This window comes from Blautia marasmi (genome assembly GCF_900258535.1).
In the GTDB taxonomy this organism is placed as follows: Bacteria; Bacillota; Clostridia; order Lachnospirales; family Lachnospiraceae; genus Blautia; species Blautia hominis.
Window position 1 is genome coordinate 2,440,686 of sequence record NZ_OIWX01000001.1, and the last position, 230,686, is coordinate 2,671,371.

At 47.0% G+C, this 230,686-nt stretch carries 202 protein-coding genes, 3 pseudogenes and 1 other annotated feature (2 of these 206 only partly in view); of the genes and pseudogenes, 170 read left to right on the forward strand and 35 right to left on the reverse strand.

Translation table 11 applies throughout. The features are described 5' to 3' along the window. The 13 genes from C6P39_RS10555 to C6P39_RS10615 all read left to right on the forward strand — a co-directional run. On the forward strand, nucleotides 1-549 hold the end of the coding sequence (locus tag C6P39_RS10555) for an extracellular solute-binding protein (protein ID WP_095175007.1). The gene continues 900 nt to the left of window position 1, outside the view; only the last 549 of its 1,449 coding nucleotides appear in the window; its start codon lies off the left edge, out of view; it ends in the stop codon at nucleotides 547-549. An 84-nt stretch (nucleotides 550-633) separates the two neighbouring features. Next, entirely contained in the window at nucleotides 634-1,491 is an 858-nt protein-coding gene (locus tag C6P39_RS10560) for a carbohydrate ABC transporter permease (RefSeq protein WP_095175006.1), read from the forward strand. Between the two features lie 12 nt (nucleotides 1,492-1,503). Then, a complete protein-coding gene (locus tag C6P39_RS10565; RefSeq protein ID WP_095175005.1) occupies nucleotides 1,504-2,388 on the forward strand; it encodes a carbohydrate ABC transporter permease in 885 nt (294 codons plus the stop codon). 8 nt (nucleotides 2,389-2,396) lie between these two features. Then, on the forward strand, nucleotides 2,397-3,131 hold the full coding sequence (locus C6P39_RS10570; protein ID WP_104803760.1) for an SDR family NAD(P)-dependent oxidoreductase: 735 nt from the start codon (nucleotides 2,397-2,399) through the stop codon (nucleotides 3,129-3,131). A gap of 83 nt (nucleotides 3,132-3,214) precedes the next feature. Beyond that, complete coding sequence (locus tag C6P39_RS10575; protein WP_104803761.1) at nucleotides 3,215-4,366, forward strand: Gfo/Idh/MocA family protein; 1,152 nt, start codon at nucleotides 3,215-3,217, stop codon at nucleotides 4,364-4,366. A gap of 32 nt (nucleotides 4,367-4,398) precedes the next feature. Beyond that, the gene (locus tag C6P39_RS10580; RefSeq protein ID WP_095175002.1) at nucleotides 4,399-4,869 is read left to right on the forward strand and encodes a VOC family protein; all 471 of its coding nucleotides are present in this window, start codon (nucleotides 4,399-4,401) and stop codon (nucleotides 4,867-4,869) included. A 15-nt stretch (nucleotides 4,870-4,884) separates the two neighbouring features. Next, nucleotides 4,885-5,718 (forward strand): sugar phosphate isomerase/epimerase family protein, encoded by an 834-nt coding sequence (locus C6P39_RS10585; protein WP_104803762.1) that lies wholly within the window; start codon nucleotides 4,885-4,887, stop codon nucleotides 5,716-5,718. A 371-nt stretch (nucleotides 5,719-6,089) separates the two neighbouring features. Then, nucleotides 6,090-7,445 carry a GH1 family beta-glucosidase gene (locus C6P39_RS10590; protein ID WP_104803763.1) on the forward strand — a complete coding sequence of 452 codons (1,356 nt, stop codon included), beginning with the start codon at nucleotides 6,090-6,092 and terminating at the stop codon, nucleotides 7,443-7,445. A gap of 165 nt (nucleotides 7,446-7,610) precedes the next feature. After that, a complete protein-coding gene (locus tag C6P39_RS10595) occupies nucleotides 7,611-9,035 on the forward strand; it encodes an alpha/beta hydrolase (RefSeq protein ID WP_104803764.1) in 1,425 nt (474 codons plus the stop codon). A 241-nt stretch (nucleotides 9,036-9,276) separates the two neighbouring features. After that, nucleotides 9,277-10,455, forward strand: coding sequence for a radical SAM/SPASM domain-containing protein (locus C6P39_RS10600; protein ID WP_330407063.1), 1,179 nt, complete (start codon nucleotides 9,277-9,279; stop codon nucleotides 10,453-10,455). Nucleotides 10,456-10,458: 3 nt separating this feature from the next. Beyond that, nucleotides 10,459-11,073: a TetR/AcrR family transcriptional regulator gene (locus C6P39_RS10605; RefSeq protein ID WP_104803765.1), complete on the forward strand. Its 615-nt coding sequence runs from the start codon at nucleotides 10,459-10,461 to the stop codon at nucleotides 11,071-11,073. A 183-nt stretch (nucleotides 11,074-11,256) separates the two neighbouring features. Continuing rightward, entirely contained in the window at nucleotides 11,257-12,387 is a 1,131-nt protein-coding gene (locus tag C6P39_RS10610; protein WP_158661526.1) for a hypothetical protein, read from the forward strand. Nucleotides 12,388-12,500: 113 nt separating this feature from the next. Then, nucleotides 12,501-12,827 carry a DUF1622 domain-containing protein gene (locus tag C6P39_RS10615; RefSeq protein ID WP_095174996.1) on the forward strand — a complete coding sequence of 109 codons (327 nt, stop codon included), beginning with the start codon at nucleotides 12,501-12,503 and terminating at the stop codon, nucleotides 12,825-12,827. A 62-nt stretch (nucleotides 12,828-12,889) separates the two neighbouring features. Here the strand turns inward: C6P39_RS10615 and C6P39_RS10620 are convergent, their stop codons facing one another. Continuing rightward, the gene (locus C6P39_RS10620; protein WP_158661527.1) at nucleotides 12,890-13,702 is read right to left on the reverse strand and encodes an AraC family transcriptional regulator; all 813 of its coding nucleotides are present in this window, start codon (nucleotides 13,700-13,702) and stop codon (nucleotides 12,890-12,892) included. Nucleotides 13,703-13,904: 202 nt separating this feature from the next. Between C6P39_RS10620 and C6P39_RS10625 the strand changes: the two genes are divergently transcribed. The 9 genes from C6P39_RS10625 (at nucleotide 13,905) to rplA (ending at nucleotide 20,191) form a co-directional block, all read left to right on the forward strand. Further along, a complete protein-coding gene (locus C6P39_RS10625) occupies nucleotides 13,905-15,185 on the forward strand; it encodes an ABC transporter substrate-binding protein (RefSeq protein WP_104803768.1) in 1,281 nt (426 codons plus the stop codon). A 63-nt stretch (nucleotides 15,186-15,248) separates the two neighbouring features. Next, nucleotides 15,249-16,133, forward strand: coding sequence for a carbohydrate ABC transporter permease (locus C6P39_RS10630; RefSeq protein WP_104803769.1), 885 nt, complete (start codon nucleotides 15,249-15,251; stop codon nucleotides 16,131-16,133). A 9-nt stretch (nucleotides 16,134-16,142) separates the two neighbouring features. After that, a complete protein-coding gene (locus C6P39_RS10635) occupies nucleotides 16,143-16,985 on the forward strand; it encodes an MBL fold metallo-hydrolase (RefSeq protein ID WP_104803770.1) in 843 nt (280 codons plus the stop codon). 12 nt (nucleotides 16,986-16,997) lie between these two features. Continuing rightward, nucleotides 16,998-17,825 (forward strand): carbohydrate ABC transporter permease, encoded by an 828-nt coding sequence (locus C6P39_RS10640; RefSeq protein ID WP_095174991.1) that lies wholly within the window; start codon nucleotides 16,998-17,000, stop codon nucleotides 17,823-17,825. A 178-nt stretch (nucleotides 17,826-18,003) separates the two neighbouring features. Next, nucleotides 18,004-18,153 carry a 50S ribosomal protein L33 gene (gene rpmG, locus C6P39_RS10645; RefSeq protein ID WP_018597038.1) on the forward strand — a complete coding sequence of 50 codons (150 nt, stop codon included), beginning with the start codon at nucleotides 18,004-18,006 and terminating at the stop codon, nucleotides 18,151-18,153. 21 nt (nucleotides 18,154-18,174) lie between these two features. After that, entirely contained in the window at nucleotides 18,175-18,378 is a 204-nt protein-coding gene (secE, locus tag C6P39_RS10650) for a preprotein translocase subunit SecE (protein ID WP_065543582.1), read from the forward strand. 15 nt (nucleotides 18,379-18,393) lie between these two features. Then, the gene (nusG, locus tag C6P39_RS10655; RefSeq protein WP_065543581.1) at nucleotides 18,394-18,909 is read left to right on the forward strand and encodes a transcription termination/antitermination protein NusG; all 516 of its coding nucleotides are present in this window, start codon (nucleotides 18,394-18,396) and stop codon (nucleotides 18,907-18,909) included. A gap of 81 nt (nucleotides 18,910-18,990) precedes the next feature. Then, nucleotides 18,991-19,416, forward strand: coding sequence for a 50S ribosomal protein L11 (gene rplK / locus C6P39_RS10660; RefSeq protein ID WP_018597035.1), 426 nt, complete (start codon nucleotides 18,991-18,993; stop codon nucleotides 19,414-19,416). A 79-nt stretch (nucleotides 19,417-19,495) separates the two neighbouring features. Next, nucleotides 19,496-20,191, forward strand: a complete 696-nt coding sequence (gene rplA, locus C6P39_RS10665; protein ID WP_033139666.1) for a 50S ribosomal protein L1 — start codon at nucleotides 19,496-19,498, stop codon at nucleotides 20,189-20,191. Between the two features lie 54 nt (nucleotides 20,192-20,245). Here rplA and C6P39_RS10670 read toward each other — a convergent pair whose 3' ends face one another. Further along, nucleotides 20,246-21,301, reverse strand: coding sequence for a LacI family DNA-binding transcriptional regulator (locus C6P39_RS10670; protein WP_158661528.1), 1,056 nt, complete (start codon nucleotides 21,299-21,301; stop codon nucleotides 20,246-20,248). Between the two features lie 416 nt (nucleotides 21,302-21,717). Here C6P39_RS10670 and C6P39_RS10675 point away from each other — a divergent pair, with 416 nt between their 5' ends. The 6 genes from C6P39_RS10675 to yicI are packed head-to-tail and all read left to right on the forward strand — an operon-like array spanning nucleotide 21,718 to nucleotide 30,003. Further along, nucleotides 21,718-22,986: an ABC transporter substrate-binding protein gene (locus C6P39_RS10675; protein ID WP_158661529.1), complete on the forward strand. Its 1,269-nt coding sequence runs from the start codon at nucleotides 21,718-21,720 to the stop codon at nucleotides 22,984-22,986. 14 nt (nucleotides 22,987-23,000) lie between these two features. Continuing rightward, nucleotides 23,001-23,894 carry a carbohydrate ABC transporter permease gene (locus C6P39_RS10680; RefSeq protein WP_242987009.1) on the forward strand — a complete coding sequence of 298 codons (894 nt, stop codon included), beginning with the start codon at nucleotides 23,001-23,003 and terminating at the stop codon, nucleotides 23,892-23,894. Further along, entirely contained in the window at nucleotides 23,881-24,774 is an 894-nt protein-coding gene (locus C6P39_RS10685; protein ID WP_095174987.1) for a carbohydrate ABC transporter permease, read from the forward strand. Before C6P39_RS10680 ends, C6P39_RS10685 begins: the two co-directional genes overlap by 14 nt. Nucleotides 24,775-24,788: 14 nt before the next feature. Continuing rightward, nucleotides 24,789-26,594 (forward strand): sulfatase, encoded by a 1,806-nt coding sequence (locus C6P39_RS10690; protein WP_104803772.1) that lies wholly within the window; start codon nucleotides 24,789-24,791, stop codon nucleotides 26,592-26,594. A 22-nt stretch (nucleotides 26,595-26,616) separates the two neighbouring features. Then, nucleotides 26,617-27,735 carry an anaerobic sulfatase maturase gene (locus C6P39_RS10695; RefSeq protein WP_104803773.1) on the forward strand — a complete coding sequence of 373 codons (1,119 nt, stop codon included), beginning with the start codon at nucleotides 26,617-26,619 and terminating at the stop codon, nucleotides 27,733-27,735. Between the two features lie 12 nt (nucleotides 27,736-27,747). Then, nucleotides 27,748-30,003 carry an alpha-xylosidase gene (gene yicI / locus C6P39_RS10700; RefSeq protein WP_104803774.1) on the forward strand — a complete coding sequence of 752 codons (2,256 nt, stop codon included), beginning with the start codon at nucleotides 27,748-27,750 and terminating at the stop codon, nucleotides 30,001-30,003. A 43-nt stretch (nucleotides 30,004-30,046) separates the two neighbouring features. On the opposite strand, the gene C6P39_RS10705 is transcribed toward yicI, so the two are convergent. From C6P39_RS10705 to C6P39_RS10715, 3 genes are read right to left on the reverse strand one after another with little or no spacing between them, the layout of a single operon-like run. Then, on the reverse strand, nucleotides 30,047-31,942 hold the full coding sequence (locus tag C6P39_RS10705; RefSeq protein ID WP_104803775.1) for an ATP-binding protein: 1,896 nt from the start codon (nucleotides 31,940-31,942) through the stop codon (nucleotides 30,047-30,049). Then, entirely contained in the window at nucleotides 31,939-33,897 is a 1,959-nt protein-coding gene (locus C6P39_RS10710) for a hypothetical protein (protein WP_104803776.1), read from the reverse strand. Before C6P39_RS10710 ends, C6P39_RS10705 begins: the two co-directional genes overlap by 4 nt. Before the next feature lie 9 nt (nucleotides 33,898-33,906). Further along, complete coding sequence (locus C6P39_RS10715) at nucleotides 33,907-34,623, reverse strand: LytR/AlgR family response regulator transcription factor (RefSeq protein WP_158661530.1); 717 nt, start codon at nucleotides 34,621-34,623, stop codon at nucleotides 33,907-33,909. 207 nt (nucleotides 34,624-34,830) lie between these two features. Between C6P39_RS10715 and C6P39_RS10720 the strand changes: the two genes are divergently transcribed. Both C6P39_RS10720 and C6P39_RS10725 read left to right on the forward strand, forming a co-directional pair. Continuing rightward, a complete protein-coding gene (locus tag C6P39_RS10720; protein WP_242987010.1) occupies nucleotides 34,831-35,703 on the forward strand; it encodes a tyrosine-type recombinase/integrase in 873 nt (290 codons plus the stop codon). 292 nt (nucleotides 35,704-35,995) lie between these two features. Then, nucleotides 35,996-36,235 (forward strand): hypothetical protein, encoded by a 240-nt coding sequence (locus C6P39_RS10725; protein ID WP_095174980.1) that lies wholly within the window; start codon nucleotides 35,996-35,998, stop codon nucleotides 36,233-36,235. Here C6P39_RS10725 and C6P39_RS10730 read toward each other — a convergent pair. Further along, the gene (locus C6P39_RS10730) at nucleotides 36,221-37,501 is read right to left on the reverse strand and encodes a glycosyl hydrolase family 18 protein (RefSeq protein WP_104803777.1); all 1,281 of its coding nucleotides are present in this window, start codon (nucleotides 37,499-37,501) and stop codon (nucleotides 36,221-36,223) included. The two genes, C6P39_RS10725 and C6P39_RS10730, sit on opposite strands and share 15 nt — an antisense overlap. A 265-nt stretch (nucleotides 37,502-37,766) precedes the next feature. Between C6P39_RS10730 and C6P39_RS28155 the strand changes: the two genes are divergently transcribed. The 37 genes and pseudogenes from C6P39_RS28155 to C6P39_RS10910 all read left to right on the forward strand — a co-directional run bounded on the left by C6P39_RS28155 (nucleotide 37,767) and on the right by C6P39_RS10910 (nucleotide 83,781). Next, nucleotides 37,767-37,895, forward strand: coding sequence for a hypothetical protein (locus C6P39_RS28155; protein WP_278277967.1), 129 nt, complete (start codon nucleotides 37,767-37,769; stop codon nucleotides 37,893-37,895). Between the two features lie 39 nt (nucleotides 37,896-37,934). Continuing rightward, nucleotides 37,935-41,354: pseudogene (locus tag C6P39_RS10735) on the forward strand (carbohydrate binding domain-containing protein); the annotation flags it as partial. 33 nt (nucleotides 41,355-41,387) lie between these two features. Beyond that, on the forward strand, nucleotides 41,388-42,653 hold the full coding sequence (locus tag C6P39_RS28270) for a sortase B protein-sorting domain-containing protein (protein ID WP_330407143.1): 1,266 nt from the start codon (nucleotides 41,388-41,390) through the stop codon (nucleotides 42,651-42,653). 51 nt (nucleotides 42,654-42,704) lie between these two features. Further along, nucleotides 42,705-43,730, forward strand: coding sequence for a foldase protein PrsA (locus C6P39_RS10740; protein ID WP_104803779.1), 1,026 nt, complete (start codon nucleotides 42,705-42,707; stop codon nucleotides 43,728-43,730). A gap of 178 nt (nucleotides 43,731-43,908) precedes the next feature. Continuing rightward, nucleotides 43,909-44,424 (forward strand): hypothetical protein, encoded by a 516-nt coding sequence (locus C6P39_RS10745; RefSeq protein WP_158661531.1) that lies wholly within the window; start codon nucleotides 43,909-43,911, stop codon nucleotides 44,422-44,424. Between the two features lie 39 nt (nucleotides 44,425-44,463). Beyond that, the gene (locus C6P39_RS10750; RefSeq protein ID WP_104803781.1) at nucleotides 44,464-44,748 is read left to right on the forward strand and encodes a hypothetical protein; all 285 of its coding nucleotides are present in this window, start codon (nucleotides 44,464-44,466) and stop codon (nucleotides 44,746-44,748) included. A gap of 12 nt (nucleotides 44,749-44,760) precedes the next feature. Beyond that, nucleotides 44,761-45,264 carry a hypothetical protein gene (locus tag C6P39_RS10755; protein WP_104803782.1) on the forward strand — a complete coding sequence of 168 codons (504 nt, stop codon included), beginning with the start codon at nucleotides 44,761-44,763 and terminating at the stop codon, nucleotides 45,262-45,264. A 25-nt stretch (nucleotides 45,265-45,289) separates the two neighbouring features. Further along, entirely contained in the window at nucleotides 45,290-45,814 is a 525-nt protein-coding gene (locus C6P39_RS10760; RefSeq protein WP_104803783.1) for a hypothetical protein, read from the forward strand. Between the two features lie 56 nt (nucleotides 45,815-45,870). Then, nucleotides 45,871-46,011 (forward strand) — a sequence feature (ribosomal protein L10 leader region). Nucleotides 46,012-46,074: 63 nt separating this feature from the next. Further along, nucleotides 46,075-46,575, forward strand: coding sequence for a 50S ribosomal protein L10 (rplJ, locus tag C6P39_RS10765; RefSeq protein WP_095174972.1), 501 nt, complete (start codon nucleotides 46,075-46,077; stop codon nucleotides 46,573-46,575). A 69-nt stretch (nucleotides 46,576-46,644) separates the two neighbouring features. After that, nucleotides 46,645-47,019 carry a 50S ribosomal protein L7/L12 gene (gene rplL, locus C6P39_RS10770; RefSeq protein WP_018596966.1) on the forward strand — a complete coding sequence of 125 codons (375 nt, stop codon included), beginning with the start codon at nucleotides 46,645-46,647 and terminating at the stop codon, nucleotides 47,017-47,019. Between the two features lie 332 nt (nucleotides 47,020-47,351). Beyond that, a complete protein-coding gene (locus C6P39_RS10775) occupies nucleotides 47,352-47,858 on the forward strand; it encodes a helix-turn-helix domain-containing protein (protein ID WP_104803784.1) in 507 nt (168 codons plus the stop codon). A gap of 303 nt (nucleotides 47,859-48,161) precedes the next feature. Further along, a complete protein-coding gene (locus C6P39_RS10780; protein WP_408608521.1) occupies nucleotides 48,162-49,562 on the forward strand; it encodes a hypothetical protein in 1,401 nt (466 codons plus the stop codon). Nucleotides 49,563-49,834: 272 nt separating this feature from the next. Continuing rightward, nucleotides 49,835-51,004, forward strand: a complete 1,170-nt coding sequence (locus C6P39_RS10785) for an NAD(P)/FAD-dependent oxidoreductase (protein ID WP_095174970.1) — start codon at nucleotides 49,835-49,837, stop codon at nucleotides 51,002-51,004. 208 nt (nucleotides 51,005-51,212) lie between these two features. Then, a complete protein-coding gene (locus tag C6P39_RS10790) occupies nucleotides 51,213-53,021 on the forward strand; it encodes an aryl-sulfate sulfotransferase (protein ID WP_095174969.1) in 1,809 nt (602 codons plus the stop codon). 101 nt (nucleotides 53,022-53,122) lie between these two features. Then, nucleotides 53,123-53,794 (forward strand): Crp/Fnr family transcriptional regulator, encoded by a 672-nt coding sequence (locus tag C6P39_RS10795; RefSeq protein ID WP_095174968.1) that lies wholly within the window; start codon nucleotides 53,123-53,125, stop codon nucleotides 53,792-53,794. 231 nt (nucleotides 53,795-54,025) lie between these two features. Then, nucleotides 54,026-57,868: a DNA-directed RNA polymerase subunit beta gene (gene rpoB / locus C6P39_RS10805; protein WP_104803785.1), complete on the forward strand. Its 3,843-nt coding sequence runs from the start codon at nucleotides 54,026-54,028 to the stop codon at nucleotides 57,866-57,868. Nucleotides 57,869-57,883: 15 nt separating this feature from the next. Then, nucleotides 57,884-61,597, forward strand: coding sequence for a DNA-directed RNA polymerase subunit beta' (gene rpoC, locus C6P39_RS10810; protein ID WP_104803786.1), 3,714 nt, complete (start codon nucleotides 57,884-57,886; stop codon nucleotides 61,595-61,597). A 93-nt stretch (nucleotides 61,598-61,690) separates the two neighbouring features. Further along, nucleotides 61,691-63,022: a glycoside hydrolase family 3 N-terminal domain-containing protein gene (locus tag C6P39_RS10815; protein WP_104803787.1), complete on the forward strand. Its 1,332-nt coding sequence runs from the start codon at nucleotides 61,691-61,693 to the stop codon at nucleotides 63,020-63,022. A 259-nt stretch (nucleotides 63,023-63,281) separates the two neighbouring features. Further along, nucleotides 63,282-63,695, forward strand: a complete 414-nt coding sequence (rpsL, locus tag C6P39_RS10820) for a 30S ribosomal protein S12 (RefSeq protein ID WP_065543568.1) — start codon at nucleotides 63,282-63,284, stop codon at nucleotides 63,693-63,695. A gap of 206 nt (nucleotides 63,696-63,901) precedes the next feature. Further along, a complete protein-coding gene (gene rpsG, locus C6P39_RS10825; protein ID WP_207652261.1) occupies nucleotides 63,902-64,372 on the forward strand; it encodes a 30S ribosomal protein S7 in 471 nt (156 codons plus the stop codon). A 14-nt stretch (nucleotides 64,373-64,386) separates the two neighbouring features. Then, the gene (fusA, locus tag C6P39_RS10830) at nucleotides 64,387-66,507 is read left to right on the forward strand and encodes an elongation factor G (protein ID WP_095174963.1); all 2,121 of its coding nucleotides are present in this window, start codon (nucleotides 64,387-64,389) and stop codon (nucleotides 66,505-66,507) included. A gap of 150 nt (nucleotides 66,508-66,657) precedes the next feature. After that, nucleotides 66,658-67,851: an elongation factor Tu gene (tuf, locus tag C6P39_RS10835; RefSeq protein WP_095174962.1), complete on the forward strand. Its 1,194-nt coding sequence runs from the start codon at nucleotides 66,658-66,660 to the stop codon at nucleotides 67,849-67,851. 224 nt (nucleotides 67,852-68,075) lie between these two features. After that, on the forward strand, nucleotides 68,076-68,465 hold the full coding sequence (locus tag C6P39_RS10840) for a nucleotidyltransferase domain-containing protein (RefSeq protein ID WP_242987011.1): 390 nt from the start codon (nucleotides 68,076-68,078) through the stop codon (nucleotides 68,463-68,465). Beyond that, nucleotides 68,458-68,592 carry a hypothetical protein gene (locus C6P39_RS28160; RefSeq protein WP_278277968.1) on the forward strand — a complete coding sequence of 45 codons (135 nt, stop codon included), beginning with the start codon at nucleotides 68,458-68,460 and terminating at the stop codon, nucleotides 68,590-68,592. The genes C6P39_RS10840 and C6P39_RS28160 overlap by 8 nt, the downstream gene beginning before the upstream one ends. Nucleotides 68,593-68,765: 173 nt before the next feature. Next, nucleotides 68,766-69,335, forward strand: a complete 570-nt coding sequence (locus C6P39_RS10845; RefSeq protein WP_095174961.1) for an RNA polymerase sigma factor — start codon at nucleotides 68,766-68,768, stop codon at nucleotides 69,333-69,335. A 1-nt stretch (nucleotide 69,336) separates the two neighbouring features. Continuing rightward, nucleotides 69,337-70,524, forward strand: coding sequence for a DUF4179 domain-containing protein (locus C6P39_RS10850; RefSeq protein ID WP_158661532.1), 1,188 nt, complete (start codon nucleotides 69,337-69,339; stop codon nucleotides 70,522-70,524). A gap of 234 nt (nucleotides 70,525-70,758) precedes the next feature. Further along, a pseudogene (locus C6P39_RS27910) lies at nucleotides 70,759-71,936 on the forward strand (MFS transporter). Continuing rightward, nucleotides 71,926-72,471, forward strand: coding sequence for an FmdE family protein (locus tag C6P39_RS10865; RefSeq protein ID WP_104803791.1), 546 nt, complete (start codon nucleotides 71,926-71,928; stop codon nucleotides 72,469-72,471). Before C6P39_RS27910 ends, C6P39_RS10865 begins: the two are co-directional and overlap by 11 nt. A gap of 365 nt (nucleotides 72,472-72,836) precedes the next feature. Then, nucleotides 72,837-74,756, forward strand: coding sequence for an endonuclease MutS2 (locus C6P39_RS10870; protein ID WP_104803792.1), 1,920 nt, complete (start codon nucleotides 72,837-72,839; stop codon nucleotides 74,754-74,756). A gap of 49 nt (nucleotides 74,757-74,805) precedes the next feature. Further along, a complete protein-coding gene (locus C6P39_RS10875) occupies nucleotides 74,806-75,492 on the forward strand; it encodes a response regulator transcription factor (protein ID WP_104803793.1) in 687 nt (228 codons plus the stop codon). 128 nt (nucleotides 75,493-75,620) lie between these two features. Next, a complete protein-coding gene (locus tag C6P39_RS10880; RefSeq protein ID WP_104803794.1) occupies nucleotides 75,621-76,547 on the forward strand; it encodes an ABC transporter ATP-binding protein in 927 nt (308 codons plus the stop codon). Beyond that, nucleotides 76,540-77,313 carry an ABC transporter permease gene (locus tag C6P39_RS10885; protein WP_104803795.1) on the forward strand — a complete coding sequence of 258 codons (774 nt, stop codon included), beginning with the start codon at nucleotides 76,540-76,542 and terminating at the stop codon, nucleotides 77,311-77,313. The genes C6P39_RS10880 and C6P39_RS10885 overlap by 8 nt, the downstream gene beginning before the upstream one ends. A 24-nt stretch (nucleotides 77,314-77,337) precedes the next feature. Next, nucleotides 77,338-78,303: a sensor histidine kinase gene (locus C6P39_RS10890; protein WP_104803796.1), complete on the forward strand. Its 966-nt coding sequence runs from the start codon at nucleotides 77,338-77,340 to the stop codon at nucleotides 78,301-78,303. A 384-nt stretch (nucleotides 78,304-78,687) separates the two neighbouring features. Then, the gene (locus C6P39_RS10895; protein ID WP_104803797.1) at nucleotides 78,688-79,368 is read left to right on the forward strand and encodes a response regulator transcription factor; all 681 of its coding nucleotides are present in this window, start codon (nucleotides 78,688-78,690) and stop codon (nucleotides 79,366-79,368) included. After that, nucleotides 79,350-80,279, forward strand: a complete 930-nt coding sequence (locus C6P39_RS10900) for a sensor histidine kinase (RefSeq protein ID WP_242987012.1) — start codon at nucleotides 79,350-79,352, stop codon at nucleotides 80,277-80,279. Before C6P39_RS10895 ends, C6P39_RS10900 begins: the two co-directional genes overlap by 19 nt. A gap of 233 nt (nucleotides 80,280-80,512) precedes the next feature. After that, nucleotides 80,513-81,262 (forward strand): ABC transporter ATP-binding protein, encoded by a 750-nt coding sequence (locus tag C6P39_RS10905; RefSeq protein ID WP_242987013.1) that lies wholly within the window; start codon nucleotides 80,513-80,515, stop codon nucleotides 81,260-81,262. Then, nucleotides 81,259-83,781 carry an ABC transporter permease gene (locus C6P39_RS10910; protein WP_104803799.1) on the forward strand — a complete coding sequence of 841 codons (2,523 nt, stop codon included), beginning with the start codon at nucleotides 81,259-81,261 and terminating at the stop codon, nucleotides 83,779-83,781. The genes C6P39_RS10905 and C6P39_RS10910 overlap by 4 nt, the downstream gene beginning before the upstream one ends. Nucleotides 83,782-83,874: 93 nt before the next feature. On the opposite strand, the gene C6P39_RS10915 is transcribed toward C6P39_RS10910, so the two are convergent. Further along, nucleotides 83,875-85,167 (reverse strand): ATP-binding protein, encoded by a 1,293-nt coding sequence (locus C6P39_RS10915; protein WP_104803800.1) that lies wholly within the window; start codon nucleotides 85,165-85,167, stop codon nucleotides 83,875-83,877. 158 nt (nucleotides 85,168-85,325) lie between these two features. Continuing rightward, nucleotides 85,326-86,030 carry a LytR/AlgR family response regulator transcription factor gene (locus C6P39_RS10920; protein WP_104803801.1) on the reverse strand — a complete coding sequence of 235 codons (705 nt, stop codon included), beginning with the start codon at nucleotides 86,028-86,030 and terminating at the stop codon, nucleotides 85,326-85,328. Nucleotides 86,031-86,281: 251 nt separating this feature from the next. Here C6P39_RS10920 and C6P39_RS10925 point away from each other — a divergent pair, with 251 nt between their 5' ends. From C6P39_RS10925 to C6P39_RS10965, 9 genes are all read left to right on the forward strand, one after another. Further along, complete coding sequence (locus C6P39_RS10925; RefSeq protein WP_095174947.1) at nucleotides 86,282-87,037, forward strand: ABC transporter ATP-binding protein; 756 nt, start codon at nucleotides 86,282-86,284, stop codon at nucleotides 87,035-87,037. Beyond that, a complete protein-coding gene (locus tag C6P39_RS10930; RefSeq protein ID WP_104803802.1) occupies nucleotides 87,024-89,096 on the forward strand; it encodes an FtsX-like permease family protein in 2,073 nt (690 codons plus the stop codon). The genes C6P39_RS10925 and C6P39_RS10930 overlap by 14 nt, the downstream gene beginning before the upstream one ends. A 163-nt stretch (nucleotides 89,097-89,259) precedes the next feature. After that, entirely contained in the window at nucleotides 89,260-89,988 is a 729-nt protein-coding gene (locus C6P39_RS10935) for a CPBP family intramembrane glutamic endopeptidase (RefSeq protein ID WP_104803803.1), read from the forward strand. Between the two features lie 22 nt (nucleotides 89,989-90,010). Beyond that, nucleotides 90,011-90,397: a hypothetical protein gene (locus C6P39_RS10940; protein WP_104803804.1), complete on the forward strand. Its 387-nt coding sequence runs from the start codon at nucleotides 90,011-90,013 to the stop codon at nucleotides 90,395-90,397. A gap of 179 nt (nucleotides 90,398-90,576) precedes the next feature. After that, nucleotides 90,577-91,053 carry an RNA polymerase sigma factor gene (locus C6P39_RS10945; RefSeq protein ID WP_104803805.1) on the forward strand — a complete coding sequence of 159 codons (477 nt, stop codon included), beginning with the start codon at nucleotides 90,577-90,579 and terminating at the stop codon, nucleotides 91,051-91,053. A 4-nt stretch (nucleotides 91,054-91,057) separates the two neighbouring features. Then, the gene (locus tag C6P39_RS10950) at nucleotides 91,058-92,017 is read left to right on the forward strand and encodes a zf-HC2 domain-containing protein (RefSeq protein ID WP_104803806.1); all 960 of its coding nucleotides are present in this window, start codon (nucleotides 91,058-91,060) and stop codon (nucleotides 92,015-92,017) included. Nucleotides 92,018-92,237: 220 nt separating this feature from the next. Further along, the gene (locus C6P39_RS10955; protein ID WP_104803807.1) at nucleotides 92,238-92,825 is read left to right on the forward strand and encodes a DNA-3-methyladenine glycosylase I; all 588 of its coding nucleotides are present in this window, start codon (nucleotides 92,238-92,240) and stop codon (nucleotides 92,823-92,825) included. A gap of 173 nt (nucleotides 92,826-92,998) precedes the next feature. Continuing rightward, nucleotides 92,999-94,297: an ABC transporter substrate-binding protein gene (locus C6P39_RS10960; protein WP_104803808.1), complete on the forward strand. Its 1,299-nt coding sequence runs from the start codon at nucleotides 92,999-93,001 to the stop codon at nucleotides 94,295-94,297. A gap of 17 nt (nucleotides 94,298-94,314) precedes the next feature. Then, nucleotides 94,315-96,822, forward strand: a complete 2,508-nt coding sequence (locus tag C6P39_RS10965; RefSeq protein ID WP_158661534.1) for a hybrid sensor histidine kinase/response regulator — start codon at nucleotides 94,315-94,317, stop codon at nucleotides 96,820-96,822. A gap of 56 nt (nucleotides 96,823-96,878) precedes the next feature. Here the strand turns inward: C6P39_RS10965 and C6P39_RS10970 are convergent, their stop codons facing one another. Together C6P39_RS10970 and C6P39_RS10975 are read right to left on the reverse strand one after the other, a co-directional pair. Next, on the reverse strand, nucleotides 96,879-98,195 hold the full coding sequence (locus C6P39_RS10970; protein WP_104803810.1) for a sensor histidine kinase: 1,317 nt from the start codon (nucleotides 98,193-98,195) through the stop codon (nucleotides 96,879-96,881). Continuing rightward, on the reverse strand, nucleotides 98,189-98,869 hold the full coding sequence (locus C6P39_RS10975) for a response regulator transcription factor (protein ID WP_104803811.1): 681 nt from the start codon (nucleotides 98,867-98,869) through the stop codon (nucleotides 98,189-98,191). The genes C6P39_RS10970 and C6P39_RS10975 overlap by 7 nt, the downstream gene beginning before the upstream one ends. Nucleotides 98,870-99,264: 395 nt before the next feature. Between C6P39_RS10975 and C6P39_RS10980 the strand changes: the two genes are divergently transcribed. Genes C6P39_RS10980 through C6P39_RS11000 form a run of 5 tightly spaced genes read left to right on the forward strand, consistent with a single transcriptional unit; the run spans nucleotide 99,265 to nucleotide 105,717 of the window. Continuing rightward, nucleotides 99,265-101,520 (forward strand): ABC transporter substrate-binding protein, encoded by a 2,256-nt coding sequence (locus tag C6P39_RS10980; RefSeq protein WP_104803812.1) that lies wholly within the window; start codon nucleotides 99,265-99,267, stop codon nucleotides 101,518-101,520. Continuing rightward, entirely contained in the window at nucleotides 101,447-102,352 is a 906-nt protein-coding gene (locus tag C6P39_RS10985) for a carbohydrate ABC transporter permease (RefSeq protein ID WP_242987014.1), read from the forward strand. The genes C6P39_RS10980 and C6P39_RS10985 overlap by 74 nt, the downstream gene beginning before the upstream one ends. Then, complete coding sequence (locus C6P39_RS10990) at nucleotides 102,327-103,190, forward strand: carbohydrate ABC transporter permease (protein ID WP_104803814.1); 864 nt, start codon at nucleotides 102,327-102,329, stop codon at nucleotides 103,188-103,190. The genes C6P39_RS10985 and C6P39_RS10990 overlap by 26 nt, the downstream gene beginning before the upstream one ends. 2 nt (nucleotides 103,191-103,192) lie before the next feature. Beyond that, nucleotides 103,193-104,677: a putative HlyD family type I secretion protein gene (locus tag C6P39_RS10995; protein ID WP_104803815.1), complete on the forward strand. Its 1,485-nt coding sequence runs from the start codon at nucleotides 103,193-103,195 to the stop codon at nucleotides 104,675-104,677. Next, entirely contained in the window at nucleotides 104,674-105,717 is a 1,044-nt protein-coding gene (locus C6P39_RS11000) for an ABC transporter permease (protein ID WP_104803816.1), read from the forward strand. Before C6P39_RS10995 ends, C6P39_RS11000 begins: the two co-directional genes overlap by 4 nt. Here the strand turns inward: C6P39_RS11000 and C6P39_RS28470 are convergent. Together C6P39_RS28470 and C6P39_RS11010 are read right to left on the reverse strand one after the other, a co-directional pair. After that, entirely contained in the window at nucleotides 105,653-106,261 is a 609-nt protein-coding gene (locus C6P39_RS28470) for a maltose acetyltransferase domain-containing protein (RefSeq protein ID WP_095174931.1), read from the reverse strand. The genes C6P39_RS11000 and C6P39_RS28470 overlap by 65 nt on opposite strands. Before the next feature lie 158 nt (nucleotides 106,262-106,419). Next, nucleotides 106,420-107,760 (reverse strand): MATE family efflux transporter, encoded by a 1,341-nt coding sequence (locus C6P39_RS11010; protein WP_158661535.1) that lies wholly within the window; start codon nucleotides 107,758-107,760, stop codon nucleotides 106,420-106,422. A 115-nt stretch (nucleotides 107,761-107,875) separates the two neighbouring features. Between C6P39_RS11010 and C6P39_RS11015 the strand changes: the two genes are divergently transcribed. The 24 genes from C6P39_RS11015 to C6P39_RS11125 all read left to right on the forward strand — a co-directional run bounded on the left by C6P39_RS11015 (nucleotide 107,876) and on the right by C6P39_RS11125 (nucleotide 131,805). Next, a complete protein-coding gene (locus C6P39_RS11015; protein WP_104803818.1) occupies nucleotides 107,876-108,769 on the forward strand; it encodes a helix-turn-helix domain-containing protein in 894 nt (297 codons plus the stop codon). A 436-nt stretch (nucleotides 108,770-109,205) separates the two neighbouring features. Further along, a complete protein-coding gene (locus C6P39_RS27455) occupies nucleotides 109,206-109,397 on the forward strand; it encodes a hypothetical protein (protein ID WP_147737740.1) in 192 nt (63 codons plus the stop codon). Between the two features lie 97 nt (nucleotides 109,398-109,494). Beyond that, the gene (locus C6P39_RS11025) at nucleotides 109,495-109,845 is read left to right on the forward strand and encodes a PadR family transcriptional regulator (RefSeq protein ID WP_104803820.1); all 351 of its coding nucleotides are present in this window, start codon (nucleotides 109,495-109,497) and stop codon (nucleotides 109,843-109,845) included. Further along, nucleotides 109,832-111,061, forward strand: coding sequence for a permease prefix domain 1-containing protein (locus C6P39_RS11030; protein ID WP_104803821.1), 1,230 nt, complete (start codon nucleotides 109,832-109,834; stop codon nucleotides 111,059-111,061). Before C6P39_RS11025 ends, C6P39_RS11030 begins: the two co-directional genes overlap by 14 nt. 349 nt (nucleotides 111,062-111,410) lie before the next feature. After that, complete coding sequence (locus C6P39_RS11035) at nucleotides 111,411-111,629, forward strand: protein pyrBI (RefSeq protein WP_095174924.1); 219 nt, start codon at nucleotides 111,411-111,413, stop codon at nucleotides 111,627-111,629. A 116-nt stretch (nucleotides 111,630-111,745) separates the two neighbouring features. Then, the gene (locus C6P39_RS11040) at nucleotides 111,746-112,696 is read left to right on the forward strand and encodes a sigma-70 family RNA polymerase sigma factor (protein ID WP_095174923.1); all 951 of its coding nucleotides are present in this window, start codon (nucleotides 111,746-111,748) and stop codon (nucleotides 112,694-112,696) included. Between the two features lie 201 nt (nucleotides 112,697-112,897). Beyond that, a complete protein-coding gene (locus tag C6P39_RS11045; RefSeq protein WP_147737739.1) occupies nucleotides 112,898-113,116 on the forward strand; it encodes a hypothetical protein in 219 nt (72 codons plus the stop codon). Nucleotides 113,117-113,265: 149 nt separating this feature from the next. Continuing rightward, nucleotides 113,266-113,610 carry a PadR family transcriptional regulator gene (locus C6P39_RS11050; protein ID WP_242987015.1) on the forward strand — a complete coding sequence of 115 codons (345 nt, stop codon included), beginning with the start codon at nucleotides 113,266-113,268 and terminating at the stop codon, nucleotides 113,608-113,610. After that, on the forward strand, nucleotides 113,607-114,308 hold the full coding sequence (locus tag C6P39_RS11055; RefSeq protein WP_104803823.1) for a hypothetical protein: 702 nt from the start codon (nucleotides 113,607-113,609) through the stop codon (nucleotides 114,306-114,308). Before C6P39_RS11050 ends, C6P39_RS11055 begins: the two co-directional genes overlap by 4 nt. 264 nt (nucleotides 114,309-114,572) lie before the next feature. After that, nucleotides 114,573-115,283, forward strand: coding sequence for a GntR family transcriptional regulator (locus C6P39_RS11060; RefSeq protein ID WP_095174919.1), 711 nt, complete (start codon nucleotides 114,573-114,575; stop codon nucleotides 115,281-115,283). Beyond that, nucleotides 115,280-115,414: a hypothetical protein gene (locus tag C6P39_RS28165; RefSeq protein WP_278277969.1), complete on the forward strand. Its 135-nt coding sequence runs from the start codon at nucleotides 115,280-115,282 to the stop codon at nucleotides 115,412-115,414. Before C6P39_RS11060 ends, C6P39_RS28165 begins: the two co-directional genes overlap by 4 nt. A 10-nt stretch (nucleotides 115,415-115,424) precedes the next feature. Beyond that, the gene (frlD, locus tag C6P39_RS11065; protein WP_104803824.1) at nucleotides 115,425-116,204 is read left to right on the forward strand and encodes a fructoselysine 6-kinase; all 780 of its coding nucleotides are present in this window, start codon (nucleotides 115,425-115,427) and stop codon (nucleotides 116,202-116,204) included. Between the two features lies 1 nt (nucleotide 116,205). Then, nucleotides 116,206-116,925, forward strand: a complete 720-nt coding sequence (locus C6P39_RS11070; RefSeq protein ID WP_104803825.1) for a GntR family transcriptional regulator — start codon at nucleotides 116,206-116,208, stop codon at nucleotides 116,923-116,925. Nucleotides 116,926-116,989: 64 nt separating this feature from the next. Next, nucleotides 116,990-118,015 carry an SIS domain-containing protein gene (locus C6P39_RS11075; protein ID WP_104803826.1) on the forward strand — a complete coding sequence of 342 codons (1,026 nt, stop codon included), beginning with the start codon at nucleotides 116,990-116,992 and terminating at the stop codon, nucleotides 118,013-118,015. Between the two features lie 399 nt (nucleotides 118,016-118,414). Beyond that, on the forward strand, nucleotides 118,415-119,479 hold the full coding sequence (locus C6P39_RS11080) for a LacI family DNA-binding transcriptional regulator (RefSeq protein WP_104803827.1): 1,065 nt from the start codon (nucleotides 118,415-118,417) through the stop codon (nucleotides 119,477-119,479). Nucleotides 119,480-119,584: 105 nt separating this feature from the next. Then, nucleotides 119,585-122,767, forward strand: coding sequence for a glycoside hydrolase family 2 TIM barrel-domain containing protein (locus C6P39_RS11085; protein ID WP_104803828.1), 3,183 nt, complete (start codon nucleotides 119,585-119,587; stop codon nucleotides 122,765-122,767). Nucleotides 122,768-122,783: 16 nt separating this feature from the next. After that, nucleotides 122,784-123,674 carry a carbohydrate ABC transporter permease gene (locus tag C6P39_RS11090; protein ID WP_095174913.1) on the forward strand — a complete coding sequence of 297 codons (891 nt, stop codon included), beginning with the start codon at nucleotides 122,784-122,786 and terminating at the stop codon, nucleotides 123,672-123,674. Continuing rightward, nucleotides 123,674-124,513 (forward strand): carbohydrate ABC transporter permease, encoded by an 840-nt coding sequence (locus tag C6P39_RS11095; RefSeq protein ID WP_095174912.1) that lies wholly within the window; start codon nucleotides 123,674-123,676, stop codon nucleotides 124,511-124,513. Before C6P39_RS11090 ends, C6P39_RS11095 begins: the two co-directional genes overlap by 1 nt. Nucleotides 124,514-124,593: 80 nt before the next feature. Then, on the forward strand, nucleotides 124,594-125,889 hold the full coding sequence (locus C6P39_RS11100; RefSeq protein ID WP_095174911.1) for an ABC transporter substrate-binding protein: 1,296 nt from the start codon (nucleotides 124,594-124,596) through the stop codon (nucleotides 125,887-125,889). Nucleotides 125,890-126,041: 152 nt separating this feature from the next. Continuing rightward, nucleotides 126,042-127,409, forward strand: coding sequence for an MATE family efflux transporter (locus C6P39_RS11105; RefSeq protein ID WP_158661537.1), 1,368 nt, complete (start codon nucleotides 126,042-126,044; stop codon nucleotides 127,407-127,409). Between the two features lie 35 nt (nucleotides 127,410-127,444). Continuing rightward, entirely contained in the window at nucleotides 127,445-128,485 is a 1,041-nt protein-coding gene (locus C6P39_RS11110) for a M20/M25/M40 family metallo-hydrolase (RefSeq protein WP_104803830.1), read from the forward strand. Nucleotides 128,486-128,493: 8 nt separating this feature from the next. After that, nucleotides 128,494-129,375 carry a DMT family transporter gene (locus tag C6P39_RS11115; protein ID WP_104803831.1) on the forward strand — a complete coding sequence of 294 codons (882 nt, stop codon included), beginning with the start codon at nucleotides 128,494-128,496 and terminating at the stop codon, nucleotides 129,373-129,375. 162 nt (nucleotides 129,376-129,537) lie between these two features. Further along, the gene (locus C6P39_RS11120) at nucleotides 129,538-130,530 is read left to right on the forward strand and encodes a LacI family DNA-binding transcriptional regulator (protein ID WP_095175069.1); all 993 of its coding nucleotides are present in this window, start codon (nucleotides 129,538-129,540) and stop codon (nucleotides 130,528-130,530) included. 195 nt (nucleotides 130,531-130,725) lie between these two features. Next, a complete protein-coding gene (locus tag C6P39_RS11125) occupies nucleotides 130,726-131,805 on the forward strand; it encodes a uroporphyrinogen decarboxylase family protein (protein ID WP_104803832.1) in 1,080 nt (359 codons plus the stop codon). A 399-nt stretch (nucleotides 131,806-132,204) separates the two neighbouring features. Here C6P39_RS11125 and C6P39_RS11130 read toward each other — a convergent pair. After that, nucleotides 132,205-133,582, reverse strand: a pseudogene (locus C6P39_RS11130) (transposase). 566 nt (nucleotides 133,583-134,148) lie between these two features. Here C6P39_RS11130 and C6P39_RS11135 point away from each other — a divergent pair. Then, complete coding sequence (locus tag C6P39_RS11135; RefSeq protein WP_095174904.1) at nucleotides 134,149-134,634, forward strand: CarD family transcriptional regulator; 486 nt, start codon at nucleotides 134,149-134,151, stop codon at nucleotides 134,632-134,634. A 92-nt stretch (nucleotides 134,635-134,726) separates the two neighbouring features. On the opposite strand, the gene C6P39_RS27915 is transcribed toward C6P39_RS11135, so the two are convergent. Further along, nucleotides 134,727-135,704 (reverse strand): hypothetical protein, encoded by a 978-nt coding sequence (locus C6P39_RS27915; RefSeq protein WP_242987016.1) that lies wholly within the window; start codon nucleotides 135,702-135,704, stop codon nucleotides 134,727-134,729. A 177-nt stretch (nucleotides 135,705-135,881) separates the two neighbouring features. Here C6P39_RS27915 and C6P39_RS11145 point away from each other — a divergent pair, with 177 nt between their 5' ends. The 23 genes from C6P39_RS11145 (at nucleotide 135,882) to fba (ending at nucleotide 156,868) form a co-directional block, all read left to right on the forward strand. Continuing rightward, nucleotides 135,882-136,373 (forward strand): GNAT family N-acetyltransferase, encoded by a 492-nt coding sequence (locus C6P39_RS11145; protein ID WP_104803833.1) that lies wholly within the window; start codon nucleotides 135,882-135,884, stop codon nucleotides 136,371-136,373. A gap of 213 nt (nucleotides 136,374-136,586) precedes the next feature. Further along, on the forward strand, nucleotides 136,587-137,069 hold the full coding sequence (locus C6P39_RS11150) for a DUF2975 domain-containing protein (protein WP_158661538.1): 483 nt from the start codon (nucleotides 136,587-136,589) through the stop codon (nucleotides 137,067-137,069). A 12-nt stretch (nucleotides 137,070-137,081) separates the two neighbouring features. Continuing rightward, the gene (locus C6P39_RS11155; RefSeq protein WP_104803835.1) at nucleotides 137,082-137,297 is read left to right on the forward strand and encodes a helix-turn-helix domain-containing protein; all 216 of its coding nucleotides are present in this window, start codon (nucleotides 137,082-137,084) and stop codon (nucleotides 137,295-137,297) included. Between the two features lie 81 nt (nucleotides 137,298-137,378). Then, nucleotides 137,379-138,785 (forward strand): DUF4153 domain-containing protein, encoded by a 1,407-nt coding sequence (locus tag C6P39_RS11160; protein ID WP_104803836.1) that lies wholly within the window; start codon nucleotides 137,379-137,381, stop codon nucleotides 138,783-138,785. Nucleotides 138,786-138,884: 99 nt separating this feature from the next. Beyond that, nucleotides 138,885-139,157, forward strand: a complete 273-nt coding sequence (locus tag C6P39_RS11165; protein ID WP_104803837.1) for a hypothetical protein — start codon at nucleotides 138,885-138,887, stop codon at nucleotides 139,155-139,157. A 12-nt stretch (nucleotides 139,158-139,169) separates the two neighbouring features. Beyond that, entirely contained in the window at nucleotides 139,170-139,346 is a 177-nt protein-coding gene (locus C6P39_RS11170) for a hypothetical protein (RefSeq protein WP_242987017.1), read from the forward strand. Between the two features lie 215 nt (nucleotides 139,347-139,561). Beyond that, nucleotides 139,562-140,659 carry an AAA family ATPase gene (locus C6P39_RS11175; protein ID WP_330407144.1) on the forward strand — a complete coding sequence of 366 codons (1,098 nt, stop codon included), beginning with the start codon at nucleotides 139,562-139,564 and terminating at the stop codon, nucleotides 140,657-140,659. Nucleotides 140,660-140,682: 23 nt separating this feature from the next. After that, nucleotides 140,683-141,084 (forward strand): PD-(D/E)XK nuclease domain-containing protein, encoded by a 402-nt coding sequence (locus tag C6P39_RS28285; RefSeq protein ID WP_330407066.1) that lies wholly within the window; start codon nucleotides 140,683-140,685, stop codon nucleotides 141,082-141,084. Nucleotides 141,085-141,548: 464 nt separating this feature from the next. After that, complete coding sequence (locus tag C6P39_RS11180; RefSeq protein WP_104803838.1) at nucleotides 141,549-142,217, forward strand: response regulator transcription factor; 669 nt, start codon at nucleotides 141,549-141,551, stop codon at nucleotides 142,215-142,217. A gap of 3 nt (nucleotides 142,218-142,220) precedes the next feature. Beyond that, nucleotides 142,221-143,201 (forward strand): sensor histidine kinase, encoded by a 981-nt coding sequence (locus tag C6P39_RS11185; RefSeq protein ID WP_104803839.1) that lies wholly within the window; start codon nucleotides 142,221-142,223, stop codon nucleotides 143,199-143,201. A 197-nt stretch (nucleotides 143,202-143,398) separates the two neighbouring features. Beyond that, nucleotides 143,399-144,073, forward strand: a complete 675-nt coding sequence (locus tag C6P39_RS11190; protein ID WP_065543527.1) for an ABC transporter ATP-binding protein — start codon at nucleotides 143,399-143,401, stop codon at nucleotides 144,071-144,073. Between the two features lie 2 nt (nucleotides 144,074-144,075). Beyond that, nucleotides 144,076-146,760 carry an ABC transporter permease gene (locus C6P39_RS11195; protein ID WP_104803840.1) on the forward strand — a complete coding sequence of 895 codons (2,685 nt, stop codon included), beginning with the start codon at nucleotides 144,076-144,078 and terminating at the stop codon, nucleotides 146,758-146,760. Between the two features lie 120 nt (nucleotides 146,761-146,880). After that, nucleotides 146,881-147,369: an RNA polymerase sigma factor gene (locus C6P39_RS11200; RefSeq protein WP_104803841.1), complete on the forward strand. Its 489-nt coding sequence runs from the start codon at nucleotides 146,881-146,883 to the stop codon at nucleotides 147,367-147,369. After that, a complete protein-coding gene (locus C6P39_RS11205; RefSeq protein WP_104803842.1) occupies nucleotides 147,359-147,988 on the forward strand; it encodes an anti-sigma factor family protein in 630 nt (209 codons plus the stop codon). The genes C6P39_RS11200 and C6P39_RS11205 overlap by 11 nt, the downstream gene beginning before the upstream one ends. A 209-nt stretch (nucleotides 147,989-148,197) precedes the next feature. Further along, nucleotides 148,198-149,238 carry a DctP family TRAP transporter solute-binding subunit gene (locus tag C6P39_RS11210; RefSeq protein ID WP_104803843.1) on the forward strand — a complete coding sequence of 347 codons (1,041 nt, stop codon included), beginning with the start codon at nucleotides 148,198-148,200 and terminating at the stop codon, nucleotides 149,236-149,238. Nucleotides 149,239-149,251: 13 nt separating this feature from the next. Continuing rightward, nucleotides 149,252-149,731, forward strand: coding sequence for a TRAP transporter small permease (locus tag C6P39_RS11215; protein ID WP_095174894.1), 480 nt, complete (start codon nucleotides 149,252-149,254; stop codon nucleotides 149,729-149,731). Further along, on the forward strand, nucleotides 149,731-151,014 hold the full coding sequence (locus C6P39_RS11220; protein WP_095174893.1) for a TRAP transporter large permease: 1,284 nt from the start codon (nucleotides 149,731-149,733) through the stop codon (nucleotides 151,012-151,014). The genes C6P39_RS11215 and C6P39_RS11220 overlap by 1 nt, the downstream gene beginning before the upstream one ends. 15 nt (nucleotides 151,015-151,029) lie before the next feature. Then, on the forward strand, nucleotides 151,030-151,887 hold the full coding sequence (locus C6P39_RS11225) for a transketolase (protein ID WP_104803844.1): 858 nt from the start codon (nucleotides 151,030-151,032) through the stop codon (nucleotides 151,885-151,887). Between the two features lie 19 nt (nucleotides 151,888-151,906). After that, on the forward strand, nucleotides 151,907-152,842 hold the full coding sequence (locus tag C6P39_RS11230; protein ID WP_104803845.1) for a transketolase family protein: 936 nt from the start codon (nucleotides 151,907-151,909) through the stop codon (nucleotides 152,840-152,842). A 17-nt stretch (nucleotides 152,843-152,859) separates the two neighbouring features. Next, nucleotides 152,860-153,618 carry an SDR family NAD(P)-dependent oxidoreductase gene (locus C6P39_RS11235; RefSeq protein ID WP_104803846.1) on the forward strand — a complete coding sequence of 253 codons (759 nt, stop codon included), beginning with the start codon at nucleotides 152,860-152,862 and terminating at the stop codon, nucleotides 153,616-153,618. A 101-nt stretch (nucleotides 153,619-153,719) separates the two neighbouring features. Continuing rightward, nucleotides 153,720-154,448 carry a FadR/GntR family transcriptional regulator gene (locus C6P39_RS11240; protein WP_104803847.1) on the forward strand — a complete coding sequence of 243 codons (729 nt, stop codon included), beginning with the start codon at nucleotides 153,720-153,722 and terminating at the stop codon, nucleotides 154,446-154,448. 224 nt (nucleotides 154,449-154,672) lie between these two features. Continuing rightward, nucleotides 154,673-155,896, forward strand: a complete 1,224-nt coding sequence (locus C6P39_RS11250) for a 6-phosphofructokinase (protein ID WP_104803848.1) — start codon at nucleotides 154,673-154,675, stop codon at nucleotides 155,894-155,896. 36 nt (nucleotides 155,897-155,932) lie between these two features. Further along, nucleotides 155,933-156,868 carry a class II fructose-1,6-bisphosphate aldolase gene (fba, locus tag C6P39_RS11255; RefSeq protein WP_104803849.1) on the forward strand — a complete coding sequence of 312 codons (936 nt, stop codon included), beginning with the start codon at nucleotides 155,933-155,935 and terminating at the stop codon, nucleotides 156,866-156,868. A gap of 126 nt (nucleotides 156,869-156,994) precedes the next feature. Here fba and C6P39_RS11260 read toward each other — a convergent pair whose 3' ends face one another. After that, on the reverse strand, nucleotides 156,995-158,017 hold the full coding sequence (locus C6P39_RS11260) for an amidohydrolase family protein (RefSeq protein ID WP_104803850.1): 1,023 nt from the start codon (nucleotides 158,015-158,017) through the stop codon (nucleotides 156,995-156,997). Nucleotides 158,018-158,049: 32 nt separating this feature from the next. Next, a complete protein-coding gene (locus C6P39_RS11265; protein WP_104803851.1) occupies nucleotides 158,050-158,640 on the reverse strand; it encodes a TetR/AcrR family transcriptional regulator C-terminal domain-containing protein in 591 nt (196 codons plus the stop codon). A 196-nt stretch (nucleotides 158,641-158,836) separates the two neighbouring features. Between C6P39_RS11265 and C6P39_RS11270 the strand changes: the two genes are divergently transcribed. The 9 genes from C6P39_RS11270 to C6P39_RS11310 all read left to right on the forward strand — a co-directional run bounded on the left by C6P39_RS11270 (nucleotide 158,837) and on the right by C6P39_RS11310 (nucleotide 170,271). Next, entirely contained in the window at nucleotides 158,837-159,136 is a 300-nt protein-coding gene (locus C6P39_RS11270) for a hypothetical protein (RefSeq protein ID WP_104803852.1), read from the forward strand. Continuing rightward, the gene (locus C6P39_RS11275) at nucleotides 159,133-161,190 is read left to right on the forward strand and encodes an efflux RND transporter permease subunit (protein ID WP_104803853.1); all 2,058 of its coding nucleotides are present in this window, start codon (nucleotides 159,133-159,135) and stop codon (nucleotides 161,188-161,190) included. Before C6P39_RS11270 ends, C6P39_RS11275 begins: the two co-directional genes overlap by 4 nt. Nucleotides 161,191-161,206: 16 nt before the next feature. Beyond that, complete coding sequence (locus C6P39_RS11280) at nucleotides 161,207-163,177, forward strand: hypothetical protein (RefSeq protein ID WP_104803854.1); 1,971 nt, start codon at nucleotides 161,207-161,209, stop codon at nucleotides 163,175-163,177. A gap of 245 nt (nucleotides 163,178-163,422) precedes the next feature. Continuing rightward, nucleotides 163,423-165,348, forward strand: a complete 1,926-nt coding sequence (locus C6P39_RS11285) for a putative bifunctional diguanylate cyclase/phosphodiesterase (RefSeq protein WP_104803855.1) — start codon at nucleotides 163,423-163,425, stop codon at nucleotides 165,346-165,348. A gap of 41 nt (nucleotides 165,349-165,389) precedes the next feature. Next, on the forward strand, nucleotides 165,390-166,724 hold the full coding sequence (locus C6P39_RS11290) for an MFS transporter (protein ID WP_158661539.1): 1,335 nt from the start codon (nucleotides 165,390-165,392) through the stop codon (nucleotides 166,722-166,724). Nucleotides 166,725-166,786: 62 nt separating this feature from the next. After that, nucleotides 166,787-167,548, forward strand: coding sequence for a MerR family transcriptional regulator (locus C6P39_RS11295; RefSeq protein WP_104803857.1), 762 nt, complete (start codon nucleotides 166,787-166,789; stop codon nucleotides 167,546-167,548). Between the two features lie 225 nt (nucleotides 167,549-167,773). After that, nucleotides 167,774-168,415 (forward strand): GNAT family N-acetyltransferase, encoded by a 642-nt coding sequence (locus C6P39_RS11300; RefSeq protein ID WP_104803858.1) that lies wholly within the window; start codon nucleotides 167,774-167,776, stop codon nucleotides 168,413-168,415. Then, the gene (locus C6P39_RS11305; RefSeq protein WP_095174877.1) at nucleotides 168,399-168,845 is read left to right on the forward strand and encodes a GNAT family N-acetyltransferase; all 447 of its coding nucleotides are present in this window, start codon (nucleotides 168,399-168,401) and stop codon (nucleotides 168,843-168,845) included. The genes C6P39_RS11300 and C6P39_RS11305 overlap by 17 nt, the downstream gene beginning before the upstream one ends. A gap of 331 nt (nucleotides 168,846-169,176) precedes the next feature. Beyond that, nucleotides 169,177-170,271, forward strand: a complete 1,095-nt coding sequence (locus C6P39_RS11310; protein ID WP_104803859.1) for a KamA family radical SAM protein — start codon at nucleotides 169,177-169,179, stop codon at nucleotides 170,269-170,271. 252 nt (nucleotides 170,272-170,523) lie between these two features. Here the strand turns inward: C6P39_RS11310 and C6P39_RS11315 are convergent, their stop codons facing one another. Continuing rightward, nucleotides 170,524-171,186 (reverse strand): Crp/Fnr family transcriptional regulator, encoded by a 663-nt coding sequence (locus C6P39_RS11315; protein ID WP_095174875.1) that lies wholly within the window; start codon nucleotides 171,184-171,186, stop codon nucleotides 170,524-170,526. Nucleotides 171,187-171,287: 101 nt separating this feature from the next. Between C6P39_RS11315 and C6P39_RS11320 the strand changes: the two genes are divergently transcribed. The 6 genes from C6P39_RS11320 (at nucleotide 171,288) to C6P39_RS28740 (ending at nucleotide 176,705) form a co-directional block, all read left to right on the forward strand. Further along, complete coding sequence (locus tag C6P39_RS11320) at nucleotides 171,288-171,839, forward strand: ATP-binding protein (protein WP_104803860.1); 552 nt, start codon at nucleotides 171,288-171,290, stop codon at nucleotides 171,837-171,839. Nucleotides 171,840-171,921: 82 nt separating this feature from the next. Further along, entirely contained in the window at nucleotides 171,922-173,514 is a 1,593-nt protein-coding gene (gene hcp / locus C6P39_RS11325; RefSeq protein ID WP_187144037.1) for a hydroxylamine reductase, read from the forward strand. A 46-nt stretch (nucleotides 173,515-173,560) separates the two neighbouring features. Further along, a complete protein-coding gene (locus C6P39_RS11330; RefSeq protein ID WP_104803861.1) occupies nucleotides 173,561-174,016 on the forward strand; it encodes a pyridoxamine 5'-phosphate oxidase family protein in 456 nt (151 codons plus the stop codon). A 281-nt stretch (nucleotides 174,017-174,297) separates the two neighbouring features. Next, a complete protein-coding gene (locus C6P39_RS11335) occupies nucleotides 174,298-174,825 on the forward strand; it encodes a hypothetical protein (protein WP_104803862.1) in 528 nt (175 codons plus the stop codon). A gap of 65 nt (nucleotides 174,826-174,890) precedes the next feature. Beyond that, entirely contained in the window at nucleotides 174,891-176,567 is a 1,677-nt protein-coding gene (locus C6P39_RS11340) for a carbon starvation CstA family protein (RefSeq protein ID WP_095174871.1), read from the forward strand. 69 nt (nucleotides 176,568-176,636) lie between these two features. Further along, entirely contained in the window at nucleotides 176,637-176,705 is a 69-nt protein-coding gene (locus tag C6P39_RS28740; protein WP_243135207.1) for a putative holin-like toxin, read from the forward strand. A 151-nt stretch (nucleotides 176,706-176,856) separates the two neighbouring features. On the opposite strand, the gene C6P39_RS11345 is transcribed toward C6P39_RS28740, so the two are convergent. Then, nucleotides 176,857-180,147, reverse strand: coding sequence for a DUF5107 domain-containing protein (locus C6P39_RS11345; protein WP_104803863.1), 3,291 nt, complete (start codon nucleotides 180,145-180,147; stop codon nucleotides 176,857-176,859). 203 nt (nucleotides 180,148-180,350) lie between these two features. Here C6P39_RS11345 and C6P39_RS11350 point away from each other — a divergent pair, with 203 nt between their 5' ends. Together C6P39_RS11350 and C6P39_RS11360 are read left to right on the forward strand one after the other, a co-directional pair. Next, complete coding sequence (locus C6P39_RS11350) at nucleotides 180,351-181,259, forward strand: AraC family transcriptional regulator (RefSeq protein ID WP_242987018.1); 909 nt, start codon at nucleotides 180,351-180,353, stop codon at nucleotides 181,257-181,259. Between the two features lie 398 nt (nucleotides 181,260-181,657). Next, on the forward strand, nucleotides 181,658-183,694 hold the full coding sequence (locus C6P39_RS11360; protein ID WP_104805909.1) for a beta-galactosidase: 2,037 nt from the start codon (nucleotides 181,658-181,660) through the stop codon (nucleotides 183,692-183,694). 87 nt (nucleotides 183,695-183,781) lie between these two features. Here C6P39_RS11360 and C6P39_RS11365 read toward each other — a convergent pair whose 3' ends face one another. Beyond that, nucleotides 183,782-184,840 carry an aldose epimerase family protein gene (locus C6P39_RS11365; RefSeq protein WP_104803865.1) on the reverse strand — a complete coding sequence of 353 codons (1,059 nt, stop codon included), beginning with the start codon at nucleotides 184,838-184,840 and terminating at the stop codon, nucleotides 183,782-183,784. A 246-nt stretch (nucleotides 184,841-185,086) separates the two neighbouring features. Here C6P39_RS11365 and C6P39_RS11370 point away from each other — a divergent pair, with 246 nt between their 5' ends. Beyond that, nucleotides 185,087-186,448 (forward strand): ABC transporter substrate-binding protein, encoded by a 1,362-nt coding sequence (locus C6P39_RS11370; protein ID WP_104803866.1) that lies wholly within the window; start codon nucleotides 185,087-185,089, stop codon nucleotides 186,446-186,448. 214 nt (nucleotides 186,449-186,662) lie between these two features. Here C6P39_RS11370 and C6P39_RS11375 read toward each other — a convergent pair whose 3' ends face one another. From C6P39_RS11375 to C6P39_RS11400, 6 genes are all read right to left on the reverse strand, one after another. Continuing rightward, on the reverse strand, nucleotides 186,663-187,301 hold the full coding sequence (locus C6P39_RS11375; RefSeq protein WP_104803867.1) for a DUF305 domain-containing protein: 639 nt from the start codon (nucleotides 187,299-187,301) through the stop codon (nucleotides 186,663-186,665). A gap of 185 nt (nucleotides 187,302-187,486) precedes the next feature. Next, nucleotides 187,487-188,491 (reverse strand): GntR family transcriptional regulator, encoded by a 1,005-nt coding sequence (locus C6P39_RS11380; RefSeq protein ID WP_104803868.1) that lies wholly within the window; start codon nucleotides 188,489-188,491, stop codon nucleotides 187,487-187,489. A 14-nt stretch (nucleotides 188,492-188,505) separates the two neighbouring features. Continuing rightward, nucleotides 188,506-189,504 (reverse strand): GntR family transcriptional regulator, encoded by a 999-nt coding sequence (locus C6P39_RS11385; protein ID WP_104803869.1) that lies wholly within the window; start codon nucleotides 189,502-189,504, stop codon nucleotides 188,506-188,508. 63 nt (nucleotides 189,505-189,567) lie between these two features. After that, a complete protein-coding gene (locus C6P39_RS28745) occupies nucleotides 189,568-190,926 on the reverse strand; it encodes an MATE family efflux transporter (protein WP_095174861.1) in 1,359 nt (452 codons plus the stop codon). Nucleotides 190,927-190,989: 63 nt separating this feature from the next. After that, nucleotides 190,990-191,625 carry a dihydroxyacetone kinase subunit DhaL gene (gene dhaL, locus C6P39_RS11395; RefSeq protein ID WP_095174860.1) on the reverse strand — a complete coding sequence of 212 codons (636 nt, stop codon included), beginning with the start codon at nucleotides 191,623-191,625 and terminating at the stop codon, nucleotides 190,990-190,992. A 12-nt stretch (nucleotides 191,626-191,637) separates the two neighbouring features. Continuing rightward, complete coding sequence (locus C6P39_RS11400) at nucleotides 191,638-192,639, reverse strand: dihydroxyacetone kinase subunit DhaK (RefSeq protein ID WP_095174859.1); 1,002 nt, start codon at nucleotides 192,637-192,639, stop codon at nucleotides 191,638-191,640. 374 nt (nucleotides 192,640-193,013) lie between these two features. Between C6P39_RS11400 and C6P39_RS11405 the strand changes: the two genes are divergently transcribed. The 13 genes from C6P39_RS11405 (at nucleotide 193,014) to C6P39_RS11465 (ending at nucleotide 204,617) form a co-directional block, all read left to right on the forward strand. Beyond that, entirely contained in the window at nucleotides 193,014-194,084 is a 1,071-nt protein-coding gene (locus C6P39_RS11405; RefSeq protein WP_095174858.1) for an ABC transporter ATP-binding protein, read from the forward strand. Nucleotides 194,085-194,149: 65 nt separating this feature from the next. Next, nucleotides 194,150-195,298: an extracellular solute-binding protein gene (locus tag C6P39_RS11410; RefSeq protein WP_095174857.1), complete on the forward strand. Its 1,149-nt coding sequence runs from the start codon at nucleotides 194,150-194,152 to the stop codon at nucleotides 195,296-195,298. Nucleotides 195,299-195,370: 72 nt separating this feature from the next. Further along, the gene (locus tag C6P39_RS11415; RefSeq protein WP_158661540.1) at nucleotides 195,371-196,219 is read left to right on the forward strand and encodes an ABC transporter permease; all 849 of its coding nucleotides are present in this window, start codon (nucleotides 195,371-195,373) and stop codon (nucleotides 196,217-196,219) included. A 20-nt stretch (nucleotides 196,220-196,239) separates the two neighbouring features. Next, a complete protein-coding gene (locus C6P39_RS11420; protein ID WP_095174855.1) occupies nucleotides 196,240-197,025 on the forward strand; it encodes an ABC transporter permease in 786 nt (261 codons plus the stop codon). Between the two features lie 15 nt (nucleotides 197,026-197,040). Then, complete coding sequence (locus tag C6P39_RS11425; protein ID WP_158661541.1) at nucleotides 197,041-197,811, forward strand: SDR family NAD(P)-dependent oxidoreductase; 771 nt, start codon at nucleotides 197,041-197,043, stop codon at nucleotides 197,809-197,811. A gap of 9 nt (nucleotides 197,812-197,820) precedes the next feature. Continuing rightward, nucleotides 197,821-198,591 (forward strand): SDR family NAD(P)-dependent oxidoreductase, encoded by a 771-nt coding sequence (locus tag C6P39_RS11430; RefSeq protein WP_095174853.1) that lies wholly within the window; start codon nucleotides 197,821-197,823, stop codon nucleotides 198,589-198,591. Nucleotides 198,592-198,641: 50 nt separating this feature from the next. Continuing rightward, nucleotides 198,642-199,121 (forward strand): hypothetical protein, encoded by a 480-nt coding sequence (locus C6P39_RS11435; protein WP_033139839.1) that lies wholly within the window; start codon nucleotides 198,642-198,644, stop codon nucleotides 199,119-199,121. Nucleotides 199,122-199,124: 3 nt separating this feature from the next. Further along, nucleotides 199,125-199,688: a cucumopine synthase-related protein gene (locus tag C6P39_RS11440; RefSeq protein ID WP_095174852.1), complete on the forward strand. Its 564-nt coding sequence runs from the start codon at nucleotides 199,125-199,127 to the stop codon at nucleotides 199,686-199,688. Nucleotides 199,689-199,888: 200 nt separating this feature from the next. After that, nucleotides 199,889-200,875 (forward strand): alpha/beta hydrolase, encoded by a 987-nt coding sequence (locus C6P39_RS11445; RefSeq protein ID WP_095174851.1) that lies wholly within the window; start codon nucleotides 199,889-199,891, stop codon nucleotides 200,873-200,875. A gap of 165 nt (nucleotides 200,876-201,040) precedes the next feature. Next, the gene (locus C6P39_RS11450; RefSeq protein WP_158661542.1) at nucleotides 201,041-202,285 is read left to right on the forward strand and encodes a hypothetical protein; all 1,245 of its coding nucleotides are present in this window, start codon (nucleotides 201,041-201,043) and stop codon (nucleotides 202,283-202,285) included. A gap of 2 nt (nucleotides 202,286-202,287) precedes the next feature. Then, a complete protein-coding gene (locus C6P39_RS11455) occupies nucleotides 202,288-202,953 on the forward strand; it encodes a DUF6320 domain-containing protein (protein ID WP_095174849.1) in 666 nt (221 codons plus the stop codon). Between the two features lie 18 nt (nucleotides 202,954-202,971). After that, entirely contained in the window at nucleotides 202,972-204,081 is a 1,110-nt protein-coding gene (gene buk / locus C6P39_RS11460; RefSeq protein WP_242987020.1) for a butyrate kinase, read from the forward strand. 17 nt (nucleotides 204,082-204,098) lie between these two features. Continuing rightward, nucleotides 204,099-204,617, forward strand: a complete 519-nt coding sequence (locus C6P39_RS11465; RefSeq protein WP_104803871.1) for a cysteine hydrolase family protein — start codon at nucleotides 204,099-204,101, stop codon at nucleotides 204,615-204,617. A 218-nt stretch (nucleotides 204,618-204,835) separates the two neighbouring features. Here C6P39_RS11465 and C6P39_RS11470 read toward each other — a convergent pair whose 3' ends face one another. The 4 genes from C6P39_RS11470 to C6P39_RS11485 all read right to left on the reverse strand — a co-directional run bounded on the left by C6P39_RS11470 (nucleotide 204,836) and on the right by C6P39_RS11485 (nucleotide 210,729). Continuing rightward, nucleotides 204,836-205,729: a 3-isopropylmalate dehydrogenase gene (locus C6P39_RS11470; RefSeq protein WP_104803872.1), complete on the reverse strand. Its 894-nt coding sequence runs from the start codon at nucleotides 205,727-205,729 to the stop codon at nucleotides 204,836-204,838. Between the two features lie 522 nt (nucleotides 205,730-206,251). Further along, entirely contained in the window at nucleotides 206,252-207,160 is a 909-nt protein-coding gene (locus C6P39_RS11475) for an AEC family transporter (RefSeq protein ID WP_095174846.1), read from the reverse strand. Between the two features lie 184 nt (nucleotides 207,161-207,344). Continuing rightward, nucleotides 207,345-208,940, reverse strand: a complete 1,596-nt coding sequence (locus C6P39_RS11480) for a response regulator transcription factor (RefSeq protein ID WP_095174845.1) — start codon at nucleotides 208,938-208,940, stop codon at nucleotides 207,345-207,347. Beyond that, entirely contained in the window at nucleotides 208,918-210,729 is a 1,812-nt protein-coding gene (locus C6P39_RS11485; protein WP_104803873.1) for a cache domain-containing sensor histidine kinase, read from the reverse strand. Before C6P39_RS11485 ends, C6P39_RS11480 begins: the two co-directional genes overlap by 23 nt. 237 nt (nucleotides 210,730-210,966) lie before the next feature. Here C6P39_RS11485 and C6P39_RS11490 point away from each other — a divergent pair, with 237 nt between their 5' ends. The 4 genes from C6P39_RS11490 to C6P39_RS11505 all read left to right on the forward strand — a co-directional run bounded on the left by C6P39_RS11490 (nucleotide 210,967) and on the right by C6P39_RS11505 (nucleotide 216,290). Next, nucleotides 210,967-212,322 carry an ABC transporter substrate-binding protein gene (locus C6P39_RS11490; RefSeq protein ID WP_104803874.1) on the forward strand — a complete coding sequence of 452 codons (1,356 nt, stop codon included), beginning with the start codon at nucleotides 210,967-210,969 and terminating at the stop codon, nucleotides 212,320-212,322. Between the two features lie 67 nt (nucleotides 212,323-212,389). Further along, nucleotides 212,390-213,262 (forward strand): carbohydrate ABC transporter permease, encoded by an 873-nt coding sequence (locus C6P39_RS11495; RefSeq protein WP_095174842.1) that lies wholly within the window; start codon nucleotides 212,390-212,392, stop codon nucleotides 213,260-213,262. Continuing rightward, entirely contained in the window at nucleotides 213,259-214,101 is an 843-nt protein-coding gene (locus C6P39_RS11500) for a carbohydrate ABC transporter permease (protein WP_095174841.1), read from the forward strand. Before C6P39_RS11495 ends, C6P39_RS11500 begins: the two co-directional genes overlap by 4 nt. A 20-nt stretch (nucleotides 214,102-214,121) precedes the next feature. Next, the gene (locus C6P39_RS11505; protein ID WP_104803875.1) at nucleotides 214,122-216,290 is read left to right on the forward strand and encodes a glycoside hydrolase family 2 protein; all 2,169 of its coding nucleotides are present in this window, start codon (nucleotides 214,122-214,124) and stop codon (nucleotides 216,288-216,290) included. Between the two features lie 164 nt (nucleotides 216,291-216,454). On the opposite strand, the gene C6P39_RS11510 is transcribed toward C6P39_RS11505, so the two are convergent. The 3 genes from C6P39_RS11510 to aroC all read right to left on the reverse strand — a co-directional run bounded on the left by C6P39_RS11510 (nucleotide 216,455) and on the right by aroC (nucleotide 220,701). Next, the gene (locus C6P39_RS11510) at nucleotides 216,455-218,779 is read right to left on the reverse strand and encodes a histidine kinase dimerization/phospho-acceptor domain-containing protein (protein WP_104803876.1); all 2,325 of its coding nucleotides are present in this window, start codon (nucleotides 218,777-218,779) and stop codon (nucleotides 216,455-216,457) included. Continuing rightward, the gene (locus tag C6P39_RS11515; RefSeq protein WP_065543494.1) at nucleotides 218,751-219,464 is read right to left on the reverse strand and encodes a response regulator transcription factor; all 714 of its coding nucleotides are present in this window, start codon (nucleotides 219,462-219,464) and stop codon (nucleotides 218,751-218,753) included. Before C6P39_RS11515 ends, C6P39_RS11510 begins: the two co-directional genes overlap by 29 nt. A gap of 130 nt (nucleotides 219,465-219,594) precedes the next feature. Beyond that, nucleotides 219,595-220,701: a chorismate synthase gene (aroC, locus tag C6P39_RS11520; protein WP_104805911.1), complete on the reverse strand. Its 1,107-nt coding sequence runs from the start codon at nucleotides 220,699-220,701 to the stop codon at nucleotides 219,595-219,597. A 243-nt stretch (nucleotides 220,702-220,944) separates the two neighbouring features. Between aroC and C6P39_RS11525 the strand changes: the two genes are divergently transcribed. The 5 genes from C6P39_RS11525 (at nucleotide 220,945) to C6P39_RS11545 (ending at nucleotide 225,436) form a co-directional block, all read left to right on the forward strand. Next, nucleotides 220,945-221,958, forward strand: coding sequence for an asparaginase (locus tag C6P39_RS11525; RefSeq protein ID WP_104803877.1), 1,014 nt, complete (start codon nucleotides 220,945-220,947; stop codon nucleotides 221,956-221,958). Beyond that, nucleotides 221,955-222,227 (forward strand): DUF1294 domain-containing protein, encoded by a 273-nt coding sequence (locus tag C6P39_RS11530; RefSeq protein WP_095174837.1) that lies wholly within the window; start codon nucleotides 221,955-221,957, stop codon nucleotides 222,225-222,227. The genes C6P39_RS11525 and C6P39_RS11530 overlap by 4 nt, the downstream gene beginning before the upstream one ends. Nucleotides 222,228-222,458: 231 nt before the next feature. Beyond that, a complete protein-coding gene (locus C6P39_RS11535; protein WP_095174835.1) occupies nucleotides 222,459-223,133 on the forward strand; it encodes a response regulator transcription factor in 675 nt (224 codons plus the stop codon). Next, nucleotides 223,130-224,491, forward strand: coding sequence for a sensor histidine kinase (locus C6P39_RS11540; protein ID WP_104803878.1), 1,362 nt, complete (start codon nucleotides 223,130-223,132; stop codon nucleotides 224,489-224,491). The genes C6P39_RS11535 and C6P39_RS11540 overlap by 4 nt, the downstream gene beginning before the upstream one ends. Nucleotides 224,492-224,635: 144 nt before the next feature. Further along, a complete protein-coding gene (locus tag C6P39_RS11545) occupies nucleotides 224,636-225,436 on the forward strand; it encodes a PepSY domain-containing protein (RefSeq protein WP_158661543.1) in 801 nt (266 codons plus the stop codon). A 59-nt stretch (nucleotides 225,437-225,495) separates the two neighbouring features. On the opposite strand, the gene C6P39_RS11550 is transcribed toward C6P39_RS11545, so the two are convergent. Continuing rightward, on the reverse strand, nucleotides 225,496-227,409 hold the full coding sequence (locus tag C6P39_RS11550) for an NAD(P)/FAD-dependent oxidoreductase (protein WP_104803880.1): 1,914 nt from the start codon (nucleotides 227,407-227,409) through the stop codon (nucleotides 225,496-225,498). Between the two features lie 321 nt (nucleotides 227,410-227,730). Continuing rightward, on the reverse strand, nucleotides 227,731-229,080 hold the full coding sequence (locus tag C6P39_RS11555; protein WP_104803349.1) for an ISNCY family transposase: 1,350 nt from the start codon (nucleotides 229,078-229,080) through the stop codon (nucleotides 227,731-227,733). 162 nt (nucleotides 229,081-229,242) lie between these two features. Here C6P39_RS11555 and C6P39_RS11560 point away from each other — a divergent pair, with 162 nt between their 5' ends. Next, the gene (locus C6P39_RS11560) at nucleotides 229,243-230,670 is read left to right on the forward strand and encodes a helix-turn-helix domain-containing protein (RefSeq protein WP_104803881.1); all 1,428 of its coding nucleotides are present in this window, start codon (nucleotides 229,243-229,245) and stop codon (nucleotides 230,668-230,670) included. A gap of 4 nt (nucleotides 230,671-230,674) precedes the next feature. Here the strand turns inward: C6P39_RS11560 and C6P39_RS11565 are convergent, their stop codons facing one another. Further along, nucleotides 230,675-230,686: the 3' end of a class I SAM-dependent methyltransferase gene (locus C6P39_RS11565; protein ID WP_104803882.1), read on the reverse strand. Its footprint extends 855 nt past the window's final position; the window shows 12 of its 867 coding nt (coding positions 856-867); its start codon lies beyond the right edge, outside the window; it ends in the stop codon at nucleotides 230,675-230,677.

Consider the following 230,686-nt stretch of genomic DNA (forward strand, 5'->3'; position numbering starts at 1 on the left):
TTTACCTCAGGACTTGGCGGAATGTTTTCACCGGACCATGCATTTATGACAGGTAAGGTAGGCATGACCATCACCGGAAACTGGTTCTCCAATGCACTGCGTGTATATGCACCGGATGTAAATTATAAAGCCTGCGCGGTACCGGTGCCGGAGGGCGGACGGGCTAACAGCACTACGTTCCAGACCAATGTATTTGCAATACCGAAGGGCTCAGAGAATCCCGAACTGGCTGCACTGTTCATTAAATTCTGTATGTCAGGTGCCGTTAATGAGGACAACTTTGCACAGTGGAGAAGTATCCCTACAAGTGACGCGGAGTTTGACAACGTCAGCCTGACAAAAGAGGGCGATGAAATGTATCTGATGGAGAGGGAACTTGCCAACTCACCGGAAAACGGAATACCTGCATTGTGTTCCTGCTCGGCTGAATTGTCCAAAGCATTTGTAACCTTCAGGGAAGGTGTGATTTACGGAAACATCACGGATATTCAGGGAGAACTTCAGAAACTTCAGGATAAATATCAGGCAGAACTTGATAAAGCAGAGTAAGGTCATCTGCGGTTTTTATGGAATACTCTGTGCGGCGCATACGTGCCGCACAGAGAGTTTCATCAGAATGAAAGGAGATTCAAAATGGCAAAACCGGATGGGAAGAGGAAACACAGAAAAGGCCCCAGTCTGGAAGTGATACTTTTATATGCATTTTTGATTGTTTTGGCTATTCTGTTCGTTCTGCCGATATTTTATCTGTTTATGGGATCTTTTAAGGCAGAGAGTGAACTGTTCAGGACGCCGTTTAAATGGCTGCCTGATAAATTCAGGCTGGATAACTTTGTGAATATGTTTTCATCAATTCCCTTTTTTAAGTACTTGAAAAATACAATGATCATTGTGATCTGTAATATTGTCGGTTCTCTTTTATCCTGCTCCCTGGTGGCATACGGATTTTCCAGACTGCGCTGGCCGGGACGTGATAAAGTATTCATTTTAGTACTCATTACCATGATCCTTCCGTATCAGGTAACGCTGGTGCCCCTGTTTCTTATGTTTACCAAGATGAAATGGATCGGGACTTTTCTTCCCCTTACCGTTACCTGCTTTTTCGGGAACCCGTTCTTTATCTTCCTGCTGCGCCAGTTTTTTACAGGGATCCCACAGGACATTTCGGAAGCTGCCCGTATTGACGGGGCCGGAGAATTTACTATCTTCTCAAAGCTGGTTATCCCAATGGCTAAACCTGCGTTGACTACGGTTGCTATTTTTGCATTTATACGATCCTGGAATGATTTCTTAGGACCGCTGGTATTCTTGGGGAAAGATGAACTGTACACACTGTCTTTGGCGGCTTCTATGCTGAAATCCAATCTGGATCCGAACTGGAGTATGCTGTTGGCGCTGGGAGCAGTTATGATCCTGCCGGTATTGATCCTGTTCTTTGTTATGCAGAAGTATTTCATCCAGGGTATTGCCATGTCAGGAATTAAGGGGTAGGAGGGGAAAACAATGAAAAAAATGAATATGAGAAAAAAAGAGGCCATTCATGGGCTGCTGTTTGTTTCCCCGTGGATAATCGGTTTTCTGGTATTTACCTTATTTCCGATCTGTTCCTCCCTGTATTATTCCCTGTGTGACTACCAGGTGATCAAAGATCCTGTCTTTATCGGACTTGACAATTACAAAATGCTGTTTCAGGATAAAACGTTTCTGAAGGCAATGAGTAATACCGTTTATATGATCATTTTTGGAGTCCCTATCACTACATTTATTGCAGTGGCGGTCTCTATTATAATGAATAACAAGAAGTTAAAATACACCGGACCGTTCCGGGTGGCATTTTTTATCCCTACGCTGGTGCCCACAGTGGTGGCATGTCTGCTTTGGATATGGGTCATGCAGCCGGAGACCGGTATTATCAACCGCCTTCTCAGTTATATTGGGATCCAGGGGCCGGGATGGCTTTCCAGCATGTTCTGGTCTAAGCCTGCGCTAATCATTATGATGGTGTGGACCTGCGGCAATGCCATTATTATTTATCTGGCAGGTCTGCAGGATATACCTGACAGTCTATACGAATCCGCAGCTTTAGATGGCGCGGGATTTTTCAGACAGACTTTGTCTGTGACCATTCCGCTTCTGCGCTCTACGATCCTTTATAATGTGGTGACATTGATCATTGCGGTGTTCCAGTGGTTCGCAGAGCCGTACATTATGACAAACGGAGGCCCGGACAATCAGACCATGTTCTATTCCCTGTATCTGTATCAGAATGCATTCTCTTACTTTAAGATGGGATACGCATCCGCTATGGCCTGGATCCTGCTGCTGATCGCGCTGGCAATTATTTTGGTACTTTTCAAGGTCTTCCGGTTCGGGGAGTCAGATTATTAGGAGGAAGTATGATTGGATTAGTGACCGGCGCCAACCGGGGGTTGGGCTATGAGATGGTAAAAGAAGGACTGCTTAGGGGCCACACCATGCTGGCCGGATGCAGGAAAGGCGCAGATGAAGCGTACGCCCGTGATCTGCTGGAGCTGAAAACAAAGTATCCGGACAGCCTTTTGATTCTGGAGATGGATGTAACCGATGAAGAGATGGTAAAAGGTGCGGCAGAGCGGCTGCGTCAGAAGTACGGGCACATAGATTTTCTTGTAAACAACGCGGGAGTGCTGTTTGAAAAAATGGTAATGCCGGGTGATGCTGTGGCTGACTTAAATGTGGATATGTTCAGAAAGACTTTGGATGTGAACGTGACAGGTACGGCTATTGTTCTGAAATATTTTATCGGTCTGCTGTATGCATCTGAGGATGCATGTATCATGAATATCACGTCCGAGGCAGGACATTTAACGCCTCAGGGCTACAATTATCTGGCATACTCAGTATCAAAACATGCTGCCAATATGTATACGCAGAAAATACGGAACTATCTGGCAGAGGAGAAGGCAGACAGACATATGCGGATCTATATGATCCATCCGGGCCGCATGGATACTATTATGGGAAAAGAGAATGCCCAGATCCCGCCTTCGGAATCAGCCATAGGGCTGTTTGACATTCTGGACAGGAAAAAACAGATACCTGATATGGATGTTCCTTTTATCAACTACAGAGGGGAGCCAATGCCATACTGAGGGGTGAGGAAATAATCTGCTATTTGATCCCGGGACGATAGGCAGGCCCGGAACACATATGGAAATGCAATGAGGAATCAGATATGAGAAATGTAAATGTTGGAATACTGGGGTGCGGAGTCATCAGTAATACTTATATCCGGGATATCAAACGTTTTTATCCCTCCCTGCATCTGGCAGCCTGTGCGGATGTGAATGTGGAGCTGGCAAAGAGCCATGCGGAGAAGTACCAGATACCGTCAGGGTGTTCCGTGGAGGAAATGCTTGCCATGGAAGAGGTGGAACTGGTGGTGAACCTGACGCCTCCTCAGTTTCACATGGAATTGAATAAGAAGATACTGCAGGCAGGAAAACATGTATTCTGTGAAAAGCCATTTGCCCCCACCGCTGCCCAGGCCAGGCAGGTTATGGATCTGGCGGATGAGAAGGGGCTTCTTGTGGGAAGCGCGCCGGACACCTTCCTGGGATCTTCTCTGCAGACATGCAGAAAGATCCTGGATGACGGGTGGATCGGAAAGCCTCTCTATGTAACTGCCAATATGATGTCAAACGGTGTGGAGACCTGGCATCCGGCACCTGCCAATTTTTACAGGCAGGGGGCAGGGCCGCTGTATGACATGGGTCCGTACTATTTCACGGCACTGGCAGCGCTGCTGGGTCCGGTGAAAAGGGTCAGCGCTTTTTCCGGTACGGGATTTCCGGTGCGGAAGGTTTACACAGGCCCTCTGAAAGGGCAGGAGGTTCCGGTTGAGACACCCACTCATTATTCGGGAACCGCAGAACTGGCCTCGGGTGTGATCGTGAGCATGAATATCAGTTTTGATATCTGGCATTCCAATCTGCCCATGTTTGAAATATATGGGACAGACGGGACGCTGGAGGTGCCGGACCCCAATATGTCCGGCGGGCGGCCAAGGATTTACAGGAAGGAAAGAACCCTGGATGTACTGTATGATGACAGCCGGGAGACAAAGGAAAAGCAGGACACGAGTGTGGAACTGCCTGAACTGTATCCCCATATAGGCGATTACACCAGGGGCATCGGCGTTCTGGACTTGGCCTGTGCCATAGATGAGAAAAGGAAGCCAAGGGTTAATGCAGAGATGGCCTGCCATGTGATTGAAGCCATCACGGGTATGATGGAATCAGCACAGGACAAGAAAGTATATGAAATGAAAACTACCTGCGAAAAACCGGAGCCTATAAAAACAGGCACGCCAGCAGGCAGAATATAAAAACAACAAAAAGGAAAAGTGAGGTAAAGAGTATGAGTGCAGTAGTCGGTACAGATTTAGTTTGCCAGGTTGGGTTTATTGTGAAGGATATCAATGCCACAAAGAAGAAATGGGCGGAATTTTTAGGTGTGGAAGAGCCGGAAGCAGCTCTCTGCGGGGAATATGAGACAACGCAGACAGAATTTAAAGGCCAGCCGGCACCGGAGGCCAACAGTTACCTGGCATTTTTTGATGTAGGCCCGGGTCTCCAGCTTGAACTGATCCAGCCAAATGAGGCACCCTCCACATGGAGAAATTACCTGAATGAACATGGAGAGGGCATTCACCATGTGGCATTCAACATAAAGGGAATGAAAATGCCGGAAGCAGTAAAACGCTGTGAGGACTTCGGCATGGTGCTGGAGCAGAAGGGTGAGTACGGCGATGCCAGCGGAAGATATACCTACATGAATGCTTATAAAGACCTGAAATGTATTGTGGAACTGCTGGAGAGCGACAGATAGCAGGAGGATATGCGGATGAGACTGGGATTATCCAGCCCTCTGGAGCACAAAAGCCCACGGGAATGGGCTGGGAAGATGCACCGGATGGGATGTACTTCAGTTAATTTCCCTGTGGATCATACCTGTGATGAAGAGCTTCTGGGGGAATATGTAAAGGCAGCTCATGAATATGGATTGACCATCGCAGAGGTGGGCGCCTGGTGTAATCCGATCTCCCCGGATGCCAAAGTCAGGGAGGCCGCTCTTATTAGGTGTATTGAGCAGTTAAAGCTGGCTGATAAGATCGGCGCCAGATGCTGTGTCAATGTCTCCGGTTCCAGAGGAGAGCGATGGGACGGCCCTTATAAAGAAAATTTGACACAGGAAACCTGGGATATGGTGGTGGATAGCATACAGCAGATCATTGATGCTGCCGATCCGAAAAAAACTTATTATACCATTGAACCCATGCCTTGGATGTGTCCTATGGGGCCGGATGAGTATGTAAAGCTGATCCATGATGTGGACAGGGAGCGGTTCGCCGTGCATATGGATGTGTTCAATTGGATCACGACCCCGGAGAGATATTTTTATCATGAGGAGTTTATGGAAGAGTGTTTTAGCAAACTCGGTCCTTATATCAGGAGCTGCCACCTGAAAGATGTGGTCCTTTTACAGGAATTTACCATGCAGTTTAGGGAGACAGCCTGCGGGAAGGGAACCCTGAATTTGGAAAAATACGCAGAGCTTGCCGGCAGGACAGACCCGGATATGCCGCTGATCATTGAACATCTGGACGGTGATGCGGCTTACTTGGAAAGCCTGGATTATGTAAAACAGCGTTTTGGACGGGCAGGCATCACAATATAAAAGCAGACAGCCGGAGCGAATGCAGGGAGATCCTGCCGCTCCGGTTTATTCATAACAATGGAAAGTTCGCGGAGCGTGCTTTCTGTTGTTTTGTCCTGATCCATTTTATAGTTGTTGAAAACAAGGGATTTTTAGCTTAATATGAATATATAGATCAACATTAGTAACAATTCAGACAGGTCTGCGCATTTACTGCGCTGAGCGTATGAAAAAGTAGTGCCGGCAGGCATGCAGCCCATGGCGAAGCGATTTTTAATGGCTGGATGCGTAACGGTTCAGCTTGTCTGAACTGTTACCAACATACTGTCTGCAGAATTGGATTTGCAGGGCTGTGGATAGTAAGATACCATCATGCAGAGGAGGATTTTTTTATGGGATTTCAGGATGACTTTTTATGGGGGACAGCAACCGCTTCTTATCAGATAGAGGGCGGTGCTTTTGAGGACGGCAGAGGTTACACGGTATGGGATGATTTCTGCAGGACACCCGGCAAAGTATTTTCCATGCACAACGGGGACGTGGCCTGTGACCATTATCACCGTTACAAAGAAGATGTAAAAATGATGGCAGACATGGGGATCCGGGCATATCGTTTCTCTATTGCCTGGTCCAGGATTTTTCCTGAGGGAAGAGGGGAGATCAACCGGAGCGGTATAGATTTCTACAATGCTCTGATCGATGAACTTCTGAAATACAATATTAAACCGTGTCTGACGCTGTTTCACTGGGATCTGCCCTTTGCCCTGCACCGTCTGGGAGGCTGGCAGAACCCTGAGATCGTGGACTGGTTTGCAGAGTATGCGGCTGTGGCGGCAAAAGCATTTGGGGACAGGGTTAAATTTTTTATGACCTTCAATGAGCCTCAGTGCTTCGTGGGGCTGGGACACGTGAGCGGAGAACATGCACCCGGCAATATTATGTCCCGCCGCAGCGTGCTGGAAATGGCCCATCATGTGATGATGGCACACGGAAAAGCAGTGCAGGCTATCAGAAGCTTGGTACCGGACGCACAGATTGGATATGCGCCAACCTCCAATCCGGTAATTCCGGCAGCGGATACGCCGGAGGATATTGAGGCTGCTAGAAAAGCATATTTTGCCGTGGAGGACAAGCCGGATTATATGTGGTCCGTAAGCTGGTGGAGCGACCCGGTCATGCTGGGCAGATATCCGGAGGACGGGCTGAAGCTGTTTGAAAAGGATTTGCCGGACTTTAAACCGGATGACCTGAAACTGATGCATCAGCCCCTGGATTTTTACGGGCAGAATATTTACAACGGATATAAGGTGAAAAGTGACGGAAAAGGAGGCTGGGAGGCTGTGGAACGCCCTGTAGGGTATCCAAGGACAGGCAACGGATGGCCTGTGGTTCCGGAATCTCTCTATTGGGGGCCGCGGTTCCTCTATGAACGGTATCAGAAACCTATTGTTATCACGGAGAACGGCTGCTGCTGTGCGGATACGGTGTCTCTGGACGGAAAAGTCCATGACCCGGGCCGGATAGATTTTTATCACAGATATCTGCGGGAGCTTGGCCGGGCTGTTGAGGACGGGGTGAAAGTGGATGGCTATTTTGCCTGGTCCGTGCTTGATAACTTTGAGTGGGCAAAAGGCTATTCAGACAGGTTCGGTATGGTCTATGTGGATTTTGAGACGCAGGAACGCATCCTGAAGGATTCTGCACACTGGTATGCGGAAGTTATCAGAAATAATGGAGCAGATCTGTAGACATAAGAGGGATTGGAACCGCTTGGCGGGTCCGGGTATCTACGTTGTTCCCGGTTTTCTGTACTTTGAGTTAAGGCAGTTGTGATTTTAAAGCAGTGTGATATAGTGAGACCAACGTAACTATTTATCAAATCCGCAGATTTACGGCGGTAAGGAGGAATCACTATGAAAAGAAAGATAATGGTAACTGTGCTGAGCGCTGCCGTCATGCTTGCGTTTGCAGGCTGTTCCGGAAATGACAAGGATACAGGGGACAAAGGCGCTGAGAAGAAGACGGAGGATACACAGGAGGAGGCCGGTGTCCAGGAGAAGGCCGGTACCCAGGAGAAGGAATCCGGGGCAGCAGGTGAGAGCAGCTCGAATCTTCTGACTACGGCTGAGACGCTTGTAAAAGATTTGATCGAAGGCAATACAGATAACATAAAAGGAAATTATGAGTATACAGAACAGATGAAGTCCGCAGTGGAAAGCGGCCAGTTCCAGGCAGCTTTTCAGGCGGCGCTGGAAGCAGTGGGAGAGCTGAAAGAGGTTCAGCCCGCGTGGGAAGGGGAGCCCCAGTCCGGGTATGACGTGGTACAGGTCCCCTGTGATTTTGCCGTACAGCCCATCAATCTGACCATATCTTTTCTGGAGGGCAAAATAGGAGGCGTTACCACTTCTGTGTATCAGGAAAGCAAAGAAGAGGTCTCCATACCGGAAAATGTGACGGAGACGGATATGGATCTGAGTATAGCAGAGGGGCGTACACTGCCGGGGACTTTTGCAGTACCTAAGAATCTGAAGGAATACCCGGCTGTGGTATTTGTGCATGGTTCCGGCAGCGGTGACAGAAATGAGGCTTACGGTCAGCTAAAACCGTTTCAGGATTTAGCCTGGGGCCTGGCGAAGCAGGGGATCGCCTCCTATCGTTATGACAAGATATCCTATGTGTATGGAAAAGAGATAGCCGAGGATAAGGATTTTACAGTCTATGACGAAACGGTCAATGATGCGGTTGCCGCTGTTAAAATGCTGCGTGAGCAGGAGGGCGTTTCAAAGGTATACGTGGTGGGACACAGCCAGGGGGCTCAGATGATGGGCGCAATTGCACGTGAGGCCAAGCCGGACGGATGTGTCATGATGGCAGGTCCCGCCAGAGGGTTTGCGGAGACGCTGGAGCGTCAGTACACGTTTCTTCAGAGCCTGAATCCCAATCCGTCAGAGCAGGAGAAGGCTGTGTATGAACAAGGCTTTGCTGCAGTGGAACAGATGAAAAATATAGATTCCCTCTCCGAAGATGAAAAGATCATGGGTCAGGATCTCACGTATATAAAAAGCCTGCTGGATTACGATGCCGTGAAGGAAGCAGAGGATATGACCATGCCGGTGCTTGTCCTTCAGGGCGAGGAGGATTATCAGGTGACTATGGATGATTTCCGGATATGGAAAGACAACTATGAGGGGAAAGACAACTGGCAGTTTGTGTCATTCCCCGGACTGAGCCATATGTTCATGGAAGGCAGATATGAGGACGGCCCGGCCAGTTATCAGGGGGTAAAGCATATCCCTGATGAGGTGACAGATACAATTGCCGGATTTATTAACGGATAAAGAGGTTATTAACGGATAAAGAGGTATTCCTATTTTGCAGACAATCATCGTAGTGCCGGTGATTGTCTGCATTTTTTATGAGAAGTTTTTGGACAGGACCAACGCTGTGTGCAGGATATGGGCGGACTTATGTTTTGTGTGGTTACTTTCACTTGACAGGCTAGTGTATACTAGCTATAATGAAAGAAAAAAGGCTAGTGTTTACTAGCTGAAGGCGCCGATGACCCAGACAGAGAAAGGTATGGAAAAGATTATGGAGAGATTACAATTGGAGCAGTATCTTAGCCGCGGAGTGGAAAATATTATAAAAGGAATGAAAAAAGCATCATTCACAAATCCGAGATCAGCCATGTACCTGCTGAAATATGCTAAGGCAGCCGGACGGGCGGCAGGAAAGCGCAGGCAGGCGGAGCAGAACGGGAAACATGTGCCCCCTTTCCTGATCGCCAGCATAACCAGCCAGTGCAATCTTCACTGCAAAGGGTGTTACGCCCGGGCAAATCACACCTGCGGCAGTGAGGCAGTTCGGATAGGGATGCGTGCCGAACAGTGGGATGATATCTTTGCCCAGGCCGAGGACATGGGAGTAGGCTTTATCCTGCTGGCCGGAGGTGAGCCTCTGATGAGACCGGATGTACTGAAAAAGGCAGGAATGCGAAAAAATATCTTGTTCCCTGTTTTCACTAATGGTACTATGATTAATAATGATACATTGCCCCGCTGCGCGGAAGGGGAAGCAGTCTCTGAGGTGCCTGATAAAGGAGAGGCAGACAGAGGTACATATCTGCAGCTTTTTATGGATAACAGGAATCTGCTGCCGGTTCTCAGTATGGAAGGCGACAGGCAGAGGACAGATGCCAGGCGAGGCAGCGGGATTTATGACGGTTTAATACAGACCATGGAGGATCTGAGGGGCCGGGATATCTTATATGGGGTATCGGTAACCGTGACCAAAGAGAATATGGAGGAGGTTACTGCAGATGCATTTCTTAGGAAGCTTTCTCTTCTGGGCTGTAAAGCTGTGATCTATGTGGAATACGTGCCGGCAGACAGGGCAACAAGGAATCTGGCGCCGGATGATGGGGACAGGGAATATCTGGCAGACAGGCTGGAGATATTGCGGGAAATGCAGGGAGATATGCTCCTTATTTCGTTTCCCGGGGATGAGAGGGCATCGGGCGGATGTCTTGCTGCGGGGAGGGGATTTTTTCATATCAATGCCAGCGGCGGGGCGGAGCCTTGTCCGTTCTCCCCTTATTCCGATACCAGTCTGCAGGAGACCAGCCTCAGGGATGCTATGGATTCCCCTCTGTTTTGCAGGCTGAGGGAGGACGGCAGTCTCACGGAGATGCATACCGGCGGCTGTGCCTTGTTTGAGCAGGAAAAGAAAGTGAAGGATTACCTGAAAGGGATAGAATGAGTTATGTCAACTAAAGAGCGGATCGTGGAGGAGGCCCTGACACTTTTTTCAAGCAGGGGATACCAGGGCACCAGCGTGAAAAACATTGCGGAGGCAGTGGGGATCAAGGACAGCTCCCTCTACAAACATTTTAAGAGCAAAAAAGAGATCTTTGAGACTATTGTGGAGGAAATGGCAAGAAGGATGGAGGCAATGAGCCATACCTTCGGCCTGCCGGATGACACTTCCATGGAGGAGGCCGCAATTGCATACGGCGGGATAACCGAGAATGAGCTGGTGGAGCTGAGCAAAAAAGTTTTTTTGTTTTACCTACAGGACCCCTTTGCAGGGAGGTTCCGCAGAATGCTGACCATAGAACAGTACCGGGATCAAGAGATCGCAGCGGTTTACCGGAAGATTTATATGGAGGACAGTATCCGTTACCAGACGGTCTTATTCGGTGAGATGATACGTCAAGGCGTTTTTTCAGGGACGGATGCCAGGGCTATGGCAGTGAATTTCTACGCGCCTATATTTTTTCTCCTGAATAAATACGACGGCGGGGACAGTAATGTGGAGGATGGACTTGAGGAACTGGAACGGCAGGTCAGGGAATTTGTCCGTATTTACCAAAAATAAAAGAGGGCGTATCTGCAGAAGGCTGGCCTGCAGTCCGATATTTTAGCCGGGATAGCCCAAGGTGTGCGTGATATAGCGTTTGATCGTATGATATGGAACTGTAGAAATTAAGAGACGGCAGATTGATCAACAGCCCGGCATATTTAATTTACAGGCTGTTTTCGGAGGATGAATGAGCAGATTATGGGCAGAATAAAAAGGAAAAGACGGAGACCGTGGCCGCAGATGATCGTGGGAGCCCTGATCGGCGGAGCATGCGGGTACTTTGGTATGATGTTTGTGGAGAGAATGCACGGGGGGAAGGTTAGTACTGAGGAAATTGTGGCAGGCCTTGTGTGGATGATCCTGTGCCTTTATGTAGCAGCATTTCTGCAAGTTATTGTACATGAAGGGGGACATCTGGTCTGCGGGCTTCTAAGTGGATACAAATTTTCTTCCTTCCGCGTAGGAAAAGTGATTCTGGTTAAGAAAAGAGACGGGATTAAGCGGGGGCGGTATTCCCTTATGGGAACAGGGGGACAGTGCCTTCTGGCACCGCCGGATTTGGTGAATGGAAGTATGCCCTATATGTTGTACAACCTGGGAGGAAGTCTTTTTAATCTGCTGTTTGCCGGGGCCTCAATGGTTATCTGTTTTGCGATAGACGGACACGGGTATCTGCAGATCCTGTTTATGGCATTTGTTATCGTAGGTGTCTTTTTAGCGCTGATGAATGGAATACCTATGCAGCTTGGCGGGGTGGATAATGATGGATACAATGCGCTCCATCTGGGGAAGGATAAAGAGGCAGTGTGCTGTCTGTGGCTGCAGTTAAAGATAAATGAGCAGTTTACATTGGGCGTACGCTTAAAGGATATGCCGCAGGAGTGGTTTGAACCTGCGCCGGAAGAGCTGTGGGATAATGCTCTGTGTGCAGCAACCGGTGTGTTTGCCGTCAGCCGTAATATTGACAGGGTGGACTTTCCGGCAGCACTGGAAATAGGGGAAAGGGTGCTGGAGCATGCTTCCGGTCTTATAGGAATCCAGAAATCCATGCTGGAGGCGGAAATGATATTCTGCAGGCTTATGCTGAATGGTCCGGGGGAAGAAGTGCGCAGAGAGTATGAGAAGGCCGGTGTTCAGGAGTTTTTGAAGCGCTCCTCATCCATGCCGTCCGTGCTGCGTATTCAATACGCCTATGAGCTGATTCAGAATCAGGATGGGGAAGCAGCACAGAAATGGCTGAAACTGTTTGAGAGAGCGGAAAAGAACTATCCCTTTGACGGCGATATTGCCAGTGAGAGGGAGTTGATATCCTATGTGGACCATTTGTAACGGTTCGGTACCTTTGCAGTAACTAAAGTTTACATAACACGAAAGAAAAATGAAAGGCTGGGCATACTGACAGCAGACGGATTACTGGTGTTGGCCTGTGGGAAAGGATAGCTATGCTGTTTTTGGAAGAGACTTTGAGGAACATTGTGGATTTGGCAATCCTGTTATTTGAATATATTGGTGTGGGTATTATTATTTTTGCGGGGGTCCGGGGTATCATCCACTATATTAAGCGGGATCCCAATACAAAACTTCTCCTTGCAAAAGGACTTGCCATGGGGCTGGAGTTTAAATTGGGGAGTGAGATTCTGCGCACGGTGGTTGTGAGGGAACTGTCGGAGATCTATATTGTGGCGGGGATCATTGTGCTGAGAGCAATATTGACGATTTTGATTCATTGGGAGATTAAGAATGATGAAGAGAAGGAACAGGTAATGTGATAGCCTGTTCCTTCTCTTTGCTTAGTTTTGTACGGTGTATTATAAGGATACCAAGGCAACTCCTATTTTCTGAAGCAGGAAGGACTCCTTCCCAAATTACGTTTAAACACCTTAAAAAAATGCGATTCATACTCATATCCGAGAAGATAGGCAATTTCTTTATAAGGCATATCTGTCTGTGTGATAAATTCTACAGCTTTTTCCATTTTCAGCTTTTCTATATATTGATGCGGGGAGATTCCCAGCTCTTTTATAAAACAGCGGTATAACTGTGACGCACTTATATTGCATTCCTCCGCTAAATCCTGTACACGAAGGGGAATACGGAAATTGTGTTCAATAAAGCGTGTGGCGATTGTTACATAATTTTGTAATACAGGATTCAGACTGTCTTTATTATAATTTATAATACAGGCAGCAGCCTGATAAAAATGACCCAGAAGAACCTCCTGGGCACGCTGCGGATATCTCACTTCTTTGAACATAGATTCCATATGTGTGATAAGAGAATCATCTTTATCATAATGAAAGACCGGATTCTCAGCACTCAGATTCATGCGGTTAAGAAAATAGTCTGCCTTTTTCCCCCAGAAACCTACCCAATATACACTCCAAGGTTCTGTTTCATCGGCCTGATAGATAACCATAGTGCGGGCAGGAACAAGAAAACCGTCCTTAGCGTGAAGATGATAAGTGCAGTCATTTACTTTGTAAATACCCTGTCCGGAAATTATGTAGTGAAGTATATAGTATTCCCGCCAGTCATATCCGTAGGTATATCCGGCTGAATTTCTGGAGAATCCCACATTATTAATCACAATATCCAGATTTTTGTCAAAATCTTTTTCGTCCAGAAAGAAATCATTTGTAAACATAGTGCACATCCTTTACTTCATATTGACCTTTTATTACAGTTTAATATATAGTTTGTCAGAATGCAAGAAATGTATAATAAAATAGTGGATTTGTTGATGATAATAAGAAAATAAAAGTCTTATAATATGAAATATAAAACAGCGGATACCAAAGAAAAAAGACATGTATTTACTTCTAATAATCAGAAAAGGAGAGAAAAAAATGTATAAGAAAAAATTGGAAAAATTATTGGCGGCAGGGTTAGGCATCATGATTGGGATCACTGCATTGGCAGGATGCGGAAATGGCAGTGATTCCGTAAAATCAGGAGAAGAGGAGGGTGGTAAAGTAACTTTGACATTTTCTATATGGGATAAACTGCAGCAGGAGGGAATGCAGGATATGGTGAATGCCTTCGAGAAGCAAAATCCGGATATAAATGTGAAGGTAGAATACACACCGTGGGAACAGTATTGGACAAAACTTCAGGCCTCCGGAACAAGTGACAGTCTCCCGGATATCTTCTGGATGCATCCGGAACAGGTATATACATATGTGGATGGGGAAAAGCTTTTGGACTTGACAGATAGAATTGAGAAAAGTTCAATTGCGGATTTAAGTAAATTTCCCCAGAATATCAATGATGATTTTAATGTAGAAGGAAAGCAGTATGCAATTCCCAAGGATTACTCCACTTTCGGATTGTGGTATAACAAAGATATTTTTGACGCCCGCGGAATGGATTATCCGGATGACACATGGGACTGGGATAAATTGAAAGAGGCAGCCGGGCAACTGACAGATAAGGAAAAAGGCATTTACGGGCTTCTTGTCCAGTATAACACGAACGATGCTGCGTATCATTATATTTGGCAGAATGAGGGTGAAATTATCAGTGAAGATGAGACGAAATCCCTGTTTGATGATGCAAATACAATAGATGCTGTTAAATATATGGTCGATTTCATTGAGAATGGATATTCTCCGACGATGACAGACTATGCAAATACAACAGCCGACCAATACTTTGAGTCAGGAAAAGCCGCAATGCATATAGGTGGCTCCTGGATGGCCAGTGAATATATGGGGATTGAAGGACTAAACTGTGATGTGGCTCCATTGACGAAAGGAAAGATCAGAGCAGACCTCTGCGGAGGTATGGGATATAGCATAGCAGCTAATACACCTCATCCAGAAGAGGCGTGGAAGTTTGTAGAATATCTGTCGGGTGAAGAAGCTAATACAATACAGTCAAAGTCGGGCGCCGCTATATCAGCTTATAAAGGAACACAGACGTCATGGGTGGAACGTTTTCCAAAAATCAATGCGCAGGTATTTGTTGATGCCTCTGAATACGGATTTTCCAGTCAATATTGTGCAACCAGAAGTGAATGGGTCAACATAGAAGAGGATTATATGACACAAATTTTTTCGGGTACACTTCCTGTTGAAGAGGGATGTAAGGAATTGGCTGAAAAAATCAATGAAGTGCTTCAGAAATAAAGAGTTTTTTGTGATTTAGTTGGAACCGGCAGGAACAATTCCTGCCGGTGAGGGAGGCGGAAAATGAAGAAACAACATATGAAGAAGTATATGTGGGCATATGGATTTATTGCGCCGAGTTTAATCCTGATTTGTATTTTGAACTTGTGGCCGATCATCCAGACATTTTATTTAAGCTTAAATGAGGTTAAGGGATTTCAGAATCCGGTTTTTATAGGACTTTTAAATTACAAAACTTTGTTTCACGACAGTGAATTCTGGCGGTCACTTTTTAATACCTGCATCTATACAATTATAACAGTGCCGGTAGGTGTTTCGCTATCTTTGCTTACAGCTGTGTTTTTGAATATGTCTATCAAGGCAAAATCTTTATATAGGGTATTGTATTTTCTTCCTGTAATATCCGCGCCGGCAGCCGTAGCCATGGTTTGGAGATGGTTGTACAATTCGGAGTTTGGTTTTATCAATTATTTCTTATCTGTTTTTGGCATTCAGGGTCCTAACTGGATAGCGGACAGCCATACGGTTTTAATTTCTGTGATGATTGTCGGTATATGGTCATTAGTTGGGTATAATATGGTAATTCTTCTAGCCGGACTTCAGGATATCCCAAGGTCTTATTACGAAGCGGCCCAGATTGACGGTGCAACTTCTGTGAAACAATTTTTGCACATAACGGTACCTTTGGTTTCGCCAACCCTATTTTTTGTTGTCCTGACTACGATGATTAGTTCCCTTCAGGTATTTGATCATATTTTTATGATGCTGGACAGCACAAACCCTTCATTAAAGTCAGGTGAATCCATTGTATATCTTTTTTATAAATATACGTTTGCCAATAATAATAAGGGTTATGGTTCTGCCATTGCTACGGTACTGCTGGTTCTGGTATTAATTCTAACAGTAGTTCAAATGAAGGTGCAGAAGAAATGGGTCCACTATCAATAGGAGGGAAACATGGAAGAAATAGAAATAACTGAACTTTGCCCGGATATATGGGCTATTAACGAGATGGATAAGGTGACCATGTATCTTATCAATGGGACGAAAACAGCATTGCTGATAGATACCGGTCTGGGAATTACAGATTTAAAAAAGGTTATAACGGATAAATGTGGTGAGAAACGTGTAATGGTCATTAACACGCACGCGCATTTGGATCATAATTCGGGAAATAATCAGTTTGATACGGTATATGTAGGAAGATTTGATGAACCATATTCACATATACCGGTTGGAGAACAGGAGCGCAGAGTTATGCAGGAGTATTATATTGATCAGATACCTGTATGTGAAACTGCCAGGCAAAAGTGGGCACCCGGAATTGCAGGAAAAGTAAAGACTTTAAAAGATGGGGATATTATTGATATAGGTAAATATGTATTTAAAGTTTTGGAGATACCCAGCCACAGTATAGGCTCTATTGCTTTGATCGAGGAACACTTTCAGTGGGTTTTCACAGGAGATGTACTCCTTACCTGGGAGGCCTGGGGACATTTGGGACCTGGAATGCTCAGCCCGTCTGTAACCTTAAAAGAGTATAGGGAAAGCCTTAGGAAACTTACACATTACATAAGTGAGGAAACAAAAATATTTCCATCACATGGAAAAAGGGATAATCCTCACAGCTGCACACAATACATACTTCCATCAGAAATAGTTTATATTTATCTGGAGGGGATTACCAAAATCATTGACGGAAAATGGAAAGGGGATTTTTATAGCTGTGAATTTCACGATGGACTGGTAAAAAAATTTGACGTTGGCGGAATTGTATATGATAAAAGCAGAATAGGATAATGGGGTGGAGATATGAAAAGAAAACTGGATAAAAGCCATTTGGTGGTATATTTACTTCTGTCATTAGGAGCTGTTGTGATGATATTCCCTTTTTTGTGGAGTCTTCTTACATCATTTAAGTCCCTTTCAGAGTCTTTAAAAGTACCTCCTGCTGTTTTTCCGGAAACGTGGAATCCGGTAAATTATAAAGATGTGTGGAATACGCTTCCCTTTACAAGTTTTTTTGTAAATACAGTCCTTATGATATTGCTCAGAATTGTGTTTTCTACAATATTAAGCGCTTTGGCTGCCTATGCATTTGCACGTATGGAATTTCCTTTCAAAAATCTGCTTTTTATTCTGGTACTTATGCCAATGATGGTACCTTCCCAGATTTTTATTCTGCCCCAGTATTTAATTGTTTCCAATCTGGGATGGCAGAATACAATCAAGGCATTGGTTGTACCGGGTATTGCCAGTACATTCGGTATTTTTCTTCTGCGGCAGTTTTTCATGGGGATACCCAAAGAGCTTGAGGAAGCGGCAGTATTAGATGGCTGCAATCCGGGGCAGACATTTCTAAAGGTAATGTTGCCGCTGACGAAATCCGGGATAGTTTCTTTGGCTATTTTTACGGCACTCTTTGCTTATAAAGATTTATTGTGGCCTCTGGTTGTCAATACTTCGGTGGAAAAAATGCCGCTTTCTTCAGGACTGGCAATGCTTCAGGGGCAGTATACTACAAACTATCCGCAGCTTATGGCGGGATCAGTTATCGCGATCATTCCTATGATAATATTGTTTCTGCTTTTTCAAAAACAGTTTGTGGAAGGAATTGCTACCACGGGAACAAAAGGATAAAATTTATTGACAAAGACCTCTTTCTGTGCTAAACTGGACAAGCGACAGTGGAAGTAGGTCTTTTTTTTGTGCCTAATTTTCAGGAACAAAAGAGGTCTTGTCGCAGGAAACCGAAACGTTGCATGCGGCAGAGACGTGAATCTGCCGGAGATAAAAGACACATGGAGGTGGAGAAGTCGTGCGCGTAAAAATAACATTGGCATGTACTGAATGTAAACAGCGTAATTACAACATGACAAAGGAAAAGAAGAACCATCCGGAACGTATGGAGACAAAAAAATACTGTAAGTTCTGCAAGGCTCACACAATGCACAAAGAAACCAAATAATTGGGCTCGAGAGGTGAAGCTATGGATGCAGAAAAGAAAGTAAAAGCTCCTAAGAAGAACTGGACCAAAGGGCTTCAGGCTGAATTCAAAAAAATTATCTGGCCTGACAGGCCGACGCTGGTTAAACAGACGGTTGCGGTTGTAGCGATCACTGCCATCCTGGGAGTGCTCATTTCCGTGATTGACAGCGGCGTCCTGCAGATTCTGAATCTATTAATCAAATAAGGACAAGGTGATTTTATGTCAGAAACAAATTGGTATGTTGTACATACCTATTCAGGGTATGAGAACAAGGTAAAAGCCAACATTGACAAGACAATTGAAAACAGACACCTGGAAGATCAGATTTTGGAAGTCCGTGTTCCCATGGAGGACGTTGAGGAAATGAAAAACGGCCAGAAGAAGCTGGTGCAGAAGAAGATGTTTCCGGGCTATGTCCTTATTAACATGGTGATGAATGATGATACCTGGTATGTTGTAAGAAACACGCGCGGTGTCACAGGATTCGTTGGTCCGGGGTCAAAACCGGTTCCTTTGACAGAGGAAGAGATGGACCGTCTGGGTATCCGGAACGTTACAGTCCAGATCGACTTTGAAGAAGGTGACAGTGTTGTTGTTACAGGCGGAGTTTGGAAAGATACCGTGGGCGTTGTCCAGAGTATCAATGAATCCAAACAGATTGTGACAATAAATGTTGAGCTGTTTGGCCGCGAAACGCCAGTTGAAATCAGTTTCGCAGAAGTTAAGAAAATGTAACGAAGATGAAAGGGCCATACGTCACATGGCTCGTGGGAGGGAAATCCCCGACATTACCACATAATTAGGAGGTGCCGAAAAATGGCAAAGAAAGTAACAGGCTATATTAAATTACAGATCCCTGCTGGAAAGGCAACACCAGCACCACCGGTTGGACCTGCTCTGGGTCAGCACGGTGTAAACATTGTACAGTTTACAAAGGAATTCAATGCGAGAACAGCAGATAAGGGAGATTTGATCATCCCGGTTGTTATCACAGTATATGCGGACAGAAGTTTCAGCTTTATAACCAAAACTCCGCCGGCAGCAGTTCTGTTAAAGAAAGCCTGCAACCTGAAATCCGGTTCAGGTGTTCCGAACAAAACTAAAGTTGCTACAATTTCCAAGGCTAAGATCCAGGAAATCGCAGAGATGAAAATGCCGGACTTAAATGCAGGTTCCTTAGAAGCAGCAATGAGCATGATTGCAGGTACTGCAAGAAGTATGGGAATCACTGTAGAGGAATAAGGCCAGGCCTTGCCTTTTGAACTATTGAAACGAACGTGGGAGGGACATTCCCGCAATTACCACTAGGAGGTTATTTAATATGAAACGCGGAAAGAAATATGTAGAGGCTGCAAAAGCAGTTGATCGCGCAAACTTATATGATACAGAAGAAGCTATCGCTTTAGTTAAGAAAACAGCAGTAGCTAAATTTGACGAAACAATCGAAGCTCATATCAGAACAGGTTGTGATGGACGTCATGCAGACCAGCAGATTCGTGGTGCAGTTGTACTGCCGCACGGAACCGGTAAAACTGTTCGTGTATTAGTATTTGCAAAGAATGCCAAAGCTGATGAGGCTCAGGCTGCCGGTGCAGACTATGTTGGAGCTGAGGAACTGATTCCGAAGATCCAGAACGAAGGCTGGTTAGATTTCGACGTTGTTGTTGCTACACCGGACATGATGGGTGTTGTTGGACGTCTGGGTCGTGTACTCGGACCAAAAGGCTTAATGCCAAACCCGAAAGCCGGAACCGTAACAATGGACGTTACAAAAGCTGTTCAGGATATCAAAGCTGGTAAGATTGAATATCGTCTTGATAAAACAAACATCATTCACGTGCCAATCGGAAAAGCTTCTTTCACAGAGGAGCAGTTAGCGGACAACTTCCAGACGCTCATGGGAGCTATCACAAAGGCTAAGCCAAGCACACTGAAAGGTCAGTACCTGAAGAGTGTTACACTCGCTTCCACAATGGGACCGAGCGTTAAGCTTAACCCGGTTAAGTTAGCTCAGTAATAGATGAAATAAAAAGGGGCCGCCGTATTGAGAGATCAATGCGGCGGCCTCTTTTTATTCCTGCCCCTGTTCCAGCGGGAGAAAACTCTCTCTATACAGAAAGGAATAGGGAATATCGTGTTCAAACTCTAATCCTTTCTTTTCTATTTTGTTGACCAGAAGTTCCACTGCCCGGTACCCCATCTCATAGGAGTGTACATAGGTGGTGGTCAGTTTTGGGGAAAATTCTTCACCGCCCCGGGAGTATTGGCTGGTTGCCACAACCGCTATATCCTCAGGAATACGCAGCCCCATGGAACTTATGATACTGTAAGCATGGCTGCAGGTAGGGAACTGGTCGAGGTAAATAGCCTCCACAGGATTTTTTTGTGTAAGCAGTTCTTCCAGTGCATACTGAAAGCTTTTAGGATTGTAATAATCGTACATGACAAAGCGGCACTGGTCCTGGGACAGCCCTTTCTTCAACCGAAAATCTTCCACGATCTGGCGGCTGATCTCCACCATCTGCAGTTCCTGAGCCTGCATATAGCTGGTAAACAGCGCTGTATTTCGGTATCCTTTCTGATAGCAGATCTCCAGAAAATCCTGTTTGTATATTTCATGTCCTCCGTAGACGTTGCAGCCGTCCTTATCAAAGGGGAGCTGCACTCCCGTGTAAATAGTAGGGAAGCCGGAAGTGATAAGCTCCTCCATAAAATGCTGGTAACTGTTTCCCACAGCGGAAAAAATAAAACCATCCACTCTGCGGCGTTTTATGATCTGGCTGGTGGAAGCTGACGGGACGAAGGAACGGTTATCTAAAAGCAGATCATATTTCAGATGATTGGCCGCGATCGTGGCACCGCTTAGAAACTGGATCGTAAATTCGTCATTGGGCTGTTGTATACTCCAGAATGGAAGGACCAGTCCTATGGTGTGTGTCTGATTGGAGGCAAGGCTTTGCGCACTGGCACTGGGGGTATAACCCAATTCCTCCATGGCTTTTATGACCCTGGATTCCGTCTCGGCGGAATAACGTCCCTTTTTATTAATGATCCTTGAAATGGTGGCAATGGATAGATTGGTTGCCTGGGCTATATCATATATCGTAATATTTTTTTCAGATTCCATTTTTGATATCCTTTTCGTTTTGGTGTACTGCATGAAAGACAGAAGATCTGCCTCTGTTAGTATTACTTTAAAGGAGAAATCCCCATTTGTCAATAAGTTTGTGTAAACGGTTACGCAAAGCTTATAAAACATTATCAACAAAAAACAGCATTTATAATTGTGCAAAGAGTATAAAAAAATAAAATATCAGAAGAATATATTGACTAAAAAGCCGGTTTGATGTATGGTAACAGCATGAGAAAGCGCTTAACCACGTGCGCAAAAGGTTGTACGACCGATAAATACCTAAAATATCAGTTGATTTGCCGAATAAAGTGAATGATATAAGGGAACAGAGTAGCTGCACAAAGGTAATTTCTTATATTTTAAATGAGAAAGCGCTTAACCAAATAATGGAAAACGGAAAGGATAAGAGGATGAAGAAAAAAAGTTTGATCGCATTGGGAATGGCAGTTATGATGCTGTGCACGGCATGTCAGGGAGGCTCTGATGAGGCAAAAGCTGAGAGCAAAAAAGGGAGCGAAAAGACAGTCATGAACATCTGGATCGCGGGAAGCGGGGACGCGGATTCAGACAAGGCTTATAAGACAGTTCTGGATACATATTGTGAGAAAAATACAGATGTAGATTATCAGCTTACTTACATTCCATGGAGTGATTACTTTACAAAGCTGAACACAGGTCTTGCAGGTGCAAGCGGTCCCGATATTTTTATGCTGGGCTACGGGCAGATCGGTTCGGTGCAGAGGGCAGGCAATCTTTTGGATTTGTCTGAATATATTCCCCAGGATTGGGACGGATATGATGATTTTTATGAAAATATCCTGGAAATCTGCCAGCGGGATGGTGATTACTATGCTCTCTTCAAACCGTCCAACAGAACCATATTTTACAGAAAAGATATCGCAGAGCAGAATCAGGTTACAGAGGAAGAATTGAACATCAAGAGTCCGGAAGACTTTGAGAAACTGGTAGAGAAAATGACGGTCAGGGATGACAGCGGAAATGTGGTAACCTACGGACTGGAGATCGACCCGGATGAAGTACAGGAACTTTTTACCTATATGGGGATGTTTACGGACGAACCTGCCCTTTGGGATGACGATTACAAGGCAGTTTATGACCAGGATGCCGGCATACAGGCAATGGAGTACATGAATAAACTTTATGAATCCGGAAATGTATGCTTCCAGGATGCAGCTGCGGGAACTACAGGTGTGGCATCAGGCGTTGCTGCCATGGCGATTGACGCCAATCAGGGCTATGTGACAGACGACAGTGCATTTCCCGGACAGATCGGCTGTATAAAAAATGAGATGCCGACTCTGCTTATCGGAGACTACCTGGCGGCCAACGCCAACTCCAAGAATCCGGATACAGCGGCAGATATGCTCCTCCACATGTTCTCCAAAGATTCCCTGAAGCAGTTCGCTGAGATCGCAGGTCATTATTCCGGCAGAAAATCTTTGAATGAGGACTATATTAAGATCAATCCCGACTATGAAAATATTGTATATTCTTATGATAAATCCTTTTCCTACGGAAAACCCATGCATCCCAATTTTGGAGAGGCACAATCTAATATCGGACCTGCCATGGAATCTGTGTTTAACGGAACAGAGGCAGCAGCCGCGCTGAAGGACAGTGCTGCACAGTGGAATGCAGTTGTGGAGGCCAGTAAATAGGAGACTATATGATCATGAAAAAAATCGGGAAGAAAAGAGGAAAACTGGAACAGCAGAATGCAGCATATCTGCTGATCGCGCCCAGTTATCTCATATACACATTTTTCATTCTGATTCCTGTTATCTGGACCATTGCCATGTCTTTTACGGACTATGATTTAAGCAAAGCCCATTTTGTGGGAATCAGCAATTATATTCAACTGACAAAGGACCCTATTTTTGTTAAAAGTGTTGGGAACACGCTGTTTTATTGTGTACTGGCGATTGTACCGGCCATGGTTCTTGGGCTTGCGCTGGCAATGTTTCTGAATCAGAAGCTGAAGGGAAAAGGATTTCTGCGGACCTTGTTCTATTTGCCCAATATTTTTTCCATGGTGGCAGTGTCCATGGCCTGGCTCTATCTGTACGACACCACCTCAGGCATCCTGAATAAGGTGCTGAAAGATATTGGAATGCAGGCCGTGCCGTGGATCAGCAGTGCCTCTATGGCTATGATATCCATAGCGATCATGAGCATATGGAGTACCACGGGGTATAATATGATCTTGTTTTTGTCCGGACTTCAGGGGATACCGGATTATCTGTACGAGGCGGCCAGCATTGACGGGGCCACATCCTGGAAAAAATTTATTCATGTGACGATACCCATGCTGAAGCCAACCACTTTTTTTGTGTTTGTTATGGCATGTATCAATTCCTTCCAGGTGTTTGGGCAGGTGCTGATCGTGACAAACGGAGGGCCTATGAACTCCACCACAACCATCGCACATCAGATATACAGGAATGGATTTGAGTATTATAAGATGGGGTATGCCTCCGCGCAGGCAGTGGTGCTTATGGTGATAATCTTTGCGATCACGCTTATCAATATGAGATTTGGGGGAGGTGATGAGAATGACCTTGGCTGATATGGGAAAAAAGAAAAAGGAAAATCTGGTGAAGGGCATAAGCTATGCGGTTTTGATCATCTGGGTCCTCATCACGCTGGTCCCGATCATTTTTACGGTGTTGACAGCATTTAAGACAGACCCGGAAATATCTATGGCCAGCTTCAAATGGCTGCCCGAAAGCTTTGGGAACTTTGAAAATTTCCGTCAGGCATTTGCCATGGGGGACTGGTTCCAGTATTTTAAGAACAGTTTATTTATAACAGCAGTTACCGTAGTGGGCAGTCTGATCTTTAACTCCATGGCCGGATACGCATTCGCAAGGCTCAAATTCAGAGGCAGAGAGTTTCTGTTTATGAGTGTTCTGCTGGGAATGATGGTTTCTCCCCAGTCAATCATTATACCCCAGTATGTGATGATGCGCTCAGCGCCGTTTTTCGGAGGCAATAACATACTGGGCCAGGGAGGGACAGGACTTCTTGACAGTTATGGTTCCCTGATCGTGCCATTTTTGGCAGGTGCGTTTGGTATCTTTTTGTGCAGGCAGTTTTATTCCACATTCCCTACATCCCTTGACGATGCGGCCAGAATAGATGGGTGTGGTGTTATAAAGACTTATTTTGTCATTTATCTGCCCCTCTCCAAGACCATACTGGCAACACTGACGATCTTAAAATCAGTTGCCACATGGAATGACTTTTTTTATCCGCTGATCATGACCCAGTCTGAGAAAATGAAAACGGTACAGCTTGGGCTGCAGATGTTCCGGGGCAGTTCCATGACGCATTACAACTATCTGATGGCAGCCACCATCATTACAGTAATACCGATGGTGATCGTATATGCCTGTGCGCAGAAGTATTTTGTGCAGGGAATTGTATCATCAGGAATGAAGAATTGAGAGGAGACTGAATTATGAAAGCAATTATGGTGATGTACGATTCCCTGAACCGTCATTTCCTTCCCAACTACGGAAATGAGCTGACTAAAATGCCTAACTTCCGGCGTTTGGGGGAGAAATGTGTAACCTTTGACAATTCCTATGTAGGGAGCCTGCCGTGTATGCCTGCAAGACGTGAACTGCATACAGGCAGACTGAATTTTCTTCACAGGGGTTGGTGCCCTCTGGAACCCTTTGATGACTCCATGCCGGAGATATTGAAGAAAAATGGTATCTATACCCATCTTGTCTCCGACCATCAGCATTACTGGGAAGACGGGGGAGCGACCTATCATACCAGGTATAATTCCTGGGAATGCTCCAGAGGGCAGGAAGGTGATCCCTGGAAAGCGGATCTGAAAGTCAGGGCAGAGGATCATCCGGGTTCCTTTGGGCCATTTCCCAAAGATCCCATCGGATATAATATGAGGCGCCAGGACTGTGCTAACCGCAGACATATAAAAGAAGAAAAAGACTTTCCCCAGGCTAAGACCTTTTCCAATGGCCTTGCGTTTCTCAGGGATAATAAGGATTGCGACAACTGGTTTCTCCAGATTGAGACCTTTGACCCCCATGAACCTTTTTTCTCGCCTGAAGAGTACCAGGAACTATACAGGAAGGACGGGGAATCAGCCACTCCTCTTGACTGGCCTCCCTACGGCCCTGTTACGGAGGATAAAGCGGTGGTTTCCGGAGTGCGGAATAAATACAGGGCTTTGCTGAGTATGTGTGACCACTATCTGGGGCAGGTCCTTGACCTGATGGATGAGTACCGGATGTGGGACGACACTATGCTGATCGTGAATACAGACCATGGGTTCATGCTGGGAGAACATCTCTGGTGGGCAAAGGGCATTATGCCTTTGTATAACGAGATGGCCAGGACCCCTCTTTTTATATGGGATCCAAGATGCGGTGCCGAAGGGGAACGCAGGCAGTCGTTGGTGCAGAATATTGATCTGGCTCCCACCCTTCTTGATTATTTCCAGGTGCCTGTTCCGGAGGATATGCAGGGATTTGCTCTGAAAAATGTGATAAAAGAAGATACGCCTGTGAGGAAATACGGTATCTTCGGTCTGTTTGGCTCAATGATCAACATCACGGACGGCAGATTTGTGTACATGAGGGGGCCGGCAAAAAAAGAAAACCAGCCTTTGGCGGAATATACACTTATGCCTACCATAATGCGTTCCAGAATGGATCCGAAGAAACTGAAGGATATGAAGCTGAGACAACCTTTTTCTTTTACAAAGAGCTGTCCGGTACTGGAGATCCCGTCCGCCGAGGAGTGGGGCGCAGTGGCATCCTGCTTCCGGTACGGGGACCTTCTGTTTGATCTGGAGAAAGACCCGGAACAAAAGCACCCCATAGATGACCCGGAAAAAGAGGCAGAGCTGATCTGCGCAATGATACAGCTCATGAAGGAAAATGATGCTCCGCAGGAGCAGTTCTGCCGTATGGGTTTTCCTAAGGAGGGAGATGTAACTTCAGAGAAAGTCCTTGAGATGAGAGCAGACAAGGAAGCCTATGACCCGGTGAGCGGATTGGGGGATTTCCGGTGGGAGGAGCCTGTAAAATGGCAGTTCTCGGCCTTGAAAAATGTGGCATCTCCTTATATGAAGGAAGAAGAACTGGTAAAACGGTTCAGGGAATTCTGCCGTGAGGACAGTATTGGATGCATTGACAGGAAGGTCATGGAACGCTTTATCAATTCGATCATCCCTGAAGCGGACAGGGAGAGCGTCTGCTTCACCATGGAGATGGCATACAGATTAAACTGACAGGGAATGCGAGGAGAAAAAAGTGCCTGCACTAAATGTAATGATAAAGCCTGCCTCAGGTTTATGTAATATGAGGTGTACCTACTGTTTCTATACAGATGAAGTGAATCACAGGAAAATGGGGAATCTGGGGATCATGTCCCCGGAAACCCTGGAAAATGTTATCAGGAAATCCCTGGAGTTTGCAGAGGGTGTATGTACATTTGCTTTTCAGGGCGGCGAGCCTACGCTGGCGGGCCTGGCGTATTTTAAAAGAGCGGTGGAGCTGGAGAAGAAATATAACCGGCATTCTGTGGTGATCCAAAATGCGCTGCAGACAAACGGATATCTTTTAGATGAAGAGTGGTGCCGTTTTCTTGGAGAAAACCATTTCCTGGTGGGGCTGTCCATAGACGGGATCCGGTGTACACACGATTCCTGCAGGAAGGATAAACAGGGAGAGGGTACCTTTTCAAAGGTGTTTTCCTCTGCACAGATGCTGAAGGACCACAAAGTGGACTTTAATGTCCTGACGGTAGTCAATAAAAAAACCGCGCCCAGGATCCACAGGATTTACCAGCAGTATCAGAAATGGGGGTTTTCCTTCCAGCAGTATATCGCGTGTCTGGACGCTCTGGACAGCAGTGCGCAGAAAGAAGCCTACGGCCTGGAACCGGAACTGTACGGTCAGTTTTTGATCGAACTATTTGAATTATGGTATGCGGACTACCAAAAAGGTACACAGCCTTATATACGGCAGTTTGAAAACTATATTGGGATTCTAATGGGCGGTTATCCGGATGCCTGCGAACAGAACGGGGTCTGCGGCCTGCAGAATGTAGTGGAGGCGGACGGCAGTGTATATCCCTGCGATTTTTATGTGCTGGACGGATATTCCATTGGGAATCTGAATGAGGATTCCTTTGGGGAAATATATGAAAAAAGGGCAGCATCAGGGTTTGTGGAACGTTCACAAAATCAGAGCGGGCAGTGTAAGGACTGCCGTTACTATTCTGTATGCCGGGGCGGCTGCCGCAGAAACCGTGTGGAAGAGGCCGGGGGTGGGGCTGTAAACTGTTTCTGCAGATCGTATCAGATGTTTTTTGACAGATGTTATGACAGACTGTATCTGATCGCAGAACAGTTATCACACAGATATTAAAGGAGACTGCATATGAAATTTACAGATGGATACTGGTGTGTGAAAAAAGGAATCACACCGCTTTATGCGGCAGAATATTCCTCCCATAAAGTGAAAGATAAAGAGCTGGTCCTCTATGCACCCGGAAGGCATATTGCGGACAGAGGGGACTGCCTGAACCTTGGGATGCTGACCATCCGCCTGACCAGTCCCATGGAAGATGTCATTAAAGTCACAGTTACGCATTTTGAGGGGATAGCATCCAGGGGTCCATTTGCGGAAACAGTCCGGTGTTCCCCTCATGTTGTCATAGAGGAGGATAAAGATACCCTAAGTTTTCAGAGCGGGAATACAAAGGCAGTTGTGGACAAAAGGCCGGATTCCTGGGGGATCCGTTTTCTTGACGGGGACAGGGAACTGACCAATACCGGTTTCAGAAACATGGCATACATGAAACAGGAAAGAGACGGCAGGGTATATATGACGGAACAGCTGGCCCTGGATGTGGATGAATACATCTATGGCCTGGGAGAACGCTATACCCCCTTTGTAAAAAACGGGCAGAGTGTGGAGATGTGGAATGAGGACGGCGGAACCGCCAGTGACATCACCTATAAAAATATCCCCTTTTATTTGTCAAACAAGGGATACGGGGTACTTCTTGACGAGGAGGGAGATGCCTCTTATGAGATAGCCAGTGAAAAGGTGGAAAGAGTACAGTTTTCGGTTGAGGGGGAGAGACTTGCCTATTACATCATAAACGGGCATACGCCCAAAGGCACGGTATCCCTGTATACAGAGCTGACGGGTAAGCCTGCACTTTTGCCGGCCTGGTCCTTTGGCCTCTGGCTTACCACGTCCTTTACAACAGATTATGATGAGGAGACAACCGGCAGTTTTATTCAGGGAATGGCAGACTGGGATATTCCCCTTCATGTATTTCATTTTGACTGTTACTGGATGGAGGCCTATGAATGGTGTAACTTTACCTGGGATCCGGCCACATTCCCCGACCCCAAAGGGATGCTTGACCGTTATCATAAAAGGGGGCTTAAAATATGCGTGTGGATCAACCCGTATATCGGCCAAAAGTCCCCACTCTTTCAGGAGGCTTTAAAAGAGGGGTATCTGCTGAAAAAGAAGAACGGAGATGTATGGCAGACCGATATGTGGCAGGCCGGTATGGGGATCGTGGATTTTACAAATCCGAGGGCAGAGGTTTGGTATCAGAACAAGCTTAAAGGGCTGCTGGATATGGGGGTGGACTGCTTTAAAACGGATTTTGGTGAGCGGATACCTGTCAGGGATATAGCATATTATGATGGTTCCGACCCGGTGAAAATGCACAATTACTATACCTACTTATATAACAAAGCGGTATTTGAACTGCTGCAGAGGGAAAGGGGGGAAGGGGAAGCTGTTCTTTTTGCCCGCTCTGCCACGGTGGGAGGGCAGAAATTTCCTGTACATTGGGGAGGTGACTGTTCCGCTTCCTATGCGTCCATGGCTGAGACGATCCGCAGCGGCCTTTCTCTTGCGTGTGCCGGTTTTGGATTTTGGAGCCATGACATAAGCGGATTTGAAAGTACAGCATCCGCGGACATCTATAAACGCTGGTGCCAGTTTGGGCTTTTAAGTTCCCACAGCCGTCTGCACGGTTCCTCCACCTACCGTGTGCCCTGGATATTTGACCGGGAGGCGTGCGACGTCCTGCGAAAATTTGTAAAGTTAAAGTGTGCTCTGATGCCATATCTCTACAGACAGGCAGTGAAAACCCATGAGGAGGGTATTCCCCTCATGCGGCCCATGTTTCTGGAGTTTCCGGGAGACCGCTGCTGTGAAACGCTGGACAAGCAGTATATGCTTGGCGATTCACTCCTGGTGGCCCCTGTGTTCAAGGAATCCGGGGAGGTTGAATATTATCTTCCGAAAGGAAACTGGGTGAATCTGCTGACAGGGAATTCCTACATGGGAGGAGGCTGGCAGAAAGAGACCTATGATTACTTTACGCTTCCTCTCTTAGTCCGCTCCGGCAGTATCGTGCCTGTGGGAGCGAACTGCCAAAGGCCGGATTATGACTATGCAGATGGGGTAAAGCTGCTTCTCTACTTTCCGGATGATGGTTGTGAAGAGGAAGTTTTTGTCACAGATGTAAAAGGGTCCACAGTTATGAAGGTAAGAGCAAACAGGGCAGGCGGGACCATTAAGTTAAGGGCAGAAGGAAGATGCAGGAATTTTACCTGTGAAGTTCTCGGAGAAGAAAAATTGAAAGTTGTACTTGAAGAATAGATAGAAGCAGACGGCATAGTTGCGAAAACAGCCGTCTGCTTTCTTATAAGGGCAATATAATGGAAACCTGAAAGATATGCCCTTCCTTTGCAAATTCCACAGTCCCCTGGTACTGCTGGACTACTTTTTTTACAGACTCCGTTCCGATTCCCGGACCGTCATGTTTGGTGGACTGGAAGGTTCCGTTTTTCTCTTTCAGGGGATTGGAGAATGTGTTTTCAAAGCGGACCAGCAAGCCTGCCTCCCTGTATTTTCCCCGTATTTTTATGGAGGGATGCTGTCCCCGGTATTCCATGCAGGCCTCATAGGCATTTTCCAGGAGGTTTCCGAAGAGGATGGAGATATCAGCATCTTCAATCTGAAGCTCCGCAGGCATTTCCAGCGTGGCGTGAAAGGTAATATGATGCTCACTGCACTGGCCTTTATAATACTGGAGCAGAGCATCCGCGATGGGATGGGCGCAGCATGTCTCCCTGCGGGCGGCTGCCTGGCTGATCTCACAGCTTGACAGATAGCGCATAGCCTGTTCCGATTCCCCGTTTTCCAGAAACTGATACAAAGTGCGCAGATGATGGCGCATATCGTGCCTCTGTCTTGCAGATTCTGCTATCTTTTCGGTCAGCTCACTGTAGTGCACCTTCTGGACCGCAACCTGTGTGGACAGCCGCTTCTTCTCCTCCTCATAAAAACGGTTCAGCCTGTAGGCGTCCGCAAGCTGTGACCAGAGGAAGAAGGCACCGGATGTGACGGCAATAAGGCTGCAGTATTCAGGGAAAAATCCTCCGTACTTTGGTTCGTAAAGGGGAAAGAGCCTGTCAGCCCAGAGCGATATACAGACAATGCCCGTCAGGATGGGTACAAAGGAGGAAAAACCCTCCCCGCAGGCTCCGGCATATACAACATTGGCCGCCAGGTACAGTGACACAAGGATCTTCACGGTTGTTACAGAGTATGAGAAGACGCAGTGTACCATTGCGGAAGAACCTCCGAAGGTACCATATACAAATGCCGCCCCGCTGAAAAGCAGCACAAAGACTGAAAATACCCGGTATCCCTTAGCCTGGCAGTTTAAGAATATGTTCTGCAGATAAACATACAGAAAGTAAATAGCGTATGTAGTGAAAAGTTCAATGCCATACCACACGGATCTTTCCGTACTGAAAAATGTGTAGAAGACCGGGTAAGAGATATAAACAGTAACCAGCAGGGACATGAGTGAAAAAAGTCCTGCCCTTTTATCGCGCAGTTTCAGAAAAAAATAGGCAGAAAATATGCACAGCAGAAAGACCAGAATGATCACGGCGCTGTGTAGAAACAACCGGACATACTGGTATTTCCATACGTTTTCTTCCGGGCCGAATATGGGCGGGTAAGTCATGCCGCTGTAAAAGTGGCTGGCATTGGCAGTTTGGATTACGATTACCGTCAGGCCCTGGGATGAGAAAGAGACGGTCTGTATACCGGTCTCCCTCTCCCGGGTATCCGGGTTTCCCATGCCGGCAAGCAATGTGCCGTTGATATACAGCCGATAGGAGGAAAAGATCTCCGGCAGATACAGAGAATACACTCTGCTTTCGGATGGGAGTTCTATACACAGCCTATAAGTGGCTTCCCCGTAGGGGGACCTGTTTTTATCTCCCAGGGAAAAATCGTTATACTTTCCTATGGTGATAAATTCCATGGGGGTTTCCGGAAGACCCTGTTTAAAGTCATCTGGAGTAAGGAGGGCTCCGGGATAAAACTGCCACTGGTTTGTAAGATAAAATAAATCCCCGTCCAGGGAATCCCGGTCGGGGCATAGAATTCCACTGATTGGCTGGAGGCAGTTGTCTGTGTATTTGTTGTCTTGTTTATACAGAAAAAATAAGACGAAAGAAAAACAAATAACACTGGCGGAAAAGAGCAGCATGGTCCGTATCAGATTTTTATGTAGTCTCATATTTTGTTTTTCACCTGCTTTCTTTTGGAACGCAGAATATAAGCGGCGGGCACCACAGCGGCCGCTGCCAGCAGCAGGGCGGCTGGGGCGGACTTTCTTATGGGCAGACTTTTTTGCGGCGCGTTCTCCCGGTATTTCAGCTCATAAAACCCGCATGACGGTATTTCAAAAGACGCGTATCCGCTTATTTCCGTTATCACAATATCTGTTTTTTGACCGTCTAGATACAAGGTATCAGGCAGCGGCTGTCCGTTTATCCGCATGGTGGCTTTTATACCTGATTCAAGTGATATTTCTTTGTTGTTTACCAGGATGCGCAGACGGAAGGAGAGGCTGTCAGATTCTTTGATCTCAACAGTCAGGATATCAGATTCCCGGATGTCTAGATCCTTCAGAAAAGAGGCAGGTATTTTTATGGTGATATTTTCACCGGTGAAGGGAATGTAATCCCCATATATACGGTACAGATAGGACAATCTGGAGCCGGAAATTTCAGTGACGCCTTTTTCCACCTTTTCTGAGGGGAGTGCAGAGGAGGTACCGGAGGTCTTTCGGTTGTCTTTTAAAGTGTTTTCCTCCGGACTGTCTTTGGATTCCTCCGGATCCGTTTCTGTATTATCCGCACTTTGGGGATCACTGTCGGGCACAGCTTCATCTTCTACGGTATTGTCTTCCGGCTTTTCCTGTGTCGTACCGGCGGGAGGGTTTGACGGGACGTTATCTGCAGGCGTCTCATCACCCGGCGGCTGCTGCGGAACCTCCCCGGCAGGCGGTGTGCCGCTGCCGTTTTGGACGGGAGGTGCCGGCTGGCTGATCTGGGGAGTGTCCGGTGTCTCTGTGGAATCTCCGCCGTCCCGGTTGCCTTCCATGGACGAATACTCCACATTTGTGCCATCATCCAGAATGCATATAATATTGCTGCTGTATTTCCCCTCGGCTTTAAAATAGAAATAGTAATACTTATTCAAATGCAGTTGGCTGCGGTTGATCCTGACACTGCCAGGAACCAGGCTGACGAAGCCGGGGGTATCACAGGGGATAAATGGATCGTAGGTAATAGAATCCTCGGCAAGAGGGGTTTCACTTACAAGATAGTAAACTTCAAGGTCATTCCATATGGCCGGTGTTCTTGAAAGATCCGCAACAAAGAAGTTGGGAAAAACGGTGGTTATGAAAAAGTTCCAGTTTTCTCTGTGGACGACATATATAGTTTTTGTATAGCGGGTATTTTCGTCCGCAATATAATAACAGTCTTCATATTCCTCATTCATGGTAAGGGTTAAAGTAACCGGATAGGTTCCCTCGCGGCTGATGTCCACGGAACTGAAGTCCCAGTTTATATCAAGAACGGCCGCCTGAGTCAGATCAGAGGTTAGTCCCAGCCATTGGCTGTAGGCTGAGGACTGAAGGTCGGAAATATAATTTTCATCGTCCTTATATACGATCTCCGGATTCAGCAGGCTGCTTAGAGGGGTGACAGCGTCCAGATTGACGATTTCTCTTTTTTCATCCGTTGGAAGTATATTGATGGTGACATGTACAGTGGGAATCTGCAGTCCTTCTGCAAGGCGAAAACCATCCGGTACCATGATCTTTCCCGTCAGCTCATACCTGCCGGGTACGTTTGTGTCAATGGAAAAATGGATATTATGGTATGCAGACTCGGTTTGCGGCTGTCCGTCCGCATACCAGTCCATCTGCAGAAAAAAGATTTTGTCTGAAGATAGGATAAAGGGATCCTCTGAGCAGGCGGTAACCGTCATCTTGGAAACAGACTCCATGACGGCAGAGAGGTCATCCCCTGAAAAGACGGAACATTCCATAAAGTTTTCATAATCGTCCTCAGGGGAAAAAGAACGCAGAGTGATATCTGCAGATCCGGCCTGCACCGGGATCATATGCATTATTGCCGTAAGGAACATAAAGGTTAAAAGAGCCAGAAGTTTTTTTCTCATACGTTTCTCCTAAACACGTTCAAAAGCAACCTGCAGGAACGCGGACTTTGTATCCCTTATCTTATTTCTGCTCACCGGTATCTGTTCGCCGTTTTGCAGGGTGAGGGTATCTTTCTCCATGCGTTTTATCTTTGTAAGATTTACCAGAATGCCTCTGTTACAGCAAAAGAACCGATAATCCTTCAGCAGCGGCTGTGTAAGCTCAGAGAAGGAGGTTCTGGAAGAGACGGTGATCTGGATATCACTCATATGTATGATGGTGTTCCGGCATGAAGTAATAATATAATAAATTCTGGAATAGGGAATGTCCAGCTCCTGTCTGTCTGATCTTACATGAAGATAACGCCGTGACAGCACAATTTGTTCCAGGCACGGTCCCAGTATCTTATGAATCATGTCTTTTTGCAGGGGCTTCACGATATACCGCCATGCCCGCACATCATATCCTTCCGCCATATAGTCAGGGCTGGTTGTCAGGAAGATGATAAAACAGTTGGGGTCTTGGTCCGCAAGGTGTCTGGCAGCGGTCATTCCATCCATTTTCTTTAAATAAATGTCCATGAAGCATATATCAAATTCATCCTTTTCAAAAACCCCAAGAAAATCTTCGGCGCTTTCATATTCACACAGATCCGTTTCAAGATCCAAAGTATTCAGATAGGGGATCAATACATTCTTTAACTCATCTCTGTCTTTTTCTTGATCATCTACAATTGCAATTTTCAAGTTTAACACCTCCAGGCATAAAATTCCACTATTATTATAGCATGTAAAACTTTCGGGTGTATTTACCATTCCAACAACAAAAAAGGAATTCGTGCACCATTTAAGATGGTTTGTTGTATTGTGTATATAGGATGTACATATCAGGTACAATAACAGATGACAGAAGTAAATGCAAGGTTCAGGATGTGACAGAAAGGCTGGTTGATTATGGAGTGCAGAAATGCGGCGGCAACGTTTCAGATGGATGAGGACGGTCTGGTAAAGGGCTACGAGAACTACCTTTTAGGGGAAGAGAGGAGCAGGAATACCATTGTCAAATATGTGCATGACCTGAGGTCATACTTTATGTTCCTTCAGGGGGAGACAGTTACAAAGGAAAGCCTGCTGTGCTGGAAGGAAAAACTGACACAGAGTTATCTGCCTGCCAGTGTGAATTCTATGCTGGCAGCAGTAAACGGGTTTCTTGAATGGGCCGGGTATCCCCAGTACAGGGTGAAACCGCTGAAGATTCAGAGGGAGATCTTTACGAAACCGGAAAAAGAGCTGTCAAGAGAGGAGTATATCCGGCTGGTGAATGCTGCTGAGCAAAAACAGAACCGCCGTCTGGCCTTGATCCTGCAGACGATTTGTTCAACAGGCATACGGGTCTCGGAGCTGCAGTTTGTAACACTGGAGACAGTAAAAGCAGGACGCGCGATTGTGGATTGTAAAGGGAAAAAACGTATCATTTTCCTTCCAAGGGCCTTGAGCCGTGCCCTGCAGGTGTACTGCCGGGAGCAGGGGATCAGAAAAGGAGTTATTTTTTGTACAAAAAACGGGAGGCCGCTGGACCGCTCTAATATATGGAGAGACATGAAGAATCTGTGCTGCAGTGCAGGGGTTGAGCCGGAAAAAGTGTTTCCTCATAACCTGCGCCATTTATTTGCAAGGACCTATTACCGCATGGAAAAGGATCTATCCAGGCTTGCAGACCTGCTGGGACATTCCAGTGTGACCACGACCCGCATCTATACCATGGAAAGCGGTACGGAACATGCCAGACAGGTGGACAAGATGGGGCTTGTTGTGTTGAGAATATAAAAAAACCACATAATGATGGTTATGTGGTCACGATTCTGAGGATCAGACTTCTGTGCATCCCACAAAAGAAGATTTCATTAAAAATAGACACAGGAAGTAAACCGGCGCATGTATCAGGATGCCTCCGGTTTATTCTCTGTGTCTTTTCCCATGTTCTCCGGTATAAAATATTGTATTTTAAGAGGAAGCATGATAAAATTGCTATGTATTCAAGTTTAAAACATTTGTTTCTATGACCACATAACCATCATTATGTAGTCTTCACAGGATAATGAAAAAGGAGGTGCGGAGTTTGAAGGATAAATTACTGGACAGGCTGGCAAGAGAAAACGGCACAACAATGCTGTCGGACCTGCACGGCTGCATCAGCAGGATAAAGATCCATGACGCAGTGAGCAGGATTTCATCTCAAGAGTATCCACAGGAAGAGTGGGAGGAGGCAGCAGGGTATATACTGGGCAAAAAAACTCCGCACTTTAATAACGCCCAGGCAGCCCGCCAGTATCTGTGTGATCGTTTAAAAGGGGTCTGACAAGGAGAATTCTGTACAGAGGAGCAGCCAGTTCTGGCGGAAAGACCGCATGAGCTGCCAGTAATCTACTCTGGGAAACCCGAATTCTTTTACGAGCTGGAATTTGGCCAGGATACTGCGCACATCCTCAAACCATACAATATGGTCTGTGCCCCGGTCATTATATTCAAAGAAGGGGGCCTGTGATATTTCGTCATACTGTATGACGGCATTATTGGCAGCAGCGATGGCCACAGCCTGCTGGTTTCCTATGGTTACGGCGGCTGTTTCTCCCCGGACAAAGGGAAGAGGCCAGTCATATCCGTAGTTCGGTATGCCCATGGAAATCTTTTCAGGGGGGATTTCCGTCACCGCGTATTCTAAGACCTGCCTCACCGAAGGTATGGGAGCAACAGCCATGGGCGGACCGTAGGTGTAGCCCCATTCATACGTCATCAGCAGCACCGAGTTTGCCGCTTCCCCCAGAAGTCTGTAATCCACCCCCTCATACAGAAGTCCCGGCTGGTCCGCAGATATTTTAGGCGCCAGTGCCACGGAGACCGTGATTCCCACTGCGTTCATCCTCCGGGTCAGTCTCCGCACAAATTCCACATAAGCCAGCCGGTCCTCGGCTCTTATATACTCAAAATCCACATCTACTTCAGAATATCCTTTATTCTGTACCGTTCTCTGTATATTTTCCATGAGATTTTCCTGAACTTCCATATTCTGAGAGGCAATGGTGACCAGATTGCTGTTAAAGGTTCCTGCTTCTGTAAAGGGTGTCAGCACAAAGACAGCCTTGGTGCCGTATACCCTGGCTGCGTTCAGCAAAGGCTCATCATAAATGGGGATCAATTCGCCGGATTCGGTAAAGCCATAGGAAAAAATGGACAGATATCCCAGATAGGGAAGCGTTTCCCCTAACAGCCTCATATTGATAAAAGGATAAGCATAACCGTCCGCAGTTAAGGGTCTGTCTGACTGGTCCTTGTAACGGATGACCAGATACTGTCCCTGCCGGAGGAACGGCTGGCTGGTGAGGAAGGGATTATTCCGCACGATCTGCAGAGCGGGGACGCCGTACAGGTCCGCAATAGAGGGGATGGTCTCGCCCGGCGTGGTTTCATGGATCAGATCCGGCTGAAGAACAAGGAGGGCCTGGCCTACAACCAGGTGGTCCTGCTCACTTAGCTGGTTGTCAAAGGAAAGACGGCTTGGGGATACTGCGTACTGTGCAGCAATGTTGCTGAGGGTTTCACCTGGAGCCACAACATGTATGATCATAAAAATACCCTTTTCTTTTAGTTTATGTGAGGAACGGAAAATGTTTAATCAAAGGGTTTATTAAAGTTTTAGTCAAAATGGTTGAAAATGTTATAAATGGAGTCGAATATGAAAAAAATCGCAGCGGCTGTTGTGATACTATATAAAAAATGGGGTAAATCTCCGTATTTATAGTGCAAATGACGACAATGCCCGAAGGAGAGGAGGATGCAGGTTTTAAGAAGTGAATAAGAAATATTCTGAATTGAAGGAGGAAAAGGTCAAAATGATGAAAAAATGGAAATCAGGAATTTCCATGCTGATGGCAGCAGCCATGATTATGGGGAATATGACTTTGGCTGTGCCTGTCATGGCAGAACCGACTGCAGGTATGCTTGTAAACGGAGGATTTTAAGAAGATGATCTAAACGGCTGGACAAAAAACGGCTGGTGCACCGATGGCGGAGCCAGCATGGAGAGAGTTGGAAGTAATGTGATCCAGCCGGCAGAGGGCAGTTATTGTCTGAGAGAGGAAGCAAAAGGAAACGGGTCTCAGGTCACACAGGACATTGCCCTGACACCGGGGAAGGATTACTGGCTCACGGCCCAGATTTACCAGACTACCGCCAATTCCTATTCTATAGGATTCCATGAGAATGAAGGAAAGGGAAGCGACCCGCAGTTTGCCGTAAAGTCCCGCAGCGAAGTGGGCGAGTGGGTTCAAGTTGCCGTGCGCTTTACTATGTGGGAAAATGCCCAGAAGCCCAATGTTTATACATGGCTGAACGCAGGGGCAGGCACTGCATATGCAGACGATGTAAATCTGTATGAGGCACCGGATTTATCTGCACTTGAGGCAGCACTTGCGGATGCAGAGGAAAAACTGGGACAGACGGATATCTACACGGCTGAGTCACTGGGAGTGCTTCAGAATAAGGCAGAGGAATCCAGGACTTACACAGATATCTATTCTTACGATGCGGCCCAGAAGACACAGGAGGAAGTAAATTCCATTACGGGAGAACTGGAAGCCGCTGTTGCCGGCCTGGAGAAACAGCAGGGTCAGCAGGAGGAGACAAACCTTCTGGCAAACGGTGACTTTTCAGACGGACTGAACGGATGGGGAATCTGGCCGGAAAATGCTGAGATCACCATCCATGAGGAAGAGGGCGGCTTCTACAGCTCCTTTGACGCCGGCAAAGCGGCAAACGGAATCAACCGGAATGTGGACGGTCTGGAGCCGGAGGCTTGGTATAAACTCAGCGGAGAAGTATATGCTGACACTGCACAGGCCATTTCTATTGCCCAGAAAAAGCCTCAGACAGACAGTGGAGATAAGTCTTTTGCAGTAAATGCAAAAACAGGGGAGTGGGAGACCATATCCGTTACCTTCCAGATGCCTGCAGGCCAGACTTCCAAAAACATCAGTGTCTGGTTAGAGAAGGGAACCGCTAAAGCCAGGAATATCAGGCTTGTAAAAACAGACGGCCCGGAGAATCCGGACAATCCGGATAATTCGGGAGATGACTCCCTGATCACCAGCAGTGATACCTTCTATATAGATGCCGGGAACGGAGATGACGCTGCTACAGGAACCTCCCCGGAACAGGCATGGAAAACCTTTGAAAATGTAAAGCGGCTCCGCCTTCAGGCAGGCGGCAGACTCCTTTTAAAGGCCGGCTGTACATGGAACGGCGAGCAGCTTAAGCTTCAGGAGGCAGCAGGAACCCAGGACAACCCTATTTATGTAGACAGATACGGGGAGGGTGCCAATCCTGTTATCAACGGCAATGGAAACCCATGGCAGACCAACAAAAACGCGCCGAAACAGGATGTGGCAGCAGTTCATATCTACAATTCCCAATACACCACTGTCCAGAACCTGGAAGTGACCAACACGGAAGCGGATGCAGCGGACCTTGTGAACGACAATGCCAAAAAGAAACAGAGCCAGTACCTGCTCACAGGTGTCCTTGTGGAGAACCACGATGGGGGAGACCTTCCGGGCGTTGTTGTGAAGAATAATTATGTACATGATGTCAACGGTTACATGCAGGGTGGTGCCCAGAAGGGTTCAGGCGGTTTGATCGCCCTTGTGACAGGAGATAAGGTAGAGTCCAAATTCACAGATCTTACAATTGTCGGAAATAAGGTAGAAAATGTCTGCCACGAAGCCATTTATATGGAAAGCTCCTGGGCATCCAGAGTATTGGTAGGCGGCAGCGGCGCACAGGATGCGGGAAAAGGAAAATGGGTCGGATCGCCGAATGTATATGTGGCAGAGAACTATGTCTATGACGTGGCCGGTGACGGTATTGTGCTTATCAACGCAGACGGCGGTATCGCAGAGAAAAATCTTGTGGTGAAAAGTGCCAGTGAGGACTGGGACTACAGCAGAAATCCCGCCCATGCAGCAATCTGGATGTGGGACTGCAACAATGTGACCATGCAGTATAATGAAGCGGCCCATACAGAGAGTTATCAGGATGGTATGGCCTTTGACTTCGATTACGGCAATCAGAACGTAATGTACCAGTACAATTACAGCCACGACAACAAGGGCGGATTCTGGATGGCCTGCCCGGGACCTTATTATACGGTAAATGCGGTTGCCCGATACAATGTCAGTGTCAATGACGGTCTGTTTGACAGCGCGCGTATCATGCGTATCGGTGAGAAAGGCAGTATTGGCAACCAGGTCTACAACAACACCATTTACTGGGATCACGGCTATAAGGTTAATGCTGTGGAACAGGCAACCTGGGGAACCGCGCCTTCCAGCGGTACAGATATCTACAACAATATTATCTGCGGAGACAGTGATACCTTTGTGAATAATGAGGGAGTAAATTACAGCAATAACTGTATTTACGGCACTATTGCGGATGTGTATCCAAAGGATGAGGACGCAGGCGTTATCATTGCTGACCCGCAGTTTGAAAATCCTGAAAACTATACGGACGGAAGCTTTGCTGACGGAACTGTAACCCTGGGAAGCGCCGAGGGCTTTAAACTAAAATCAACATCACCCTGTATTGATGCGGGCAGCGATTACATGGACCCGCCCCAGGAATCTCTGAAAGCGGTGGAAAATGAACTGGTTCCTACGCAGATCACTATAGAAAACAAAGACTATGCCGGAAACCCTGCTCCGTACACAGATGGAGAGAACCGGGGGCTGGTAGATCTGGGGGCTTTTGAGTATCAGGGCAAGAGTACGGCTGAGAGGCCACAGGTGGACAAAACCTATCTGCAAGCTCTGACAGCCATGGCGGAGGCATATGATAAAAATGCTTATGATGCCGCCACATTTGCTGAGATGGAGAAGGCACTGTCAGCAGCCAAAACAGCCATGGACCGACCGCTTGCTACACAGGAGATGATCGACAGTTATGCCAAGAACCTGGAGCAGGCAATACAGGCATTGATCAGGAAGGATGACATTAAGGAGAACGATGCTGAGACGGCTGACAATATTCTGGAATCTTATAATCCGGAAAACAGTAATGGGGATTTTGAGTCCGGAGACGTGGGAGACTGGGGAGAGTGGCAGAGTACCGTATCTGTTGTAAAAGGGGATGCCCACAGCGGTGAGCACAGCCTGAAAGTTGACCAAAAAAATGCCGGAGAGACCGCATACTCTGAACTGGGCGGGATTCCCGTAACACCGAACACGGAATATATTCTGGAGGCATGGATCAAATGCAGTGCATCGGACACCGGCAAGGTTGCCATTGAAGCAAAACACCATAACAGAGTGACAGGATCCGGCGACATTAAGCTGGGCAATGCCCATCCGGAGTCTCTCACAAGAGCAGGAGAGTGGAGAAAAGCAAGCTTTGCATTCACTACCAAGGGTTATGACAAGATCAGTATCAGCATTAACAGTGACCTGGCAACAGTACAGATGGATGATGTAAAACTGTACGAGAGATATACCGTGACCAAAGAGAATTTGGATACATCTGCTCTGGATGAAGCTTTGGCCCTTGTTCCAAAGGAGGAGGAATCCTACTATACGGAAGAATCCTGGAACGCATACCAGGATGCTGTTCTGGCAGCCAAGCTTGAGAAAGTGAATGCGGACGCAACGCAGGATACGGTTAACAAAGCAGCGGAAACATTGAAAAAGGCCTATGAAGCTCTGGCAAAGAAGAGTGAGAAACCGGTGGTGGATAAAAAAGGTCTGCAGGAACTTTATGACTTGCATAAAGATGACGTGCAGGGGAACTTTACAGATAAGACCTGGGAAGATTTCCGAAATGCTTTGAAGAATGCAGAGACAGTTCTCGGAGATGAAACTGCGGACCAGGACAAAATAGAACAGGCAAAGAAACTGCTTGAAGATGCAATTGCAGCGCTGGAGGAGAAAACAGAAGGGAAGGCAGATAAGGCCGCTCTGGAGAAACTGTTTAACGCCCATAAAGATGACAAGCAGGGGAATTTTACGGACAAGACCTGGAAAGATTTCCAGGATGCGTTAAAGAATGCCGATGCTGTTCTGAAAGATGATACCGCGGACCAGAAAAAGGTAGACAAGGCAAAGGAAAACCTGGAAGCAGCCATTGCCGCTTTGAAGGAGAATCCTAAGTCTGAAACAGACAAAAGCGCTCTGGGAAAATTATACAATGCCCACAAAAATGACAAACAGAACAACTATACAGATGAAACCTGGAGGATCTTTGCCGACGCCCTGAAAAACGCGGAGACAATATTGAACGATGACTCCGCCACCCAGGAGGAGATCAACAAAGCGGCGTCCGATTTAAGTGCAGCACTATCGGGACTGAAGGAGAAAGGTGCGGACAAGAGCGCTCTGCAAAAACTTTATGACAAACATAAAGATGACAAGCAGGGAAGTTATACGGGTGCCTCCTGGAAACAGTTCCAAAAAGCACTGGAAACGGCAGCATCGGTATTAGAAGACGACAAAGCATCGCAGTCTGAAGTGAACAAAGCAAAAGACAGCCTGGAAAAGGCAATTAAAAACCTGAAGAAAAAAACAGGTACACCGGGTACCACAAAGAAAAAGCCATCTTCCACATCAGGGACCAAGACGGCCAAGAGTGCCAAGACAGGTGATGAATCTCCGCTTGCACTTTTAGCAGGACTTCTGGTATTATCAGGAGGTACAGCAGTAATTTTAGGAAAGAAACGTAAATACCAAAAGTAAGTGGGAAGTATGGGGGCTGTTCTTGGCAGCCCCCATTTTCAGGAGTGACGAATGCGGAAAAAATATATTGTTGACGCTGTTTTTGCCATAGTCCTTTTGCTCCTGGCCGGGCTGGTTTTTTATATCAGGTTTCAGAAGCCGGAAGAACTGCGCACTGTAATGGAGATAAACGGGCAGGATGTGGCAAAAGAGGAATACCAGTCAGAGATAAAGCAGCTTCAGGCACAGGTAAAAAGCCGCTATTCCACAGATGAGGCAAACCGGAAAGATTTTTGGACAACCCCCATAGACGGTGAGACGCCACTGGCGGTTATCATGAACCTGGCAAAGGAAGACCTGATATACAAGAAGACACTTTCATCCATGGCTAAGGATAATGGGATACAGGCAGATATGGACTACAGTGCCATAAAATCCTCCATGGAGGAAGAAAATGCCTCCCGTTCAAGGAAAGGAACTTCCGGTGAGGTGACTTATGGCTTGTCTTCCTACACGGAAGAGTCCTATTACCAATATGCATATTCTGAACTGGAAGCTGAATTAATGGAGAAGCTGAAAAAAGAACAGACACTTTCCAAGGAGGAGCTGCAAACAGCCTACCGTGAACGTCAGGATGAGTATCGCTATGATACAGGGGTGAAAATGCTTGTGGCGGAAACCAAAGCAGAGAACGCAGCAGAGCTTCAGGAGGCAGCAGAAGCCATAAGAGCAGAAAGCAGCCGGGAAGAACTTGAGGAGGATTATCCCCAAATCAGCTTTTATGAGCTGGAGATGAATAGTCTTGATACCCAGGAGGGAAAAAGCGGGGTCTACAGTATGCGCTGGATGCTGGCGTCATCCATGCAGAAGGGAGAAATAAGCGAACCCTTCACAGCAGGCGGAAATAACCTTATTATGAAATGCCTGGAAAGAGTGGAAAACGGGGTCTTGCCTTTTGAGCAGACAGAGGGAATCCTGAAGAGCCGAATCCAGACTGAGAGAGCGGAGCAGGCAATTCAGGAGCAGGTAAAAAAAGCGGAAATAAAAGAAAAAAGCAAAAAGCTGGAAGAAGCGGCCAAAGAGGTTCTTTTACAGTGACAAACATATGGAAGTATCCCGGAAAGTCCCATTTATACAGGGCTGTTCCGGGATTTTTTGCGTTTCGTGAATAACAAACATTTAAGGCCGATTTTACTTTCCTTTGAAGACGAATCTTTGGTCACAGCAGTATACTTGTCCTGTAATCAATGATCACACTTTATTCCAAGGAGGAAACATGATGAGAAAAAGAATTACAACTGCTATATTAACAGCAGCTATGTGCATGGCAATGCCGCTGACTGCTTTTGCAGCAGAAGAGACCACATCCCAGAACCAGGAGATCAGCGCCGTACTCACGGCTGACCCTTCTTACACAGTGACCATACCTGCTTCCGTTTCTATGGGAAATGAAGGTGCAGCGGTGGAGGTGACAGCCGAAAATGTGGAGAACCTTCCGGAGGGCAAAAAGATTTCCGTGACAATTGCAGGGACCAGTGCTTATAGAAATCAGATGGTCCTTGAGGGGGATACCTCACCGAATACCTCCATCCGCTACCAGATCATCAATGAAGCCGGGGAGACCATTGAGACAACAGGGGGCAAAGATGAGGCAAACGGCAGAGAGGTTGTGGCGTTTACCGGAAGTGAGACAAAGCAGTACACAGTCAAACCGGTGATCGCCGGAAGGTTTGAATATGGCGTGGCTTATACGGGAAGCATAACATTTGGGATTCAGCTTGCGGACAGTTAAAATACAGCCTTTGCCATGTGCAGCAGGAAAGGAATTAACATGATAAGAAAAGGTAAGCTGATGTTTATCCTTGCGCTCTCGGTACTGCTTGTGTGTGCACCGGTTCGTGTTTTGGCATCTTCCAGCAGTCTTCATCTCTACACGGAAAAGGATACGGAGAGTAAGGAAAAAGATACGGCAAAAACGTCCGCGGCGGCTGCTGCCAAAACGGGGGATGACAGACAGATATTGGTCCTGCTGCTGACCTGTGCGGCTGCGGGAGGTGCCGTGCTCTTATTGGTCTGGACCCGAGAAAAAGCGCAGGATCCTATTGAAAAAGATTAAAGGAAGAGGAATATGCAGAATAGAGGAAATACAAAAAAAGCAGTGTTTGCTGCAGTGGGGATCGGTCTGACAGTGATCCTCGCGGTATCTTTTCTCCTGTTTCACGGAAAGGAAGCTCCGGATAACGGAAATGGCAGGGGGCTTGTGGTTTCGGCCGACGCGTCCGACTGGGATAAGAACCTGGAGGACAGGTCAGGCGAGGCGTCAGGGATCAAAATACCGGGGTACGGAGAACTGACAATAGGTAAGGACGCAGGGGAATTTCAGATGAGTCTTGTGAATCCCGAAGGAAATCCCTGCTACTTTAAGTATACACTGGAGATACCGGAGATATCAAAGGTACTTTATGATTCGGATCTGATCGAGCCCGGCAAGGCCATAACAAAGTTTACGGTTGAGAATCTGCCGGAAAAGGGGGATTATGATCTATATATCAACATTAGTACATATTCTCTGGATGACAGTCTGGAATCTATGAACGGAGCGCAGGTGAAGACTATTCTGCATGTGGTGTAGTGTTTGGAAAGAGGAGGAGAAAGTCATGACAAGAGGGAGAAAAATAATGACAGCAGTTTTGACAGGGGCAATGTGCACTGCTTTTCCAATGGCAGCCCTGGCAGACAGCACATCTGTGACAAATCTCACATTATTTGAATCAGCGGAGCCGGCCTACACCGTCACGGTCCCGGAGACGGTTGAGGTAGCGGCAAAAGGGAGCACAGACGTGAAGGTTACGGCTGAAGAGATAAAAAATCTGCCGGAGGATAAAAAGATATCGGTTACTCTGGCAAAAGGAAACGGTGTGTTCGGCAGACTGTACCTGACAGCCGAAGATCCGGAGAACCCGGAAGGAAAACAATTGACCCTGACCTTATACGTGACGGGAACCGACGGGGAACCCAAAATGGGGGCTTTGGAAAACCAGATCAAGGGAATGGAGCTGGCTGCATTTACAGAAAACGGAAGCCAGGATTACCAGCTCTCCGTAGCTCCAAGTCTGACCCCGGTAAAAGGCGCACAGTACAGCGGATACATTGTTTACGGTGTGGAACTGAAGGATAGATAAAATTTAATCAAGTTTTATGAAGAAAAAGCTTGACAATACTTGTCCTGCATGATATTTTAATACAGGAATAGCTGCCGAAGACAGCAGGTGCCGTTAGGCATAAGGATAAAACGCCTGCCGAGGAAAGATTCATTCTTGCAATTATTAGGATTGATGAAGCCTCTCTGTCTATGCAGAGAGGTTTTTTTCGTACTAATCGTTGAAGTACCTTTCGATATATGTGCAGCGCAGCCTAAAAAAATAAGGAGGTGCACTAATTCATGGCAAAAGTAGAACTCAAAAAACCGGTCGTAGACGAGATTGCCAACAGTATTAAAGATGCCGCATCCGTAGTGTTAGTAAGCTACAAAGGTATCACTGTTGAGCAGGATACAAAAATGCGTAAGGAATTAAGAGAAGCTGGTGTTACTTACAAAGTATACAAAAACACAATGATGAACTTTGCTTTCAAAGGAACTCCTTGTGAAGAGTTATGCCAGCATTTAGAGGGAACAAACGCTTTAGCAGTATGTATGGAAGATGCAACTGCTCCGGCAAGAATCCTTGCAAAATATGCAAAGGAAGTTCCGACTCTGGAATTAGTAGCAGGTGTTGTGGAAGACGCTTACTACGACAAGGCAGGAATCGAGGCACTTTCCAAAGTTCCTTCAAGAGAAGAACTGCTTGGAAAACTGCTTGGAAGTATCCAGTCTCCTATCACAAACTTTGCTCGTGTGCTTAACCAGATTGCTGAACAGCAGAGCGGTGCAGCAGCAGAGTAAGCTAATACACTGACAAAGTCAGATGTACTATCAAATGAAAATAAAACAAAAAATTGGAGGTAAATAAAAATGGCAAAATTAACAACAGCTGAATTTATTGAAGCGATCAAAGAGTTATCTGTATTAGAATTAAATGAATTAGTAAAAGCTTGCGAAGAAGAGTTCGGTGTATCCGCAGCAGCAGGCGTTGTAGTTGCAGCAGCAGGTGATGGTGCAGCAGCAGCAGAAGAGAAAGATGAGTTTGACGTAGAACTGACAGAAGTTGGTCCTAACAAAGTTAAAGTTATCAAAGTTGTTCGTGAAGTTACCGGCTTAGGCTTAAAAGAAGCTAAAGAAGTTGTTGACGGTGCTCCGAAAGTCCTCAAAGAGGCTGCTTCCAAAGCAGAGGCTGAAGAGATCAAAACAAAACTTGAAGGCGAAGGCGCTAAAGTTACACTTAAATAATTTAAGCGTAAATACTTTGTGTTTTCAAGGTAGATAAGGTATAATGAACATTCGTTACACACTTGTTTACACATCTTACAATAAAAATTATATTATTTTAGCCCCGGTATCTATATGGTACCGGGGTTTTTAATTAACGATGGCAGCATGTTCTGTGTTGCTGGAAATTTACAAAACAAAAGCAACCGGGGGAGCCGAAAGCCTCTGCAAACCTATTAAATTTTAGGATCGGACACGGTATGTCCGGTAGTAAAATACGGCATTTCTCACTCTGTGTCGTGTTATATGCAGCGTTCCCGGACTATACTAACGTTGAAAGGAGGAACAAGGAATTGGACCAGAAAAAGATAGGGAGTTTTTTTAAAATGCTCCGTAAAGAAAAAGGGCTTACCCAGGAGCAGTTAGCGGAACATTTTAATGTCACCGGAAGAACCGTTTCGCGATGGGAGACAGGGAACAATATGCCTGATTTGGATATCCTTGTGGAAATGGCAGATTATTATGATGTGGATCTGAGGGAACTGCTTGACGGAGAAAGGAAGAGTGAGAAGATGAATAAAGATTTAGAAGAAACTGTATTGAAGGTTGCGGATTATAGCAATGATGAGAAAATGAGGCTGATGAAAAAACTGCATATTTTCTCCTGGATTGGCGTATTGTGTTTTATAGTTTTTATAATTCTGGAGGGCATGGGTCTGGCCGAGAGCGGAGCCGCGGAAAATATTGCGTCACTCTGTGCCGGTATATCTTTCGGAATGCTTATCATAGCTGTGATCTATACAAGCAAATATATCTCAAAGATCAAATTATTTAAAAAAAGAGTTTTCCAACACAGATAATTTAAATATGCATGATCACATCGTGAATGTGCAGGATACAGTGGGGATTCCCTCCGGGAGGGAGGAAGCCCTTGTTAAATAAAAGACCGATGGTACCAGGGGAAAAGAACCTGATGCTATGGGTCTTTTGTCAGTTATGTCAAAAAAACTGCGAGAACTTAAAAAAAATTGTGTAAGTGTTGGCGCGCGAACAGGTATAGTTTTCCAGGCGTGTTATACTTTTAACTATCTAAAGGAAACGGGGTGAGCAGCATAGGAACAGAAAAACCCAGGCTGGTTTTCTGGGGCAGCCAGGCATTTGCCATGATGCCGTTCGGGCTGTACATATTGATAGGCGGAATATTTTCAGTGGGGCTTCATTATTATTCAATGAAAGGGTTGATCTTCGCAGCGGTCATTTCCCTTCTGGCAGGTTTCTTTCTCTGCAGGAACAAAGGAAAATACTGGGACTCCATTGTTCACGGGCTGGCACAGTACGGGAATTCAAGGCTAATATTTATCTTCCTGATCATCGGCATATTTTCCAAACTGATGATGACCGGAAAGATTGGAGACGGGTTCATCTGGCTCAGCCTTCAACTGGGGATCACAAAGAGTGGGTTTGTGGTCTTCGCGTTTCTGGCTTCAGCCATAATCTCTATGGGGGCTGGGGCACCTATAGCGGCATTGTTTGCAGTGATTCCGATCTTTTATCCGCCCGGGATCCTTATGGGTGCCAATCCGGCCATGCTGAGCGGTGCACTGATCAGCGGTATTTTCTTCGGGGATGCGCTGTCTCCAAGCTCCCAGGTGATCAACACCACAGTGATGACACAGCATGAACAGGGAACGGGAAGGCCTGCACAGCTTCTTTCCACCCTGAGATCGAGGACACCTTATATTCTGGCAGCAGGGGCAGCCACAATGGTTCTGTATTTTATATTTGGAGCCGGGCAGGGAACCATGGGAGATATGGCGGAGCTGTCCAAGTTTTCCGATGTGAGAGGGCTATGGATGCTGGTTCCGGTTGCGGTGCTTCTCTTTATCTGTTTTAAGACGGGAAATCTGTTTGAGGGGCTTTCCTTTGCAATCGTCACAGGGCTTGTGGTCGGACTGCTTACCGGACTGTTCACATTCTCCGATATTGTGAGCATTGACTATGAGACAGCAGGCCTGAAGGGGATCATCTTTGAAGGGATTTACGGGATCATTGATGTGGCGGTATCCACCATCCTGCTTTATGGACTGATCGCCGTGGCGGTGGACGGTGGAATGCTGGAAAAATGCTGCAGTTATATTCTTTCCGGCAAATTTACCAGGACAAAACGGGGCGCCGAGGCAGTCCTGACCGCAGGGATAGTCATTATCAATATACTGCTGGCCGGATGTGTGCTGCCGTCCATCCTCATGTTCGGGGACATGGCAGACAGGATCGGGCAGGAAAGCGGTATCCCGCCGGAACGCAGGAGCATTCTTTTGACAGCGAACGCAACCAACTTCAGTGCGATCATACCTATTAACAGTGCGTTTGTTATGGGAAGTGTGACGATCATCAATGAGATGGTGCAGAACCACAGTTATCTGCCCACGGTGACGCCGTTTCAGATTTTCCTCTGTTCCTTTTACTGCCTGATCTTAACTGCGATCTGTATCTTCTGGGTGGTTTCGGGAGTGGGCAGAGAATGCCGGGATAAAACCGAAAAAAAAGTGAAAGGCCGGATATAGACAGAACAGCAGATAGAGAACCGGTTACAGAAAATGGGACATAAGAAACGAGATTAAGTCAAAGGTGTAAAAACAAAGAAATCAAACATAGAGATCAACCAAAGAAATCAAACAAAGAGAGCAAACAAAGAGATTAAACATAGAGATCAAACATAGTGATCAAACAAAGAAATCAAACAAAGAAATCAAACAAAGAGATCAAACATAGAGATCAAACAAAGAGATCAAATATAGAAACCGAGACATAGAAACCAAGAATAGGAGATGAACATATGGAATCAATTTATGATCTGGTCATCGTGGGCGGCGGTCCTGCCGGCCTTGCGGCGGCTATCTATGCAGGCAGATCCGAGAGAAAGACCCTTCTTCTGGAAAAGGGTAGTTATGGCGGGCGGATCAATGATACTTATGAGATCAGGAATTATCCGGGCACCATTGTGGACAGCGGCCAGCACCTCATGGAAAAGTTCAGGGAACATGCAGGCAGTTATCCCACTGTGGAACTGAAACGGACCACAGCCACTGGGATCAGCAAGGAGGAAAATCTTTTTGTGGTCAGCACAAAGCGGCGGGGAGACTTTAAGGCCCGCAGTGTGATCCTGGATCTGGGTACCCGCCCAAGGGAACTGGGTATTCCCGGGGAGAAAGAGTTTGTGGGACATGGAGTTGCTTACTGTGCCACCTGCGATGCGGAGTTCTTTAAAGGAAAAGAGATCTATGTACTGGGTGCCGGAGACCAGGCAGTGGAGGAAGCAGATTATCTGACAGGGTTTGCTTCCAAGGTCACTATTATTGTTCTGCATGAGAAAGGCCATCTGGACTGCAATGAGGTGTCGGCGGAACATGCTTATCAGAACCCTAAAATAGATTTTTGCTGGAGTTCCACCGTGCAGGAGATCAAGGGAAAAGATCATGTGGAATCTCTGGTGCTTAAAAATGTGGAAACCGGCCAGGTCCGGGAAGTAAGCGCAGCTGGTTTGTTCTTCTTTGTAGGTATGGTGCCTCAGACGGAGATGGTCCGGGAGATGGTGACCTGTGACAAGAGCGGCTACATTAAGGTAAATGATAAGATGGAGACCAGTGTTCCCGGGCTTTATGCAGTGGGAGACTGCACACAGACATTTTTGCGGCAGGTTGTCACTTCAGCGGCCAACGGCGCGGTGGCGGCAGTTGCCTCTGAGCGTTACGTGAAAGAACTGGGACAGATTGAAGGCATCTTAGGACCGGATTCCGGGAAGATCGCGTTTGTGTTCTATAATCCCTACAACAATGCTGATATCGAGGCGGTTTCCCAACTGGAACAGCAGTTAAAGGGAGAATGGAAGGTTTACCGCCAGGACATCACGCGGCAGAATCTTCTCTACCAGAATCTGAAGGTCCGGCGCACAGTGTCCACAGCGTTTTATGAAAACGGAAAGCTGCTGGAAGTAAAAGAAAGGTAATTGCAAAAGATGTGTCCGATGATTCGGCACGGTTGTATAGATTAAATGAACTATTCAGCAGGTCTGCGCATTCACTGCGCTGACCGTAAGAAAGTGTACCACGGCCAAGCAAAAATCCCATCGCCCAAGGCGATTCTGCATGGATTTTGCCTGTAACTGTGAGGGTACTAAACGTTACGATTAAATTAATTTTTGGAGGTAATAGATTATGGGTCAGCCATTAGTTTTTCCACACGGTGTCACTGTTTACAATCCTGAGAAATGCTGGAGCGGATATACCATTGTTCCGCTGATCAACGACGGCGTTCTGCTGTTCGACATGAACGGAAATGAGATCAGGCGCTGGAATATGCATGCCATGCCGCCTAAATTGCTTCCGGGCGGATATGTTATGGGGCTTTCCGGATACCGTCATCCGGATTACGGAATGCAGGACGGGGTAAACCTGATGGAGATCGACTATGACGGCAATATTGTCTGGGAGTTCGACCATTTTGAAAATATTGACGACCCGGGCAGAGACCACCGCTGGATGGCGCGCCAGCACCACGATTATCAGAGAGAGGGAAACCCTGTAGGGTATTATGTTCCGGGTATGGATGCAAAGCCTCTGGAAGGAAATACATTGATATTAGTGCATCAGACCATCAGAAATCCCAAGATTTCTGACAAAAAGCTCCTGGATGACGCAATGATCGAAGTGGACTGGGAGGGGAATATCCTCTGGAAATGGTCTATCAGTGAACATTTTGAGGAACTGGGCTTTGATGAGGCAGCCAAAAACGCACTGTTCCGTGATCCCAATATGCGTTCCTCAGACGGCGGTGTAGGAGATTACCTGCATGTAAACTGCATGAGCTACCTGGGTCCAAACAAATGGTACGATCTGGGCGACCAGAGATTTAAACCGGACAATATTATATTTGACTGCAGGGAAGCCAACATCCTGGCAATCCTTGACAAGGAGACCGGAAAGATCGTTTGGCGGATCGGTCCTGACTTTAACGCCACGCCGGAACTGAAAAAACTGGGCTGGATCATCGGACAGCATCATTTCCATATGATCCCAAAAGGACTTCCGGGAGAGGGCAACCTGATGGTATTTGACAACGGCGGCTGGGGCGGCTACGGTGTGCCGAACCCGTCAGCTCCTATTGGTGTCAAGAATGCCCTGCGTGATTACAGCCGTGTGCTGGAGTTTAACCCCGTGACCCTGGAGGTTGTCTGGAAACTCACCCCAAAGGAACTTGGCCATGCGGTTCCCACGGATGCCAGCAAATTCTACAGTCCCTACGTGAGCAGTGCCCAGCGTCTGCCAAACGGAAATACCATGGTTACAGAAGGTTCCGACGGACGTGTCATTGAGGTGACACCGGAGCATGAGATTGTGTGGGAGTGGATCTCTCCTTATTATACACACAATGAAAAAGGTCCGAAGAACAATATGATCTACAGGGCTTACCGTTATCCTTACAGCTACGTTCCCCAGGAACCTGTTCCGGTTGAGGTACCAATAGCCCCAATTGACAACATAACATACCGCGTGCCGGGAGCCGGAGCCTTTGGAGCGAAAAAAATCATTGATATTGAAGGAACTTTGCCGTATTATCAAGATGTGGCACTGTGTGTGGCCACAGACGATGAGGAAGATGTGACGCAGAGGGAGAAAGTCTTTGAGGTAAATAAAGACTTTTTCAAACCGGTGACCATGGCAAACTGGAATGATGATGTGCTGAAGGTCAAGGGCAAACCGGTCCTGGTGCTCTTCGGGGCAGAACGCTGTGTACACTGCAAGGCACTCCATCCGGTTCTGGAGGAGGCCCTTCAGGAAGAATATGAGGGCATGTATGAAGTACGCTATGTGGATGTAGACGCCAACCAGGATCTGTTGGATGCGTGTCATATCGGAGGAATCCCCGTCGTTGCAATCTTTAAAAATGGGGAAGAGGTTCAGCGTTTCAATGGTGAGAAGGATTATGATGATCTGTGCGATATTTTGGACAGACCACTGGAGTAAATACATTAATAATAGAAGGAACGCAATGAGGAGCTGTTTTAGGCAGCCCCTCTTTGCGTTTCTTTTTTTAGATTTAAAGTTAAGGGTTGGGAGGGATTTATATGCACAAGTTTTTTGAGGAACCGAAAAAAAGCTGTCCGGTTCCCTTCGCGGACCTCTGTATGGGGAACTGCATGTACCGGCCGCGTATAAACTGTAAGACATACCAGAGATCAGAGCTGATCTGTCCCCAGGGAAGTAAGATCAATCATTTCGGGATCGTGCTGGATGGTATCCTGAAAGCAGTGGACCAGACCGTCAATGGGGATGAACTGTGCCATGCTTATTTTGAAAAGAATGATATTTTTCCGGAGCTGCTCTATTTTTCCGGAAAAAAATACTATACCTATTCCTTGGTAGCTGCCAAGAAGTCCACTGTGGCCTGGATTCCGGTGGAAGTCCTGGAGGAGATGCTGGAACGTGACAGCCTGCTGATGTATTCCCTTCTGCTCTATATATCCCGGCGCGGCCTGAAGGACCAGCTTTACCTTAACTGCCTGAATTATCAGACCATCCGGGAGCGCATCGCTTACTGGATCGTGGGAATGAATGACATTGTACCAGGGGAGACGGTGCACATGCCCTTGTCCCAGTCTATCCTGGCAAATATGCTCCATGTGAGCAGATCCTCTCTGAATCAGGAGCTGAAAATGATGGAAAGGGAAGGATATTTTAAGATCCGGGGGCAGGAAATGTATATTGAAAATGTGGAGAGACTGCAGGAAATGCTGTGAAATACAGGGGAAAAGCACAGGGACAGTATGCCCAGAAAGCGCAAAAATATTTTAACAAAAAATGGTTGACACGCTTGACAGGGTGTGTTATAGTGAGAAATGCACTATTATGGCAAGTTATGCCTGTCTCTCTATTTATGAATGAAATTAAACTTTGTAATTGGGAAACTTCCATTTGGAGGCTCAGGTATAAGCATAATAAAATTAAAACATACAAGGGGTGAAACGTCAATGGAGAAAAATAGAATCCGTCCCATTACAACCGGTAAGAGCATGAGAATGACCTACCAGCGCCAGAAAGAGGTACTGGAAATGCCGAACCTCATTGAAGTACAGAAAGACTCTTACCAGTGGTTTCTGGACGAAGGTCTAAAAGAAGTTTTTGAAGATATCTCTCCAATCGCCGATTACAGCGGTAAATTAAGCTTGGAATTTGTTGACTTTACTTTGTGTGAAGATGAGGTAAAATACTCCATCGAGGAATGCAAGGAGAGGGATGCTACTTTTGCAGCTCCTTTGAAAGTAAGGGTAAAATTATACAACAGAGAGAATGACGAAATCAGTGAACATGAAATCTTCATGGGTGATCTGCCGTTAATGACAGCAACCGGTACCTTCGTAATCAACGGCGCTGAGCGAGTTATTGTCAGCCAGCTTGTACGTTCTCCGGGCATTTACTACGCTATCGCTCATGATAAACTGGGCAAAACCCTTTATTCCTGTACCGTTATCCCGAACAGGGGTGCATGGCTGGAATATGAGACCGACTCCAATGACGTATTCTATGTACGTGTAGACAGAACTAGAAAAGTCCCTATTACAGTTTTGATTCGTGCTTTAGGTATTGGCACGAATGCAGAAATTATAGAGTTATTCGGTGAAGAACCGAAGATATTAGCCAGCTTTACAAAAGACACTGCTGAGAGTTATCAGGAAGGTCTTCTGGAGTTATACAAAAAAATCCGTCCGGGTGAGCCGCTGGCTGTGGAGAGCGCAGAGAGCCTGATCACCAGTATGTTCTTTGACCCAAGACGTTACGACCTGGCAAAGGTAGGCCGTTACAAATTCAACAAAAAGTTACTGCTGAGAAACCGTATCTCAGGCCACATGCTGGCTGAAGAGGTTGTGGATACCACAACAGGTGAGATCATGGCGGAGGCCGGCACAGTTGTATCAAAAGAACTGGCTGACCAGATCCAGAATGCAGCAGTTCCTTATGTATGGATCCAGGGTGAAGAGCGTAATATTAAAGTCCTTTCAAGCATGATGGTGGATATCACCAACTATGTGGACGCAGATCCTGCTGAGATGGGAGTTACAGAACTGGTTTACTATCCTGTCCTGGCTAAGATCTTGGAAGAGAATGAGGATATTGAGGATATCAAGGATGCCATCCATCGTGAGATCCACGAGCTGATTCCAAAGCATATCACAAAAGAAGATATCCTTGCTTCCATTAATTATAACATGCATCTGGAATATGGTCTGGGCAATGATGATGATATCGACCATCTGGGCAACAGACGTATCCGTGCAGTAGGTGAACTGCTGCAGAATCAGTACAGAATCGGTCTTTCCAGACTGGAGAGAGTGGTTCGTGAGAGAATGACAACACAGGATATGGAGGGTATTTCTCCCCAGTCCCTGATCAATATCAAGCCGGTAACAGCAGCCGTGAAGGAATTCTTCGGTTCCTCCCAGCTGTCACAGTTCATGGATCAGAACAACCCTCTGGGTGAGCTGACCCATAAGAGACGTCTTTCCGCACTGGGCCCCGGCGGTCTGTCACGAGACCGTGCAGGTTTCGAGGTTCGAGATGTACATTACTCCCATTACGGAAGAATGTGCCCCATCGAGACTCCTGAGGGACCAAACATCGGTCTGATCAACTCCCTGGCATCATATGCCAGAATTAACCAGTATGGTTTTGTGGAGGCTCCGTACCGTAAGATTGACAAAACAGATCCGAAGAATCCGCGGGTTACAGACGAAGTTGTCTATATGACCGCAGACGAAGAGGATAATTATCATGTTGCGCAGGCCAATGAGCCGCTGGACGATGAAGGGCACTTCATCCATAAGAACGTTTCCGGACGTTATCTGGATGAAACACAGGAATATGAACGCCATATGTTTGACTACATGGACGTATCCCCGAAGATGGTGTTCTCTGTAGCTACAGCCCTGATCCCCTTCCTGCAGAACGATGATGCCAACCGTGCGCTGATGGGTTCCAACATGCAGCGTCAGGCCGTGCCCCTTCTCACCACAGAGGCTCCTGTTGTAGGAACCGGTATGGAAGTGAAGGCTGCCGTTGACTCCGGTGTCTGTGTAGTGGCAAAGAAAGCCGGTACTATAGAGTGCGCGGCGTCAAAAGAAATCGTTATGCGCAATGATGACGGTACAAAAGATACTTACCGTCTTACCAAGTTCATGAGAAGTAACCAGAGCAACTGCTATAACCAGAGGCCCATTGTGACCAAAGGGGAGCATGTGGAGGCAGGACAGGTGATCGCTGACGGACCGTCCACAGCGAACGGTGAGCTGGCTCTCGGCAAGAACCCCCTGATCGGTTTCATGACCTGGGAAGGTTACAATTACGAGGATGCCGTCCTGTTAAGTGAAAGACTGGTACAGGATGATGTCTATACTTCTGTGCATATTGAAGAATATGAGGCAGAAGCCAGAGATACCAAGTTAGGACCTGAAGAGATCACACGTGATGTCCCGGGTGTTGGTGACGATGCCTTAAAAGACCTGGACGAGCGTGGTATCATCCGTATCGGTGCTGAGGTCCGCGCAGGTGATATCCTGGTTGGTAAAGTAACTCCTAAGGGTGAGACAGAACTGACTGCGGAAGAGAGACTGCTCCGTGCCATTTTCGGTGAGAAGGCCCGTGAAGTGCGTGACACTTCCCTGAAGGTACCTCACGGTGAGTACGGTATCGTTGTGGATGCAAAAGTATTTACCAGAGAGAACGGCGATGAGCTGTCCCCCGGTGTTAATCAGGCAGTACGCATCTATATTGCACAGAAGAGAAAGATCTCTGTAGGTGATAAGATGGCCGGCCGTCACGGTAACAAGGGTGTTGTGTCCCGTGTGCTTCCTGTTGAGGATATGCCATTCCTTCCAAACGGACGTGCGCTGGACATCGTACTGAACCCTCTGGGTGTGCCTTCCCGTATGAACATCGGGCAGGTGCTGGAGATCCATCTGAGTCTTGCAGCAAAAGCCCTTGGATTCAATATTGCCACACCGGTATTTGACGGTGCCAACGAGAATGATATCCAGGATACTCTGGATCTTGCAAATGATTATGTGAATATGGAATGGGAAGACTTTGAGGCCAAGTATGAAGATACGCTGCGCCCGGAAGTTTTACAGTTCCTTTACGATAACAGAGCTCACAGAGAGCTGTGGAAAGGCGTGCCGATCTCCCGTGACGGTAAAGTAAGACTCCGTGACGGCCGTACAGGTGAATATTTTGACAGCCCTGTAACCATCGGACACATGCACTACCTGAAGCTGCATCACCTGGTAGATGATAAGATCCACGCACGTTCCACAGGCCCATACTCCCTGGTAACACAGCAGCCTCTGGGTGGTAAAGCCCAGTTCGGCGGCCAGCGTTTCGGAGAGATGGAGGTTTGGGCACTGGAGGCTTATGGTGCTTCCTACACACTGCAGGAGATCCTGACAGTGAAATCCGATGATGTGATCGGACGTGTGAAAACTTATGAAGCGATTATCAAGGGCGACAATATTCCGGAGCCTGGTATTCCGGAGTCCTTCAAGGTACTTTTGAAGGAGCTGCAGTCCTTGGGTCTGGATGTCAGAGTCCTCAGAGAAGACATGACAGAAGTGGAAATCATGGAGAATATCGACTATGGCGAGACAGATATGCGCTCCATCATTGAAGGCGATTCCAAACACCGCGGCGAGGAAGAGTACGGTGACTACGGATTCTCGAAACAGGAATTCGAGGGCGAAGAATTAGTAGACGTGGAGGATGAGCCGGAAGAGGATGAAGAAGCATTCTTGAGCTTAGATGATGATACTCTTGTCGAGGAGTAAGGAAAGGAGTCCACAATGCCAGAAACAGCAAATAAAGAGGCATATCAGCCAATGACCTTTGACGCCATCAAGATTGGGTTGGCGTCCCCGGAGAAGATCCGGGACTGGTCCAGAGGCGAGGTTAAAAAACCGGAAACCATTAACTATAGAACCTTAAAACCGGAAAAAGACGGCCTGTTCTGCGAAAGGATTTTCGGACCGAGCAAGGACTGGGAATGTCACTGCGGCAAATACAAGAAGATCCGTTATAAAGGCGTTGTCTGCGACCGATGCGGCGTTGAAGTGACAAAAGCCAGTGTCCGCAGGGAGCGCATGGGCCATATTGAACTGGCAGCACCGGTCTCCCACATCTGGTACTTTAAGGGTATTCCTTCCAGAATGGGACTGATTCTGGATCTTTCCCCAAGGTCACTGGAGAAAGTCCTGTACTTTGCCAACTATATCGTTCTGGATGCAGGAACCACGGAACTGCAGTACAAACAAGTGCTGACAGAGAAAGAGTTCCAGGATGCCAGAGAAAAATACGGCGACAGCGCATTCCGGGTAGGAATGGGTGCAGAGTCCATTATGGAACTGCTGGAGGCCATTGACCTGGAACGAGAATCCAAAGAGCTGAAAGCAGGTCTCAAGGATTCCACAGGCCAGAAGCGTGCCCGTATTGTAAAAAGACTTGAAGTTGTGGAAGCCTTCCGCGAATCTGGGAACCGTCCGGAGTGGATGATCATGACAGTGGTGCCTGTCATTCCGCCGGACCTCCGTCCTATGGTTCAGCTGGACGGCGGACGTTTCGCCACATCTGACTTAAATGATCTATATAGAAGGATCATCAACAGAAATAACCGTCTGAAAAGACTGCTTGAGCTGGGCGCTCCTGACATCATTGTCCGCAATGAAAAGAGAATGCTTCAGGAGGCTGTAGATGCCCTGATCGACAATGGTCGCCGTGGCCGTCCGGTCACAGGACCGGGTAACCGTGCACTGAAATCCCTTTCCGATATGCTGAAAGGTAAATCAGGACGTTTCCGTCAGAACCTTCTGGGCAAGCGAGTTGACTACTCAGGACGTTCCGTTATCGTGGTTGGACCTGAACTGAAGATCTTCCAGTGCGGTCTGCCGAAAGAGATGGCCATTGAGCTGTTCAAGCCGTTCGTTATGAAAGAGCTGGTAAGCAACGGCACTGCCCACAACATTAAGAATGCCAAGAAGATGGTGGAGAAGCTGGAACCTGAAGTATGGGATGTCCTAGAAGATGTTATCAAAGAACATCCGGTCATGTTAAACCGTGCGCCTACACTGCATCGTCTGGGTATCCAGGCATTTGAGCCGATTCTGGTTGAGGGTAAAGCGATCAAACTGCATCCCCTTGTTTGTACGGCGTTCAACGCTGACTTCGATGGTGACCAGATGGCTGTCCACCTTCCGCTGTCCGTTGAGGCCCAGGCAGAGTGCCGTTTCCTGCTTCTGTCTCCAAACAACCTGCTGAAACCGTCCGACGGTGGTCCGGTGGCTGTTCCTTCACAGGATATGGTCCTCGGTATCTACTATCTGACACAGGAGAGGCCGGGAGTTAAGGGTGAAGGCAAATACTTTAAGAGTGTAAATGAAGCCATTCTGGCTTATGAAAACGGATATATCACACTGCAGACCAGGATCCATGTATTCTGTAGCAAGACCATGCCGGACGGCACGGTAATGCAGGACACTGTGGACTCCACACTGGGACGTTTCCTGTTCAATGAGATCATTCCTCAAGATTTGGGATTTGTTGACCGTTCTGTACCGGGCAATGAACTGAAACTGGAAGTTGATTTCCTGGTAGGCAAGAAACAGTTAAAACAGATCCTGGAAAAAGTGATCAACACCCATGGTGCTACCAGAACCGCAGAGGTGCTGGATAAGATCAAAGCCACAGGTTACAAATACTCAACCAGAGCTGCCATGACCGTATCCATCTCCGATATGACCGTGCCGCCTCAGAAACCGGAGATGATCCAAAAGGCACAGGATACGGTTGACCTTATCACCAAGAACTTCAAACGTGGTCTGATCACGGAGGAAGAGAGATATAAAGAAGTAGTTGAGACATGGAAGAAGACCGATGATGAGCTTACCAAGGCCCTGCTGACAGGACTTGATAAGTATAACAACATCTTCATGATGGCTGACTCCGGTGCCCGTGGTTCCGATAAGCAGATCAAACAGCTTGCCGGTATGCGTGGTCTGATGGCCGATACAACAGGTCACACCATCGAGCTGCCCATCAAGTCCAATTTCCGTGAGGGTCTGGACGTACTGGAATACTTCATGTCCGCCCATGGTGCCCGTAAAGGTCTGTCCGATACAGCCCTGCGTACCGCTGACTCCGGATACCTGACAAGACGTCTGGTTGACGTTTCCCAGGACCTGATCGTCCGCGAAGTGGACTGCTGTGAAGACAGAGGCGAGATTCCGGGTATGTGGGTAAAAGCCTTCATGGACGGAAAAGAAGAGATTGAAAGCCTTCAGGAGCGTATTACAGGACGCTTCTCCTGTGAGACCATCAAGAACGCCAAAGGCGAAGTGATCGTGAAGGCAAACCATATGATCACCCCGAAACGTGCTGCCCGCGTGGTAAACGAAGGTGTGAATGAAAAGGGCAAGGCCTATGATTCCGTTAAGATCCGTACGATCCTCACATGTAAATGTCACATCGGTGTCTGTGCCAAGTGTTACGGCGCCAACATGGCGACAGGTGAGCCGGTTCAGGTAGGCGAATCCGTAGGTATCATTGCAGCCCAGTCTATCGGTGAACCGGGTACACAGCTTACCATGCGTACCTTCCATACCGGTGGTGTGGCCGGCGGCGATATCACACAGGGTCTTCCCCGTGTGGAGGAGCTTTTTGAGGCAAGAAAGCCAAAAGGTCTTGCTATCATCACAGAGATCAAGGGTACTGCCACATTAAAGGATACAAAGAAAAAGCGTGAGATCATTGTCACAGACAATGAGGATGGCAATTCCAAGACTTACCTGATTCCTTACGGTTCCCGTATCAAGGTCCAGGACGGTCAGTATCTGGAGGCCGGTGATGAGCTGACAGAAGGTAGTGTGAATCCTCATGACATTCTGAAGATCAAGGGTGTCCGTGCTGTTCAGGATTATATGATCCAGGAAGTACAGCGTGTATACCGTCTGCAGGGTGTTGAGATCAATGATAAGCATATCGAGGTTATCGTTCGCCAGATGCTGAAGAAAATCCGCATCGAGGACAACGGAGATACAGAATTCCTGCCAGGTACCCTGGTTGACGTTCTGGACTACGAGGAAGAGAACGAGAAACTGATTGAAGAGGGCAAAGAGCCGGCAGATGGAAAACAGGTTATGCTTGGTATCACCAAGGCATCCCTGGCAACCAACTCCTTCCTGTCCGCGGCTTCCTTCCAGGAGACCACAAAGGTTCTGACAGAAGCTGCCATCAAGGGCAAGATTGACCCGCTGATCGGTCTGAAAGAGAATGTTATCATCGGTAAGCTGATTCCTGCAGGAACAGGTATGAAGTGCTACTCCAACATCAAACTTGATACAGATTTGATTGAGGATGAAGAGGAGTTTGACGATGACTTTGAACTTGCTGAGGCCCTGGAAGAACTTCCGGCGGAGGATGAAGAAGAAGTTGTCCAGCTGACAGATGAGGTTGATGAGGTGGAACTTTCCGAGGAGGAAGAGGAAGCTGAACTGACAGAAGAATAGAGCAAAAAATACAAAAGACCGCTTTTCCGGAAAAATGACCGGAGGAGCGGTTTTGTATATTCAGGTTATGCAGTCTTTTAAAGGAGGACAAGTATGAACAAAAAAAGAAAGTCACCTTTATGGATGCTGGTTCCCATGGGAGTCATCATTGTAGTTTTATCTATTGTCTTGATCGTCATTACCTTAAAGTCAGGAAACCAAAAATCAGAAGCTGTGTCCGCATCCCAGGTGCAGAACAAAGAATCCGAAAACCGGGGGAAAGAATCCGTGAAAGAAAGCAAGAGCGGTTCCAAGGATATCAAAGACGCTGCCGGGGCAGAGCCTGAGGAAACGGATACAGGACCGGCTGAGATCTATGTATCCTCTGACATTCCCCAGAAGGTTAAGGATAAAGTAAAGAGTATGAGCCTTGAGCAGAAGGCAGCGCAGCTATTCTTTGTCACCCCGGAGGACATCACTCAGGTTGATGCGGCAACCGTTGCCGGAGAGGATACTAAGAAAGCATATGAGCAGTACCCTGTTGGCGGGATCGTATATTTTTCCCGGAATATCCAGGGGCCGGAGCAGCTTAGCGGGATGCTGGCGAAAACCCAGGATTACGCGGAGGAGATCGCAGGTGTTCCGGTATTTTTAGGTGTGGATGAGGAGGGCGGAGAAGTATCCCGGGTAGCGGGAAACAAGAATTTCTCTGTCACAGAATATGAGAGTATGCGGGCCATTGGAGACAGTAAAGATACTTCACAGGCCTATGATGTGGGAAAAACCTTAGCATCCTATTTGAAAGAATTAGGATTTAATATAGATTTTGCTCCGAATGCGGATGTAATTACAAATTCTGGGAATACTGTTATAGGGGACCGCTCCTTTGGGGAGGACCCCCAGTTGGTCGCTGATATGGCGTCACAGGTGGTCAAGGGACTGCAGGACAACGGTGTCTCTGCCTGTCTGAAGCATTTTCCGGGGCACGGAGGCACCATAGAGGACAGTCATGAGGGACGAGCCTACACGGACAAGACCCTGGAGGAGATGGAGGAAAAAGAGCTGCTGCCTTTTAAGGAAGGAATCAAGGCAGACCCTGACTTTATTATGGCAGGTCATATCTCCATACCGAAATCCCTGGGCGATAATACGCCGGCATCTCTCTCGGAAAAAGTTCTGACAGGTCTTCTCCGGGACCGGTACGGATATGACGGCATCATTATCACGGATGCCCTGAATATGAAGGCGGTTTCCGGTGTATACAGTCCGGCCGAGGCTTCCGTGAAAGCGATCTTGGCAGGTGCGGACATGCTTCTGATGCCGGACGATTTCAGAGCCGCCTACAACGGCGTGCTGGAAGCCGTGGAGGAAGGCGATTTGAGTGAGGAGAGGATTGACGCCTCTGTGGAGCGCATTCTGCGTTTAAAAATGGAAAAATACCTGTAAAATTGTATTTTTTTGAAAAATTTCCTTGACAGCACGATTTTCCATGGATATAATGAGAGAGCGTGCATAAAGACGCAGTTTTTTTGCGCGTAAAATCATTTATTCATGACAATGAATAACTGGCAGCCACTCATTTCTTCTATAGGCATTGAACACTTAAGGAGCACATAGTGCGAGTTTAGTGAGAAAGCCGTTCTTTGAGCACAGCGAAAAGAACCTCATTATTATAGAAGGAAAATATTACAGGAGGTGAAATGGAATGCCAACATTCAATCAGTTAGTAAGAAAAGGACGTCAGACTTCTGTGAAGAAGTCCACAGCTCCGGCGCTTCAGAAGAGTTTTAACTCTTTACAGAAGAGGACAACAGATATGTCTTCTCCGCAGAAGAGGGGTGTGTGTACAGCGGTTAAGACTGCTACACCGAAAAAACCTAACTCTGCTCTCAGAAAGATCGCCAGAGTTCGTCTTTCCAACGGAATCGAGGTAACAAGCTACATTCCAGGTGAAGGACATAACCTTCAGGAACATAGTGTTGTTCTTATCCGTGGCGGTAGGGTAAAAGACTTACCAGGTACAAGATATCACATTATCCGTGGTACACTTGATACTGCAGGCGTTGCCAACAGACGTCAGGCCCGTTCTAAATACGGTGCTAAGAGACCGAAAAAATAATTAATTAGAATCATTTGAAGTCACAGATATAACTATTAAAACTGATTTTGTACCGGGATTCCATAGACCCAGGTTGTGGCTGCGGGTTTCTATATAGGATTTACCGAGTACGGACATACAAAATAGTTGTGTGAGTACCGATGATCTAATCGTTAGGGCAATGACCGTTGTCCGTAATTTTGATAATGATTAAGGAGGGAAGTAACGTGCCACGTAAAGGACATACTCAAAAAAGAGACGTTTTAGCAGATCCGTTATACGGAAACAAAGTGGTTACCAAACTTGTCAATAACATTATGTTAGATGGTAAGAAGGGTGTAGCTCAGAAGATCGTATACGGTGCGTTCGCTAAAATGGAGGAAAAGGCCGGTAAACCGGCAATCGAAGTTTTTGAAGAAGCAATGAACAACATTATGCCGGTTCTGGAAGTAAAAGCCAGACGTATCGGTGGTGCTACCTATCAGGTACCGATCGAGGTTAGACCGGAAAGACGTCAGGCATTAGCTCTTCGCTGGTTAACTCTGTACTCTCGTAAAAGAGGAGAGAAGACCATGGAAGACAGACTGGCTAATGAATTACTGGATGCTTCCAACAACACAGGCGCATCTGTTAAGAAGAAAGAAGACATGCATAAGATGGCTGAGGCAAATAAAGCATTTGCTCACTATCGATTCTAGAGGAGGAAAATCCATTGGCTGGAAGAGAATATCCGTTAGATAGAACCAGAAACATTGGTATTATGGCACATATTGATGCCGGTAAGACCACTCTTACAGAGCGTATCTTATACTATACCGGTGTTAACTATAAAATTGGTGATACTCACGAAGGAACTGCTACCATGGACTGGATGGAGCAGGAACAGGAGCGAGGTATCACGATTACTTCCGCCGCTACCACCTGTCACTGGACTTTACAGGAAAACTGTAAAAGCAAACCAGGTGCACTGGAACATCGTATTAATATCATTGATACCCCGGGTCACGTTGACTTTACCGTAGAGGTAGAGCGTTCCTTACGTGTACTTGACGGTGCTGTTGGTGTATTCTGTGCAAAAGGCGGCGTTGAGCCTCAGTCTGAAAATGTATGGCGTCAGGCAGATACCTACAATGTACCCCGTATGGCATTCATCAACAAGATGGATATCCTGGGTGCAGATTTCTATGGTGCCGTAGAACAGATTAAGACTCGTTTAGGTAAAAATGCAATTTGTCTTCAGCTGCCAATCGGTAAAGAGGATGAATTTAAAGGAATCATCGACCTGTTTGAAATGAAAGCCTACATCTACAATGATGAAAAAGGTGAGGACATTTCCATCACAGATATCCCTGAGGATATGGCTGATGACGCAGAACTGTATCACACAGAGTTGGTTGAGAAGATCTGCGAGTTAGATGATGACTTAATGATGGAGTATCTGGAAGGTGAAGAACCTACCGTTGAAGCTCTGAAAGCAGCCCTGAGAAAAGGAACCTGCGAATGTGCAGCCATTCCTGTCTGCTGTGGTACTGCATACAGAAATAAAGGTGTTCAGAAATTACTGGATGCTATTCTTGAATTTATGCCTGCTCCTACAGATATCGCGGCTATCAAAGGCCAGGATATGGACGGAAACGAAGTTGAGAAGCATTCTTCCGACGACGAACCGTTCGCGGCTCTTGCATTCAAGATCATGACTGACCCGTTCGTTGGTAAGCTGGCATTCTTCAGAGTTTACTCTGGTACCATGAACTCCGGTTCTTATGTACTGAATGCAACAAAAGGCAAAAAAGAACGTGTTGGACGTATCCTGCAGATGCATGCCAACAAGAGACAGGAGCTGGATAAAGTATATGCCGGTGACATCGCTGCAGCGATCGGATTCAAATTCACCACAACAGGTGATACGATCTGTGACGATCAGCATCCGGTGATCCTGGAATCCATGGAATTCCCGGAACCGGTTATCGAGCTGGCTATCGAGCCTAAAACAAAAGCCGGACAGGGCAAACTTGGTGAAGCTCTGGCAAAACTTGCCGAAGAAGATCCAACCTTCCGCGCGCATACAGATAAAGAAACAGGTCAGACCATCATCGCCGGTATGGGTGAGCTGCATCTGGAGATCATCGTAGACCGTCTGCTTCGTGAATTCAAAGTGGAGGCTAACGTTGGTGCACCTCAGGTTGCTTACAAAGAAACCTTTACCAAGAATGCTGATGTTGACAGTAAATACGCAAAACAGTCCGGTGGTCGTGGACAGTACGGTCACTGTAAAGTTAGATTCGAGCCTATGGACGCCAACGGCGAAGAACTGTTCAAGTTCGAGAGCACGGTTGTGGGCGGTGCTATTCCGAAGGAATACATCCAGCCTGTAGGACAGGGTATCGAGGAAGCTATGAGAGCTGGTATTCTGGGAGGATTCCCGGTTGTTGGTATTTACGCAAACGTATACGACGGTTCTTACCATGAGGTCGATTCCTCCGAGATGGCATTCCACATTGCAGGTTCTCTTGCATTCAAGGAAGCTATGGCGAAGGCAGCTCCGGTTCTCCTGGAGCCTATCATGAGGGTAGAGGTTACTACTCCGGAAGACTACATGGGTGATGTAATCGGTGATATCAACTCCCGTCGTGGACGTATCGAGGGTATGGATGATATCGGCGGAGGTAAGATGATCCGCGGATTCGTTCCTCTGGCCGAGATGTTCGGTTACGCAACAGACCTGCGTTCCAGAACACAGGGCCGTGGTAACTACTCCATGTTCTTCGAGAAATATGAGCCGGTTCCAAAATCTGTACAGGAAAAAGTGCTTTCAGTAAAAACAGGAAAATAATAATTAAAAACTTGCAAATATCCTTGATTTGCAATATAATCAAGGATAGCAGGTTGAATATATTGATATTCCAACCGCCTCGTTATGAGGCAACAAAAAAATAATCAAATTGCCCAGACGGGGCGCATGTGAATAAGGAGGAAATTCAAAATGGCAAAAGCTAAATTTGAAAGAAGCAAACCGCATTGTAACATTGGTACCATCGGACACGTTGACCATGGTAAAACAACTCTGACAGCTGCTATCACAAAAACTCTTTCTGAGAGAGTAGAAGGTAACGCAGCAGTAGATTTCGCTAACATTGATAAAGCTCCGGAGGAGAGAGAACGTGGTATCACAATCTCTACTGCTCACGTTGAATATGAAACAGAAAACAGACATTACGCACACGTTGACTGCCCAGGCCATGCTGACTATGTAAAGAACATGATCACTGGTGCTGCTCAGATGGACGGCGCTATCCTGGTTGTTGCTGCAACTGATGGTGTTATGGCTCAGACAAAAGAGCATATCCTGCTGTCTCGTCAGGTAGGCGTTCCTTACATCGTTGTATTCATGAACAAATGTGACATGGTAGACGATGAAGAACTGCTTGAGCTGGTTGACATGGAGATCCGTGAGCTGTTAAGCGAGTATGACTTCCCGGGCGATGACACACCGATCATCCAGGGTTCTGCTCTGAAAGCTCTGGAAGATCCTACCAGCGAGTGGGGAGACAAGATCATGGAACTGATGGCTGCAGTTGACAGCTGGATTCCGGATCCTCAGCGTGACACAGACAAACCGTTCATCATGCCTGTAGAGGACGTATTCTCTATCACAGGTCGTGGTACAGTTGCTACTGGTAGAGTAGAGGCTGGTGTTCTTCATGTATCTGAAGAAGTTGAGATCGTTGGTCTGAAAGAAGAGACACGTAAAGTTGTTGTTACAGGTATCGAGATGTTCCGTAAACTGTTAGACGAGGCTCAGGCTGGTGATAACATCGGTGCACTGCTTCGTGGTGTTCAGAGAACTGAGATCGAAAGAGGACAGGTTCTTGCTAAACCGGGAACAATCAAATGCCATACAAAATTCACAGCTCAGGTTTACGTTCTGACAAAAGACGAGGGTGGCCGTCATACACCGTTCTTCAACAACTATCGTCCGCAGTTCTACTTCAGAACAACTGACGTAACAGGTGTCTGCAACTTACCGGAAGGTGTAGAAATGTGCATGCCTGGTGATAACGTAGAGATGACAATCGAGCTGATCCACCCGATCGCTATGGACCAGGGTCTTACTTTCGCTATCCGCGAGGGTGGACGTACTGTTGGTTCAGGCCGTGTTGCTACAATCATCGAGTAATCAAATCTAAATATAGATTCGTACCGTATGGTACATTGTGTCCAAGCATAAGATGCCCGTAGAACTTAGGTTCTACGGGTTTTTCTGTTATATATAAGAAGTTATTTTGGCTCACGGTCATGCGGCATATTTAAATCATCAAGAGGTTGAACCGTTACACCCTAACAGCAGAAGACAGTGGCAGTTTTATGGGACGAGAGACGCTAACAAGGGAGGGGAGATTCTTGTATACAAACATAAATGAATGGGCTATAATAAAAATGAAAGGAGGAAATGTCATGCCAGATGATATAAGGAATATAGTATATAAATTTTCCCTGCAGTTGAGAGATCTGCTGGGCAGCCGCTTATCAAAAGTAATACTTTATGGCTCCTATGCACGAGGGGATAATCATGATCATTCGGATGTGGATGTAATGATATTGGTAAAGATGACGGATGCGGAGATTAAACGGATTGAAAATGATGTATACGACATGGCTTTTGAGATAGAAATCGAAACAGGCATAGATATTTCTCCGATAATAAAGAACCAAGAGCAATATGAATATTGGGTGGATACCTTGCCTTTCTACAGAAATGTAAGAGATGAAGGGGTAGTGATCAATGGATAATAAAGCAGAAGATTTATGCTTATATAGGTATCAGACAGCAGTGGAGACTTTAGAAACCGCAAAATTGTGCATGGAGAACCGGCACTATAAGGATGCCATTCTAAAAAGCTGCGATGGCATAGCATAATGCGTAAAAATGGCAAAAGTGGCGGTGAATAGCATAAGATGCCCGTAGAACTTAGGTTCTACGGGTTTTTCTGTTAATTAATTTGATACCTAGCCGGACAAAAAGTCGTTCTGACCCATCTAATAAGTGTACAAAGCAAACAGGAGATCCGGACTCCGCAAAGGGGGATGAGTATGAAGATATTATTGATAAAAAAGGCCAGGAAGCATGACAAAGCCGCATTTCAAAAACTGATGGAAGAACAGGGGCCTGCGTTATATAAGACAGCCAAGGCTATTTTGAAGAATGATGAAGATGTGGCTGATGCCATGCAGGAGACAGCCCTCACATGCTGGGAAAAAATCAATACGCTGAAAAAAGATGAGTATTTCAAAACCTGGCTGACACGTATTTTGATCAATCACTGCAATACTATTTACAGGCAGAGAAAAAGGCTGGTTTCAGAGGAATCTCTGCCGGAGGCATGGGCTCACGATGAAAGTTATGCAAATGTGGAGTGGGAAGAATTTCTGAATTGTCTTGACGAAAAATACAGGATAGTAGTCATCCTATACTATGTACAAGGGTTCAAGGCAAGGGAGATCGCGGAAATACTGGGGATCAATCAGAGCACAGTGAGAGGGAGGCTGTCAAAGGCCAGGGAGAAGCTGGGGCAGCAGTACAGCATGAGTGCAAAGCAGTCCCAAAACATGCCTGATGTTAACAAAAAAACAGTACACTGCGGATTGGAAAGGGGTATCTGATATGAAAGATTTTGATAATATGATTCAAGGACTCAGGAAAGAAACGAAAGTACCAGATGAAGTATGGACGAAGTATACGGAAACACTCTCAAACCTGCCGGATCAAACCGAAAACAGGAAATCAGATAAGAAACATTGGATGAAATATACCGCCGTAGCAGCAGCGGCAGCCATAACCGTGACAACAATCTGCTTTGCGGACCCGGCGTTTGCGGCAAAAATACCCATTCTTGGGCAGATTTTCAAACAGATCCAACAGCAGTCCACATTTTCCGGGGAATATAGTGACAAGGCTGAGATCCTGTCAAAGGAGGATGCTGACGGTACGGTGCCCGCCGATTCAAAGTACACGGTTCAGGATGCGGGCGTGACAATTACTGCATCTGAAATATACTGTGACGGACTTTCCGTATTTGTCACAGCGGAGATTGATGTAGAGCAGGGAGGGTTTGACAACATTCCGGGAAATATCATGTATCTTCAGGGCGGCTGGAAGCTCTCAGGCAGCGAAGAGGAAAATATGCTGATGAATAATAACCTGGAAGGGCATATTGTGGATGACCATACTTTTGTGGGAATGATGAAGCTGGATTTGGAGGAACAAAATTTGCAGGAAGGCGTACTTGAGCTTCAGTTTTCCATGGTGGGATATGATGACAAAAATGAAGCGGACGCAGAAGACATCTCCGCCTCCCATAAGATCCAGGGAGTCTGGAGCCTGGAACTGCCATTTACAGCGGATACTGAGGCAGTACAGGAAATACCTGTAAATAAAGAAGAAAATGGCTACCGGCTTGACAAAGTCTTTCTTTCACCTTATCAGGTCATTGCCTACACCGATGTGCCGTATACGGAAAATGAGGTCAGCCGGGAAGAGTACGAATCTGTTATGAGAGAGAAGACGGGAGGTTCGGATGATTTCGGCATTACATATGAGGAATATGTGGAACAGAACAGCAAGACATACAGCCAATGTAATACCATTATATTCAATCAGGATGGGGAGATGCTGACTCCTACAGAAGAAATATACGGAAGATCCGTGAATGCCGTACAGGGCATGGACATCACAAAACTGAAGATATACATGTTTGACGACCTTGAGTTATGGGCGCAGGTATATGAAGAAGGCGCAGAGAGCGAAGCAGTAGATCAGGCAGTTTTATCAGCGGAGATTGACCTCCCATAACGTATTTGTTGTAAAGCTTATCCCGGCATAACTTTGCTTCGGTAAACTACCAAAAATTCCTCCATTTCTTTAGTTCTTTTTTCTATTGACGATTGTCTGCATTTGGTATATAAAGGGTGAAAGATGCATGATATTCGGAAGGATAAGGATGAGATGAAACGGATAAAAAGTGTGCAGGTGCGTCATCAATATACACTGCTTCAGTGTTTTTACTGGGTTTCAAGCTGCGCGATCATGGGGTTTGCCACAGTGTTTCTCCAGTACAGGGGCCTGTCCAACACCCTTGTGGGAATGTCCATAGGCGGAGCGGCATTTATCAGCATATGGATGCAGCCATTTCTGGCCGGAGTGGTGGAAAAAGTCCGTGGGCTGAGTTTAAAGAAAATGATCCTTTTGATCATTCTGGCTGTGACAGCAGGGTACTTGTTTCTGGGTTTGGTGCCGCTTCCTAAGATGGCTATTGTGGGGGTGTATCTGGTACTGAATACCCTGTACAACTCCATAACCCCGCTGATCACAGCCATGGGCATGGAATATATGAACCAGGGCTATGAGGTGAACTTTTGCATTTCCAGGGGGCTTGGTTCTGTCAGTTATGCAGTCAGTGCCGTAGTCTTAGGGCAGCTTGTAGAACACTTTTTCCGGGGATTCTCACCTTTGCCTTTGCAGGTATGGAAATACTCCTGTTTACAGTGGTTGTGTCTATGCAGGAGCCGGAGTCATCGGTGGTGAAGGAAGAGCAGGAGCCATCCAGCAGCGTTATCGAAATACTCAAAGGAAACAGACCGCTGCTTCTGTTTGTGGCGGGATTTGGGATCTGCTATATGACCAGTTCTATTCTGGGTACATATATGATCAACATTGTGCGGGAATTGGGCGGGACAGACGGAACCTTTGGGATAGCAGCATTTTTCTGCGCGGCAAGCGAGATGCCGGCCATGTTCCTGTGTAATTATCTGATCCGTAAGGTCTCCTGCAAGAAACTGCTGAAGCTGAGCAGTGTTTTCTTTGTGTTGCGGCCTCTGGTCATTTTTCTGGCACCTAATCTGGCGGTGGCGTTTCTTGGATTTGCACTCCAGTCCCTCTCTTTTGGAATCTTCACACCTGTATCGGTATTTTTTATCAACCAGGAACTGAAGGAGAAAGACAGAGTGGTGGGCCAGACCATATTCGGTATGGTGACCGTGGGTGTGGGAAGCTGTGTGGGTAATCTGGCAGGCGGTTTTCTCATGGATAGGATCGGATTAAAAACTACGCTGGGGCTCTGTGTGATATTTGCGGCGGTGGGATTTTTGATCACACAGAGGGTAAAGGTGGAGGACACCGGACCGAGACGCAGGATCCTCCAGATAGAAAACAGCAGGGTGGAAAAAAGGGAATACAGCAGGGAAAGGGGCAGCAATGAAAGATAAAATTTGGGAAAAATGTGTGGAATTCCATGGACATGCGTGCGGTGGGCTGACCATTGGCTATAAGGCAGCACTTTATGCAGTTGAGCTTTTAGATTTAAAGACAGGAGACGAATGCTGTGTCTCAGAAGATGAACAGCTTGTATGCATTTCAGAAAATGATGCCTGCGGCGTGGACGCCATCCAGGTGATATTGGGCTGCAGCGTGGGAAAAGGAAATCTGCTCTTCCACATGTGTGGAAAACAGGCTTTTTCCTTCTACAACAGAAGCACAGGCAAATCCGTGCGGCTGGTGCTGAGGCCTCGCCCTGAGGGACTCAGCAAAGGGGAATCGTTCCGGTATTACCAGGCATGCAGTCCGAAGGAGATGTTCGATGTAAAGGAGACAAGGATTCCTTTGCCTGAGAAAGCCAGGATCTTTAAATCCATTTCCTGCTCCCGCTGTGGGGAGACTGCATCGGAAAATATGATGCGCCTTCAGGGAGAAGAAATTCTCTGCAGGGATTGTTTTCAGGATTACAACAGATTTCAGGTTTGACAAAGTTGTAGCAAGCGGTTATAATGCAAGAAGAATAATAGTTAAGAAATGAGGTGTCTTTGTGCTGAGGGTTTCCGTAGTGGAGATTACAGAATAATCGAATAATCTGTAGGGATAGTATATCGTTTTTTCAGATACCCTATCCTTGTATCAGTGTACCCTGATGACTGATACATTCGCTTACGAACCCTTATCATACACTTCAAATATATTGGAATGAATGGAAGAATACGGTCACTCCGCTGCTTTGGGCAGGGGGAGTGTTTCTGTACCTCCGTTTATTTTCTTCTCATGGAAGACCACAGAAGTCGTATACCCGTTCGGGGCGTATGTATCTGTGGTTATTTTTTTAGAGAGGAAAGATCATGAGTAATAAATCATTAGAAACAATCGGATATTATAATATATTAGAAAAATTGAGACAATGTACTTCCACAGAAAAGGCGGGAGAAAGAATTTTAGAGATGCAGCCTATCCTGTCAGAGACAGATCTGAGAAAGCAGCTTCGGGATACTACACAGGCCAGAGCCATGCTGGAACTGTCTGGGACGCCGCCTATCCCGGCTATGGAACATGTGGAGGAGTACCTGCAGAAGGCAGTTCAGGGTAATATGCTTATACCGGAGCAGCTTGAGGAGATGGGCATGTTCCTGATCGCTGTGCGGCGGCTGAAATCCTACCTGCAGAGAGGGGAGGAGGGGCGGATCAGTCTTGCCTTCTATAACCGGAATCTCATTTTTCCGGGGGAACTGCAGGAGGAAATAGAGCGTTGTATCAGAAACGGAAGTGTAGATGACTATGCCTCAGCTTATTTAAAAGACATCAGGAAACAGATCCAGTTTCTGGAGGAAAAAGTAAGCGAGAGGGCAGAGCGGGCCTTAAGGAGCAACAAACAGTATCTAAATGATTCGTTCGTAGTCACCAGAAACGGAAGATTCTGCATCCCTGTGAAAAAAGAATGCAGGTCCATGGTTCCGGGCAGTGTGGTGGAGCAGTCTTCCACGGGTGCCACGCTGTTCATCGAGCCGGAGGCTGTGGCCAATCTCAGGGAAGATCTGGAAATATACAGGATTGAGGAGGACGCCGAGGAGCGTAAAATACTCTATACCCTCACCAATATGACTGCTGAGAGGGAGGCAGAGCTGCTGGAGGATATCCGGGTAATTGAAAAGCTGGATTTTATGTTTGCCAAAGGAAAGCTGAGTCTGGAAATGGAGGGGACGGAGCCGAAGATCAACTTGGAACATTATATGGAGCTGAAAGGCGCCAGACACCCTATGCTGGAAAAGGAGAGCTGTGTGCCTCTGGATTTCCAGATTGGCAGAGGAATCCGTGGTGTGATTATCACCGGTCCGAATACAGGCGGCAAGACCGTTGCCATCAAAACGGTGGCACTTATGAGCGCTATGGCGTGTTCGGGTCTGCATGTGCCCTGCTGTGAGGCAGATATTTGTATGCAGAATCAGATCCTATGTGATATCGGTGACGGGCAGGACATTTCAGATAATCTGTCAACCTTCTCCGCTCACATTAAGAATGTACTGGACATTCTGAGACGGGTAAGACCGGACAGCCTGGTCATCATGGATGAGCTGGGTTCCGGTACGGACCCCCAGGAGGGAATGGGAATTGCCATCTCCATATTGGAAGAGCTGCGCAGAAGCGGTGCCCTATTCCTGGTCACTACCCACTATCCCGAAGTGAAAGAATATGCGGACAGGTACGGGGATGTAGAAAATGCCAGGATGGAGTTTGACCGGGACAGCCTGAAGCCTCTGTACCGGCTGCGGGTTGGAGAGGCAGGAGAGAGCTGTGCCCTGTACATTGCCAAACGGCTGGGATTTCCGGATAAAATGCTGGTGTCGGCAGCCAGGGAAGCATATGGAGAAAAGAGTGAATCCCTGATTCGCACCATGAAACTGCAGGGTGGCAGCCGGAAACTGGAGAGGATGCATGCCCCTCGTATTGAGAAGGCGGCTGTCATCAAGGATACCATGGATACAGTGCGGAAATTCACAAGAGGAGACAGCGTGACCATACTGCCGGATGAAAAGATCGGAATCGTGGTCAAACCCGCAGATAAGAACGGGAATGTTCTGGTACAGCTCAGAAATGAGAAGATCCTTCTCAGTCATAAAAGGCTGAAACTGAAGGTGGCCGCTGCAGAGCTTTACCCGGAAGATTATGATTTCTCTATTATCTTTGACACGGTTGAGGTCAGAAAGGCAAGGCACCGCATGGGTAAACATCACATGGAGGGCCTGGAGATAGAAGTGGAGGAATAAAGGGAAATCTGATATAATCCAAGTAAAGTAAAAGCACCGGGAGGTCCTTATGCAGAGGATATTAGTGATAGAGGATGATACAGATATAAACAGACTGCTGTGCAGGATCCTGACAAAGGCAGGATATGAGGCCATCGCCGCATATTCCGGAACAGAGGCGCAGCTCAGGCTTGAGAGGGAAACGCCGGATATGATCATGCTGGATCTGATGCTTCCGGGAATCAGGGGAGAGGAGATCATCAAAATAGTGCGGGAGGAGATGGGACTGCGTATTCCCATCCTTGTCCTGTCCGCCAAAACCGGCTTGGAGAACAAGGTGGAGACCATCACGTTAGGGGCGGATGACTATATTACAAAACCCTTTGAACCGGAAGAAGTGCTGGTGCGTATTATGGCTGCATTCCGGCGGTGCGGCAGTGCGGACGTGAAAGGGGAGGCCGAACCATATGGGTATAAAGAACTTATCCTGGATCAGGCATCCAGAACAGTGACGGTAAAACAGCGGGAGATTTCCCTGACAAGGCATGAGTATGATATCTTGTATATCCTGGTCCGGCAGCCCGGGAAAGTATTTTCCAGAGAAAACCTGTATGAACAGGTATGGAAAAACGGGTATTATGGGGAGGACAACACAGTCAATGTCCATGTGAGCAATATCAGAAAAAAGATAGCGGCCATTGACCCGGAGGAGGAATATATCCGCACCGTTTGGGGAATTGGATTTAAAATGGCTTAACTTTGTGTTTGCAGGTGACTGACAGTTTTCTTTATGATTTCTTTAAGGTTTCTTGAGGACTTATTAAAAAGCGGACAGTTATAATTTAGGCATATTAAGAGATAAGCTCAGGAAAGGATGTAAATGATATGACAGCATATGCAGCGGAAGCAAAAAGAGTCACGAAAAGGTACGGTAATTTTACCGCACTGGATAAGGTTGACATAACTGTAGCGAAGGGTGCGATTTATGGACTTGTAGGTGACAACGGGGCGGGAAAGACTACATTTTTAAAGCTGTTGTCAGGCCATATTTATGCGGATGAAGGGGAACTGAAGTTATTTGGCTGCCACAGGCAGAAGGATATGGAGGAGCAGAGGAAGAGGACCGGAGTTGTCATTGAGGCACCGGGTTTTTATCCCCAGATCTCCGTGGAGAGAAATCTGGAGTATTACCGGATATTAAAAGGTGTTCCGGGCAAAAGAGCTGTGGATGAAGTTCTGGAACTGGTAGGACTTGCAGACAAAAGAAAGAAAAGGTGCAGAGATTTGTCCCTGGGTATGAAGCAGCGCCTGGGTCTTGCCATTGCTCTTATAGGCGAACCGGAGCTTCTGATCCTGGATGAGCCGATCAACGGCCTGGATCCCAGCGGAATCATTGAGATCAGGAATCTGATGCAGAAGCTCAACAGGGAGAAAAATATTACCATCATCCTCTCCAGCCATATACTCTCAGAGCTGGAACAGCTTGCCACAGTCTATGGATTCCTTACAGACGGAAAACTGGCGGAGCAGGTAACTGCGGAGGAGATCAAGGAAAAGTGTTCAGATTACATTGAGATCAGTGTGTCGGATCCGGAGCGCTATACGGCTGTTTTGGAGAAAAAGTTTCACACAGAGAGGTACAAAGTCCTTCCGGACAAAACCATTCATATTATGGATCCCATGATGGATATTGGCGCGTACAGCCGTCTTGCCGGGGAGTATCATATGGATATTTCCAAACTTGAGAGAAGACAGGTGACGCTGGAGGAGTATTATATGGATTTAAAGAACGGAGGACAGAGACATGCTTAATTATATAAAAAGTGAAGGATATCGTATTACACACAGCAAAGGGATGTATGCAGCAGCAGGGATCGCTTCGGGAGTGCTGGTGCTGATGAATCTGGTTTTGTATGTGAGCAATAAAAATCTGACGGACTTCCCATACGGGCTGATAAGCTTTTCACTGAATAACCTGATCGCCAACCTGCAGACATTGTTTCTCTCCGGATTTGTAGTGGCATCGCTTCTGTTTGCGGATGAGAGAAAGAACGGAACCCTGAAAAATGTGGTAGCCTACGGTATTCCGAGGGTACATATTTTCATAGGGAAATGTATTGTCAGTATAGTGACGGCTCTTTGCTGTATGGCAGTGATCCTGGTTTTTTATGTGGGGAGCGCGTGCCTTTTACTGGGCGGTCCGGCAGCGGAGTCTTTGGGAAAGATGGCAGGAGGCGTTGGTGCCGCGCTGCCAAGTGCTTTCGCGGCAGTCATATTGGGTGTGGCTTTGCTCACTCTTTTTGAAAAAGATATAGTGGCTATGATCGCCTGGTTTGCCGTCATGTATGTGATCCCCACAGTCTGTTATTATGCGGGGTTCCGGATTGATGCGTTAAGTAAGATCGCGGCGTGGATGCCGTGGAATATTTTCAGTCATGAGGTAACTGTCAATATGTCGGGGTATGTATGCCTGTGGGATACTCCTTTCGGGCTTGCGAAATGTATGATCGTGGGTATTGCAGGGATATTTATTTTTGGAGCAGCAGGTATTTTTGTGAGCAGGAAAAAGGAAATCTAATGCTGTGGTCCGGGATTCTTACGGATGCTGAAAAGCTTGGAGGCCGGATGCGGACGTCTTTTTCATGAGAGGAGTGTGGGGAAATTGATATATTTTGTGCTGGCTTTGCTGTGCCTGACTTCTCTGTATTTCTTTTGGCGCTGCAGAACAATGAGGGGGGCAGTCAGAAAGACCAATGAGGCTCTGCAGGAGATCAGCAGGGAGATGGAGGAGAACCGGGTGCTGAAGTTGTCTGTGCCTGACAGGGAGATCGAGGCACTTCTGGTCACCATCAATGACGCGCTCAGGAGGATACGGGAGCAGCATCTGGAGTATTCCAAAAGAGAGCAGGAGTTTCAGCGGCAGATTGAAAATATCAGCCATGACCTGCGCACCCCTCTTACCTCTATTATCGGTTATCTGGATATTATGGATAAATCCGTTCTCAGCGAGGAGGACCAGGATGCGCTGGCGGTTGTGAAACGGAAGGCGTATTTTCTCCAGCAGCTTGTGGGGCAGTTTTATGATCTGTCCAGATTTTCCGGGGAGGATTATATGCCTGCAGTGGAAAATGTGGATATTGCCCGGCTTTTGAGGGAGACGGTTGTGGATTATTATCCGGAATTGGCCGGCAGAGGGCTTATGGTTGACATAAATATAGCGGAAGGCCCCGTGAATGTCCGGGCGGACAAAGGAGCGTTGGAGCGTGTGCTGCAGAATTTGCTGCAGAATGTGTGCAGGTATGCGGGAAGAGAGTTGCTTGTACGGATGGAGACAGAGGGGGGAAAAGTGGTTGTTTCTTTGGTGAATGATGCGGAGGGGATGACCGGGGAAGAAGCGGGGAGGTTGTTTGAACGGTTTTATATGGGGGATGGTTCCAGGAATCAGGGGAGTTCGGGACTGGGGCTTACGATCGCCAGATGTTTGGCGGAGAAGATGGGGGGGACGATAAGGGCTGAGGCGGATGAGGGGGAGCTTACAATCATATTGACGTTGTGGAGGCACACTTGAAGGGGTGTGTCTTTTTGGGTGGGGTATGTGGCAGGATTTGAATGTGTCTTGTGTGCTGGGATAGAATGATGTTAAAAGCTTTTGGCGGATGGGCAGGAAGTGGGGAAGATGTTATACTGTTTAAATAGTAGGTGAAGGTGCATTGTAGGTGTAGGGGGGCAGTATTAGGATTTGTTTATTGGTGAAGGGTTTTCTGCTTATAGGATTCTTTCTCTTCTTGATTTAAGAATACCTTATGGACTGTGGATATGTCTAAAGAAGACGGGCACCCACTCTTCAGTGTGTCCACACTTATGGGTACATTATAGGTAGAAAGGTGGGATTCTATAGTGGGCAGACGGTATGGGGATGGAGTGAGTTTGGGTTGAGAGAGGAGTGGAGGATTTGAAGTATATTTTGATATTGGAAGATGATGCGGATCTGGCGGCGGGGATGGAGATGGCGCTGGCTGATGAGGAGTTTTCTTTTACGGTCTGTGGGACTGTGAGGGAGGCTGAGGAGAGGATTGGGGAGAGGAAGTTTGATCTGCTTATTTTGGATGTGAATCTGCCGGATGGAAGTGGGTTTGAGTTGTGCAGGAGGATACGGGGCAGCAGTAAGGTGTCTATTATACTGCTTACGGCAAGGGATATGGAGCTGGATATTGTGCGGGGGCTGGAGTGTGGGGCGGATGATTATATCACGAAGCCGTTCTCTGCTATGGTTTTGCGGGCCAGGATCCGGGCGCTTCTTAGGAGGACGGCACCGGAACAGGAGACGGATTATAAGAATGGTCCTTTTCGGTTTCAGTTTGCTACAATGGAATTTATGAAGGATGGGGTATCGGTAGAACTGAGCAGGACGGAGCAGAGGATTTTGTATCTGCTGGTCTTTCATCCGGGGCAGATTCTGACAAGGGAGCGTTTGATGGAATGGGTCTGGCCGGATGGGACGGAGTATGTGGAGGATAACGCACTCTCTGTGGGTATCCGCCGCCTCAGGGATAAACTGGAGGATGATCCTTCCAAACCGGTGTATATAAAGACGGTTTATGGGAAGGGGTATCAATGGGAGAATGGGGTATGAGCGGGGTGCTCTGGACTGGGGTTGTGTTTTGTTTGGGAATGCTTGCCGGGGCAGGTGTTTTTGGGGGATGGTATTACAGGCGTATGAGGAGGCAGCTTGATGGGGTTCTGGAACGGCTTGACCGGGCAATTGGGGGACATTTGCAGGAGAGTAGTTTTGATGAGTCTATGGACGCTGCCATTACGCAGAGGCTGAACCAATTGGTGGAAATGTCGCAGATGAATTGTGAGCAGGCGGACAGGGAGAGAAATCTGGTGAAGGGGCTGATCTCGGATATTTCACATCAGGTGCGTACACCTCTGACTAATATTATGCTCTATGCAGGTCTGCTGGAGGAGCAGGAGCTGGGGGAACATGCAGGAGAAATGGCATCCAGGATTCACAGGCAGGCGGATAAGCTGGACTTTTTTATGAAGGAACTGGTGCGGTCCTCTTATCTGGAGACTGAGATGATCGCTGTACATGTGGAGAAATCTTCCGTTGATGAACTCATAGCAAGGGCCTGTCAGGCTGTGGAGATGCAGGCACTGAAGAAGGAGATTGTCATAGAAGCTGTTCCCTCCCCGGAGAGGGCGTTTTTTGATATGAAATGGACGGTGGAGGCTTTAGTAAATCTTTTGGATAACGCGGTGAAATACTCCCCGGTGGGGGCTGTAGTGGGGATTCGTGCGGTTCCCTATGAGTCTTTTTTGTGTATTCAGGTGAAGGATGAGGGGATTGGGATCAGGGAGGAGGAACAGGGGCTGATCTTTCAGAGGTTTTACCGTTCGCCGGAGGTGGCGGGGGTAAAAGGCCTGGGGATCGGTCTGTATCTGGTGCGGGAGATCATAAAGAAACAGGGCGGTTATGTTAAGGTGCGGTCAGAAGCAGGGAGCGGGGCTGTGTTTTCCGTTTATTTGAGGAGGCAGTAGGAATCTGTCAAAATTGTCATATTTGAGAAAGGATGTGGAAAGCTTTCTCTGTTATATTAAAGAGGAATCATAACGATTCAACAAGTCTGCCAAATCGCTGGGCAGTGGGCAAAATAGGATTTGGCAGCTAAATGAAAATTCAGGCGGCAGGTGAATTTTGTATGCATTTTTGGCTGTGGCAGTGAGAGTGCTGAACTTGTTATGAAGAATTGAGAAAGAGGAGGACTTTTCATATGGCAATACTGATTACAGAAGATTTGAGAAAATATTACCGGCTGGGGGATTCCACGGTCAGGGCACTGAATGGGATCAGCCTTAAAGTGGAGAAGGGTGAATTTGCTGCTATTGTGGGCAGGTCGGGAAGCGGAAAATCTACGCTGCTACATATGCTTGGAGGCCTGGATGTGCCCACATCAGGGAAGGTGATCGTGGACGGCAGGGATATATCTAATATGACAAAGGATGAACTGACTATTTTCAGACGCAGGAAGATTGGGTTTGTGTTTCAGAATTATAATCTGCTTCCACTTATGAATGTATATGAAAATATGATTCTTCCCATTCAGCTTGACGGCGTAAAACCGGATAAAAAATTTGTGGAGGATATTCTGGAGATGCTGGGTCTTACGGAAAAGAAGTTCGCCATGCCCAGTCAGCTCTCCGGCGGGCAGCAGCAGAGGGTGGCCCTTGCCAGGGCGCTGGCGGCAAAGCCTGCTATTATCCTGGCCGATGAACCCACGGGCAATCTGGACAGCAGCACCAGCCAGGATGTGCTGGGTCTGATCAAAGTGTCCAGTGAACAGTTGGGACAGACCGTGGTGATGATTACTCACAATGAGGAAATCGCCCAGATGGCGGGCCGGATCATCCGCCTGGAGGATGGAAGGATCTGTGGAGGCGGAGAAGTCTGTGCAGGTGATAAAGTCAGCGGAGGCGGAGAAGTCTGTGCAGATGATAAAGTCAGCGGAGGTGATGCCATATGATAAAGGTGAACAGCCGAAGTGTCATCACATCAGTGGCTAAAACCACATATAAGGCCAACAAAAAGCGGAATGCCCTCACTGTCTTTGCGGTGGTCCTCACAACGTTTTTGATAACTGCAGTATTTGGTATCGGTATCAGTTACTGGAACGGGATCTCAGAACGTTCGGTTCGGATGAATGGGATGGATTACGATATAGAGCTGACAGAACCCAGGGAAGACCAGGTGGAAAAGGTCAGGGACATGGATGCCGTAAAGTATGCAGGACTTGTTGTGAAGTGCGGTATTGCGGAGGAATACAAGGGTAAGGCTTTAGAAAAGATGAGATTTTATTGGGTGGACCAAATCTGCTGGGAGAAACAATGTATTCCTGCCTATGAGTTTTTTAAGGGGAACTACCCTGAGGAGGAAAATGAGCTGGTACTGTCAACAGAGGCTCTTAAAAATATGGGAATCAGGGAGCCGGAGATTGGAATGGAACTGCCGCTGACATATTATGCGCTGAATTCCGATGAAGAAGATGGACAACAGGAGAATATCAATAAGACATTTAGGCTTAGCGGCTATTACAGAGACTACTCAGGCAACCAATATGGCTATGTGTCCGAGGCATTCTTTGATACAACGGGGGCAGAGCCTACAGGCTTTACCCAGGGCGCTTTGAAGATCACCCTGAAGAACCCTCTGTATTCTAAAAAGGATATAATGGACATACAGAAGCCTCTAAATCTGCAGAAGCCTCAGGTGCTTATGGCAGATGATCAGATCCTTGCAAATTTCATAAAGGTGACGGCAGGGCTTGGCGGGCTGTTAATTATGATCTTGATCAGCGGCGGCCTTTTTGTCTATAACACGCTGTATATTTCTGTCTCTAAGGATATCCGATATTATGGACAGCTTAAAACGTTGGGAATGACCTCTGTACAGTTGAAAAGGCTGGTCTATCTGCAGGCATTTTGGAATTCCTGTATTGGCATACCTTTAGGTCTGCTGCTGGGGGCAGTGGTCTCCGCCGGGGTAGTGCCTATGGCGCTTAGGCTGATGGACCCCTCACTGGTGAATGAAAAGATTGTGACCGTGTATCCGATCATTTATATCGGAGCCGCAGTGTTTGCTTCTGCCACGGTGCTGGCCGGGTGCCGGAAGCCCGCTGTTATTACCGGGGAATGTTCACCGGTAGAGGCTGTCCGATACATTGGGCTGACAGAGGGAAAGTGTAGGGAAAAGGAGCGGGTCAGCGGTTTGAAAGATATGGCACGCAGAAATATGTTTCGGGATAAGAAACAGGCGGTTGTGATATTAGGCTCTTTCTTTGTGGCTCTGACCGTATTTGTGTGTGTAAATGCAGTTGTGAGAGGAAATGATGCCAAAAATATTCTGGATCAGACCAGTGAATGTGATTTCCAGGTCAAGAATCAGACCACACTGAACGAAAATCTTCCCCTTATCACGGATGAGAAAGTGGAGGAACTCCGTACTGTAAAGGGCGTGAAGGAAGTCAGGCCGGTGACATCCGCAGAGACTTCCGTTCCTTATCAGGAGGAGGCATTCGGTGAATATTATAAACGGCTCTACGAGTCCCGGTACTCTCCGGGAAATTATGAGGATGATATGGAGGGCTATAAAAAGGATGCAGAGGCATTTAACAACATATTCGGTATGCGTATGATCGGAATCAGCCCGGAAGAGTTTCGGAAAGTAAACCATGAGCTGGGCGGGATTCTGGACCGGGACGCATTTGAGAAAGGTGAGACTGCAGTGGCACTTGTATTTTGGGCGTCTGCGGAGGAAGCGGTGGGAAAAAAGATACGGTTTGCCCTTCCTGACAGTTCCGATCCTCAAAAAGAGTATCAGGTGACAATTGCGGCAGTGGGGGATAGCAGCCTGAATCCCGCCGAGTTTTCAGGGGGTTACACGCCGGATATTCTGGTGAGTAATGCCTTTGCAGAAAAGTTAATGGGGGATAAGCTTTATACCGAACTGGTGCAAGTGGATTATGAGGAGCCGTATTCCAAAGATACGGAGAAAGCAGTAAAAAAAGTCTTCCGGGGAGAGACGCAGATATCATTTCGATCCAAATTAGTCAGGTACCAGGAGATGAAATTATCTGAGCAGCAGGTGAAATTCCTGGGCGGTGGACTGGGTATCATTCTGGCGGTGCTTTCTATTTTGAATTATATCAACATGATGGCAGCAGGTGTTCAGAACCGGGCAAAGGAGTTTGCCACCCTGGAAAGCCTTGGGATGACGTCAGGACAGATAAAAAAAGTCCTGGTCCGGGAGGGGCTTGGTTACGGGGGGCTGTCTATCCTGCTGTCCCTGGTGGCAGGACTGCCTCTGAGCTATCTGGTCTTTCAGAGTGTGACAGTATATGATATAGAATATTCCCTGCCGGTTCTCTACAATCTCATTTTATTTGCAGCTATCATTGCGGTGTGCGTGGTTGTGCCTCCTGTTATTTATCAGATGACGCAGAAGGACAGCGTGATCGAGAGACTGCGGGCAGATGGAGAGCAGTGAAGTGTATGGGCCTGTCAGAGCAGAATGTGCTGCCGGAAGGTCCGTTATTTAAAATTTGAAGGCTGCAGGGCAATGCTCTGCAGCCTTCTGCCGTTACAGGGAATTTCCAATCAGTATGACTACCGTAAATGACGTTTCGTCGTAAGAGATACGAAGGGTTCCGTTATATTTTTCGACAGTCCTTTGCAGGCTGGTGAGGCCCACGCCGTGTTCTGATCGGTTCTTTTTATCTGAAACATATTTTCCCTTTTCTACTGTGACTGCGTTTATTTTTGCATTTTTAATCTCATAACTGAAAAATCCGTTTTCTGCAATTCTGGCTTTTAGAGAGATCTTTCGTTTTTCCGGTTCCGGTATTTTCAGGCAGGCTTCAATGGCGTTGTCCAGGGTATTGGCAAATATGGAACACAGGCTTACCTGGTCAATGGCTGTGACCTCAGGCAGGTCTATGCGGAAAAAGCAGTCAATGCTGCTGTCCGCTGCCTTGTTGTATTTGGAATTTAACACGGCGTTCAGCACACTGTTTTTACAGAAGCACCGGTTTTGAGGAGCGATCTGGGATTCTAATTCCTGAAAGTATGCATGGGCGGCTTCCTTATCACCCTGGTCAAATAAATCCCTTATTATCAGAAGATGATGGTTCATATCGTGGCGGAACCTGCGTATCTCTGCCTGGTTTCTTTCCAGTTCTTCATAATAAACACGCTGGAGCTTTAAGCTGTTCTGCTCCATCTCATGCCGGATCGTGTTTACAAAGTATTCAGCCAGATAGAGGCTGCCGATATTGGTCACCATGCAGGCTACGGCACAGGGCCATATTTTGTATGTCTCCTCAGGGGTGTAATAGGTGCACACCGTAATGCTGACAAGGGAGGCAAGGCAGATGATCCCCAGCAGGATCCAAGTGTTCTGACTGTACAGTCTGCTGGCCTGGCGGACTTTGCTGACAAAGGTCCTGTAAATAAAGTACCAGAAAAGAATATGGATAAGGCCATCGGCTATGCTGACAGCCATATCCAGAAGAAAGCTTTTTCCGCCTGCAAGCCAGAGTCTCAATGAGAATTCCGATATGAGAAGATTCAGGGCAATGATCAGGGGATAAATGACTGCTGTCACAGAAAGTTTGGAGATCACAGAGCCTTTAAAACATAACAGCATCAACAACAGCATCCAGATGAAAGCCAGGGTCACATTGAACATATCATTAGGGTCAATGACCATACTGGGAATGAAAACACCGGATATAAAGATAAGTATATCCATAAGATATCCTTCTTTTTTCGGCAGGAAACAGCAGAGCATTCTGCAGAAGAATACAGACATAATAATATATTGAACCATATTGATGATACGCACTGCGTTTTCTATCATAAGTTGACTGTCCATTTATTTCCTCCGTTTTAACTGTTCAGTACCCTTACAGTTACAGGCAAAAACTCATGTCGAATCGCCCTTGGCGATGGGATTTTTGCTTGGCCGTGGTACACTTTCTTGCGGTCGGCGCAGTGAATGCGCAGACCTACTGAATAGTTACCCTCCGTTATCTAATGCTTCAGCATGGCACGGGCAAAGGCTATTTCCAATTCCTGGCGGAACGTCCTACTGATCGGAAAAGCGTATTTTCCCATTATGCATCTGTCCTTTTCCAGTGTTGTCACATAGTTGAGATTTACAATGCACCGGTTATGGATCCTTATAAAATAGGAGGGCAGTTCCCGGATGACATCATCGATCTTACCATAAAAATCAATGGTCTCACCATCCACAAGAGCTAGGACCTTTCTCCGGTCACTTTGGAAGGCAAGGGTCTGCCTGAGGGGGAGGCGGATGGTTTTTGCCTTCTGCTCTATAACAAAAAACTGTTCTTTTGACAACTCCAGTTCCGCCAAAGCCTGGCTCATGACCTCGGCTATTTTTTCCTCTCTGTATGGCTTCAGAATATAATGAAAAGCATGGACTTCATAGCCCTGGAAAACGAAGTCAGGGTGTGCAGTCACAAATATGATAATGCCTTTCATGCCCTTTTTACGCAGCAGTTTTGCTGTCTCTATTCCGTCCAGATTTCTCATTTCTATATCTAAAAATAGGATGTCCGTGTCCAGACAGGAGATCCCTGCGGTGAGTTCCTCTCCGGATGCATATTCCGCTATCTGATATTCTATGCCCTGTAGCTGTAAAACCTGTTCCAATGTTTGAGAAAGGGGTTTTCTCATCTGCGGTTCATCATCACAGATCCCTATTTTAACCATGCTGCTCCACTCCTTTTCAATCCTTTCCTGCGGTGTAGTACTAGTTCTGTCTATCTGCATTTTACAGGAAGTTGGGATGGTTGTCGATTCTTTCTGCGAACTTTACAAAATCAATGTCAAACTTTACAAGAACCCCAATGCGGTCCTTTCTCTTTTGTATTACCATTTAGAGTATAAATATACGGCGGGTTTTTCCCGTAACGGTGGAGACACTGAAAAGTTACAGTTTTTATCAGCGAAAGGAGAATATTATGCTGCAGGTAGGACATTTATCAAAGAGTTACAGAACCGGGGACCAGGTATATCCGGTGCTCAGGGATATATCATTAGATGTGGAAAAGGGGGAATTCGTGGCTGTCATGGGGCCTTCCGGGAGCGGAAAGACCACCCTGCTGAATTGCATTTCCAGGTTTATTCCCTTTGACGAGGGGGCAGTTCTGCTGGGCGGGGAGGATATCTCCGCACTCAATGAGAATGACCTGGCAAAGGTTAGAAACAGGAAGATGGGTTTTGTGTTCCAGGATTTTATGCTGCTGGACGGATTGACGGTGTTTGAGAATATCTGTCTTCCCCAGATCATTGATGAGCGGCCTATTGCCCAGATGGAATCCAAGGCGGAAAATATCTGCCGCATATTCGGGATTGATAAGATCATGCAGAAGTATCCTGCTGAGATATCCGGGGGCGAAAAACAGCGGACTGCAGTGGCAAGGGCACTTATGAACCATCCTCTGGTGATACTGGCGGATGAGCCTACGGGAAACCTGGACAGCAAATCCTGCAGGGCGGTGATCGAGGCATTTCTGAAGGCCAGGGATACCATGCAGGCCACCATATTTATGGTGACACATGACAGCTACGCGGCCTCCTTCTGCGACCGGGTGGTAGTCCTGAAGGATGGCCGGATCAATGGGATCTTAGAGAACAAGGGAGACAGAAGACTATTTATGGATGAGCTTTTGAACACGATCCGGATACTGGGAGGGGATTCCAATGACAATGAATAAGATTATGGGAAAGCTGCGGCGTAAAAATAAGGACCAGTACACTCTTTTAGGCATATGTATGTTTCTTTCCGTGCTGCTGGTGACTTCCTTTACACTTATGTATTTTTCTCCCACGGTACAGGAATTGCTGCCACAGGGAGGAGATACAAGAAAGCTGTCATGGCTTATGATGGGGGTCACGTTTTTAGGATGTACGGTTTTTACTTTCTATGGAGCAAATTTATTTTTCCGGCACAAAAGCAGGGAAATAGGTGTGTTATTGGCTCTGGGGGAGCAAAAAAGAAAACTCGGAAAGTGTCTTGCCTGGGAGGTGGGAATTGTTGTCATAAGATACGCAGCCGGGGGGATCGTGCTGGCTGTGCCGGTCTCTTACCTGATATGGAAAGGGTTTGAGGCACTTATCATCACTTCAACCGGGATGAAATACCGGATAGGTATGGCAGGACTGGCGGTTGGTATAGTATTTGCGATTTTCCTGATACTCTGTATCTTTTTACTGGGGATGCGCTTTATCCGCCGGGTCAATATCATAGATATATTAAATGAACAGAGGAAGACAGAGATGGTAAGGGAGGTAAAGCCATGGACAGGAAAAGTCGGAATCGCTCTCATACTTATAGGGCTTGTGCTGGCTATGGCAGTACCCGCAGTCTGCATGAGAGTATTTCTCTTTGTCATGCCGTCTTTTTGGAATATTACCTATGGTATTAGCGCTGTTGGACTTTATCTTTTTATGCTGAGTGCAGTGGGGCGCACAAGCAGGGGGAAAAATCCCAAAAAGTATTATAAAAATATTGTGTCAGCGAACCTGATGCGTTTTACAGCCAGGCAGACCACGAAAAATATGTGTGTGATCACACTGCTGGTTTTTGTGTTCCTTTTGTCGGCTTTCTGGGGAGCCATGTATTACCGCTCCGCTTATGCCGGGGGAGAAGGGGCGCCATATGATTATTCCATGCATTACCCATCCCGGGAGGAGCAGATCACAAGAGATGACATATTTGAGCTGGCCCAAAAGTATCAGGTGGATATAGAGGACTATGAGGAGGCAGAGGCAGTTGTGCTGCTGGTGGATTATAAGAAGCGGGATTTGACGGACGGCGGAAAATATGTGGATCTGAATTCCAGGAAGCTGGTTTCTTTTGTATCTGCCTCTGATTTTTCCAGGATCGCGGGGCGTAAGACGGAAGTGAAGACAGGGGAGTATAAAACCATTGTCCCCAGCGGTTATCATCCTTCCATATGGGTGAAGCCTGACTGCCTGCTGACGGTGGAGAACAGGGAGCTGTCATATAAGGGAACGGAAGAATTCGACAACCTGACGGAAACCAGTGATCCTTTTACCTTTATCCTTTCCGATGAGGATTATCAGAGTTTTGCAGGTGCAGCAGCAGGACCGGACAGGGAAAATCTGGTTTTCTTCCGGGTGAAGAATGTATACGACACATATGATTTTGCCAGGGAACTGAAAAGAGAGTATATTGCCCATGCAGGGGAATTGTCTGACCATTTTGCATTGTATGACGCGTATGAGGAGGAGCGTGCCTTGGAGCAGGGCACCGAATATTTTTACAGCGGGGAGGCCGGGCTTTCTGAAGATAATCCTGACCTTATGGAAGACTGGAAATACGCACCTTTTTTCAAAGTGCTGGTTAAGGCGGATGCCATGCAGATGGTGGCAGTCTTTGTGCTTCTGAGTGTGTACATTGCTGTTATTTCACTGGCTGCTGTTGGGGTCATGACCTATGTGAGGAGTGTGACCATCGCAATGGACAACCGGCAGCTCTTTAGTGACCTTGGCAGACTGGGAGCCGACAGAACCTATATAGAAAGAGTCATACGCAGACAACTGCGGAGGATTTTTACCTACCCGACAGCTGCGGGGAGTGTTATTGTGCTGGTGTTTTCTATGCTGCTGATCTATTTCAATGACATGCATCTGGATGCCGCTGAGCTGCGGTTATTTGTAATGGAACTGGGGCTGATCCTGGGCGTAGGGGTGTTTATGTATGTGATGTACAGGGTGTCACTGCGGAGGATGGAGAGGATTGTATTATGATAGTGGGAATTCTATTAGAATACATTCCGCTGATTGGGCGGAGGAAAATGCAGCAGAAGATAAGGCTTTATTCATCCTTTATATAAGGTGAGGAGCACTTTGTGCTTTATATTCCATTTTAATTCTGATATAATTAAGAAAATCGGAACTTCAGGAGAAAAATGTGAATATCAAGTTAGAGAAACATACAATGACAAATTCAGTATTCTTGCATCTTTTTCCGGGTGTTGTAATAATACTAATTTATATCATGATCGTACCCCTAGTAACTAAAAATGGATTTCCTAATGATACAGCAATGTATATTACGGTTATTATAGGGCTGGTGCCGGTAGAACTGGGAATTTTACTGTATGTTACTAAGAGAAAAACGGGGACTTACAATATAAAAACACTGTTCCCTTATCTTGAGAAGGCAGCTGTAAAAGAATACGTTGTATTTGCTTTGATCATGGCAGCTTGGGCACTTTTGGTGAGTGCATTAATGGAACCATTAGAATTAATGATACAGGATAATATTTTTTCTTTTGTGCCAACAGAATATATAATGGGTAGTTATGATATTACTACGTTTTCAGAAGATAAGCTGATCCTGACAGGCTTATTGGGTATAATCGCAAATGGATTTATTGCTCCTATATTTGAAGAGTTATATTTTCGCGGATATCTCTTACCACGTATAAATTTATCACCTATAAAGGCAGCAGTAGTAAGTGCGGTATTATTTTCTGTTTATCATTTTTATTCACCGTGGTATTTTATTAGTCGAGTTCTGATGATGATACCTTTATACTATTGGGTGGAAAAAAAGAAAAATATTAGATTTTCAATACTGGCGCATATTATATCAAATGTAGTTACATCTGTCTCGTTTTTACTAAGTATAATGTGAAACTAAGAAGGAGAATCCTTTAATGAAACTCACTACGAAACATATTATTACATTCCTACTTTTCATTGTTATGGCACTTAGTTTTACGGCCTGTCAAGGAAATGACACTATGAGTGATACATTTCCCAATATTAAAAAAGATGAAATCCCCGATATTTTGGAGAAATCAGTTGGTACTATAGGTAATGCCTTCTATACAAAGGGGACTTCATCGGAAGAGAACGATTATGATGCTTATTTTAGTGTTATTTTTAATGATACAAATGAAGGTGATTATAATGAGTTGATAGCACATTATAAGTCCACTTCTACGGGGACAGATGAAGAGAACATGTTGCTTTATGACTGGGGACGTCTTAAAGTTCTCTCTGATAAGGATTCAATTTCTGTAGAAGCATATATCAAGTAAATTCGTATTAGTAGATTAAAAAAAGTAGTTTGTCTACAGTCTGAGCACTTTGTATCAAAAGATACAAGGTGCTTTTTACGTCCTCAAAATATGATATAATCAAAAAAGAAAAAATTTCACATTTTCTGTAACGAAATCTCCATTTCCCGGATATATGAGTAAAGAGAGGTGAGGAAAAGATGTTAGACATGGATGTCATTTACAGGGAATACGCAGATTCCATATTCCGTTTTCTGATGACCCTGTGCGGCGAGGCGTGTACAGCGGAGGAGCTGACCCAGGAGACTTTTTACCAGGCAGTGAAGTCAGCTCATAAATACGACGGGACCTGTAAGGTGTCTACCTGGCTCTGTCAGATCGCAAAACACCTGTGGTACCGGGAGCTGGACAAGAGAAAGAGAAAGGGAACATCCATGCTGGAGGAAAGTATGGTTTCCGACAAGGCCGGGCCGGAGGATGAACTCTGTATCAGGGAAGAGAAAATGGACGTGTTTAAAAAGGTGCATATACTGGAGGAGACTGCAAAGGAAGTGGTCCTTCTGCGGATAACGGGTGCTTTTTCTTTTCAGGAAATAGGAGAGATATTCGGTAAAAATGAAAACTGGGCGCGTGTGACTTTTTACAGGGCAAAGCAGAAAATTGTGAAAGGAAGGTAAGACTATGAAGTGTGAGATTATCAGGGATTTACTTCCCAGTTATGTGGACGGGCTGACCAGCAGGGAGAGTGACAGAGCGATTGAGGAGCATTTGAAGGGCTGCAGGGAGTGCAGGGAATACATGGATGAGATGAAGCAGGAAGTGCAGAAACCGGATGTTATCCAGGCAAATAAGAGAGCCATAAAGCCGTTTAAAAAGGTGAAAAAGTTCCTCTGGAAAGCAGTGGGGCTGACAATCCTTATCTGTGCCCTTGTCTTTGGAGGTATCACCTATTACTATGGTAAGAGCTGGAATGTGAAGGCCGGGGATGTAAAGCTTTCAAAGGAATACATTGGAAAAATAGTGACGATCAGCTTTGCTCCAAAAGATAAAAATATTCGTCTGTACGCCGAGACGGAACCGGGGGACCAAAACGTGATAACAGTCAGGGCCGCCAGAGTGAACCCTTTAAATAAACCAATCCACAGAAACGCTTACTGCGGCTATACCTTTGTGGATGAGGAGACAGTGCTTACACCGGAGGGAAAGAAAGAGCAGATTTCAAATGAGGATGTTCTGAAGATACAGTATGGAGATAAGACGGAAGAGCTCAGCCTGAAAGAGCTGGCAGAGGAGGCCTGCGGGGAGAAACTGGCATCATCCAAGGATGTGGAGATGACTTACAAAAAAGCGGACAATGGTATTGTTGCCATGGAGTTTCAGCCAAAACTTCAGGGACTTACCCTGACAGCAGAGAAGAAGGGGGATTATGATATTGAGATCATAGAACACTATGACGAGACAGGAAATCTGCCGGAAAACAGGGGGGTATCCTGCGGTTATACATTCCTGGACCGCAATACCATACTGGGTGCAGACGGGGAGGAAGTGGAACTGACCGGGCAGGAAGTGATCACGGTGAAATACAGGGATACCACAGAGGAAATTTCCATAAAAGAACTGGCAGAAGCAAGTGATCAGTAGCGGGCAGGGAGAATATCACCGGAGGAGAAATTACCGGTGATATTTTTCTGTACATGTAAAGTTACGCTTCTGACCGGATGGAGAACCAGTCAATTTCTGCAAAATATCACGTCAAAACCATGCAAATGTGATACAATACTACTGTATACTATCGATGCGGAAAGGACATTATTCCAAAGGAATCCGGTATAAACCAATAGGAGGTAGAGAAGGAGAACGTATGGGTGAGAGATGTACTTGGTGTGAGGATAACGGGATTTTACAAAAATATCACGACGAGGAGTGGGGAATCCCCCTTCATGATGACAGAAAACAGTTTGAGTTCCTTATGATGGAGGTCATGCAGTGCGGACTGAACTGGAATATGATGCTGAAAAAGCGGCACATATTCCGCCAGTGTTTTGACAACTTTGACTATAGGAAAATAGCCGTGTATGATGACAACAAGATCCAGGAGATCATGGACACACAGGGAATGATCCGTTCCATCCGGAAGATCCAGGCAGTCATCAACAATGCCAACCGGTTTCTGCAGATCATTGAAGAATTCGGCAGCTTCGATACATATCTATGGTCCTGGACAGAGGGGAAGACCTTTGTATACAGAAGCCACCAGAGCGAATGGGTGGCTAAAAATGAATTGTCCGATGCGGTGAGTGCAGACTTAAAGAAAAGGGGATTTAAATACCTGGGCTCCATCACCGTATATTCTCATCTGCAGGCCTGCGGGATGATAAATGACCATAGGGAAGGATGCTTTTTATACCGTGAAATATGTGACAAGTACCCGGTAGCATATAAAGACTAAGTGTGCGGGACCTTGTTTACAGACGGCCCATGATAAGTATTGCCGGACGGATGGAACATCTTCCCGTGGGTCTGTTTTTTTGTCCTTCCGGAGACTTGTATCGACATTTGCCCCTATAAATGTTAAAATGAATTCAGGTTTTAATGCAGTGCAGGAGCGGGGTGAACAGGTAAATGAAAATAAAAAAAATGGTTCTGGCAGCCCTATGTTCTGCCATAGTTTTGTCCGGATGCGGTGGGGATCAGCAGACTGACACGAAGGCGGAGGCAGCCTTTGACAAGCCGCAGTATGAGTGGGGAGACATAAGCGGTGAAAAGCTGGTCATCTGGGGAATCTACCCGGAGATGGAGCGCACTTATCTCACTAAGGCCTTTGACCGCTACAGGGAGTTCACCGGCAATGAACTGGAGATCGTACAGATTCCAAAGGAGGAGTTTGAACAACAGGTACTGTCAAGCGTGGCCGGGGAAATTGAAAAGCCCGATATCCTGCTGAGTTACGGAGGGACCAATATTGAGGCCTTTCATCCCGATGAAAATTTTTACGATTTTACGGATGCTGTCTGGGTGGATGACCTGACGGACACTTCCATAAACCAGACGGTTTATAACGGCAGGGTGATCGGACTCCCTCACTGGGAGGCGTCCGTATCGGGCACCTTATACAATAAAGAAATCTTTGAGAAATACCATTTGGATATCCCGGAGACCCAGGAAGAGTTTATGCAGGTCTGCGAAACCCTCCTTCAACATGGGATCACTCCGCTGTACCTGCCGGGAAAAGAGATTTCCATGCTTCTGTACCAGTTTCCTATGGATTACCTGGTGGAGGACGCGGACGTTCTGAACGGACTCAATCAGGGCAGCCTGGGATATGACAGTCTGCCGCAGATGAAGGAGGTTGCAGAGTGGTATAAAACCATGGCTGAAAAGGGATATTTTGGAGAGACTTACCGGAGTGATGACTGGGGCGGTATGGATGAGGCTATGAACAGCGGGAAATATGCCATGATGTTGTGCTGGGATACCTGGCTGTATACAGATTTCACAGGGGATGCCTCCGGATTCGGAATCATGCCTGCTTTTGTGGGGGTGCCTGAGGAGGGTACCTTTGAGGGTCCAAACCTTGGCCTCTTTATAGTAAATAAGAACAGTGAACGGCTGGATGCTGCGCTGGATTTTATCACATTTCTGGCAGACCCTTATAATTATAATGCTGTATTTGAAGGCATATATACAGCTCCTGTGTTTAAAAACCAGGTGGCAAGTATTTCTACACCCCAGTACCCTGAGGCAGAACGCCTGATCGAACGGCATTACCGGGATTCCACCGCATGGCTGCGGATTCGTGGGTTCTCCCAGATGGATGCCTCCTGTATCCTGGAATATATGGATGCCGGGGAGCAGGAGACAGCAGAGGAATGCCTGGAGAAGATGGAGGCGCTGAGACAGGAGCGCCTAAAATGCAAATAAGGCGAGGGGGAAATCTCGTGGGGAATAAGAAGACGGATATCCGGAAAAGGATAACATTTGTGACCATAGGGGCAGCCTTGCTGGCCGTGATCTTGCTGTTTTCAGCTTTTGCCTTCAGCTATATCAAAAAATTTGACCAAACCATCAAGGAGGAAAACCAGGCACACCTGGCAGAGGTTGCTGACCATATTGTATCTTATATACAAAATGTGGTACAGGACACCCAGGTATCCCTGGAGACAGCTGGAAATGCGCTGCTCGCCATACCAGAGGACAGAAGGCTGCCCTATCTGCAGGATATGGCAAAGAGACATAAGTTTGCCTATGTGGGATACGCGGAGGCGGACGGCATGCTGTGGGCCACAGAAGCTTCCAGGGACGGAGATATCTCCCATGAGGCTTATTTTCAGTCGGCAATGAAGGGAGAGAGCAAGATCAGCGGTCTTGTCAGACACATCCTCACAAACCGGGCAGTATCCGGTATTATGATGAGCGTCCCCTTTAAGGATGGGGCCGGGAAACCGGCAGGTGTTCTGGTTGCTATGCTGGAGGCATCCAGGCTTCAGGAAGTGCTGGGAATAGAAAGCTACGGGGGAGAAGGGTACTCCTATATCATAGACACAGAGGGCAATCTGGTCCTTCACAATAAGAGTATGGATTACAACAATTTTTTCCGTGTCCTGCAGAATGCCAAGATCAAGGAGGGAGCAAGTCTTTCCCGCACAGAGGCGGATATGAGGGCGGGGAAGTCCGGCATGATCCTGTATGAGCAGCTGGGGACCAGCCGGTATGCTTATTATTGTCCTCTGGGGATGAATGGCTGGACAGTTGTCAATATTGTCTCCAAAGAGGCCATTACTGCCAAGACAGACCTTCTGACCAGGGAACTGGCAGCGATCAGTGTTGCAGCCGGGATCGTGTTCCTGGCACTTCTCGCAGCAGCGGCTGTACTGTGGGCGGTATCACAGAGCCAGAGACATGCGGCAGAGACAAAGTCAGAGTTTCTTGCTAATATCAGCCATGAGATACGGACCCCCATGAATGCCATTGTGGGCATGGGAGAGCTTTTGATGCGCAGCGCGCTGAACGAGAAACAGAAGGAGTATGTGCGCAGTATCCTGAATTCGGGAAAAGGACTGCTGGCCATCATCAATGATGTTCTGGATTTTTCTAAAATAGAGTCCGGGAAATTTACGATTCAAAGTGAGGCATATAAACCAGAGGAAATCCTCTATGACCTGATGTATATGGCTGCCATAAAACTGGAGGATAAGCCGGTCCGCTTTTTGATCGATGTGGACCGATCCGTGCCGGCCTGCCTTACAGGGGACGCTACGCGTGTCAGACAGATCTTAGTGAATCTGGTGGGAAATGCCGTGAAATTTACAGAAAAGGGGTACATACGGCTTACGATCCGCTGCCGCCGGGAGGGCGACAGGACCCGGGTTACCATGAAAGTGGAGGACACGGGGATCGGTATCAGAAAACAGGATATGGACAAGCTATTCATCAGCTTCAGCCAGATCGACAGCAAATACAGCCGCAGCGGGGAAGGCACAGGATTGGGTCTTGTGATCACCGGTGCTCTGTGCAGGATGATGGACGGAGAGATCCGGGTGGAGAGCGAATATGGAAAAGGCTCTGAGTTTACAGCCAGTATCATGCAGAGGGATGGGGGCGGAAGGCCTCTTATGGAGCAGGAGTATCCAAGGGACAAGGGCGTACTCATATTAGACGAGGAGCCTTTTATGGAGGAATATTATGCCGGCTGTCTGAACTGTATGCAGGTGCCCTACAAGATCTGCGCGGTATATGAAGAGTTTGAACAGGAGTTGGAGAGCGGAAGGTATCCATATGCCATGGCAGACAGGAACACGGTCCTCGGACTGGCACACAGGAAGGTACCGGAGGGTGTATTTGTGATAACCCTGCTGAAAATACAGGAACATACACTGATGTCAGAGCAGGCACAGGATCTGACTGTGTTTGTGCCCCTCTTTGGGATACAGTGCCCGGCATTACTGAAAAAGCTGGCAGAAACCGGACCTGCATCCGGGGCAGCGCCGTCACCGGACAGCCTTTCCGGTTATCCGTATACCAGGGTTCTGCTGGTGGATGACAATGCTTTGAACCTGGAGATTGCGGAGGAGCTGATGAAGCCTTACGGAATGCAGGTGGACTGTGTGCACTCCGGCCAGGAGGCAGTGGATGCTGTTTTGGCCCGGACATATGATCTAGTCTTCATGGACCACATGATGCCCGGTATGGACGGCACGGAGGCGCTGAAAAAGATACGCACCCTGCCGGACCAGCGCGGCCGCAGTGTTCCTGTGGTGGCGCTTACGGCCAACGCTTCCAGCAGTGCCCAGGCTATGTTCCAGGCCCAAGGCTTCAGCGGCTTTCTGGCAAAGCCCATTATGATACAAAAACTCAATGAGATTTTGGAAAAATGGCTGGCTCCTGTGAATGACCGTAGAAGAGCAGAACAACATGGCCTGCATGAGGAATCTCATGGATCTTGCTAAGCAGCCAAACGGGCGCGGAAAAACGGGAACCGGCATTTCGGTGTGTGATGCACCTTTTAGGGATTGCCGGTTCCCGTTTTTGTGAGTTTTATCTGAAAACATGCGCCGCCGCCGGGAGTATCCAGCAGTATCAGACGGCATTTTAACTGATGGGCCAGTTCACTGGCAATGGACAGCCCCAGTCCGAAGTGTTCTTTCTTGCTGCGGGAGGGGTCTGTTTTGTAAAAACGACGGAATACAGCCTCTTTTTGGTCATCCGGGATGCCCGGTCCATGGTCTGTGACGGATAAGGTGATGTGGCGTCCGGACTGACAGGCTGCCAGCTCGATCACAGGTTTCTCCCCTGACAGGGGTTTTCCATAAGTCATGGCATTTTCCAGCAGGATGGATAATAGCTGGTATAAGTACGCCGGATCAGAGAGAACAGGGGGCAGGATGTCATCCGGCATATGAAGCTGCAGGGAAATGCCCTTTTGCCGGCAGACAGTCTCGAAGGATTCAAAGAGCCTGAGCAGCAGGGCATCTGCCTCCACTTCCTCCAGTTTTTTTGTGAGGGTTCCCGATTCTGAGGAGGCCAGAAGCAGCAGGTCACGGATGAGTTTTCCCGCCCGGCTGCATTCCCGCCGTATAATGCCTGACATGGAGGCTGCCTGCTCAGGATTCTCCTCTATGACAGAGGCGCTGGTCTGGATGACAGACAGGGGAGAACGGAGTTCATGGGAGGCGGCGGATATAAAGTCTGTCTGTCTCTGCTGGTATTCCGCAATAGGCTTCATAGCACGCCCGAGAATCAGCCGGGCAGTCAGATAAAGGGCCGCGAATCCGGCCAGGTCCAGCAGTAAAAAGAAGACTCCAAGGGAAAGGCTCTTTTCCCCCAGTTCTGTGATATCCTGCAGCAGCACCAGGGATTTGTAAACGCTGCTGCCGGGCATCTGTATGACGATTGCCTGATAGGTGTCCCCAACTTCTCCTTGGATATGCATTACGGAAGTCTTCTGCATGGAGTTGGAGAGCGGACGGCGGCTGATATCCACGTTTTCATTCAATGCCTGCTTCTTAGCCTTTTCAATCAGTGTTTGCCGGCTGGTGGCGGGTTCCCAGGAACCGGGAAAAAACAGGGGGATAGTATTTTCTTCTATATGAATGATCAGCTTATTGTCTGCCTCCATCACAGCGAGCCAGTTGTCTGAGAAATTGATATCTGCCTCCAGTTTATTGGAGAGTTCCAGCAGATAGTTCTGGAACAGGTTTTCCTGCTGGGCCTGGTACAGATGGTTCTGGTATACCCAGACGATCAGGAAAATGACAGTCAGGATCAGGCTGGTGGTTCCTGCAAAGAGCAGGGTCAGACGTCTGCGGAAGGTAGTCAGCATGGCGGACACTCCAATCGGTAACCGATGCCGTGTGCGGTTGCGACCTGGACACGGCTTTTCAGTTTTTTCAGTATTTTGCGGAGATAATAAATATAAGTATCCAGATTTCCGTCCTCCACCTCCCCGTCAGGTCCCCATACCCTGGAATACAGCATTTGCCTGGAAATAGTCTGCTCCGGGTTCTGCATAAAATACTCCATCAGCATGGATTCCCTGCGGGAAAGCTGCTGGGTATAGGCCCCGCAGGTCAGCTTCAGTGTTGTGGTATTGAATATCAAATCCCCGTATTCCATATTCTGATGGTCTTCAATCGGCTGGGGGCGTCTGACCAGTGCACGGATACGAGCCATCAGTTCTTCAATATCATATGGCTTTACAATATAATCATCGGCTCCGCAGTCCAACCCTGCAATCCTCTCCGGCACCGCATCTATGGCTGTTGCCAGGATGACAGGGGTTGTGATCTCATTGCTCCTTATGAGTTTTAAAAGAGACAGCCCATCCATTCCCGGCAGCATACGGTCTAAAATGATCAAGTTATAGACAGGCTGCAGGGCATAATAGAGCGCGTCTGCTCCGGTCAGGCAGATATCTGTCTGGTATCCCGCTTTTTCTAAAGAAATTTTCAGCACATGGCAAAGTTCCTGGTCATCCTCTATCAATAAAATCCGCATTAAAAATAATTCCTTTCTATATTGCAGCAATCATTTTCCATTATTACATACATTTTTATCTTGCTGCAATTGGTATATTACTATTCAAAGACCCGCAAAAAGCGCAGTTCTGCCAACAATAACATTATTAGTAACTGTTCAGTACCTTCACAGTTACAGGCAAAGATCCATGCAGAATCGCCTTTGGCGATAGGATTTTTGCTTGGCTGCGGAATGCTTTTTTACGGTCAGCGCAGTGAATGGGCAGACCTACTGAATAGTTACCATTATTATACCATTCATTTCTCAAAAAAATCTTTAAAAATTCCTGGGGTTCTTAAAAGTCTTTTTGAGATTTTCCTGGTATTCTGGTAGATGAAGGGGCCGGAAGCACCGGCAGAGAGGAGTTATCATAAATGAAATGGAGAAAAATACTGGCCGCAGGGATGGGTCTTGTACTGGCTGCAGGACTGATGTCCGGATGCGGAGACCAAAAAAAGGAAACAGGCAGCGGAAAGAAAGATGACCAGGAAAAAGCTATGGGGCGCTATGTGGAAGAGGATTTAAAGCCGCCTGTACAGGACGGGGAAACCCCTCTGGGTGCATATAAAAAGGATGGGATACTCCATTTGTATACTTCGGGCGCCAGCCAGGATTCGGGTACAAAATATTATTCCTATCAATATCAGGATGGACAATGGTCAGAGGCCCAGGAGGACGCGGGATTGACTGCCATGGGCTCTGATTTTTTTCTGAATTATCTGGGGTATGGGCAGGATGGGAGTGTGTACGCAATGGGGACACCGACAAACCCAACGGAAGCGATGCCCTATGGAGGGCATATATTTAAGAATACCCAGGATAGCGATACATGGGAAGATGTTACCCCTGAAAACCTTACAAAGGCTGATGAAAATGGTTATGCTGCTAATGTTACTGATGTGGACGCACTGGCAGACGGAAGTCTGTGTGTGGCAAACGGCAGTACAGGACAAGCCGAAATCTATAAGGATGGAGAAAAAGTCTTCTCTGCTGATATGGAACCAATGATGTCAAACTTTCAGAACACCATCGGCACCTCACAAAACAGGCTGGCTGTGACAGCAAAAGATGGAAAAAGTATTACTTTTTATAACACAGATGATTATTCGGAGACAGGCAGTGCAGCGCTTACAAAAAAAGGAGAATCCTTTAACCTTGCCCCAGGTGCCGACGGAACATGGTACTGTCTGACGGAAGGCGGGATTGTACGTTTCCAGGAGACAGGGGATCTTATGGAGACCCTGCTTGACGGTTCCTATGGAAAGATGGGAGCTACGGGAATTAGCGTTGTATCATTCTTTAGCGGGGATGATGATGAGTTTTATGCTCTATATAATGAGTACGATAAAGGAGGCCTGTTCATGGCCCGCTATACTTACAATAAGGATATGCCGGTCTCAGCGGATAACACGCTTACGGTCTATGGGCTAAAAGAAAATAAGACCGTACAGCAGGCCATCAGTCTGTTCCAGACCCAGAATCCTGACGTAAGGGTAGATTACAGCTATGCAGTGGGAGAATACGAAAAACCAAGCTCCGATGATATCCGCAATCTGAATACAGAACTTTTGGGCGGAAACGGAGCCGATGTGTTGATCTTAGATAGTCTGCCGGTGGATTCCTACATAGAAAAAGGAGTTCTTGCGGACATCAGCAGCCTGAAAGAGGAGCTGGTAGAAGACGGCGGTATGCTGGAGAATGTGGCAGCAGCTATGGAAAGAGACGGAAAGGTTTACGGACTTCCGGCCCGTATGGGACTGCCGGTCATGGCTTCCAAGGATGACAGCGGCAAGGTGCTTGAGAGTATTGAGGCACTGACTTCTTACCTGGGTGAAAATCCGGAGGCGCAGGTACTGGGAGATACCGTACACACCAATGCTGCAGAGACTTTACTTGCTGTCATGTATGAGGAACTTGTAAAAGAGGATGGAAGCATTGATGAAGAGAAGATGGCAGAGTTTATAGATGACTATCTGCAGATCTGCAAAAACATGGATACACAGAGTCTGGAAGAAGCTTATGGATATGATCCTGGAGACACGGAGGATCGGAATATATATTTCTCTGCAGGATATTTTACCGGCTATGAAGACGGGAACGTGACGTTATGTGAGCTGCAGGGATACAGCAGTATGATGTATCCGGTCTATAGTATCAAGAAAGCGGGAATCGAACCAAAGGCAGTCAAAAATTACTATGTTCCATATACAATAGCAGGGATCAATGCGTCAACCAAACAGCAGGAAACGGCTGAACTGTTTATCAAAGCACTGATGTCTGATGATGTGCAGGGCAGTGAGACCTGGGACGGTTTTCCTGTTACGGAGAGTGCGTTCAATAATATGATAGCATATGCAGACACGGACGCAGCACAGAAAGATAAGGTTAGCAGTTCCTATAAAGATCCAAAAACAGGGGAGGATGTCATGGATGAGTATGGAAATGCTGACGGACAGTCGGTGCAGACCTATCTGGATCTGATCCGCACGCTGGATGCTCCGTTTGTTCCGAACCAGACACTCTTTGACACGGTCCTGGAGGAAATGGAGAAATGTTATGAGGGTACAGAGACATCTGCGGAAGCGGCAAAAGCCATTGTCCAGAAAATGGACACCTATTTGTCAGAATAAAACAGCATATGCATTTCTGGCTCCCAGTCTGCTGGGTCTGCTGGTCTTCGTCCTTCTGCCTTTCGGGGATGTGATACGCCGTTCCTTTTACCAGGCAGTGGGAGGACTGTTTGTAGGGGTGGATAATTACAGGCAGGTACTGGAAAACAGTGCCTTTAGGCAGGCCCTTGGCAATACGGTGCGTTTTCTCTGCATCTGCCTGCCTCTGCTTCTGGGATTGTCATTTCTGGCTGCTATTTTCCTAAACAGTATCACCGGGTTTGCCAAGATACTGCGGGCAGGATTTCTCCTGCCCATGGCAATCCCTGTGGCGTCGGTTGTTGTCTTCTGGAAACTTTTGTTTGACCAGAAGGGCGTGGTCAATCAGATCTTGGAAACACTGCATCTGACAGGGCAGGACTGGATGAATACAGGGTACGCTTTTTGGATCTTGGTGGGTTCTTACTTATGGAAAAATATGGGGTACGATATTGTACTGTGGATCGCAGCTTTGTCCGCTATTGGGGAGGAACAGTACGAGGCGGCCAGAGTCAGCGGCGCCGGTGCATTTCAGTGCTTTCGGTATATTACGCTGCCGCAGATGAAAAGCAGTGTCTTTCTCATTGGGGTCCTGTCCTTTGTGAATGCGTTCCGGGTGTTCCGGGAGGCGTATCTGATCGCAGGGGATTATCCCCATGAAAGTATATATATGCTGCAGCATTTGTTCAACAACTGGTTTACAAAGCTGGATATACAAAAAATGAGTGCTGCAGCGGTTTTGATGGCAATTGCAGTGAGTGTGATCCTGGTATTGGTGGAATGGTGGAATGAAAGGCAGGAGGACCGTGGATAAGAAAAAGACAGTGCGAACAGCAGTGCTGACCATATTCTGCCTTCTGTTCTGGGTACCTGTGCTTGTCATGTTCCCCAATTCTTTTATGGGGGCTGAGGAGCTGAAAGCATCTTACGGAGGGGTATTGGGAGGAGGTACGGAAGCGGTCCGTTTGGAACTGCTTCCCGTTTATCCAACCCTGAAGCCATATGTGGAACTTCTGCTGGATTCGCCGGATTTCTTTGTTATGTTCTGGAATTCCGTTAAGCAGGTGGTGCCTATTCTGATCGGACAGGTGCTGATCGGCATGCCGGCAGCGTGGGCGTTTGGCAGGTACCGTTTTCGGGGACGCAGGATATTATTTTTATTATATATGATTTTGATGATCATGCCTTTCCAGGTTACCATGGTATCCAGTTATCTGGTACTTTCGGAACTGTCTCTTATGGATACCCACCTGGCAATCATCCTGCCAGGGATCTTCTCGGCATTTCCCGTATTTATCATGCAGAAGTTCTTTCGTTCCATCCCGGATGCCCTTGTGGAGGCAGCCATGGTGGACGGGGCCGGACAGTTTAGGATTTTTCTGCATGTGGGGGTGCCGCTGGGGCTGCCCGGCATTATGGCGTCAGTGCTGCTTAATTTTCTGGAATACTGGAATGCCATTGAGGCACCCATGACATTTCTGAAGACAAAATCAAAGCTGCCTCTTTCCCTCTATCTTCCGCAGATCACTACGGACCAGATGGGGAGTTCCTTTGCAGCGTCCATTGTGATGATGCTGCCGGCGGTACTTATTTTTTTATGGGGACAGGAATATTTGGAGCAGGGGATCGTGGCATCGGGATTAAAGGAGTAGTTATGAGAAAAAAAGCGGGAAAAGCAGTAATATATTTTTTAGTGCTGATGCTGTGCTGTACTGTGGCTGCAAGGACAGCCTCCTCCATAACGGTTGCCAAGGTAAAGACTACCAAGGTGGGGAAAGGGGTGCTGACCCAGCTTGTGACAGGCAGCGGAACGGTAACGCCGAAAGAGCAGTACAGCCAGTCTCTGCCGGAGGGACAGAAGGTGAAGAAAATTCTTGTGAAACCTCAGACCGCAGTGGAGGCAGGCCAGGCGCTGGTACAGTTGGATATGGATTATCTGGCAGAAAAAATAGAGGAAAAGAACAGGGAGATAGAAAAGCTGAAACTGCAGCTTGAACAGCAGAAGCTGGCCGGACAGGAGGATGCCCGCACGCCGGAGACGGCTCAGGCACAGATCGCCTTGAACAATGCGGAAATACTGCTGCAACAGGCCCAGGCAGATTATGATCAGGCAGCAGCAGAGTATGAGAGTCTGGCAAATGATCCTCCGGCAGCGGACAGCGGCCAGGCACAGGACAGTGGTCAGGCACAGGACAGCGGCCTGTCCGATGACCAGGGAGAAGGTTCCGATACAGCGGGGGAAACACCCCAAAGTGGCAATGCTTCCGGGGCTGGGGAATATGAACAGTGGGAGCAGGAGGTACAGGCTGCAAAAGATAAAATGCAGAGTGCTGCAGACACATTAAACAGCCAGGCCATTTCTTATAACCAGGCAGTGGAGCAGTACAATTTAGCCAGCCAAAATGAGGCAAATGCACAGCAGAATGAGGAAAAAAAGAAAAGATCAAACTCCCTCACGGTGGAGGGGATACAGGTAGATATGGAAGGCGCTGAGGCAGCACTTAAGAAACTGACAGATATTCAGAATGCGGAGGGGATCGTAAGTGCGGCAGCCGCCGGTATTTTCCAATCTGCAGGTGTGACAGAGGGTGCTGTGACTGCGGGGACAGAACAGATTGTCATCGCATCACAGGCCGCAGAGGTAAAAGGATTTATTGATCAGGCGGATGTGGGGAAAATACAGGAAGGCGATAAAATAAACGTAAAGCTTTCGGGAAATACAGAGGCATTGGAAGTTAAGGCAGAGAGATTTGAACAGGTCTCTGGCCAGGAGACGCCATCCCAGGAAGGAGCAGACCAGGCAGATACAGGCGGAATGGTCTGGTATGGACAGGTGGGTGAAAAGCAGTTAAAAACCGGCACATCCTTTACTTATGAAGCAAGCAGGGAGTCAGGTTCTTATGAGCAGGTGATACCACTTGGCAGTCTGCATCAGGTACAGGGACAGACTTATGTACTGACTGCAGAGGTAAGAGATGGGATTCTGGGACAGGTTTACACTGCCGTGTCTGTACCGGTAACAGTTTTGGATAAAGATGATAAATACGCTGCCGTAAAGTCAGCTTTAAGCGGTAAAAGCCTTATCATAACAGAATCCAGTAAATATGTGGAGGAGGGAAATCAGGTACGGTTAGAGTGAGAAAAAAAGAGATGAACGTTCTTCTGGTGATCTTCGTTTTGATATTCTTTGCGGGAGTGGGGATCTCCTGTTACAGCAGTCTGAGGAAACACGCAGCAGGGGAACTGGGACTTGTGTACCGCAGCACATATGTGACCAGGGAACAGATGGAGACCTGGTGGCAGAATGCCGGAGAAGATGAAAGAAAATATATAAAGGATATGACACTGTGGAAAGCGCCTGAGGAGGTAAACGCAGTCAATACGTCTCTGGGACAGAGCGCAAAGGTACAGCTGATCAAGGCAGCGGGGAATATGAATTTGATCATGCCCGGAAAACTGTGCGAGGGAAGTCTGGTGAGTGACGGTGACAATACCGGATGTGTGGTCAGTAAAACACTTGCACAGAAGCTCAATCTGGATGAAACGGGGGGAATGATACAAGTATCAGGAAAACAATATCAGGTCAGAGGGATTTTGGACAGCAGTGAGGCTGTCTGCATCATACAGGGAGGGAGCGGCACTTTATACAGCAGGGTACAGGTGCAGTATAGAAATATGCCGGCATCCAGCGCGGAGCAGATGCTCTTGGGACTGCTTCCGGGAACTGCGGATGTAAGAGCAGAAGGGGATTTGTTCAGCGGGCTGGGGGGATTGTTCCTCATGGCCCCCCTGTGGGTTTTATTTGCCAGGTCCGCTGCCGGGCTTCGCCGTGTTTACCGTAATGCAGCATGGAAGGACTGGATAAAGGAACTTTGCAGTATCTGCTTTCCTGTGCTGGTGATTGGAGGGATTGGCGTTTTAGTGCTGCTGAGTTTTCATTTTTCTGATGATTATATACCCGGAGCCTGGTCAGACTTTTCTTTCTTTTCCAGACTGGCAGCAGAAAAGGCCGGGGATATGAAAGGACTCATAACCCAGGCCCTTGACTACCGTGACAGGGATATGCTGCTTGGGACAGCAGGCTGTATGCTGGCAGGCAGTGTGTGTTCGGTGATCATTCTGAAGTTTCCTCGTCCACCCTTCGGTTTTTATAATAGTAGATCAAATCGTCATCCGTGATCTCCCGCAGCACTTTGCATGGGTTTCCCACAGCAATGCAGTCTGCGGGAATATCTTTTGTTACAATACTTCCGGCACCAATGACGGAGTGGTCCCCAATGGTAACCCCAGGCATGATGATCACGCCGCTTCCAATCCATACGTCATCACCGATGGTGACAGGGAAGGAATACATTTCCCCGTGGGGGCGGAGTTTATAATGCACAGGATGTCCTGTTGTGCTTATGGTGACATTGGGGGCAAAGAGTACGCCTTTGCCTATTGTTATCTTATAGTCATCCACTAAAGTCAGATTGGAGTTGATGTATGTGTTGTCTCCGATGGAAACCGTTTTTCCGAATGCCAGGGTGAGGGGCGGTTCAATCCATACATCCTTCCCTACAGAACCAAAGATTTCCGGCAGCAAAGCCATCCTCTTCTCTTTTTCGTCGGGTCTGGTGTGGTTAAAATCATAGGCCAGCCCCCGCGCTCTTGCCTGGGCAGCCATGGCCTCCGGGGTATCTGTCCACAGCAGTCCTTTTGCTTTTCTTTCTTCCATTGTCATGGGATATATCCTCCTTGTTGTTAAATAGTTGTAACAGTTCAGACAGGTCTGCGCATTTACTGCGCTGACCGTATGAAGAAGTAGTGCCAGCTTTATCCAGCCCATCGCGAAGCGATTTTTAATGGCTGGATGTGTAACGGTTCAGCTTGTCTGAACTGTTAAATAGTTATATTCTTCAGCCATTTTTTGCCCTTATAATGTTTCAGGACGAATGGCGTCTTGACCAGCTCATGCAGGTTCATTATTATGTAAACCGTTACCGGAGGGAGCTTCCAGACGAATCCCAGAAACAGTCCAATCAGTACGGAATAACACCACATTACAAAAAAATCACAGTACAGACCAAACTTCGTATCTCCTCCGGCACAGAAAATGCCGCAGATGGCCGTGTTGGTGAAAGAGGAAAGTACGGCGTTTAAAGCCAGCAGCAGATACATGCTGTTCAGGTCTGTCAGGGCCTGGGGGGAGAGGCGGACGATTCCTGTCACCAGAGGCTTCAAAAGAAGCATGAGCACAGCACCGGCCAGGCCGCTTATCAGGGCAGCCTTCATAAGCTTTGAGGCATCCGTCTCAGCCTTTTTATAATTACTCCGTCCCAGCTCTTTGCCCAGCAGCACAGCACCGCCCTCCGCAAAACCGAAACATACCACTGTGGCAAGTCCCTGTACTACGGAAGCCACAGAGTTGGCGGCCACGATATCAGAGCCAAGATGTCCCATAATAGCAGAGAGGACAGCAGTGGCACCGCCCCATACAAAGCCTTCCGCAGTGACAGGAAGGGAATAGCGGAGAAAATTCTTTGTGAGAACACTGCCCGCATCGTGAAAATCATCCCGCGTAAGATGTATTTTCTTGATCATACCTGCATCCAGCGCGCACAGGCCCAGCTCCGCTGCCCTGGAAATGACGGTGGCTATGGCAACTCCGGTCACACCAAGTTTTGGAAAACCGAATAGACCGAAGATAAATACAGCATTTAAGAAAACATTGGCAGTCAGTGTGACAGAACCAATGGCAGCGCTTCTTCCCACCTGCTGGATGGATTTCAGAATGCACAGGTAAATCTGCGACATGCCCATAAAGAGATAGGCGAAAGCTATGATCCGCAGATACTGGGCCCCTGTTTGTATCAGATCCGGCTCTGAGGTAAAGATATGCATAAGCTGTGTAGGCATAAAAAAGGCCAGAACGAAAAAGAGCAGAGAGACACCCATGGAAAAACGGAGTACAACCAGGGTGAGCCGGCGGATGGAGGCAGTGTCATGTTTTCCCCAATACTGGGCAGTCATGGCAGTGGTCCCTGTCCGCAGCCCTACATACACCAGATTCAGGACAAATTGTACCTGATTGGCAAGGGAAACGGCAGAGAGGGACGTCTGGTTGACATAACTAAGCATTAAAACATCAGCCGAACCCACAGCTGTGGTAAGCAGGCTCTGCAATACAATTGGAAAAGTAATAAAGATCAGGGATTTGAGAAAATCATCTTTTATTTTCAATGTTGTCTCCTTGTGCAGATATACGTTTATAGATATAATTATATTAACTTTTATTGCAAAAAGCTTTAAAAATATCTATAAAATATTACAAAATATTGATGAAAAGAGGATATGTATGGCAGAGAAATGTATTCCGGTCGACAAAGAGCTTTGTTCTACGCTTTCATTTGGCACCTATTCTTTTCCCGCGGAAATCTTCTATGATGATCTGGATGAGTATGCCAACAATTTTGTGAACTGGCACAAGCAGAGGGAAGTGGAGATTTCCCAAATCCTGGAGGGGGAGGCTGAGGTACAGGTTTTGGAGAAGAAGATCAGCCTGCGGGCAGGAGACGTATTTTTGATCCTGCCTCATGCACTCCACATGGTAAAGAAGGGGACAGGGAAGATAGCCAGATACCGTACCGTTATTTTTGACCCGGTTCTGCTGTATGGGTATAAAGGCAGTTATTTTTATGAGAAATATTACAGGACATTTGCAGCAGCGCAGCCTTTTTATCATTTTGCGGATACGGGGAAATCCTGGGAGCGGGAGGCAGCGGCGCATTTGGAAAGCCTGTTTGCCGGGTTCAAGGAGATTTCGGAACATAGGGAGCTGTGTATATGTACGCATTTGCAGCGGTTATGGCTGTCTTTATGTGAAAATTTGTCCGACAGCAGCGGGAAAGTTGACTGCAGCCAACAGGAGCAGCAGCGGACAGCAGTGCTCCTTAACTTTCTGCATGAACATTACAGGGAGAAATTCACACTGGATCAGCTAGCGGCTTCTGCGCATATCAGCAAAGGGGAGTGCTGCCGGTTTTTTAAAAAGATGGTACATATGACACCATGGGAGTATCTGCTGGAATACCGGCTGTCACGGAGCATGGAGCTCTTGGATAAGAAAGATTTAAACATTTCGGAGGTGGCGGAGATGACGGGATTCAGTACGGTCAGCTATTTCATTACGGAATTTAAAAAGAAAATGGGGGATACACCGCTGGGATACAGGAAAAACAGACTGAAATAAAAAATGCCTGGCAAAGCATTGGCGCGCATGAAGATCCCGAGGCAGCCAGCAAGATATGGGGCAGAATGCTCCATATCTGTGCATCGCAAAGTGTGTTACTGTTTACAGAACTGTGTTTTTTGCAGAGCTGTGAGTAGTAGTAACAGTTCAGACAAGCCGAACCGTTACGCATCCAGCCCTTAGAAATCGCTTCGCGATGGGCTGGATAAAGCTGGCACTACTTTTTTATACGGTCAGCGCAGTAAATGCGCAGACCTGTCTGAACTGATACGAGTAGTAACATATATTATGAAAAAAGCTGACAGAAGGTCTTTACAGAGGAAGGGAATGGTAGTATTATATAGATGAACGATATATAGATAATCTATATAGTGGATATTGGAGACATGATCAGGACTTTAATTTAGTCCGGAGTTTTTAGAAGGGGGTTGATGTTTTGAAAACCAGGAGAGGAAAGATCATACTGAGTATTGCAGCCTTATGCTTCAGCTTTTTGTCGGCTGGCATAGGGATGGGGCTATTGGCAGATTCCGGTTTGACGTTCGGAATGCGGGTATTATGCGGTATCTGTTTTGTGTGGGTCCCTATATTTGTGATCGCATTGATCAGTACCTTGTTCAGAAAATGAATATTTGGAATGGGAGACAGCCTGTGAACCGTAATACAGCCGCTGCTGCTGTTCTCCGCACTGAGAAGGGCAGCACTGTCAGAAAGGAGGAAACGTGATGGAATCAAACAAATTGGATAAAAGTCTGCTGTCAGGCAGCACAACACTTCTGCTCCTTCAGCTTCTCTCAGAGCGGGAAATGTATGGATATGAAATGATAGAGACATTGAGGGACAGATCTCAGAATGTATTTGAATTGAAGGCAGGAACGCTTTATCCTCTTCTACACGGGCTGGAGGATAAGGGATTTCTGGAATCCTATGAGAAGGAAGCCGATGGTAAGATCAGGAAATACTACAGGATCACAAAAAAAGGCCACAAACATCTGGACGGGAAAAAGGAAGAGTGGGAGACATACGAGACGGCAGTCAGACGCGTACTGGGAGGGCCGGCCTATGAAGGTTCATGAATATCTGAAACTTGTGGAAGAGCAGATCCACTGTAAAAGTATCTGGGAGGATATCAGACTGGAACTGTTGGGGCATATGGAGGAGGATACGGAATATTTTCAAAAAAAGGGGATGAGCCGGGAAGAAGCAGTGGAAAGAGCAGTAAAAGAGATGGGTGACCCGGTGGAGACGGGGATAGCGCTTGATAAGGTGCACAGGACACGGCTGGATGTGAAGCTTCTGCTGTTTTTTATAGGGCTCGATCTGCTGATCATAGTTCTGATGATCGCGTATTTTGGCAGCAGTATGAGTGATGTGATGGTAAGGAATCTGATCATGTGGCGGGGAATGGGGATTTTCTTCCTGCTGTTGTTTGCTTTTGGAAAGTACAGGGAAGAATATTTTTCCAGGCCATATCAGCTTTGGCTGCTCTTTTTTATACTCAGCGGTGTGTTTTTAGTGCTGAGTATTTTCAACGGCCCCATCAAGGACACCGGGTTTTATTTTACAGACACCGCATATCAGAGTATGCTGTTCAGTACAGCCGCAGGTTTTGGGGTGCTGACCTTCTATTATCGGAGAGGGGGATATGGTGAAGTACACCGGCTTTTGGGTATTGCCGGGCTCGTGTGTCTCTTCAGCGTAATTTCAGGGGAATTTTTTTATACATTTTTAATCATATTGACCCATGTATTGATTCTCACAATTGCAGTGCGAAGAGGCTGGTTTCACATCAAGAGACGGGAGTTCCTCATAAAGATCTGGAGTGTTCCTGCGGTGCTGTCCCTCATTGGAGTCGGAATCATATATAAAGGATTCAAAGACCACTTGGTCATGCGCAGTATACGGGCATATATGGAGCTGGATGACACACCGGGAATCCTGATGCGAATGTTCGGCAGTGCCGGTATTTGGGGAATCCTTTTGGTGATACTGCTTTTAGCGGGTGTATTTCTGTGGATGCTGCATGATATCAGAAAACTGACCAACCAATACTGCAATATTACATGTACCTGTGTGTTGGTCGCATTTGTTATGATGGTTTTGAACTCTGTGCTGGCTATGATGGGATTTGGTGATACAAACCAGGTGTATTTTCCGTTTTTCTCTATAAACAGATACAGCAACGGGTGTGCGGTCTACATCTATTATATTCTTTTGGGGACATATCTCCATATGCACAGACACGATAAAGTCCTGCCAAAGTCGGAGATGCCAACTAAGAGAGCGGCCTGACAGAGGATGGGCTTCAGATACCATATATGGTTTAGTCAGAGGAATGACTCAGTGGGGCAAAATGGGATATGTACAAAATACACAAATAATGACGAAAATATACTTGTTATATGTGCTGAAATTGTTATAACTGACGAAAAAATGCTTACATGAAAATCTTTAGAGTGGTAAAATGAAATTAAATCGTAACTATTCAGTAGGTCTGCGCATTCACTGCGCTGACCGTAAGAAAGTGCATCACGGCCAAGCAAAAATCCCATCGCCAAAGGCGATTTTGCATGGATTTTTGTCTGTGACTGTGAGGGTACTGAACAGTTACATTAAATCAAAGAAAAGGAAGTCGTTTACCATGAAGAGGATCACAAGCGCATGTTTATCTCAGACCATCAAATTTGAGGCATTTACATCCCAGGAAGTGAAGGCAGAGTACGATTTGTACCTGAAAAAGCTGGATGCCAAGAATACGAAGTATGTCATTGATGATTTCCAGGATAACGGTCATGGTGTTATTACTGTAAAGATCAGAAAACAGTATAATACCTACCACACAGGTGAGTATTTAGAGTAAGGAAAAACGGCTGACACGGCAGACTGCGTGTCAGCCGTATTGTATTATACTCAATTGCAGATTACGGAACAGCAGCCGGGGATGTATGATCGCATTACAGAGGAGAAGGTAGAAATATGGAGGTCGTGTGGATGGAAGAGGAGGAAGCAGCCAAATCAGCTGTGCTGCAGGATACGGAGACAGAGGCCCTCCCTGGGGATGAAACAGATTTGTTTGAAGATGAAACGCCGGATGACATGTTTTCCGGTGATTCGGTAAAAGCATATTTAAAAGAAATTGGAAAGTTTTCTTTGTTGGATGCCGTCCAGGAAACAGAGACTGCAAAGAGGATTGAGGAGGGAGACAGTAAAGCAAAAGAAGAATTGGTGAATGCAAATCTCCGTCTTGTAGTTAGTGTGGCCCGGCGTTATTCGGGATGTGGTATGCCTCTTTTGGATTTGATCCAGGAGGGAAATCTGGGGCTGATGCGTGCAGCGGAGGGCTTTGATTATAAAAGGGGATACAAGTTCAGTACTTATGCTATGTGGTGGATCCGGCAGGCTATTACCAGAGCCATTGCGGATAAGTCCAAGAACATCAGAATCCCGGTACATATGGCAGAAACCATGAATCAAATCCGCCGGGAATCCAGAAAGTATGTCAGTGAGAACGGGGAAGAACCGGGAGCCGAAATACTGGCCCGGAGATTATCCATGCCAAGGGAGAAGGTGGAGGAAGTATTGACGTATTTTGGAGATACCATCTCTTTGGAAACGCCCGTGGGAGATGAGGAGGAAACATCTCTTATGAACTTTATCTCAGATAAGGCTGCACCGGAACAATTTGAGGTAACAACAGCCAAAATCCTCCGCAGTGAGATGGATGATGTGCTGTCATGCCTCTCAGAGCGGGAGCAGAATGTGCTGCGCCTGCGTTTCGGATTCGTGGACGGAAGGGTCTGGACCCTGGAAGAGGTGGGACAGATCTACCATGTGACAAGGGAGCGGATCCGCCAGATAGAGGTAAAGGCTCTGAGAAAGCTGAGAGCCAGGAAGGATGTCCAGAGGATGAGTGATTATCTGGAGTAGGAAAAGGATTAAGCTGTCCGGCTGATCTCATCCTGTAATCCTGTCCAGTAACACGCTTCGCGATGCACAGATATGGAGCATTCTGCCCCATATGGCGCTGGCTGCCTCGGGATAATAGTCTTAACAATACTGGCTATATCTTTTTATCAAAGGGTTTGTTATACTTCATATATGGAAGAAGATTGAATGGAGGAACGGGGTTTGGACAGGAAAAATATCTATAAACTGTTCTATGGTGCTGTCTTTTTGCTGGTCATAGGATTCTGTGTTAGAGTAGGGGCGGATTTTTATGAATACAATGAGATGACTTATTCCGCGCCATTCTATGTTTTCGTGATCGTCAGGGGACTTGAATTCCTTTTGCCCGGCTTGCTATTATTTCTGGCAGCCAGAATGGTGAAGAAAAAATATAACGGATAAAAGAATGGGGGAACACCGGAGCGTGTCTGAAAATTTATTCCGACAATCTGCACGCTCTGGTGAAGACTCCGCTAGTTGACATATCCCTATATAGTAGTATATACTAGTGTTTAGTAATACTAAGTATTATGGAAAAGAAGGAGGTGGACATGGATAATAAGTTTGCACAGCAGTTAAAAAAAGGTGTTTTGGATATGGTGGTGCTCAGGTTAGTGGAAGAGAAAAGCACGTACGGTTATGAGATCATCCAGCAGTTGGAACAGCGGGGGGAAGGCTTTTTTAATTTGAAGGAGGGCACTTTGTATCCTGTTCTCTACCGCCTGGAGGACAGCGGACTGATTGAGTCATTTTGGCAGAATGGGGAAGGGCGGACAGCTCCCAAGAAATATTATACCATCACGGAAAAAGGCAGTGAGACATACAGGGAATACAGGAATCTTTGGATGGAGTTTCAAAACTGTATCTCACATATATGCGGGGAGGGAGATCAATGACAGAGGATCAGAAAAAGATTAAAAAATATGTAAATGCAGTGGAGCGGAAGCTGAAGGTACCTCTCAAAATGAAAGTCAGGATCAATGCGGATTTGGGAACCGACATCCATGCGAGGATGGAAGCCGGGCAGTCGGTAGATGATATTCTGGAGGAGATCGGAAGTCCAAAGGAAGTGGCGGACAGATTCAATGGAGAACTGGGGGTTGGGACGCAGACGGAGGCCAGCCTGATGCGGTTTCTGTTTTTATTTCTGGCAATCTTAGTGTCGGTCTATACGGCATATGAGTTGGTAACAGATATGTACATCAACGAATTTATGGATTCGTATTTACGAAGTCCTGTTACGATCATAGGCGGCGCAGATGGGCCAACCTCGGTTTTTGTGGCTTATAACAGCGTTCCAAAACTGGGAAATTGGATGATTTCAGGCGGCTTTGCTCTGGGATGTATAGATGTCTATCTATACATGAAAAGAAAAGGCAGGGGAAAAACCGGTCTGGTATTACCGGTGATCGCTTCGGTTTTAGGCATTATTGGGGCAGGGACCTGGATCATTGGTTTTTGGGATAATTTCCAATACTGGGAGATGACCTGGGAGTACAATTTTCCGGCATTTTTAATGCTGATAGAATTGGCGCTGCCCATAGGAATACTGATTTTAAGGATAAAACAATTAAAAAATAAGGATGTGAAGTAAGAGTGATCATTATCTAAAAGACCATACAGGGGGCCGCTGGCATATGACATAGCGGCCCCCACTCAACTCTAAAGTAAATTCTTTTACCATCTCAAAAAATATTATCTAAATTTCCCAACACCCATTTATATAGGTAAGTAAAATCCCATTTACTATGCAGATCCACTATATTTTTCGTCTGCTCTTGCTGTGTTCCTCTTTTTTGTGTATAGTCTGCAGTATAGAGAAACACATAATTGGTATACATAGTGAAGGAGGGATCTCATGCACCGTGACAGGTTTTATCTGTCAGACAGGATCAGGGCGTACATAGAGAGCGCCCACATAAAAGAAGGAGAACGGCTTCCCTCTAATGAGGAACTGGCAGAACAGTTCGGTGTACAGAAAGGAACTGTGCGGGCTGCGCTGGAACGTCTGAAGGAGGAAGGGATTGTGTACAGTGTAAAAGGCGTGGGCACATTCGCGGCAAAGAGGAAGATACTCAGAAATATGGAACGTTTTGAATCTTTTTCCGAGATGGCACAGCAAAATGGAAGTACAGTGACCACGAAAGTGCTGTCCTGCCGTGTGATTCCGGCGGGATATACACTGGCAGAGGAATTCGGTCTGCCTCCCTGGGCGGATATCACAGAGATTGTCCGTCTCCGCGAAGTGGACCGGGAGACAGCAGCCTTGGAAATCTCCCACATTCCCGCTTATCTTGTTCCGGAACTGGAAAGTAAGCCGCTGGGTGGCTCTCTGTACCGTCTTTTGGAAGAAGAATACCGGATCCACCTGATACAGGGGAAACAGACCATGACGGTGAGGGCGGCCGACGAGGAGGAGGCAAAGCTTCTGAAATGCAGCCGGGGGGATGCGCTGGCAGTGATGGAAATGCGGGCATTTGATCAGGATGGACATAAAGTGGAGTATGCCTGCTCTCTTACAAGAGGTGACAGATGCAGGTTCACCAGTATTTTAAGGATGGAGGCATGAACGATGCAGTGGGTCTGCGCGTGTACTGCGCTGACTATAAGAAGGCGTTCGGCAGCCAGGCAAAAATCCCATCGCCCAAGGCGATCGTGCATGGAGATTTGCCGGCGGCTGTGAAGGTGCAGAACAGTTAGGAGGAAGAATATGAGACTGGCAGCGATCGGTGATAACTGCGTGGATTTTTATGAGAGGCAGGGATGGGCCTATCCCGGCGGAAATGCAGTAAATGTTGCTGTCTACGGGCGGCAGCTGGGTATGGATACCGCATATCTGGGATGGATCGGGACAGATACTTTTGGGGACATGATGCAGGAAAAGCTGAAAGAGCAGGGCGTGGAAACTGTCCGTATGCAGAGAAAAGAGGGAAAAACCGCTGTTACATACATAGAACTTCTGGACGGTGACAGAAAATTCGGGGAGGATTTCCTGAATGTTATGGAGGGGTTTCAACTGTCCGGTGGGGACCTGCGGTATCTGGCGGGCTTTGACTGCGTACACATGGCGGTCTGGGGGCAATGCGATGCCTGTCTTGGCAAACTGCCGCCTGAAGTAAAAGTCTCCTACGATTTTTCAAATAAGTACGGGGAGGCAAAAATAGAAAAATTAGCCCCCTATATTGACTATGCCTTTTTTTCCTGTGAGAAGGACAATGCCTTTACCAGAGATCTTCTGAAACGTGTGAAGGAACAAGGGGCAGGCCTAGTCACCGCCACATTGGGGGAAAACGGCAGTGTGGCCTATGACGGAAAAGAGTTTGTCACCGGTGGTATTTCAGGCACAAATGTGGTGGACACCCTTGGAGCGGGAGACTCCTATATTGCCGGATTTTTAAGCAAAGCCCTGGAGGGGGAACCACTGAAAAACTGTATGGAGACCGGGGCAGAAAAAGCGGCCCTTACGATCGGCCATTTCGGGGCCTGGTAATATGGGGGGCGGCGATCGCTTCGTGTACCCCCGTATAGCAGGGGTGATACGAAAGAAAATAGAAAACAGGGAATATCCGCTGGGCAGCAAAATCCCTTCAGAGCGGGAATTGGCGAAAGAATTTTATGTAAACCGTCTGACTGTGCGGCGGGCGCTTGCCATTCTGGAGAGTGAAGGCCTTATACAGAGAAAACAGGGGGCCGGCACCTTTGCATCCTCTGTGCCAAGAAAAGGAGATGTGTGCCGCCTCTGCGGATTTACCCAGACCATGAAGGAACAGGGAAGAAAGGCGGGCAGCAGGATCCTGGCATGGAGAATGCTGTCCTGTGCGCCTCTGTATTCAGATATGGAGGAACAGACAGTGGGCCGGGGCGTACATGAAATCGTGCGTCTCCGCCTGGGCGATAACCTTCCCGTGTCCGTGGAATATACTTATGTCCCCGCAGATATTCTGGGAGAGGTACACTCCTGCAATCCGGAAGCTTCTTCCCTCTATGAGATCATGGAACAGAGGGGCGTGGAGCTTCATGAGTCCAGACAGGAAGTGACCATCGTAAAAGCGGGGAAAAAAGAGGCAAAATGGCTTGAAATACCGGAGGGAAGCAATGTTTTTCTCTTTACGTTCCAGACATATGACAGGCAGGGAAGGGTGGTGGAATACTGCAGGGCTTATATGAGGACAGATAAGGTGAAACTGGAAATAGAACTGAAGCAGCCGTAGGAGCAGCAGGGAGATATACGGCTTACTCCGGGCATGATAGAAAAAAGAGAAAGGAAGAAAGAGCATGTTAAGATTAAACAAAGAAGAGGTTCATTTTTTAGTGACAGCAGATATGAAAAAAGAGGTGGCAGATTTTTTGGAAGTAGTGGATGCTAAGACAGCGCCTATATTGGAATGCATAAAAGAAAACCGGGTTGAGCGCATCTGCTTTATCGGCTGCGGCAGCTCCAGCGCTGCCGGAAGCACGGCAAAATACCTGGCGGATAAATATACGACCCTGGCAGTGAATGCATACACAGGATGGGAGTTTATAGACTCCATGCCTGTCTACGGGAATAAAAACATGCTGGCAGTCTTTATATCCCAGTCGGGAACAACAGAGGAGATCGTAGAAGGACTCAGAAAAGCCAAGAAACAGGGGATCATGACAGTCGGAGTGTGCGATCAGAGGGAGGACAATCCCCTGGGAATGGAGGCGGACTATGTGGTGGATTACCATGCGGAGGCTATGTGGGAGTGCCAGCTTGCCGCACTTTATACCCTGATCGCCCGCATAGCCCTGGAACGCGGGGAGAGCACAGAAGTCATGGAAAAGATACTGTCTGATATGAAACTCCTGCCGGAGGTGCTTGGGTATCATATTGAGCACTTTGAGGAGAAGGCCTTGGAAATGATAAAACCACTTCGGAACCTGAAAGGATTTTACACTGTATCCGCCAGCTCTATGGTACCTCTTGCTTATAAGGAAGGCGTCATTACCGGCATGGAATTTCTCTGGTCCCACGGCGCCGTGATACAGGCCGGTGAATTCCGTCACGGCCCTCTGGAAATCGTGGAATCCGGTGTTCCGTTTTTATTTTTACTGCCCACAGACTCATCCAGGGCGATCACACAGAGGGCGCTTCAGTTTGTGGAACGATGGAAGGGAACGGCCATCGTACTGGACTATGCGGATTTTGCCATGGGACTCCATGCGGATCTGGCACCTTTTGTAATGTTTGTACCTCTGGAATGGTTCTGTTACTATTTTTCCGTGGTGAGGGACCACAATCCGGATGACCGCAGATATTACGGTGTCGTGGAGTATTAATATAGTAAATAAATTTACTAATCATAGAGGCGCAGGGCTGTTTTTAGACGAAAACAGCCCTATTCTTTTATATAGATTTACTAAATATAAGGGGTATAAATTTATATAAAAGTTATAAAAATATCCGATATGTACAATTTAAGCAGAAAAATCCCAAATGTATTGTTGACAAATTCTATTATTTCAAGTATTGTGAGGATGTAAGGAATACAAATAAATTTACTAAATAATAAATATATTAACTAAACAACGTAACCGTTGAGATGACCATTCAGCAGGACGGCATGTTTACTGCAGGCACGTTCCTTTGGGAGGACGCGGAAAGTGGTCCTGCCTGGACTGCTGTCTGTAAATGGGAGTACCGGACCGTACGCGTGAAGTTGATTAAGAGGTGGGGATATGGCTACAATACGGGATGTCGCCCAGAGAGCCGGGGTATCTGCAGCATCCGTATCCAGGGTTCTGAAAAATGACTCTACATTTTCCGTCTCTCAGAAGACAAGGGAGAGGATCCTGGAGGCAGCAGGTGAGCTGGGATACAACAAATGTTTTGAATATTCAGCCATTCAGGGTACAAGAGGAACCATAGGTATTATGCTCCTGTACGGCGAGGAAGAGGAAGTGGAAGACAGATTTTATCAGGTCATCCGCATGAACATAAAAATGGAGCTGGAAAAGAACGGGTTCAAAGTAAAAGAAGTGTTTGAGCCTATGCTGGATGCCATCGCACCGAGGATATCCGGTTATCAGGGACTGGTCTTTGTGGGGTACTCCATACTCTGGTATCAGAAGAAGGCATTCAGGCGGGCGGTTCTGGATTCCGGGCTGCCGGTGGTATGTGCGGATTTCCAGCTAAGAGATGAGTTACTTACAGCCGACTGTGTGGTAAATGATTTTAAGCAGGCTGTAAAAAAAGCCACAGACCTGTTCCTGAAAAAAGGGTTTGACACCATTGGGTATATGGGGACCTACGGGCTGGAAGTCAATGGGAAGCTTCACAGGGATGAACGGTTTCTGTACTTTCGCCAGATCATGAAAAGTCTGGAGAAATATGACGAAAGATATATTTACCTTGCCCAGTCCAATCACACCCAGTTTGGATACAGGCTGGGAAAGGAGATCATCCGGCGGGGAAGGCTTCCCAGGGCTGTATTTGTGGAGAATGATACCATGGCCATCGGATTTTTGAAAGCCCTGGAGGAGGAGAAGATATCCGTTCCGGGTGACGTGGCGATCATCGGCTGCAACGATGACCAGGCAGCGTCCTTTGTAACACCGGCACTTTCCACCGTGAAGCTGCACAATGACCTGATCGGAATGATGGCGGCCAAGACGCTGATGGAATGCCTCTGGACCGACAGGGAACAGGGATTGAAGATTATCGTACCAAATCAATTGATTCTCAGGGAAAGCTGCCCTGAGTCAAAGACCCCGCAGCAAGCTGACGGGGCATCAATCTTGTAACGCGGCGGAGCTGCGGGGTATTTGACTCTCGCGGCAGTCGCCAAATATCCATGCAAGCATGGCTGCTTGGCTCGTTGCTCGCGGGAATAAAAAAAGGGGGAAAATATGGAATACTTATACAGACACATGGATTGGAGCAATATAGAAGTCCTTGGCAGGAACCGGCTTCCGGTCAGACCGTTTTATTGCGGTTATCCGGACAGGGAATCAGCCAGGCGGGGAAGAAGGGAGGAATGCCCCAATTTCCGTCTGCTGAACGGACAGTGGAAATTTGCTTATTATGAATCACCGTTTTATGTTCCTGACGCGTGCGTGCAGGAAACTTATGATGACCGAAAGTTTGGCACCATGCCGGTTCCCGGGCACTGGCAGCTTAATGGTTATGGTTCGCCTCATTACAATGACGCAGTGGCGCTATTTCCGATCCTGGATGATCCGGGCATACAGGCGGATAACCCCACCGGAGTTTACCGCCATGCGTTCCGGGAGGAGAAACAGAAGGACAGGGAATATATCCTGCGGTTTGACGGCGTGGAGAGTGCTTACCATGTATGGCTTAACGGCATCTTCATAGGATACAGCCAAGGTTCCCGCAACACAGCTGAGTTTGATGTGACAGAGGCATTGCGGGACGGGGACAATGTGCTGGCAGTGATCGTCTATAAATTCTGTGACGGCAGTTATCTGGAAAACCAGGACATGTGGTGGTTTGCCGGAATCATCAGGGATGTTTCCCTGATACAGAGACCAAAGCAGCATATGCTGGACTGCCGTATTACATCCGATCTGGTTTTGGAACAGCAGGATGCCTGTACTCTTCAGGCAGAAGGGACAAAAGGAAAGTTTCGGCTGGAAGCAGTATTGGAAAACCATACGGAGGATGAGACGGCGCTCACCATAGAGACGGAACTGCTTGATGGAGGACGGGTCATTTTTAAGGACACCCGGGAGATATGCAGCAAAAAAGGTGAAACAGAGTATTTGACGGAGACGGTGCTGGAGGGCATACGTCCCTGGTCGGCGGAGCAGCCCAATCTGTACCGGGTGGTCATCACCTTAAAGAGACAGGGAGAAGTTCTGGAATACTACGGTGAATGGACCGGTTTCAGAAACATTTGTCTGAAGGACGGCCTGTTCCTGGTAAACGGAGAGGCTATCAAACTGAAAGGCGTAAACAGGCACGACTGGAATGAAGATACAGGAAGGTGTATTACAAAAGAGGACATGCTGGCGGATCTGTATCTGATGAAGCAGAACAACATCAATGCAGTGCGCACCTCCCATTATCCGTCCCATCCGGATTTTCTGGACATGTGTGACCGCCTTGGATTTTATGTGATGGAGGAAGCTGACCTGGAATGCAACCAGATGGCATATACCAAAAACATGAACCGGATCAGTGAGGATACCCTCTGGGAAAAAAGCTATGTAGACCGGGCGGAACGCATGGTGAGAAGAGATAAGAACCATCCCAGTATCCTGTTCTGGTCGCTGGGAAATGAATCGGGGTTCGGGAGCAGCTTTGTAGCCAGCGGAAGGTTTATAAAGGGGTATGATCCCACCCGGCTGGTCCATTATGAGGAAGACAGGGATGCTTCCATAGCAGATGTGTACAGCACCATGTATACCAGGCATAAGGCCCTGGAGGACCTAGGAAGAGACACCACGAAGAAGAAACCTCATGTGGTATGTGAATATGCCCACGCCATGGGAAACGGTCCCGGCGGATTAAAGGAATACTGGGAGATCTTTGAGCGGTATCCCAGACTGCAGGGCGGTTTTATCTGGGAATGGATCGACCACGGGATCAAAAAATATGATAGGGACGGCAGAGGCTATTATACATACGGCGGAGATTACGGGGATTATCCAAACAGCGGTGCGTTTTGCTGTGACGGTCTGATCCGGGCAGACAGAAGGCCCACTCCCAGTATCTTACAGGTAAAAAAAGTGATGGAGCCTGTAAGATTCACTGGATTTGATAAAGATACAGGAGAAATCACAGTTCACAATAAATATGATTTTACAGACTTATCCCATCTGGAGGGCACATTCAAAGTCCATACACTGCAGGGTATTTTGCTGGAGGGTAAGGCAGACATGACCGGGATCGCCCCGCAGGAGAGCAGACGCATTGTGTTATACGATCCCGCAAAGGCCGGTAACTGGACCAAGGAACAGGATATCTGGCTGACGATCACGGTATGCTTTAAAGAAAAGCAGGAATGGTCCGAGGAGGCGCATTACGAAGCGGCATTCCATCAGGAGTGCATCAATGAGGCAAAACAGGCGGCATTGTCAGATTCCGGGGATACCCTAAAGTGCGGGAATTCCGGTATGGAGGGCGAAAGCTGGGCAAAGGGCCATCCCACCGGGGAAGAGGCAGGACTGCGCGTGACAGAAAAATGCGGAACCATCTATATAGAAGGCCGTGATTTCACCGTTTTGTTTGACCGGGTCCACGGATATTTAAGCGGTTATATTTTAAATGGGGAACGCCTGATCCGGAAGGGTCTTGGCCTTAACTTCTGGAGAGCACCGGTTGACAATGATAAGAATGTGGCAGAAATCTGGGAAAAAGCCATGCTGAAAGCCATGACTAACCTTGTGGAAAAAGTGTCAGTGGAGGAGCGGGAGCAGGAAGTCGTCATATCTGTTTCGCAGATATACGCACCCATTACTGTTGACTGGAAAGTCATTGTAAAGGCAGAATACCGCGTCACTTCAGACGGCCTCATAACCATGAGATACGATGGAGTGCCCACCGGTGTACAGCTCCCGGAGAGTTTCCCCCGGATCGGTATGCGGTTTGTGCTGGATAAAGCCTGCGAACAGGCGGTCTGGTACGGAAGAGGGCCTCTGGAGACATATCCGGACTGCAAAGAGGGCAATCCGGTGGGCTGCTGGGAGAAACAGGTGGAGGACTTTTACTTTCCCTACGTGGTGCCCCAGGAGACGGGAAACCACGAGGACACCCGCTGGGCTGCTTTTGTGACCGAGGCGGGAAATGGGATCTGCATAGCATCTGAGGAAGTATTCTCCTTTGGCGCCCTGCATTACACCCAGGAAGATCTGACACAGGCTGCCCACACAAATGAGCTTCACAGGACAGAACATATCCAATTGTCTGTTGACTATGCACAACATGGTCTCGGAAGCGCAAGCTGGGGGGCTGAATGTCTGGAAAAAGACAGGCTGTATCCGGAACCGTTTACGTTTACCTGGAAGATTTTCGGGGCCGGGCGGGAGACGCTTACAGAGCAGGCGGAGCAATACAGGAGAAGGTAAGAAAGGAAGGCAAGAGATGGCTGGGGGAAAAGAAAAAAGAAAGAACTTTGTAAACAAAAAAACAGCGCCGTACATATTTTTACTGCCAATGATAGTCCTGTTCGGGGTGTTCATGGTCTATCCGGTAATAAAATCCCTGGGGCTGAGTTTCTATGATTTTGAGGGCGGGGAGTACCTGTTCTGCGGTTTTAACAATTATGTGACTATGTTTCAGGACCCGGTATTCTGGAAGTCCCTGGGAAATACTTTTATTTATCTGGCGATCCAGGTACCCGTTATGGTGATCCTCTCCCTGGTACTGGGCGTTCTGGTGGAGGAAAATTTCCTGAAATTCAGGACATGTTACCGGATCAGCGTGTTCTTACCGTCTGTTACGGCCTTAGTTGCCTATGCCATGATCTTTAAGCTGCTGTTCAATACGGATTTTGGTCTGGTAAACCATCTTCTCCGGTCTATAGGCTGGAGCGGTGTGGACTGGCTGAACTCCGTGTGGGGCGCCAGGGCGGTTGTCATTATGGGCATTACCTGGAGATGGACCGGATATAACACCATCATCATGATCGCGGGCCTGAAGGGGATCCCCACAGAGCTGTATGAGTCAGCGGATATGGACGGGGCATCCTTCCTGCAGAAATTTTTCCGGATCACGGTTCCCATGGTAAAATCCATTATCCTCTTTGTAAGTATCACCTCCACCATCGGAACCCTGCAGTTGTTTGACGAGTCTTTTGTATTGACAAAAGGAGGGCCGGACAATGCCACCATAACCATTGGGCATTATCTGTACAACACCGGATTTTCCTACTACAAATTCGGGTATGCGGCGGCACTCAGTTATGCCCTGGTGATCATCATAGGCATACTGTCCTTTGTCCAGTTCAAGGCTACTAACGGAGGTGACAATTAGTGAAATCAACAGGAAAGAAAATAAGCGGACGCAAGGTTTTCACCTATGTGTTCCTGACCATTGCGGCACTGATCTCCCTGTTTCCCTTTTATTTCATGTTCGTGTCCGCCACGAACACCAATGCGGAAATCCTAAGTGCGGCGCCCAAACTGTTTTTTGGTTCCCATCTGGCAGAAAACTTCGCAAACCTGAACAAAAAGATGGACCTTGTGCGGATACTTACGAATTCCACCATTATGACAGTAAGCTACACAGCCCTTGCCATTGTGCTGCATTCCATGGCGGGATATGCGCTGGCAAAGTTTGAATTCAAAGGAAAGGGCCTGCTGTTCGGCCTGATCATGATAACCATGATGATCCCCGCCCAGGTCATGTATGTGCCGCTGTTCACGCTGATGAATAACATCGGCTGGGCCAACACGTATCAGGCAGTGGTGCTTCCCGGTCTTGCGGGGGCCTTTGGTATCTTCCTGATGCGGCAGAATATGCTGGCATTTCCAACCTCCCTGATCGAGGCGGCCAGAATAGACGGCTGCGGGGAGATCGGCATTTTTTTGAAGGTTGTGCTTCCCTCCCAGAAACCTGCGGTGGGTGCGCTCGGGATCTATATGTTTATGAGTATGTGGAACAACTTTATGTGGCCTTTGATCATCCTCAGTACAAAATCCATGTATAATTTCCCGGTAGCTCTGGCTATGCTGGACGGGGTGGCGTGGAGAAAAGACTACGGTGTGATCATGCTGGCAACAGTCTGTGCGGTCCTGCCTATCATGATCATCTTTCTGGTATTCCAGAAACAGTTCGTGGCAGGTGTTATGGGCGGAGCGGTGAAGGAGTAGAGCGGGTATGGATTTTTGCCCGTAACTGTGAAGGTACTGAACCGTTTACCTTATATAAAAATCTTAAGGAGGATATCAACATGAAAAAGAAACAAGCAGCAGCATTGGTAACAGCAGCAGTGATGGCATTGTCCCTGACAGCCTGCGGCGGAGGCGGGGGAGCCGGCAAAGAGGCTTCCGGTGACAAGGAAGGAGGACTTTCCGGGGAGATCACGATTTGGAGCTGGGACGTGGCACTGGCCCATTTAGAAGAGTGGTCAGAAAAATTCCAGGAGGAGAACCCGGATGTAACCTTTAATTTTGAGGAGATGGGCGTGGACCAGGTGTATCAGAAGATGACCACCTGCCTGCAGTCCGGTATCGGTCTTCCGGATATTGTCTCCATTGAGGGCGAGCAGATGGCAAAATTCGGAGAAAAGTTCCCCGGAAAATTTGAGGAGTTCACGGATATGATCAATCCTGACGATTTCTTCCCCATTAAAATGTCAGAGTGCACCGTTGACGGAAAAGTCATTGCATATCCCTGGGATTCCGGCCCCTGCGGCATGTTCTACAGAAGTGACCTGTTCGAGCAGGCAGGGATCAAGGCAGAAGACATTGTAACCTGGGATGATTTCATTGAAGCAGGAAAAGTATTGAAGGAAAAGACGGGCGCTGATATGCTCTGCATGGCAGAATCCAGAAATGATACCACTTACAGGCTCCTCATGATGGAGGGCGGCGGTTTCTATTTTGACAAGGACGGCAATACCCAGGTAAATTCCGAGGCTTCCATCCAGGCCATGGAGACCTGCAAGAAAATGTACGACGCAGGCATTACGTTCAACAATTCCTCCTGGGATGATATGGTGGCAGGCATGGGCGCAGACAAGTTCGCGTGTATTGCGGATGCAGTATGGATGGTCGGTTCCATCAAAGATGCAGTTCCTGACCAGGACGGCAAGTGGGCGGTTATGCCCCTCCCGAAATTCCAGGCAGACCAGGAGGCCCAGGGCGCATCCAACGGCGGTTCTGTCCTGGCAGTCCCCTCAGCCAGCAAGAGCGCGGAGGCTGCCAAGGCATTTGTAAAATTCGTTATGGAGGATGTGGACGCCAATGTGGAAGGATTCCAGAATTACGGACTGTATCCCTCTTACCTGAAAGCTCTGGAGTCTGACGTGTTCAAAGAGGGCGACGATTTCTTCGGAGGACAGCAGATCTTTGACTTGTTTACTGAGATAGGCAAGACAGTTCCCCAGGTAAATTACACTGCCAACTTTGCGGAGGCGCTGGAGATGTCCAAGAACTCCATGGCAAAAGTCATGCTGAACAATGGTGACCCCACAGAGGTTCTGAATGCGGAACAGGAGGAAATGAAAGCCAAATTCGGAAAATAGCAGCACAGAGAGTAATGCATGATCAGTAACTGCTCAGTATCTTTGCGGCAGTGAATGCGCAGACCTACTGGATAGTTACCATAAATAGAACATTGCGAAACGGGTGTCTGAAGCATATTCAAACACCCGTTTTAAAAAGGATGGAGGTTTCTGTGTACGGAAAAAAGGCTATAAAACGAGAGATTTATCAAATCATTATCCCGATGATACTGGAAAACATACTTCAAATTTCAGCGAACCTGGTAATCACGGCTATGGTGGGACGGCTGCTTGCAAACGACATTTCCGCACAGGGGATCTGTATCCGGATCACGGATACGCTATGGTGTTTTTATAAGGGTGTGGCGATTGGAGCCACGGTCTTGATCGCCCGGGCGTACGGCGGGGGCAGGCATCAGGAGTGCAGGAAAATTGCGGAGCAGACCATGCTCACGGAGATGATCATTGTACTTATCTTCCAAGTGGTGCTGTATTTCCAGGCGCCGGTCTTTCTGGGATTTTTCTCAAAGGATGCCCAGATCCTTTCCCTGGCCCAGGGGTATATGAAGACCATTGTATTTGGATTTCCCTTTGTGGTGATCATGACAGTGGTCACAGCCTCTTTCCAGGGATACGGCAACACGAAAGTACCTATGTATATTGCGGTGCTCATGAATGTGGTCAATATTATCTGCGGCTACTGTTTTATCTTCGGTGCGTTCGGCATTCCGGGTATGGGGATCAAAGGCGCGGCCACAGCTCTTGTGACAGCCCAGGCAGTGGGTGCGTGCACCGGGCTGTATCTGCTGTATAAAAAGAAGGGCGGGCTGTTTCGGAAAATGCCTGCGGCCCACAGGTTCTTCAGTTTTGACAGACGGTGTATTTACGAAATCTACACCACAGGGATCCCGGCAGCACTGGAGAGTATGTTCTGGCAGTTCTCTGCCATCATTTTGAGCAAAGTGATCCTGTTTTACGGAAACCAGGCATTTGCCGCATACCAGCTTGGCATACAGGCGGAGGAGATCACGGAGATGCCGGCTATCGGTTTCAGCACAGCGTCCACCACGCTGGCGGCCAGGGCTATTGGCAGGCAGGATGAGGAACTGCGCAGGGTTTATTTTAAAGAGCTGTTAAAAGTCGGGGTGGTCATCAGTTCAATTACCTCTGTGCTCCTGATCTTTCTGCCCCAGTTCTTTATGACACTGATGACGGATAAGCCTGAGCTGCAGGCCATAGGTGTTGTGTATGTGTTTGTTATGGGATTTATCCAGATACCCCAGAATCTGTCCAGGATCTACAACGGGACCATCAGGGCCATGGGCTACAAGAATGCCCCTATGCTGGTGGCGGGATTTGGTATCTGGATCGTGAGGATCCCGCTGTGTATGCTGGCTGCCTATGTGCTGGGCCTGCCTTTGACGGCCATCTGGATCATTATTGCAGTGGACCAGATATCCAGGTTCCTGCTCAGTGCCGGATTATATTACCGGATCAACAGAAAGCGGGAGCGGATACTGGAAGCGGCACAGGATGGATGAGTAAGAGAGAATGAATTTGAGAAGGAAGGATGAATATGAGCAGAGAATTTTTATACGGGCTGCTGGAAACAGCCTCCGTTTCCGGTTTTGAGGAGGAGATCCAGAAAAAAGTCATAAAATACGCAGAGGGATTTGCAGATGAGATCTATACGGATGAAATTGCCGATGTGGTGAGTGTCATAAATCCGGCGTCAAAGGTCAAAGTCATGCTGTCTGCCCATATGGATGAGATTGGGCTCATGGTGTCACATATAACGGAAAAAGGAATGCTCCATGTATCCAAGGCGGGCGGCATTTATCCGGGCACTTATCCTGGGCAGAAGGTCAGGGTTATGCATGAGGGAAATGTGGTTTACGGTGCTGTCCGCAACCACAGCTCTCTGAACAAGAAGGAGTTGGAGATCACAGATATCATCATTGATATCGGAGCCGTTTCAAAGGAAGATGCCATGGCTGCCGCTGCGTGCGGGGACCCGGTGATCTTTGACACGGATCACAGAGAGCTTTTAAATGACAGGCTCTGCGCCCGGGGCCTTGACAACCGCCTGGGCGGGTACATCATCCTGGAAGCGGCAAAAAAAGCAAAGGAGAAGGGCTGTACTTGCGGTGTCTATGCAGCGGCCACCGTGGGGGAGGAGCTTACAAAACACGGGGCTTCCTGGTGCGCGTCCCGGATCGCCCCCACCCTGGCAGTTGTGGTGGATGTGACATATACCAGTGATTATGAGGGCACAAGGGCCATTGAAAACGGGGAGATCCTTCTGGGCGGAGGACCTGTTTTCCTGCAGAATTCCTTCAGCCATAAAATGCTGGTGGGACGGCTTAAAAAAGCCGCACAAAACCTGGACATAAAGTACCAGTGGGAAAACGGCTGCGGCAGGACCTGTACGGATGCAGATGCGATTCATGTGGCAGGCAGGGGGATCCCCACCACAGTTATGTCCATACCTCTTCGGTATATGCACAATCCGGCAGAGGTGTGCAGCATGGAGGATGTGCAGGGCTGTATTGATGTGCTGGCAGGATTTTTATGCGGGATCGGGCCTGATATTTGTCTGAAGCCCCTGGAAGGATGAGGTGATCTATGAAAAAATATACGGCAATTGCAGGGCTGGTGGTAGTTACCGTTATCTGGGGAGGGGGATTTGTAGCCAGTGATATGGCGCTTGACAGCTTGCTGCCTTTTCAGATCATGGCAATCCGTTTCCTTTTGGCCTCTGTGCTCATGGGCGGGATCAGTATCCGCAGTCTGAAAGGGATAAAAAAGGAGGAACTGACTGCAGGAGCCCTTATGGGAGCCGCCCTTTTTCTGGGATTCTCTCTCCAGATCATAGGGCTGCAGTATACGACTCCGTCGAAAAATGCGTTTCTCACGGCAACGAATGTGGTGATCGTCCCCTTTATCGCTTTTTTGATCTGCCGGAAAAAGATAGGATTCAGGGGCATAGCAGGGGCAGTGCTGGCCATAGCGGGGGTGGGCCTTTTGTCCCTGGACAAAGATCTATCCCTGGGCCTTGGTGACGGACTGACACTTATATGCGCAGTGGGATTTGCCTTTCAGATTTTTCTGACCAGTATCTTTGTGAAGAAATACAGGGCCTCTGTGCTGAATTTTATCCAGATGTGTACAGCCGGTATTTTATCTCTGGTATTCATGGCTGCCTCCGGACAGGTACATTTTCAGGTTACGGCAAAAGGGTGGGGGAGTGTCCTCTATCTGGGCATCATCAGCACAACGATCTGCTACCTTCTTCAGACTGCCTGCCAGAAATACGTGGACGAGACAAAGGCTGCCATTATCCTGTCCATGGAGTCCGTATTTGGAACTTTGTTTTCCGTGATGATACTCCATGAAAGGATCACGCTGCGCATGGTACTGGGATGCGTTATCATTCTGACGGCCGTTATCCTGGCAAATTCCGCCGAGGAGGAGACGACGGCACCGGCCAAAGCCCGGGATATGTGAGAATGTCACGGTTCACTCCGTGACAGCAGCCCGTGGAAAGTAACGTTACAATAATCCATTGCGGGCTTTCCGGCGATATGGTAATATAAACCATGAAATGCACCGGCAGGGCTGATGTATATAAAAGGTGTTGAAAATGTATCATGCAGAGAGGAAACTAAGATGGCTACAATAAAAGACATCGCAGATCGGACCGGATTCTCCACAGCAACAGTCTCCAGGGTCTTGAACTACGATGATACGCTGAACGTGCAGGAAGAGACCAGAACGAAGATACTTGATACTGCCAGGGAACTTCAGTATCAGGCAAGAGAGAGAAAGAGCAGGAAGCGCCGTCTGGCAGTGGGGGTTTATTATTCCTATTCCAGGGAGGAGGAACTGCGGGATATTTATTACCTCACCGTCCGCCTGGCAGTGGAGAGGAAGCTGGAGGCGGAGAATATGGAGCGCCGTCAGATCCAGAGCCTGGAGGAACTGAAAGATCTGGGAGGTCTTGACGGCCTTTTGTGCCTTGGAACATTCAGCAGGAGTATGGTTAAGCAGATTGACGCATTCGGAAAACCTACCGTGTTCCTGGATGCCATGCCCAAAGGGGACAGGTTTGACTGTGTGGTCAATGACCTGGCCGGCTCTGTGGAGACAGTCATGGATTATCTGACAGGGCTTGGACATAGAAAGATAGCGTTTATCGGCGGCTTTGAGGTGGACAGGGACGGCGAGGAAGTGCATGACAGCAGAATTGTAGCTTATAAAGAATATATGGAGCGGATTGGGGAGTTTTCTCAGTCTCTCGTGAGGCTGGGAAGATTTACACCGGAAGACGGCTATGTGCTGTGCCGGGAGCTTTTGGAGGAGAAGGAGAGGCCCACAGCAGTATTTGCAAGCAACGACTCCCTGGCAGTGGGATGCTACCGGGCAGTCAGTGAGAAAGGGCTTCGGATTCCCGGGGATATGAGCATTGTGGGGTATAATGATATAGCAGTAGCCAACTATCTGGTCCCACCCCTGACTACGGTACGGCTGCACATGGAACTTCTGGGCGAGGAGGCAGTCCGCATTCTCCGTGAACACATAGCTTCTGCCAGGGAGATCGGGCTGAAGATCATTGTACCTGCAAAGCTTATTGTCCGTGACAGCGCAGGCAGGGTAAAATAGGTTGGTATGCACCATACAAAATTGGAGTTTTTTAATTTTGCATTTTTGTAATGCAGAACTCTATCATCTTCTGTTGAGATTGACTACAATAATACTTAATAAGAACGCAGCAGAGATGACCGGATTGCGTCTGCGGTCTGCTTCGGCGGATGTAAAGCGCTATACCGGGTATAAAAAGGACAGGAGGTATTTTGTATGGTATCGAGATTTATGCAGACAGCGGCAAACAGGGATTATTCCAAGCACTGGCAGGCAGAGGGAAGCTTTCCATGGATTTTCCAGCAGCCCAAACCGCCTATAGGAGAGCGCCCCATCAGTGTCAGAGAGAATTATATCCGGTGTGTAAAAGGGGAGCAACCTTACTGGATGCCGGCTTATTTCTATGAATCCAACACGGTTTGGCCGGACGCCATGGAAGAACATCCGGTGCCGGAGGTGGATGGCTATGACTGGTGGGGTGTGGACTGGTTCATGGTGGAGGGGATCAACGGAATGATCACCCGTCCTGGAACCCGCACCATCTCTGATTTTGCCAATTGGAAAGAGGAACTTCCCTGGCCGGACCTGTCTGTTGTGGACTTTAAAGCCGACGGTGAGAAGCTCCAAAAAGCCATGGACCCTGACAGGCCCCATATTTACGAGTGTGTGGAAGGTATTTTTGAGAGGCTGCATGAGCTGATCCCCTTTGACGAGTCCCTGATCGCTTTCTATGAGGAGCCGGAGCTTCTGGAGGAGTTTTTCCAGAAGATGGCGGACTATAAGATTGAGAGTACAGACCAGATATTCAAATACTACGGCAGAGTGGACGGTGTTCTCTATCATGATGACTGGGGAACCCAGCGAAGCGGATTCTTCTCAAACGAAATGTTTCGGGAACAGCTTATGCCTGCAACTGCCCGCTATCTGAAGTTTGTGAAGGACCAGGGCAAATTCATAGAACTGCATTCCTGCGGACGCAATATGCAGTACGTGCCGGAAATGCTGGAGATGGGGATTGATATGTGGACACCCCAGGCAAATGCCAATGACCCGGACTTCCTGCACAATACCTATGGAAAACAGATGACCTTCTGCTTCCCTATCAATATTGGCGTTGATTGGGAGGAAAGGCAGATCCGGGCGGCGGTCCGTGACTATGTGGACCACTTTGGTGAGAACGGCAGGATGATGGCGTGGATCATGACAGAATCCCCGGACTCTGTAAAAGAAGAGATTGCCAGAGATGAGCTGTATCACTACTCTTTGGAGTATTATAATAAGCTGTATCACAGATAAAATTCTTGACTCTGAAATTTTCCGGTGATAAAATAAGGTTACCGAGTAGCAAAAGGCGTAAATCCAGGTTTTGGGTTTACGCCTTTTTTGCGTTTACAGCTTCTGCGGTAGTTTGTGGCAGCTTTTCTTAAAAGTCTCCAAATACAATAAATAGGTGATTGCGAAACGAGTTCGCAATTCTGATTCCAAAGAGAAAGAAACCCTGCAAAGTAGTATTGGGGGGATAACAGTCAGTTCCGTGAAAATTGGCGTACTTTAATAAGCCTTACCGTTTATAAAGTTGCAAGTCCGATATCATGCAGAATCAGGCTATAAGCGGTTTCAGACTTCGAAGATATTCATGTTTATGGATGTTGTCTGCTAACAGAACTGTGATCAATTGGGTAATTCCTGCAAGGATTAAATCAGCATGAAGTGTTTTTTCGTTTTGTGTATGCCTTCCTGCTAAGCAAAGATTCATTTTGGTGTGTTGAATATTTCGCTCTACAATCGTTCTGATTTTGTAGGTTTCGTTCCACTCATCCGTACCACGGAGTACACCGGGATAGGCACGAAGATTCTTTTCGGGATAGATGTAAACCATTCGCCCACATTTGGAAGTAGTACAGGGATTTTCACATTGACATTCACGATGTTGTTTTTGAGTGGACCTGTCATAGATCCATTTGACCTTTGGACAGACGAATTTAAAAGCTTTGATATCCGTTCCTCTTCTTTTTGTTCCTTCCGGTTTCATGGCAAGGTTCACATCATGAGGACAACAGGGTATTCCATCTTCATTGATGGTATAGTCCATATTTTCCAGATGTGAGCGTATATTTAAAGGAATATATGCTTTGGAGAAATGCTTATCTTTTCCAAAGGTATCACTGCTAAAAAGATCTTTGTATAACTGAGCTGTATCAAAGGCAGAATCACCAAGAAACGTTTGGGGATTGATGAGCGGGTGTTTCAGAAAGAAATCTCTCAATGTAGGAATCAGAAGTTTGGAATCATGGACTGATTTATCTTCATCAGGAGAATCTGATTTCTTTTCTACGACAATGTCAGGATGATTATTCAAAAAATCCTTGTTGTAAAAGGAAATATGGCGAATGATTCCAAGCCCGTTAGTTACAATGCCAAATTTAAAGACATAACAAAAGTGCCCATTTATGTATAACTGTTTGATTTCAGGGTTTGCAGCTGCGTGGGGGGGCATTTTACCGTAAGCTGCTTTATAAGGGTCATAGTTATCGTCAAATCCCTGGGCTTTTGCATATGCTTTTAACTGCTTGATAATTCTGTTTGCATACTTAGGGTTGTTTTCTGTAACGAATGCTTCAATGCCGGAGGAATCAAAGATAGTCATATCTGCTTTGGCAGAATCAATAGCCTGGCAGATGGGTTCTGTAAGATCAACAAGGTTGTCAAAAACGAGTTGCAGATCATCAATAAAATTCTGTTTAAAGCGAGTGATTTTTGAAGCATCAGGTACTTTGGAGAAACCACAAAAATCCCTGAGAGGTTTTGAGTAAGCGAGGATAATCAGAAGAAGCTGGTCAGTAGGGATGGAGAAGATCCGCTGAATAATGAGTGCCCAAAGCAAGGCACGCAAAGGGTATTTGCGGGTTCGTCCCGTTGATGCATAAAAGTGATTACGAAAAGTAATCGGAATAATTTCATCAATGTCGATATGTTGTTCTAATAGAGTTAGAAATGCAGGTTTGTCATTTTCAAATTTGTCCTGACAATCTTGAAAAACATCATTTAAAGAAAGCTGTTTATATGGTATCATAAGTATCAGAATAACTCCTTTCTTAGGTGTGGTTAATGGTTTCTCGACAACTCTATTATACCATATCCAGTGAGGAGTTATTTGATTTTAATAACAAAAAAATGCCGTATTTATGCGGCTTTAGGCGTTTCGCAAACGCCTAANCAGAATAACTCCTTTCTTAGGTGTGGTTAATGGTTTCTCGACAACTCTATTATACCATATCCAGTGAGGAGTTATTTGATTTTAATAACAAAAAAATGCCGTATTTATGCGGCTTTAGGCGTTTCGCAAACGCCTAAATACAATAAAGTATAGGAGGTTGTTAACGGGCTGACGGGGAACTGGGGCCGGAACGCTGTGTAAAAATACTCACAACGCTGTATCAGGGGGAATATGTGTGATTTGTACAAGCTAAAACTGCCTTTCTATTGGGAGAATCGCTGAAAATTGTCCATACATTAAAATAGTACTTACAATAATTTCTGAAAGGTGTTATACTGAGACAGTAGGAAGTCGCAGTGATAAGCCTTGTCTTGCCCTTTTCGGTGAGTCGGGGCTTTTTGGTTTTGGAAGGAGCGTGCCGTATGATACAGGAAGGCGATATTGTAGTTTTTAAATGCAGGGGATTGTATAAGGTTCAAAAAGTGGGTACATTGGATTTTTCAGGTGCTGACAGGAAGAAATTATACTATACCATGCAGTCTGTGGATGATGAAAAGGAAAAAGCATACATCCCTGTGGAAGGTGACCACAATATCAGGAGACCTGTGACAAGAGAAGAGGCGCTGATGTTGATTGACGAGATGGATGACATTGATATTCTCTGGGTTACGAATGAGCGGATGCGGGAACGGGAATATAAGACCTGCATTTCAAGCTGTGAATGTGAAGCATGGGTAAAAATTTTGAAGACGTTACATCAGAGAACAACAAAAAGAGGTGCAATTACCAGTATGGATAAAAAATACCGTCAGATAGCAGAGCGGGCACTTTACAGTGAATTCGCATATGCTCTTGGTATTTCCCCGGATAAAGTAGATGGCTTTATAAAGGACAGGAAAAATTTATAACAGAATAAATCTTATAGTAAAATCCCTGTGATGCTTATGCACCCCAGGGATTTTTTTGCCATAGCCAAAATGCTGGGCAGCACAGCTTTGATCTACCAGCAGTTTTTACATGCCTGGTAACTTCCCTCTGCCTGTGAGAGGGGAATTTGGCGGGCTTTGTCAGGATTCATGTTGCCGCAGTTGGGGATGCGGTGGTATTTCTCACCGGTAGCAGAAAGCCATACCATCTGTTCTACAGGCTGGGCTGCGGCGGCCTCTGCTTCCTGAGCGGCAGCAGCCTCTGCCTCCGCCTGAAGCCTTGCTTCCTCCTCTGCCTGCTGTTTTGCCTGGGCTTCTGCCTGGAGCCATGCATCCTCCTCTGCCTGCTGTTTGGCGGCAGCCTCGGCCTGGAGTCTTGCCTCCTCCTCCGCTTTTTGCTTTGCCTCGGCTTCAGCCTTTTGTTTTGCCTCCGTCTCGGCCTTCTGTTTTGCCTCAGCCTCGGCCTTTTGTTTTGCCTCAGCTTCAGCCTGAAGCTTTGCCTCCTTTTCGGCTTTTTTCTTTGCCTCCTCTTCCGCCTTTTTCTTGGCTTCTGCTTCGGCTTTTTTATCCGTTACAGAGATGTGTATGGCATTGCTGCTTTTGCCGTCCGGAGTTTTTAGGTAGACGTTGCTTTCTCCTGTTTTCCCTGAGCTTTTAAGCAGGCAGGATGACTCTCCCCGGGAATAATCCAGTGTCAGAAGTCCGTTGTCTGTCACCAGTTCGAGTTTTTTCGGACGGGCGTCCTCCGGCTGGACCTGGATGTTTATGGGATATTCTGAGTTCACATCCATCTCGTAGTTGGATGTGGGAGATATGGAAATCTTCTCGACATCAGGGGCTGATGCCTGCGCGTAACCGAATACGCACAGGGACAACAGGGATAACGTCCCCAGAGCAGCCGTATACTTTTTCTTTCTGAGCGGCTCCTCTCTGAATTTTCTCCGGTATAGGAAAATAGCCGGAATAAACAAGATCCATGCGTAGGGCAGCAGTGACAGGAGCACCCCAAGGCAGATCAGCACTAAAAAAATATTGAGCAATGTTTTGCCCATAAAATCCCCCCTTTTTTATTACTATTTTACCATAAAATAACAAGAAAAAAAGAGTTGTAATGAAAGAATATGCAATGATCCTGTGTGATGATTTACGGAAACAAAATATTTACCATTTTGTTTCCGAAGATTGTATAATGGAGGTATGGATAAAGGCTGTTGTGCAGGAGGAAGTTTATGAGTATAAGGGTTCGGAAATTTGAGGAAAAGGATATGGAAAGCATGGTTTCCATATGGAACGAAGTGGTGGAGGAGGGTGTGGCCTATCCCCAGTTGGATCTTCTGGATGAGAAGACAGGACCTGCCCTGTTTGGCAGACAGACATACTGCGGGGTGGCGGAGGAAATGGACTCCGGTGAAATTCTGGGACTGTATATCCTGCATCCCAATAATGTGGGCAGATGCGGTCATATATCCAATGCCAGTTATGCAGTCAAATCTTCAGCCAGAGGAAAGCATATAGGGGAACTGCTGGTAAAGGACAGCCTGGTACAGGGGAAAAGCTGCGGATTCAGGATTCTGCAGTTCAATGCTGTAGTCAGGACCAACAGGGCTGCCTGCCATTTGTATGAAAAACTGGGATTTAAGAAGCTGGGTGTGATCCCCGGCGGTTTTTTGATGAAAGACGGTCACTATGAGGATATATGCCCATATTACCGGGAATTGTAGAAGAGGAAATTCAGATATGCCAGGTGCCGCAGCGGTGCCCGGCATATTTTTTGCAGAATGCTATTTTATTTTGAATACGCGCTATATTTAATTTAATACAGATATAATTTATCGTAAAACAATAAAAATATATTGACATTTCCTTCCTGTGGCAATATAATAAACCCAGGATGAATGGTAGTGAATTATTTTGAAACCGCAGGAGGAACAAACATGAAGCAAACAGAGATGTCAAAGTATTTAAAAATAATAACAGCGGGAACAGGGATCCTGTTTTTGGTTCTGGTAGTATGGTTTCTGCCTTCCGTATTGAAACAAATGCTGGCGGGACAGGCGGGAAATGCCGTATACCGGGGCACTTGTATCTTTATCTGGATAACCGCAGTGCCTTGTCTGTTATGCCTGGTCAAATTCTGGGGTGTCTGCAGCAGAATCGGGGAGAACAGGTCTTTTTGCAGGGAAAATGCAGAGGCGCTGAAGCAGATGAGCCATTATACCCTTGTCGACAGTGTGCTGTATGCTTTTTTTCTGGCAGTATTCTGTATACTGGGGTGGTACTCCTTTGGAATCGGATATTTATTCGGCATTGTTTTGATCTTGTTTATCTGTATTACACTTACCGTCCTGTGCGCTGCCCTGTCTCATTTGGTCTATAATGCGAGCCAAATGCAGGAAGACCAGGATTTGACCATATAGGAGGGACAGAAGATGGCGATTATCATTAATATAGATGTTATGCTTGCTAAACGGAAAATGAGTGTCACGGAACTGTCCGAGCGTGTGGGGATCACAATGGCTAATATCTCCGTATTAAAAAACGGGAAAGCCAAGGCCGTTAAGATCAGTACACTAAACAGTATATGCAAAGCTCTGGATTGCCAGCCCGGGGATATCCTGGAATATGTGGAGGATGAGGCGGACTGATACAACGGTGTAACGGTATGAGGGGCAGTCCGTACGAAGATGCAGGAAAACCATTTAGATTTGAGAAAGGAGCAGTAAAGTATGAATAGGGATGATCAAATGCCGGCAGGCAGCAAGAGCAGTCTGCCCTGTGAAAGTGCGCCCATTTTTGAGGAGGATGAGTGGAAAAAGGCAGAACCAATAGATGCGGACAGTAAAGACAAGTGCTTTGCCTGGCTGTATCTGCTTGTTGGATATGAGTTTGTATACACATTTACCAGTATGGATTTCGGAGGACACCTAGTTCTGTTTACAATAGCATATGCGGTCGTTGTGCTTGCCTATGTATTTCTGAAGGGCGGGCGTCCGGGTAAGGAGAGCTGGTTCTGGCTGGTCATTATGCTTGGCATTGGTGTGCCCTACGCGTTCTGGAGTGCCATGCCCTTTCTGCAGGTTCCCATGCTGATCGTATGTGCGGCGTACTGGACGCTGATCATATCCGGCAGCCTTCTGGAAAAGGATAAGACATCCCAGTGGGTGGTGTTCGATGGATGGAATGCCCTTTTGTGGGTGCCCTTTGGAAATTTTGGCTGTAGCTTTAAGATCATAACAGGGCTTCATGCAGACCATGAGGAAAGTGGGGATGAGCCGGAGAAAAAGAGCAGAGGAAGGGACATCAGATATGTCCTGCTGGGTGTGGTCATTGCTGTTCCGGTTCTATTTATTGTGCTTCCTCTGCTGTCCAGTGCGGATGAAGGGTTTCAGAGGATGATGCAAAACAGCGGACTGTATATACAGGAACATTTTCTGTATACTATTGCCAGGATGATACTGTCCCTGCCGGTTGCAGCATATTTATTCGGCTTGATTTACGGAGGGATCCATAAGCGGAACACAGACAGGATGGATAAAGAATCACTCAGGGAGACTTCGCGTTCCATCCAAATAGTACCCACGACAGCCATTACCACGGCTATGCTGATCGTATGTGCCATTTACCTCCTGTTCATAGGGCTGCAGGGAAAGTATCTGTTTTCCGCCTTTGCAGGTATCCGGCCTGAAAATTTCACCTACGCGGAATACGCCAGAAGAGGATTTTTTGAACTGTGCCAGACCGCCGCGCTGAATCTGGTCCTTCTCCTGGGCGCAAACCTTTTTGCCAGAAAGAAAAATACGAACAGCGCCGTGCTGCGGTGGCTCAATGTCCTGCTCTCTGTTCTGACTCTGCTGCTTATTCTGACAGCTATGAGCAAAATGGTCCTTTATATCACTGCTTTTGGATTTACTATAAAAAGGGTACTGACCATGGTGTTTATGATTTGGATGGCACTTGTGTTTACGCTGGTCATCTTGCGCCAGTGGAGGGAGTTTCCTATGGTACGGATCTGTGTCATAGCGGGAGCTGTTTTATACTGCTTGCTTTGTGTGCTACCGATTGAACGTATGATGGATTCCTATAATCAGAGGTATTTCCCCGATCACTCTATTGAAGAAAACTTTCCGCAGTAAGGTAAAAAACCATGGACCTTGGCAAAATCAGAGAAGGTAACTTCGCGAGAATTTCTGCCGGTAACAAACTGTTGTATTGTAGTAGCAGGTAATCAAAAGATGATTGAAAAGTTTGTTGCGGAGCCGGAGAAGATTCGGGAAGAATTAAAAAGTATCAATGAGAATAGTGAAATGAAAGTAGATATGCTGATTTCACTTAAAACAATCTGTGAGATATTGGAAGGACTGGGATACGGTCCTTCCAATTTTATTATGAAAGAAGAGGCTGTGGAAAGACAAGTTGATTTTATATCAAAGAATGGATATACTTTTAGTAAGAACAGGGTACTCGAATCAAGAAAGAAGGTTTTTAGGCTTACATGCGATTCATAGGGAGGGAAAAGCATGAGTGATGTAATTTATACCTTTAATGGAAAAGATATAACCATGAATGTCTGCATCCAAATCAGAGCTGTGGTAGATATCATGCAGGAGCAGCTCGGTATTGATTACATGCTTTTTGGGCAGAATCGGCGGAGTATATTGCCGAAAGGTATTTTGAAGAGATGGAAAGCCAAATGAACGTGACGAGGGAATGAATAGTTACGGAGATTTAATAATTAGTTGTGTAGGTTAATATTTTAGTCTATAATTATAAAGAAGTAATGACATGCAGCATAAGAGATATGAGTAACATTTGAAAAGCTATGTCCGGGATGGGTATAGGGCTGGAAAGGAATGTGGTTCACATGGGATTTTATTTAAATAGTGTCTTTCCTTTTGCGGGGTATCAGGAAATGGAATCGGATGTGTACTTTGTCGATAAATCTCTTTTGATCTGTGAGCTTGTTCCCGCGTTAGGGAAAAGAAATCGTTATTTTTGCATAACAAGGCCCCGCCGTTTCGGAAAAAGTGTTATGGCTAATATGGTTGGAGCATTTTTTGAAAAAGATGTGGAAGGAAGAAGCCTTTTTGCAGATCTAGCAATTGCAAAGGAAGATATATACGAAAAGCATTTGAATAAACACAATGTGATATATATTGACTTTAGCAAGATACCAGAGAAGCTGGACGATTATCAATCCTATATAGATCGTATCTCTGATGGGATAAAGAAGGATTTTTTACAGGCCTATCCGGAATTAAAATTTGATAAGGACATGGCTGTTTGGGATATCCTGTTTTACGTTTTTCAGAAGACAAATGACAAGTTTATTTTTGTTATGGATGAATGGGACGCAGTTTTTCAGCTTCCATTTGTAACAGAAGATAACAAGAAAGAATATTTGCTGTTTTTAAAAACCTTGCTGAAGGACCAGGTGTATGTGGAACTTGCATATATGACGGGGGTTCTGCCCATCGCAAAGTATTCGGATGGATCGGAATTAAATATGTTTGTAGAGTACAGTATGGCAACGAGATCTAAATTCAGTGAATATTTTGGGTTCCTGGATTCAGAGGTAGATAAACTGTATGAAACGTACCTGAGTGTTGAGCAGAAACCAAAGATCACTAGAGAAGACTTACGCATTTGGTATGACGGATATTTTACAAAGTCCGGAAACAGAATATACAATCCCCGCTCTGTCGTATGCGCTTTGACAGATAATGAACTGGCAAACTATTGGACAAGTTCAGGGACGTATGATTCTGTATTTACCTATATAAAAAATAACGTGGCAGAAGTCCGGGAAGATCTGCCGCTATTATTTGCAGGGGAAACAGTACGCTCAGATATTCAGGAATATGCAGCAACAGCCATGCAATTGAATACCAAGGATGAAATTTATTCAGCAATGGTGGTGTATGGATTGCTGACTTATGAAAATGGCTGTGTATCTATTCCGAACAAAGAGCTAAAAGACAGTTTTGCAAATACTATGAAAAAGGAATAAATCTGGCCAGGGAATCTATAAAAATGGTAAATGCGACTCTAGCCGGTGATATAAAGACCATGGCGGAAATCTTGAAGTTTGCCCATGATACAGAGTCGCCCATTTTTTCATACAACAGTGAAATTGAATTGTCGGCGGTCGTAAATCTTGTCTATTTAGCAGCGAGAAATGAATATCGTGTAGAACGGGAGGACAAGGCCGGGGAGGGCTATGTGGATTTCATTTTCTATCCGGAGTGTAAAAGTGCCGATGCCTTTATTCTGGAGCTGAAAATTGATTCAACACCGGAAGAGGCAATCCAACAAATCAGGGACAAGAATTATGTACTTCGATTTAAGGGAAAACTTGGAGAAAAACCTAAATATACAGGAAAGGTGCTGGCGGTCGGAATTAGTTATGACAAAAAAACGAAAGTACATTCCTGATTACTATTCACGGCTGCTATCCCGCGAGGTGTTTTTATGCGCTTGCGCATGAAAATCCCGAGGCAGCCAGCGCGATATGGGGCAGAATGCTCCATATCTGTGCATCGCGAAGCGTGTTACTGTTTACAGAACTGCGTTTTTTGCAGGGCTGTGAATAGTAACCATTCCTGCAAGGTAGAGGTTCTGGAATAAATATAAAATCAGGCTAAGGAGCAATAGTTGCATGCTGTCGCTCCTTTTTTGTACCCTGCCTCTATTTGATGCAGAATTACGATTCACAGCCCTGCAAAAACCGCAGGATAGTAACACGTTTGGCGATGCACGGATATGCAGCTCTCTGCTCCATATGGCGCTGGCTGCCTTGGGATCTTCATGCGCAGGAGTATAAAATACCTGGCCGGATTATGGGTGTGAATGGTAACGATGCAAGGGACAACATACTACATAGAAAACAGGTGAAATAGATGAAAAAAATAGCAGTGATCGAAGATGACGAACTCTTAAACCAGGCCCTTGTCATCACGCTGAAGAAAGAAGGCTATCAGGTAACGACCGGGAAATCCTGCAGGGACGGCATTGCCCTGCTTCAGGATAATCCTGACCTGATGTTGGTTGACATAAATCTACCGGATGGAAACGGAATCTCCATCTGCCGGGAGGCAGAACGTTTCGGGAAAATACCCGTACTTTTTCTGACTGCCAGAGACGAGGAGCGGGATATGCTGGAGGCTTTTGATGCCGGGTGCGACGATTATGTGGTCAAGCCGTTTCAGATGCCCGTTCTGAAAAAACGGATTGAAGCCATTTTGCGCAGGAGCGGTGGGGAGGAGGATATTTTTCTTTTCCGGGGACTCAGGATTGACCGGAAGAAGAAGCAGGTATTCTGCCAGGAGCAGCAGGTGAGTCTGACCGCAAAGGAATATAGCCTTCTGGAACTTCTGGTCAGAAACCGGGGGCAGGTTCTGACAAAAGAAACCATACTGGAAAGAATATGGGACATTGACGGTCAGTTTGTGGTGGAGAATACGGTGAGCGTCACAGTAAACCGTCTGAGAAAGAAAATTGAACCGGACAAGTCCAGCCCCATATATATTAAAAATGTATTCGGCCTTGGGTACACCTTTGGAGATTAGCCTATGAAAAAGTATTTATATTACACAGCAGGGGTCCTGCCCGCCGCTTTTGGGGTCCTGGCTTCCATCATAACCGCCGACGCAGGATATCTGTTTCTGACAGCGTTTTTTTTCTGCTGCTCTATACCGGTATTCTCAGGAATAAGGAAGAAATATGAGAATGATCTGATACAAATCTCTGATATTCTGGAGCAGCTGATCCGAGGAGACGGCAGTCCGGTCATAACGGAAAACGCTGACAGCCTGGTATCAAAGCTTCAGGCGCAGACTGTCAGGCTTCACGCCATGGTGACAAAATACAACGAAAAACTTTTGGAGGAGCAGGAGGAGGTCCGCCGATTTCTCTCAGAAATCGCCCACCAGATCAGAACACCGCTTACAAATATGGAGACTTATCTTGATCTTCTGCGGGAGCAGGACTTGACAAAAGAGGAGCAGAACACCTGTATTTGTGCGGTGGAGCAGTCAGAACGGAAGATAAAATTTCTGACAGAGAGCTTCATTTCCGCATCCCGTATGGAACACCGCATTATCCAGATCAGAAAAGAGAAGCAGGATCTCAGGGAGACCATAGCAAAGGCCATTTTCCAGGTAAGGAAAAAAGCCCGGGAAAAACACATGGAAATAACCCTGGACTGTCCGGCATCCCTGACACTTTCTCATGACAGAAACTGGATTTCCGAGGCCGTGGCAAACCTGCTGGACAACAGCATAAAATATTCCCCTGCGTCTTCCGAGATCATTGTCCGGGCAGTAAAAAATGAGATGTTCACACAGATTGAGGTCCGCGACTTCGGTATGGGCATCCCCGATGATGAGAACCGGATCTTCCGCCGCTTTTACAGGGGAAGTAATGTGAAAAACCAGGAGGGATTCGGCATAGGCCTGTATATTACAAGAGAGATCGTTAAGAGGCATGAAGGTTTTTTAAAAGTAAAAAAGGAGTCGGACGGTACTTCCATTTCTATTTATCTTCCCTGTTAGGAGATTGTTAGATTTACCTGTTATCCTCAGGATATGGCAGCAGGCATAACTGTGAATGCATGAAACAGCTAGCTGCAGGCAAATAAACAGGAGCCAGCCTTGAAGTATGCACGGATTTCCCCCTGTGATCCCGAAGGGGAAAGCTGCAGGGGAAAACGCACGGGAGCATACCTAAGCGGGCAGGCAAGGAGGAAAGTATGGAAGTTTTAAGGACAAGGGGCCTTGAAAAGATTTACAAAACAGGGGAGTTTGTGGTCCGGGCACTGGACGGTGTGGATATGGACATCAGGGAAGGAGAATTTATTTCCATTATAGGTTCATCGGGAAGTGGGAAGACAACCCTTCTAAACATGCTGGGCGGGCTGGATTATCCCACAACAGGCAGTGTGATCGTCAGAGGCTACGAGCTGGCAGCCATGGACCATGATGAGCTAACCGTATTCAGACGCAGGAATATCGGATTTGTGTTCCAGAATTATAATCTGGTTTCCGTGCTGGATGTATACGAAAATATTGTCCTTCCGCTGAAACTGGACGGAGTAAAGATCAACCGGGAATTTGTAGACAGGATCATCCACTCCCTGGGCCTGGATGAGAAGATCCGCCAGATGCCCGGCACCCTTTCCGGCGGACAGCAGCAGCGCGTAGCCATAGCCAGGGCGCTGGTGACAAAACCCGCTATTATCCTGGCAGATGAACCTACCGGAAACCTGGATTCCAAAACAGGCCTTGAGGTGATCGGCCTTATGAAGACCATGGCCCAGGAGTATTCCCAGACTATAGTCATTGTCACCCACAATGAGGAGATCGCCCAGATGACAGACCGGATGATCCGGATTGAGGACGGGCGCATCTGCAGGAGGGAGGACTGACCATGGAACTTAGGAACAACAACAGGGAGGTTATCCGGGAACTCGCGCAGGCCAATGACAGGAAGAACAAAGGGAGGAACCGTGTCCTTATACTGGCGGCAGCCCTGGCTGTGTTCATGGTATTCGGCGCATTCAGCATTGCCAGGGGCAAAATGGACGCGGACTATCTGTTATACGCCAGAAATGGGGGAAGTGTTGCCAGCCTTTCACTGGAGAACGGTTCGGAAAAACAGTATGAAAAAATAAAGACACTGGATTATGTGAAAAATACAGGGGTGGAAAATGATTTTGCCGTCTGGCAAAAAGAGGGAGTCCCTGTGATGGGCTGTACGGTTCTTGACAATACAGCATTTGAAAAGCTGCAGAAGCCAGCTTATACAGATGTTACAGGACATTACCCCAGAGAGAAAAATGAGGTAATGCTGCCGCTTAGAGGGCTTGAACAGCTTGGAATAGAAAAGCCTGCTGTGGGTATGACCTTAGATGCAGAACTTCTTCAAAACGGCAGCAGGGAGAGCATGGAGGACAGCTTTGTCTTATCCGGTTACTATAAGGATTATGTAAACCCATTGCTGAATGCCCCCATTGCTTATTTTTCCGAGGTATATCTTGAAAGCCTGGGGATCCCCAAATTTCCTGCCAGCTATATCCTCATGGAACAGGACGGGATTCTTGCAGACGGAGAATTTATGGAGGAAAAGCTCTATGAGGATGTGCAGACGGAATCTGTCGCCCAGCAGTTCATTGGAATGAACTCCCTGGCCTTTACGGTTGTGGAGGATTTTGCGGGCAGCTATCTGGTTGCGTTTCTCTGCAGCGTTATGATCCTGGGCGGTGCGTTTCTTTTGATCTATAATGTGCTTTCCATCACACTTGGCAATGACATACGGCAGTACGGACTGCTGAAGACCATCGGTACGACCAACAGCCAGATCCGGAAGATCGTATTCAGACAGACCGGAAAAGTGATTCTTGCCGGATGCCTTATAGGGGCAGCGGTGGGCTCTCTGGTCATGAAGTTTGTCCTTCCCGGGACGCTTGGGGAATTATATCTGCATGGGATGGGAAGTGCCAGGGGCATGACCGGTTTTTATCCCGGTTTTTTGGCAGTCAGCGTTGTGTTTGTGAGTATGACGACTCTGCTGGCAGCCGGGATCGCTGTCCGTAAAGTGATGAGGCTCAGTCCTATAGAGTCTGTCCGCTATGAGGAGACGGCATCTGTGGCAGCAAGCCATACCGGAAGCCGATTGAGGCGCACTCTGCACACCCAGGATAGCACCCGTCAGGGCAGAGGAGGAGGAAGGCGCTGCGGGGATGGCGCGTCAGTGGCAGAGATGGCCTGGAGGAATGTGGTCCGTTCCAGAAGACGGTTTGCAGTTACCCTGCTTTCCCTGAGCGTTGGATGCATTTCCGCTCTGGGAGCAGTGGTCATCAGCAGGGGGACAGACATAACAAACAGCATTGAGGAGCGTCCGGATTTCGATATCAGTACCTTTGTAAATATTGTGCGGGATGCCGGTTCTTCTGCATATGATTGGGATGATGATACCCCGGTCATTACAGAAGAGATAAGAGACAAGATACTGGCAGTGGATGGGATTTCCGCTGAAAATACAAGCTATACAAAAGGCTGCTTTGCCATGCTTGATATGCCTTCTGACACTAATGGCACAGAGGATAGCGGGGACGAAGCCCTTCTGCCCCGTTTGAAGTCTGTATATGGCACCATGGATGTTAATTTTTTTACTACTGTGCAGATCGTGGATGATGCCTTTGTAAAAGAACTGAGGGAGTATGTGGATGCGTATGGCATAAAAGCAGATGTGGACAGTCTGGAAAACGGTACAGGCGCCATGCTCCTGCACACACATGAGCTGTCAAAAGAACTGCAGGAGGACGCCGACAAAACCATTGGGAAGCCTCTGCACTTTTACAGCCTTTCGCTTTTTGAGGAGATGGTGGATGACAAATACCTGAAAGGGGAACTCACCTGTGCAGGATATCTGGACATATCAAAAAAACATTTTCCAAAACTGAGAATGACATCCCACGGAAGCGGCATCAACTATTTTATCATGACAGAGAAAGCTTTTAAGAGCCTGGAGTTTAAGGAAAAGATTTTCGGCATACAGATAGATGTGGACAGGCAGAAGGAGCCTCTCATCAAACAGGAACTTACGCAGATCATACAGCAGGACAACAGGAACAGAAGTGAAGCACACTATATCTATATGAACAGTAAATCAGATGCTCTTTTGGATGCTTCCTCCTATATCCGGGCAAGCAGGATCGTTATGGGTGCACTTAGTGTCCTTTTGGTGGTCATGGGAATTGCAAACTACTTTAATACACTTTACACAAGCCTTTCAGCCAGACAAAAAGAGCTGGCCGTTATGGAGAGTGTGGGAATGACAAGAAAACAACTGGGCAGGCTGGTGGTTTTGGAAGGGGCATTTTACGGTCTGAGCGTGATCGGGATCCTGCTTATATTTGGCTCCGCAGTTCTATGGATCCTTGGAAAAGCCATAAAACAGAACCTGCTTTACTTTAAATTTTATTATCCCTGGGCTTGGATGGGAGGCATCACCGTGTGTCTGCTCCTTATCTGCATATTGACTGCAGTCTGCATGTACAGGCGGATGACAGAAAAAAGCATAACAGAACGTCTGCGGAGGTATGCAGACTAAAATGCGCCGATCACACATTTTTGAATTTTGTGTATCCTGCCGCTGTGCCGCATAAAAAAATCTATATATTTCTGTAACGAAATCAATGCCGGAAGCTCTTATGGGTAAGGAGGACGAAAGATGCAGGATATGGAGCAGATCTACACAAAATATGCTGTCCAGGTATACAAGTACCTGTTCAGCCTCTGCCGTAATCCTCACACAGCGGAAGAACTGACACAGGAGACATTTTTCAGGGCCATGAAATCCATAGACAGCTTTCGGGGTGACTGCAGGCTTTATGTCTGGCTCTGCCAGATCGCAAAGAATCTCTGGATTAAAGAGAGGAAGCGGGAGCAGAGAATAGATGGGGAAGAACCGGGAGATGAAATCCCCTCAAAAGCCCTACAGCCCGACGAGGAAGTGATAGCCAGAGATGAGAGAATGTACCTGTATAAGAGGCTGCATCAGCTTCCGGAACCTGTCCGCGAGGTAATGTATCTCAGGATCAGTGGTGATTTCAGTTTCCGGGAGATCGGGGAGATACTGGGCAGAGATGAGAACTGGGCGCGGGTGACCTTTTACCGCGGCAAGCAGAAAATCAGAGAGGAGAACAGGCATGAAATGTGATGTGGTGCGGGACCTTCTGCCTTCCTATGCAGACAGGCTGACCAGCGGGGAGAGCAACAGGGAAATAGAAAAACATTTAAAGACATGTGAGCATTGCAGACAGTATTACCAGGAGATGACCGGGGAGGTACCGGAGATCCTTCCGAAAGCGGATGTGAAAGACGCGGCTTTGCTGGCGGGAATGAAAAAAAAGAGAAAACGGGCACTGCTGGCCGCTGCTATCGTTATTTTTATCCTGGCAGCAGGAGGACTGTGGACCTTCATAGGATACAGTGTGGGGAGTAGCAACGTCCTGGCTGAGGATGTAAAACTGTCTTACGGCCTGAAGGGGAATGTGGCTTATTTGACACTGGAACCCAAAGGAGGAGAGCTTGAATTTGACGGCTTTACTGAAAAAATAAAAGACAGCAGCGGAAATATTATTGGAACACGCACCCGGCTGAAGGTGCAGCGCTTTAGAAAAGGGCTGTTTGTAGAAGGCAGTATGGGATGGGAAAGTGAGATAGAGGGGGATGATCACATCTGTGAATGGGTTTTGGAATTTTCCGATAAGACTCTTACAATCCGAAACGGAGAGCTGATCAGTGAAAAAGACACATCGTCTTTACCCCAAGATTGACAAACGGAACTTAGATGGGACAAAGGAGAGCTGGCTTATTCAGCCCTCCTTTTGTGCATAATGTACAGGAAATGGGATCGGATATTGTACATATAATGGAATCTAACGAAAACTATTGACTTTCCAAACATGGGATGTTAGGATGTATTCATAGAGAAAAACAACCAACGTAGGATGTAATGAAACAGGGGAACTTAAAGGAGGTATTTATGAAAGCTAGGGTGTTAAGCCTGCTGCTGGCGGGGGCGGTTATGACGGGGCTGCTTACGGGGTGCGGCGGTGCTGAGAATGTGGAGGCTTCAGGGGAAACCGGGAATGGTTATCAGAAGATCGAACTGGTCATGGCAGTGAATGGAACGGACATTCAGATTGACTCCAGAGTAGCAGATAAATTTGCGGAGCTGGTGGAAGAAGCATCCAATGGAAATGTGACCATTGCAGTGTATCCCAATGACCAGCTTGCCGGAGGAAACTCTACAAAAGGAATCGAGATGATAGCAGGCGGGGGTGTGGACCTGGCAGCCTACGCCACATGTGTAATGGCGGTCATAGACGAGCAGTTATCTGTGGCAACCATTCCTTGGATATTTGACGATTACAAACATGCAAGAGAGATCATTGACGGTTCTGGCGGCGAGTATTACGCAGAGCGTCTGGAAGCCAAAGGGATCACCTATCTGGGTTCTTTCCACAATGGTTTCCGCCAGATCACAAACAGCAAACGCGAGGTGCGTACACCGGAAGATGTAAAGAGACTGAAGATCCGTGTGCCGGGCAGTGAAGTCTATATGAAGTTCTTCAAAACTTTAGGGGCTGATCCGGTGGCAATGAGCTGGAGCGAGGTGTTCACAGCCATCCAGCAGGGAACCATCGACGGGCAGGAAAACGGCATCTGTATCACGGAATCTGCCAAGATGGATGAGATCCAGGACTATCTCACATTGTGGAATTATACATATGAAAACGATTTATTTGTAGCAAACACGGAGATTTGGGAATCTCTGGAGCAGGAGACAAGGGAACTCCTTCAGGAAAAGGCAAAAGAGGCCTGTGAATGGGGAAGAGATACGGTGGAGGAAGAAGAGGCAGCCATTGTGGAAGAGTTTAAATCCGAGGGTATGACGGTAACGGAATTAAACGCAGAAGAACTGGATGCCTTTAAGGAAGAGATCCGTGGTGTAAAACAAGAATTTATAGACAAATACGGCGAGAAGGCCTGTAAGGCTTTCCGGATAGAGAGCGAAGAGTGAGGGAGGAAATGAAATGCGGATATTTGACAAGATAGAGGAAATACTGGCGGCTGCCTGTCTGATCGTTATGACGATCCTCACATTTGCCAACGTGGTTGCCAGATACCTGTTCAGTGCATCCTTTTCTTTTTCGGAGGAGATCACGACCTACCTCTTTGTACTGCTGAGTATGCTGGGCACAGCAATAGCGGCAAAACGGAGAGCGCATCTGGGCCTGAGCATTGTGACCGATGCGGTAGGACCCAAGGTGGAAAAGGTGTTAAAGATCATAGGTTATTTTGTGGCAGTTTTGTTTACCGGAGCTATTTTCTACTACGGGATCCTCATGGTGAGGAATCAGAGGATTCTGGGGCAGGTCACGGCAGGTATGCAGTGGCCGGAATGGATATTCGGTTCCTTTGTGCCGATCGGTGCATTCTTTGCAGCCATTCGTTTTTTACAGGTTTTGATAGAAGAGATTAAGAGAAATCCCGAAGAGGAGGTAAGCAAATAGTGGTAGCAGCAATCCTTTTTATTAGCTTCGCCGTACTGCTTCTCATGGGAGCGCCCATAGCGGTGTGCCTCGGTACTTCCAGCGTGGTAGCCATGATCGCCCAGGGAGCAGGAAGACCGCTGGATACGGTAATGAGCAGTCTTCCCATGATCGTATCGGCGTCAACCAGCAAATTCGTATTACTGGCAATTCCTTTCTTCATCTTAGCAGGAAATATTATGGAGAAAGCGGGAATATCAGAGAAACTTATCAAACTGGCTGAGGCCTGTGTAGGCCATATCAGAGGCGGACTTGCCATTGTATGTGTCATTGTTTCCTGTTTCTTTGCGGCTATTTCCGGTTCAGGACCGGCAACTGTGGCGGCACTTGGAGTTATCGTTGTGCCGGCCATGATCAAATCAGGCTATAAACCTGCGTTTTCAGCAGCGTTAATGGCAGCGGCGGGAGCCATAGGGGTCATCATTCCTCCCTCCATAACCTTTGTGGTATATGGCTCCATCGCCGATACATCCATCGGTGAACTGTTTATTGCAGGACTTGTTCCGGGTCTTCTGATGGGAGCGGCACTGATGGTGGTGGCTCTTGTGGTAGGAAGAAGATCCGACCTGAAGACACTGCCGAAAGCCGGCAAAAAGGAGCGCTGGCTGGCATTTAAAGATGCATTCTGGGGACTTATGATGCCGGTTATTATCCTGGGCGGTATCTATGGTGGTATTTTCACCCCCACAGAGGCAGCGGCAGTATCAGTTGTGTACGGATTGTTTGTAGGAATTTTTGTTTACAAGAAGATAAGGCTGAAAGAGTTTTATGCCATACTTCTTGATACTACATCCACCACAGCCACGGTCATGTTTATTACAGCAGCAGCCAGCTTGTTCGCATATGTACTTACCAGGGCAAGACTGGATGTAGCCATCAGTTCCGCACTTCAGAGTGCAACAGGCGGAAATGTGATCGTTTTCTTTATTATAGTAAATATTATCCTGCTGATCGCAGGCTGCTTCCTGGATTCCACGTCCGCTTTATATATCTTTACCCCGCTGTTCGTGCCGGTGGCACAGGCATTGGGTGTGGATCTGATCCACCTGGGCGTGGTGATGATCGTCAATCTGGCGATCGGGCTTTTCACTCCTCCGGTAGGGGTAAACCTCTATGTGGCATGCGGTGTGGGCAATGTAAACTTAAAGCAGATATCAAAAGCAGTGATCTCATTGATCATAGCAGCACTGATCGTATTGCTGCTGGTAACCTATATACCTAAAATCTCATTGTTATTCTTATAAAAAGGAGCGAGGAATATGAAAAATGTAAGCGTTGAAGAACTGGAAAGAGAGAGTATTGAATTAAGAAAAAAGGTGATCACCATGATTCACAAAGCGAAATCCGGTCATCCCGGCGGGTCACTGTCCGCAGCCGACTTTGTGACAGCCCTGTATTTCAGGGAAATGAATCTGGACCCGAAAAACCCCAAATGGGAGGATAGAGACCGTTTTGTCCTTTCAAAAGGCCATGTGTGCCCGGTACAGTATGCGGCCCTGGCGGCCCTGGGATTCTTCGATGAATCGGTATTGGGTACCCTCCGCCAGGAAGGTTCTATCCTGCAGGGACATCCGGATATGAAAAAATGCCCCGGCATTGATATCTCCACCGGTTCCCTGGGTCAGGGACTGGCCTGCGGCGTAGGGATGGGCATTGCGGCGAAGAAAGATGACAAAGATTACCGTGTATTTGTAGTGGTGGGCGACGGCGAATGTCAGGAAGGCGAGATCTGGGAGGCAGCGCAGACCGCACATAAATATGAGCTGGATAATCTGGTGGTATTTGTGGACAACAATAACCTGCAGCTTGACGGCACCACCGATGAAGTTATGCCTAATATCAATCTGGGTGAGAAATTCAGGGCCTTTGGTTTTGATACTTACGAGATTGACGGACATGATATGAAACAGATTGTGGACACCTTAGACAGGATCCGCATGAGAAAGAACGGGAAACCAAAATGTATCTTTGCCAACACAGTGAAGGGAAAAGGCGTTTCCTTTATGGAGAACCAGTGCGGATGGCATGGAGTTGCGCCAAATGACCAGCAGTACCAACAGGCAATGGACGAACTGGATGCACAGCTTAAAAAACTGGAAGTCAGAAAATCAGCATAAGCGGATGGAGGATAAGAATATGAGTGAGATAAAAAAAGCGACCAGAGATGGTTTTGGTGAGGAGATTGTAAAGCTGGGTAAGCTGGACAACGATATTTATGTAGTGGATGTTGATATAGGTAAATCCTGCAAGACAGGGGAGTTTCGCAAACAGCTTCCCAAACAGTATCTGAATGTGGGAATCGCTGAACAGAACGCGGCCGGTGTTGCGGCAGGCCTTGCCACCTGCGGAAAGGTTCCCTTTGTTGTGACCTACGCTGTGTTCGGTTCCCTGAGAATGTGTGAGATGATCCGCCAGGAAATCTGTTATCCCAAACTGAATGTGAAAATCGCCTGCTCCCACGGCGGTGTTACCCCGGCAAATGACGGCGCCAGCCATCAGAGCATTGAGGACATGGGTGTTCTGCGTACCATCCCCAACATGACGGTTCTCATGCCTGCGGATTACAATTCAGCCAAGAAGCTGGTAAAAGCAGCAGCAGAATATGAAGGACCTGTCTATCTGCGCTTTACTAGGGATGCGATTCCGGTCATTTATCCGGAAGACGCGGAATTTGAGATCGGCAAAGCCAACAAGTTAAAAGACGGAAAAGATGTCTCCATCATTGCCAACGGGGATACCGTATCCCTTGCCATGAAAGCGGCAGAGCAATTGGAAGCGCAGGGTGTATCCGTTAAACTTTTGGATATGCACACCATCAAACCGCTGGATGTTGACGCGGTTATGGAGTGTGTAAATGAAACAGGCAGGATCATCACTGTGGAAGACCACAATATTATGAACGGCCTGGGCAGCGCAGTCAGTGAAGTAGCGGCAGATACAGGGAAATGTGTTGTAAAACGTATCGGTATCCAGGACCAGTTCGGCCAGTCCGCCCCTTATGAGAGACTGCTGGAAATGAACGGGATCACAGTGGAAAACATAGTGGATACAGCAAAAGCATTAGTAAAATGATCAGGAGGATAATAAAAATGTTTGAATTTGACGGACAGGTAGTAATTGTAACAGGAAGCGGCTCACCCAAAGGGATTGGAAAGACCATTGCAAAGACATTTGCAAAACAAAAAGCAGCGGTTGTGATCGCAGATATGAATGAGGCTGGCGTACAGGACACCGTAAATGAGATCAAGGCTGAGGGTGGGGAGGCCATGGGTGTGACAGTAAATGTCACGGACGAAGCTTCTGTTCAGAAAATGGTGGATGACATCATGAATGCCTACGGCAGGATTGATGTGCTGGTAAACAATGCGGGAATTTCCCAGAAGGTGACAGTTGAGGACATGACACTGGCGGATATAAGAAAAATCTTTGAGGTCAATATGTTCGGTCTGTTCCTCTGTACACAGAAGTGCATGAAAGTCATGCGTGAACAGAAATACGGAAGGATTGTAAACCTGTCTTCTGTATCCGGAAAAAGAGGCGGCGGTGTATTCGGCGGAGCGCACTATTCTGCTTCCAAGGCGGCTGTACTTGCATTTTCCAAAAACCTTTCAAGAGAGATATCAGCGGAAGGCATCACAGTGAACAGTGTATGCCCCGGACTTATTAATACGGAAATATGGAAGTCACTTCCAAAAGAAGACGCAGACAAGATTATTGACGGAATCCCCATGGGACGTCCGGGGGAGACCCAGGAAGTAGCAAATGCCATAGTATTCCTGGCATCCAAAGAGGCTTCTTATATAACAGGCGAGGAGATTGACATCAACGGCGGCTCACATATGGATTAAGCAGTACAGATACCCCTTATTTTATCCGGCCCCAATAGACAAAAGCCGACTTTTATGGTAGTATGTAGGTTGTAGGATAAACCGATAAAGGGGTGAGTAAAATGCAGAACATCAGTTATTTAAAAAAGGTAAACAGTGAATCAGTAGTACAGCAGGTGATCAATGCGCTGACGGAAGCCATGCTTAACAGGGAACTTCGTCCCGGAGATAAAATACCCACAGAGGCAGAGCTTGCCGAGAGTATGGGTGTGGGAAGAAACTCCATCCGAGAGGCCATTAAGATCCTGGTATACCTGGGAGTGCTTGAGATCAGGCGGGCAGAGGGAACCTTTGTCTGTGAGGGATTTTCCGAGAGCATGATCGACCCTATGATTTACGGTATTATTTTAGACAAAGAGGATTCATATGAAAATCTTATGGAACTGCGTGAACTGATAGAGGTTGGTGTGATGCAGCTCGCCATGCAGAAGATTCAGGAAGACGATCTATATATACTGAAAGAGAAGCTGAACCGCATGGAGAAAGAGATTGACAAGGGGCCGGAGAACGTGGAAAATGCTTTCTGGGCCGACAATGAATTCCATAATACCATATCAGACATGGGGAAGAATCCCCTGGTGAATAAGATCAACCAGGTGGTGCGGGTGCTGACCCATTCCATGAGACTGAAAACCGTTGAGACAATGATCAAGACGGGAAGAGGCCGGGAATTATTTGAAGCACACCAGAAGATCTATGAGATGATGGCAAACAAAGTGACAGACAATCTGAACACGGCTGTAAGAAAAACATACTTTTCTGATATTCCTTTTACAGATGCAGAAAAGTAGCCCTCGTTCAATTTCCGCTTGCAGCCATTTGCCGGATGCCCTGTCCATTCATTGTTATATCGGTGAATGGGCAGGGTATTTTTATATGTTTTTTGAGAATATTGCGGACACATTTCTTCACACAGAATTCTCAGGTGCCAAGAGGCATCAAAGAAGGATTGATCTGATCGAAGGGGATAATGCCTGAACAGACAGGCAAAAAATAAGACGGAGGTATTTCGGTTATGGAGCTTAAAAATTTACTTGTGGGTCAGTCAGGAGGACCCACCGCTGTTATTAACAGCAGCCTCTACGGTGTTGCCGCGGAGGCACGGCTGCACCCGGAGAAGATTGGAACATGCTATGGCATGGTGAATGGTATTGAGGGTTTTTTGAAGGGCAGGGTCCTGGATTTTGATCAGGCACTTCCCGGGGAGGAACTGAAAGGCCTTCTGACAACACCGGGTGCCTATCTGGGTTCCTGCAGATATAAACTGCCTGAAGATCTGGACGACCCGGTATACAAAAAGTTATTTGAGAAGTTCGAGGAGATGGGCATTGGATATTTTCTTTATATTGGTGGAAATGATTCCATGGATACAGTGAGCAAACTGTCGCGGTACGGGAGGAAGACAGGCAGCAGCATTGTGGTCCTGGGGGAGCCAAAGACCATTGACAATGATCTTGTCTTAACGGACCACACGCCGGGATTCGGCAGCGCCGCCAGATATGTGGCATCCACTGTGCGGGAGATTGCCGTTGATGCAGGGGTGTATGACACCAGATCCGTGACGATCGTGGAGATCATGGGACGGCACGCAGGCTGGCTGACAGCGGCGAGTGTGCTGGCAAGAAAATTTACGGGGGATAACCCTCTGCTTGTATATCTTCCTGAGGTACCCTTTGACAAGGAAGCGTTCCTGGAAAAGATAGAGGAATGTTTTTCTGTAAACAATGCGGTGGTGGTGTGTGTCTCGGAGGGGATCCGGGATAAAGACGGCGTATTCGTATGTGAGTACGACAGTGAAGCGGGACTGGACAGCTTTGGGCATAAGATGCTGGCAGGCTGCGGCAAATATCTGGAACGTCTGGTGCGTGGAAGACTGGGAGTGAAGGCCCGCTCTGTAGAATTAAACGTAAGCCAGCGCTGCTCCGTCTCCATGGTGTCAGCCGCTGACCGGCAGGAAGCTGTTATGGCCGGCAGGTACGGAGTGCAGGCAGCGCTTAACAAAGAGACAGGCAAAATAATTTCTTTTATCAGAGAAAGCGATGCCCCGTACAGCCTGGTATGCGGTCTGGAGGATGTCGACCGCATCTGTAACAAGGAAAAAACGGTTCCGCTGACCTGGATCACAGGGGAGGGAACCGATTTAAGTGAGGATTTCCTCAAATACGTGAAACCGCTGGTAAAAGGAAATGTGCAGATTCCGGCAGACGAAGACGGCCTCCCGCGGTTTGTTTATAGGTGACCGTTTGGCAGAAAACAAGAAGAAGGAGAATTTATTATGGGATTAGTGACCACAAAGGAAATGTTTCAGAAAGCTTATGAAGGCGGCTATGCCATCGGTGCCTTCAATGTAAATAATATGGAAATTGTTCAGGGAATCACAGAGGCGGCAGGCGCGCTTTGTTCGCCTGTGATCCTCCAGGTATCAAAAGGCGCCCGGGCATACGCCAACCACACCTACCTTGTGAAACTGGTGGAGGCCGCCCTCATAGAAAATGACATTCCCATGGCACTCCATCTGGACCATGGCCCTGACTTTGCAACCTGCAAGGCCTGCATTGACGGCGGGTTCACCTCTGTGATGATAGATGGGTCACAATACGATTTTGATAAAAATGCGGAGCTTACCAGGCAGGTAGTGGAATACGCCCACGAAAAGGGTGTGGTGGTAGAAGGGGAGCTGGGCAAGCTGGCAGGTGTGGAAGATGACGTAAAAGTAGAGGCATCAGACGCCATGTACACTCACCCCGACCAAGTGCAGGAATTTGTGGAGCGCACAGGGGTTGATTCCCTGGCAATCGCTATCGGGACCAGCCACGGCGCTTTCAAGTTCAAACCGGGACAAAAGCCGCAGCTCCGCTTTGATATATTGGAAGAGATCACAAAACGTCTCCCTGATTTTCCCATTGTTCTTCACGGTGCTTCCAGTGTGTCCCAGGAGTATGTGAAGATCATTCAACAGAATGGGGGAGAGCTGGCTGACGCCATAGGCATTCCGGAAGATATGCTGCGCCGGGCAGCAAAATCTGCTGTATGCAAGATCAATATTGACTCAGACCTGCGTCTTGCCATGACCGCCGGTGTGCGCCAGGTAATGGCACAGAAGCCTTCCGCCTTTGACCCCAGAGAATATCTGAAAGCAGGAAGAGCCAATGTAAAAGAACTGGTGGCACATAAGATCGTAAATGTTCTGGGAAGCGATCAGAAAGCCTGACAACAGACGCCCGGAAACGTGGGGGTTGTGAGGGAGCAATACAAAGCCGAACTTGGTGGTTATCCGAACTGCTAAATAACCGCCGTTACAAAGAAACGCCAGAAGGCTTGAATCTATATTCACCATCTATACCTCTTTAGAATGAGCAGAGCCTTTTGAGGAAAACAACCGGATTGCATTCTCCCTTTTCATATTGTCTAAGGCATCCCCTGTATAGTGAGCTTCCACTTCCTGTACAAATTTTTTGCCGGAGTTTAAAGAAGCGTAAAAGGAATCGCTTCCAAACAAAGTATGGTTTGGTGCCAGCTTTTCTACCGCGGAGAATGCAGCATCATGGCAGGAAAGCGCACAGTCAAAATAGAACCGCCCAAAATAATCATACACGGGTTTGGAAAGACTGCACCATCCGTCATAAACATATGCAGGCAGCGTTTGTTTGGCTTTTCCGGGCCTTTGATTGCCGGGAAAGCATTCATTCAACCGCCAGGCTAAATAAGGCAGGGTACCGCCCATATGGGATAAAATCGGCTTTATATTCGGACACCGCTCAAGTGTGCCGCTGAATACCAGATTAGAAGCTGCACGGGTGGTATTGAAGCAAAATTCCTGAAAATAGTCGTAGGGTACATACTCGGGGCGTTTAAATACCTCGGCGTCGAGGGGAATGCTGGGGTGAATATACAGGACTGCCTGCCTCTTGTCCAGCTCGTCAAACAATGGGTCAAACATCCGATTGCCCAAAAACTCATCTCGATAATTTGACAGCAGTCCCACTCCATCCAGCCTCAAAACATCAAGGGCATAGATTGCCTCCTCAATGGCTCCCTCGATGTCAGGCAGCGGAAGCACCGCAAATGCGCCGAATTTACCCGGGTAATTGGCACATAGCTTTGCCATATATCCATTTAACATGCGGGCCTTTTGGCGTCCTAAGGCCCGGTCTTTTTCCACGATGGGATAGAGTGCAGGTTCAGAAAGGGAACAATAGGCCTTTTCAATACCCAAAGCATCCATAAGCTCCAGACTTTTCTGAGGGCTCCAGCTTCCTATTGACAAGCCGCCGGATTTTTCGATGCCGGCCTCGGCAAGCGCCGCTTTGTATTCCTCCGGAATGATATGGTGATGAACATCAATAAAACCGTTTGTCATCAATGTTTCCTCCTTATTATCTTTCATAGTCTTCAGATGGTTTTTTTCGCTTCGGCGGCCTCTGTTAACACCGCAGGCAGAGAGGTGCGTATGATCAAGGAGAGATATTGCAGCACTTTCTCCCGATCATATTTCTTACGGTCTTTTACCCAATCGATCAGGACGCCTGCCAAAGCTTCGGTATATAGATTACAGAGAAACTCCCTGAAGTCTGTGGAAACAGATAGGCCGAGGTCTTTTTCAGTGGCGTCTATCAGCGTCCCTACAATGCCGATAAAGTCAGTATAAAAAAACCGTTTCATCCCATCTCGTCCCATATTGTCATAGGCGCAGTTAAGAATATGTGCGTTTGCTTCTACATAATCAAGCACAAACAAAATGGCGTCTCTATAATCCACCAGCAGATCAAAATGCTTTACCACTTCTACCGCTTCCTGTTCCAGCATCCATTTGAGCAAAGCATAAATATCTTCAAAATGATAATAAAATGTCTTTCTATTTACATTGCAGTCCGTAATGATATCGTTGACTGTTACTTTTTTCAGCGGCTTTTTTTCCATCTGAATCTTCAGCGAAGCGGCTAACGCTTTTTTTGTTGTCAGGGCAATTTCTGCATGCTTCATAGGCAGCCTCCTTTCTTAAAAGTATACATCTGTCCGTCAAATTTTCAATGGACAATCTCGGTCATTTGTCCGGTAAATTTGATGGTCAATCAGCGGTGTTTTGTCCGTATTTTCCCAGATAACCCCCAATTGACCGTGTTATCCGGGCTTTATTCCCGCTATACTGCCATTGTAGTGACGGAAAGGAGAACATGATATGGAACGAATATTTAACATTCAAATGATGGTCCCTCTGGGGCGTAGGATTGGTACCTTATCATTTAAAACAAGCGGCGGACAGGATATAGACGGTACGCTCAGCCTGTTTCAAAACGAAACGCCGTTCAAGGGCAAGCTGACACCAGCCGGAGAAATTGCTTTCTCAGGCCGGATGATTACACTGACAAGGACATTTCCCTATCAGGCGCTGGGCAGAGTGGACGGTACAAAAATAAAATTGGAGGTAGTCGGGGATGACAGCCGCTTTAACGTCTTTGGCGAGGAGGCTGATTTATGAAACGATTCTATCAAAAAATCACAAGCCGCCCAAAGCTTATCCTGATAAGCTTCGGCATATTGTTTCTCATATGCCTTACCTGCAAACCGTTTATCTCAGTCAACTATGATATGAACGACTATCTCCCTTCGGACAGCGCTTCCACTATAGCGCTTGATACCATGGAGCGGGAGTATGAGGGCGGAATCCCCAACGCCCGCGTCATGATTGAAAACGTGTCCGTTGCACAGGCGCTCCAATATAAAGCACAGATTGCGGCGGTGGACGGCGTTACAGATATTACCTGGCTCGATGATGTGGCAAGCATAACGCAGCCCCTTTCCTTTTTGGACGGAGACACCCTTGATACCTATTATAAGGACGGGAACGCATTGTTTTCCGTTACAGTATCAGAGAATAAGCGCATTGACGCTTTAGACAAAATCCGCGAAATCATCGACGACGAGGGCACTATGACCGGAAGCGCCGTATCCACCGCGACGGCGACGACAAGCACGGTATCGCAAATCCCAAAGATTGCCGTATTCGGCGTGCTGTTTGCGCTGCTTGTGCTGATTTTAACGACAACCTCCTTTGCGGAGCCGTTTATTGTTCTGCTTGGGCTTGGCTTGGCCGTTATCATCAATGGCGGAAGCAATTTGATCTTCGGCGAAATATCCTTTGTCACCAATGCCGCTGGAAGCATCCTACAGCTTGCGGTGTCCCTGGATTATTCCGTGTTCCTGCTGCACCGTTTTGCGGAATGCCGCAAAGAATTTTCCGACCCCAAGGAAGCCATGGTGCAGGCGCTTTGCGGCTCCACTACATCCATTTTATCCAGCGGGCTGACCACTGTCATCGGGTTTCTCGCCCTTTGTCTGATGCGCTTCAAAATCGGCCCCGATCTGGGAATTGCGCTGGCCAAGGGCGTTGCCATCAGCCTGATTACGGTATTTGTGTTTATGCCGGTCTTTATCCTTGCAACCTACAAGTGGATTGATAGAACACAGCACCGCCCGTTTGTTCCGTCCTTTCAGAGGTTTGGCAAGGTTGTTTCTAAAATGATGATACCGATTGTCTGTCTCTTTGCGGTGGTGATTGTTCCAAGTTACCTTGCTTCCAATTCCAACAGCTTTTATTATGGAGCCTCTCATATTTTCGGGAGTGAAACACAGCTTGGCGCGGATACCGGGAAAATTGAGGAGATATTCGGGAAAAGCGATACCTATGTTTTGATGGTGCCAAAGGACAGCGTCGCCACACAAAAAAAGCTGTCCGATGCGCTCCACACCCTGCCGGAGGTCAAGAGCATCCTCTCCTATGTGGATTCGGCGGGAGAAACCATACCGGAGCAGTATCTGGATACGGGAACGCTCTCCAAGCTGAATTCCAACCATTATACAAGAATGCTTTTGAGCGTTGATACCGACTACGAGGGAACGGCAGCCTTTGATTTAATCGAATCCGTGCAGCGCACGGCAGAGGAGTACTATCCGGGTACATGGCTGCTTGCCGGAGAAGGCGTTTCCACCCACGACCTGATGAATACCGTCACGGCAGATATGCTAAAGGTAAATCTGATTGCCATTGCCGCCGTATTTGTCGTCCTTTTTCTCACGACAAAATCCATCACCATCCCCATTATTTTGGTGCTTGGCATCGAGACGGCGGTTTGGCTTAACCTCTCCATTCCGTATTTTGCAGGAAGCACGGTTTTTTATATCGCCTACCTGATCATCAGCTCCATTCAGCTTGGGGCAACGGTGGACTACGCCATTCTCTTTACGGACAGATACAAAGAATACCGGGAAACACGGCAGAAAAAGCAGGCCATTATTGACACTGTTTCCGCCGTGACCGTTTCCATCATGACCTCTGCCAGCGTCTTGACAGTAGTCGGATTTTTGCTGGGAGCAATCTCGACACACGGACTCCTGTCGCAGCTGGGCTATTTTCTCGGCAAGGGAACCCTATGCTCGCTTGCCATCGTTCTATTCGTCCTGCCGGGACTGCTCTATCTGTTTGACGGGCTGATCCAGAAAACTACAAAGGGTGCAAAATTTATCAATATCTAAAGGGAGAAGAAAGCATATGAAAAAAAACACTAAATGTACCGCCGCCTTACTGGCAGTTGTTATGGCCTGCTCGCCAGCTGTCCCCGCTTTCGCCGCAGAAGCAGCCAGTGAAAAGGAGGAAGTCATCTATATCATCACCGACGCAGCCGGCCATGCTGCAAGCGTGAACGCCGTCAATATTTTCGGAGGCGGAGATATCGTCGACTTCGGTGATTACAGTGATGTGAAAATGCTGACCAGCACAGAGAGCATCAACCAAAACGGAGATAAAATAACCTTTAGCACGGATGACAAGAAGGTCTATTATCAGGGCACAATGGAAAACACCGAAATCCCTTGGGACATTTCAGTACGGTATTATCTTGATGGAAAAGAGTACAGCGCCTCAGAAATAGCCGGTCAAAGCGGAAAGCTTGAAATCCGCTTATCTATTGCAAAAAATGAAAAATGCAAGGGCGATTTTTTTGAGAATTATGCTTTGCAGGTAAGCGTTACGCTGGATACCGGAATTTGTGAAAACATTATTGCTTCCGATGCAACCATGGCCAATGTGGGTGACCACAAGCAGATTACCTATACAGTCTTGCCGGGCAAGGGTCTTAACAGCAGCATAACTGCCGATGTGGGCGAATTTGAAATGGACGCCATCTCTGTCAATGGAATTAAACTGAACCTGAATGTTGAGATTGATGACGCCCAGCTGATGGATCAAGTTTCACAGCTGATGGACGCAACCAAAAAGTTAAACGACGGCTCCGATGAGCTCATTTCCAACTCGGAAACATTGAAAACGGGAAGCAGCAGTCTCGATTCGGGACTTTCCTCTGTGCATAGCGGCGTCGCGGACTTAGACAACGGCATTGCTACTCTGCAAGAGGGTATTTCTTCGGCACAGGCGGCTCTTGATACCTTGAACGGTAAGTCCTACCATCTGATAAACGGTTCTGCTCAAATGAAGTCCGCGCTAGAGACAATTCAGACGAACCTTTCCGACCTCTCTGTTTCCGCCGATCAGCTGGCGGAGCTTACAGGGGCTTCCGGCGCCATAAAGCAGGGGATCAGCGATTTATATGACGGTGCATATGCCTTATGGCAAAATCTTGGCTTTGCGCAATATAAGGCTATCATGGCACAGAATGGTTTAGATATAGACGCACTGCAAACAGGTAACACACAGACCATCAATGACCTTTCGGCACTCATCGCATCCCTGCAGCAAACAGTGGCACAGCTTGAAAATGTACCGGGATATGAAGAGCAGGTGGCGCAGTTACAATCACAAATTACATCCTTGCAGAGCGTGATCCGGCTTCTTTCCGGCAACAATGCCGCGATAGGGGGGACGGAAGATTATCTTGACAATCTAGCGGCAGGCATGGATTCTCTGTATCAAAACCTGGGGGTTTTGAAGACGCAGTATGAGCTTTTTGATACAGAAATCGGAGAATTGGCCGGCACCCTCAGTGATATGCTTGTGAAGCTTTCGGCGTTGTCAGGCGGAATCGATCAGCTTGTAACAAATTATGCGTTTCTGGACAGCGGTATCAGTGAATACACCGGAGGTGTTGCGCAGCTGGCAGCCGGATACACGCAGATTGTTGACGGCGTATCCTCTCTTGCAAGTGGAAGCAAAACGCTGCTTTCCGGCAGCAGCGAGCTGAAAAACGGCGCGGGAGAGCTGTACGATGGCATTGCTGCCTACTGCGACGGCGTATCAGAGCTTGCCGACGGGACCAATGAACTCTACACAAAAACCGATAGGATGGATACACAGGTACAGGAGCAGATCGATGAGGTTCTCGCTTCCATAGGCGGGGAGGAAACCGAAACGGTTTCCTTTGTGTCCGGTAAAAATACGAATGTCAATTCCGTTCAGTTTGTTATGAAAACAGAGGCAATTGAAAAGGCGGAAGTTATCACAAACGATATGAAAGAAGAAGCTCGGCTTAACTTCTGGCAGAAGCTGCTTCGACTGTTTGGAATGTAAGGGGCTACCCATCGCTCAAGGCGATTCTGCATGGATTTTTGCCTGTAACTGTGAGGGTACTGAACAGTTACGGTATTTTTATTTATTAGCATACTTCATTATACCAAAAGATCGCTGAAGTCTTACGACCTCAGCGACTTTTCTATTAAGGTTTTTTTACTGTCCCATTTTTTATTTATAGGTTGATTATGTCCCGGATTAATTATAAAATAGCCTTATAAGTCGTACATAATCGAGGAAAAGATATGCAGTGGAATATTGTGGCGGAGTGTATTTCCGGAATCAACCTTATTATCATCTGGTTTTATTCAAGGAAAAGTAATCTGGTCCCTTCGTTGAGGAACCGTCTGTTTCAATTCTGTTTTTTAGTGACCTTTTGCGCTATGTCCTTTAACATCGCGTCCACCATTATGATCGCCTACCCTGACAAATTTCCATATCTTCTGAACTGGCTGGTGACAACCGTTTATTTTGTAGCCACCCCTCTTATGGGAATGGCCTATTTTTTCTATACCTTAGCCACCGTGTTTGAAAACAGAGGGAATCCTCCAAAGATCTTGGCATGGACTGCTCTTCCCGGGGGCATCTATTTTCTGCTGGTCCTCTGGAATCCATTTTCAAAAGTATTATTCAGCATCAGCAAAGAGGGAGCGTACACCCGGGGGCCGCTCATCTCTCTGACTTATGTTATATTTTACCTGTATGGCGTGGCAGCCATGGTGGCTGTTGTTGTTTGGAGAAAGTACATGGAACGGGCGATCAGAAGGATATTGGCTATATTCCCCATGATCGCGCTGGTGGTCATTGTTGTCCAGCAGCTTTATCCCACCGTGATCCTCTCCGACTCCGCGGCCACCTGCGCGCTGCTGATCATTTATCTGTATCTGCAGAATAAACAAAACTCTGTGGATTATCTTACCGGCCTGCCAAACCGGCAGGAATTTCTGAAAATGATGGAACTGCTGATCGGAAGATCCAAGTATTTTAATATTACAGTGCTCTCCCTGAGAGGGTTTAAACGCATCAATGATACCTATGGACAGCATACCGGGGATTTGCTTCTCCAGGAAATCGCATCTTATCTTAAAGGCATTTCAGAGCCTCACTGCCTGTACCGTTTCAGCGGTGATGAATTTGCCATTTTATCCTATGGGCCTCTTGATGCCGGTATAGGCACAAAAGTGGAAAAACTGGAGCAGAGGATGCAGCAGGCCTGGACCTGGGAGGAAAATAACTGTGTTGTCCCTGCCGTGATCGGAGTTGTGGGGTATCCCGAGTGTGCCAATACAGTAGAAGATTTGATCAGCGGAATTGAATATTCCGTATCCATGGCAAAGGGGGCGTCAGGCACCAATGTTTATTTCTGCGGACCCGAAATGCTGGATTCTTTGCATAGGCGCCGGGAGATCGTGGAGATACTGGAGGAGAACCTGAAAAATAACAGTTTCTCTGTCTTTTATCAACCTATCATTTCTACCTCTACAGGGAAGTATACAGTTGCGGAGTCTCTGCTGCGCATACCGGATTCACCCATTGGACCCCTCTATCCCAATGAATTCATACCCATTGCGGAGGAGACAGGCATGATCGTGGAGATCACCTATCAGATACTTGATAAGGTATGCGGGTTTATCAACAGGCTGTCCCGGGAAAATATTGAATTTGACGGAGTGCATGTGAACTTTTCCGGCCGGCAGTTTTCCCAGATTGGCCTGGCAGAAAAAGTGGCAGAGATCATTGAAAAGAACCACACTCCTTTTTCCAGGATCAAGATAGAGATAACAGAGAGTATACTTGCAGAGAATGCGGAGGCGGTGGAAGAATTTTCCCTGGAAATGCAGAAGCGGGGGGTTCTCATTGAACTGGACGATTTTGGTACCGGATACTCCAATATTGTGTCAGTCATGAACACACCTCTGGATACAGTTAAGCTGGACAAAAGCCTTATCTGGTCTGCCATGGAGAAAAGGGAGACGGCAGCTATGGTCAAAAGCCTGTCAATCGTTTTTCACGAGATGGGACTTCAAGTCCTTGCGGAGGGTGTGGAGAACGAGGAGCAGGAGACCTTTGTAAAAAGCTGCGGGATAGATTACATTCAGGGCTTTTATTTTTCCAGACCCCTTCCGGAGGAGGAAGCCTTTTCTTTTATAAAAAATGCGCAGAGCCTGTAGTCTTATATTTTTAGCGGGCAATGCATACGGAGGATGGAACCATGGAAAAGAGACCGCTTACAACAATGGAGAAGCTGAGCTTCGGAGGCGGTGATGCTGCCAACTGTATTACGTTTGGGGTGACTTCAGCTTACCTGTCTTACTATTATACCGATACGGTGGGGATTTCTGTGGCGGCTGTGGGCCTCATTCTGGGAGCTGCCAGGATCATTGAGGCGTTTACCAACCTGGCTACCGGTGTGGCTATTGATAAGGTCCATTCGCGGCTGGGCAGGACAAAACCGTTTCTTTACGCAACCACCATACCGCTGATGCTGTTTTTCTTTCTCATGTTTGCAGTGCCGGATGTATCTGCGGCAGGTAAGACAGCATTCGCGTTCTTCACCTATCTGATGTTTTGTATTCTTTATGCTGTGAATAATACAGCCTATGGTACACTTCTCTCCTTGATGACCGGCAATGTAAAGCAGAGGAGAAGCATCAATAACTATAAGCTTATGGGGATTGGAGTGGGAAGCATGATATCCAATGCCTGTACCCTTCCCCTTGTGGCTCTTTTGGGGGGCGGCAAAAAGGGGTACATTTTTACCGGACTTGTATTTGCGGTGATAAGCGCAGTTTTTCTTATGAACTGTACGGTCCAGTGCCGGGAGAGAATTGCTGTGCAGTCTGAGCAGGTGAAAATTTTGGATGAGCTGCGACATGCCCTCAAAAGCCGTTCCTGGACAGCCCTCTGCGCTGTAGCACTTCTTATTACCTGCGCGCTCACGCTGCGGACTTCCGGGATTGTCTATTATGCCAAATATGTGCTTGAGAATGAGGACCTGGCAACCCTGCTTCTGGCCATGTCGCCCATCTCCATGCTGGTCAGCTCCCCGTTTATCGGGCAGGTGCTTGACCGGGTGGGGAACAGGAAATGCATGGTCCTGGGGAGTATGGGAATGATACTCTCTATACTGGGTATGGCAGTTTCCGGTAGCAATGTGGCAGGACAGGTTGTGTTTAATTTTCTCTGCGGTGTGGCCTCCAACCTTTGTACAGGCCCATTGTATCCCGCATGTTCCGATACTATGGATGAGGTGGAGTATCTGACAGGGGAAAGGCCTCAGGGAATCATGACTTCTGTGATGATGTGCACCAATAAGCTGGGAATCGCGTTTGCACCCATCATCTCCTCCATTGTTTTGGGGGCAGGCGGTTATACAGCCGGCAGTGCCCAGTCTGCAAAAGCCCTTGCGGCTATCAAAGGAAATGTATTCTGGATCCCGGCTGTACTCTCAGGACTGGGAATTCTGGCTGCACTGTTTTTTGACCTGGATAAAAAGCACGGAACCATAACGGAAGTTCTGGAAAAGAGAAGAAATAAAATTTCTTAAAAAAAAGTATTGACATTCACGCTGCGTAAACCCTTATCCTTTCAAGTGAAGGAGGTGGAAAGATGGAATATACAGTGAACCGGCTGGCACAGGTATCCGGGGTCAGCAAGCGGACACTCCGGTATTACGACGAGATTGGATTACTCAGGCCCGAACGGGTAAATCCAAACGGCTACCGCATCTACGGGCAGATGCAGGTGGATCTGCTGCAGCAGATCCTGTTTTACCGTGAGCTTGGCCTGCCCCTGGAAGAGATCAGGGAGATTGTGAAAAATCCCGGATTTGACAGGGAGAAAGCCTTGGAAGAACATCTTACAGCCCTTCTGCAGAAAAAAAGACAGACTGAGATCCTGATCTACAATGTCAGGAGGACTCTGGATTCTATGAAAGGAAGAGCTATTATGAGCGACAAAGAAAAATTTGAGGGATTTAAACGTGATCTGATAAAAGAAAATGAAGAGAAATACGGCAGGGAGGTGCGTGAAGCCTACGGGGAGGAAGCTGTTGAGGCGTCCAACAGGAAGCTTGCGGGTATGAGCAAGGAAGAGTGGAAAAAACAGGAAGATTTAAGCGGGGAGATCATGGAAACCCTGAAGGCAGCTATGGCGGAGGGGGATCCGGCAGGGAAGACTGCGCAGAAGGCTTGTGATCTGCACAGGCAGTGGCTCTGCATGTTCTGGAGCGACAGCGCATATTCCAGGGAGGCCCACAGAGAAATGGGAGAGATGTATGCAGCGGATGAGCGGTTCAAGGCTTATTACGACCGGATTCAGGACGGAGCCGCTGAATTTTTGAGGGATGCGCTGAATATTTATTGTTCCTGATCCGTATATTTGACTCCCAATGGAATCGGCAGATACCGGTAAGGAGATAAAAGGCATGGTGTTCTGTGAATGCAAAATCACAGGACCATGCCTTTTTAGATTGGATTCATGCATTTTTCATAGTTTATTTCTTGACCTTACAGCTGGTGTATAGTTTAGAATAGCATATGACAGCAAATAAAGCCGGGTACCCCCAGGACAGGGGGCGGCATTTAATGAGGTGGAATGATGAAACAAAGAAAGTTGAATGTAACTTACAGGGACTTAGAAAAAAAGGATTATCCCTACATTGAGAAGATTATCAGGGACACATGGAACTATGACAGCATCTGCGACAAGCCGTCCACAGCAAAGCAGATGGCAAAGGTATATCTGAGAGGCTGTCTGACACAGAAAACCTTTGCCAGGGTGGCTGTCTGCAGGGACAGGGTTGTGGGGATCATTATCGGGCAGTATAACGGTGACAGGAAAATGAATGTGGGGATGCACATAAAAAGTTTTTTCGGCGGCCTGAGACTGATGCTGTCCGGGGACGGAAGGAAAGTGGGCAGACAGTTCCGGGGATTTGACAAAACAGACAAAGAGATGTTGGAAGGCTGCGGAAAGAAGTTTGACGGGGAGGTTGTATTCTTTGCCGTGTCAAAGGCAGTCAGAGGATGCGGCGTGGGAAAGGAACTGTGGGGACAGTTAAGAGGCTATTTCCGGGCCAAAAGCGCAGAAAGTGTCTATGTCTATACCGATAATACCTGTAATTATAAATTTTATGAAAGCCAGGAGTTTGAGCGCCTGGACTGCCGTGAACTGTTGGTGAGTCCCCGTGGGCAGAGATTCCGTCTGGAGATGTATCTTTATGAATATAACTTTTAAACCGGTCACAGAGGAGAACAGAGCAGATGTCCTGCAGCTTAAGGTGGGAAAAGGGCAGGAGCATTTTATTGAGAGTGTACAGCAGTGCCTGGATGAGGCGGATAAAAGGAAAAGCTGGAGACCTGTGGGAATCTACCACGGGGAGGAGCTGGTGGGATTTGCCATGTACGGATTTTTCTGGGAGTATTTTCCGGTCGGTCGGGTCTGGATGGACAGGCTTTTGATCGATGAGAAATATCAGGGAAAAGGATATGGCAAAGCAGCACTGCACCTTTTACTGGAACGGCTCAGAAAGGAATACGGCAGAAAGAAAATATACCTGAGTGTTATTGAGGGAAACGATGTGGCTGCCGGTATGTATAAAAATGCCGGTTTCCGATTTACAGGACGCAGGGACCTCCACGGGGAGCATATCATGGTTTGTGAGTAACGGTTCAGTACCATCACAGTTACACGCAAAATCCATGCAGGATCGCCTTTGGCGATGGGATTTTTGCCTGGCTGCGGAATGCTTTGGTCAGCGCAGTGAATGCGCAGACCTACTGGATGGTTACGTTTGTGAACAGAAATAGGCCGCAAAAAAACAATCTATTTGTCATAATCATACACGAAAATATAAACATTTTGTAAATATTGGATAAAAATTAAAGGAAAAATGATGAAATCTCCAAGGAAATTTAGTACAATACTTTTATACAGTGTTTACGATGTGAAAAAAGGCAGCATTCGGCTGTCAGGAAGAAGAAAGGGGAGACATGATTATGGCAGATTGGAAAGAGTTATTAAAAAACGGATACGATGATGTCAGGGAGCTTGCAGGACGCCTGCATATTACAGAGGAGGAGCTTCCTGCGCTTTGCAAGATTCAGGATATGTTTCCCATGTTTGTGAATCCTTATTATTTGTCTCTTGTGGACGAAAATGACCCGGAGGATCCCATAAGAAAACTCTGTATTCCGGCAGATGCGGAACTGAAGGCCGGAGGCGAGATGGATACCAGCGGTGAGCATGACAACACAGTTATGACGGGTATGCAGCATAAGTATGATGCCACGGTGCTGATACTCTCCACAAATCAGTGCGCCATGTACTGTCGTCACTGCTTCCGCAAGCGCCTGGTAGGGCTGTCAGGTGATGAGATCGCGGAGTATATCAGCGAAATGGCCCAGTATGTGCGGCAGCATGAGGAGATCAATAATGTGCTGGTGTCCGGCGGAGACGCGTTTCTCAACAGCAACCGGACCATTAGAAAGTATTTGGAGGAATTTTCAGGGATCGAACATCTGAACCTGATCCGGTTCGGCAGCAGAACCCCTGTGGTGCTTCCTCAGAGGATCACCACAGATCCGGAACTGGTGGATATGCTTACTGCGTATGGAAAGAAGAAACAGATTTACGTTGTCACCCAGTTCAACCATCCCAGGGAGCTGACGGAGGAGGCGGCAGAAGCCGTACATACCCTGATGCGTGCCGGAATTGTAGTGAAGAACCAAACAGTGCTGTTAAAAGGGGTAAATGACAGGCCGGAAATCCTGGGCAGACTTCTGCAGGAGACCACAGCCATGGGTATTATTCCCTATTATGTGTTCCAGTGCAGGCCTGTGACCGGAGTACACAGCCAGTTCCAGGTGCCTCTGCATGAGGCCTTCCGCATTGTGGAGCGCGCAAAACAGATGCAGAGCGGCCAGGGAAAATGTTTCCGCTATGTCCTCTCCCATGTAACCGGCAAGATTGAGATCTTAGGTGAGATGGGGGACGGCAATATGCTGTTTAAATATCACCAGGCAAAAGATGAGAAGGACAGAGGACGTATCTTTACCAGTAAGATTGGGGAGAAACAGTGCTGGCTGGAGTAAAAAAAGGCCAGTCCGTATCGAGATACTTTCGCAAATCAAAAGGATAAACAGTGCTGGCTGGAGTAAAAAGGACATTTCGCATGAGGAAGTGTCCTTTTTAGTTACAGATTCATTTTACAGCAGATAAGTCAATCCATTCGGCGGTATTGCACTCCTTATATTAATGCGCACCTATTTTTATTAATAATGGTGTAGTTTAATATATTGCACTCCAATTAACCTGCCAAGTAAATAATGTGGAGAAAATCATTTTCAGCAGACTGTGAACTGATTCTTCTGAAATTCAATCAGACCCTCATCCTTCATTTTATACAATTCCACCGTCATGGAGCTTCTGTCAACAGACAGATAGTCTGCGAGCTGCTGCCTGTTAAAGGGAATGGTAAAAGTTCTGGTGCCCTGAAGCCTTGTCTGCTGTGAAAAGTATTCCATCAGTTTGGCACGGATGGTGTGAGGTGCCAGGCAGTCTATTTTTCTGGAAAAATGGAGGTTCTTTTCTGCCAGTACACCGAGTAGATTTTGGATCAGTCTGGTATGAAAGCGGCAGGCTGAGGAACAGGTAGTCAGCACGCGTTTCAGATCCAGAAACAGGATTTCCGTATCAGCCGCGGCCAGAGCTGTGCCGTCAAAAGCAGCCTGAGGAACACAGGCATAGGTTTCCCCGAACAGGTCCCCCGGACCCAGCCGGGCGAGCAGAGATTCCTTTCCCCAATAGCTTTCCCTTACAATATGGACGTTGCCTTTCAATATAAGCCCAATCTGTGAGATCTGGTCGCCCCATCGGAAGATGGAAGCGTCCTTTTTATATTTTCGTATAGTTCCTGACAGACAGTCCAGCATGGTGCCAAGTTCATCTTCAGTGATTCCCCGAAATAAAGGGGAGTGTTTTAAATCTTTTATGGGATATGCGCGCATAAATGTTAGAATCCTTTCTTGCTTGTTGTACATACAACAGAATTATTGTTTTTATTATAGTATATTATCCATGAAAAGACAAGAACAGAGGAGGAAATGCAATGGCAAGAAAACTGGTTCAGATAGATGAAAGTAAATGCAACGGCTGCGGTCTATGTGCAGGTGCCTGCCATGAGGGTGCCATAGGCATGGTGAACGGCAAGGCAAAGCTTTTGAAGAAAGAATTGTGTGACGGTATCGGAGACTGCCTTCCGGTATGTCCCACAGGGGCCATAGCTTTTGAGGAGAGTGGTTCCCGCCCCTGGCCGGTGCAGATAAAACTGGTATCTCCGGCAGCATCCTTTTTTCAGGAGGCAGACCTGCTGATCGCAGCGGACTGCACAGCATATGCCTATGCGGGATTTCATGGGGAGTTTATGAAAGACAGGGTAGTGCTTATCGGCTGTCCCAAGCTGGACAGTGTGGATTATTCTGAGAAACTGTCGGAGGTCCTGGGGATAAATGAGGTAAAAAGCGTGACGGTCCTGCGTATGGAGGTTCCGTGCTGCGGCGGCATAGAGCGTGCGGTGAAAGCAGCTCTCTCAAGATCCGGAAAAGAAATCCCCCTTCAGGTGGTAACGGTATCTACCCAAGGTGATCTGCTGGAGAGATAGTGTCTCCGTTTAATATAGGCTGTATCATAAAAAGACCATGGCACGATAGATGTGCCCAACAGAAAAGGAGAGGAAAACAAGGATGGAAGAAAAAATGTTTTGTTATCAATGTGAACAGACTGCAGGATGCAGCGGATGCAAAGGGAACAGAGGAGTGTGCGGGAAACAGGATACCACCGCAAAGCTTCAGGATGAGCTGACAGGGGCTTTGATCGGACTTGCCCAAGCGGTGGGGGAGGATAAAGCGGAACCGGAGACAGACCGCCTCATGATGGAGGGCCTGTTTGCAACTTTGACAAATGTGAATTTTGATGATGAATCCCTGAAAAAGCAGATTGAGGCAGTGCATCAGGAGACTGCAAAGTATGTACCCGGATGTATGTCCTGTCAGGAACCCTGCGGAAGGACCGCTGATTATCCTATGGAAAAACTTTGGAAGGACCAGGAAGATATCCGTTCCCTGAAATCCCTTCTGCTGTTTGGACTGAGAGGTACCGCGGCCTATGCTTACCATGCCATGGTCCTGGGATATACCAATGATCAGGTAAACGCATTTTTCTATAAAGGGATGGCAGCTATCGGCCAGGACAGAGAGATGGAGAATCTGCTTCCTCTGGTCATGGAAGAGGGGGCAGTGAATTTTAAGTGTATGGAACTGCTGGATAAAGCAAACACAGAGACTTATGGGATTCCTGCGCCGGCCAAGGTGGAGATGAAAGTGGAAAAAGGGCCGTTCATTGTCATTTCGGGCCATGACCTGAGAGACTTGAAACTGCTTCTTGAACAGACAGAGGGAAAAGGCATCAACATTTATACACACGGGGAGATGCTGCCTGCACATGCTTATCCGGAGCTTAGAAAATATGCACATCTGAAAGGAAACTTCGGCACTGCATGGCAGAACCAGCAAAAAGAGTTTGCCGGCCTTCCGGCTCCAATCCTTTTTACCACCAACTGCATTATGCCTCCGAAAGACAGCTACAGGGACAGGGTATTCACCACAGGCGTTGTCAGCTATCCGGGCATGACCCATGTGGGGGAAGACAGGGATTTCTCTGCGGTCATTGAGAAAGCAATAGAACTGAAAGGATATTCAGAGGACAGGACTTTTTCCGGCATCAACGGAGGAAGCACTCTGACAACGGGCTTTGGGCACAACACCATTTTGAGTGCGGCAGACCAGGTGGTTGAGGCTGTCAAAGCAGGTCAGATCAGCCACTTTTTCCTGGTAGGGGGATGTGACGGCGCCAGAACAGGGAGAAACTACTATACAGAATTTGTTCAGAAGGCGCCAAAGGATTCCGTCATCCTCACGCTGGCCTGCGGAAAATACCGTTTCAATGACCTGGATCTGGGGGAGATCGGGGGCCTTCCCAGACTTATGGATATGGGTCAGTGTAATGACGCTTTTGGTGCCGTTAAGGTGGCGTCTGCTCTGGCAGAAGCCTTTCACTGCGGTGTCAATGAACTGCCGCTGACCCTGGTACTCTCCTGGTACGAGCAGAAAGCCGTAAGTATCCTGCTGACACTTTTGCACCTGGGGATAAAAAATATTTATCTCGGACCAACATTACCTGCCTTTGTGTCAAAAAATGTGTTAAACTATCTGGTAGATAATTTCCAGATTTCACCTGTCAGCACACCGGATGAGGATTTAAAAAAGATCCTGGGATGATCTTTGGCAGGTCTGCGGACAGGACTGGCAGTACAGGAGGATATGTATGAGAAGAAAAGACAGGGAAATGTCACGGGAGTTTGCTTTGGAAGTATCAGACAAATGTGAATGGGCTGTGCTGTCTATGACAGACCGGGAAGGGATGCCCTATGCGGTACCCATAACCATAGTCAGAGACGGGGATGTCATCTATTTTCACACGGCAAAGGCGGGCAGGAAAATAGATATCTTAAAGCAGAACCCACAGGTCTGCCTGGTATGTGTGGGAGACACAAAACGGCTTGAGGATCAGTTTACCACAAAGTTTGAATCAGCCATTATCAGCGGACACGCAGAGGAAGTGACAGATGACCGGGAGAAGATCAATGCCCTCAGGATTCTGTGTGAGCGCCACACCCCTGCAAATATGGGCGAATTTGAAGATGCGGTCAGAAAAAGTCTGAAAGTGACAGGTATCTGGAAGATCCGGATGAAGGAAGTCACGGGGAAAGCCAAAAAATAATATGGAATAGAGGGAAAACACGCATGGATATGAAATCTGTGCGTGTTTTTTCTGCCCAAAAAAATGCGTGTGTAAGCAATTTGGGGACAGGCATGGAAATCCCAAGGGAGAGGGTGCGGGGAGTCGTGATATAACTGTAAGTTATGGCAGATATGAAAAATGAAACAAAGGGGTTGTAATATTTATAATATAATGGTATATTTTATATAAATTTTATAATTACTTTATAAAGTTAATAAATTACTACTGAAACCTAATACAGCTTTTATGTGGAGAATAAAATGAATAGTGAGTACATACTGGATAAGATAGTCGATACATACAGGTCAAATTTTGATGTGGAGGAGCCGTATGAGTTTCATGGAGAGGTTTATGATGCCTATGCCGGATTCTGCATGACCAGTGCCAAATATGTACTGGTAAAACGGGCGGAGCTATGGCGTGCGCACTGTTTTGAACACGCTTTTTTTCAATGCAGGGATGTGGTCCAGAATGGGGATATCCTGCGCTTTCAGAAGCAGCTCTTAGAGTATATGGAACCTGAGCTGATCAGAGGCGGGGAGAAGGAGCCGGTAAAGGATCACATGTATACTTATCTGACAGGCGTGTTTATCTCTGAGAAGGCGGTCTCTGACGAGGCGGTAAACTCGCTGAAAAAACTGAAATTCAGAAAAAATTACCGGTTTGCCGTACGGGGATTTTCGGAGGAGCGTGTGGTGCTTTTTGATATGGAGAACCACAGGATTTATGGCAACGCTGCGGCAAAGGATTTGGTAAAAGGATATAAAAAGATGTTTCCATCTTTTTAAATATCACCGTAACTGTACAGCACCTTCACAGTTACATAGCATCTAATAAGAGGAGGAAAAGAGTTATGAGTGGAGTTGTAATTCTGGGTGTGGCAATTTTGATTTTCGTGATCGCCTATGTGACCTACGGTTCCTGGCTGGCAAAACAGTGGGGCGTGGATCCCAAACATGAGACACCGGCACATACGGAGGAGGACGGCGTGGACTTTGTGCCTGCCAAAGCACCTGTACTGCTGGGACATCATTTTTCATCCATTGCGGGCGCGGGTCCTATCAACGGACCTATTCAGGCAGCTATTTTTGGATGGGTGCCTGTGCTTTTGTGGATCGTTATCGGAGGTATCTTTTTCGGAGCAGTGCAGGATTTTTCCGCATTGTTTGCATCCATCCGCCACAAAGGAAAATCTCTGGGTGAAGTTATTGAGGAGAATATTTCCCATAAATCAAAGGTATGCTTTACAGTGTTTGCCTGGCTGGTGCTGATTCTGGTTGTCGCGGCATTTGCGGATATTGTGGCGGGAACCTTTGCCGGATTCACGGCCAATGCAGACGGGGATATGGTAAAAAATGCTGCCAATGGTTCTGTAGCTATGGCATCTATGCTGTTCATTCCCCTGGCTGTGGGATTCGGTTTTCTCAACCGGAAAAACATAAATCTGGGTATCACAACCGTTGCCGGTGTCCTTCTTCTGGCACTGTGCATCTTTGTGGGACTTAAATGCCCGATTTATTTTTCAAAAACAGCATGGCTTGTGGTTATTTTTATTTATATATTTATTGCTTCAGTGGCGCCAGTGTGGATCTTGCTGCAGCCCCGTGATTATCTGAACAGTTTTCTGCTGTATTTTATGATGATCGCCGCAGCTATCGGTATTTTCTTTACCAATCCGGATGTACAGCTCAAAGCATTTACCGGATGGAATATCGGGGGGCAGACATTGTTCCCATTCCTGTTTATCACAGTGGCCTGTGGTGCAGTGTCAGGATTCCACAGCCTGATCGGGTCAGGTACCACCTCAAAACAGCTCAACAGCGAGAAGGACGCAAAGCTTATAGGGTATGGTTCCATGCTCATCGAGTGTGTGCTTGCAGTTATCGCTTTGATCGCTGTGGGATATCTGACTTCTGACGGTGCCTATGCGGAGATCGGTACACCACCGGTAGTTTTTGCCACGGCGATCAGTACCTTCTTTGCAAATATGGGAATGGGGGATATGGCAGTCACAACCATGAAGACCATCATTCTTCTGGCTATTTCCGCATTCGCTCTCACATCTCTGGATACAGCTACGCGTCTTGGACGTTTCCTGTTCCAGGAACTGTTTGCTTTTAAAAAGGACGGAGGAAAGAATATCCTCAGCAACATGTATGTGGCAACCGTGATCACCATTGCATGCGCAGCACTTCTGACAATTGCCGGATATCAAAAGATATGGGCTTTGTTCGGAGCCTGCAACCAGCTTGTATCTGTCCCTGCATTTTTGGCAGTTTCCTGCTGGCTGAAAAGGATTGGGAAAAACAACAAGATGTTCTACTTCCCTATGTTCTTCATGCTCGCGGCAACGCTCAGTACTCTGGTTCTCACATTTAAGAACAATGTGTTGAAGCTGGCAGGAGGAACCGGGCAGGCTCTCGTGGAGGGACTCCAGTGTGCGCTGATCGTTCCTATTGTAGTTCTGGCTGTGATCATGGCGGTTGATGGGATTAAGACTTTATTCAGTAAAAATGTAAAGACGGCCTGACGGCTGATAAGAGAAGGACCAAAACCCTTAAAAGGGGGTTGGTCCTTCTTCTTGGACAGAAATAAGATAATGTTATCCTTTGGAATATTCATTATAACACTGCTTGCCTACATAGAGAGTAGACACAAGCGAAAATAAAAATACCTACCCTGTTCAGCACAACAGGGTAGGTGTGAAATAAAATCCCACGAGGCTGCCACCTATGTGGATGGCTAAACCTCTCTCTATCAGTACTATAACATAAAAGGACATAAAGTTCAACAAAAAATAACCATGTCTCCTTCATCCTTTACAAACTTTTACGATATTTCAATTCTCGCAGAAACGCTTCCGCTTTAAAATGATCATTTTGTTTCCCCAGAATCTCTTTCAGCAGTGATACTGCTTTTTCTTTTTCACCAAGTCCGGCTGCGCCCAGCGCTCTTAAGTAGCGGCAATATTGGGTATTCCTAAGCGGCAGATCATCCTGGAAGACCTCGATCTCCGGCAGGGAGACGGCAAAGAAATCATAGGATACCTTATCAAAGAGATGCTTTTCCCCGTAGGTGATAAGCTGATGGAAGGATTTTTTTGTCGCGTTTTCCTCCCCCAGTTCCCGGTATGCAAGCCCCTGATAGTAGATATAATCAGATGGCTGGTCATTGTAATAGAGGACGGAGGACGGTTCCTGGGAGCCTGAGGCAGCCAGGCGGAAATATTTAACGGATTCTTCTTCCTGCCCCATCATACCGCAGGCCTTTCCCATGAAGTAGAAGGCTTCATTATCCGGCACATTGGGCAGTTTTCCCTCTCCCAGATTTTCCGGATAGGTGAGGGATGATTTTAGGAGAGAAAAGGCCTTCTCCGGTTCATTTTCTTCCAGTTTTTCCTCCGCCAGACGTATCAGGGCAAAACGGTACTGGGCGCTTACCTTTCCTTCCCCGCCTTCCCACGGATGGAACTGCCGGGACGTGAGGGCGGCAAGGGCATCCCTGTAACGTCCGATACCATTCAGGAGAGTGATATATCGCAGGTATAAGTCATCTCTCTGTGCCGTGATCTTTGGGTGGGATTCCATGGTTTTAAGGCGCTCTTTTACCGGAATACAAAGTTTGGCTGCCAATTGGTCGTATTCAAGCCACAGCCTCGGATAAGTGCTGTCCAGGCCGCAGGCTTTTTCCATCATCTCCATAGCCTTTTCAGGCAGGTTTTTCTTATTATAGTAAGCAATGGCAAGATTGCGGCATGTCATGGCAAAGTCCGGTTTTTCCGCTGCGGATAGTTCCCAGTGGACAATGGCTTCCTCATACTGCTTTTTATCATACAGAAGGTTACCGAGATAGTAGTGTGCCATGGGGGCGGACTCCAGCAGGTTTACCGCATCCGCCAGAATGCCGTATTCCTGGGTCCGGTTAGGGAAACAGTAATCAGAAGGTGCGGCCTCGGCCCTTTTTGCACAGGCAAGGGCAGCCTCCCGGTTGTCTGTCAGCAGATGGATGCTGGATTGGTAATAAAACAGCATGGGATTTTCAGCCTCGCAGGCTTCCAGGATCCTCAGCGCATCTTCATACAGCCCCGCGTTTTTATACAGATAGGAAAGTTCCAGGTAATTGTGGGCTTCCCTGCGCATTTTCTCTTTCCAGAACAGGAATGTGCCGGAGGAGACTGCTTTTTCATACAGGCATCCCATATATAACGGGTCAATGGAAAGGCTTTCCTCCACCAGGTCGGTGTTATCCCTGCCAAGTTTTCTCATGAGAGCTGCTTTCAGGGTGCGGACTTTCATGCTGTGCCAGTTGCGCAGCAGAGCTTTTTCGGCAAATTCCAGGGCCTCCTCATATTTTCCTTTTCGGGCGGACAGGCAGGCAAGCCAGTAAAAACCTGTACTCTGTGTCTCAGCGCTCCATGTGGATTTGTAGAAGGCATCGAATGCCTGCTCCTCCTGCCCGTCAGCTTCCAGGGCCAGCCCCAGATTAAAATAACATTCCCCGGTATAGGGGTTAGGATTTTTCCGGGTCTGTTTTTCCACGGCGGCCTGAAAGTGGCGGATGCTGTCTTTTATATGCCCTCTTCTAAAAAGCAGGAGGCCGTATCCATTGTTCAGGCGGATATCCGTGGCGTCCCGTCTGAGGCCTTCCAGATAATAGGCAGCCGGATCATAGGTGGCATGACGGTACTGTTCCAGGTGGGAAGCCGCCAGGTAAAGCTCTTCCGTGGATCTCATATCCTGGGGAGCTTTCATAGGACTGGCGGGTTCAGGGATGGGTTTCAGCTTTTCTTCATAAACCGCATATTCAACCAGGACTCTGCCGCTGTGGGATACCGTCACCTTACAGTCCGGCATATGGACGGGTGCCGGGAATGAGACTTCATAGCATTTTTCAGGTGTCAGGTCCGCAGATGTCTCACAGAGGATCTGATCCTTTTCCAAAACATGGATGGATGCATGTTCATAAACTCCCGTGGTATAGACTTTTAAGGTGACCGAGCCGTCGGCGGCGGGGGTGCTGATGCTGACCATGGCCTCCTTTGTGGCATTGCCAACTCTGCCCACACCTTTGTAAGGCATAAAATACTGGACAAAAGTCTTCTCTTCCTGTGGCTTCAGCCAGGTGAAATCCGGCTGGTTGTCTGTGAAAACCCCGGTCATCAGTTCTATGTAGGGACCGTCCTCGTCTGTCAGGTTTCTGTCCCAGGTACGGCCAAAATCCCCGTTTCCCCAGGTCCACTGCTTTTTGCCGGGGGAAATGTGGTGGTCAGCCACATGCAGCAGTCCGGCCTCCTCTTTTTCGTCATAGTTTCCAATAAAATCATAATCTGAATGGGCAGCCATATAGGAGGTGGGAACCTTCACGTTTTTATAACGGGAAATGTCCACACCCGCGGAGTAGTCACATTTATAATATTCCCCTGTGGCAATGGGGAAGGTGGAAACCGCCCGTTTTCCGTGGTCCATAACAGCGTTCACATCCGGCGGAAATACGGAGTAGGTATGGTCATTTACCGGGACAGCAGGATTGGCCCACCACAGGAACGTCTGGGGGAGGTCTGTATTGTTGTAAAGCTGTCCCTTGATCTCAATATAGGCCTTTTGGGGATACAGAGTGATGGATGCCATGCCTTTTGTACCGTACATCTTATCAATCTCACTGACAAATACGGTGCAGGAGCCGTCCGGATTCTCCTTTGTGGTATATTCCACCGGGGAGTACGTGGAGGGGCGGTGGTGCTGAGGCCAGTTAAATTCGATCCCCCCTGAAATCCATGGCCCGGTAAGCCCTACCAGCGCAGGTTTGATCACATGGTTGTAATAGACAAAATCGTACCCATTGGTCTTGTCATAGGCTCTCTGGATACGGCCCCCCAGTTCGGGGAGTACCATCACCTTTAAATATTCATTTTCCAGGCAGACCGCATGATAGGTTACGTCCTCTTTTGTGTCAGAGATCTTTTCCGTTACCGGAAGCGGATATACTTTTCCGGTGCTTCCCTGATAAGCCCGTTTTTCAATAAAAAGAGGGCTTTTTTCCGGGGGATAGACTTTGTAGGTGGGGATAACGCAGGGTTCCTCCCAGATTCTTACCGGTTTTACTTGTGACATATGCTTAGCTCCTTTTATCGTAACAATCCAGCAGGTCTTCCTGTTGCCTGGACAGTTACCTTTTATTTTTTATGAGGCGGGGGTGTAGATCTGTCCGCCGTTCCATTTGTTCTGCAATCATTTTACTATCCTGCTCACAGAATAGGAATATCATATTCTGGCTATTCATGGACAATATTACACTGGTGTGATACTATATTTTCATGAATATATTTGAACAGGAAATTACGGAAGAAAGAAAAAGAGACGGATTTAAGGGGGAGCGCATGGTGGTGCTTCCCACAGAGGCATTTCAGGATTATGTGGAGCATCCCCTTGTACGGAGGCTGTTCCTGACAGATGTGGGTTTTTTTCCCTGTGCAACGCATCATTACAGAGAAAGAAGGGATGGGATTGAGGAATACATTTTCATTTACTGCACAGCGGGAAGCGGAATCGTATATGTAAATAACAGAAAGTATATGATACATGAGAATGAAGCCTTCTGCATACCCAGATACTGCGGCCACAGATACTATGCCTGCGAGGATGACCCCTGGAGTATTTTGTGGGTCCATTTTAAAGGGGAGGATGTAAAGTATTTTCCGCTTGAAGAGTGCAAAACAGTGACATTCAATTCGGATAACGCCACCAACCGTATGATGTTTTTGTTTGAGCTGCTGTTCCGCGTGCTGGACGGGAACTATACCCTTGGAAATTTTATCTACATATCCCAGGTCCTCTCCCTGATCCTGGCTGAGACGTATAACAGGGAAAAGCACCACACCACGCTGGAGCAGAACCGCCATGTGACCAATGTGGTGCGTTATATGTACAAACATCTGCATGAGGAGCTGACCCTTCAGCAGATCGCAGAGGAATTTGAGTTGTCTAAAAGCTATCTGAATGTAATATTCCGGAAATATACCCGGCACGCGCCTATGGATTTTTATATCAGCCTCAAAATGAAGGAGGCCTGCAAACTTCTGCGTTCCACAAACCTCTATATTTATGAAGTGGCGCAGCAGCTTGGGTATCAGGACCAGTATTATTTTTCAAGGATTTTTAAAAAGGTAGTGGGAATATCCCCAAAGGAGTACAAAAACAGCGAATTTTTTCATTACAAGGAGTAAGGTCCATGTAAAAATGCCGGATTTTGACTGCAGGAGTGCAGCAAAATTCGGTTTTTTGCTTTGTAAATGGAAAATAGTCCATCAAATAGCAGAATACAGCATTTTACCCATGGGCATTACCATATATACTATAACCGTAACGGTTCAGTACCCTCACAGTTACAGGCAAAAATCCATGCAGAATCGCCTTTGGCGATGGGATTTTTCCTTGGCCGTGGTACACATTCTTACAATCAGCGCAGTGAATGCGCAGGCCTACTGAATAGTTACCTATAGCCAACATAAAACCTCGGCGGTCAAAACGGAAAAGGATTGCCCTGTATACAGTGCAGGCTAAAGTATCTGTAGTGCAGCAAGTGCTCCGGAGTATACCTGAGGATAGAAGGATGGGATTTTATATGGGATATACATATAACAAGAATTATCTGATAAAAGACGAAAATCCATGGTTTCCGGTAATGGGTGAGATCCATTACAGCCGCTTACGGGAGGAGTTCTGGGAGGAATCCCTGCGGAAAATGAAAGCAGGCGGAATTACCGCAGCAGCCACATATGTTTTCTGGATACATCATGAGGAGGAGGAAGGGACCTTTGTCTTTGAAGGGTGCCGGAATCTGAAGAAATTTGTGGAACTCTGCCGGAAAATCCATATGAAATTGTTTCTCCGTATTGGACCCTGGTGTCATGGTGAGGTGAGAAACGGTGGTTTTCCGGACTGGCTGATGCAGAAGGGATTCACGCTCAGGTGCGATGACGAGAGATATCTGGCCTATGTAGAGCGGTTCTGGAAACAGATCTATGAGCAGGTCAGGGGACAGATGTACGAAGACGGCGGTCCCGTGATCGGCATACAGATTGAAAACGAGTATGGACATGTGGGTGGATCTTCCGGTGAAGCAGGAGAACAGCACATGAGGACATTGAAAGGGCTGGCTGAAAAAACAGGCTTCCGGGTGCCGTTTTATACGGCTACCGGGTGGGGCGGCGCTGTGACCGGCGGTATGCTGCCGGTCATGGCAGGCTACTGTGAAGCGCCCTGGGATCTACGGCTTACGGAGATAGAGGCAAATGAGAATTACGTTTTCAGCGGAAAAAGGAATGATGCCCTGGTAGCCAATGACCATCACGTGAGCGCTGAGCTGACATTTTCCCCGGAGGATTTTCCTTATCTGACGGCAGAGCTGGGCGGCGGTCTGCAGCCCACGGAACACAGAAGACCTGTGCCTACGGGAACGGATATCGGTGCCATGTCTCTTGCAAAGCTTGGCTCCGGTGTGGCTATGCTCGGTTATTATATGTATCATGGGGGGAGCAACCCGAAAGGAAAGCTTTCTACTCTGCAGGAGAGCAAAGAGAGTGGGTATCCCAACAACGTGCCTGTAATAAATTACGATTTTTTTGCCCCGATCCGCCAATACGGACAGATATCGGAGACATATAAAGAGATCAAGCTGCTTGCCATGTTTCTGGCTGATTTTGGGGATGACATGGCGAAACTTCCGGAGGAGATAGTGCCTGCGGATGTCAGCCCTGAGGATACCCATTCTCTCAGGACTTCATGGAGACATGATGACGAGCACGGATATGTATTTTTTAATAACTATCAGAGAAAAAGGACCATGGATACCCACAGAGGGGTAAAGCTTACAGGAAGGTGCAGAGACACGGTGGAATTTCATGAAATGGACATACCTTCCGGAGCTTATGGATTTTTTCCTTATCACATGAAACTGGGGGACAGGGAACTGGTCTCGGCAGCCGCAACACCTCTCTGCAGATTGGAAGGTTCGGAGACTTGCTATGTATTTTACGGTGACTATGAGCCGTTTTACTGCTGGAAGGGGGAAGACGCGGCATTGACGCTGCATCTTTCCAGAGCTGATGCTCTGAACGCATGGAAGATCACACTGGACAGAGACTATCTGATACTCTCCGATAATTATGTGTGGGAAGAGGATGGGGAGATAAAAGTAACCGGGGCACCCCATACAGAGATAAAATGTTATCCAGACATATCATCCGGAATTCCCGGTTTTGCCAGATGCGGCAGGGATGGCGCCTTCACTGTTTATGAGAGAGAAAAGGAAAGCGGTAAGACCGCTGCAAAATTCCGTTTAATCTCTGAGGATGAAGAAACCGGGACGTATGAAATAGAGATACAGTATGCGGAAGATATACTGGATTGCATCCTCACATTTGCATATGGAGGAGATAAGCTTGAAATATATCAGGGAGATGAGATGCTCAATGATCATTACTATACCGGGGAGCCGGCAGAAGTAAGCCTGCGGTATTTTGATTTTCCTGAAAGACTTTTGGTGAAAATCTACGCACTGCATGAAGGCCATAAAAGGTTTCTGGAAAAATGGCCCGAAATGCAGAACGGCACAGCCTGTGAACTGAGTGCCGTATCTGCAAGGGACGAGATAAGATAGATTTTAAGTAACTAAAAATCCCATCGCCAAAGGCGATTCTGCATGGATTTTTGCCTGTAACTGTTAGGGTACTGAACAGTTATGATTTTAAAAAGAAAAGGCATAGGTGAAAGTTCTTAGATAGAGCGCACCGGGCTTTAGGATATGCATGGGGGCCAGGCCGCAGTTTGGAGTATCAGGGATATCCTGCGGCTCCAGGGCTATGGCACAGTGCGGGGATGAGAGGCATCCCCCATTGATCTTATAAGTATTTTCAATAAAGCCTCCCGAATAGACCACGATGGAAGGGGTATCCGTATAGAGCTTCAGGCTTCGTCCGGATGGATGATCTTCCAGTACCAGGGATGGCTCGGAGGGGTTGTGTTCTTTGTTTAACAAAAAGGCATGGTTCAATCCTCTGGCTCTCTGTATCTGCATATTCTGCGGGTATCTGTCCATGTTTTCCTGTATGGAGACCGGGGTGGAAAAATCAAAGGGTGTTCCGGCGGTATGGGATATTCCCATAGGTATATGTGTTTCGGCATTTTCTGCAAACGCGTTTCCTCGGACAAACAGCCTGTGACTATGGACATTTTTGGTAAAATCCCCGGACAGATTAAAGTAAGCATGGCTGGACAGATTGAGATAAGTCTCCCGGTCACTGGATGCACGGAAACTGACGGTCAGACGGTTGTCAGAGAACAGCCGGTAGGTAATATGAATACACCGGCTGCCGGGATAGCCGTCCAGACCATGGGGAAGCACGGCCTGAAAGGTAAGCGCTGCAGATTCCTTGTCGGTTTCCCTGCTGACCAAAACGGCGTTCTGAAAAGAAAGATTGTGAAAGCCGCCGTGGATGTGATTGACACCATCGTTTTGGGATAATTGGTAATGTCTGCCGTCAATGTCCAGGGATCCGCCTGAAATACGGCCCGCATTGGGTCCCAGGGCAGCGCCGCAGTACAGAGGATTGCGCAGATAGGATGTAAGATCGTCAAAGGATAACAGAATGTTGATTTTTTTTCCTGTTTTTTTATCTGGTACATAGATGCCGGTCAAAGCGCAGCCGTAGGAGAGAACATGGACGGACACGGTGCCATTGTCCATACAATATTCCTCCAGATCCATATGGTCTGCAGAGATAGTTTGAAGCAGTGAGATTTTCATAAAGGCCTCCTTTTTAGGCTTGTCCCGGTTAGGGGAAGATAAATTGAGACCAATTATAACAGAGAAAAACAGAAATTACCAGAAGAATTTAGTTTACATAAAATTGGAAGAAATTCAGCTGTCACTGAACAAAAGCTGCGGTTTAAGCAAATTATGGGCAGTAATATCCGGCTGAATCAATATAATCTTCAAAATGCGCGCAAACATGTAACACGTAAACAGTAATCAGGATTGAGAGGTTAAGTTATGAGAAGAAAAGTAGTAGCAGTATTCCTGGCTTCCGCAATGGTATTTTCACTGGCAGCCTGCGGTGGAAGTGACGGAAGTACAGAGACAAAAGGAGACGCAGGAACAGAGACAAAAGAGGATGCAGGTACAGAAAAAGATAACGCGGAAGCCGCATCAGGGGATGACAATACCCTGACTGCATGGTGCTGGGACCCTAATTTCAATATCTATGCCATTGAAAAGGCAGCGGAACTTTATGCAAAGGACCATCCGGGATTCCAGGTTAAAGTTACGGAGATGCAGTCTGATGATATTGAGACAAAGGTTACTACAGCCGTTTCAGCGGGGGATCTGAGTACACTGCCTGATATCTTTCTGATGCAGGATAATTCTTTCCAGAAATATGCCACCAATTATCCGGATGTATTTACAGACCTTTCGGATTCAGGAATTGATTTTACACAGTTCTCAAGTGCAAAGGCAGCATACTCCACAGTAGACGGCAAAAATCTGGGTGTCCCCTTTGACAACGGTGCTGTGATCAACTGTCTGCGCACAGACTATCTGGAGCAGGCAGGATTCACCATTGATGATTTCACAGATATTTCCTGGTCTGAATTTATGGAAAAAGCCAAAGTGGTAAAAGAAAAGGCAGGACAGCCCATGATAACCGCACAGGCCGGCTCCCCGGACCAGATCATGATGATGCTCCAGTCTTGCGGTGCCTCCATGTTTAACGAGGACGGTTCGATCAATATTGTAGGCAATGACGCATTGAAAGAATGCATGGAGATCTATACACAGATGGTAAAAGACGGGACGCTTGTGGAAGTGACAGACTGGGATCAGTATGTTGCGTCTATCAATAACGGAACCGTTGCAGGAGCTATGAACGGATGCTGGATCATGGCGACTGTAACAGGAAAAGAGGACCAGACAGGTAAGTGGGCGATTACAGATATGCCGAAACTGGACAAATCTGAGGGTGCAACTAATTATTCAAACAGCGGTGGATCTTCCTGGGTCATCACCTCCAACTGTAAAAATCAGGATCTGGCAAAAGATTTCTTTAAATCCACATTTGCCGGAAGCACAGAACTGTATGACGATTTGATCAGCAAGGGAGCTCTTTCCACATGGGCGCCGGCAGCGGAATCTGATATTTATAACCAGGATGTTGCGTTCTTCGGGAACGACGCAGTATACGCGAAGATTGTAGATTTTGCCACCAAGACACCGTCAAACATTACGGGACCGTTTTACTATGATGCACGAGATGCTATTGGTGTTGCCCTTTCTAACATTACACAGCAGAATGCGGACATGGACGCTGAGATAGAAAATGCCCAGGCGACTGTAGAGTTCAATATGGGAGGCTGAGGAGGATCCGGGTGAGGCCCCCGGGGATAATGATAATGATGATTCCCCGGATACCCCGCAAGATGCCCTTTTGGTGATTTTTTCAGGGGTGAGATTTAAGAGAGAGAAAAGATAGAGAAAATTAAAGATATCTGCCCGGTTTAGGGAATCCGGGCAGATATCTTTTTTCTGTGGATCATTTCCGGTGTGGCAGCACGTAAGTTACCGGAATATTCTAATGTTTATGGCTCCCGCTGTCCGTGTTATCATCCAGATAAGACTGCATTTCTTCAATTTCTTTTTCCTGCTGTGTGATGATGTTGTCAGCAAATGCTGTAAGCTCCTTATCATCTGTATATTTAAGGATTATCTCTGCCATATCCACTGCCATCTGATGATGCATGGACATGCCCTGTGCAAAGGCTGTCTCCATGTCGGAGGTTTCTGCCCCGGTGTGGGAATTGTGATGGTTATCCATCATGGTACGATAATCCTCCAAATAGGCAGCTTCTTTTTCGGTATCCGGGTTTTCCACTTTCTGAAAACGTTCTATCATAGTGTTCATCTGATCAATTTCCGTATTCTGGGCACTGATTATATTCTCTGCCAGACCTTTGAATTCACCATCTTTTCCGGCATATTCCAGATAACTTTTGGACATATCTACAGCTGACTGATGATGGGGAATCATGCCGTTCAGAAAATCAAGCTCCGCACTGCCGGTATTCTGGGCACGGTCCATTTCATCCATCATTTTATCCATAATGGCATTTTCTTCTTTCAGGTAATCTTCCGTATTGGATTTTCCGGAACCGCATCCGGTCATGAGGATAAGAGTGGCAAGGGATATGGGGATAAGTTTACATAATTTCATTCGATAACCTCCAGTATTTCAATGAATTTAATTATAGTGTTGCCGGAAACGGGAAAAATAATGATGAATGTTGCGAAGATAAGAAGTGAAAAATTTACGGAACAAAATGCATAGGATGCCCTAAATAGATATGTAGGTGCAGATAAAAAAGGCGGCCGCAGGCAGCCGCCCTCTCAGATCAAGATCTATATACCTTTTAATGACACGGGCCTTCTGTTCTCCCGGCATAGTTCCAGTTCATGTGTGATATGAATCAGGGAACCCTGATCTATGTGGTACTCAAAAAAGATAACTTGTTTTCCGCTTTGCATAAATTTTTGGATAACCTCCAGCTCGTCAGACTTGCTCCCGCTTAAATAATCGTACGGTAAGATCAGCACATCCTTCCCTTTCAGAAAATCAGACAGAGAGCAGGGTGCATTGTCTAGCTGAAAATCAATTCTTGGAGTTCCCTGGCCAAGAGTCATGGTGTTGTCATAGACAGCACTGGCGAATTCCTGGCTCATGCACCAGATGCCCACAGACATATTTTCATGTATGCCGGCCAGCTCATACTGGACCTTTTGTGAGGGGACGATCGCAACTTTCATGACATGACTTGCTAACCTGGGGACAAGGTCGATGACCTGAAGATAATGATTTTTAGTTGTAAGTATTAGATCATAACCGTAGGTCAGCTTCTGTGGGCATTTTACAATATCACTCAGTATCAATTCCGTGACATCCACGTCGGAAATATTGTATAGCTGGCTGCTGATGAGGCTCAATGTCTCCATATTACAATCTACAACAGCCACCCGGATATTTCGGGATTCCTGGCGTTTCCATTGAAGTTTGGAATTGATCAGGTCCTCCATTTCATTATAGGATAGATGCATTCGGGAGAGAGTGGTGATCATTTTATCAATTATTCGGGCTGCTTTGTCGCTGTTGCCTAAAATGGACAGATCCTGCAGCTGGGCTACAAAAGTACCGCTTCCCTGGATCCTTTCCAGAATCCCCACATCTCCAAGTTCGTCATAGGCTCTTTTTATCGTGCCTCTTGAAATATGGACTGCCTCGGATAACTCCCGCTCTGTGGGAAGCCTGTCACCGGGAGATAATTCGCGGCTGCTAATTTTTTCTTTGATCTGTTCTGCTATCTGTAAATAGGACGGAACAGAACTGTTTTTATCTATGATGATATTCATAATGATACTCCCCTTCAACGTGAAGTATTATAATTTGAAAAGTGATAGTTTCTTATAAACTCTTCTATATAGAGTGCGGATCCACTGTCGATGGTATAGTGGACGGGTAGAACTTCCCCGCCGCTGGCCTCATAAGCCTGGAGGATTTTTTCCTGTTCCGGGCTGCAGTTTCGTGAAAAGTTTGATGATATAAGCAAATGGCGCTTGTCTTTTAAAAATGAGTGCAGGTTGTCTGCTGTTCCGGTGCTGTATAACAGAACTTCCTTGGGAGACAGCATGGCATTCAGTGAAGAAAGTTCCCATTTTAAAATCCCGGCAAAGCGTTTGCTCTGACATAAAATTCCGGTGGGTTCTCCGGGAACTATTTTGGCCAGCAGTTTCAGTGTGCCGGGTGACAGGATTGTGGAAATAGGCAGTATTTTATTTTTTTCCTCGTGTTCCAGTTCCGTTCCGAGGAAAAGCGGAATGTTTTTTTCCATAATCACGATCAAATCGTAATCCTGAATGGAAAATGTATGCTTTCCCCCCATGTCGTTTACCAGAAAAGGAAAAACCTTTGTATTTGGAAACTGCTCTAAATCTGTTATCAGACAATCCAGTATTTCCGGGCAGCTCTCCATGGCAGCTATTTTAAACACATTTTGTTCATCTTGAAGAGCTTTTAATCTTTTGCTCACAAGTCCTTCAATTTCATCCAGAGAAAAACCCAATGCGAGCAGTTCGTCCAGATACTGGTCTACTGCATCTATGGTCTGTACAGGGGCGTCTTTTTCCCTGATAAAAGAACCTTTGCCCTGAATGACAGTGACAATTCCGTTCTTTTCAAGGATATTGTATGCATGTTTCACGGTTCCTCTCGCAATACCGTAAGTATCAAAAAAGTCCTGGCTGGTCGGGAGCCTGTCCCCGGGATTTAAAAACCCCTTTTGCACCGACTGTGTGATTCTGTCCGCTATCTGCTGATAGATGGGCTGGTCAGAAGTTTTATCGATGACGATATCTGTTGATTTCAAGAAAAATCCTCCACTTCAATGTATTGTTTCAATCCGCGCTTTCTTGTTGAAAGTCAGCATATTTTATTCGGGGGACAGACCCCGGTAAGTTAGTGGTCCCCGGAACAATATATAAGTATAATAGCAGGATATAAAAGCTGCAATACTTTCTGATATAGGAAATGTTAACCATGTGTAGGTCAAGCCTAAATGGGAAAATGCCCAGGCGATCGGCACCAGCAGAACAACTTCACGGAGCAGGGTTATGATAATATTCTGCCGAATATAGCCAGTGCTTTGGAATAAGGTGGGCATTAAAATTGTCAGACCAAAAAATGGAAAGCTTGTACTTATTATTCTCAGGGCAGGTATTCCTGTATGCAGAAGACTGTCTGATGCGTGAAAGAAAAGCAGTATTTCACGAGTGAACAGACAGAAGCACAAGGTTCCTGCAATTAGCGTGGCGGTTGATATAATAAGGCTGTACCATAAAGTATTCCACATGCGTCTGTATTTTTTGGCTCCGTAATTGAATCCCATGATGGGAGTTACACCCTGGTTTAATCCGTAAGTGGGAATGAGCAGAAAGGTCTGCAGCTTATAATAGATGCCCAGGGAAGAGACAGCGTCCTCAGAAAAACGCGTAAGTACAGCATTAAGCCCTGAAATATAAGCTGAGACCAGAGCCATACCCAATACAGAAGGAAGCCCTGTGATAAAGATTTCCTTTATCAGATTAAAACTGGGAATACGGAACGACACAGTAAGAACAGTCTGTTTGAAAAAGACTGTAATCACTGCCAGAGTTGCTGAGAGAAACTGCGACAGTACAGTTGCAATTGCAGCCCCAGAAATTCCCATTGCAGGGATGAATCCGAATCCCCATATAAAAATTGGGTCTAATATCAGATTCAGCAGGGCAGCAGTTGATTGAAAGATCATAGGAAGAACCGTGTTGCCTGTTGCCTGCAGAATTCTGACAGCAACGTTTTCAGTGAATGGGGCAATTGAGAAGAGAAGTATAATGCTTAAATATTTAAGCCCCAGGGAAGCCACTTCTGTGTTGGCTGTAAAAATGGAAAAATATGGTTTTAAAATCAGTATGCCTATTATAACAAAAAAACTCCAATTAATCAATGACAAAACAAACCCGTTAAATGCAGTGGAGGAGGCATTATTTTTGTCATTTGCACCTAAAGCTTTTGCAATTATTATATTTGTGCCAGCACCGGTTCCTGAAGCTGCGGCGGTGATCAGGGTCTGCACAGGGAACGCCAGAGATAATGCTGTGAGGCCATTGCTGTTATATCGGGATATATATACACTGTCGATGATATTGTAAAGGGACTGCACCAGTAAAGAGAGCATAATGGGAGATGACAGTGTTATAATAAGCGGCAGCAAAGGCCGGGTTCCCATACTCTCTGAAGAAACCTGTTTCATATGTTTACCTCCGTTTTCAGGAAAGGTTCCGCATAAACGGAACCCCTCTGTATTATGTGCTGCTTACACGATATATGACGTAAAGGATTGGAGGACCAAAACAATAGCTGCGGCGCCGGGGTCTTTTTGTCCAATGGTCCTTTCTCCCAGATATCCGGAACGGCCTGTTTTAGCTTTCATATTTATGGTGTTTTCAGCTCCTGCTTTAGCGGCTTCCTGTGCCAGAATGGCGGCCTCCGGTAGGAGCAGCCCCAGCTCTGATGAACGTCGAAGAGAGTCAGCAGCGGGAATGAGGGCATCAAGAAGGGTTTTGTCACCAATTTGTGCGTGCCCTCTTTTTTGTACACCGGTGACAGCCGCGTCAAATAATTGCGAGGCTTTTGAAGTGTCAATGCAGGTGAAAGCTTCTGCCTGTTTTCCTGCCGCTTTCAGCATTGAGATGAAAAGGGTTGCGAATGTTGAGGCGGCTTTTTCTGCAAAGGCATCGGCACAGGATAGGAGGAGCTGAGAAATGGATGCAAAATTCTGACCTATTATCCTTTGCTTAATCTCAGTGAATCCTATTACCATGGTCATGCCTAAATCACCATCGCCAATCGCGGAATCCAGATTTGTCAGCATTGCTTCGGCAGAAATCATATGGTCACTGAGACGGAGCATCATCTGGCGGATATCTTCTGTAAATAACTCATTTTTCATAGGTATCTCCTTTCAAAGCTGTGTAAAAAAAGGTGTCGTGGCAGGTGCATCCAATAGATCCTTTAGTTCCTCGTCCAATTTCATTAAAGTCAGAGAAGCACCGGGCATTTCCATTGAGCATGCATATCGTCCCACGTAAGGACGATAGATGTGGATGCCTTTTTCAGAGAGCAACTGATCAATTTTCCCATAGAGTATATAGAGCTCCTCCAGTGGGGTGCCTCCTAAGCTGTTCACCAGCACAGCAACCTCGTCCCCTTTACAAAAGGGGAGGTCATTTGCCACATAGTCGATCAGATCTGCGGCTATTTTGTCCGCATTTTGGAGTTTGCAGCGCTTTACGCCTGCTTCACCATGGATGCCCATTCCAATCTCCATTTCGTCTTCTGAAACCGAAAAAGTAGGTTTGCCCACTGTGGGGAGGGTACAGGAACCAAGGGCTACACCCATGCTTCTCATATTGGACACCGCCTTTTGAGCAGCAGCCTTGACAGATGACAGATCAGCCCCTGTTTCTGCTTTAGCCCCGGCTATTTTATAGGCGAAAAACAGACCGGCAACCCCTCGTCTCTTCTGCCATTCATCGCGGGGGGCAGAAGCGACATCATCGGTAACTAAAACGGACTCTACCTGTATACCTTCCTCAGTACAATCTTCAGCAGCCATATCAAAGTTCATCATATCTCCCTGATATCTTCCGTAAAGATACAATACCCCTTTTCCGCCGTCCACTGCCTTTGTTACCTGCTTCATCTGTGAGGAAGTGGGAGAGGAGAAAACATTGCCTACAGAGCAGCCGTCAGCCATACCCTTTCCCACATACCCCAGAAAAACAGGAAGGTGCCCAAAACCACCGCCTGTGACTACAGCTACTTTTCCGGACACAGGCGCATCAGCGCGGATGACTGCCCTTACGTTCCCTTTTGCAGTTTTCAGAAGATTACAATGGGCAGCAAGGATTCCCCCCATTGACTCATCAACAAAGTCAAATGGATCATTGATGATTTTTTTCATAAGATTGTCTCCTTTCATAGAACTATACAAATTTTTACAATATGTATATATGTATAACTTTTGTGGGTATTATATCACAATATATTTTATAAAACAATAGAAATATAAAATAAAATAGATTTGTATATATCAATAAAGCAAAAAAATCATGTTTGAATAAACTAAAAAAACAACATTTAATAAGTAATAGTTGGATAATAAATAAATAATTTCCCTAAAATACGAAAAAAGCATTGACAAATCTATATGGCGTGACTATAATCAAAACCATCAAAGGAAATACGAACGGATTGGTCAGAAGAAAAATAAACATCATTTATAATTTGGACTATACATAAATATATACATATATAATCCAATGAAGGAGGGATAAAATGAGCAGTCAATTGGAACTGAAAGAGCTTGTAAAAGAGTATAAAGGATTCCGGGCAGTGGACAAGATCAATATCCAGATACAAAAGGGTGATATTCTTTCCCTGCTGGGACCAAGCGGTTGCGGAAAGACAACGACTTTACGGATGATCGCAGGCCTGTTGACCCCTACAGAGGGAGATGTATTTCTGGCTGGAGAAAAAATCACGGAAAAACCGCCGTACAAACGGGACATTGCAATGGTCTTTCAGAATTACGCCTTATTTCCCCATATGAGTGTCTACGACAATGTAGTATATGGCCTGAAGAACAGGGGGGTTAAGGACAAAAAGATTTTGAAGAAAAAAGCAGAGGAGGTACTATCCGTTGTACAGCTTGAAGGAGTGGAGGACCGGTTTCCGAGACAGTTATCCGGAGGGCAGCAGCAGAGGGTATCGTTGGCCAGGGCAATGGTTGTGGAACCTAAAATCATGCTGTTTGATGAGCCTCTTTCCAATCTGGACGCGAAACTAAGGGTTCAGACCAGAATTGAGATCCGCAGTCTCTTGAAACAATTAAATATTACAGCTATTTACGTTACTCATGACCAGGAGGAAGCACTGACGATCTCAGACTGGATTGCAGTGATGAATAAAGGCAGGATTGAGCAGCTTGCCTCCCCCACAGAACTTTACAGTATGCCGAAAACTAAGTTTGTGGCAGATTTTATCGGTCATGCAAATCTCCTTGAAGGCGTGGTAGAAAAAATTTCAGAGGGGCATGTGGAGGTTATGCTCCATAACGGTATATCAGTCCATTGTATCTCTCCTTCCGAGATCCATGTGGGTGATAAACGATTTATTTTGGTTCGGCCCGAGAATATAAATATTCTGCCTGTCCATGCCACTGCCGGAAATTTGTTTGATGCAGTAGTGGAGGAACGGAATTTCCTGGGGTCTGCCGTCAGGTATAAAGTCAAACTTGCAAGCGGTATTACTCTCGAGTGTGAAATTCATCCGGATCAAGCATTTGCTCAGGTACAGGAAGCTGTTAAGGTTCAGTTCAATAAAGAGAAAATGGTACTGGTGGGTTGATAGGAGGCGATTAAAAACTGTAAAGACACAGTTTTTAAATAAAATTCCACAAAGGAGGTACACAAATGAAAAGAAAAATGGCAATGCTGGCTCTCAGTACAGTTGTAGCCCTGGGATGCATAGGGTGCGGCGGAAATTCCGATGGCGATGAACAAAAGCCGGCAGAGACAGAGCAAAAGGAGCAGACAGAAAACAGCGGAAAAACGGACAGCAGTGCAGACAACACGACCTCGGAAAAGCCATATGCGGGTCAGACGGTGCGAGTCACATCCTGGGGCGGCACATATGAAGAGACATTGAGGAATATTGTAAAGCCTGCGTTCGAGGAAAGAACAGGAGCCACCTTGGAAATCGTGCTTGGTTCGGCACCGCTTGCGCAGTTAAAGGCAGAAGGCGATGACCCTTCTGTAGATGTCCTGCATGTAAACTATTATGAGATGATGAACGGAAAATTACTGGGAGTGACCAAAGAGCTGGATTATGATTCTATGTCTAACGCACCGGATTTATATGATGAGGCTAAGGAAAATGAATACGGAGTGATCACCAACTGGGGTACAAGAGGATTTGCTTACCGCAATGACCTGATCGACGCTCCCACAAGCTGGAAGGATCTCTGGAATCCGGAATATGCCGGAAAGGTGATCGTGAGTGATGTAACGTTTGGAGGCGGCTATGAACTTGCAGAAATGGCGGCACATGCATTCTTTGATTCCAGCCTTACGGATAAATCCTGCTGGGATGGTGTTTTTGAGAAATTAGAAGAGCTGGCACCTAATGTGTACATGGTTTCTACTCAGCACAGCGATACAGATACCGCCCTTATTAATGGGGATGCAGTGATTGCCATTCACACCAACGGACGTACAGCCATGCTGTCAAATGACGGCCACGATGATATCTCCTATGCGGACCTGGAAGAAGGTCTTCCCGGAATGCCCACATATGTAGCAGTAGCTAAAAATACAAAGGTTCCGGAACTGGCAAATGAACTGGTCAATGAGCTGATTGGAGTGGAAGCGGAATATGCTTATGCCACCAATAATTTCTATGCGCCGTCCAACAAAAAGTGTGAGGTCCCAAAAGAATTGCAGCCATTTATGCCGTATGGCGAAGAAGCGATACAGAAACTTATATTCTTTGATCAAGAAATGATAACAGAGGAAGACAGAGCAGAATTTGTTGACCGCTGGAATAAGGTGTTTAAAAATTAAGACTCAGCCCTCCGCCCGATACCCGTCTGAATGTCAGGCGGGATGGGTGGAAACCAGAACAGGAGGGTGTTTATGAAACAAAAAGAGAAAAAATGGACCTATGTGAATAAGTGGTACATTATTCTTCCCCTGGCCTTTTTAATGGTGATCTATCTCATACCTCTGGCCAGTATGCTGTGGCTGAGTATCTGTGACAAGGAGACTGGAAGGTATACAGTTAAATATTTTACAGCTTTTTTTAAGGACAGGTATTATATAGGAGTCTTGACAAGGACACTTATTCTGAGCCTGTGGTCAGTCGTATTTTGTATTCTCATGGGATATCCGGTTGCTTATAAAATTGCCCATATGAAAGGATGGAAGCGGAGTATTGCCACAACTTTTCTGGTGCTTCCTCTTTGGGTATCCATAACCATTCGTATGTTTGGATGGATGGCAATCCTGCCAAAGAGTGGTGTGTTCAGCATCGTTCTGCAGGCACTGCATATTATCTCCGAACCCCAGAATTTTTTGGGAAGTAATGTTGGCGTGATTATGGGCCTGATCCACTGCGGTCTGCCGTATTTTGCAATGATCATGATAAGCCCTATTGAGAACGTGGACCCATGTGTGGAGGAGGCATCTTATGTATTTGGGGCAGGTTTTATAAAGACTTTTTTCAAGGTAACACTTCCTCTGACATCTCCGGGAATCGTATCGGGTGCGCTTTTGGTATTTGCATTAAATACAGCGGCTTTTATGGTTCCGGTAATGCTTGGCGGCGGAAAGGTCATGGTCATGACCAATATGATATATCAGCAGACAATGTTTATCTTTGACTGGAATTTTGCTGCAGCGCTGTCCGTAGTTCTTTTGTTTGTGTCAATGTTCATTGTTACATTGTCCAGTTTCCTTTCTAATAAAATGAGGATACAGGAATAATCTGAGGGAGAGGTGAAATTATGCGTAAATATAAAGTGGCAGGGACAATATTTAACTCCGTTGTGTATCTTTTTCTCCTTCTGCCTCTGCTCGTGGTGATCATTACATCTTTCGGAGAGGGAAACCGGGCGGTATTTCCTGCCCATGGTTTTACATTAAAATGGTATGTGGAAGCGCTGCATAATGCGGATTTTTTTGAATCTGTATTTATCAGCTTAAAGATAGCCGTGGTCAGCACACTGATCTCTGCTGTGTTAGGCACAATGGTCAGCCTCTACTTTTGGAAGACAAAGGGAAGATTAAAAGAGATATTTGAACTGATCTTCATGGCCCCTATGGTGGTGCCCACTGTAGTGTATGCGGTAGCTTTCCTTCTGGCATTTTCCTCGTGGAAGTTTGTGGTACCGTATTGGAAACTGGTGTTATCTTACTGTGCTATACAGATTCCGTATATTATCAGGAGTGTGACGGCCGCATTATACGGGCTGGATGTGAGTTTTGAGGAGGCATCCTTGGTTTTGGGAGCAAGGCCTGTGAAGACCCTGTACAAGGTTACCCTTCCATGTATAAAAAGGGGAATCATATCAGGCATTATATTTGCCTTTGTTGTTTCTTTTGATGAAGCTGTCATTATTATGTTTTTGAGAAATGCTTCCACGGTAACCTATCCGCTCAGGCTGTATACGCACATAACAGAACAATTTTCACCTATGGTATCTGCATTTTCCGCAGTGTTTATCCTGATATCATTCCTTGTTATCTATATTATTGAGCGGATATTCGGTTTGAGTAATATGTATCAGTAAGCAGGAGGGATGGAGATGAGATTTGCCCTGGAAGGCAGAAAAGTCATAGTATTTGGCGCTACAGGCAGAGTGGGGGAAACCGTCTGCGAAATATTGGCAACACAAGGAGCCGATATTGGGGTTCATTGTAACAGAGGAAGAGATAAAGCGGATATGGTGGCAGAGCGCGTAAGGACATTGGGGCGTAAAGCTGTTGTCATACAGGGAAATGCAGCGGATGAGGAAGATGTACAAAGATGTGTGCGGGAAGCCTGTGATTTTCTGGGACGAATAGACGGTGTAGTGAATCTGATACACAGAGACAAAGAATTTGAACCTTGTAAAGTATCGGATATGAGCTGGAAAGACTGGGAGCCTCATGTGGAGGCTATGAAAGCCCACTTTCATATCTGTAAGGCAGTCATCCCGTATATGAGAAAACAGCGGTATGGAAGAGTTGTATATTTATCAGGGGGGCTTTCCTGCCGTTTCTTTGAAGGGTGTGCACCGTTCTCCGCAGTGAAGGCGGGAATGAATGCATTCAGCAAAACAGCGGCTCTGGAAGAGGGCAGATATAATATAACGATAAATACAGTGGCCCCGGGAAAAATTGCTGCGCCCGGCAAAAACCTGGGCCGGGACTGGGAGGGACTGGAGAAAAAACAACTGCGGGCAAACCCTCTTGGGAGATTTGCGTCGCCGGAGGATGTGGCGTATGCCATAATGGTTTTTCTCATTCCCGAAAATGGGTATCTGACAGGGCAGACGATTTTTGCGGCAGGAGGGGAAATCATGCCTATGCCGTAGGAGGTGCGGATGGATTTTCAATTAGAAGGAAAAGTGGTGCTGGTCACCGGGGGTGCAGAGAAGGCAGGAAAATATTTTGCGCTTAGTTATGCCAGAGCTGGGGCAGACCTTGTGATAACACATTGTGGTATGCCGAAGGAAGCGGAGAAGACGGAAAAAGAGATTGAAAGGCTGGGACGCAGATGCCTGGCTGTGGAGGCGGACAACAGGAACATACCGCAGCTTAGGAGGGCTGTCAAACGAGTGGAAGAGTATTATGGGCGTCTTGACATTCTTCTGCACAATGCCAGTAATTTTAATGAGCAGCCTATAGATAAGGTGACAGAGGCTGTATGGGACAGTTCCATGGAAATTATTTTAAAGGGGGCTTTTTTCCTAAGCCAGGCGGCAGCGCCCTTAATGATGAAAAACGGCGGTGGAAAGATGCTGGCCATGATAGGTAATTCTTTTTATGAAAATTGGCCGGATTTTATTCCCCACTCCATAGCTAAAATCGGACTAGCCAAACTCATGCAGATGCTGGCAGTTACATATTCCCCGCATATACAGTGCAATGCAGTATGCCCGGCATCCTTTCTGGACTCAGCCCAAGGAAATGATATTCTATCATCCAGAGGGGAAATGGTGGATCAGGATAATCATATCATAACAATTGGCGGTATTCCTCTCCACAGGGGAAGCAAGGAAGAGGTGGCAGAATTGGTCCTTTTTCTGTCAGCCTGCAGTAAATATATAAACGGCGCGGTAATACCTGTTGATGCCGGAAAAAACTTAATCTGAATGTAGGTCTCTAAAAGATTTACATATACAAAAAAATGGAGGTAAAAACTATGAGAAAAGTATTGTTTGAGGTTCCCAGCTGCGGAATAAAGTTCACGGGAACACTTAGGGACAAGGAAGAACCTGTGATGGCTGAGAATTTCTGGGAATTCCTCGAAAAACCAGTGAAATTCTTCTCACATCCAACTTTGTCTACGGGGGATTTGACTGTATTATTTCCAAGACCCCCGATTGACCCGCCGAAATACATCGGTGACCAGACCAGCCCTCTTGTTGAGGACAGCCCTTATCTGGTATCGGGTCCGGGAAAACTGGAGGTTCAGGCGGGTGAGTTGATTTGGTGCGGATGGAATATCCTGTTCTGTTACGGGCCAAGCTGTACAGAACCTCTTCGCTCAGGCGGCGCATATGTGCTTCAGGTTGACAAAGAGTGCATGGATGACCTGGAGAAAGCGCGGGAAGATCTGTGGAACCACAGCTTCTTATATCACAAACTGGGAACAATTACAATCAGTAGAATGGAGGGTTAAGGAATGGGAAAACATTGGAAAGACGTTAAGGCTTCTATAGAGGCCGAAAATGACCGTATTTGGTTTGATGAGCCGGAATACATTACCATGTCCAAAATGGGGGTTTACCCCAGTGGAGCCGGTACACAGGGACAGACACTGGGAAATCTCTTTTTCCTGACAGGTGATACCCAGGCAATGGGATGGTGGACCATTGAGCCAGCCATGTACTGTATTTTAGGAGATGACAGATTTACACTGGAACACTGTAAGCAGATGTTCGTATATCTGAATCATGAGATGGCAAATCTTATGGGCGGACAGTTTGGTGAGGGATGCCCGGCACCGTGGCTGAATCTGAAATTGATGTGGCAGTTTACACTGGACATTGAAGATTCCTATGATACCATTCAGACCAAGGAAGAATTAAAGAGCCTGTTATGGAGCTGGTTCAACTATGTAGACCGTATTAACAGATGGTTCTATACAGTATTTCCATGGGAAATCGGCAAGCTTATGCCGAGGCTGGACCCGGAATATCTGCAGAAAGCGGCAGGTTTCCAGGGATATGAAGTGGTCAAAAAATAGATTTTATCAGAATTATCCTCCCTTAGAAGTGTTAGCATGTCCTCAATGAGTAAATAATAGTATTGGGAAAGGGGCTGCTGTGTGTGGTTATACACAGCAGTCTCTTTTTTGCGGCTGATACAGGGATAACCCGCATTTCGCATTGACACCAGACCAAATATCTGCAACAATCAATATAAGAAAACAAGGAGAATCTGCTCATGAATAAAGCAATGCACCTGGTACTGAAAGCGTTGTCCGAGCCGGAGACGAAACTGGATCTTCAAAAATCCAGGCGGATCATGAATCTGAAGATTTTGGATCCCTTCAAGCCTTTTTATCGGACACTGGACACAAAGATTTACAATGAAGGCAGGGAAGTGCCTGTGCGAATTTATTTTCCTAATGAGGAGTCTTACGATACGGTGGATATTGAAGCCTTCCAGGAGAAAAATAAATCTCTTGATACAGGGAAAATGTCGGATAATATATATCCGGTCATCCTCTACATACACGGAGGCGGATTTGTGACCGAAAGTGTGGAATCCTATAACCGGGTATGCTGGAACCTGGCAAAGAATACGGCGCATGTGGTAGTATCTGTGGATTATCCATTAGCGCCTGAGCATAAATTCCCCACCCAGATAGAGGATTGTTATGCAGCAGCCAAGGCTGTGTTCCTGGACCGGACTATTTTAAATGCGGAGCCTGACCAGATTACCCTTATGGGGGACAGCGCAGGGGGAAATATTGTTGCGGCTGTCTGCCAGATGGCCCGGGACAGGAAGGAATTTATGCCCAAAAGGCAGATATTGATCTATCCCTGTGTCAATAATGATTATAGTGAGGAAAACGCCTATCCTTCTGTTCTGGAAAACGGCAGGGATTATCTTCTGACCAGGCAGAATATGGCAGACTATCTGGACTTTTACCAGAGTTGTGAGGAGGACAGGCAGAATCCTTATTTTGCGCCTCTGCTGGCAGAAGATTTTTCCGGCCTGCCCAGGGCCCTGGTGATCACAGGGGAACTGGACCCTCTTAGGGATGAGGGGGAGGATTACGCGGAGAAAATGAAAGCGGCGGGCGTGGACGTGACAGCGCACCGGATCGCAGACGGTATACATGGTTTTTTCCTTTTGGAGCCTGTATATCCGGCTGTTCGGGAAACTTATGACTACGTCAATAGATTTTTAAAGATATCTGTTTGAGATTAAAGTGTGTCTGAAATTCATTCGGGCAATCTGCATACCCGGCTTTAGGGTGGATTTGGTCCCATAAAATGCAAAGTACCGATTGCCATAAATGTGTTTCATGCACATTCCGGAAAGTGAAGTGAGAGAATGGCCCATTTCAGCAGAAAAAAATGGAGGACTTTGGAGAATACAGCAAAGATTTTTCCTGCCACCAGCGGGAAGAAGGATGAGCGTGTCTTTCGGCTTTCCTGTCAGCTTACAGAGGAGGTAAATCCTGAAAAGCTGCAGAAGGCCCTTGATCTGTGTATGGAGGATTACAGCCTTTTCCTCTGCGTCCTGCGCTGTGGTATATTTTGGAATTATCTGGAGGAGTCAGAACTGAGGCCTGTGGTCAGGGAGGAGTACCGCCCGCCCTGCAGTCAGATTTACGTGAGAGACCAGAAAAACCTTCTTTTTGAGGTTACTTATTATAAAAAGCGTATCAGTTTTGAGACGTATCACGCTCTCACAGACGGTACCGGGGCGCTTCAGTTTTTGAAAAGCCTTATATATTACTATCTGATGGAAGCCTACCCCCATTGTGTAAAAGGCCCGGTTTCCCAGGTGCAGGCGGATGCCACGGATGAGGAAATGGCTGAGGACAGCTTTGATAAATATTATTCTAACAAGGAAGCTGCTGAGGATATACCGAAATACAAATCCCATCAGCTTAAATATCACCGCCTGGAATACGGGCAGATGAGACTGGTGGAAGGCATTGTGCCCACAGATGCTCTGATAAGCACAGCACGCAGTTTTCAGACAACAGCAACGGTATATCTCACGGCTGTACTTCTCTGCGCCATTGCAAGGGATATGAGTCCGAGACAGAAAAAGCGGCCTGTGGCCCTGATGATCCCAGTAAATCTGAGGAGTTATTTTCCCTCCTCATCCGTCAGAAATTTTTTCGGGTGGATCGATATTGGATATAATTTTTCAAAACAGAGCGAAAAGCTGGAGGATGTCATTGCTTTTACTGCAGAGTTCTTCAAAAAGGAGCTGACACCCAAGCGGATCGCCGCACGTATGAATGGATTTATGCGGATGGAGAAAAATCCATTTATGCGCATTCTGCCTCTCCCGCTCAAACTGTGGGGGATGCAGGCAGGAGCCGCTTTTTCCACTTCTGCTGACACGGCTGTCTTTTCCAATATTGGGAGAATCCAAATGCCCGTAGAGTGTGAACCTTATATCGACTGGTTTGATTTTTACACCAGTACGCCTAAGATGGAGCTCTGCATGTGCTCCTGGAAAAATAAACTGACGGTCAGCTTTACTTCCGGGTATGCAAATACAAGGATTGAACGGAATTTTTTCCGTATGCTGACTGAGCAGGGGATTCCGGTGGAGATCATAGCCCTTGGCGGGGAAAAAGGAGGGGATTGAGGATGCAGTATTGTAAACGGTGCAAAATCACAGTCAGAAATCCCCGCAGAAAATGTCCCCTCTGCCAGGGGAATCTGGAGGGGACTTTGGAGGAGGAGAACCAGATGTTTCCTGACCTGAGAAGGGAAAGCTCCCGCATGGCCATGGGATTCCGTATATTTTCCTTTGTATGTATTGCAGCCTGTGTCGCTGCGGTTTCCGTAAACTGGATCTTAGGATTCCATAGCTTCTGGTCCGGATATGTATTGGCAGGCGTGGGATGTATGTGGATCCTATCCGCGGTCGCAATTGTAAAACGGAGGAATCTGTTTAAAAATGCGGTTTGGGAGGCAGTGCTTCTGTGGGCGGTTTTTTTATTCTGGGATTATATTACGGGATGGAGAGGATGGTCTGTGGATTTTGGGATTCCCATTGTGCTGCTGGCTGTCTATGTGATCTTGTGGGTAATTGTGTTCGTTACCAGGGCACCGGTGCCGCATTATATGATTTACATGGTTATGGTGTCTGTGGGAAGTCTTGTTCCCCTGGTCCTTCTGCTGTGCGGTGCCGTCAGTGTCAGAATGCCGTCAGTGCTCTGCGTGGCAGGGGCAGTGCTGATGATTTCTGCCTTAGCTATTTTTAAGGGGAGAGCCCTGGGTGAGGAGCTGAGGAAAAAGACACATTTATAATGGAAGGGAGACGTAAGGATGAAGGCAGTGAGCAATTACCGTGAGACCATGGGATACGATATTCTTGCAGTAAATCCGGGCTCTACGTCCACGAAGATAGCAGTATTCAGGGACAGGGAAGAACGATTCCGGGAAGAGATTGAGCATGATGCCATTTTTCTGGACAGTCATCAGGAGATAAAGGAACAGTTTCCGATCAGAAGGGATATGGTTCTGACCTGCCTGAAGAAGCATTCATATAGGGTGGAGCAATTGTGTGCGGTAGTGGGAAGAGGAGGGCTTTTGCCGCCTGTAAAGGCCGGAGGCTATACGGTGAATCAGGCGATGAAGGACAGGATCCTGAATGGGCCGATCAGCCCTCATGCTTCTAATATGGGGGCGCTGATCGCAGATGCCGTTGCCGCGCCTCTTGGCATACCTGCCTATATTTATGACGCGGTGTCGTCTGACGAGTTTATGGAGATCTCACGTATTACCGGGATACCGGAGGTGGTGCGGCAGAGCTTCTGCCATGTACTGAACAGCAAAGCAATGGCCCGGAAAGCAGCGGAGGAAGCAGGAAAGTCTTACGGGGAAATGAATTTTCTGGTGGCGCATATGGGCGGAGGGATCTCGTTTTCCGCCCACAGGCACGGGAGGATAGTGGATGCCTTAAGTGATGACGGCGGAGCCTTTTCTCCCCAGCGTTCAGGGAGTGTGCCGATCATTTATATTGTGGATATGTGTTACAGCGGGAAGTATACAAAGGCTGAGCTTATGCGGAAAATCCGGGGGGACGGAGGTCTGAAGGCGTATTTGGGAACTTATGACTGCCGGGAGATTGAGGAAATGATACGCCGGGGAAACCAAAAGGCAGAGCTGCTGTACGAAGCGCAGGCCTATCAGGTGGCAAAGGGGATCGGACAGCTTGCACCGGCCCTGAAAGGAAATGTGGATGCCATAATTCTCACCGGCGGCATGGCTCATTCTAAAATGCTGACAGACTGGATCACGGATTATATTAAGTTTTTGGGACCTGTCAGGATCATGCCCGGGGAGATGGAACTGGAAGCATTGGCCTATGGCGCGCTGCGGATCCTGCAGGGACGGGAAAAGGCCAATATCTATCAGGACGAGCTGTATCAATAAAAATGGAGGATAAAACAATGAAGCAGTTATTAGTAGTAGTTGACATGCAGGTTGATTTCGTGACAGGCGCTCTTGGTTCCAATGAGGCCAAAGCCATTGTGGAAAATGTGGTTAATAAGGTCCGGGAAGCCAAAGCAGTGGGGAAAACAGTTGTGTTTACCCTTGATACCCATGAGGCTGATTATATGGAGACCCAGGAGGGCAGGAACCTGCCAGTGGCCCATTGCATCAGAGGGACTGAGGGGTGGGAACTGGTACCTGAACTGAGAGAACTGGCAGATGGCTGCAGGTTGGTGGAAAAGCCTACATTTGGAAGTACAATGCTGGCTCATCTGGCGGGGAAAGGCGGATATGAGGAGATAGAGCTTGTAGGATTGTGCACAGATATCTGTGTTATTTCCAATGCTATGATATTAAAGGCAGCACTTCCGGAGGCGGCAATCTCTGTGGATGCATCCTGCTGTGCGGGCGTTACGGAGGAGAGCCATAGAAATGCGCTGGAGGCTATGAGGGCTTGCCAGATACAGATAAAATAGTTTGGACAGGGGGAACTTCTCCCGAAATGAGCAGGCCAGTCAGTCCTGCCGAACATATACTTAAATATCATTTTCATACAAGCAAAGGGCAAAGCCCGGAACATGGCTTTGCCCTTTAGCAGCTAACAGCATATCATATGTTGGCTTTTTTTACGAAACATTAACCCTGAAGCAGTATTAACCTGCAACATACTTTGTTTATTGGTTATTGTCAGGAACTATTGGATCTTTTGTTCAAAGTCTTGAATCGTCTCAGATCTTGCCGCATATTTAAGCCATTTGTTCAAAATATCTATATTCTTCTGTCCCATAATTTTTGCCTTCAGGTCTTCAGACACTTGGCCCAAATCGCTCAGCAGCTCTAAAATGCCTTCTGCCTTTCCTTGTGTGATTCCTTCCGCCTTTTTTGCTTCCAATTCATCCTTCATTAACTCTTCCAATGCTTCACACATAGACTTCGCCTCCTGGAATTTTTCCTTATTTGCATGGACAATAAGATTCATAACTGATTGATACAAGCCATTCCCTTTATGCTTTTCGTACTGCTCGAGCAGGCGTTTTGCCGTCTCTGTTTCTTTCAGTTCATCCGTCAGGCTTTTCAGCCACAGATTCTCATCTTCAGACAGTTTTTGTGTCAAAATTAGCTGGATGGGGATTTTATCTCCTATAATATAATAAATGCCATCCTCCTCATTGCGGATTTCATAGCCCCTCTCCTCCTTTAAGTGCCGTAGGAGGCGGCGCGGATACCTATGGCATACAAAGGTTATGGTAATATCCTGGATTCCGATGCTGTCAGCTTTTGCTGTATCTGCCTTATAAAAACAAGTATAACCATAAACTTTATAGAAGTCATCCACGCTCAGATAATCCGTGGGGCTCTTATATTCTATAATGTTATGTGTTCTGAAGATCCGTCCTATATTTTTTCGTATAGGCACTTCCTTTTCCTTTTTTACGATCAGCACATCAATTTCCTTGGGCTTTGTCCCCAATTGGTGTTCATTTTCAAAAAGCAGAAGATCTGCCTCTGATTCCAGCTCAATTTGTATCCCCGCATAAAAGGCAGGGTGCCACTGCAAGGCATGGGGTTTCTGTTTCTGTTCTTCCATAGAATACCTCCTCGTTATTCGGTAATAGAAAACAGGCTGCGTGAGCTTTCTATTATCATAAATGAAATTACGGCAGGAGGTTTCCGGCCTTTCCGAAAACTCCTGCTAAAATGTGATGGTAAGCATGAATTTTCCGAAAGGACAGGCCAAACATACACTGACCTGCTATTATGAAATGATTTAAGATATTTTGAATCTCAAGACGGATTCAAAACCAGAAAATTACCCAGAAAATATGCTTTTTTTCATTCTAGCACACCAATTTCCAAACTGCAACAGATTTTCAGATCCATATCTAAGATCCGGGTCTGAAATCGTTACTGTACACAGGCCACTGTACCGGGAGGCGTTTTCATGCCGGAAGCATGAAAATCCCGACGCAGCCAGCGCGATATGGGGCAGAATGCTCCATATCTGTGCATCGCGAAGCGTGTTACTGGACACGGAGTGTACAGTAACCTGAAATCCGGTGCGGTTCCGTTGAGGGGCTAAATGGCCGCCGCCATGGCGGATGGAGATTTGTTATAGGATAATTAAAAGCAGTGTCATACATATAATGCTTATGATTATGCTGATGGAATTAATTTCACTGGAAAGCCCCACATCCCCTCCGCATTTCTCTGTAAAAATAGGGTCAAAGGATGCCAGGGGTGAGAAGAGCAGGATGACCAGTGTTTTTCTCAGTGTTCTGTCAAAAGGGAGTAGGAACCAGGCAGCCAGGGAAAAGGCCATGGCTGCCAGATAACGGACACTGAGGATGCGGGTAATGGCTGAGAAATGCCTGCGGTTTAAGGTTAGTTCCATGCCGATCCCAAGCATTGCCATTGCCAGAAATGCATTTGCATCTGCTCCGATTTCTGTAAAGGTCAGGATGCCCTTGGGAAGCCTGAGATGCAGAAGGCTTAAAAGGGTCATAAGCAGATAGGTCAAGGTGGGAATGGATGAAAATGTCTTTTTTAACAGGGAGCCGATGGTTGGCCGGTTATGTGGGTCCTGCACACTTGAAGCCAGCGCGTAGGTTCCGCCGGTGCAGAGCAGGGCATTGCCGATGTCAAACATAGATGCCGCGATCACACCGGAAGGTCCCACAAAACTGTGCAGATAAGGAATGGCAAAGGTACCGATGTTAAATCCGGAATGGTTTATCATCTGAAACGCTTTTTCGTCCGGGCTTTTCTTTCTTGCCATAAAATATCCGATCCCAATCAAAAACAGGGTTCCGCAGAAACCAATGGGAACCAAAAAGAATAGGGATACGTCAAAATCCATCCGGCTGAAATTGATGATGATAGCACAGGGCAGTGTGATCTTCACCACCAAGGCGGATACCACACGAAAATCCTCCTTTTTCAGGATATGTATTTTTTTCAATGTAAAGGCCAGGGCAACCATGCATATAAGCGAAGCGGCCCTGGTTAAGATTTCTGTCATGTTCTGCAGTCCTGTAACCGTTCAGAGTCCTTACAGCAGCCGTATCGTAATACATTCATCTGCCATAACAGCGGACATGGAACCGTTACATAGTCCTTTCTTTTTTCAATACTACTTAAATTAGCACAAAAGGAAGGTTTTGGCAATAAGCATCTGCTTTATGCAGCTAAATTCCGCAGACACGTCAGGTGGAGCGCAGTGCCAAAAAGTTTTTAGGCGAGATACCGTAAAATTTTTTAAAACACTTGCTAAAATACCCGGCATCTGTAAAACCACACAGAGCTGCTGTGTTCTGGATGGAAGGTGACTGCTGAAGAAGAAACTCTTTGGCCTTGTGCATCCTGCAAGTGTTGATATAACTGCTCAGTGTAGTATGACTTTCCTGGCTGAAAAGTGTACTGAGATATTGAGGGCTGACAAAGAAATAGGAGGCAATAGATTCCAGTCTCAATTCAGGGTCCATATAGTGCTGTTCAATATAAAGCTGGATATCTGCAATCAGGGAGGTTTTGCCGGAGACTGTATTTTTCCCAAGGTATTCCAGTACAGAGGCGTATGTATCTGTAAGCAGTTTTTTGAGCTGTTCTATGTTTTCACAGTTCCTGTATGAGTCCAGGGCATTCTGCAATCCTGTGAATTCTAAATCCGAACAGCCGCACTCCGTAATAAAGTCATCCAGCGTTGTGATAAAAAGGGCTGCGGTCAGATGGATTTTGCGGATATGGCAGTTGGATTCCTGCATTTTGTCAAAGGTGGCACAAATATATTGGACCATCTGTTCTTCCTGCTTCCTGCGCAATAACAGCAGGATTTCCTGACAGATATCAGAGGTGATATCAATTTCCGGGGACAGGGATTCAGGGCTGTAATACTTAAATACCGTCAGGTTTTTGTAGCTGCTGGTGTGCTGGACGGAAAGGGCCTCCTCGTAAGAAGCCTTGATTCCCTGCGCACCGTGTTTTGGAGTTCCGCTGAAAATACTTACAGGAATATGTACGGTTTCTTTCAGTAGTTTTATCAGATGCTCACAGAGGGTTTCCAGATGTGAGACCTCGCAGATACTGTCCTTTAGTCCAAGGATAATATATTGGTGGGAGAGGGAATAATCCACGTAGAGCAGATTTTCATATGTTTGATGAAGGACTTCTGTACAAATGTTTTCCATAATGGAATGACAGAGGGAAAGGTCAGTTTCCCAGTTCCACACAGCGGTATTGGTATTGTTCAGCTTTAAAGACAGGACCATGAACCAGTCGGTACTTTCCAGTTCGGCCTGTTTTTTTAACACAGCAAATTCCTCCGGCGGACAGGCACCGGAAATGGCTTTGCCAAAGAAATTTAGTGCCATATGCTTTTGGTAAAGGCTCCGTGTCTGATAATAATCAGATATCACACCCTGCCTGCGGCGTTCTCCGTCAATTTCCAGGCTCAGTTTATCAAGACAGTCAAGCAGTTCCCGGTTGTCGACCGGTTTTAACAGGTATTCCTTTACCCCCAGGGTAATTGCCTGTTTTGCATAGGCAAAGTCATTGTAACCTGTGGAGAGGATAAATTTTGTCCGGCAGTCTGAGACAAGGGAACGGATCATTTCCAGGCCGTCCATAACCGGCATGGAGATATCCACAAGTGCAATGTCCGGTTTTAACTCCCGTATCATTTCAGCACCGGATGCCCCGTTATTGGCCTCGCCGATGATTTCATAGTTCTCTTGTTTCTTTATGAGGCTGCAGATGGATTTACGAAAAAACAGCTCATCATCAATGATCATCAGGGTTTTCATTTTTTATTCCTCCTTTGGGCAGTGTGACAGTGACTGCCGTAAATTTTTTTTCCTGGCTGGATATGGTTAGACCGTAATTTTTTCCGTATAACAGTGTGATTCTGTGGTGAATACTGGGGAGACCAAAGGATTTTCCGTCTACATTGCCGGAATTAACGGATGTACGGAGTTCTTCCAGTTGATCAGACGGAATGCCGGTGCCGTTGTCGGTTATGATTATGGATACAGTTGAGTCATCCTCCGTGAGGCTTACGTTTATGTGGCATTTTTCAGTGGACAGTGCATGTACAAATATATTTTCCACAATGGGCTGAAGCGTAAGCTTTGGTATGTCGATCTGTTCCGTTGGAAAAGTGGCTGTCAGGTTAAATTCATAATCAACATACTCCATATACCGGAGGCTCTGTATGTAAAGGTACTGCTCTGTCAGCTCCAGTTCCTGCTTTAAAGGAATGATGAACCGGCCTTTGGATAGGGAGTTCCGGTAGAACACAGACATGGCGGCAACTGCTTTTACTGCCGTATCATTCATTTCCAGTTCGATCAAGGACTTGATGGTGCTTAAAGTATTGTATAGAAAATGGGGATTTATCTGTGACTGCAGCAGGCGGATTTCCATTTCCTGTTTTGCACTCTGTTCCTCATAGACATGATCAATCAATGTCTGTATACGCTGCATCATCAGATTGAATTGTTTATACAGAACAGCAAGTTCATCGTTGGAGTGGTAACTGGCTGATATGTCCAGGTTACCCATGGAAGCGGTCTCCATTTTTGAGGCCAGCCGCTGGATAGGCGCGGTTACGGTTCTTGTGCAGAGCATGGAGAAGAACAGGGAGAGGATAAACAGCAGCACACATATGAGGACAATAGTCTGCAATACCGTTTTGTGTTCCATTGTAAGATTCTGCAGCGGTATCAGATTCACCACATACCAGTCCAATCCAGGATATTCCTTTCTTATAAGCAGTGTCTCTGTTCCGTGTATATAGGCTGTTGCTATATTTGTATCCTCTAATTTCTGCATTTCTTGCATACTAATTCCCGTATAGGAGACAAAAGACTCGTAAATCCCATCTGATGTTGAAGAAGATAAGATTGTATTGTTGGAATTTGTTATGTAAAAGTTCCGCAGGTCGCTGTCTGGCAGATCACGGAAGGCGGAGGATATACTTGATTCTTTGATCAAAAGGACAACTGTGCCCAGATATTTTGTGGTATCAATATCCGTTACTGGTTTCAGAGCAGCAAAGGTCGGCGTGCCGTCAATGGTATATGGACCTAAAAAGTGAAAGGAAGGGTCAGTCTTTAATACCTGCAGAAATTCCGGGGAAAGGAAGGGAGTCAGTTCTTCCGTTATCTCCGTACTGCTGTGATACCATTTGTTTTCTGTGTCAAGGATATCCCAATTGGAGATATTCTTATGTAAACCTATAATCCGCTGAGCCTGTTTGGTGAGATCAGAATTTACAAAAAAACGTGATAAAGCGTTTTCAGGTACAGTTGGATTTTCCTTTAGGGTTTCACCGATATCACTGTTAATAGATAAAGTAATGGCATAGTCGGATATATGACCTATTTTTTCACTCAGATTGTTGGTGATGATCGCAAGCTGCTGCTGACTGGACAGAGTGGCGTGTTCTACCAGTGCATTTTTAGCAGTGTTATAAAATGCGATTGCTGTAATGACTAATATAAAACCGCTCAGAAAAAGGTAGGTGATCAGCAGTCTGTGTTTAATAGGAAAAGTTGAAAAAACGTGGAATACAGAGTGTTTTATCCTGTTCATAGGGAACTCCTTTGTTGAATGTTTGCTTCATAGTAGTATATCTGAAAATCATTATACAATAACCGCATTATCCTCACAAGCAATCTGAGAACTACAGGAAAATATTCCAAGTGTACTTAAAATATTCCATATATTTTGTCGAAAAAGTTTCTTATAATAAATCTACAAACAAAAAACAGAAAAAACCGAATCTCAGGACGTCATGATGAAACGGAAAATTTGAAGGAGGAAAAAAGGATGAAACTGAAGAAACTGACAGCTGTAGGTTTAGCTGCAGTCATGTGTGTTATGGCAGCCGGATGTGGAAGTAATGGGGAAACAAATGACAAGAAGCAAGAAAACACACAGAAAACGCAGGAGAAAGAATCCGGTGATTCTACGGAACAGGAGGAACTGGTGATAAATTATGTCAGTGCAAGAGGCGAGACAGATGCGGCTCTTAAGACGCTGAAGAAGATTGCGGAGATGTATAAGGAGGATCATCCCGGGTTTGAATTTAATGTAGAATCCATAGCAGATAGGGCAACATATCTGCAGAAAATAAAAATCCTGGCATCAAGCAATGAATTGCCTGACTGGTTTGACGCAGACCCTGAAGCATTTTTTGAAGGTATCTGTAAAAAGGGAATCATATATAGTGTAGATGACTTATATGATGAGCTGGGATTAAAGGATAAGTTCTTTGACATAGCACTGGATTATCCGAAACTGAGTGATGGCAGCAATTACCTGATGACATGGCAGGGAAATGTGGAGTATTTCTGGTACCACACAGAGATGTTCGAGGATGCCGGGATTACGGAGACGCCTAAGACCCTGACAGAACTGCTTGACGCATGCGAAAAACTGAAAGCAGCCGGATATACCCCCATTTCAGCTGGCAACTATGACATGATTATGCGCTATCCTGCATTCAAAGCATTCCGTATGGCAGGAAATGAATTTATTGACAATGCTAGAATGGGAAAAGAAAAGTTTGATTCCGAAGTTGGTATTGCTACTGCAGAATATACACAGCAGATCACACAGTATTTCAGCGAGGGGTGGACAAATTCTGACGCCACGGCACAAATGGATTTATTCCTGAATAAGGGTGCTGCTATGTTATATACAGGAACGTGGGATACTCCGGATCTTGTGAACGAGAATAAAGAATTAAAAGATGATATTTCCACATTTAGGCTACCTGTAGATAGTGATAAGGATGTGACAACAGAAAATGATTATTATGCGAACTGTGGTATCGGAACTGCGGTATTGAAAGATTCTATGACTCCGGCTATGAAGGATTTTATAAAATTTGTATGGAAAAATTTTGCTGATATGGCAATGTATGAATTTGATATGCTGCCATCAATGATGCCCAGTGACCCGGATAAACTTCCAGAACTGACACAACAGATTCTGAAGGATTTGGAAAACTGTGGTACCTTTGCTCAGTGCTGGGATGTGCGCCTGGATCCATCTACAAACGAAGTATACAGAAAGGAACTGGCCAATCTGGGGATGGGGGAATCTACGCCGGAAGAATTTTGTCAAAGAATGGATGAAGCAGTAGCGCAGTATGCACCGGATTATTTTGATGTGGAATAAAGAGGGCAGGCCCGGAAACCTGCAGGGGAGACCGGGCCCTGATCATTCAAGAAGGAGAGGAGTATAGATGAAACCCAGAAATAAGATACAGCCTGCACTTTTTGTACTTCCGGCTTTTCTCGTATATTTTCTTACGGTGATCATTCCTATTCTGTGGTCCGTGGGTTATAGTTTTTTTTCCTGGAATGGCATTAAAGATATGGAATTTGTAGGTCTTGCCAATTATGTAAGGATGTTTTCTGATGGGACATTTAAATCGGCTGTTGTAAATAATTTGAAATTTGTGTTATTGGGAAGTTCGTTTCAGCTTCTGGCAGGTCTATTCCTGGCTATTCTGTTATCCCATATCATAAAAGGGTCTAATGTGCTGCGTGTGATTTATTTTATACCCTGTATCATATCGTCCATGGCAATCTGTCAGATATTTTCTAAGATGCTTTCTGCGCAGCCTCAGGGCCTTGTCTGCTATCTGATGGAAAAAATGGGGATGGAGCCTATTGCCCTTCTGGCTAATTCAAAGACAGCTCTTGTCACCATAACACTGATAGATGGATATAAATACTGTGGTTTGTATATGATCATATTTTATTCTGCCTTTGTATCTATTTCTAAGGATGTGCTGGAGGCATCGATCATGGATGGATGCAGTCTCTTACAGCAATACAGATATATCAAACTGCCTCTGATCAAGAACATTTTCAGTATTGTAGTGGTGATGCTGATCAATGGATGTCTGAAGACTTTTGATGTCTTCTATATACTGGACAATAAATCCAAATCTACGGAGATGGTGGCTACCTATATGTACAAAACAGCATTTAATTCTGCTGACTTTGGATATGGCAGTACTCTTGCGGTATTTCTTGTGGTGGAATGCCTGACAGCAGTATTCATAATCCAGAGACTGCTAGGGACTGCGAAGGGGGAGGGATCAGAATGACACATGCAGGGAAAAGCAAGGCTGTAAGAGGCATTTTTTATCTTATAGTGTTTATAATTGTGATGATACAGATATACCCAATTTTCTGGGTGATCTGTTCCAGCCTGAAGACGCCTGATGAGATGACGTACACGGCACAGTATGCCCTCCCTTCAAGCTTTTATCTGGGGAATTTTATCAGTGCACTGACCATATCTGCAATCCCCAGATACTTTTTAAACAGCACGATCGTTGCTGTCCTGACCCTCCTGGGCATTGTGATCCTGGGCTGTCCGGTAGCCTTTGTGATCAGTAAAGTAAGGATAAAACATGCAGATGCACTGATGGGATTCTTCCTTTTCGGAATGATGATCCCCATATTCGCCTGCCTGATCCCCATGTTCCAGATCTACAATGCACTTGGACTGAGGAATACATACTGGGCTTTGGTGCTGCCGCAGGTGGGATTTGGGCTCCCTATGTGTATTTATCTCTACACAGGGTTTTTCAAATTTCTGCCGGATTCCCTGCTGGAAGCAGCGGTGATCGACGGTGCGGGGATGGGCACAGTTTTCTGGAAGATCGTAGTACCCATGGCGAAGAATACCACCATGACGGTGCTTACTTATAATTTTGTTTTTGTGTGGAATGAATTTACCTATGCCAATACGTTTATCTCCTCCTCGGAGATGAAGACGCTTCCCATCGGCTTGAATGACTTCGTGGGACAGTTTGGCCGGGTGGACTGGGGCAGTACATTTGCAGCCATTGTTATTTCCATTCTTCCCACACTGGTGGTTTACTTTATACTGAACAAAAATATTATCGAGGGTATGGCTGCAGGCGCAGTAAAGAGCTGATAAGAAGGAGGATGTAGGATATGGAGACAGTAAAAAATCTGGAGGACGGCTGGTATATTCTTCAGGATGTACATGATACGGGAGAAGAACTGGGCCTGTATACGGACAGAGGTGATTTTACGGAAATGGGTCCCCAGATATCAGAATGGGAAAGATTAAGCGAGTTAAAACATCTGCAGCTTTTGTTCGCCAATCAGCCTTATTTTGGGAGAGAACTCAGATATTTTAACCAGGCACCCTGGTGGTACCGCCATGAATTTGACTTGCCGGAGGGAAAGCAGCAGAGGGTCCGGCTGCAGTTTTCCAATGTGGATTATTACTGCAAAGTGTGGGTGAACGGGCTGCCTGCAGGGGAACATGAAGGGTATTCGGCCCCGTTTTCCTTTGATATAACAGACCTTGTCAGACCGGGAGCAAAGAACCTTCTCATAGTAAAAGTGAGTTCCCCCTGGGATGAGGAGGTGGAGAAGGGGAAAGAAGATTCCAGGACCATTCTTGTAAAGCGCAGAATGGTGAAGGGAACCTATGAGCATTCCGATACATTCATACAGCGTGACGTGAACCCTGTGGGGATTTACGGCAGGGTGGAACTTATTATAACCCAACAGGAATACATGGAGGCACGTCCGGAGATTTCTTATGAGCTTTCTGAAGGTATGGACAGCGCAGTGGTAAAGGCTAAGGTGGTACTTGGGGGACTCGTACCCGGTGCGAAATACAGGATGGTGCTGAAGATAAAGGATGAGAGGACCGGTATCCATAAGGCTGAGGCGGCTTTGGATTTTACTGCAGAGGGCGGTCAGGAGGAGAGGGTATGTTCTGTCAAGATGGAGGACTTTCTCCTTTGGAATACCTGGGATCACGGCCAGCCGCGCATGTATACCGCAGAAGTCCTGTTAGAGCGGGACGGCGGCAGGGTATGCGGAAAAGAGACGGTCTTTGCTTTCAGGAAAACAGAGATCATGCGGACAGGGGAGATGACACGTTTCCGTCTGAACGGCAGGGATTTCTTTGTACGGGGAACCTCTTATTTCCCGGACTGCTATATTTCTGCCATGACGGAAGAACGATATTACCGGGACTTGCTCAATATCAAGGCAGCCGGCTTTAACCTTGTGAGGGTTCATGTTCATGTGGAGCAGGACATATTTTATGATTTATGTGATAAAATGGGCATGGCGGTCATTCAGGATTCAGAGTATAACTGGACGCACCCCTCCACCGATGCGTGGGCAGAGAAATTCATCGGTATCTATAAGGAAAATGTCAGGATGCTGATGCGCCACCCATCCATTATCTGCTGGATCGGTATGAATGAACCCGGCTGCGTGGACCCGGATGGGGATACCAGAAGACGGTTCATGGAGGAGAATCCGGGGCCCAGGCTCTACCGTGAACTGCAGGAAATGGATGCTGACCGTCCGATCATCAAAGGCTCTTTCTGCAATGAGGATATATTTAGCGGGGACAGCCACAATTATCTGGGATCTCTTAGCGGCGGCCAGTACAGGGAGATTTACGGGACAACGGAGAAGCTCAATACAGAATACGGATTTGATGCACCTGCCTGTGCGGAGAGTCTGAAGAAGGTTCCGGTTGTCTACGGACGTCTTGCGGGGATTGAGAAGGAGATCCCTGCCATCCAGGATTACCAGTACAAACTGCTGAAATACTATACAGAGCACTACAGAATCCAAAAATATGCACCATGTTCCGGGTATGTCCAGTTCATGTTCATTGATTTGTGTCCGCAGAGCTTTTACGGTCTGTATGACTGGTGGGGGATTCCGAAGAAGGGACTTCAGGCCATGCTGGAGAGCAACAGTCCTGTGGGGATCTTTGCAAAGTACAGAGATGCCCTGGATGGTATCTATGCTGTGAATGACACGGATAAAAAATACGAAGACTGCGAAGTCTCTTGGGTGATAACAGAGTCAAAAGGCGGGGATATGGTGGAACAGGGCGCCAAAAAAATCCATATGGAGCCGGATTCAGTAAAAGAGGCTGTCCATTTTAAGGATGGTTATGGAGAAGGGAAGAGATGGGATCTGTATGTTAGTATTACCGGCAAAGATGGAAGCTGTATTGCGCAAAACTCCTACAGAGATATCTTTGCACTTTCATCCAGGGTCAAAGGCCATCCGGAGCGCATGAGCCATGAGACAGGAATGAGGATCTATTGGGCGTAATAAAAAAGATAACCCCGGTACTGCAATCCGTATGCAGTACCGGGGCTGTTTGCCATCAATGGTAGGTTTAATATGGTTATCCCAGGCAACTGCAATCCGTATGCAATACCGGGGCTGTTTGCCTGTAACTGTGAGGATACTGGACAGTTACGTTTTTTCTTATATCACGGTTTCGGGAACACAATCTCCACAGTGAACAAGTCTGCGTCCACCATGATCTGCAGGTTTCCGCCCTGAAGTTCTACAAAGCTCTTGGCAATGGCCAGGCCCAGTCCGCTTCCCTCTGTATTCCGGGAAACATCTCCCCGGACAAAACGCTCGGTGATCTCCGAAGGATTAAAGTTCAGCTCAGAGGCTGAGATATTCTTCATGGAGATACGGACCCGCTTCTCATCATTTTCCATATCCACATACACTCTGGTACGCGGCATGGCGTATTTGGTGATATTGACCAGAAGGTTCTCAAATACCCGGTAAGTTTTCTGGCTGTCAAGGGGAAGGACCACTTTTTCCTCAGGCAGACGCCAGCGGAAATAGAGGTTGGAAGCCTCGATCTTATCCTGAAGCTCCAGTTTCGCCTGCTGCATCAGGCTCACAATATCTACATCCATAATGTTCAGCGTCACATTTCTGCTGGTCGCTTTGCTGATCTCAAACAGATCCTCGATCAGCAGTTTCAGCCGTGTGGACTTCTGTTCCAGCACTTCAATGTAGCGGCGTCTCTCCTCATCCGGCAGATTCTCATCCTTCAGCAGATCCACATAAGTGATGATGGCTGTCAGAGGTGTCTTCAGGTCATGGGATACATTGGTGATCAGGTCCGTTTTCATTTTCTGACTCTTAACCTCTTCGTCCACAGCCATCTTGAACCCGCTCTGTATCTTAGTGATCTCCTCCCGGAAGGGTTCAAACACCCCCAGCTCCTCAGGAATGGTCCCGTTCAAGTTGCCGTCGGCAAGCTGGTTGGTTGCATCCAGCAGCCTGTGATACTGTTTCTGCAGATCATTGCAGTATTTACGCAATAGGAAGAACAGCGCAATGGAGTAAATGATCAGCGCCCCGATCCCCCAGACCCACATGAGGCTGATAAAGCCCAGGATGATAAAGTTGATCAGTACAACTTTGATCAGTACCTTTGTGGTATCATCCTTCAAATTTACATGAAGCATACTGTTGTATACATTTTTTATAGAACTTTTTGCCCATGGCCAGATACGGTAGATGATAACCCGTTCCTGAATGTAACGTTTCGGTCCTATGATAAAAACACATCTCAGACAACCGGCAGCCCAATAGCACACCGCGAAGATAAATGCCCATCCGATGAAGCCCCAGAAATACTGAAGTATAGAGGCAAGTTCCTGGGGAACGCCAATACTGTGCAGGACATTATAAATGGGTTCCTTGTTCATAGCGCTGCCGTCCACGGACATGGACAGGGAGAATCCCAGTATAAAGCTGGCTATGATACAGACCAGTTCAAAAGGTGCCTGGAAGATTTTTTCATCCCCCATCTGCAGTTGTTTGATAAACGGCAGCAGTAAAGCGGCTGCGGCCACCATACCGAGCAGGGTCAAAAAGACGATGGACAGATCATCGGTTGCCTGGTAAGTGTTGACTCCAAGATATTCCAGATATCCGCTGCCGGGCGAGCTTGACAAAAAGGTAGCCAGATTTTCGGCTGTCATCAGGTAAAGGTAGGTGCGGCCCTGTGGTTTCTGAAAGGGGGCATCCATACCGTACTGGCTGTCAAACTCAGAACATGGGTTCTGGCGGACCTGCTCGTTGAGAAGCTGCGTGGCATTGCTGGCTTTTCCTGAGAAAAATTCGGCCTGTGATACATTTCCGCTCTCATCGTACTTGATGACAGCACCGAAAGCATATTTTTTATCCAGGGCGTCGGCTTTTTCGCCGGAGAGGAGAGGTTCCAGTTCCTCTGTGGCATTGGAATCCACTATCTTTCCGTCTTCGTCCCGTACCTCGTACTGAAGATAGGAGCGCAGAGTGGAGAAGTTGTCTTCCCATCTGGAGAATTTGCTGGAGATCTCATTGGCGGATGCGATGACGGCTTCCTCAGAAGTATAGGATTCATACTCATCTCCGAAGGTATCTTTGTATTTGGAAGAGGGGAAGTTTTCTTCATCCAGAGTTTCCTGTGATATTTCCTGTGAGGAAGTATTGGACTTGGAACCGGAGTTACTGCTCTCTTCATTTTTTTTCGTTTGTGTGTCGTTTAAGGCAGAAGGGAAAAAGATGTCAAACGGGATCATAGCCGCCTGGTTTTCCCTCTGTTTTTCTTCCGCATAGAGCACATAGTTGGAGTGTGTAAGTGTGCTCATGAATGAGGAAGTGTTAAAATTCGGCTCAGAGTTACCCTGGCCTTTGATATAGTGCGGGCGGATGATCATCATAGCCAAAGAAGGCAGCAATATGACCAGCACCACCAGCACCAGAGCAAGTTTACGAGAATTTTTCAATTTTATATCCAACTCCCCACACCACCTTTAAATATTTTGGCTCCTTAGGGTTGATCTCGATTTTTTCGCGGATGTTGCGGACGTGTACCATGACCGTCTCCGTGTTCACGGCACGTTCATTCCACACACGTTCATAAATTTCATCAGCGGAGAATACCCTTCCAGGATTTTTGATCAACAGCAGGAGAATTTTGAATTCCATGGGTGTCATTTTTACAGGGGCTCCGTCTACTCGCACCTCGAAGGTGCTCTCGTTTAATTCGAGCCCGCCCATGGTGTAAATACTGTCCGTATTTTCCTGTTCTTTTTGCTGCAGTTTTTCCATGAATCGTTTGTAACGACGCATTTGAGAGTTCACCCTTGCCATAAGCTCCATTGGGGTAAATGGTTTGGTGACATAGTCATCGGCGCCGATGTTCAGCCCCATAACCTTATCCACCTCCTCGGATTTGGCTGAGAGCATGATAACCGGGAAATCGTGTTTTTCCCTGAGTTTCATGGTCATGGTGATGCCGTCCATGCGGGGCATCATGATATCCACGATCGCAAGATGGATCTCCTCCCGCTCCAGCATCTCCAGCCCTTCTACGCCGTCGCCTGCCTGGAACACTTCATATCCCTGGCTTTTCAGATAAATGGCAACAGCCTCCCGGATGTCCTTGTCGTCTTCTACAATTAAAATGTGATTCATTTCCATGGTATCTCTTCTCCTGTGTTCAGGAAACCACGCATCAGGACGCTGCCTGCCGCGCCGTTGCTCCTGCTGTTACTATACTGAGTATAGGAATCAAAATTAAAAAGTGTCGTGGTATAAAACGAAAAAAATTCTAAAGATTTTTAAAGAAATCTTTGACAGCATCCATACGTGTTGTCATACTTCCCAGCATGGCGTCCAGTATCACAAGGGCAGCCATGGACTCCACTACAACAACAGCTCTGGGCACGATAATGGGGTCATGCCGGCCTTTGATGGATATTTCAATATTCTCACCCTGGCGGTTTACCGTTTCCTGGACTGCTGCCACAGAAGGCGTGGGTTTGAAGGCGGCGCGCAGCAGAATGGGAGCACCGTCGCTGATCCCTCCGGTAATGCCGCCGGAATGATTGGTCTTTTTCCTTACATTTCCCTCTTCGTCCATCCGGTATGCATCATTATTATGTAAACCGTCAGAGGCAGCCACGGCGATTCCGTCACCGACTTCAAAGGATTTCACTGCACCGATGGAAAAGATGGCTTTTGCCAGAGCGGCATCCAGCTTTTCAAAGGCAGGTTCACCGATCCCCGCGGGAACACCTTTGATGACACACTCCACCATGCCGCCGGAGGAGTTTTTTTCTTTCATGCAGTCTTCCAGATAAGCCTGGGCTTTTTTGGCGGCCTCTGCGTCAGGCATATAGAGGGCATTGCGGCTCCTCTCTTCTATATCAAATTTACTCTTATCAATGGTGACCGGGCCGATGGAAAGGGTGTAGGCAGTGACTTCCACTTCCAGTTCCTTCAGTATTTTAGCTGCCACAGCGCCTGCAGCCACGCGGCCGATGGTTTCACGTCCGGAGGAGCGTCCGCCGCCTCTGTAATCCCGGAAGCCGTATTTTATATCATAGTTTCGGTCCGCGTGTCCGGGACGGTAACAATCTGCGATCTGGCTGTAGTCATGGGAGCGCTGGTCCGTATTCCGCACCATGAGGGAAATGGGAGTTCCCGTGGTTTTTCCCTCAAAGATACCGGAGAGGATCTCCACAGCGTCCGCTTCCTTTCTCTGTGTGGTAAAGCGTGACTGGCCCGGTTTTCTGCGGTCCAGATAAGCCTGGATATCCTCCAAAGAGAGAGGAAGCCCCGCAGGGCAGCCGTCAATGACCACGCCGATTCCGGCGCCGTGGGACTCGCCCCAGGTTGATATTTTCAATATATTTCCAAATGTGGAACCATACATAAGATACACCTCGTTTTCTTTCTTTTTTCTGCCGGTCACTGGCAGCATCCATTCTGCCCCGGCGATTATACTTTTTTCCTATCTTAGCACGGTTTTTATATAAAATCCATTGAAAACTGCCATGGGTTACGTTACACTAAAATAAATTTGTATTCCCGGTGCCGGACAGGAGGGCCGTGCAGATGCAGGCCGTATATAATGGCGCGTACCGGGGACAGTATAAAATTATAGAGGAAGAAAATAATGAAGAAGAAAATTTTGATCATAACAACAGGAGGCACCCTGGCCTGCGTCAGCAGTGAAAACGGCCTGCTGCCCGGGCTGGACAGCAAAGATATCCTGTCATACATTTCTGATATCACAAGCCTTTACGATGTGGATTTTTATGAATTGTTCCAGCTTGACAGCGCCAATATCCAGCCGGAGAACTGGCAGGCCATGGCGGAGGCTGTCTACGAAAAGTATAATGAATACCATGGGATCGTGATCTTCCATGGCACGGATACTATGGCTTACACCTCGTCCGTACTGTCCTTTATGCTGCTGAATATCCCCATCCCTGTTGTCATCACAGGCAGCCAGCTTTCTATCACCAACCCTCTGGCGGACGCGGTGGAGAACTGCAGATACGCTATCCATATGGCGGGAAGCGGTATGCCCGGCGTATTTCTGGCTTTTGACAGAAAAATCATGCTGGGGACCAGGGCCAGCAAGGTGCGGACCAGAAGCTTCCATGCATTTGAGAGTATTAATTATCCGTATGTGGGCGAGGTGGATTCCAGAGGGCTGGAAATCTATAAAGATTTCATCCCCGCCCCGTCAGGTCCCTGCGTGCTGGAGCGGAGACTGGAGAAGAAGGTCTTTCTCATAAAACTGGTACCAGGGTTTGACGGAAAGATATTCCAGTTTTTGTACGAGCAGGGGTACCGGGGTCTGGTCATAGAGGCCTTTGGCATGGGCGGCATCCCCACCATGTCCTCTGAGGTGCTGGATGAGCTGCGCCATGTGATCGACAAGGGCATGATCGTGGTCGTGAAGAGCCAGTGCCCTTATGAGGGAAGCAACCTCTCTGTGTACGAGACAGGCAGGGCAGCCCTTATGGCAGGTGCGTTCCAGGGCTATGACATGAGCACAGAGGCCATTGTCACCAAGGTGATGTGGATCTTGGGAAAACACTGGGAGAGAAAGAAAATCGAGGAAATGTTCTATAAAAATCTGGCAGGTGAGATCAAGATCCCTGAGAAAGAGATGGAATGATAAAAATAATAGCGGCCTGGCTGCTTGTGATCAATGTGGCGGCATTTGCCATGTTCGGAATAGACAAGTGGAAGGCAAAACATAAAAAGTACCGGATACCGGAATCCTGGCTTATGCTGTCAGCTATTCTGGGCGGTTCCGTGGGTGCTGTCTGCGGAATGGATCTTTTCCGTCATAAGACTCTGCATAAAAAGTTTAAACTGGGTCTTCCGCTGATCCTGGCTGTTCAGGTCCTGCTTGCGGCAGGATGGATGTGGTACAGCCGGTGACCGAACAGCCGTTACTATTCACGGCTGTTATCCCGCCAGGTGTTTTTATGCGCTTGCGCATGAAAATCCCGAGGCAGCCAGCGCGATATGGGGCAAAATGCTCCATATCTGTGCATCGCGAAGCGTGTTACTGTTTACAGAACTGTGTTTTTTGCAGGGCTGTGAATCGTAACGAACAGCCAAATCCTATCCGGGGATTGAAATTTACTGTGTTTGAAGGGAGGTGGCAGGATGCGCATATTGATTGCCGAGGATGAACGTGATCTGAACCGCCTGCTGGTGAAAAAGCTGACTGCTGAAAGCTACAGCGTGGATGCCTGCGTCAATGGGGAGGAGGCCCTGGACTGTCTGGCCTGCGCCCGGTATGATGCGGTGATCTTGGATATTATGATGCCTAAGACGGACGGTCTGGAGGTCCTTAAGTCTATGCGGAGGAAAAAGGACACTACGCCGGTACTGCTTCTCACTGCCAGGGATAGTGTGGAGGACCGGGTGAGAGGGCTGGATCTGGGAGCTGATGATTACCTGGTGAAGCCTTTTGCCTTTGAAGAGCTTTCCGCCAGGATACGCGTCATGCTGAGAAAGCCGAAAAAGGAGAAAAGCAGTGTGTGCACTGTGGCAGACCTGCATGTGCATCTGGATACCCGCCGTGTTTTCAGGGGAGAGCAGGAGATTATTTTGTCTTCCAGGGAATTTGCGGTGCTCCGGTATCTGATACAGAACGCCGGGATGGTTTTATCCAGGGAGAAGCTGGAGCAGCATATCTGGAATTATGACTATGCGGGAGGTTCCAATGTGATCGATGTCTATATCCGGTATCTGCGGAAGAAGATTGACGAGGGATTTGAGCCAAAACTCATCCACACGGTGCGGGGCGCCGGATACGTTCTGAGGGAACCTATATGAAAAATCTGTCTTTAAAACAAAAGCTGACAATCCTTTATACCATTCTCATGACGATCAATATCTGTGCTGTGTTTGCGGTCCTTTTTTCTCTCAGCAACAGGGAAATCTTAAGCTCCGTACAGAATCGGCTGCGTGAGAGCGTGGCAGGGGCTTTTGATGACATTGAGTGGGAGGATGGGAGGCTTAATTTCGACACAGACCTTCTGGAACTGGAAAACGGCGTGTATCTCTCTGTATATGATGAGGAGGGTGTACTCCTATACGGTAAGATCCCTTACGGCTTTGACCAGTCCATGGTCTTTCAGGACGGCCTGGTGCGGAGGCAGAAGGCAGAACGTGTGGAGTATTATGTACTTGATATGTCCTATGCGCCAAAAGAAGACAGGCATCTGATGGTAAGAGGGATCATATCCATAACAGACGCGGAGGAGAGCTTTCGGATAACCCTTCGGCTGGCCTTGGTCTTTCTTCCCCTTCTGGTGGTTCTCACTGCGGTTCTGGGATATTTCATGACCAGAAGGACCCTGCGCCCGGTGTCTCATATCACAGAGACAGTGCGCTCCATTCAGGAGGAGGAAGATTTGTCCAGAAGGATAGATCTGGGAGAAGGAAGGGACGAGATATACCGCCTTGCCTCCACATTTGACAATATGCTGGAACAGATCGAGGAGAGCATGAAACGTGAGAAACAGTTCACTTCAGATGTTTCCCACGAACTGCGCACGCCGCTGGCAGTTATATTGATGCAGTGTGATTCCCTTCTTTCACAGGATGGACTGACAGATGAGGTCCGGGAGGAAATTACGGTGATCCGGAAAAAAGCGGGAGGTCTTTCCGGGATGATCGCCCAGCTCCTTCTTTTGTCCAGAGCGGATCAGGGGCGTGAGAAAGTGACAAAGGAAACACTGGATCTCAGTGAGCTGTCAGAGATGGCAGCGGCGGAGATGACAGCCCTTGCAGAGGAAAAGGAGATACGGCTGGAAACAGAGATCGCGCCGCATCTGATGGTGTGCGGGGATGAAACCCTGCTTATCCGTCTTTGGCTGAATCTGCTCCAGAACGCGGTCACATATGGAAAAAGAGGCGGCTGCATCCGTATGAGCCTGCAGGATAAGGATGATATGGTTACCGGGTGTGTTGAGGACGACGGGATCGGTATAAGCGCAGAAGACCTGCCTCACATCTGGGAAAGGTTCTACCGGGCAGACAGTTCACGCAGTGACAGCGGAAGTTCCGGATTGGGCCTTTCCATGGTGCAGTGGATCGTCAGTGTCCACAACGGTACCATACAGGCCGCAAGCCAGCCGGGCAGGGGAAGCAGATTTACATTTCAGCTCCCAAAAGAGAAAAAAAGTTAATACTTTTAATGTGACTTTAATCTTTCTCTGATAAACTTACCGTATACAAAGAATAATAAGTATTGCGTGTATCCGCTGCAGTATATTATGAAGGCATCGGATGGATATGCGTAACATAGAAAATGTATGGAAGGAGTTTATCTTATGAGAAAAAAATATTTTGCATTTATTATGGCGGCAGCCATCTCTGCAGCGCTTCTGACAGCCTGCGGAGGCACAGGAACAGACCAGAATGGTGGGAACGGCAGCAAGGCACAAAACGGCGCCGTGCAGGATCCAGGCAGCGGAAGTACCGCACAGAATGCTGCAGGCCAGGATACCGGTAATGGAGGAGCAGCGCAGAATGCTGCGGGCCAGGATGCCGGTAATGGAGGAGCAGCACAGAATGCTGCGGGTCAGGGTGCCGGTAATGGAGGAGCAGCACAGAATGCTGTGGGTCAGGGTGCCGGTAATGGAGGCACGGCGCAGAACGCCGCAGGCCAGGATTCCGCGTCTGCTGTCTCTGAGGAGCAGGCCAGAAGTACAGCGTTAGCTGATGCGGGAGTGACGGAGGAGGAGATTACAGGGATTCGGGTGAAAAAAGACCTTGAGGACGGACGCCAGGTATATGATGTGGAGTTTTATTCCGGAAATAAGGAATATGATTATGAAATTGACGTTTCCACAGGCAGCATTCTGAGTTCGGATTTTGATATTGATGATGATTTTAAACAAGGCGGACAAAATGCATCCGGCCTGACTCCGGCAGTAAGCCAGGAGGAGGCATCCGCGGCAGCCCTTGCTAAGGTTCCGGGGGCAGGGGAAAAGGATCTGCGCATAAAGCTGGATGATGATGACGGCAAGCTGATCTATGAAGGCGATATCTATTATAACGGTACAGAATATGAGTTTGAGATAGACGCGGCCACCGGTGATTTTCTGGAATGGAGCCAGGAGCGCGATTAAAGAATAAAGACAGGGGAGGATTTCCTGATATAGGAGTCCTCCCTTGTCTTTGTATGTATCTATAGTTCGCTTACCGCATCATAAGCTTCATGGACAGCATTGAAAACCTTTCTTGCGGATACACAATCCCCGGCTTTTATGGTTTTGTAGTCCCTGGCAATTTCCTTATATACGGAATCATCAGGCCGGAAGCCCATGGCAAGGACCACGGTATCGCATGGGATCTTTTCCTTACCGCTTTCCTTTTGGACAACAATCCCGTCCGGTTCTATTTTCAGCAGTTTTGTGCTGACCTGTGATGGCACCTGATATTTCTGCATCAGGTCCATGATCATCATCATATTCTGCATGAATACCGGTTCAGGCAGCAGTTTGGGTGCCATTTCCACCACAGTCACTTTTTTGCCTTTCTGGGTCAGGTCCACGGCTGTCTCCAGCCCCACAAGGCCCCCGCCGATGACGGCAATGTTCTCCCCCAGAAGGGCATTGTTTAAAAGTGCATCGATGGCTGTGCAAACATTATCCCCGTGGATCCCCTCAATAGAACCGGGGACAATGGGACGGCTGCCAGCAGCCCAGATGACAGCGTCCGGCTTAAAGGCATCCACGGCCTCTTTGTCAGCCTCCATACAGAATTTTACCGGCACCTGCAGCCGGGTCAGCTCGTTCTGATAGTAGGAGAGCAGGTTTGCCATATCGGCCTTAAAGTTAGGGCGGGAGGCTGCCAGCACATTGCCGCCGATACGTTCCCTCTTTTCCCACAGTTCTACCTTATGTCCGGCCTGGGCAGCCGTGATGGCGGCTGTACATCCCGCCGGGCCGGCACCTACGACCAGTACCCGTTTGGGGTTAAGGGCGGGCTTTAGGTCATGGATCCCCTCCAGGCCTGCGCAGGGATTGACAGCGCACTGTACGCTCTGCCCAACACACACTCTGGCGATACAGCCCTCATTACAGGATATGCAGGGCCGGATTTTCTCTGTCTCGTGATCTGCCAGCTTGTTAGGCAGCTCCGGGTCTGCCAGAAGGCCCCTGCCAATGGCCACAATGTCCAGATCTCCATGGTTCAGGGCATATTCCGCCTTGGAAATATTACCCAGCCGTCCATGGGAGATGACCGGTATCCCCACAACTTTCCGGACTGTCCTTGCACTGCGCAGCTGTTTTACCTGCTCCTGCTGGTAAACAGGAGGCATTGCCATATACCAGTTGTCATGACACCCGGCATCCACGTGGAGGGCATGTACGCCCAGGGCTTCCAGGCGCCTGGCTATCTCAAGGCCCTCCTCCATGCCACGGTATCCCTCTTCTTCCGGCAGATAATGGCATGGGGTGTATTTTACGATCAAGGGGAAATCCTCCCCCAGGTCTGTTTTTACGATCCTGATCAAATCCGTGAGAAAACGCATCCTCCCGGTCAGGTCCCCGCCGTACTCATCTGTACGGATATTCCAGCGTTTGGTCAGAAACTGATCGGTGAGATACCCGCCGTAGGCGTGGATCTCAATGGCATCTGCGCCGGCCTTTTTGGCGTATTGGGCAGTTCTTCGGAAACCATTCTCAATGATCCCGATCTCATCCCTGGTGATCTCCTCACAGATGACTCTGGGGTCCATCCAGGGCACTGCTGAGGCACCGATGGGTTTTTTCCTTCCCGGAGGCGGTGTGGTGATCCTGCCGTTGCCGGGATGGATCTGTACACAGACTTTACAGTCATAGCTGTGAGCCTTTTCTGTCATGTTTTTAAAATCCTGAAAGCTGTCAGCGTCCAGCAGGGACGAAGGGCACATGCCCTCGATCTCCGGGGTGGCCAGCGTATTGCAGAAGATCATGCCCACCCCGCCTTTGGCCCTTGCCAGAAAATAAGCTCTGGTGCGCTCATCATAATTCCCCAGGTCAACACCCATGGGAGCCATGACCATGCGGTTTTTCAGCTTCAAGTTTCCAATGGAAACAGGTTGTGTCAATTTCATTATAATCCCTCCAGTCCTTGAGTTCGCAGTGCGTCCAGGATCCCATCGCCAAAGGCAGGCCTGCAAGGGGGTCTGCCTGTAACCGTGAGGCTGCCGGACCGTTACTATTTATCTGTAAATCCAGCATAGCCCAGACAGGCCGGGAAAGCAAAGGACAGTGAATGAAGGAAATATGAAAGGATTGAATTTGATAAAATTCAAATAAGTCAAGTATTGTCAATAAATTCACATGTAAAATGTCAATAACTTTTGAAAATGTCACTTTTTATTGTTCAGTTTCACTTGAGAAAATGTCACTTCTGTAAAAGGGCTTTTGCCCTTTTACGAAGCAGACTGCTGTTTCTCAAAGAATAGTTCATATAAAAATTTTAGCGACAGGTTGTAATCTTCCATCCACCAGATGGCTTTCCATTCATCGCTGCTATGGCGTAGTTGTAAATGGGGTTCTACGGTTTTGACCACCTTTTTGGACACTTTTATGCTGGCATTCTTGTTTTGTGGCTTTAGATACCGTATGGTTTCGTATATGCGCCCTCCATAAGCAATGCGAATCCCATACCGGGGATTGAGGAGCACCTCAATCTCCCTTCTCGCATTAATAATCGGAAATCCTTCGTCTAAGATCTGGAAACATCGGTTTTTGAACGAAAAGGTTCCAGCTGCATCGGTCTTCCTTTTATGCTTCACACAGAGAATGGTATCAATATCCATTCCTTCTGCCAGAGGAACGAAGATAGATTCTGCTTCTGGCTCAACGGAAAACCTCTGATTGAACAGCTCTTTGTATTCTTCTTCCAAGAAGCGGTTGGCATCTGCTACGGTGGTGATTCCACGCTTAGCGAATTCGACGGGGAGACGGCTCTGTAAGGTTACCCATAAACGTTCAATGCGCCCTTTGGCCTGTGGCGTCTTCGCAAAAATCAGGTCTATTCCCAGTTCATGCATGGAACGTCCAAACTGGGTCAGGTGGACCGTCTTTCCGGCGATCAGTTCATCCATGGTGAGCTTTCCTGTTTTTGGGGAACGGAAAATGGTGTGGTTGTCTGAGTAAATGGTTTGAGGGACACCAAAGTCCACACAGCATTGGCGCATCGTCTCGAGGTAGCCATAAAGGCATTCGTTCTGTGTGAGGAAAAGACCGACGACATTGCCCGTGGCATCATCAATTGCCCCATGGAGGGCGTATTTCGTGTTTCCGCCAAACCATTCATAGGGAGTAGCATCTATCTGGATGAGCTGGCCGGGGTGTGGTTTTCGCGTCCGCCGGTGTGTCCGGTGACGGATTTTTTTCTTTTTGGGGCTTTCAAAACCTGCATTTTTTAGTATACTGGAAAGTGCAGAATAGGAAAGAGCGATTCCAAAATCTGCGAGCAGTATGTCTTTGAAATGGAGGAAGTTGGCCCTAGACAATTCCGGGCGGGAATAAATCTTAAGGACAGCTTCCTTCGTTTCATCTGTAACAGCGTGAGCAGGCTTTCTACCAGTATTTTTATGAATCAGTGATTCAGCGCCAGAAGTAAGGACCCCTTTCTTTAAACGTGTAATCTGGCGGGTAGAAAGGCCAAGAAGTGAAGCTGCCTGTTGTCTGGAAATAGACTTGTCGATGAAACGATTGATGACAGTAAATGTTTTTAGTTGTTCTTGTGACAATGTAATTTTACCTTCTTTCATAACTTTTATAGTTTATCAAAAAGAGACAAAATCTCAAGTGATTCTTAAGGAGACATTATCACAAGTTAATAACATAAATTCACATGTAAAATTGCTTTTAGCCGATATGTTTGCTATACTTTCATTTATAGGAACCGTTATGTGCGAGAGCGGGGTGAGAGCATGAATTTCAGCGTTTTATTACAGAGATTAATTCATATTACCGGTGTGAAACCACAGGTGCTGGCAGACAGACTTGGATATGATGTATCATATATCAGCAAATGGCAAAGCGGCGCCAAGCTGCCTTCTTCCAGGAATGCAGAGGAGCTGTCTGAAAAAATGGCTCATTTCTTTGTGTCTGGTGCTGACGAGGGCAGGAAAAAAGCCATACAGGAGGCTGTTGGACCGGAAAATATGGAGGATGACTTAGAAAAGGCACTGAAAAAATGTTTTCTCCGGTCACTGCTCATGCAGAAACAGCAAAAAGAAGAGATCAGGAAAGTACGGGAAAAAATCTCCTACGATTCCCTTTGGCAGGACAAAGAGGTGGCAGCCGGTGCTGTGGGCAGTATGATCTATGAAATCTGTGCCCAGGCCGAAAAGGATGTGGACATTATTGTCACCTGTCCCTTCCAGGAATACGTGACAAAAGACAATGATTTTTTCAAAAAAATGGAGGATCTGGAGCAAAAGGGGGTCACTGTCAGGATCCATCAGTTTATAGACATGGAAAAATTCAGGGATCAGACAGATGCCTACTGCCGCTGCATAGCCATGTATCTGACTCCCATCTTTTCCGTGAGATATTATTTTTATGAACTGCCCGGCGCAGCCGCAGACATTCCTGTTCTGGTATTAAAGGACGGTCTTTTAGTCACAGAGATCCAGGAGCCTTTTACCAGAGAGAGATACACCACAGTCATAAAAAACCGTCCTCTGGTCAACGCCTACTATGACGCAGCCTCCGCCTGCCTTCTTGTTCAGAAGCCGCTGGTGGAAGAATACTCCGTGAGCAAAATGTACAGGGAAAAATATATCTTTGACTATATGATGCAGAACGAGTACCGTTACCTTCTGAGGTCCATGCACATCATCCATCTGCCGGATGACATGCTCTGGGACCTGTGTCAGAGATACACACCGGACCGGGAAAGCGCCATTTTGCAGTACAATATGAACCGGAACTCCTTCCAGGCTCCGGTTACAGCGGTCATATACAAATCCACACTTATGGATTACATCTTTGATGGGAAGATCAATATATTCGGAAAAGAAGTGAAGGTGGACAGAGCTTGGAGGATGCGCCACATCAGCCATCTCATAGAAGAATTAGAAAAAAACAGCAGTATCCGTATACTCCTTCTGGAAAACAACAACCCATACATAGGATACCACGACCTGCAGAGCACCATTTATTTCTGCCGTGATACCGTATTTGCCATGTCTGTTCAGAACGGAACATCCAGCTACTACCGTTTTTTCTCAAAAAAACTCATAGACCAGTTTAACGAATTTTACGGGCACATAGAGAATGCCGGTGATGAATATCTTCTGAGGGGCCATAAAGTCACAGACTTCCTTGCCCAGGGCCTAAAATTCATTTCATAGCCCTTTACTTATCATC

Coding starts and splice junctions, on each gene's coding strand:
- C6P39_RS10670 (WP_158661528.1), bottom strand. CDS start 21,301: ATGGAATCTGAAAAAAATATTACGATATATGATATAGCCCAGGCAACC.
- C6P39_RS11345 (WP_104803863.1), bottom strand. CDS start 180,147: ATGTCACAAGTAAAACCGGTAAGAATCTGGGAGGAACCCTGCGTTATC.
- C6P39_RS10795 (WP_095174968.1), top strand. CDS start 53,123: ATGCACAAGTTTTTTGAGGAACCGAAAAAAAGCTGTCCGGTTCCCTTC.
- C6P39_RS11305 (WP_095174877.1), top strand. CDS start 168,399: ATGAATATAACTTTTAAACCGGTCACAGAGGAGAACAGAGCAGATGTC.
- C6P39_RS11230 (WP_104803845.1), top strand. CDS start 151,907: ATGAGTGAGATAAAAAAAGCGACCAGAGATGGTTTTGGTGAGGAGATT.
- C6P39_RS10970 (WP_104803810.1), bottom strand. CDS start 98,195: ATGCTGACTACCTTCCGCAGACGTCTGACCCTGCTCTTTGCAGGAACC.
- C6P39_RS11290 (WP_158661539.1), top strand. CDS start 165,390: ATGGAAAAGAGACCGCTTACAACAATGGAGAAGCTGAGCTTCGGAGGC.
- C6P39_RS10680 (WP_242987009.1), top strand. CDS start 23,001: ATGAAAAAAATCGGGAAGAAAAGAGGAAAACTGGAACAGCAGAATGCA.
- C6P39_RS10580 (WP_095175002.1), top strand. CDS start 4,399: ATGAGTGCAGTAGTCGGTACAGATTTAGTTTGCCAGGTTGGGTTTATT.
- C6P39_RS11300 (WP_104803858.1), top strand. CDS start 167,774: ATGATGAAACAAAGAAAGTTGAATGTAACTTACAGGGACTTAGAAAAA.
- rplA (WP_033139666.1), top strand. CDS start 19,496: ATGAAACGCGGAAAGAAATATGTAGAGGCTGCAAAAGCAGTTGATCGC.
- C6P39_RS10880 (WP_104803794.1), top strand. CDS start 75,621: ATGACAGCATATGCAGCGGAAGCAAAAAGAGTCACGAAAAGGTACGGT.
- C6P39_RS11150 (WP_158661538.1), top strand. CDS start 136,587: ATGAAGCAAACAGAGATGTCAAAGTATTTAAAAATAATAACAGCGGGA.
- C6P39_RS11455 (WP_095174849.1), top strand. CDS start 202,288: ATGCAGTATTGTAAACGGTGCAAAATCACAGTCAGAAATCCCCGCAGA.
- C6P39_RS28745 (WP_095174861.1), bottom strand. CDS start 190,926: ATGAAACAGGTTTCTTCAGAGAGTATGGGAACCCGGCCTTTGCTGCCG.
- C6P39_RS11160 (WP_104803836.1), top strand. CDS start 137,379: ATGAATAGGGATGATCAAATGCCGGCAGGCAGCAAGAGCAGTCTGCCC.
- C6P39_RS10785 (WP_095174970.1), top strand. CDS start 49,835: ATGGAATCAATTTATGATCTGGTCATCGTGGGCGGCGGTCCTGCCGGC.
- C6P39_RS10990 (WP_104803814.1), top strand. CDS start 102,327: ATGAAAGGCAGGAGGACCGTGGATAAGAAAAAGACAGTGCGAACAGCA.
- C6P39_RS11075 (WP_104803826.1), top strand. CDS start 116,990: ATGTTAAGATTAAACAAAGAAGAGGTTCATTTTTTAGTGACAGCAGAT.
- C6P39_RS11445 (WP_095174851.1), top strand. CDS start 199,889: ATGAATAAAGCAATGCACCTGGTACTGAAAGCGTTGTCCGAGCCGGAG.
- C6P39_RS11215 (WP_095174894.1), top strand. CDS start 149,252: ATGCGGATATTTGACAAGATAGAGGAAATACTGGCGGCTGCCTGTCTG.
- C6P39_RS10575 (WP_104803761.1), top strand. CDS start 3,215: ATGAGAAATGTAAATGTTGGAATACTGGGGTGCGGAGTCATCAGTAAT.
- C6P39_RS11540 (WP_104803878.1), top strand. CDS start 223,130: ATGAAAAATCTGTCTTTAAAACAAAAGCTGACAATCCTTTATACCATT.
- C6P39_RS11480 (WP_095174845.1), bottom strand. CDS start 208,940: ATGAAAACCCTGATGATCATTGATGATGAGCTGTTTTTTCGTAAATCC.
- C6P39_RS10865 (WP_104803791.1), top strand. CDS start 71,926: ATGAAAGATAAAATTTGGGAAAAATGTGTGGAATTCCATGGACATGCG.
- secE (WP_065543582.1), top strand. CDS start 18,175: ATGGATGCAGAAAAGAAAGTAAAAGCTCCTAAGAAGAACTGGACCAAA.
- dhaL (WP_095174860.1), bottom strand. CDS start 191,625: ATGAAAAATGAGTTATTTACAGAAGATATCCGCCAGATGATGCTCCGT.
- C6P39_RS10975 (WP_104803811.1), bottom strand. CDS start 98,869: ATGCGGATTTTATTGATAGAGGATGACCAGGAACTTTGCCATGTGCTG.
- C6P39_RS11180 (WP_104803838.1), top strand. CDS start 141,549: ATGAAAAAAATAGCAGTGATCGAAGATGACGAACTCTTAAACCAGGCC.
- C6P39_RS11100 (WP_095174911.1), top strand. CDS start 124,594: ATGAAAAAGAAACAAGCAGCAGCATTGGTAACAGCAGCAGTGATGGCA.
- C6P39_RS11205 (WP_104803842.1), top strand. CDS start 147,359: ATGAAATGTGATGTGGTGCGGGACCTTCTGCCTTCCTATGCAGACAGG.
- C6P39_RS10905 (WP_242987013.1), top strand. CDS start 80,513: ATGGCAATACTGATTACAGAAGATTTGAGAAAATATTACCGGCTGGGG.
- C6P39_RS11170 (WP_242987017.1), top strand. CDS start 139,170: ATGAGTGATGTAATTTATACCTTTAATGGAAAAGATATAACCATGAAT.
- C6P39_RS10750 (WP_104803781.1), top strand. CDS start 44,464: ATGATAAGAAAAGGTAAGCTGATGTTTATCCTTGCGCTCTCGGTACTG.
- C6P39_RS10945 (WP_104803805.1), top strand. CDS start 90,577: ATGTTAGACATGGATGTCATTTACAGGGAATACGCAGATTCCATATTC.
- C6P39_RS28285 (WP_330407066.1), top strand. CDS start 140,683: ATGGTAAATGCGACTCTAGCCGGTGATATAAAGACCATGGCGGAAATC.
- C6P39_RS11465 (WP_104803871.1), top strand. CDS start 204,099: ATGAAGCAGTTATTAGTAGTAGTTGACATGCAGGTTGATTTCGTGACA.
- C6P39_RS11200 (WP_104803841.1), top strand. CDS start 146,881: ATGCAGGATATGGAGCAGATCTACACAAAATATGCTGTCCAGGTATAC.
- C6P39_RS10850 (WP_158661532.1), top strand. CDS start 69,337: ATGAAAGATTTTGATAATATGATTCAAGGACTCAGGAAAGAAACGAAA.
- C6P39_RS11370 (WP_104803866.1), top strand. CDS start 185,087: ATGAGAAGAAAAGTAGTAGCAGTATTCCTGGCTTCCGCAATGGTATTT.
- C6P39_RS10605 (WP_104803765.1), top strand. CDS start 10,459: ATGTCAACTAAAGAGCGGATCGTGGAGGAGGCCCTGACACTTTTTTCA.
- C6P39_RS11340 (WP_095174871.1), top strand. CDS start 174,891: ATGAGTGGAGTTGTAATTCTGGGTGTGGCAATTTTGATTTTCGTGATC.
- C6P39_RS10740 (WP_104803779.1), top strand. CDS start 42,705: ATGCGGAAAAAATATATTGTTGACGCTGTTTTTGCCATAGTCCTTTTG.
- C6P39_RS11275 (WP_104803853.1), top strand. CDS start 159,133: ATGAAACGATTCTATCAAAAAATCACAAGCCGCCCAAAGCTTATCCTG.
- C6P39_RS10815 (WP_104803787.1), top strand. CDS start 61,691: ATGAACAAAAAAAGAAAGTCACCTTTATGGATGCTGGTTCCCATGGGA.
- C6P39_RS11380 (WP_104803868.1), bottom strand. CDS start 188,491: ATGAATATCATCATAGATAAAAACAGTTCTGTTCCGTCCTATTTACAG.
- C6P39_RS10780 (WP_408608521.1), top strand. CDS start 48,162: ATGATGCCGTTCGGGCTGTACATATTGATAGGCGGAATATTTTCAGTG.
- C6P39_RS10705 (WP_104803775.1), bottom strand. CDS start 31,942: ATGAGACTACATAAAAATCTGATACGGACCATGCTGCTCTTTTCCGCC.
- C6P39_RS11235 (WP_104803846.1), top strand. CDS start 152,860: ATGTTTGAATTTGACGGACAGGTAGTAATTGTAACAGGAAGCGGCTCA.
- C6P39_RS10930 (WP_104803802.1), top strand. CDS start 87,024: ATGACAATGAATAAGATTATGGGAAAGCTGCGGCGTAAAAATAAGGAC.
- C6P39_RS11470 (WP_104803872.1), bottom strand. CDS start 205,729: ATGGAAGAACAGAAACAGAAACCCCATGCCTTGCAGTGGCACCCTGCC.
- C6P39_RS11365 (WP_104803865.1), bottom strand. CDS start 184,840: ATGAAAATCTCACTGCTTCAAACTATCTCTGCAGACCATATGGATCTG.
- C6P39_RS10600 (WP_330407063.1), top strand. CDS start 9,277: ATGGAAAAGATTATGGAGAGATTACAATTGGAGCAGTATCTTAGCCGC.
- C6P39_RS11440 (WP_095174852.1), top strand. CDS start 199,125: ATGGGAAAACATTGGAAAGACGTTAAGGCTTCTATAGAGGCCGAAAAT.
- C6P39_RS10890 (WP_104803796.1), top strand. CDS start 77,338: ATGCTGAAAAGCTTGGAGGCCGGATGCGGACGTCTTTTTCATGAGAGG.
- C6P39_RS11165 (WP_104803837.1), top strand. CDS start 138,885: ATGATTGAAAAGTTTGTTGCGGAGCCGGAGAAGATTCGGGAAGAATTA.
- C6P39_RS10595 (WP_104803764.1), top strand. CDS start 7,611: ATGAAAAGAAAGATAATGGTAACTGTGCTGAGCGCTGCCGTCATGCTT.
- C6P39_RS10570 (WP_104803760.1), top strand. CDS start 2,397: ATGATTGGATTAGTGACCGGCGCCAACCGGGGGTTGGGCTATGAGATG.
- C6P39_RS28270 (WP_330407143.1), top strand. CDS start 41,388: ATGGATGATGTAAAACTGTACGAGAGATATACCGTGACCAAAGAGAAT.
- C6P39_RS11285 (WP_104803855.1), top strand. CDS start 163,423: ATGCAGTGGAATATTGTGGCGGAGTGTATTTCCGGAATCAACCTTATT.
- C6P39_RS10630 (WP_104803769.1), top strand. CDS start 15,249: ATGAAGAAACAACATATGAAGAAGTATATGTGGGCATATGGATTTATT.
- C6P39_RS11315 (WP_095174875.1), bottom strand. CDS start 171,186: ATGCGCGCATATCCCATAAAAGATTTAAAACACTCCCCTTTATTTCGG.
- C6P39_RS10620 (WP_158661527.1), bottom strand. CDS start 13,702: ATGTTTACAAATGATTTCTTTCTGGACGAAAAAGATTTTGACAAAAAT.
- C6P39_RS10625 (WP_104803768.1), top strand. CDS start 13,905: ATGTATAAGAAAAAATTGGAAAAATTATTGGCGGCAGGGTTAGGCATC.
- C6P39_RS10960 (WP_104803808.1), top strand. CDS start 92,999: ATGAAAATAAAAAAAATGGTTCTGGCAGCCCTATGTTCTGCCATAGTT.
- C6P39_RS10910 (WP_104803799.1), top strand. CDS start 81,259: ATGATAAAGGTGAACAGCCGAAGTGTCATCACATCAGTGGCTAAAACC.
- C6P39_RS11280 (WP_104803854.1), top strand. CDS start 161,207: ATGAAAAAAAACACTAAATGTACCGCCGCCTTACTGGCAGTTGTTATG.
- C6P39_RS28155 (WP_278277967.1), top strand. CDS start 37,767: ATGATGAAAAAATGGAAATCAGGAATTTCCATGCTGATGGCAGCAGCC.
- buk (WP_242987020.1), top strand. CDS start 202,972: ATGAAGGCAGTGAGCAATTACCGTGAGACCATGGGATACGATATTCTT.
- C6P39_RS11335 (WP_104803862.1), top strand. CDS start 174,298: ATGAATAGTGAGTACATACTGGATAAGATAGTCGATACATACAGGTCA.
- C6P39_RS10635 (WP_104803770.1), top strand. CDS start 16,143: ATGGAAGAAATAGAAATAACTGAACTTTGCCCGGATATATGGGCTATT.
- C6P39_RS11270 (WP_104803852.1), top strand. CDS start 158,837: ATGGAACGAATATTTAACATTCAAATGATGGTCCCTCTGGGGCGTAGG.
- C6P39_RS10675 (WP_158661529.1), top strand. CDS start 21,718: ATGAAGAAAAAAAGTTTGATCGCATTGGGAATGGCAGTTATGATGCTG.
- C6P39_RS11120 (WP_095175069.1), top strand. CDS start 129,538: ATGGCTACAATAAAAGACATCGCAGATCGGACCGGATTCTCCACAGCA.
- C6P39_RS11030 (WP_104803821.1), top strand. CDS start 109,832: ATGAAGGTTCATGAATATCTGAAACTTGTGGAAGAGCAGATCCACTGT.
- C6P39_RS11265 (WP_104803851.1), bottom strand. CDS start 158,640: ATGAAGCATGCAGAAATTGCCCTGACAACAAAAAAAGCGTTAGCCGCT.
- C6P39_RS28160 (WP_278277968.1), top strand. CDS start 68,458: ATGGATAATAAAGCAGAAGATTTATGCTTATATAGGTATCAGACAGCA.
- C6P39_RS11495 (WP_095174842.1), top strand. CDS start 212,390: ATGAAACCCAGAAATAAGATACAGCCTGCACTTTTTGTACTTCCGGCT.
- C6P39_RS10585 (WP_104803762.1), top strand. CDS start 4,885: ATGAGACTGGGATTATCCAGCCCTCTGGAGCACAAAAGCCCACGGGAA.
- C6P39_RS11435 (WP_033139839.1), top strand. CDS start 198,642: ATGAGAAAAGTATTGTTTGAGGTTCCCAGCTGCGGAATAAAGTTCACG.
- C6P39_RS10610 (WP_158661526.1), top strand. CDS start 11,257: ATGGGCAGAATAAAAAGGAAAAGACGGAGACCGTGGCCGCAGATGATC.
- C6P39_RS11525 (WP_104803877.1), top strand. CDS start 220,945: ATGAAGAAGAAAATTTTGATCATAACAACAGGAGGCACCCTGGCCTGC.
- C6P39_RS11415 (WP_158661540.1), top strand. CDS start 195,371: ATGAAACAAAAAGAGAAAAAATGGACCTATGTGAATAAGTGGTACATT.
- C6P39_RS10920 (WP_104803801.1), bottom strand. CDS start 86,030: ATGGTTAAAATAGGGATCTGTGATGATGAACCGCAGATGAGAAAACCC.
- C6P39_RS10985 (WP_242987014.1), top strand. CDS start 101,447: ATGAGGGTACAGAGACATCTGCGGAAGCGGCAAAAGCCATTGTCCAGA.
- rplL (WP_018596966.1), top strand. CDS start 46,645: ATGGCAAAATTAACAACAGCTGAATTTATTGAAGCGATCAAAGAGTTA.
- tuf (WP_095174962.1), top strand. CDS start 66,658: ATGGCAAAAGCTAAATTTGAAAGAAGCAAACCGCATTGTAACATTGGT.
- C6P39_RS10950 (WP_104803806.1), top strand. CDS start 91,058: ATGAAGTGTGAGATTATCAGGGATTTACTTCCCAGTTATGTGGACGGG.
- rpoC (WP_104803786.1), top strand. CDS start 57,884: ATGCCAGAAACAGCAAATAAAGAGGCATATCAGCCAATGACCTTTGAC.
- C6P39_RS10925 (WP_095174947.1), top strand. CDS start 86,282: ATGCTGCAGGTAGGACATTTATCAAAGAGTTACAGAACCGGGGACCAG.
- yicI (WP_104803774.1), top strand. CDS start 27,748: ATGAAATTTACAGATGGATACTGGTGTGTGAAAAAAGGAATCACACCG.
- C6P39_RS11560 (WP_104803881.1), top strand. CDS start 229,243: ATGAATTTCAGCGTTTTATTACAGAGATTAATTCATATTACCGGTGTG.
- C6P39_RS11060 (WP_095174919.1), top strand. CDS start 114,573: ATGCACCGTGACAGGTTTTATCTGTCAGACAGGATCAGGGCGTACATA.
- C6P39_RS11505 (WP_104803875.1), top strand. CDS start 214,122: ATGGAGACAGTAAAAAATCTGGAGGACGGCTGGTATATTCTTCAGGAT.
- C6P39_RS11050 (WP_242987015.1), top strand. CDS start 113,266: ATGGATAATAAGTTTGCACAGCAGTTAAAAAAAGGTGTTTTGGATATG.
- fba (WP_104803849.1), top strand. CDS start 155,933: ATGGGATTAGTGACCACAAAGGAAATGTTTCAGAAAGCTTATGAAGGC.
- C6P39_RS10845 (WP_095174961.1), top strand. CDS start 68,766: ATGAAGATATTATTGATAAAAAAGGCCAGGAAGCATGACAAAGCCGCA.
- C6P39_RS10685 (WP_095174987.1), top strand. CDS start 23,881: ATGACCTTGGCTGATATGGGAAAAAAGAAAAAGGAAAATCTGGTGAAG.
- C6P39_RS11430 (WP_095174853.1), top strand. CDS start 197,821: ATGGATTTTCAATTAGAAGGAAAAGTGGTGCTGGTCACCGGGGGTGCA.
- rplK (WP_018597035.1), top strand. CDS start 18,991: ATGGCAAAGAAAGTAACAGGCTATATTAAATTACAGATCCCTGCTGGA.
- frlD (WP_104803824.1), top strand. CDS start 115,425: ATGAGACTGGCAGCGATCGGTGATAACTGCGTGGATTTTTATGAGAGG.
- C6P39_RS11085 (WP_104803828.1), top strand. CDS start 119,585: ATGGAATACTTATACAGACACATGGATTGGAGCAATATAGAAGTCCTT.
- C6P39_RS11125 (WP_104803832.1), top strand. CDS start 130,726: ATGGTATCGAGATTTATGCAGACAGCGGCAAACAGGGATTATTCCAAG.
- hcp (WP_187144037.1), top strand. CDS start 171,922: ATGGAAGAAAAAATGTTTTGTTATCAATGTGAACAGACTGCAGGATGC.
- nusG (WP_065543581.1), top strand. CDS start 18,394: ATGTCAGAAACAAATTGGTATGTTGTACATACCTATTCAGGGTATGAG.
- C6P39_RS11555 (WP_104803349.1), bottom strand. CDS start 229,080: ATGAAAGAAGGTAAAATTACATTGTCACAAGAACAACTAAAAACATTT.
- C6P39_RS10590 (WP_104803763.1), top strand. CDS start 6,090: ATGGGATTTCAGGATGACTTTTTATGGGGGACAGCAACCGCTTCTTAT.
- C6P39_RS11080 (WP_104803827.1), top strand. CDS start 118,415: ATGGCTACAATACGGGATGTCGCCCAGAGAGCCGGGGTATCTGCAGCA.
- C6P39_RS11210 (WP_104803843.1), top strand. CDS start 148,198: ATGAAAGCTAGGGTGTTAAGCCTGCTGCTGGCGGGGGCGGTTATGACG.
- C6P39_RS10615 (WP_095174996.1), top strand. CDS start 12,501: ATGCTGTTTTTGGAAGAGACTTTGAGGAACATTGTGGATTTGGCAATC.
- C6P39_RS11240 (WP_104803847.1), top strand. CDS start 153,720: ATGCAGAACATCAGTTATTTAAAAAAGGTAAACAGTGAATCAGTAGTA.
- C6P39_RS11135 (WP_095174904.1), top strand. CDS start 134,149: ATGATACAGGAAGGCGATATTGTAGTTTTTAAATGCAGGGGATTGTAT.
- C6P39_RS11310 (WP_104803859.1), top strand. CDS start 169,177: ATGGCAGATTGGAAAGAGTTATTAAAAAACGGATACGATGATGTCAGG.
- C6P39_RS11260 (WP_104803850.1), bottom strand. CDS start 158,017: ATGACAAACGGTTTTATTGATGTTCATCACCATATCATTCCGGAGGAA.
- C6P39_RS11110 (WP_104803830.1), top strand. CDS start 127,445: ATGAGCAGAGAATTTTTATACGGGCTGCTGGAAACAGCCTCCGTTTCC.
- C6P39_RS10870 (WP_104803792.1), top strand. CDS start 72,837: ATGAGTAATAAATCATTAGAAACAATCGGATATTATAATATATTAGAA.
- C6P39_RS11545 (WP_158661543.1), top strand. CDS start 224,636: ATGAGAAAAAAATATTTTGCATTTATTATGGCGGCAGCCATCTCTGCA.
- C6P39_RS11145 (WP_104803833.1), top strand. CDS start 135,882: ATGAGTATAAGGGTTCGGAAATTTGAGGAAAAGGATATGGAAAGCATG.
- C6P39_RS11055 (WP_104803823.1), top strand. CDS start 113,607: ATGACAGAGGATCAGAAAAAGATTAAAAAATATGTAAATGCAGTGGAG.
- C6P39_RS10640 (WP_095174991.1), top strand. CDS start 16,998: ATGAAAAGAAAACTGGATAAAAGCCATTTGGTGGTATATTTACTTCTG.
- C6P39_RS11225 (WP_104803844.1), top strand. CDS start 151,030: ATGAAAAATGTAAGCGTTGAAGAACTGGAAAGAGAGAGTATTGAATTA.
- C6P39_RS11515 (WP_065543494.1), bottom strand. CDS start 219,464: ATGGAAATGAATCACATTTTAATTGTAGAAGACGACAAGGACATCCGG.
- C6P39_RS10760 (WP_104803783.1), top strand. CDS start 45,290: ATGACAAGAGGGAGAAAAATAATGACAGCAGTTTTGACAGGGGCAATG.
- C6P39_RS11535 (WP_095174835.1), top strand. CDS start 222,459: ATGCGCATATTGATTGCCGAGGATGAACGTGATCTGAACCGCCTGCTG.
- C6P39_RS11500 (WP_095174841.1), top strand. CDS start 213,259: ATGACACATGCAGGGAAAAGCAAGGCTGTAAGAGGCATTTTTTATCTT.
- C6P39_RS10940 (WP_104803804.1), top strand. CDS start 90,011: ATGAAACTCACTACGAAACATATTATTACATTCCTACTTTTCATTGTT.
- C6P39_RS28165 (WP_278277969.1), top strand. CDS start 115,280: ATGAACGATGCAGTGGGTCTGCGCGTGTACTGCGCTGACTATAAGAAG.
- C6P39_RS11400 (WP_095174859.1), bottom strand. CDS start 192,639: ATGAAAAAAATCATCAATGATCCATTTGACTTTGTTGATGAGTCAATG.
- C6P39_RS11360 (WP_104805909.1), top strand. CDS start 181,658: ATGGGATATACATATAACAAGAATTATCTGATAAAAGACGAAAATCCA.
- C6P39_RS10690 (WP_104803772.1), top strand. CDS start 24,789: ATGAAAGCAATTATGGTGATGTACGATTCCCTGAACCGTCATTTCCTT.
- C6P39_RS11070 (WP_104803825.1), top strand. CDS start 116,206: ATGGGGGGCGGCGATCGCTTCGTGTACCCCCGTATAGCAGGGGTGATA.
- C6P39_RS11175 (WP_330407144.1), top strand. CDS start 139,562: ATGGAATCGGATGTGTACTTTGTCGATAAATCTCTTTTGATCTGTGAG.
- C6P39_RS10730 (WP_104803777.1), bottom strand. CDS start 37,501: ATGATCATACATGTTGTGGCTCCAGGTGAAACCCTCAGCAACATTGCT.
- C6P39_RS11295 (WP_104803857.1), top strand. CDS start 166,787: ATGGAATATACAGTGAACCGGCTGGCACAGGTATCCGGGGTCAGCAAG.
- C6P39_RS11155 (WP_104803835.1), top strand. CDS start 137,082: ATGGCGATTATCATTAATATAGATGTTATGCTTGCTAAACGGAAAATG.
- C6P39_RS11410 (WP_095174857.1), top strand. CDS start 194,150: ATGAAAAGAAAAATGGCAATGCTGGCTCTCAGTACAGTTGTAGCCCTG.
- C6P39_RS10875 (WP_104803793.1), top strand. CDS start 74,806: ATGCAGAGGATATTAGTGATAGAGGATGATACAGATATAAACAGACTG.
- C6P39_RS11185 (WP_104803839.1), top strand. CDS start 142,221: ATGAAAAAGTATTTATATTACACAGCAGGGGTCCTGCCCGCCGCTTTT.
- C6P39_RS11350 (WP_242987018.1), top strand. CDS start 180,351: ATGAATATATTTGAACAGGAAATTACGGAAGAAAGAAAAAGAGACGGA.
- C6P39_RS10790 (WP_095174969.1), top strand. CDS start 51,213: ATGGGTCAGCCATTAGTTTTTCCACACGGTGTCACTGTTTACAATCCT.
- C6P39_RS10915 (WP_104803800.1), bottom strand. CDS start 85,167: ATGGACAGTCAACTTATGATAGAAAACGCAGTGCGTATCATCAATATG.
- C6P39_RS11195 (WP_104803840.1), top strand. CDS start 144,076: ATGGAACTTAGGAACAACAACAGGGAGGTTATCCGGGAACTCGCGCAG.
- rplJ (WP_095174972.1), top strand. CDS start 46,075: ATGGCAAAAGTAGAACTCAAAAAACCGGTCGTAGACGAGATTGCCAAC.
- C6P39_RS11320 (WP_104803860.1), top strand. CDS start 171,288: ATGGCAAGAAAACTGGTTCAGATAGATGAAAGTAAATGCAACGGCTGC.
- C6P39_RS11375 (WP_104803867.1), bottom strand. CDS start 187,301: ATGAAATTATGTAAACTTATCCCCATATCCCTTGCCACTCTTATCCTC.
- C6P39_RS10995 (WP_104803815.1), top strand. CDS start 103,193: ATGAGAAAAAAAGCGGGAAAAGCAGTAATATATTTTTTAGTGCTGATG.
- C6P39_RS11420 (WP_095174855.1), top strand. CDS start 196,240: ATGCGTAAATATAAAGTGGCAGGGACAATATTTAACTCCGTTGTGTAT.
- C6P39_RS28470 (WP_095174931.1), bottom strand. CDS start 106,261: ATGACAATGGAAGAAAGAAAAGCAAAAGGACTGCTGTGGACAGATACC.
- C6P39_RS11490 (WP_104803874.1), top strand. CDS start 210,967: ATGAAACTGAAGAAACTGACAGCTGTAGGTTTAGCTGCAGTCATGTGT.
- C6P39_RS11040 (WP_095174923.1), top strand. CDS start 111,746: ATGGAGGTCGTGTGGATGGAAGAGGAGGAAGCAGCCAAATCAGCTGTG.
- C6P39_RS11250 (WP_104803848.1), top strand. CDS start 154,673: ATGGAGCTTAAAAATTTACTTGTGGGTCAGTCAGGAGGACCCACCGCT.
- C6P39_RS11405 (WP_095174858.1), top strand. CDS start 193,014: ATGAGCAGTCAATTGGAACTGAAAGAGCTTGTAAAAGAGTATAAAGGA.
- C6P39_RS11035 (WP_095174924.1), top strand. CDS start 111,411: ATGAAGAGGATCACAAGCGCATGTTTATCTCAGACCATCAAATTTGAG.
- C6P39_RS10720 (WP_242987010.1), top strand. CDS start 34,831: ATGGAGTGCAGAAATGCGGCGGCAACGTTTCAGATGGATGAGGACGGT.
- C6P39_RS11530 (WP_095174837.1), top strand. CDS start 221,955: ATGATAAAAATAATAGCGGCCTGGCTGCTTGTGATCAATGTGGCGGCA.
- C6P39_RS11015 (WP_104803818.1), top strand. CDS start 107,876: ATGGCAGAGAAATGTATTCCGGTCGACAAAGAGCTTTGTTCTACGCTT.
- C6P39_RS10710 (WP_104803776.1), bottom strand. CDS start 33,897: ATGAGAAAAAAACTTCTGGCTCTTTTAACCTTTATGTTCCTTACGGCA.
- C6P39_RS11025 (WP_104803820.1), top strand. CDS start 109,495: ATGGAATCAAACAAATTGGATAAAAGTCTGCTGTCAGGCAGCACAACA.
- C6P39_RS11190 (WP_065543527.1), top strand. CDS start 143,399: ATGGAAGTTTTAAGGACAAGGGGCCTTGAAAAGATTTACAAAACAGGG.
- C6P39_RS10560 (WP_095175006.1), top strand. CDS start 634: ATGGCAAAACCGGATGGGAAGAGGAAACACAGAAAAGGCCCCAGTCTG.
- C6P39_RS11330 (WP_104803861.1), top strand. CDS start 173,561: ATGAGAAGAAAAGACAGGGAAATGTCACGGGAGTTTGCTTTGGAAGTA.
- C6P39_RS27915 (WP_242987016.1), bottom strand. CDS start 135,704: ATGGGCAAAACATTGCTCAATATTTTTTTAGTGCTGATCTGCCTTGGG.
- C6P39_RS11550 (WP_104803880.1), bottom strand. CDS start 227,409: ATGAAATTGACACAACCTGTTTCCATTGGAAACTTGAAGCTGAAAAAC.
- C6P39_RS10565 (WP_095175005.1), top strand. CDS start 1,504: ATGAAAAAAATGAATATGAGAAAAAAAGAGGCCATTCATGGGCTGCTG.
- C6P39_RS11425 (WP_158661541.1), top strand. CDS start 197,041: ATGAGATTTGCCCTGGAAGGCAGAAAAGTCATAGTATTTGGCGCTACA.
- C6P39_RS11090 (WP_095174913.1), top strand. CDS start 122,784: ATGGCTGGGGGAAAAGAAAAAAGAAAGAACTTTGTAAACAAAAAAACA.
- C6P39_RS11485 (WP_104803873.1), bottom strand. CDS start 210,729: ATGAACAGGATAAAACACTCTGTATTCCACGTTTTTTCAACTTTTCCT.
- C6P39_RS11115 (WP_104803831.1), top strand. CDS start 128,494: ATGAAAAAATATACGGCAATTGCAGGGCTGGTGGTAGTTACCGTTATC.
- C6P39_RS10745 (WP_158661531.1), top strand. CDS start 43,909: ATGATGAGAAAAAGAATTACAACTGCTATATTAACAGCAGCTATGTGC.
- aroC (WP_104805911.1), bottom strand. CDS start 220,701: ATGTATGGTTCCACATTTGGAAATATATTGAAAATATCAACCTGGGGC.
- C6P39_RS10900 (WP_242987012.1), top strand. CDS start 79,350: ATGGGAGAATGGGGTATGAGCGGGGTGCTCTGGACTGGGGTTGTGTTT.
- C6P39_RS10755 (WP_104803782.1), top strand. CDS start 44,761: ATGCAGAATAGAGGAAATACAAAAAAAGCAGTGTTTGCTGCAGTGGGG.
- C6P39_RS10955 (WP_104803807.1), top strand. CDS start 92,238: ATGGGTGAGAGATGTACTTGGTGTGAGGATAACGGGATTTTACAAAAA.
- C6P39_RS10885 (WP_104803795.1), top strand. CDS start 76,540: ATGCTTAATTATATAAAAAGTGAAGGATATCGTATTACACACAGCAAA.
- C6P39_RS11475 (WP_095174846.1), bottom strand. CDS start 207,160: ATGACAGAAATCTTAACCAGGGCCGCTTCGCTTATATGCATGGTTGCC.
- rpsL (WP_065543568.1), top strand. CDS start 63,282: ATGCCAACATTCAATCAGTTAGTAAGAAAAGGACGTCAGACTTCTGTG.
- C6P39_RS10980 (WP_104803812.1), top strand. CDS start 99,265: ATGAAATGGAGAAAAATACTGGCCGCAGGGATGGGTCTTGTACTGGCT.
- rpoB (WP_104803785.1), top strand. CDS start 54,026: ATGGAGAAAAATAGAATCCGTCCCATTACAACCGGTAAGAGCATGAGA.